The 165,421-nt window shown below is 54.5% G+C and carries 126 protein-coding genes, 4 tRNA genes, 1 other RNA gene and 1 pseudogene; 71 read left to right on the top strand and 61 right to left on the bottom strand.

Annotated elements, in window-relative coordinates; translation table 11 throughout:
- Positions 1 to 86: 86 nt before the first annotated feature.
- Together htpG and AC5DDB_RS26230 are read right to left on the bottom strand one after the other, a co-directional pair.
- A complete protein-coding gene (htpG, locus tag AC5DDB_RS26235; protein ID WP_491742725.1) occupies positions 87 to 1,991 on the bottom strand; it encodes a molecular chaperone HtpG in 1,905 nt (634 codons plus the stop codon).
- A gap of 291 nt (positions 1,992 to 2,282) precedes the next feature.
- Complete coding sequence (locus AC5DDB_RS26230; protein ID WP_491742724.1) at positions 2,283 to 4,565, bottom strand: glycoside hydrolase family 2 protein; 2,283 nt, start codon at positions 4,563 to 4,565, stop codon at positions 2,283 to 2,285.
- A gap of 242 nt (positions 4,566 to 4,807) precedes the next feature.
- Between AC5DDB_RS26230 and AC5DDB_RS26225 the strand changes: the two genes are divergently transcribed.
- The 4 genes from AC5DDB_RS26225 to AC5DDB_RS26210 are packed head-to-tail and all read left to right on the top strand — an operon-like array spanning position 4,808 to position 8,705.
- Complete coding sequence (locus AC5DDB_RS26225) at positions 4,808 to 5,773, top strand: AAA family ATPase (protein WP_491742728.1); 966 nt, start codon at positions 4,808 to 4,810, stop codon at positions 5,771 to 5,773.
- A gap of 2 nt (positions 5,774 to 5,775) precedes the next feature.
- Positions 5,776 to 6,090 (top strand): hypothetical protein, encoded by a 315-nt coding sequence (locus tag AC5DDB_RS26220; protein ID WP_491742723.1) that lies wholly within the window; start codon positions 5,776 to 5,778, stop codon positions 6,088 to 6,090.
- A 50-nt stretch (positions 6,091 to 6,140) separates the two neighbouring features.
- Positions 6,141 to 6,806: a Uma2 family endonuclease gene (locus AC5DDB_RS26215; RefSeq protein ID WP_491742722.1), complete on the top strand. Its 666-nt coding sequence runs from the start codon at positions 6,141 to 6,143 to the stop codon at positions 6,804 to 6,806.
- Between the two features lie 12 nt (positions 6,807 to 6,818).
- On the top strand, positions 6,819 to 8,705 hold the full coding sequence (locus AC5DDB_RS26210) for a hypothetical protein (protein ID WP_491742721.1): 1,887 nt from the start codon (positions 6,819 to 6,821) through the stop codon (positions 8,703 to 8,705).
- A 66-nt stretch (positions 8,706 to 8,771) separates the two neighbouring features.
- On the opposite strand, the gene AC5DDB_RS26205 is transcribed toward AC5DDB_RS26210, so the two are convergent.
- A complete protein-coding gene (locus AC5DDB_RS26205; RefSeq protein ID WP_491742720.1) occupies positions 8,772 to 9,833 on the bottom strand; it encodes an RNA ligase (ATP) in 1,062 nt (353 codons plus the stop codon).
- A gap of 201 nt (positions 9,834 to 10,034) precedes the next feature.
- Here AC5DDB_RS26205 and AC5DDB_RS26200 point away from each other — a divergent pair, with 201 nt between their 5' ends.
- A complete protein-coding gene (locus AC5DDB_RS26200; RefSeq protein ID WP_491742719.1) occupies positions 10,035 to 12,854 on the top strand; it encodes a PAS domain-containing hybrid sensor histidine kinase/response regulator in 2,820 nt (939 codons plus the stop codon).
- Here the strand turns inward: AC5DDB_RS26200 and AC5DDB_RS26195 are convergent, their stop codons facing one another.
- Positions 12,855 to 14,003, bottom strand: a complete 1,149-nt coding sequence (locus AC5DDB_RS26195; protein ID WP_491742718.1) for a serine hydrolase domain-containing protein — start codon at positions 14,001 to 14,003, stop codon at positions 12,855 to 12,857. It abuts the gene before it with no gap.
- Positions 14,004 to 14,085: 82 nt separating this feature from the next.
- On the opposite strand from AC5DDB_RS26195, the gene AC5DDB_RS26190 reads away from it, so the two are divergent.
- Entirely contained in the window at positions 14,086 to 14,316 is a 231-nt protein-coding gene (locus tag AC5DDB_RS26190) for a hypothetical protein (RefSeq protein WP_491742717.1), read from the top strand.
- 12 nt (positions 14,317 to 14,328) lie between these two features.
- Here the strand turns inward: AC5DDB_RS26190 and AC5DDB_RS26185 are convergent, their stop codons facing one another.
- Positions 14,329 to 15,510 (bottom strand): CPBP family intramembrane glutamic endopeptidase, encoded by a 1,182-nt coding sequence (locus AC5DDB_RS26185; RefSeq protein ID WP_491742716.1) that lies wholly within the window; start codon positions 15,508 to 15,510, stop codon positions 14,329 to 14,331.
- Between the two features lie 244 nt (positions 15,511 to 15,754).
- Between AC5DDB_RS26185 and AC5DDB_RS26180 the strand changes: the two genes are divergently transcribed.
- The gene (locus AC5DDB_RS26180; RefSeq protein WP_491742715.1) at positions 15,755 to 17,278 is read left to right on the top strand and encodes a serine/threonine-protein kinase; all 1,524 of its coding nucleotides are present in this window, start codon (positions 15,755 to 15,757) and stop codon (positions 17,276 to 17,278) included.
- Between the two features lie 17 nt (positions 17,279 to 17,295).
- Here the strand turns inward: AC5DDB_RS26180 and nth are convergent, their stop codons facing one another.
- Complete coding sequence (gene nth / locus AC5DDB_RS26175) at positions 17,296 to 18,033, bottom strand: endonuclease III (protein WP_491742714.1); 738 nt, start codon at positions 18,031 to 18,033, stop codon at positions 17,296 to 17,298.
- Between the two features lie 186 nt (positions 18,034 to 18,219).
- On the opposite strand from nth, the gene AC5DDB_RS26170 reads away from it, so the two are divergent.
- Together AC5DDB_RS26170 and AC5DDB_RS26165 are read left to right on the top strand one after the other, a co-directional pair.
- Positions 18,220 to 18,609: a DUF309 domain-containing protein gene (locus AC5DDB_RS26170; RefSeq protein ID WP_491742713.1), complete on the top strand. Its 390-nt coding sequence runs from the start codon at positions 18,220 to 18,222 to the stop codon at positions 18,607 to 18,609.
- Positions 18,610 to 18,624: 15 nt separating this feature from the next.
- Entirely contained in the window at positions 18,625 to 19,302 is a 678-nt protein-coding gene (locus tag AC5DDB_RS26165) for an LON peptidase substrate-binding domain-containing protein (RefSeq protein ID WP_491742712.1), read from the top strand.
- A 19-nt stretch (positions 19,303 to 19,321) separates the two neighbouring features.
- Here the strand turns inward: AC5DDB_RS26165 and AC5DDB_RS26160 are convergent, their stop codons facing one another.
- Complete coding sequence (locus AC5DDB_RS26160) at positions 19,322 to 20,167, bottom strand: alpha/beta fold hydrolase (protein ID WP_491742711.1); 846 nt, start codon at positions 20,165 to 20,167, stop codon at positions 19,322 to 19,324.
- A 765-nt stretch (positions 20,168 to 20,932) separates the two neighbouring features.
- On the opposite strand from AC5DDB_RS26160, the gene AC5DDB_RS26155 reads away from it, so the two are divergent.
- The 3 genes from AC5DDB_RS26155 to ssrA all read left to right on the top strand — a co-directional run bounded on the left by AC5DDB_RS26155 (position 20,933) and on the right by ssrA (position 22,342).
- Positions 20,933 to 21,427 carry a thioredoxin family protein gene (locus AC5DDB_RS26155; RefSeq protein ID WP_491742710.1) on the top strand — a complete coding sequence of 165 codons (495 nt, stop codon included), beginning with the start codon at positions 20,933 to 20,935 and terminating at the stop codon, positions 21,425 to 21,427.
- A gap of 332 nt (positions 21,428 to 21,759) precedes the next feature.
- Positions 21,760 to 21,833, top strand: a tRNA-His gene (locus tag AC5DDB_RS26150).
- Between the two features lie 151 nt (positions 21,834 to 21,984).
- Positions 21,985 to 22,342: a transfer-messenger RNA gene (ssrA, locus tag AC5DDB_RS26145) on the top strand.
- Positions 22,343 to 22,586: 244 nt separating this feature from the next.
- On the opposite strand, the pseudogene AC5DDB_RS26140 reads toward ssrA, so the two are convergent.
- Positions 22,587 to 23,291, bottom strand: a pseudogene (locus tag AC5DDB_RS26140) (tyrosine-type recombinase/integrase); the annotation flags it as partial.
- A gap of 57 nt (positions 23,292 to 23,348) precedes the next feature.
- Between AC5DDB_RS26140 and AC5DDB_RS26135 the strand changes: the two are divergent.
- On the top strand, positions 23,349 to 23,552 hold the full coding sequence (locus tag AC5DDB_RS26135; RefSeq protein WP_491742709.1) for a hypothetical protein: 204 nt from the start codon (positions 23,349 to 23,351) through the stop codon (positions 23,550 to 23,552).
- A 23-nt stretch (positions 23,553 to 23,575) separates the two neighbouring features.
- Here AC5DDB_RS26135 and AC5DDB_RS26130 read toward each other — a convergent pair whose 3' ends face one another.
- Genes AC5DDB_RS26130 through AC5DDB_RS26100 form a run of 7 tightly spaced genes read right to left on the bottom strand, consistent with a single transcriptional unit; the run spans position 23,576 to position 26,070 of the window.
- Positions 23,576 to 24,004 carry a hypothetical protein gene (locus tag AC5DDB_RS26130; protein WP_491742708.1) on the bottom strand — a complete coding sequence of 143 codons (429 nt, stop codon included), beginning with the start codon at positions 24,002 to 24,004 and terminating at the stop codon, positions 23,576 to 23,578.
- On the bottom strand, positions 24,001 to 24,312 hold the full coding sequence (locus AC5DDB_RS26125) for a helix-turn-helix transcriptional regulator (protein ID WP_491742707.1): 312 nt from the start codon (positions 24,310 to 24,312) through the stop codon (positions 24,001 to 24,003). Before AC5DDB_RS26125 ends, AC5DDB_RS26130 begins: the two co-directional genes overlap by 4 nt.
- 58 nt (positions 24,313 to 24,370) lie before the next feature.
- Positions 24,371 to 24,511 (bottom strand): hypothetical protein, encoded by a 141-nt coding sequence (locus AC5DDB_RS26120; RefSeq protein WP_491742706.1) that lies wholly within the window; start codon positions 24,509 to 24,511, stop codon positions 24,371 to 24,373.
- Between the two features lie 3 nt (positions 24,512 to 24,514).
- Positions 24,515 to 24,661 carry a hypothetical protein gene (locus AC5DDB_RS26115; protein WP_491742705.1) on the bottom strand — a complete coding sequence of 49 codons (147 nt, stop codon included), beginning with the start codon at positions 24,659 to 24,661 and terminating at the stop codon, positions 24,515 to 24,517.
- 2 nt (positions 24,662 to 24,663) lie between these two features.
- On the bottom strand, positions 24,664 to 24,879 hold the full coding sequence (locus AC5DDB_RS26110; RefSeq protein ID WP_491742704.1) for a hypothetical protein: 216 nt from the start codon (positions 24,877 to 24,879) through the stop codon (positions 24,664 to 24,666).
- A gap of 2 nt (positions 24,880 to 24,881) precedes the next feature.
- Positions 24,882 to 25,460: a hypothetical protein gene (locus AC5DDB_RS26105; protein WP_491742703.1), complete on the bottom strand. Its 579-nt coding sequence runs from the start codon at positions 25,458 to 25,460 to the stop codon at positions 24,882 to 24,884.
- Positions 25,432 to 26,070 carry a TraM recognition domain-containing protein gene (locus AC5DDB_RS26100; protein ID WP_491742702.1) on the bottom strand — a complete coding sequence of 213 codons (639 nt, stop codon included), beginning with the start codon at positions 26,068 to 26,070 and terminating at the stop codon, positions 25,432 to 25,434. Before AC5DDB_RS26100 ends, AC5DDB_RS26105 begins: the two co-directional genes overlap by 29 nt.
- A 115-nt stretch (positions 26,071 to 26,185) precedes the next feature.
- Between AC5DDB_RS26100 and AC5DDB_RS26095 the strand changes: the two genes are divergently transcribed.
- The 14 genes from AC5DDB_RS26095 (at position 26,186) to AC5DDB_RS26030 (ending at position 37,913) form a co-directional block, all read left to right on the top strand.
- Complete coding sequence (locus tag AC5DDB_RS26095) at positions 26,186 to 27,031, top strand: helix-turn-helix domain-containing protein (RefSeq protein ID WP_491742701.1); 846 nt, start codon at positions 26,186 to 26,188, stop codon at positions 27,029 to 27,031.
- Between the two features lie 193 nt (positions 27,032 to 27,224).
- On the top strand, positions 27,225 to 27,701 hold the full coding sequence (locus tag AC5DDB_RS26090; RefSeq protein ID WP_491742700.1) for a hypothetical protein: 477 nt from the start codon (positions 27,225 to 27,227) through the stop codon (positions 27,699 to 27,701).
- A 282-nt stretch (positions 27,702 to 27,983) separates the two neighbouring features.
- Positions 27,984 to 28,364, top strand: coding sequence for a DUF6362 family protein (locus AC5DDB_RS26085; protein ID WP_491742699.1), 381 nt, complete (start codon positions 27,984 to 27,986; stop codon positions 28,362 to 28,364).
- Positions 28,365 to 28,503: 139 nt separating this feature from the next.
- A complete protein-coding gene (locus tag AC5DDB_RS26080) occupies positions 28,504 to 28,647 on the top strand; it encodes a hypothetical protein (protein ID WP_491742698.1) in 144 nt (47 codons plus the stop codon).
- A 3-nt stretch (positions 28,648 to 28,650) separates the two neighbouring features.
- The gene (locus tag AC5DDB_RS26075; protein WP_491742697.1) at positions 28,651 to 31,692 is read left to right on the top strand and encodes a tape measure protein; all 3,042 of its coding nucleotides are present in this window, start codon (positions 28,651 to 28,653) and stop codon (positions 31,690 to 31,692) included.
- Positions 31,689 to 33,269 carry a hypothetical protein gene (locus tag AC5DDB_RS26070; RefSeq protein WP_491742696.1) on the top strand — a complete coding sequence of 527 codons (1,581 nt, stop codon included), beginning with the start codon at positions 31,689 to 31,691 and terminating at the stop codon, positions 33,267 to 33,269. The genes AC5DDB_RS26075 and AC5DDB_RS26070 overlap by 4 nt, the downstream gene beginning before the upstream one ends.
- On the top strand, positions 33,269 to 34,978 hold the full coding sequence (locus AC5DDB_RS26065; RefSeq protein WP_491742695.1) for a phage head spike fiber domain-containing protein: 1,710 nt from the start codon (positions 33,269 to 33,271) through the stop codon (positions 34,976 to 34,978). The genes AC5DDB_RS26070 and AC5DDB_RS26065 overlap by 1 nt, the downstream gene beginning before the upstream one ends.
- Positions 34,975 to 35,745 carry a hypothetical protein gene (locus AC5DDB_RS26060; protein ID WP_491742694.1) on the top strand — a complete coding sequence of 257 codons (771 nt, stop codon included), beginning with the start codon at positions 34,975 to 34,977 and terminating at the stop codon, positions 35,743 to 35,745. Before AC5DDB_RS26065 ends, AC5DDB_RS26060 begins: the two co-directional genes overlap by 4 nt.
- Before the next feature lie 3 nt (positions 35,746 to 35,748).
- Entirely contained in the window at positions 35,749 to 36,105 is a 357-nt protein-coding gene (locus tag AC5DDB_RS26055; protein ID WP_491742693.1) for a hypothetical protein, read from the top strand.
- A 59-nt stretch (positions 36,106 to 36,164) separates the two neighbouring features.
- A complete protein-coding gene (locus AC5DDB_RS26050) occupies positions 36,165 to 36,620 on the top strand; it encodes a hypothetical protein (protein ID WP_491742692.1) in 456 nt (151 codons plus the stop codon).
- Positions 36,607 to 36,837 carry a hypothetical protein gene (locus AC5DDB_RS26045; RefSeq protein WP_491742691.1) on the top strand — a complete coding sequence of 77 codons (231 nt, stop codon included), beginning with the start codon at positions 36,607 to 36,609 and terminating at the stop codon, positions 36,835 to 36,837. Before AC5DDB_RS26050 ends, AC5DDB_RS26045 begins: the two co-directional genes overlap by 14 nt.
- Before the next feature lie 24 nt (positions 36,838 to 36,861).
- Positions 36,862 to 37,263 (top strand): M15 family metallopeptidase, encoded by a 402-nt coding sequence (locus AC5DDB_RS26040; RefSeq protein WP_491742690.1) that lies wholly within the window; start codon positions 36,862 to 36,864, stop codon positions 37,261 to 37,263.
- A 4-nt stretch (positions 37,264 to 37,267) separates the two neighbouring features.
- Complete coding sequence (locus AC5DDB_RS26035) at positions 37,268 to 37,483, top strand: hypothetical protein (protein ID WP_491742689.1); 216 nt, start codon at positions 37,268 to 37,270, stop codon at positions 37,481 to 37,483.
- Complete coding sequence (locus tag AC5DDB_RS26030; RefSeq protein WP_491742688.1) at positions 37,449 to 37,913, top strand: hypothetical protein; 465 nt, start codon at positions 37,449 to 37,451, stop codon at positions 37,911 to 37,913. The genes AC5DDB_RS26035 and AC5DDB_RS26030 overlap by 35 nt, the downstream gene beginning before the upstream one ends.
- A gap of 740 nt (positions 37,914 to 38,653) precedes the next feature.
- On the opposite strand, the gene AC5DDB_RS26025 is transcribed toward AC5DDB_RS26030, so the two are convergent.
- Positions 38,654 to 41,503 (bottom strand): HsdM family class I SAM-dependent methyltransferase, encoded by a 2,850-nt coding sequence (locus tag AC5DDB_RS26025; protein WP_491742687.1) that lies wholly within the window; start codon positions 41,501 to 41,503, stop codon positions 38,654 to 38,656.
- 385 nt (positions 41,504 to 41,888) lie between these two features.
- On the opposite strand from AC5DDB_RS26025, the gene AC5DDB_RS26020 reads away from it, so the two are divergent.
- Positions 41,889 to 42,176, top strand: coding sequence for a hypothetical protein (locus tag AC5DDB_RS26020; protein WP_491742686.1), 288 nt, complete (start codon positions 41,889 to 41,891; stop codon positions 42,174 to 42,176).
- Between the two features lie 152 nt (positions 42,177 to 42,328).
- On the opposite strand, the gene AC5DDB_RS26015 is transcribed toward AC5DDB_RS26020, so the two are convergent.
- A tRNA-Arg gene (locus tag AC5DDB_RS26015) sits at positions 42,329 to 42,402 on the bottom strand.
- A 297-nt stretch (positions 42,403 to 42,699) separates the two neighbouring features.
- On the opposite strand from AC5DDB_RS26015, the gene AC5DDB_RS26010 reads away from it, so the two are divergent.
- The 4 genes from AC5DDB_RS26010 to AC5DDB_RS25995 all read left to right on the top strand — a co-directional run bounded on the left by AC5DDB_RS26010 (position 42,700) and on the right by AC5DDB_RS25995 (position 48,458).
- A complete protein-coding gene (locus AC5DDB_RS26010; RefSeq protein ID WP_491742685.1) occupies positions 42,700 to 43,845 on the top strand; it encodes a phosphonoacetaldehyde reductase in 1,146 nt (381 codons plus the stop codon).
- A 163-nt stretch (positions 43,846 to 44,008) separates the two neighbouring features.
- On the top strand, positions 44,009 to 45,544 hold the full coding sequence (locus AC5DDB_RS26005) for a sulfatase family protein (RefSeq protein WP_491742684.1): 1,536 nt from the start codon (positions 44,009 to 44,011) through the stop codon (positions 45,542 to 45,544).
- 187 nt (positions 45,545 to 45,731) lie between these two features.
- On the top strand, positions 45,732 to 47,186 hold the full coding sequence (locus AC5DDB_RS26000) for a hypothetical protein (RefSeq protein WP_491742683.1): 1,455 nt from the start codon (positions 45,732 to 45,734) through the stop codon (positions 47,184 to 47,186).
- Between the two features lie 99 nt (positions 47,187 to 47,285).
- Positions 47,286 to 48,458, top strand: coding sequence for a metallophosphoesterase (locus AC5DDB_RS25995; RefSeq protein WP_491742682.1), 1,173 nt, complete (start codon positions 47,286 to 47,288; stop codon positions 48,456 to 48,458).
- A gap of 40 nt (positions 48,459 to 48,498) precedes the next feature.
- Here AC5DDB_RS25995 and AC5DDB_RS25990 read toward each other — a convergent pair whose 3' ends face one another.
- Together AC5DDB_RS25990 and AC5DDB_RS25985 are read right to left on the bottom strand one after the other, a co-directional pair.
- A complete protein-coding gene (locus AC5DDB_RS25990) occupies positions 48,499 to 48,987 on the bottom strand; it encodes a histone H1-like repetitive region-containing protein (protein ID WP_491742727.1) in 489 nt (162 codons plus the stop codon).
- Positions 48,988 to 49,203: 216 nt separating this feature from the next.
- On the bottom strand, positions 49,204 to 50,058 hold the full coding sequence (locus AC5DDB_RS25985) for a sugar phosphate isomerase/epimerase family protein (protein WP_491742681.1): 855 nt from the start codon (positions 50,056 to 50,058) through the stop codon (positions 49,204 to 49,206).
- A gap of 327 nt (positions 50,059 to 50,385) precedes the next feature.
- Between AC5DDB_RS25985 and AC5DDB_RS25980 the strand changes: the two genes are divergently transcribed.
- A complete protein-coding gene (locus AC5DDB_RS25980) occupies positions 50,386 to 51,732 on the top strand; it encodes a hypothetical protein (RefSeq protein ID WP_491742680.1) in 1,347 nt (448 codons plus the stop codon).
- Between the two features lie 164 nt (positions 51,733 to 51,896).
- Here the strand turns inward: AC5DDB_RS25980 and rpmF are convergent, their stop codons facing one another.
- Together rpmF and AC5DDB_RS25970 are read right to left on the bottom strand one after the other, a co-directional pair.
- The gene (rpmF, locus tag AC5DDB_RS25975; protein WP_491742679.1) at positions 51,897 to 52,079 is read right to left on the bottom strand and encodes a 50S ribosomal protein L32; all 183 of its coding nucleotides are present in this window, start codon (positions 52,077 to 52,079) and stop codon (positions 51,897 to 51,899) included.
- Between the two features lie 121 nt (positions 52,080 to 52,200).
- On the bottom strand, positions 52,201 to 52,644 hold the full coding sequence (locus AC5DDB_RS25970) for a DUF1294 domain-containing protein (protein ID WP_491742678.1): 444 nt from the start codon (positions 52,642 to 52,644) through the stop codon (positions 52,201 to 52,203).
- 60 nt (positions 52,645 to 52,704) lie between these two features.
- On the opposite strand from AC5DDB_RS25970, the gene AC5DDB_RS25965 reads away from it, so the two are divergent.
- Positions 52,705 to 54,654, top strand: a complete 1,950-nt coding sequence (locus AC5DDB_RS25965) for a hypothetical protein (RefSeq protein WP_491742677.1) — start codon at positions 52,705 to 52,707, stop codon at positions 54,652 to 54,654.
- On the opposite strand, the gene AC5DDB_RS25960 is transcribed toward AC5DDB_RS25965, so the two are convergent.
- The 4 genes from AC5DDB_RS25960 to AC5DDB_RS25945 form a co-directional block, all read right to left on the bottom strand.
- Complete coding sequence (locus AC5DDB_RS25960) at positions 54,642 to 56,450, bottom strand: sulfurtransferase (protein WP_491742676.1); 1,809 nt, start codon at positions 56,448 to 56,450, stop codon at positions 54,642 to 54,644. The genes AC5DDB_RS25965 and AC5DDB_RS25960 overlap by 13 nt on opposite strands.
- Before the next feature lie 26 nt (positions 56,451 to 56,476).
- Positions 56,477 to 57,946 (bottom strand): sulfatase family protein, encoded by a 1,470-nt coding sequence (locus AC5DDB_RS25955; protein ID WP_491742675.1) that lies wholly within the window; start codon positions 57,944 to 57,946, stop codon positions 56,477 to 56,479.
- An 82-nt stretch (positions 57,947 to 58,028) separates the two neighbouring features.
- Entirely contained in the window at positions 58,029 to 59,141 is a 1,113-nt protein-coding gene (gene menC, locus AC5DDB_RS25950) for an o-succinylbenzoate synthase (protein WP_491742674.1), read from the bottom strand.
- 24 nt (positions 59,142 to 59,165) lie between these two features.
- On the bottom strand, positions 59,166 to 61,076 hold the full coding sequence (locus tag AC5DDB_RS25945) for an Hsp70 family protein (RefSeq protein WP_491742673.1): 1,911 nt from the start codon (positions 61,074 to 61,076) through the stop codon (positions 59,166 to 59,168).
- A gap of 164 nt (positions 61,077 to 61,240) precedes the next feature.
- On the opposite strand from AC5DDB_RS25945, the gene AC5DDB_RS25940 reads away from it, so the two are divergent.
- Positions 61,241 to 62,131 carry an HAD family hydrolase gene (locus AC5DDB_RS25940; RefSeq protein ID WP_491742672.1) on the top strand — a complete coding sequence of 297 codons (891 nt, stop codon included), beginning with the start codon at positions 61,241 to 61,243 and terminating at the stop codon, positions 62,129 to 62,131.
- Positions 62,132 to 62,141: 10 nt separating this feature from the next.
- Here AC5DDB_RS25940 and AC5DDB_RS25935 read toward each other — a convergent pair whose 3' ends face one another.
- The 7 genes from AC5DDB_RS25935 to AC5DDB_RS25905 all read right to left on the bottom strand — a co-directional run bounded on the left by AC5DDB_RS25935 (position 62,142) and on the right by AC5DDB_RS25905 (position 72,568).
- Positions 62,142 to 65,267 carry a spermine/spermidine synthase domain-containing protein gene (locus AC5DDB_RS25935; RefSeq protein ID WP_491742671.1) on the bottom strand — a complete coding sequence of 1,042 codons (3,126 nt, stop codon included), beginning with the start codon at positions 65,265 to 65,267 and terminating at the stop codon, positions 62,142 to 62,144.
- Positions 65,268 to 65,391: 124 nt separating this feature from the next.
- The gene (locus tag AC5DDB_RS25930; RefSeq protein WP_491742670.1) at positions 65,392 to 67,701 is read right to left on the bottom strand and encodes an FAD-dependent oxidoreductase; all 2,310 of its coding nucleotides are present in this window, start codon (positions 67,699 to 67,701) and stop codon (positions 65,392 to 65,394) included.
- Positions 67,702 to 67,814: 113 nt separating this feature from the next.
- The gene (locus AC5DDB_RS25925) at positions 67,815 to 68,807 is read right to left on the bottom strand and encodes a TauD/TfdA family dioxygenase (protein ID WP_491742669.1); all 993 of its coding nucleotides are present in this window, start codon (positions 68,805 to 68,807) and stop codon (positions 67,815 to 67,817) included.
- 3 nt (positions 68,808 to 68,810) lie between these two features.
- Positions 68,811 to 69,791 carry an aldo/keto reductase gene (locus tag AC5DDB_RS25920; protein ID WP_491742668.1) on the bottom strand — a complete coding sequence of 327 codons (981 nt, stop codon included), beginning with the start codon at positions 69,789 to 69,791 and terminating at the stop codon, positions 68,811 to 68,813.
- Positions 69,792 to 69,913: 122 nt separating this feature from the next.
- On the bottom strand, positions 69,914 to 71,191 hold the full coding sequence (locus AC5DDB_RS25915) for a hypothetical protein (protein ID WP_491742667.1): 1,278 nt from the start codon (positions 71,189 to 71,191) through the stop codon (positions 69,914 to 69,916).
- A gap of 39 nt (positions 71,192 to 71,230) precedes the next feature.
- Complete coding sequence (locus AC5DDB_RS25910) at positions 71,231 to 72,112, bottom strand: ZIP family metal transporter (protein ID WP_491742666.1); 882 nt, start codon at positions 72,110 to 72,112, stop codon at positions 71,231 to 71,233.
- Between the two features lie 69 nt (positions 72,113 to 72,181).
- Positions 72,182 to 72,568, bottom strand: coding sequence for a hypothetical protein (locus AC5DDB_RS25905; protein ID WP_491742665.1), 387 nt, complete (start codon positions 72,566 to 72,568; stop codon positions 72,182 to 72,184).
- 343 nt (positions 72,569 to 72,911) lie between these two features.
- Here AC5DDB_RS25905 and AC5DDB_RS25900 point away from each other — a divergent pair, with 343 nt between their 5' ends.
- The 5 genes from AC5DDB_RS25900 to AC5DDB_RS25880 all read left to right on the top strand — a co-directional run bounded on the left by AC5DDB_RS25900 (position 72,912) and on the right by AC5DDB_RS25880 (position 79,840).
- The gene (locus AC5DDB_RS25900; RefSeq protein WP_491742664.1) at positions 72,912 to 73,490 is read left to right on the top strand and encodes an RNA polymerase sigma factor; all 579 of its coding nucleotides are present in this window, start codon (positions 72,912 to 72,914) and stop codon (positions 73,488 to 73,490) included.
- Positions 73,491 to 73,548: 58 nt separating this feature from the next.
- A complete protein-coding gene (locus AC5DDB_RS25895) occupies positions 73,549 to 78,357 on the top strand; it encodes a PQQ-like beta-propeller repeat protein (RefSeq protein ID WP_491742663.1) in 4,809 nt (1,602 codons plus the stop codon).
- A 71-nt stretch (positions 78,358 to 78,428) separates the two neighbouring features.
- On the top strand, positions 78,429 to 79,562 hold the full coding sequence (locus tag AC5DDB_RS25890) for an ATP-binding protein (RefSeq protein ID WP_491742662.1): 1,134 nt from the start codon (positions 78,429 to 78,431) through the stop codon (positions 79,560 to 79,562).
- 63 nt (positions 79,563 to 79,625) lie between these two features.
- A tRNA-Phe gene (locus AC5DDB_RS25885) sits at positions 79,626 to 79,697 on the top strand.
- A gap of 70 nt (positions 79,698 to 79,767) precedes the next feature.
- Positions 79,768 to 79,840: transfer RNA gene (locus AC5DDB_RS25880), tRNA-Glu, on the top strand.
- 177 nt (positions 79,841 to 80,017) lie between these two features.
- Here AC5DDB_RS25880 and AC5DDB_RS25875 read toward each other — a convergent pair.
- From AC5DDB_RS25875 to AC5DDB_RS25865, 3 genes are all read right to left on the bottom strand, one after another.
- Positions 80,018 to 85,849 carry a PVC-type heme-binding CxxCH protein gene (locus tag AC5DDB_RS25875; protein WP_491742661.1) on the bottom strand — a complete coding sequence of 1,944 codons (5,832 nt, stop codon included), beginning with the start codon at positions 85,847 to 85,849 and terminating at the stop codon, positions 80,018 to 80,020.
- A 183-nt stretch (positions 85,850 to 86,032) separates the two neighbouring features.
- Positions 86,033 to 86,542, bottom strand: coding sequence for a GNAT family N-acetyltransferase (locus tag AC5DDB_RS25870; RefSeq protein ID WP_491742660.1), 510 nt, complete (start codon positions 86,540 to 86,542; stop codon positions 86,033 to 86,035).
- A gap of 186 nt (positions 86,543 to 86,728) precedes the next feature.
- A complete protein-coding gene (locus AC5DDB_RS25865) occupies positions 86,729 to 87,961 on the bottom strand; it encodes a threonine synthase (RefSeq protein ID WP_491742659.1) in 1,233 nt (410 codons plus the stop codon).
- A 147-nt stretch (positions 87,962 to 88,108) separates the two neighbouring features.
- Between AC5DDB_RS25865 and AC5DDB_RS25860 the strand changes: the two genes are divergently transcribed.
- Together AC5DDB_RS25860 and AC5DDB_RS25855 are read left to right on the top strand one after the other, a co-directional pair.
- Positions 88,109 to 88,897 (top strand): endonuclease/exonuclease/phosphatase family protein, encoded by a 789-nt coding sequence (locus AC5DDB_RS25860; protein WP_491742658.1) that lies wholly within the window; start codon positions 88,109 to 88,111, stop codon positions 88,895 to 88,897.
- Positions 88,898 to 89,013: 116 nt separating this feature from the next.
- Positions 89,014 to 91,245, top strand: a complete 2,232-nt coding sequence (locus tag AC5DDB_RS25855) for a PQQ-dependent sugar dehydrogenase (RefSeq protein ID WP_491742657.1) — start codon at positions 89,014 to 89,016, stop codon at positions 91,243 to 91,245.
- A gap of 13 nt (positions 91,246 to 91,258) precedes the next feature.
- Here AC5DDB_RS25855 and AC5DDB_RS25850 read toward each other — a convergent pair whose 3' ends face one another.
- Positions 91,259 to 91,861, bottom strand: a complete 603-nt coding sequence (locus AC5DDB_RS25850; protein ID WP_491742656.1) for a hypothetical protein — start codon at positions 91,859 to 91,861, stop codon at positions 91,259 to 91,261.
- Positions 91,862 to 92,003: 142 nt separating this feature from the next.
- On the opposite strand from AC5DDB_RS25850, the gene tgt reads away from it, so the two are divergent.
- The 4 genes from tgt (at position 92,004) to secD (ending at position 97,579) form a co-directional block, all read left to right on the top strand.
- A complete protein-coding gene (gene tgt / locus AC5DDB_RS25845; protein ID WP_491742655.1) occupies positions 92,004 to 93,140 on the top strand; it encodes a tRNA guanosine(34) transglycosylase Tgt in 1,137 nt (378 codons plus the stop codon).
- Between the two features lie 123 nt (positions 93,141 to 93,263).
- Positions 93,264 to 93,641, top strand: coding sequence for a preprotein translocase subunit YajC (gene yajC, locus AC5DDB_RS25840; RefSeq protein WP_491742654.1), 378 nt, complete (start codon positions 93,264 to 93,266; stop codon positions 93,639 to 93,641).
- A gap of 84 nt (positions 93,642 to 93,725) precedes the next feature.
- Complete coding sequence (locus AC5DDB_RS25835; RefSeq protein WP_491742653.1) at positions 93,726 to 94,175, top strand: hypothetical protein; 450 nt, start codon at positions 93,726 to 93,728, stop codon at positions 94,173 to 94,175.
- 107 nt (positions 94,176 to 94,282) lie between these two features.
- The gene (secD, locus tag AC5DDB_RS25830) at positions 94,283 to 97,579 is read left to right on the top strand and encodes a protein translocase subunit SecD (protein WP_491742652.1); all 3,297 of its coding nucleotides are present in this window, start codon (positions 94,283 to 94,285) and stop codon (positions 97,577 to 97,579) included.
- Positions 97,580 to 97,693: 114 nt separating this feature from the next.
- Here secD and AC5DDB_RS25825 read toward each other — a convergent pair whose 3' ends face one another.
- The 3 genes from AC5DDB_RS25825 to AC5DDB_RS25815 all read right to left on the bottom strand — a co-directional run bounded on the left by AC5DDB_RS25825 (position 97,694) and on the right by AC5DDB_RS25815 (position 103,257).
- The gene (locus tag AC5DDB_RS25825) at positions 97,694 to 99,121 is read right to left on the bottom strand and encodes a DUF1501 domain-containing protein (RefSeq protein ID WP_491742651.1); all 1,428 of its coding nucleotides are present in this window, start codon (positions 99,119 to 99,121) and stop codon (positions 97,694 to 97,696) included.
- 19 nt (positions 99,122 to 99,140) lie between these two features.
- The gene (locus tag AC5DDB_RS25820) at positions 99,141 to 101,825 is read right to left on the bottom strand and encodes a PSD1 and planctomycete cytochrome C domain-containing protein (RefSeq protein ID WP_491742650.1); all 2,685 of its coding nucleotides are present in this window, start codon (positions 101,823 to 101,825) and stop codon (positions 99,141 to 99,143) included.
- Between the two features lie 181 nt (positions 101,826 to 102,006).
- Entirely contained in the window at positions 102,007 to 103,257 is a 1,251-nt protein-coding gene (locus tag AC5DDB_RS25815) for a sialidase family protein (protein WP_491742649.1), read from the bottom strand.
- Between the two features lie 334 nt (positions 103,258 to 103,591).
- On the opposite strand from AC5DDB_RS25815, the gene AC5DDB_RS25810 reads away from it, so the two are divergent.
- The 5 genes from AC5DDB_RS25810 (at position 103,592) to AC5DDB_RS25790 (ending at position 109,670) form a co-directional block, all read left to right on the top strand.
- Positions 103,592 to 103,810, top strand: coding sequence for a DUF1653 domain-containing protein (locus tag AC5DDB_RS25810; RefSeq protein WP_491742648.1), 219 nt, complete (start codon positions 103,592 to 103,594; stop codon positions 103,808 to 103,810).
- Positions 103,807 to 104,142, top strand: coding sequence for a cupin domain-containing protein (locus AC5DDB_RS25805; RefSeq protein ID WP_491742647.1), 336 nt, complete (start codon positions 103,807 to 103,809; stop codon positions 104,140 to 104,142). The genes AC5DDB_RS25810 and AC5DDB_RS25805 overlap by 4 nt, the downstream gene beginning before the upstream one ends.
- Positions 104,142 to 105,152: a phosphotransferase family protein gene (locus AC5DDB_RS25800; RefSeq protein ID WP_491742646.1), complete on the top strand. Its 1,011-nt coding sequence runs from the start codon at positions 104,142 to 104,144 to the stop codon at positions 105,150 to 105,152. Before AC5DDB_RS25805 ends, AC5DDB_RS25800 begins: the two co-directional genes overlap by 1 nt.
- An 83-nt stretch (positions 105,153 to 105,235) precedes the next feature.
- On the top strand, positions 105,236 to 106,492 hold the full coding sequence (gene eno / locus AC5DDB_RS25795; protein WP_491742645.1) for a phosphopyruvate hydratase: 1,257 nt from the start codon (positions 105,236 to 105,238) through the stop codon (positions 106,490 to 106,492).
- A 202-nt stretch (positions 106,493 to 106,694) separates the two neighbouring features.
- Positions 106,695 to 109,670: a hypothetical protein gene (locus AC5DDB_RS25790; RefSeq protein WP_491742644.1), complete on the top strand. Its 2,976-nt coding sequence runs from the start codon at positions 106,695 to 106,697 to the stop codon at positions 109,668 to 109,670.
- 73 nt (positions 109,671 to 109,743) lie between these two features.
- Here the strand turns inward: AC5DDB_RS25790 and AC5DDB_RS25785 are convergent, their stop codons facing one another.
- From AC5DDB_RS25785 to AC5DDB_RS25770, 4 genes are all read right to left on the bottom strand, one after another.
- Positions 109,744 to 110,601 (bottom strand): M15 family metallopeptidase, encoded by an 858-nt coding sequence (locus tag AC5DDB_RS25785; protein WP_491742643.1) that lies wholly within the window; start codon positions 110,599 to 110,601, stop codon positions 109,744 to 109,746.
- A gap of 5 nt (positions 110,602 to 110,606) precedes the next feature.
- Positions 110,607 to 111,977: a hypothetical protein gene (locus AC5DDB_RS25780; protein ID WP_491742642.1), complete on the bottom strand. Its 1,371-nt coding sequence runs from the start codon at positions 111,975 to 111,977 to the stop codon at positions 110,607 to 110,609.
- A 160-nt stretch (positions 111,978 to 112,137) separates the two neighbouring features.
- A complete protein-coding gene (locus AC5DDB_RS25775; protein WP_491742641.1) occupies positions 112,138 to 113,598 on the bottom strand; it encodes a DUF1501 domain-containing protein in 1,461 nt (486 codons plus the stop codon).
- Between the two features lie 104 nt (positions 113,599 to 113,702).
- A complete protein-coding gene (locus tag AC5DDB_RS25770; protein ID WP_491742640.1) occupies positions 113,703 to 116,789 on the bottom strand; it encodes a DUF1553 domain-containing protein in 3,087 nt (1,028 codons plus the stop codon).
- A gap of 254 nt (positions 116,790 to 117,043) precedes the next feature.
- On the opposite strand from AC5DDB_RS25770, the gene AC5DDB_RS25765 reads away from it, so the two are divergent.
- Together AC5DDB_RS25765 and AC5DDB_RS25760 are read left to right on the top strand one after the other, a co-directional pair.
- The gene (locus tag AC5DDB_RS25765) at positions 117,044 to 118,999 is read left to right on the top strand and encodes a DUF1549 domain-containing protein (protein ID WP_491742639.1); all 1,956 of its coding nucleotides are present in this window, start codon (positions 117,044 to 117,046) and stop codon (positions 118,997 to 118,999) included.
- Between the two features lie 45 nt (positions 119,000 to 119,044).
- Positions 119,045 to 120,316 carry a DUF1501 domain-containing protein gene (locus AC5DDB_RS25760; RefSeq protein WP_491742638.1) on the top strand — a complete coding sequence of 424 codons (1,272 nt, stop codon included), beginning with the start codon at positions 119,045 to 119,047 and terminating at the stop codon, positions 120,314 to 120,316.
- A gap of 16 nt (positions 120,317 to 120,332) precedes the next feature.
- On the opposite strand, the gene AC5DDB_RS25755 is transcribed toward AC5DDB_RS25760, so the two are convergent.
- Positions 120,333 to 122,579, bottom strand: a complete 2,247-nt coding sequence (locus AC5DDB_RS25755) for an SMP-30/gluconolactonase/LRE family protein (protein WP_491742637.1) — start codon at positions 122,577 to 122,579, stop codon at positions 120,333 to 120,335.
- 265 nt (positions 122,580 to 122,844) lie between these two features.
- Here AC5DDB_RS25755 and AC5DDB_RS25750 point away from each other — a divergent pair, with 265 nt between their 5' ends.
- From AC5DDB_RS25750 to AC5DDB_RS25715, 8 genes are all read left to right on the top strand, one after another.
- The gene (locus tag AC5DDB_RS25750; RefSeq protein ID WP_491742636.1) at positions 122,845 to 124,284 is read left to right on the top strand and encodes a DUF4332 domain-containing protein; all 1,440 of its coding nucleotides are present in this window, start codon (positions 122,845 to 122,847) and stop codon (positions 124,282 to 124,284) included.
- A 423-nt stretch (positions 124,285 to 124,707) separates the two neighbouring features.
- Positions 124,708 to 125,952 (top strand): CpaE/TadZ family protein, encoded by a 1,245-nt coding sequence (locus tag AC5DDB_RS25745; protein WP_491742635.1) that lies wholly within the window; start codon positions 124,708 to 124,710, stop codon positions 125,950 to 125,952.
- A 62-nt stretch (positions 125,953 to 126,014) separates the two neighbouring features.
- The gene (locus tag AC5DDB_RS25740) at positions 126,015 to 127,304 is read left to right on the top strand and encodes a TadA family conjugal transfer-associated ATPase (RefSeq protein WP_491742634.1); all 1,290 of its coding nucleotides are present in this window, start codon (positions 126,015 to 126,017) and stop codon (positions 127,302 to 127,304) included.
- Between the two features lie 56 nt (positions 127,305 to 127,360).
- On the top strand, positions 127,361 to 128,302 hold the full coding sequence (locus AC5DDB_RS25735; protein ID WP_491742633.1) for a type II secretion system F family protein: 942 nt from the start codon (positions 127,361 to 127,363) through the stop codon (positions 128,300 to 128,302).
- A 15-nt stretch (positions 128,303 to 128,317) separates the two neighbouring features.
- On the top strand, positions 128,318 to 129,274 hold the full coding sequence (locus AC5DDB_RS25730) for a type II secretion system F family protein (protein WP_491742632.1): 957 nt from the start codon (positions 128,318 to 128,320) through the stop codon (positions 129,272 to 129,274).
- Between the two features lie 13 nt (positions 129,275 to 129,287).
- Positions 129,288 to 129,725 carry a TadE/TadG family type IV pilus assembly protein gene (locus AC5DDB_RS25725; protein WP_491742631.1) on the top strand — a complete coding sequence of 146 codons (438 nt, stop codon included), beginning with the start codon at positions 129,288 to 129,290 and terminating at the stop codon, positions 129,723 to 129,725.
- A 12-nt stretch (positions 129,726 to 129,737) separates the two neighbouring features.
- A complete protein-coding gene (locus AC5DDB_RS25720) occupies positions 129,738 to 130,220 on the top strand; it encodes a TadE/TadG family type IV pilus assembly protein (protein WP_491742630.1) in 483 nt (160 codons plus the stop codon).
- 212 nt (positions 130,221 to 130,432) lie between these two features.
- Positions 130,433 to 131,944 carry a TadE/TadG family type IV pilus assembly protein gene (locus tag AC5DDB_RS25715; RefSeq protein WP_491742629.1) on the top strand — a complete coding sequence of 504 codons (1,512 nt, stop codon included), beginning with the start codon at positions 130,433 to 130,435 and terminating at the stop codon, positions 131,942 to 131,944.
- A 47-nt stretch (positions 131,945 to 131,991) separates the two neighbouring features.
- On the opposite strand, the gene AC5DDB_RS25710 is transcribed toward AC5DDB_RS25715, so the two are convergent.
- Positions 131,992 to 132,603, bottom strand: coding sequence for a response regulator transcription factor (locus AC5DDB_RS25710; protein WP_491742628.1), 612 nt, complete (start codon positions 132,601 to 132,603; stop codon positions 131,992 to 131,994).
- Positions 132,604 to 133,201: 598 nt separating this feature from the next.
- On the opposite strand from AC5DDB_RS25710, the gene AC5DDB_RS25705 reads away from it, so the two are divergent.
- Both AC5DDB_RS25705 and AC5DDB_RS25700 read left to right on the top strand, forming a co-directional pair.
- Positions 133,202 to 133,336: a hypothetical protein gene (locus AC5DDB_RS25705; RefSeq protein ID WP_491742627.1), complete on the top strand. Its 135-nt coding sequence runs from the start codon at positions 133,202 to 133,204 to the stop codon at positions 133,334 to 133,336.
- Positions 133,337 to 133,351: 15 nt separating this feature from the next.
- Positions 133,352 to 133,474: a hypothetical protein gene (locus tag AC5DDB_RS25700; protein WP_491742626.1), complete on the top strand. Its 123-nt coding sequence runs from the start codon at positions 133,352 to 133,354 to the stop codon at positions 133,472 to 133,474.
- Between the two features lie 34 nt (positions 133,475 to 133,508).
- Here the strand turns inward: AC5DDB_RS25700 and AC5DDB_RS25695 are convergent, their stop codons facing one another.
- On the bottom strand, positions 133,509 to 136,376 hold the full coding sequence (locus tag AC5DDB_RS25695; protein ID WP_491742625.1) for a hypothetical protein: 2,868 nt from the start codon (positions 136,374 to 136,376) through the stop codon (positions 133,509 to 133,511).
- A 296-nt stretch (positions 136,377 to 136,672) separates the two neighbouring features.
- On the opposite strand from AC5DDB_RS25695, the gene AC5DDB_RS25690 reads away from it, so the two are divergent.
- Entirely contained in the window at positions 136,673 to 137,311 is a 639-nt protein-coding gene (locus AC5DDB_RS25690) for an ECF-type sigma factor (RefSeq protein WP_491742624.1), read from the top strand.
- Positions 137,308 to 139,335, top strand: coding sequence for a protein kinase domain-containing protein (locus tag AC5DDB_RS25685; RefSeq protein WP_491742623.1), 2,028 nt, complete (start codon positions 137,308 to 137,310; stop codon positions 139,333 to 139,335). The genes AC5DDB_RS25690 and AC5DDB_RS25685 overlap by 4 nt, the downstream gene beginning before the upstream one ends.
- 71 nt (positions 139,336 to 139,406) lie before the next feature.
- Here AC5DDB_RS25685 and AC5DDB_RS25680 read toward each other — a convergent pair whose 3' ends face one another.
- Both AC5DDB_RS25680 and AC5DDB_RS25675 read right to left on the bottom strand, forming a co-directional pair.
- Positions 139,407 to 140,519, bottom strand: coding sequence for an SGNH/GDSL hydrolase family protein (locus tag AC5DDB_RS25680; protein ID WP_491742622.1), 1,113 nt, complete (start codon positions 140,517 to 140,519; stop codon positions 139,407 to 139,409).
- 124 nt (positions 140,520 to 140,643) lie between these two features.
- Positions 140,644 to 141,384 carry a hypothetical protein gene (locus AC5DDB_RS25675; RefSeq protein ID WP_491742621.1) on the bottom strand — a complete coding sequence of 247 codons (741 nt, stop codon included), beginning with the start codon at positions 141,382 to 141,384 and terminating at the stop codon, positions 140,644 to 140,646.
- Between the two features lie 505 nt (positions 141,385 to 141,889).
- On the opposite strand from AC5DDB_RS25675, the gene AC5DDB_RS25670 reads away from it, so the two are divergent.
- Positions 141,890 to 143,389 (top strand): Do family serine endopeptidase, encoded by a 1,500-nt coding sequence (locus tag AC5DDB_RS25670; protein ID WP_491742620.1) that lies wholly within the window; start codon positions 141,890 to 141,892, stop codon positions 143,387 to 143,389.
- Between the two features lie 77 nt (positions 143,390 to 143,466).
- Here the strand turns inward: AC5DDB_RS25670 and AC5DDB_RS25665 are convergent, their stop codons facing one another.
- The 5 genes from AC5DDB_RS25665 to AC5DDB_RS25645 all read right to left on the bottom strand — a co-directional run bounded on the left by AC5DDB_RS25665 (position 143,467) and on the right by AC5DDB_RS25645 (position 147,857).
- Positions 143,467 to 144,279: a hypothetical protein gene (locus AC5DDB_RS25665; RefSeq protein ID WP_491742619.1), complete on the bottom strand. Its 813-nt coding sequence runs from the start codon at positions 144,277 to 144,279 to the stop codon at positions 143,467 to 143,469.
- On the bottom strand, positions 144,279 to 145,889 hold the full coding sequence (locus AC5DDB_RS25660) for a lipopolysaccharide kinase InaA family protein (RefSeq protein ID WP_491742618.1): 1,611 nt from the start codon (positions 145,887 to 145,889) through the stop codon (positions 144,279 to 144,281). Before AC5DDB_RS25660 ends, AC5DDB_RS25665 begins: the two co-directional genes overlap by 1 nt.
- A 95-nt stretch (positions 145,890 to 145,984) precedes the next feature.
- The gene (locus AC5DDB_RS25655) at positions 145,985 to 146,704 is read right to left on the bottom strand and encodes a YggS family pyridoxal phosphate-dependent enzyme (RefSeq protein WP_491742617.1); all 720 of its coding nucleotides are present in this window, start codon (positions 146,702 to 146,704) and stop codon (positions 145,985 to 145,987) included.
- Positions 146,705 to 146,833: 129 nt separating this feature from the next.
- Positions 146,834 to 147,250, bottom strand: coding sequence for a hypothetical protein (locus AC5DDB_RS25650; RefSeq protein WP_491742616.1), 417 nt, complete (start codon positions 147,248 to 147,250; stop codon positions 146,834 to 146,836).
- Positions 147,251 to 147,416: 166 nt separating this feature from the next.
- Positions 147,417 to 147,857 carry a hypothetical protein gene (locus AC5DDB_RS25645; RefSeq protein WP_491742615.1) on the bottom strand — a complete coding sequence of 147 codons (441 nt, stop codon included), beginning with the start codon at positions 147,855 to 147,857 and terminating at the stop codon, positions 147,417 to 147,419.
- Between the two features lie 279 nt (positions 147,858 to 148,136).
- Here AC5DDB_RS25645 and AC5DDB_RS25640 point away from each other — a divergent pair, with 279 nt between their 5' ends.
- Positions 148,137 to 149,453, top strand: coding sequence for an Nramp family divalent metal transporter (locus AC5DDB_RS25640; RefSeq protein WP_491742614.1), 1,317 nt, complete (start codon positions 148,137 to 148,139; stop codon positions 149,451 to 149,453).
- A 160-nt stretch (positions 149,454 to 149,613) separates the two neighbouring features.
- The gene (gene purN, locus AC5DDB_RS25635) at positions 149,614 to 150,237 is read left to right on the top strand and encodes a phosphoribosylglycinamide formyltransferase (RefSeq protein ID WP_491742613.1); all 624 of its coding nucleotides are present in this window, start codon (positions 149,614 to 149,616) and stop codon (positions 150,235 to 150,237) included.
- Positions 150,238 to 150,249: 12 nt separating this feature from the next.
- Here purN and ftsH read toward each other — a convergent pair whose 3' ends face one another.
- The 3 genes from ftsH to AC5DDB_RS25620 all read right to left on the bottom strand — a co-directional run bounded on the left by ftsH (position 150,250) and on the right by AC5DDB_RS25620 (position 157,162).
- Positions 150,250 to 152,319, bottom strand: a complete 2,070-nt coding sequence (ftsH, locus tag AC5DDB_RS25630; protein WP_491742612.1) for an ATP-dependent zinc metalloprotease FtsH — start codon at positions 152,317 to 152,319, stop codon at positions 150,250 to 150,252.
- 164 nt (positions 152,320 to 152,483) lie between these two features.
- Positions 152,484 to 153,680, bottom strand: a complete 1,197-nt coding sequence (locus AC5DDB_RS25625) for a ribonuclease D (protein WP_491742611.1) — start codon at positions 153,678 to 153,680, stop codon at positions 152,484 to 152,486.
- A 161-nt stretch (positions 153,681 to 153,841) separates the two neighbouring features.
- Entirely contained in the window at positions 153,842 to 157,162 is a 3,321-nt protein-coding gene (locus AC5DDB_RS25620) for an SNF2-related protein (protein ID WP_491742610.1), read from the bottom strand.
- 412 nt (positions 157,163 to 157,574) lie between these two features.
- Here AC5DDB_RS25620 and AC5DDB_RS25615 point away from each other — a divergent pair, with 412 nt between their 5' ends.
- The 3 genes from AC5DDB_RS25615 (at position 157,575) to AC5DDB_RS25605 (ending at position 159,496) form a co-directional block, all read left to right on the top strand.
- Positions 157,575 to 158,885: an ATPase, T2SS/T4P/T4SS family gene (locus AC5DDB_RS25615; protein WP_491742609.1), complete on the top strand. Its 1,311-nt coding sequence runs from the start codon at positions 157,575 to 157,577 to the stop codon at positions 158,883 to 158,885.
- Positions 158,886 to 158,973: 88 nt separating this feature from the next.
- The gene (locus AC5DDB_RS25610; protein ID WP_491742608.1) at positions 158,974 to 159,180 is read left to right on the top strand and encodes a hypothetical protein; all 207 of its coding nucleotides are present in this window, start codon (positions 158,974 to 158,976) and stop codon (positions 159,178 to 159,180) included.
- A complete protein-coding gene (locus AC5DDB_RS25605) occupies positions 159,155 to 159,496 on the top strand; it encodes a type II toxin-antitoxin system PemK/MazF family toxin (protein ID WP_491742607.1) in 342 nt (113 codons plus the stop codon). The genes AC5DDB_RS25610 and AC5DDB_RS25605 overlap by 26 nt, the downstream gene beginning before the upstream one ends.
- 22 nt (positions 159,497 to 159,518) lie before the next feature.
- On the opposite strand, the gene AC5DDB_RS25600 is transcribed toward AC5DDB_RS25605, so the two are convergent.
- The 5 genes from AC5DDB_RS25600 to queC all read right to left on the bottom strand — a co-directional run bounded on the left by AC5DDB_RS25600 (position 159,519) and on the right by queC (position 165,277).
- Positions 159,519 to 160,751, bottom strand: coding sequence for a 2-isopropylmalate synthase (locus AC5DDB_RS25600; RefSeq protein ID WP_491742606.1), 1,233 nt, complete (start codon positions 160,749 to 160,751; stop codon positions 159,519 to 159,521).
- A gap of 74 nt (positions 160,752 to 160,825) precedes the next feature.
- Entirely contained in the window at positions 160,826 to 162,769 is a 1,944-nt protein-coding gene (locus tag AC5DDB_RS25595; protein ID WP_491742605.1) for a redoxin domain-containing protein, read from the bottom strand.
- Positions 162,770 to 162,954: 185 nt separating this feature from the next.
- The gene (locus AC5DDB_RS25590; RefSeq protein WP_491742604.1) at positions 162,955 to 163,416 is read right to left on the bottom strand and encodes a hypothetical protein; all 462 of its coding nucleotides are present in this window, start codon (positions 163,414 to 163,416) and stop codon (positions 162,955 to 162,957) included.
- A 25-nt stretch (positions 163,417 to 163,441) separates the two neighbouring features.
- On the bottom strand, positions 163,442 to 164,341 hold the full coding sequence (locus tag AC5DDB_RS25585; RefSeq protein ID WP_491742603.1) for a metallophosphoesterase family protein: 900 nt from the start codon (positions 164,339 to 164,341) through the stop codon (positions 163,442 to 163,444).
- Between the two features lie 240 nt (positions 164,342 to 164,581).
- Entirely contained in the window at positions 164,582 to 165,277 is a 696-nt protein-coding gene (queC, locus tag AC5DDB_RS25580; protein WP_491742726.1) for a 7-cyano-7-deazaguanine synthase QueC, read from the bottom strand.
- Positions 165,278 to 165,421 lie beyond the last annotated feature (144 nt).

Raw genomic sequence — 165,421 nt, 5'->3', positions numbered from 1 at the left:
AAAATGTGGAACAAAACACCAAACACAACTTGAAACGCAAGACAGTCGCTACTCAAACTAACCCAGCCTACCCAAGTAGCGAAAAACTAGGTCACGATTGGCGAACGTTTCTGGGCGAGTTCTTGCATGAATTGTTCGGTGCGATTGACTAGGGTTTCGGTGTCAGGGGCTAGTCCTTCGAGGAGTAGGGCGTTGGCGTAGAGTTGTTTTGCGCAGTCACGGATGAAGTTGTCGTGGTCGGCGTTGGATGACAAACCACTAAGGCGTTCGATCAGCGGGCTATGCGGATTGACTTCGAAGATGCGTTTGCCCATCGTGAAGTCGCGGTTGGCCATCTGCATGACCTTCTGCATTTGCGTGCTCATCGAACCGGCGGGGTTGACCAAACACACTGGCGAATTCGTGAGCCGTTTGGATTGCTTGACTTCTTGCACTTGATCGCCGAGGGCATCGCGGAAAAGTGTCAGCACTTTTTCGAAGCCGGAGGGAACTTCTTCGTCCTTCTTGTCTTCCGTTTTCTCTTCGTTCTCCGCTTTCTCGTCTTCGGGCAGATCGACGTCGGCGGCATCGATGCTCGTCAGCGGATGCTCTTTGTAGGTCGCGAGGTGCGACAGGGCCAACTCGTCCATCGGGTCGGTGAGGTACAGCACTTCGATGTTCTTCTTGTGGAAGACTTCCAAATTCGGATTCTTCTGCAAACTAGCGAGGTCTGGGCCACCGAGGAAATAGATTTTCTTCTGATCGTCGTTCGCTCGTTCGAGGTATTCGTCCAAGCTGGTGGTTTCGTCCATAGTCGTGTGTGACGAACGGAATCGCAGCAGCCCGCCGATTTTCTCGCGGTTTTCGAAATCAATCCCCACACCTTCCCGCAGAATCGGGCCGAACTCGTTATAGAACGTGCGGTAGTCGTCCGCGTTTTCACTGGCCAATGTGCTAAGGTGATCGAGGACTTTCTTCACCAGAACTTTGCGGATGCGACGGAAGATGGTGTTGTCTTGCAGCGATTCCCGCGAGACGTTCAACGGCAAATCGGTGGAATCGACCAAGCCGTAGAGGAACCGCATGTACTCCGGCAGCAAATCGCGGTTGTTGTCTTCGACGAGAATCCGCTTCGCACATAGGTGCAATCCGTGTTCGTTCCGACCGAAGCCGAGCTTCTCGAAGCTGTTTCGCGGGCAATACAAAATCGCATTGAATTGGATCGGCGAATCAGCCGAGAGGTGCAAATGCCACAGCGGGGTTTCTTCGGTGTGATGTGAGAGGTGCTGATAGAATTTCGTGTAGTCGTCGTCGGTGAGGTTCGATTTCGGCTCGACCCAAATCGGGCGTTGGTCGTTGAGGGTTTCGTCCCCGAGTTTGATTGCGTGGGGCACGAATGTGGAGTACTTGCGGACGATGTATTTCAGTCGGGCGTTTTTGGTGAAGTCGGTGTACTCGTCGCCTTCTTTGAGGTGCAGCCGAATTTGTGTGCCCCGATCAAGACCGTCCACCGGTTCAATCGTGAAGCTGCCGGAACCGTCGGATTCCCAGCGGTAGCCCTGTTCGTCTTTGTAACTCCGCGTGAGGACTTCCACCTCGTTGGACAACATAAACGCGGAATAGAACCCAACGCCGAATTGGCCAATCAAGTGGGAATCTGCTTGTTTTCCAGAGGCGGCAAGCTGCTGGAAGAATTCAAGCGTGCCGCTATGAGCGATCGTGCCGAGGTTCTCGATTAGCTCCTCTTTAGTCATCCCGATGCCGTTGTCGCGGATGGTCAAAATCCGTTTTTCTTCGTCGGGTTCCAGGCGAATCGCGAGTTCCTCGTCACTTCGTTGCGAGTCGTCCGTGAGCATGACGTGTCGCATTTTGTCGAGTGCGTCGGAGGCATTCGAGATCAACTCGCGGAGTGTAATTTCACGGTTCTGATACAACGATTCCGAGAGCAAACTGAGAAGACGATTGATCTCGGCTTGGAAGGCATATTGTTGTTTTTCTACGGTTTCCGACATCTTGAACATTCCTCAAATTGCTATGACGATGGATTCTGATCGCACGAATTGACGTGACGACTCCGTGAATATTTGCGACTTGGTGACCGATAAATAGCCACCACTAAATAGCCACCACGGAAGCACGGGAAAACACGGAGGTCTTAAAAAAGCAACATTTTTCGCTGGTCAAAGCCGTGTTGCGAGCTTTTTTCTCTAATTTAGCGAGTGAATCCTATCTGACAACCGGCAAAATTCACGGGTGATCCATGACGGACCAGACCAGGGAACACCGCGGGAATCGGGATTTGTTTACTCGTCCGACTCAAACAAGATCTGGTGCCATTTGGCGAGTTCGTCGGCGGAGATTTTGATGACTTTGCGGTCATATGTCAGGAGGCCATTGATTTCGCCTTCGACGTCGGTCGTCTGAGTGTAGACAGCTCCGGCGATTCCCGATTGACGAAGATCGTTCAGCATCTTCAATGAATGGTTGTAGCGTTCTTTATATTCATCAATCGTCTTTGGCAGTCCGCCGTAACCCCAATTGCGACGGTCGGCATCCCAGATGTGTTCCGGGACGGGGAAACCGTGTCCGCCGAATTCGCCGACGACTTTGATGTAATCATCGAATCGGCCACCTTGACCCAGGTTAAACGGGAACGCCGGGTGTGGGTAAGAGTGCTCATCGACGATGTCCCCCGCTGGCCAGAAGTTACCGCCACTGGCGACGTTCACCAATCGACTCGGATCACGACTGGCGGTCCATTGCCCAACTTCGACGGTCTTGTGCTGTCCCCAGGCTTCGTTGAACGGCACCCACACCACGATCGAGGGATGATTTTCGAGGGCATCGATCATCCATTCCAGTTCGGCCATGAATTGATGATGTTGTTTGGCGGGCCATGCGGAATCGGTGGGGTCCGGTTGTAATCGGGTCCATTTGGGCCAATTCTTTCCTCCACTGACTTGGTCTTGCCAGACCATCATGCCGAGCCGGTCGCAATGGTAGTAGTAGCGTCGCGGTTCGACTTTGATGTGCTTGCGGATCATGTTGAAACCCGCCTGCTTGAGCCATTCGATATCGAACAGCATGGCTTCGTCCGACGGCGGTGTGAGCAACCCATCCGGCCACCAACCTTGATCGAGTGGTCCCCAGTGGAAAATGACGTCGCCATTGAGTGTGAATCGCAAGTTGCCGTCGGCGTCGAGCGTTTTTCCCACCGTGCGAATGCCCGCGTAGGAGCGAACTTTGTCGATCACTTCGCCACGTGCAGTCAGCAAGGACAGTTCCAAATCGTAGAGATGCGGTGAGGTAGGTGACCACAGTTTCGGATCAGAAATCGCAATGAGGAAGGTTTTCGCGCTGCTGCCTTTGGAATCAAACTTCAGGTTCGTGCCATCGACGATCCGCAGTCGAAGTTGCGTGTCGGCCCGGTTACCTTCAATCTCGGCGGCGACTTCGATCGAACCATTTTTGGCGTCCGTTTGGATTTTGATATCGCCAATGTAAGTTTTTGGAACTTCCTCCAACCACACGGTTTGCCAAATCCCGGATACTTGCGTGTACCAGATTCCGTGGGCATTAAGAACTTGCTTGCCCCGGAGTTGCCATTCCTCGGTGTCGTCCTCGACTCTTACGACAAGCTCGTTTTCGCCGTCCTTCACAGCTTCCGAGATATCGAAGGAAAACGGGGTGTTGCCGCCGATGTGCTTACCGACGCTTTGGCCATTCACGAAAACTTCGCAACGGTAGTCGACCGCTTCGAAATTGAGCAATTGGCGTTTCGTCTGGGATTTTTTACATGGAAACTGCCGGCGATACCACAGTGCTTCAGAGGCATCGAGCAATCGCTGCACGCCACCGAGTTTGGATTCTAAGCAGAACGGGACGAGGATTTTTCCGGCCCACTCGCTTGGCATTTCGTTCTGTTCAGCCGTGGTGATTGCATAGTCCCAGTGGCCGTTGAGGTTGGTCCAGTTCTCCCGTTGCATTTGCGGGCGGGGGTATTCGGTCCAAGCGTTTTCAGGCGTGAGTTCCTCGCCCCATTTCGTGATGAGTTCGGATTCAAATGGTTTCGTGCTGCGTTTGGGTTGCGGAAGTTCTGGAACATTCTCGGCATCGACCAGATGCACATCGATGAACTGTCCGCCGCCGGTTTGCCGACAGTGAACCGCCATCACGTTTTTGCCCTCGCGAAGCACATTACGCTGATCTTTCGTCAACGGCACAACTTTGTATTCAGTGATGTACCCGTCAAACGACTCGATATGCTCGCCGTTAATGAAGATCTGCGCGTTTTCGTCGTGATGAATCAGCAACGCAGGTTTGGCGGGAATTTCTTTGAGTTCGAACGTCTTTCGGAGCCAAATGTTATTCGTCGACCAGACGGTCCCGATTCGTGCGGCGGGTGTGCCAACGGTCCCAAACCCCCCGGTCCCGTCTTTCCAAGCGGAATCGTTGAACGCAACGGCCCGCCAACTGTCGACCGGTCGGCGAACGGTGTATTTCCAGTCATCGACAATTTCCTGAGCCTCCGCCGTCAACGAGACGAACAGGACGCTGAGCAAGGAAAAGACGCTGATTCGGCGCATGGTCGTGGTCCTTGGGGTGTGGTTAAAGCCGGCGAACCGCCCATTTGAGGGTTCTAATCGTGGGGGTCCTCTCAGTTACCCTCAGTGAAGCATTTGCATCCGCGGAATACAACCTTCAACTCCTCTCCTGTCGAATGGTCGCAGCTCGGTGTATAATCTCCATCACGACAGTTCTTGGACACATACGCCCAGGTTGATGGGTGTCGAACTTTCTGCAACTCTTTGGAAACTACAGCGGAATCATGGCGGAAACAGTCGATATTGATGGGGTCAGCCTCCATTTGGCCGGGCCGGATGCGTCTGAAGGAGAGTGGATTGGCCAGCGGGAAGTGCTCAAGCAAGTGCTCGCATGCTGGTTGGTTCTCGATGAGAAGGATTTGCCGCTCTCTCCAAGATTGGTCGGCACACCGGGAATTGGGAAGACGACATTGGCGATTGCTGCCGCCCGGACTCGGCAACAGTCGTTGTACATCTACCAATGCACAGCCGATACGCGTCCCGAGGATTTGCTGGTCACGCCGGTCTTAGGCGAGCAGGGGACGATTAAGTATCACGCGTCGCCATTGGTCTCTGCGATGATCAAAGGCGGAATTTGCCTTCTCGACGAAGGCAACCGCATGAACGAAAAGAGTTGGGCAAGTCTGGCTCCTCTGCTCGATCATCGACGGTATGTCGAAAGCATCATCGCGGGCGTCACGATCTCTGCTCATCCGGACTTCCGCTGTGCCGTCACGATGAACGAAGACGAAAGCACCTACGAAATCCCCGATTACATCCTGAGTCGTCTACAACCGACGCTGACATTGGGACATCCCAACCGCGTCGATGAACTGGCGATTCTGCAATATCACCTGCCGTTCGCCGAAGAAGATATGCTCAATCTGACGGTGGAGTTCTTGCAGGAATCGCACGACTTGAAGCTTGACTTCTCGACTCGCGACGGCATCAACGTGCTGCGATACGCCATGAAACGCATCGCCGCCGACCCCGATCACCCGCTGAGCAAAGACGAAGCCTGGCGCGAGGCGTTGAAAACATGTCTCGGCGAAGATGCATTGGACTTGAATTCCCTGGCCGACAAAAAGAACCAGACTCTCGGTGGCAACGTGGTGCCAATGGGCCTGGGCGATTTCTTCTTCTCCCCCGACAACCCCCTCCACCCCGATTACGAAGACGATGAAGACGACGAGGATGACGACGAGTACTAACGATGTCTGCTAAGAACTTGGAAGAACTGAAACCTGCGATTGAAATGGCATGTCAGCCTCAGAATGCTCACCGCATTTTGGCCGGACGTCAGCAAGTTTTGGCATTTCCGAAGACTTGGGTTATTGAGAATATTGAAGAAGTCGCCACCGAAGTTCTCGACCTCAATGACTATTGGGAATATCGGCGGCTCTTGGAATTGGTGGAAACGTTATCGTCTGACGTTCTAAGACGACTCGTTGCAATCGGTCTGATTTCGGACGATTCCGACGTCCGAGAAGCGGCGGAAGATTATCAAGCGAGCAGGACAGGTTCGTAATTATGGCGACGATCGTTTTCGAGAATGGAGAACCAAGAACGGAACCGGTGATGTTGCGTTCCGATGTCGTCATTCCTCCAGGCATCGAAACGCTGGCCGACTTCCGAGCCTGGGCATTGTCGGACAATTTCCCGCAGAGGGGGCGTATCGACTACATTCAAGGTTGCATCGAGGTCGACATGTCTCCTGAAGATTTCTTCATGCACGGCACACCGAAGACTGAGATCATCGCGGTTCTGGCATATCGGAATCGACAACTCAAACTTGGCTATTTACTTTCCGATCAGACACGCATCTCAAATGCTTCAGCTGATTTGTCCGCAGAGCCGGACGTGATTTTTTTTTCGAAAGAAACCCTACAATTAGGCCGAGCGAGATTGGTACCGAAGGTCACGGAGGAGGATGATCGGTACGTGGAAGTCGAGGGTATGGCAGATCTCGTCGTCGAGATCGTCAGCGACAGTTCGGAAAACAAAGATCGACGTCGTTTGCCACGAGAGTATTTTACTGCCGGGGTTCGAGAATTCTGGTTGATCGATGTGCGTCGGCCGGACATCCAGTTTCAAATTCACAGTCGCGGCGACAAAAACTTTGAACCGATGGCAGTCGATGCGGACGGCTTCCAAACTTCCGCAGTGATGGGATGCCGATTCCGTTTCGAACGCACTCGTGACGAAAGCAACTATCCCCAATACACACTGATCGAATCTCCCTAGGTGCCCCCCGTAATGTCATCGGATTTTTTGAAGTTTAGTGATAAGATCACCGTGTTGCCGATCATTCATGGCAGCGGGGATTTTGCGATTGAAGTGCGGCGGGTGATGTTGTCGCAATCGTTTGATTGCCTCGCCGTTCCGTTGCCGCCATCGTTCCAAGCGGATGTCGAACGGGCGATTGCGTTTCTGCCCGGAATTACGGCTGTCATTCAACCAGAACCGGGGACGTTCCAATCCACCGATTGGACGCCGGACAGCGAAGACGATGACGACGACAGCGACGAATCCGGTGCATGCAGTTATGTACCGATCGATCCCTGTCAGGGGGTGATTGCGGCACTGCGAATCGCCTTGCAGGAACGGATGCACCGCGCGTTTATCGACTTGGAAACCGCTGAGTTCCGCCCAATCGAAGCCAGTCTGCCAGACCCATACGCCGTCAAACGGACTGCCGCCGACAAGTTCGCTGCCGCGTTGCTGCCAGCCATTCCACCACTCCCGCCCGGCCAACCGATCGATCGCGTTCGCATGATGGCCCAGCGACTTCGCGAACTCGAAGCCGAGTATTCGTCAATTCTTTTCGTCTGCTCGATCATGGATTGGCCATGGATCAAAGACGCCTACTTCGAGCAAGCGAAACCGTCGCAGGATGACGCAGCCGTCGAAGAAACGCAGATTCTCACTTGTGATCCGCAAACGCTCACGTTTCTGCTTGGCGAATTACCTTATGTCACCGGGTTGTACGAACGTGCCCGATTCGAGTTGGAGAACGACGAAAACCTGTCAATTGACGGCGTCAAAGAGATGGTGCTAGCTGGTCGGGATCGGTATCAAACGGAACTCGGGTCGCGAGCGCGAAAGATCTCTCCCAAGCTGCTGAGCACCTATTTTCAGTATGTGCGGAACTTGGCATTGGTCGAACGCCGAATGACACCGGATTTGTACACGCTGATCGTGGCGGCTCAACAAATCGGGGGCGATCAGTTCGCGATTCATCTGATGGAGACCGCCTACGATTACCCCTACGTCGACTTGATGCCCTTCCCGACGTTCAAGATGGGCACGGGGCAGTCACAGCTCCCGAGCGGTGATCTGGTCGACATGAAGAATCGGTTGCCCGGACAGGCGCGGCATTGGCGGAGTTGCCAACTCAATCCACTCCCGCCGAAACCGCAGCAGCAGCAATGGAAGATGGGTTGGAACCCGTTTGGCCAATGCAGTTGGCCTTCCGAAGATGTGGCGATCGAAAAGTTTCGCACGCATGTGAAAGACACGGCACTGGCGATCATGGGCAACGACCTTGCCCGGACGGAAAAATTTTCGGCCAGTATGAAAGACGGTCTCGATATCCGGGAAACGCTCCGGAATTGGCACACCGGCGATCTGTACGTCAGAGTACAGCCGCCTGCAAAAGGGAGTTTGGACTGCGTGATTATGCTGTTCGATTCCCCCGCCGATCCGCGGGATTATCCCTGGCGAATCACGTGGCATGCGGAACATCACGATGAATCGACATTGGCGTTGTTCGCGTCGAACTTTCACGAGGAAATGGTCGGCCCTGGCATCGCCCTTTCAACTTACGGTGGAGCGATGTTCCTGTTTCCGCCCCGACCCATCGAAGACGTTTGGCAGGATCGTCGGTTTAACTTCGCCGATACCCTCGAAGAAAGAATCATCGCCGCCGGCTGCTACCACTCCAACTACAAGCATGTCGCGGTATTAAGTCACCAAGCCCCGGGAGCCGGTTGGCGACGACTCGCGAAACAGTACGGCCGCAAACTCGTGCATATTCCGCTGGGGCGGTTCAGTCAGGAAATGATTCAACAGCTCCGCATGTTCCACGTTCTCAACGGCAAACACGTCCGCAGTTACGCTGCCCACTTCATCCGGAAAGCCTAAGTGTTGGTATGTTCCAGATGCAAAGCAAGGCATGCACGAGAGAGTGTGCATGCCTTGTTGTTGAGATCACTCGTCGTACTTCAGCAGGAATTTCGGGTTGATCGCCTTGAAACTCAGGCGAGCACCGATGTCCTCATCGAATTCTTCGCGAGCGGGTCGCAAGACGATTCCTTCTCGCTGAATTCTCGGATTCAACACGCTCTTCCCTTCCGCCATCGACACCAACTCGTCCACGGAATGATCGAGAACCATCGACCCCAATTGCGGCACGGAATCCAACTCGATTACATCCAGAATCGCCAGCATGTCGTCACGATCCACAAGCTGGTAGGTATCTACGTTCAGCACGTTGAAAACCCGGAGTGAGACCGCCGACAGTTCATACTTGTTCTTCTGAATTCCGGGACCGATGACCTCCGCTTGGATGGCCACATCGTGCCCGCACCGTTGCCGCGTTGCTTGCAGCTTCTCTTGCAAGTTGAGCTGCCGAGCAACCCGTGCCAAGACGTTGGACTCGTCGGTCTCGTCCATCCATAAGTTCCGACTGCAAATGCCGAAATCTCCCGCTCGCACGAATGCCGTGAAGGAAGTCCCGTCGAGTTTTTCGGTGACGTAGAACGTCTTTCCTCGATGCCGTTCCAAAACCGACTCCAATAACTGCACCCGCGTCTCATCGGTCTTGGGGAGGAATCCTGGAAAACCACCTTTTACCTTCCCACCCATTCCGATCGGAACCGGCGGTTCCCACTTGCGGATGCCAAGTGCTTCAGTCACGTCGTCACCAACTTCAGCGGTGGTGTCTGCTGGCAAAATCGAAAGCGGAAAGCAAATCCCCTGTGAAATTTGCTTTCGCAGTCGGATTGTTTTGATCCGAAAACCGGCAGGCAAGACGACCTTTCCGTCAGCATTGGTTTGGGCCGGCTTAAAACAGCTGGAACGTAGAAATTCGAACTCCGGACGCTCCGGCAACAGGGAATCGATCTCACAGTACACAAGCCGATCACCCGGTTGATACTCCCCTTTTTTCACGACCACCCACCAACCAAGAACGCGGATCTTTTCGATTGCGTCTGCGTTCTCGATCGGCTCGACCAAATTGACGGTTTGAACGCTTGCTAGTTTTCTCATGACATCTCCAATCTGAGTTCACGGAGCGGACACCAGAAAGGAGACAAGGGTTCAACCAAACCGATCTTAGAGTACACTGTTTTTACAGTACACTAAACGGTCACTTTCAAAGGGGATGCGATACGACCGCCTGCTAGATTTTTGATTGAGGATTAGATATGACGGTTTGATTCATTTTTTCTCGCTGAATGGAATTCAGGAATGGAGTTCTGGTCGAAGCTATTCGATACGTCGGATTTTCCCCGGCGGTGGGGGTGCGGCAATTGGTCGGACTTCCACGGCTGGTTGCATATTGTTTCCGATATCGGAATCTGGGCCGCCTATTTTGCGATTCCACTCGTTTTGTTGTACTTCATCTCTGAGCGGAAGGATTTACCGTTCCGTCGAGTGTTCATCCTGTTCGGCGCATTTATTCTGTGCTGTGGGACGACTCACCTGATGGAGGCCATTATCTTTTGGTACCCACTCTACCGAGTCGCCGCTCTTGTCAAACTTGTTACGGCGGTGGTGTCTTGGGTCACGATTTTTGCGTTGTTCCGTATCATTCCTCGGGTACTGGAAATGCGATCTCCTGAGGAGTTGCAGCGAGAAATCGATGCTCGCATCGAAGCGGAGAAGGCTCTTCAGAACATCAATGCCGAGCTGGAAGATCGAGTCGCCAAACGCACCGCGGAACTGAAATCTGCCAATGAATTGCTCAGTCACGAACGCGAATGGTTCCAGACCACTCTGACCAGCATGGGCGATGGCGTTGTCACCTGTGACACGGATGGAAACGTCACGCTTCTCAATTCGACCGCCGAACGTCTCACGGGGTGGAGCAATGAGGAAGCGGTCGGGAAACCTTTGACGAGCGTTTTCCAAGTGATCAAGGAGTCAACGCGAGAAGCCGTCGAGAATCCGGCCATTCAGGCATTGGATTCCGGGGAAATCGTGTTACTGGCAAAACACACGGTATTGGTCAACAAGAATGGCCAAGAAGTTCCGATCGATGATAGCGCTGCTCCGATTCTGAATACCGCCGGTCAGAGCACCGGGGCCGTCCTGATTTTCCGCGATATCAGCGAACGGCGGAAAATGGAGCAAGCCCAAACCGATCAAACCGTTCTGCTGCAAACAGTCACCGATAATGCAACCACTGCCATCCTGATGACTGACGAAGATGGCTACTGCAATTTCATGAATCCAGCTTCCCACGAGTTGTTGGGGTTCACCCTCGAAGATTTGGAAGGTCGATCGCTGCATCAGGTCATCCATCACAGCAATCCCGATGGTTCCCAATTGCCAGCCGAAGATTGTCCGATTGTTCGCACATTGAAAACCGGTAGCGAGATTCACGAGTTCGAGACACATTTTGTCCGCAGCGATGGCGAATTCTTTCCCGCAAGTTGCAATGCCCAACCCATCATGCGAAGCGGAACGGCATCGGGAATCGTGTTGGAAATCACGGACCTCACCGAGCGAAAAAAGGCGCAGGAAGATTTGCTCGACAGCGAAGCGCGATTCTCGCAACTGGCCGATAACATTTCACAGTTGGCGTGGATGACCGACAAAGACGGTTGGATTTTCTGGTACAACCGCAGGTGGTACGAGTACACCGGAACTGCTTTCGAGGAAATGCAGGGTTGGGGGTGGAAGGCGGTGCATCACCCTGATCATGTCGAACGTGTCGAGCAGAAATTTCGCGAACACATCGAAGCGGGACAGCCTTGGGAAGACACGTTCCCATTACGCGGAGCCGATGGCGAATACCGTTGGTTTCTGTCGCGAGCCATGCCCATTCGCGACGAGAACGGCGAAATCGTCCGTTGGTTCGGGACGAATACCGATATCGAAGATGCCAATCGTCTTCAGGACGAATTGCGGAAAACCGCAGCGAGGTTGTCCGAAGCGGATCGTCGTAAAGACGAGTTTCTCGCGACTCTGGCACATGAGCTGCGAAATCCGCTTGCACCGATTCGGACGGGTTTGGAAGTTCTGCGACTCGCTCCGGACAATGAGGAACTTCGAACAAGCGTACGCGAGACATTGGAACGCCAAACGCAGCAACTCATTACACTTGTCGACGACCTTCTGGATGTCTCACGAATTACCCGCGGCAAGCTTCATCTGCGGAAATCGAAAGTCGTGTTGCAAGAAATCGTGGCGAGCGCCATCGAGGCGGCTCGACCGATCGTCGATCAATCCCGGCACGAACTCGTCGTCTATCTTCCTTCAGAACCGGTGGAACTCGAAGCAGACCCCAATCGGTTGGCACAAGTTTTTTCAAACTTGGTGAATAATGCCGCCAAGTACACACCAGCCGAAGGCCGGATTGTCTTTACAGCGCAACGAAAAGACGACACGGTCGTCGTGACGGTTCAGGATAACGGCATCGGGATTCCGCCTGAGATGCAGGAGAGAATCTTTATGATGTTCGCTCAGATCGAGCGTTCAGACAACCAGATCGAATCCGGTTTGGGCATCGGCTTGACGATTGTCCGGTCGCTCATCGAACTTCATGGCGGCGGTATCGAAGTTCATAGCAGCGGGCACAATCAAGGGAGTGAGTTTCGTGTCACGTTGCCGGTTCTGACGAATGGCGAACCGAAAACCAAGAATTCAACCGATATTTCCGCCGACGCGGCATCGCATGAAAAGTTGAACGTGTTATTAGTGGATGACAACCAGGCCGCTGCGGAAATGCTACGAATGGTTGTCGGCATGCTTGGACATCACGTGAATCTGGCATTCGATGGTAAGCAAGCCATCGAAGCCGCGGAAAAGTTCCGACCGGATATCATTCTGATGGATATCGGAATGCCGGTGATGAACGGTAACGAAGCGGCTCGGCACATTCGTCAGCAATCGTGGGGGAAAGATATGACATTGATTGCTTTGACCGGGTGGGGACAGGAAGAAGACCGTCGTCGCACTCGTGAGGCCGGGTTCGACAAACATCTCGTCAAACCCGCCGACCCCACCGAACTTCAGAACATTTTCAAACAGCACAACCAAAACGGACCGGGCGAATCACGGTAGTTATTTTCGCGATTGGTGAACTGCGTTTGCGGCAGTCGTGCCAATTTGCCCTGCGAGACGGTTAACTGATCCTTTGCCATCGGGATGAACACGGTTGCTCAGGAAGATCACGTAGAGGTCCAAACCGGGATCGATCCAGATGGCCGTCCCGGTGAAACCGCCGTGCCCGAAGGCTTGGTCGGTCATGGTTTCGCCGCGATTGGACGAGTACGGTGAATTCTTGTCCCATCCCAAGCCACGAGTTCCGCGACTGACTTTGTAACTGTTCGTCATTAACTCGAACGTCTTAGGTTTCAGCACTGGTTTGCCGTCGTTCAAAAATGCCGTCGCGTACTTTGCAAGGTCTTCGGCCGTCGAGAACAACCCCGCATGACCGGCAACACCGCCGAGCTGGAATGCACGCGGGTCATGGACTTCACCTTGCATCCATTTTCCCCCGCGTTGCTGGGTGATGGCTGCACGTTCTCGAAGTGGTTTTTCGGGCAGGTACCCCGTTTCCGTCATGCCCAATGGTTCGAAGATGTGTTGCTGCGTGTATTCCTTCAGCGACTGCCCGGAAACGGTTTCCACGATCCGTCCCAGTACCAGAAAACCAACATCGGAGTACATAAATTTTGTCTTCGGCTCAGCCGACAACTTCAATGCGTTGATCCGGCGAAACGCTTCTTCGGGGCCATCTTCGTAATCTCGCAAGTGATTATCCGGAATCAATCCGCCCTGGTGTACGAGGAGATCTCGCACGGTGATCGTGTCTTTGCCGTTGGCTTGGAACTCCGGAAGATAGTCGGTCACCGGTGCATCTAACGCGACCTTTCCTTGCTCGACCAATTGCATGATACTCGTTGCGGTTGCAATAGGCTTGGTGAGCGACGCCAAATCGAAGACGGTGTCGGTTGTCATCGGCTGACGTTCCGGTTGAACTTGTCGATCACCGTATGCCTTCAGAAACGCAATGCCCTTACTGCTTCCAATCAGAACCACACAACCCGGCATCCGGCGTTCCGCAAGACCACTCGCAACCGCGGAATCAATCTCCGCTTGGTGTTCGTCGGTTAGACCGATCGAGCCCGGCTCCACGCGAGGCAATTCGTCCGCGTTGATCTTGGTCGCTAGAAGTGTGCACCAACATAAGCCAATAAGAATTGGCATCCGATTTCTAACTGTCATACTGAAGTCTCGTAGAACGTTTCAATCTAAATCCGCGTGCATCATGTCAGACCACGGATCGAAAATGAAGCATCTTGTAAGCAGTATCGTGCTTGCCATATCGCTGATCGCAGCGTACTTCATGAGCTACTTCGCACTGACAGAGTCATCGTTTTCCACAATCTCACTCATCGGTGGCAAGTCGATGCTGATTCGTGAATACCGCTATCACTGGATGACAACGTTCTACACACCCGTCGCGAACGTCGAAGAAGCGATCATTGGTCGTTCGGTACTACTTCAGTCGAACCCATGAAGTTGGCGACTCTTAAACACTTGGAGCCGTGAGGATCGCGCTAGCAAAGAACGCCACGAGCGAAAGTATGGCTGCAATCACTAAACCCGCGGGAGCGGTTCGGAATTCCTCGGTGTAGGGGATAGAGTCAGCAGGCGGTTCGACGGTGGGAACGTCAGTGAGGATCGGTTTTCCGTCGTCTGCATGACGGTATTCCAACCGGGTTTTCCACAGAAGCGTTGTCCACAGCACGATTGCGATGAACGCCGTCAGAACACCGACCCAGTTCAGGGGAGACGCCTCGCTCAAAACTTCTTCGGCGTTAGCATCGGCTTGTTGGGTCATTGCCAAGACCATCAGCACCGGCAAGCTGTTGTTGAGGAAGTGGATCAACATCGGCACCCAGAAACTTCGTGTCGCCAAGTAAGCAACATGCATGACCACGCCGATTGTCAAAACACCGGCCGACTGCGCCGGTTCCATGTGCACCACCGCAAACAGTATGGACGTGATTGCAATGCCGCCGACCAAGCCAAACCGTGCCAACATGCCTCGCCCAATGATGCCGCGAAAAATAATCTCTTCACCGATCGCCGGTGCAATGGCTAACGTGAATAGCAGCACGCCGAACGAACCAGATTCAGCGATGCGTTCAAAGATTTCGATGATCGGGACTTCGGACTGGTCGTTGTTGGCTGTGGCCGGATAAACAATTTTGGCGACCTCTTGCGCGACGAAGCCATCAAATAACGCGAGAGGCAACATCAACGCCAGAATCATTCCGAGATGTCGTGCGGTGGGCAATCGCAGCGGCATTTGGCTCGGCAATTTTCGACGGTACGTCAGCATTGCCGCAACGATTGCAAAAACGACGAATGTCGCCTGTGTTGTCGCAAGGATGCCCACAAATTTGTCGCCGCTAAGTTCGGACAATTCCAGCGACTTGCTTTGAAGGACTGCATCCATCAGTTCCGGGGCGAAAATGACAGCTCCGATCGCTGCACCGACCAACTGCACAACTCCAATCACGATCATCCACAGAATCGCGACGAACAGATTCGGCCCCGGCAGCTTCCATGACGAAGACAGGAGAGACTCGACCGAAGTGTCCAACAAGTCGGCCTCGGTGAGGACGATCGGCTCGGATTCCCTTGGCGGAACCAGTGCTTCCTCGGGTGGCGAATCCGACGAGTCTGGGGTCAACGATTCGGTCATGAAGCTCTCGCGTTGCGCGATGGGGGTGAATGAAATCCGACAAACGTTTGGACGAACTCGTCTCGCCGGTTAAACTATTGTAAAACCTGACGAAGCGTACGAGTATCGTGTGACTTAGCAATGGTATGGGGTTGGTCGCTGTTTTGCTGTCAAAACTCTAGTCCTGGAACATCGCCTGGTCAATCGCCTTTCCTTGCGTGTCGGTGCGGCATGACCTGGAATTTGACGGTTTGGGGAAGAATGGATGGATGACGATCGTAGTTCCAATCCACCTGAAGAATCGTCGCAATCGCGTCGGGTGCTGTATTGTGCCGGCTGTAACGAGCGTTTTCGGAATCTGACGAAATCGGCCGTCTGTCCTCGTTGCGGAGCCGCTGCCCGCACAGCGCCGGATATGGCGTTCGCAGAAACGATGGTGATCAGCGACCTTTCCTCCTCTTTCAACCAGAACACCGACGGACACGGTTGCCCAACCACGCCGGAAGGGGGGAATCAACAGGCCAAGAAGGTTCCGCAAAGTGAAGAATGTCATGAACTGGACGAATTGATCGGGCAATCGCTTCACGTTTACGACGTCCAATCGCTCTTGGGCAGTGGCGGGATGGGGCGTGTGTATTTGGCCAAACATCGCGATCTGCACCGCCAGTGCGCCTTGAAGATTCTTTGTCCAGAAGCGGCGGAAGAAGACGTGGATTTCACCCAGCGATTCATGCTGGAGGGCCGAGCCGCTGCGGCATTGATTCATCCCAACATCGTCACGGTCCATGCGATCGGTTCGATGAACGGATTGAATTTCTTGGAAATGGAGTTCATCGCCGGTCAGTCATTGCAGAAGATTGTCGATGACCAAGGACGACTGCCCCCGCTGCGTGCAACCGTGTTGATGGCACATATCGCCGAGGGGTTGGCGGCAGCACATCGGGAAGGGATCGTTCATCGGGATTTGAAACCCGACAATGTTCTGTTGACCGATCGAGGTATCCCCAAACTCGCGGATTTCGGGTTGGCCAAGCGGATTCTATCGGACGACGGTATCCCCGCGGAACAACTCGCCGGCACACCGTACTTCATGGCACCGGAACTTTTTCACGGTAGCCCGGCGTCGGTCGTGACGGACGTCTATGCACTCGGGGTAACTTACTTTCTGCTGCTCACGGGGCGGTTGCCGTTCGTGGCGGGGTCATTGAATGAATTGATGCATTTGGTCGATCATGAACCCGTCCCGGCGATCCGCAAAGACCATCCCGATATCGCGATGGAGATGGTGGAATGTTTGTCGCTGCTGCTGGAGAAATCACCCACGAACCGCCCCCGCGACGCCATGGAAGCCGCGTTGTTGTTCCAAGCCGTTTGTGGGCAGATTCGCGACATTGAAACGCTCTTGCACAACGCGTTCCTCAATCGACACGACGTCACGTGGAAACGCGATGGCATGGTCTATGAGGTGTGTATCGAACTGCCCGATAGTCGTCGGCAAACGGTCCATATCGAAAATAGTCGGCATAAAGCGTCACAGCGGTTATTGCTCATTTACAGCATGTGCTGTCGCGCGGATGCGGCGTACTATGAAAGTGCTCTGCGGCTCAATGCCGAGATGGCTCACGGTGGCGTCGCCATTCGTGAGGTTGATGGTGAAGCGATGTTTTGCGTGGTCGATACTTATCCACGGGGCACTGTGGAACCGGAAGATATCCGTCGAAGTGTGCTTGAAGTCGCCCGCCGCGCCGATGCCGTCGAACAACTCCTAACCGGTAACGATGTTTACTAGCTTCTACCAGTAACTTTTCAAGAGACCGGTTCTTCGAGTTCGGGCAATCCGACCCGTGGGCAATCTTTGAGCAGCGGACATTCCAAGCACTTCGCTTTTCGCGCTGTGCATATTTGCCGACCGTGATGAATCGCACGGTGCGAGTACATGATCCAATCTTTCTTTGGCAAGACTTCCATCAGATCCCGCTCGATGATCTCAGGGTTCTGACTCACCGTCAGACCAAAACGATTGCTGAGGCGTTTGACGTGGGTGTCGACGACCACTCCCGTCGGCAGATCGAACGCAGTTCCCAGTACCACGTTGGCAGTCTTTCGGCCGACGCCGGGAAGTGATGTCATTTCTTCGAGTGTTCGCGGTAATTCGCTGTCGAACTCACTCACGAGTCGTTTCGCCATTCCCAACAGATTCTGCGCTTTGTTCCGGAAAAAACCGAGTGATTTGATGATCGCTTCGATCTCCGATTGTGTGGCTTCGGCCATCGATTCCGCTGTGGGATACTCTCGGAACAAATTCGGCGTAACCATGTTGACGCGTTCGTCCGTGCACTGTGCCGAGAGAATCGTCGCGACCAACAGTTGAAACGGCGTTTCATGGTGCAAGGCGCACTCTGCTTCCGGGTACGTCTTCTTTAGCCCGCGGTACAGTCGCTTTGCGCGGGCTTGGCGATCGTCCAGGCTATCGATGGCAACAGCCGTTTTTGTCTTTTTCGAGCGACTGCGACTCGATTTCGCCGGTGTTTTCTTCTTCGCCATTCCAATGTTCGATCAGCAAGAGACCAGAGGGCGGTTTGTGAGTTCGCGTATAGCGAATCTCTCGTTCGCGGAGGCATTCCGCCTCGTCATTGTGGACGACTTGCCTAGGATTTCAATAATCGGAGCGGAGACCATTACCCCGGAAAAGATTTTTCCCATCGGATCGCTGTTTCCGCAGGCACTCATATGACATCAAATGCAACCGAAGTACTTCGACAGGGAGTTCGATTGTTCAATGACGAGGAATTTTTCGAATGTCATGACGTGCTGGAAGAACTATGGACGGAGACGATCGGGCCTGAACGAAATTTCTATCAGGGCTTAATCCAGGCCGCGGTGGCGTTATTTCATTTCACGGAAGGGAATTGGGGAGGAGCACGACGCCTGTCGCATTCGTCGGTGCGTTACTTGAATCCCTACCGAGCAGAGTTCCTGGGGTTGGATGTCGATCGGTTCTTGACTGATTTCGAGTCCTGCTTCGCGGAACTGAACGCCGCCGGCACGGAATGGCCATCCGATCTCCAGTGCCGATCGGAATTGATTCCTAAACTTCATTGGCTAAACCTTGTCAATTGAACCATCGGACCAGTAATGAGTTTACCTTTTGACATCACACCGAATCTGGACGGATTCAGTGGACAAGCACCGATTTTTCCTTTGCCGGGAGCAGTCCTATTTCCGCACCTGTTACTTCCGCTGCAGATGTTCGAACCACGTTATCGAAAAATGACCGAGGACGCGTTGGCAGGGGAACGACTGCTGACAATCGCAATGCTGAAACCCGGGTTTGAATCGCAGTACGAATCGAAACACGCCCCGATGTTTCCACATGTGTGTCTTGGGCGGATCATCAACGATGAACGTCTTCCTGACGGCCGCTATTTCTTGGTACTGCGTGGCCTATCACGCGCCATTGTCGAGGAGGAGATCGAAACCGACGAACCCTACCGGGTCGGAAAACTCAAACTGTTAACAGACGTGATTCCAACCGATAACCAGTTCAGTCCATCACACTGTCGTGCGGAGATTGCCAAGGTCTTGCAACGGGTGCCGGCATCGCGGATTGCCTCTGAAGTGCGTGACGAAATCCTCAACCCCGAACTTCCGCTCGGCACCGTTTGCGACTTGGTCGCCTACGTACTCAAACTTCCCTCGCCAACCATGCGAGAAGTCTCGCAAACTCTCAACGTGCAAACTCGCTACGAAATCGTGCTCAAGCACCTTTGGAACGCCACTCGCGAGTTTCCACCTCGGTTCAGTATCAATTAATGATGCTGATCGAAGTTGTTCAATCAGCCACGACCCGAAGTTGTTTCGTAGGTCGCGAATACTTGGCGATCGCATTCTCTAAGAACTGATTGACCTGGGCAGGATGCGTCAAAGTCAGCAAGTGTCCGGCTTTCGGGATGACGACATCTGGCGTGGTTAACCGCGACTCCAATACGAGGTCGGCATCGCCATGAATCTGTTCGATCGGGAAGCGAAACGCATTCGCTTTGGGCTTCCACCGCAGCGTCGCGATACTGGCCCAACGCAGGAATCGTCCTTGTTCACTGGCCATGTGAACCAGCGGGCTCTCCTGAATGGTCTTCTTCCGAAATGGGCGACTGACGGCTTCGCCGAATTGGATTCCCCAGCCCGCTAAGTTCTCGCAGGTTCCCGGAATCGTTGATGCCAACGGACCCAGCCAACGGTAACGCCAGGGAAGTTCCCGACGCGAGCGAATCGATGCGATCAGCACGCAAGCTCGCGTATCCAGATACCGAGCCACCTCCAACGCAACCATACCACCAAAGGAAGCGCCACCGACGATATAGGGACGCCCAGGATCAATCGTTTCCGCCAGTCGTCGTGCGTACTGGGGCAACGTTTCCTTGTATTTCGGCTCAATCCAATCCGGGACGATCAGGTCCGGAAACGCCAAACGCTGGGATTGAAACATCCGTTGACTTGCGCCCATGCCGGGGAACAAGATGAGCGCAGGAGTCTCCGATGGAACGCCCGTTCGAGCAATCCGTACACTTTTGCTTTGTCGATCAGGAACGTCGGTCGCACCGTCGTCCCATATTCTGAGACTGGCACCCGAGTGAACCACTCCGGCGCCATTCGCCTCTGGCTTTGCATCATTCTGCATGCAAGATGTCTTTCCCCGCCAGACATAATGCGAAATGTAAGTTCGGCCTCGCCATAACACTCCATCTACGCAAACTGTTCCACTCAGCGTAGACATCAACGTCATCACAGCAAGCAGCTACGTTCACCCAGTCACGGCATATTCCGAAAGACCCACTTTACGGAACGATACCGGTCATCGCTGAGACGCGGACGTGATCCCATAGAAATCTTATCGGAAAGTTCGAGGCACGTTGGCCGAACTTTCCTTGCATTCGCTCAATCAGCAAATGCAATTTCCGGGAATCTCAGTTGTGGGAAGTATAACACTTGGCGCGCCCAAGACGACGGCTATCGAAAAAATTCCGGAAGATCGAAAAGGAAACCGGGTTACGGCGTACGCTATCGGATCAAACCAGAACGCTGTTTCTGCACAATGTCTTGTCATATGAGCAGTGGAATTAGCCGACGGCTTCATTTGTTTCTGCTCGCCAAACCCGCCTCTGGAACGAGAAATGCATTCCAGAAGGGCTGTAGAGACATCCCACTACAACGAAAGACACCTCATTGAAACGGAATGGAATCTTGAGTTCTTTTCTGTTTCTGTGAGCTGGAACACGAATCTTGGCCGGTCGAATGGCCGATCTAAGAAATGTCCAAGTGACCGATTTCCCACGACATCGGGATTTGGTCGGAACACAATGCCCCGTTGGATTGCGAACAACATTTGGTTTGAAGCATCCGTCACGGACAGGAAGACCGGCAACCGGTCTAGAAAGTCAGTCTCATGAAAAAAATCGTCAAGTCCCGTTCGTTGTTGCTCGCCATGATCGGGTTTGCCGTTTTGAGCGGTCAGTCCTGTACCGGGGCCGTTCCATCTCACGTCTCAACTCCTAAGCCCATCGTCTGGCAAACGAATCTGAAAGCTGCACTTGCAGAGGCGGAACAGACCAAACGCCCGATGCTTCTGAAATTCACCGCGTCCTGGTGCGGATACTGCCACAAACTCAAGAAAGTCGCGTTCAGCGACCCTCGGATTATCCACCAAGTCGAAGCCAACTTCATCCCGGTGCTGGTTGATGCTGATAAGAACCCGAAGTTGATGGAAGCACTGGAAGTAGAAGGACTTCCGACAATGGTTCTGGTATCGCCTGATCTCGAAGTCATCACGAAAATCGTCGGATATCAAACTCCTGATCAACTCACCGCGAAATTTCAGAAAGTGGTCGCAGAACGTTCCGGCAAAATCCGGCTCACCGGCAACCCACCTAACCGAAACTGAACCGTTTTACGGTGTTTGGTATCCGTCCACGAGACGGAAAAGCCTATGTTTCTCCGCTTCCTGACGACAGAAACCGCTACAATCGAGAGTCAACAGCTTTCGCAACCTTGCTCGTCCCCAGATTAACTTGGGAGTTCGCGGGAATTATTCACACGAGGTGCGGGTGTCGTGGGATGCCAACGCCTGTCACGGTTGGGTAATTGGTCGAGGTTCGTCGAATTTTCTGATCGTGCGACTGTCACGACAATCAGCAAAAATCTGGCCGGAAACCCGGATTCGATCTGTTGCAAAGCGAACCAACCGAAGTTATTCTCGTCTTTCGTAAAGACACGGTGGCTGTAGCTCAGTTGGTTAGAGCGCCAGATTGTGGTTCTGGATGTCGGGGGTTCGAATCCCCTCAGCCACCCTTCTATGCCCGAAGTTCTTTCCGTTCGGGCACTTACGACAAAGTACGCCACAATGGAGCGTGTTTTGTTCAAGTCTTGTCGAAAAAATACGATTTTGTCGTCAACGTTTTCGACTCTTATTTCGTATTAATGTTATAGCAATCCACAACCGGGGGCGATCGGCTTCGACTGGTTCTCCGTAGGTTGAGGTGGCGTGTCGTGGTTGATCAGTTGGCCACGTAAAAAGCTGATCACAATTCATCTGCCGAAAAGCAGTATGCACTGGCTGCCTAGAAATAGGTAAGTCCTGACTGCGGAATCCCCGCCTGAGGAGTCCAAAAGTCAGTCGCAAAATCATGGCTGGCGATCGGTCAAGTTTCTACGCCGATCGCGAGACACCGTGGAAACTCGCTGCAAGTTGGCTTGGTTTGCTGAACCAACCGCAGTTAAATTAATCAGCAGACTACACACGTAGAGGCCGAAACCAAGGGCTCACAGGACGCGGGTTCAATTCCCGCCGCCTCCATGCTGTCACCGTCTGCCGGATGGTGACAGCCACTGCCTAACTCCTTGCATTGCGAGGGGTTAGGCTTTTCTTTTGCGCTGGCGGTGGTGCCGTCCGGTGCCGTTTGCTGCGACTCAGAGACGCCCGGAATGCAGCGCTGGTGCAGCGCCGGCAGGCCGGCCAGGGCACGTGCCTGGTCGCTCAGCCCAATATGCGTGTATTTCATCGTCATCTTGATATCGCTGTGACGGGCCAGCTTCTGGGCCTCCGGCAAGCTGGCACCGTTACGTAGCAGCTCGGTGATGTGGGTGTGACGGCCGGCGGCGTGGAAGTCGGCGATGCCGTCTTCATTTTCATAAGCGATGCCGACGCGCTCCAGGTCCTTCTTGACCATCAGCCAGGTGCGGCGTTTGGCCAGCTTGGGAAACAGGTAGCCGCTTTTGGGCAGCCACTGGCGCAGCTGCGGTACCAGGTCAAGGTGCAGCGGCAGGACGTCTTTTTTCTTGTGCTTGGAAGCCGAGGCCTCGACGGTTAGCGTCGGTGGATCGGATGCCAGATCGAAAGACCGAGCGGTCAGGCTGGCCAGCTCCTGCCGCCGCAGGCCGGTCATGTACGACAGGATATAGATGCGGGCACGCGTCTCGCCGTCGTAGCACTGGATCGATTCGGTCGACGTGCGGGCCGAGGCGACCAGGGCGGCGAATTCCTCTGCCGTGAGCGCCCGGCGTTTATGCCGCACGTCCAGCTCGTTATTCAGCCGCTCGATGCCGGCCAGCGGATTGGCCAGCAGGCGCCCGGTGGCGACGCACCAGTTGCAGAAGCTGTCGATCGCCTGCAGGTAATGGTTGTAGGTGCGATGGCCGATATCTTCGGCCTTGCGTAGCGACCGCAGAAACCGCTCGACCGGTTCGGCGGCGAAGTCGGCCAGCCGCTCGATGGCACAGCCCTCGACGATACGGCGGACCCGCGTCATGGTCAGCCGCACATGCTTGGGTGAATTGTCGCCCAGGCTTTCCTCAAACGCGGTGAGGTGGTCTTCGATCGGCGACAGCTTCTGCTCGGCGAATTTCTCCGCCTGCACGTCGACCAGTCCGGTGCGGCGAAGCCGGGCTTCATGCTCCAGCCGTGCCGCCAGCTGCTCGGTCAGGCCTTTATCGGTAAAGCCTTTGACCGTTCGGCGTTTGCCGTCGTGGTCGAGATACTGGATGGTGTAGGGCGTGCCCTTTTTCTTTGAGCGTTTGAATATGCTGGCCACGGTTATTCTCCAATCTGGAAGTCTTGATCGCGTTCGGCGTCGCGAACTTCGATCTTGTTTTCAACGAGCGTCTGCAGGTCTTTAACGGTGGTATTTTCGCCGACGTTTTCAAGCATCATTCGCAGCCGGTCGCCTGGGGCAACCCCCTGCCAGTTCACCCACTGGTCCATCGCCACGTACTTTCCGAGCTGCGTCATGTCATCCCAGCCCCACTGCTGTTCGATGACATTGGCGATGTTGCCGTCGCTCAGGCTGCTCTTCCATGTCTCGAACGAGGTTCGCTTGAGGCGGTCGATATCGCCAGTGGCCCTGGTTACGGCGTCGGGGGAACTTTGATCCTTTGACGCCTGGGCCGGCGGCAGCGTGAAGCCGGCCGGGACAGGTGTCCCGGCCTGCATCGCTTTAATCAGCTGTTGCACGTTTTTATTCATACCTGTTCTCCCTTGGGGCAGCCGGCGGCGATCCACTCCAGGATCGTATCTTGCGGCCAGCGGACGGAACCGCCGAGCCGGACGGGTGCCGGAATCTCACCGGCTGATTTGAGGCGCCAGAAGGTCCGCAGCGATACTTGCAGCATCGCGGCGACTTCCTTGGCGGTCAGTAACAGCTTGCGGGCCTTCCAGGGTTCGGGGCGTTGCTCGGCGGCCTCGGCCGGGGTGCCGCAACGCGGGCAGTCCATCTGCCGGTCCGGGGCGAACCATTTCGCCGTGCAGGCCGGGCAGGCAAAATACCATTGCATTTTTCGTCTCCGCGGGTGAAAGGAAAGCGGGGGCGGTTTTCCGCCCCCGCCGTAGGAATCAGGATTTCTTGTTCAGCCAGTCGTTCAGGGCCGAAAGTTTGTCATGGGCATTTTGCCTGCCCTCGGGGGTTTCGAGTGAGCGGCCCACCGCCACGGCACACAGCCCGATGGTTCCGGTCACGATCAAAAACATCATCATGGCTCACCTCTTGAGAATCCTCATCAGCAGGCTGATACCACTGGAGGCGTTCTTTCTCCCATTGGGAGTCGCCAAGGCTTTACCGGCCTGCAACACGGTATAGCCACCAAGAAGGAAGAACAGGAAAATCACTTTCTCAAACTCACTCACGGTTACTCTCCCGGTTCGAATTGAGGTTCAGGGGCTTTGTCTTCCCCGTGTTGTTGTTCGTAGACTTCGCGTTGCGTCGGGTTGCCCATCAGGCCCGGTTCTTCCACCGGCTGCACCGAGTCGGGGAAGGCAGGCAGGATCTGCGTTAGCTCTTTCTGCCCCTGCCTGGCAAAGGCCCACAGCTCGGCTTTGCCCTTTTCGATCATCTCACCTGACATAATTACCTCCGCTTAATCTTGGAGTGCCATTCAAACATTTCATCAGCCATGATTTCTGCATCGTAAAGGGCGCTGGCATCCTGCCTGCGAATGTCGTCATGCTGCATGATGAGCAACCAACTGCCCACACCGCTGAGCATGACGGTCAGCCCCGCCGAGGGACTTAGGTTTATGCCAACCGCACCGCCGACGATCAGAACCAATGGCTCGACCCATCGCTTCACATGACCTTCAGGGATACGGGTTATTCGCCCGATTAGAGTGCGTCCGTCATAATCGCCGTGTTCCAGCTCCATCTTGAACCAGCGTTTGCGGCCTTCCGCGTACTGGCAGAACCACATGACAAGGAAGAAGAAACCGAATATCTGCATATCCACAACACCGTCTTTCACGCCCGCCATGACGCAAAAGACAATGCATGCACACACCAGCCTTATCCAGTTGAGGTAGCGATGCCCGAAGCGGTCACGCAGGAAGACCTGCGTCGTCATGGCAAACCCGTTGCAGACGGCAAAGAACAGCACGTCTGCAACCATGTTGGCTTTTTGGAAATCAGATTTGTCGGAATGATTGGATTGCATAATTGTTCCCATCGAAAAGGCGACCCGTCTGGAAGATCACGCCATCAACCATCAGGTTGTTGGAAAGGCCACCTTTCCGCAGCGTGGTGAAAAAGTCCGGCTGAATCTTGTATTGCCACTGCTCCGAGATAGACGAAGTGGCATTAGGCTGTTCGTCGCTCCATCTGAGCGTGTGGGACACATGCGGCAGGGACAGGCTCTTGAGCCGTTCCTTACGTTTGCCGATGACGTCGGCCGCCCACTGGTTGGTGGTGACGTCGGCATTGGCGTGGAAGATTTTGGTCGACAGGTTGCCGAGTAACGCATCGGCCGCCTGCTTGCCCTGCGACTCACCGCCCAGCGCGGCGTAATACATGGGCAGGTTCTGGCACAGATAGACGGTGGCACATTTCGACGAGCGGGCGGTCGACTGAAACATCGCGTCATATGAGGTGACGAAATTGCTTGCTTCGTCCGCCCACAGGAACACCGGCCGGTCGGTCCGCCGACGCTCGGTGGCCCGCTGGAAGAGAAACTTCCACACCACCTGGGCATAGCTGCCTAGCTCGTTCCATTGCTTCACCGGCATGTCGATGACGATGACCGGCAGATAGGTGAGTTGATCTTGCATGTGTTTCCTCCAAAAGACCGTTGTTGTCACTGAGGGAAATACTATCTGCGGCGCATGACAGTCAGAATCCGCGTAACTGGTAACTTTGGCGGCAAACCGGAACGTAACTGGAACGATGGGGAGATCGATCACGCCGGACGGCGAAAGGGTGAAACAACTGCGGTTTGCCGCCGGCATGACGCAGGAAGACCTGGCCGCAAAAGCCGATGTTTCGGTCAAGACAATATCCAAGGTGGAAAACGGCCGCGCGGTTGATGCCAGCACGCTGCGCATTCTCGCGGCCAAGCTGGGCGTGGCACCGAAAGAACTGGTCAAAGGCAATGCCGATGTGCTGATCGACCGCGAGACGTTCCTTGATCGGTTGCAACAACGCATCAGCCACTGGGACGAAACCGACCTGCAGGCGGTAGCCCGCATTCTCAGCCTGGCCGGGCTGTTGTCGCTGCTGCTGGCGCTGGCCCCGATCTACGCCGTGCCGTGCTACCTCGCCTCAATCGCGTTCAGCGCGCTGGCAATTCTGGCCAACCGCCGCAAGCTTGCCCTGCCGCTGGCTACAATCAGCTTGTCGGCGATTGGATTGGCGTTATGGCCCAATGCGCTGGGCGTCTTCCCACCGGATTCACGCAAAGGCTGGTACCGCTTTGCCTTCGGCGATCGTAATCGCATCCCGCTGTTTGTGGACATTGAGCAGGCTGACGACTGGCCGCCCGGTGCCTGGCCGCCGCAGCTGGATATCACCATCAACGACACTAAGCCGACGCCGACGCATCGCGACCTTAACCTGACGCCGATTGCCAGCTACACGCTGGAAGAGGGCACGCAGTTTCCGCCGATCTACCTGCCGCCGGGGCTGTATTACGTGGCGTATGACGGCATGAACGTGCATAAGGCCGATCTGCGTTACTGGAAGTCGGGCTACGTGACCTTGCAGGTGTATGCCATCGATCATCCGGCGAGGTAGGCGCGGCAGTATTATTGCCGCCTATCGGTGATCTTGTTGCCTGGCTCATTCTCCTATGGTCGGTCTGCCAGCCCGCGGTCCTTTGTTGGCAAGCTGAAGCCCCCGCCGTGCCCGGCAAGCTGCCAAGCCGGTTTCCGCGTGCGCTGACCCTCCGGCTTTCGCTTGCCCGGTGCGCTGTCGCCACGGACTGAAGGTGCTTCGGTTCGGGCAGCGCATCCCCGACGATGAGCGTGACGACCAGATTAACGACAAGCTGCTGGCGGAAAAATCCGGCATCCTCAACTGGCTGCTGGATGGCTATCGAATGTGGGCGGAAACGGGGCTGAAAATCTGCCCCAGCGTGACGGCGGCCACGCTGGAATATCGCGACGAAAACGACAGCACCGGCATGTTCATCCGCCGGCACCTGAAGCCCGATCCGCATGGGGTAATCACCGCCAAAGAGCTGAACCAGGCATACCGGGCATGGTGTGCCGGCAACGATACGCGGCCCTGGTCGGCCAAGAAGCTGGGCGCACGCATGACCCAGATGAAAGACGAAATCCGCTTCGAGAAACGCCAGAGCGGCACGGTGTCCTATGCCGGCATCACCTTCACGCCAGAGGGCTGGGATCTGGTCATGAAGTCCGACGACTCAGGCAGTTCGCGATGGAGTGAGTTGGATGACTAGGCGGCAGATTAGAGGATTGATCCTCCGGAAATGTTCAATCCTCCGGCCAGAAAAGCGAGGGTTTCTGCGCATCTTGGAGTATCGGAGGATTATGGCCTCGCGTAGCGCGCACGTGAGGTGCGGAGGGGCATGTGACTGGTGTGACAAGGGGAGTGTTTTTTTTTCGCGCGCGTGTGCGCGTAAATCCTCCAATCCTCCAGATCATCATAAAAAGCACGTAAAGCCAGTGCTTTACGTGCCGGAGGATTGCATAGAGGATCATCCACAACAGGGAGAATGGGCATGGATGCGGTGAAAGTGTTCGAAGAAATCCAGCAGGCGGTGCATACACTGCGGCTGTTGCCGCCGGCCGACTGGCCAAGCAGCAAGACCGGCTACTGGCCCGACGTCATCCAGAATTTTTACGACGCCTACGGCTACACCGCACCCACGGTCAGAGTGATCCCAACCGCACGGCAGATCAGCCGGCTGGATGAGGTGATCGAGTGGATGAGCTGGCTGCCGCCGGAATATGCCCGCATCATCTGGGCCCGGGCCGAAGGCTTCAGCTGGCGGCAGATCGCCAGGGCGACGCCGAACAAGGCGGCACCCAACACCTGCCGCAATCACTTCCGCATCGGCGTGTGTTCCATCGCCCACCGGCTGTCGAAAGAAACCGCTTGACCACGTTGCACAGTTTGCGCTATCAAAGCCTATACGCTGCAGGAATTCTCCCGATGCGGCGACACCGACTCCCAACCCGCGGCTGCCACCGTGGGTTTTCTTTTGCGCGGGTCCTTCCCAGGGCGAGCAGGACATCGTGATGTTCTGGCTGGTCAAGCAGGTGCGGATTGCCAAGCGGCTGACGCTGGATACGGCAGCGCGTAAATGGCATGACAAGCTCCCCGGTTACATCGTGAAGGAATGGGACCGGCGAGCCAGCCGCGCGGGCGCGGAGCCGCTATAGGGTATGTCGCAGAAAAACCTGATCGTTCGCTTCAGCACCCGCGACTCGGAAGTCGTGCGGCGCGCCCTGACCAATCTCGGTGACGAGGGGCAGAAGGCGCTAAGCCGCATTGAACGGGCCAGCAAGGGACCGACTGCCAGCATGCGGGCGATGGATGCCGGCTCACGGCAGCTGCAGGCGAGCTTTCGCAGCCTGGCGATCCAGATGGCGGCCGCGTTCAGCGTGCGCGAGATCATTCGCATGTCCGACACGTACAGCCTGCTGCAAGGCAAGCTGAAGCTGGTCACGAATTCGTCGGAAGAGCTGGCGCTGGTACAGCAGCGCTTGTTTAAGCTGGCGCAGGAAAACCGCACCAGCTACGAAGCGACGGTGACGCTTTACCAGAGGCTGGCGCAGTCGGCCGGCAACCTCGGCACCAGCCAGCAGCAGCTGCTTGACCTGACAAACACGGTGAGCAAGGCGCTGCGCGTCGGCGGAGCGACGGCGCAGGAAGCTTCGGCCGGTGTGATCCAGCTGAGCCAGGCGCTGGCGTCGGGCACTCTGCGCGGCGACGAATTCCGCTCGGTCCTGGAAAACATGCCGCGCGTGGCCATGGCATTGGAACAGGCGCTCGGGGTTACCCGCGGAGAGTTGATCGAGATGGCCAAGCAGGGCCAGCTGACCTCGAAACAGGTGGCCGACGCCCTGCTCGATCAAAGCGAAGTCATCGAAACGGAATACGGTAAGCTCCCGAAAACAGTGGGTGAATCCTTCACTCAGCTGGGCAACTCACTTACGCAGTTTACGGGCCAGAACGGGGCCGCCCGTGCCGCCGTGCAGGGACTGGCCGATTCGCTGAGCTGGTTGTCGCAGATGATCGACGAGCTGAACGAGCGGGCCAACAAGGTTTATGACTTCACCCACACGGATGTGGTCTCCGGCCTGCTGAGCGATGCCCGCCGTGACCTCGCCGTGGCGCAGAGCCTTGGGCATACGGAAATTGCCCAGAACAAGCTGATAGAGATCCAGTACCTGGAAAATCGCCTGAAGCAGGTGCAGGAGCAGGATGCGGCCCGCAAGCAGCGGCAGCTCGACAGCCTGAACGTCGTCCCGCCAAGCACCCCCACCCCCTCATCGACCGAAATGAAAGCGGCGGAGAAAATCGCCGACCGCCGTGCCAAGCTGCTACGCGAGATCAACGATCTGGAGCGGGAGAATGCCGCGTTTGCCAAGGGTGGTGCGGATGAAGCGGAGATCCGGCGGAAGCTGAATGACTTTATTGCCAAAACCAAGGGCCTGCGCAAAGACGAGATCGAGCTGCTGAGCAAGCAGTACGAACAGCAGCTGCGCATCGGCCAGGAGCAGGAAGAGCAGGCCAAGGCGCTGAAGAAAGCCCAGGAAGAGCAGAAACGCGCGATCGAAAAAGCCCAGCGCGAATATCAACGAATTTACGAACATACAGCCGAGCGCATTCAGGATGCGTTTGCCGATTCCTTCACCGATATTTTTGAAAACGGCGTGACCTCCTTTTCCGACCTGGCGAAGCAGGTGAAGTCGATCATGCTGCGGATGGCGGCGGAAGTCGCTGCGGCGATGATCTTCAAACCGGTGGTTGGCAGCGTATTCGGTTCGGTCATGCCGGGCTTTTCCGGCTCGGCAGGGGGCGCCGGTGGCAGTGTGGCAGGCGGCAGCCTTGGCGGTACCGGCAGCATGGTCGGCGGACTGGGTTCAGCGTATCAATTCCTCACCGGCGGGGCGCATCTGGGTGGTACATTCGTCAATGCCGGGCAGATGCTTGGGCTGGGCGGTATCGACAATGCGGCGAAGCTGTATTCGATCGGCAGTAATTTCACGCCGGCGGCCGGCCTGGCCGGCTTCGGCGGCAGCATGCTGGCCAACGCCCTGTTCGGCAATCGCGGCATGGGCGCTACAGTCGGCGGCACTTTGGGCGGTTTTGCCGGTACGGCGATGGGTGGGCAGATCGCAAGCCTGCTTGGCATCAGTGCCGGGCTGGGCGGCCCGCTCGGAGCTTTTGTGGGCACGGTCGCTGGCAATCTGATCGGTGGCATGTTCGGCGGCAAAAAGCACCCCGGTGCCTCGTTCCAGACCGACCTGACAGCCGCAGGCGGCTTTACCGACCCGATTCTTCTTTCCAAGCACATGACCACGGAAGGGCCGGAGGCGGCACTCAACCAGATGTCGGCTTTTCTGGCGGGGTTACAGCAGATCTATGGCACGGGAAGCCTGCAGGCCGGGCAGATTCAGGGGATCTTCGGCTCTGACGGCATGGGCCGCCTGGCCTATGACTACGCCAATGACAATATCGGCCCGGCGAATTTCGGGTTTGATGCCGGCAGCGATTCGTCATTCCTGGAAGCGATGCGGCGGATGGCGCTCTATATGGCGCAGACGGCCGATGTGGTCAATGACGAGCTGGTCACGGCGCTGAGCAACATGACGACGGAAGGCCGCACGGCCGCCGACGCGTTGGCCGACCTCACCGCCAAAATGGGCTATGCGCAGGGGCTTTCGACGCTGGCCGATTCGCTGAAGCTGAACCCGGCGACCAGTAATCTGTCGCCGGAAGCGTTCTACCAGGAAATGCGATCGGCCTTGACTTCCACGCTGAGCCGTGCCGATGCCGGCGAGGCGACGCTGGATGAGATATCGGCGGCGGTGGCGAGCTTTTTGGGCGCCAGCCAGGCGTATGCGGGCCGGGCGTCCGGGCTGTATGCGGATGATCTGAGCATGACGCAATCACGCCTGCAGCAGCTGGCCGATGCGGCCCCGCGATTTGCCCGGGGCGGCGATTTTTCGCGTGGGATGTTCGTGACCCACCCCGGTGAGATCGTGATGACATCGCAAACGCCGGGGCGGGTGCTCAATGCCCGCGAGACGCAGCAATTGCTGGGTGGCAGCGGCCTGAGCGGCGAACTGGTCAGCCTGCTGAAAGGGCTGATTGCCCAGGTGGGCAACCAGACGATGGTGCTGCAGAAAGAGCTGGCGAAAAGCCGTGAAGACAATGCCGGGCTGCAAAAGCAGCTGGCGCGGGTGACGGCGGCATGAGCCGGCAAGTCTACGCCATCGAGGTGAAAGCCTACGACCCGGACGCGGCGGCCGAAATCACCCTGACTTACGCCGAAGACGGCTTTGCCACTAAAAGCGGCGATACGCCGGCCAACCGGCATTTTGCGCCGCGAATTATGGAAGCGGGCAATTTCAGCCAGTTCCTGGTCGACGCGCTGGTGACCAGCGGCCGCAGCCGCGCCGGTTATGGCGAGATTGTGCTGGCCAATCTCGACGGTGAACTCGATGCGCTGGCCGGTTACGGCTTCGACGGCCGCGAACTGGTGGTGCGCTATGGCCGCATTGGCGATGCGTATCCTGCCGCCTGGGATACGGTGATGACCGGCACGATCAGCCAGATTGAAGCGACGCTGGCGGAGGTGCGGCTGCTGATCCGCGACCGCCAGGCGGAGGTACGCGACCTGCCGTACCAGCCGACGAAGTATGCCGGCAGCAACTCCCTGCCCAACGGCGTGGAGGGCGTGGAAGACGATTTGCAAGGCAAGCCGAAGCCACGGCTGCGCGGCCAGGTGAATAACATCAGCCCGCCGGCGGTGAATACCTCGAAATTCACTTACCAGGTGAGCGACAAGGTGATCAGCTCGCTGGATGCGGTGTATGTGGGCGGGCTGGCGGTCCCTTCCGGTTCGGGACATGCGTCGCTGGCAGCGCTACAGGCGGCCGCGGTAACGGCCGGCACGTATGACTGGTATCTGGGCGGCGGTGGCGACGGGGCGTTTTTCCGGCTCGGCACGGCACCGGATAACGTGGTGACGTGCGACGCCACCGAAGGTGCTTCTGCCAGCAACCGCACGGCGGCGCAGATCGCCAAGCAGATTCTGCTTGATGTGGGGATTGACGCCGGCGATATCGACAGTGCTTCGGTGACAGCGCTGGATACCGCCAATAACGCGGTGATCGGCGTGTGGACCGGCAGCGAGGAACAGTCCGCCGGCTCGCTGCTCGATGCGGTGCTGGGATCGGTCGGCGGTTACTGGAATATCGATGCAACGGGGAATTTCTATTTCGGGCGGCTGGAAGATCCGGCCAGCGGCACGGCGGTGCAGACGATCAAAAGCTACCAGCTGATCAGCAGCAGCGGGCAGGCGGTCGAGCGGCTGCGCGGGCGCGGCGAGAATGACGGGCTGCCGGCCTGGCGGGTGGTGCTGAACTACCGCAAGAACTACACGGTGCAGCGCGGCGGCGACGTGGTGGCGGCAGTGGCGCAGGCACGGCGGGCCTTGCTGGCCGAGGAATGGCGTAACGTCACCTATGACGACGCCAGCGTGAAAACGACACACCTGCTGGCCAGTGAGCGACAGGTGTATTCGCTAATTGTGGACGTGTCGGATGCATCCGACGAAGCCGAGCGGCAGCAGGTGCTGCACGGGGTGAAACGGGAGTTCTTACGCATCCAAGTACCGACGTCGCAGCTTTCGGCGCTTGCGCGTAAGCCTGGAAGCATAGTAGAACTGGAGATGCCACGCTTCGACTGGAGCAGCGGCAAAAAATATGTGGTCACTGGCGTGACGGACGTGCGTTCGGCCCGCCTGGTAACGCTGGAGCTGTGGGGCTGATGGGAAATATTCTGTTTGCGCATCCGAACTTCGCCGACGTCGATTTTTACACGCCGGTGATTTCCGGCGGCAGTTGGGAATCGTCGCTGCCGCTGGCCAATGTGCAGACGGATGTGCTGTCGGACGTAGCACGGACGACCGATGCCGACAAGGAAAACACGCAGCTGCATGCCGACCTGGCGGTGGTCCGCGACGTGCGGGCGGTAGTGGTGCCGAAGCACAATCTTTCCCGCTCGGCGCAGGCACGGGTGCGGGCCAGTTCACAGATCGCGTTTAGCGGCGTGCGGCTGGCAGCTTCGGCAACCGCCGGGGCCACCTCGCTGACGGTGGAATGCCCGGCTGGCTCGGCAATGATCCGCGCCGGCGACAGCTTCCGCCTGGCGGGTGACGACACGCTTTACAAGGCAACGTCTGGTGTGGCTTTAGGAGCCAATCGGGCGCGCCGCAGCGAAGCCTGGGTTACCGGCTCTGGGTCGGGCTATTACGGAGTTGGCAATCTGACCATTGCCGAGAATGCGGTTACGGCCCCTGACGACACGACCACCGGCATGACCCTGGCACCGGATGCCGGGACTGGTCAGCACGCAGTCACGGGAAATCCTGACACCGCTTTCGATGCCGTGCAAAATGTGTGCAGCAGCTGGTTTGTCAAAGCCGGTGAGCTTGACCAAGTGCAGCTGCGCCACGGCAACAACGCCTACGGCTACGAAGTGACTGCGACATTCGACATCAGCCAGCAAGCGGTGACCGCAACCACCGTGAGCGATCCCAGCGTACAGCTGGTAAGCGTCGGTATCGAACCTGCCGGCAATTCCTGGTACCGCATTCATCTGACCACCACGGGAGTTGCCGTGGGGAGCGGCAACAATTACAGCCAGCTGCGTGTGCTCGACAGCAGCGGCAACGTCAATTACGCGGGCAGCAGCGCGCTTGGGGTGATTTATGGCTGGGGGTTTCAGATTGAGGCGGCTACCAAGCCAAGTACATATAAGGCCTCGGGCGCGACCTCGGCTTATGCCACAAGCAGCGGCAGCATCGGCATTACGCCGGCGCTGGCGGCCAACGCGGCCGATGAAACGGCGCTGACGGCGCTGTGCGGCGAGTATGTCAGCACGGCCCCGCTGGCCGATTCCGACTGGCTGGAACTATTCCCGGTGGTCTATCCGTATGGTGCGCTACCGTGGGGCCACCCCAGCGCGTGGGACGGCCGGGTGTCGGAAGAAGAGCGGCAGGAATATCCGTCGCCGTTGCTCTACGTGCTCGACCAGGCGGTGTCGGCACGTTACTGGAAAATCGAAATCGACGATGAAAGCAATGCGGACGGGTATGTTGAACTTTCGCGCCTGTTCATCGCGCGCGGCTACCAGCCGACGCGCAACTTCGGCTATGGCGCCAAGCTGGGCACGATGAGCACCACCAGTCGGCAGGAAGCTCCCGGCGGCACGCGCTACCACGACCGCGAAGCGTCGCGGCGGACGATCAGCGGCAGCATCCAGTATGTGCCCGAGGATGAGGCCATGGTCAATATCTACGACATGGTACGCCGCCTGGGCAATGACCGGCAGGTGTTCGTGTCGCTCGACCCGGATGACGCAACGCATCTGCGCCGGCATTCCTTCCTGGTGACGATCGAGGGCCGGCAGGAGCTGGAATATGCCGCGCACGGACGCAACAGCTACGCATTCCAATTGGAAGAGGTAATCGGATGACCGAATTCACATTTAACGGTAAGACCTACAACACGGAAGATTATGTCGGCAATAGCGGCTTTGGCTATAACGACCCGATCCAGGCTGGTACCGGCGACACTCTGCCACGGCATATCGCGGCGATGGCCGACCTGTTGGCCGATGCGTCGCGGGCACGGCAGACGACCAGCCCTACCAGCAAGAATGCCGGACTGACCGGCAGCCAGAGCTGGGTGCTGGCGGAAGACATTCCGTTCGCCATTGGTGCGTTCGTGACAGTGGCACGGGCATCGGCCCCGACGACAACGCATTATGTGATCCAGGTGACGGGCTATGACAGCAACACCAAGACGCTGACCGGCACGGTGATCCGGGCCGAAGGCAGCGGCGGGCCGTACACCGACTGGGTGGTTTCGGTAGCGGGTGCGCCGGGCAAAACATCGGTAAAGGTGACGCAGGCGACACGCGACGTTTCGCTGGCCAGCGGAATGGCGGCGGTGACCGGCATCGGCTTTCAGCCGCGTGCAGCGGCGTTTGTGGTGGCGGAAAATAACGGCGAATTCTCCATCGGCTTTTCCGACGGGACGGATAATCGCTGCGTCTACCGCCGGGAGAATGACGGCAAATTTCAGGTACTGGGTTCGGCCTGCCTTGTGTTTGCACCGAGCAATACTGATTACAACCTGTTTTCGGTGGCAAGCTGGGACGCCGACGGGCTGACGCTGAACATTACCAAGGCCGGGTCACCGACCGGCACCGCGAGCATCATCATGTTATGTCTGAGGTAGAGTATGCAGATTGCGATTGAAAAGAAGACCGGCCGTATCATCCTGGCGCAGCAGGGGGCCAGGGAGGGTACGTGCCTGCGCAATGCGGTGGCTGCCGGGCTGAAGGAAAGCGAGGTGGAAGAGCGCGAAGTCAGCGAGGCGGAGTATGCCCGCATGATGGCCGAGCAGCCGCTGAGCGCCGGTGAAAAAACGGCTGCGACGGTGCGGCAGATCGAGCAGCTGGAGGCCCGCCAGGGTCGGGCGCTGCGTGAGGCGGCGCTGGGCGGTGATACGACCCGCCTGCAGCAGATCGAAGATGACATCGCAGCGTTGCGTAAAAAGCTGCCCAAGGCGATGCGTAACAAGCAGCCGAAGGGCTAGAAACCGATTGCGCGCGTGGGCCTGTCGTGTTACGCTTCCAGCCCAGGGAGGGCCTGGACATGACCGCGCAGATTTTAGCATTCGAGCCGAAGACGCAAGCCCCTCCTGTTCCCGACGAATTTTCCTTTACCACGGATTCCGAAGGCGGCTGGCACGCCAGCGGCCGGCAGCTGAAAGTCAGCGTGATGCCCGGTGCCGGGCGACGCGACGGCCGGCTGAATTTCCGCAAGGTTTCCTACACCAACCAGGTGACCGGTAAACGCTGCGTGCGCACCGTGGTGGTGGCCGAGCTGGGCGGCGTGAAAGCCGAGATCAGCCCGCATGTGGTGGAGTGCTGGCGCGGTAATGACTTCGTGACGCTGCGGCACGGACATGTGCGGCATATGCGCGGCAGGCTGACGGTGTATCAGAAAAACGGTACGACCTGCATCGATGCCGGCGACGTGAAACTCTACATGCATGCCGGTCACGTCGTGCTAACCCGGAAGGAGATTCCCCACGATGCGGGAGCTTGAGGAAGTGCTGGCACGGCTTGCGGTGGTGGAGGCTTTTATGGAAGCGGAACAGGCACGCAACGAAAAAGTCGATCGGCTGATCGACCTGCTGCAGAAGGTGGAAAACGCCATGGAGATCTTCATCGTCATCGGCAACGCCTTCAAATGGACGATTGGCTTAGGCGCCGCTTTCGTCGCAGCGTATTACGGCATTCGGAGTATGTTCAAATGGCAGTAGAATCACCTTTACGGAGTACCAGAAATGCCTAGCCGCAAAATCAATGATTTACACCCACAACTGCAACCGCTTTGCCGTGAGTTTTTGCAACGGGCCGAAGCCGCCGGCGTGGATGTGCTTATCACCTGCACTTATCGAAGCAATGAAGAGCAGGAAGCCCTTTACTCTCAGGGGAGAACAAAGCCAGGCAACATTGTGACTCGGGCACGTGCGGGCCAGTCTGCACATAACTTCAAGATTGGTCCGGCTCCGGCAGCGAAAGCGTTTGACGTGGTGCCTCTCGACGAATTTGGCCATTGCATCTGGGACGCTTCGCACCCGGACTGGCAGACCTTGGGCCGCATCGGTACGGAGATCGGCCTGAACTGGTATGGAGCGCCCGGCTCGAAGTTTCGCGAGTACCCGCATTTCCAGTTGAAAGAGTGATGCTATGACGCGCAAAGCTCGTCTTAGTATCGCCTTTTGCGTTGTCTGCTCGGCGCTGCCTGTTGCTGTGTGGACCAAGGCGGACGGCTTTGCGCTTACGGTGCTGCTTTCCGGCGTGCTAATTCTCGCAATCGGCGAGACGCGCTTGATAAAACGCCTTCTCAACAAACTACTCGATAGTCGCCATGCCTGCCGCATTGATCGCCGTTCTGACCAATAGATGCACCTGGGCGGCTTTGGTCACGGCGATTGCCACCTGGGGGCTGACCAGCTGGTGGCAGGGGCTGGAAACGGCCGTGCTGAAGGCGAAACACCGCAGTGATATGCAAACGGCGATCGACAAGCAGGTGGAGGCCTGTAATATCGCCTTAGACAAACAACAGGAGATTGCCGATGATCTACACGCGCGCCTGGCTGGCGTTGAGCGTCGCAGTGCTGACCTCATGCAGCGATACGGAAACCGCACCGTCACCGTCCATACGGCTACCTGCGGAGATTTATCGGCCGCTACCGCAGCCGGAACCGTTGGACCGGCTGGACAGCTATCTGAATCCATCGAAATCGGTGCCGGCCGATTAGCCGACGACTACACGCAGTGGCAGCGCGAGCGCGAGATGCTACGGACGTTCCAGAAAGCGTGCGGACGGTAAGCACCTCGATCCGGGGTTGGACTAAAACTCGCTACTGCATACTGACCCAAAGGTGGATTAATTTCACTGGCCCTATTCCAGGTCGTCCCACTCTATCGTGATTTGACTCCCGCCGAGTCCGCCCCAGTACCAAACTATTCCCTGACTTGCTGAGTAGGTCGTTTGCGGACCAGCTACACGTCGTGTCTTCACATGACGTGGCGAGTTCACTAATCCAAGTATTAAGCGAGCCTTCCCAGTACGCCTCGTTCTTCTGTTGGATATAGCCGATCATTACTGCGATCGAGTGGTCAGCTCCATGCAGGCAAAGCTTGAATCTTTGGATGCCTCCAGACTGCTCAGTGATGCCTGTAATATATTCCCGCTTGCGTGCCGCAGTCGGAGTAGGCAGCCTTTTTCCTTCCATTACAAGAAACGGCTCGTAAATCGTGCCTGAATATTGAACGGCCGCTAGTGCTCCGCTTGAAGGAAGCACCGACATGTCCACACGACGTCTGGCCCCTTGCTTTTCTTCATGGTGGAAAAAAGCCATAGGAAAGTGATCTCTAGCTCGATCATTCAGAAATTTGCATAATTGTCCATTCAGCTCTTCCTCTGCTGTAGCGTTTGGACGATTTGGATCGTCTCTCCACAATGGTAATTGAGCTTCTACGAACTCGATTGTCCGCCATGCGAATGCGTTTGCGTCAATCCCCTTCGAAATCACTCCACCTACGGGCGCGGTCCCCAGATAATGCATTTCAATAGCCCTGACTTCGCAAATCCCCAATCGTCTCGTCAGCGTCACGGATTGCGGTAGAGCGAATCCAAAATCGCAACCGATCCGGTTTCACAATCAACAAGCAATTTTCGCCGTAGAAGCGAAGCATACGCACTGTTCGTAGGGATTCGTGGTGACGCTGATAAATGAGGTTTCGAAGGCTCACCTCATTAAGTTCATCTTGCCACGCAATGCCCGAGGTTTCTCCAAAGAAAAATGGCTGGCAAACGAGTCCGTCAAACCAGATCGGTTCGCCTGATTGGATGTTGCTGTACACACTTCCAAGCATCCGTTCAAGCATCTGCGTGTATAGTCGCAGCGTCTCTGCTGTGGCCGCGTCTCGCAATAGTTCCGACTTCTGCCCCAACCGCACAAAATCACACATGAAGTCCAATACATCGTCCTGCAAAGCCTCTTCCCAGAAAGATAGGTCAAGGTCTGAGGGATCATCCGGAAACGGCAACGCATCAATATCTTGTTTTAATATAGCGGTCGCTTTTGCAACGAATGCCTTCGAACCATGCAGAACGCATGCCAGCCGATACGTCCTGTGACGCGAAGTGATTTGTTCGGCCAATGATCGTAAGACCTTCTCCTCGGATTGCCCAACACCGATCCCAACAATTGTGCTCGTGAAAGCGAGGTTCGGCCCGTCCCAGTACATCAGCGGCAGCGTTTCATGCTTCTTGATAAGTAACAGTGGTGAGTTATAAAGCGACTGCGCTCTTGAAGCTTCAAAATGCGTCTCGGTTACGTCCCCAATTTCATCACCATCAACGCCTTGGGCGGTCAGTGCTTTAGCAGGTAGGTAGTGCATGCCGGTGAGGAAAGGAGCAGTCCTAGCCCGGTTGCCAATAATAAATCCTTCTCCATAGCTAAGCCCTTTGCTCTCAATGAAGCTTTCTAATGTAGGTAGTGCTTGCAGCCTATCCGATATCGAAGAAAGGCGCCCGCCGCCCAGTAAGTTAACACGCCAAACGAAAGGGTTTTTGATTGCGGCCGCCTGCGATACGACGTGACGGTCATAGTGATCTATTTCAAACGTTATGCGTTGCCGAGTTCCAAATGTTCTTCGGAAGGTTAAATGCACAATTCGATGATCGTCAGCTGGCGATTCGTTCGACAAAACTACTGCCGCTGCTTTGGGGTCGGCAGGCTCAAAAAGATTTCGGATGGATGTAAAATCCAACACAACTTCAATAGTTGAGCGACGGAACAGTCTTACTCTGAAATCGGTAGCTTTGCGGTTGTAGAGGTATCCGGAAGGCTGAATTAGGCACAGTCGCCCTTCAGGGCTCAGTTTTTCCGCGGCTTGCTCCAAGAATAAATATGCCGCTTGCTGATCCGGCAGGTCCCTTTCCCTGGAAAGGGCGTCATTTACTTCCTTCCCTGGGCTTGTTAAGTCGGATTCAAACGGGGGGTTTCCCAAAATGATATCAAACGATTTTTCGAACAATAAAGAGCTATCGTTACGAGCCTTAATTAATTCAGAGAAGAAATCTCCTTCGAAAAGATTTTTTCCTCCCAACAGATCAAATCGAAGATCACGCCAAATCACCTCAGGTTTTAATGCGTCACACATCGCCAGGGCCAGGCTGAATCCCGCCAAATCAATCGCCCCTGGGTCAAGTTCAACGCCAAAAATGCCGTTGCGAACGATAGCTTTTAATGTGTCGACATCCGGTTGTGCCCATTCATTTTTTGATCGCCAAACAGTGACTAATCTTCGTAGTGCGCCAACGAGAAAAACACCGGATCCGCAGGCCGGATCAAGCACTCGCTCATTTCCTCTCAATTTCGCATATGGCATCGCAAAATCGAGTATCAGAGAAGCCAAGAACGGCGGAGTATAGACAGTTCCCCGCCCGCTCTTTACAAAACGCTGGTATAAATGGCTTACGATCTCAACAGGAATGTGCTCAAAGGAAAACTGCTCCCACAAATATCGTTGCTGGTTGATTGTCCTGGCTTCTACCAGTTTGGCAAACCTAACCAGCACCTTCCTGGACATCGCCGCTTGCGCTTTCTCCGAAAGCACGAACAGATCTCCATTGAATCGCTTCTCTAAATTCTTAAGCAGGCGGATAACTTGATCAGGCTGGCCATCGCGAAGGGTGGTAAAGAAAGATCGAGCACCGGGACAAAATCGGCCGAACCACGAGGGTTTAAAGACATGTCGATCTTCAAGATACTTGATTAACACCGTTAGCAGCAGCAGCCGACGTAGTAGAGGATTGCTTTCGCCTTTGAGTGCTTCATCCGTCTCAACCACTGCCTGAATCAGGGCTTCGTGCGCCCGCGCGCTACTTTTTGCGAGGCTCGCGTTACGAGGATCGTCCCAAAAAGTTCCATCTGCAAGTCGCCAGGCCGAGAATCGGTCTTTTAGCGATTTCAACGACTCATTGATCGCCTCAGACTGATCGAGTGCAAACTTAATTTCTTGAGCGGGGTTATATTCGTCTCCACCGTTGCGCCAAAAATCGGGACCACGAGCACAGCTTAGGATATCCACCTTCATTGGCCATGCCACATATATCAGTGGAACGCCGCCATGCAGCCAAACCTTCTTGTGCAAGAGAGCCAGCTTTCGCTCATCCAGCGTTTCACGTTCGTTGTCGATGACATAGGCAACGATTTGGGACGATCGCTCATCTTCAAAGCGGCGAAAGAAAATGTAGTCAATTCCGCCGATTGCCCTGGCTTCCCGAACCGCTACAGCTTCATCTAACCTCTGCGCGGCCTTCAGGCCATCTGCCACCGCGACCAATCCTGTAATCAGGCTGCCGTCATTCTTGGCAAAATCGAGTTCACGCAGACTGGAAACCAACATTTGACGATTCAGAAGAAAGCAGTGGGGGAGGCAATTGAAAATGGGACGTGATTTTTATGATATCCGAACGTAATGACCAATCAGGTGCGTGAGGTAACCCAGCAACCCATTTCCTGAGATTGGGGCGGGTTCTTCCGATTGGGCCAAGTATGAAGCCATACCAACACCGCCTCAGTGTCTGTTTGACCAAGAGTCCGATGAAAGACGCCATTGTACTGGTAGACGCATCTCGTAGAAACGCTACGGGGTGATCTCTTGCAAGAAACGAACCGTGCCGCCTAAAAAGCTCGTCCGCTTGCACCGTGCAATCTGGTCGCAACCGCAGGGCAAAATTCTCCGCTTCCCCACCTGGACACTTGGAAAATCGCACTGCCGGATTCACAGAATGCGGGTTGGAGGCGATGTGCCTCCACTATTCCGTGGCGGTGGCAATGGCGACGATGGCAGCCCGCAGGTGGGCGGGCAGCGCATCCCAGGCGGTGATCACGGTTTGCAGGTCGGCGTCAGGCGGTGCGGGTGGTTGCAGGCCAGTGACGGGCTGTTGCAGCGCCAGTGCAGCGCCGCAGGCGGGGCATGTGACGCAAGTGGCTGCTGTATAATCGTTTGCGGCGATGTCGTCGCCGGGTTCGATTCCCGCCGCCTCCACTCCAAAGCCGTCTTACGAGCATCGTAAGGCGGCTTTTTACTTAGAGGGTTGGGGAGATGTCGGTAGGATGTTTTGGAGGCAATGCTCTTATTGATTGCGCTACGACTTTGTTTTTCGTGCGTCTTTGGGCACATCGGGTCGGTAGCGTTTTGCTTGTCTTTTCGAAGTGAGCGAAAAGATACCCCGTGAGGGATTCGAACCCCCAACCTGCGGTGTAGAAAACCGCTGCACTATCCAATTGTGCTAACGGGGCGATTGCGGAGGTTATTTCCGACTTCCGAGACTGCTGCGTGGAATTCGTCACAACATTGATGTGTGAACAGGAGATTCTTCGCAGCTTCTCCGAAATATACCGAATATGTGACGGTCCTTCTAGCGTACGAGAGTCCTCGTTTCCTTGTTTGCGAGGCGACGAAGAACCGTGGTTCGCAAGACCATTCATCAATTCTTCCAATTCCTTCACTCGTGATTGATTCCCCTGAGTTGTTATGCTTTGTCGTAATCTGCTCATCTGGGAGTTGGCATCTTTTGAATGGTTGGCGTGGAATTCATGGACTTAGCTAAAAATCGGCCGATTGTGCTCTTGCGTGGAGGGGCCTTGGCAGACATCGGCTCTTTGCTTGCTGGGTTGCCGGTGGAACGTGTGTTTTTCGTGGTGGACGAGGTCGCCTTTCGAAGTTCTCAGGCTCAATCTGTGCTGGATCCTTGGCTCCGAACGGTGCAAGTCTCTGAATTCAGCGAATTCGAACCCAATCCCAAGTTGGAAGATGTACAGGCCGGGGTGGATCGGTTCCGCAAGGCAAATGCGGACTTGATCATGGCTTTGGGGGGCGGAACTGCGATTGATTTGGCGAAGTTGATCGTGACGTTCGCCGGATCTTCGGAAGATCCGCGAGAGTTGGCGACGGGCACTGTCCCGATTTCGGGCAGGAAGACGCCGCTGTTGGTCATTCCTACAACCGCGGGGACGGGAAGCGAAGCGACACATTTTGCAGTGGTCTATGTGGACGGGCAAAAATTCTCAGTCGCGGATTCTTGTCTGTTGCCGGACTATGTGGTGATCGATCCACTCTTGACGAGCAAATTGCCGGCCAAGTTGACCGCGTCCACGGGACTCGACGCGTTCTGTCAGGCGATCGAATCGATTTGGTCGGTTGGTGCGACCCAGGAATCACTCGAATACGCGACCACTGCGGTTCAATTGTGTCGGGAGCACTTACTGCCTGCGATTCACAATCCGAGCCCCGATGCGCGGTTGGGGATGTGTCGGGCGTCGCACTTGGCAGGCAAGGCGATCAACATTAGTAAGACGACGTTGCCACATGCGATGTCGTATGCACTCACGTCGAAGTATCGAATTGCACATGGTGAAGCCGTCGCAATGACACTTCCGGCTGCTTTCATGTTCAATGCGGGAATTACTGAAGCAAACTGCAACGAACCACGTGGCGTGGAGCACGTCACCCGGCGGTTGGACAGCATTCGGCAACTCTTCGATGCAAGTAGTATGGAAGAGACTTGTGCTGCGATTCGGGAGTTCATTGTTGCCACAGGCAACGTGGCTTCTGTGAAAGACGCCGGAATTGTTGAGGCGTCGGAGCTCGAATGGCTGGCCAAGCAGGTCAATTCTGTGCGGTTGGCTAACAACCCCCGTGCCGCCACACACGCCGATTTCGTGCAGTTGCTGCGACAATAGTTCGGGCGAAAGTCAGGAGTGAACTGCCGTCCCGAACAGTGCCAATATCGATGGTTGAACACGCGGAAATTGTCGCGTTAGAATACGCTGTTGTCTCACTTACGGTTCTTCATCGGCCTCTTTCTCCCCTCAGGTCGACTGCCCTTCGCGACGAATTCACTCTATGAAACCGATCTTCGTTCTGACAGTTCTGTGGTTTGCAGGAGCTCTGCTTGCAGCCGAGTCGTCGCGACCAAATGTCATTGTGATTTACACCGACGATCAAGGATACGGCGATGCCAGTTGTCTCAATCCTGATTCGAAGTTTGAGACGCCGAACTTGGATCGCTTAGCTCGGGAAGGGATCACATTTACCGATGGTCATTGTTCCGACACCGTTTGTACGCCTTCGCGATACGGTTTGTTGACCGGGCGTTATAGTTGGCGGACGGAATTGAAACGGGGTGTCTTTCAAGCGGAGCGGAAGTGCCTCATTGCCGACGGACGAATGACGCTGGCTTCGTTGTTTCGCGATCAGGGCTATCAGACTGCGATGGTGGGGAAGTGGCATCTCGGCATGGATTTTCCCGGAGATCGCACGTCGCGTGATTGGACGCAACCCGTGCAGGACATGCCCTTGGACAAGGGGTTCGACTATTATTTCGGCATTCCTGCTTCCATGAACTACGGTGTTTTAGCTTGGTTTGAAGGACGATTTGCAAAGGTTCCACCAGTTCAATACACGCAGAAGAAACCGAATCGGATTGCGATCTCCGACTACCGAATCATGCCGCCTTATGAGGAGACAGCGCGGGTACAACCGGCCGATCGTGAGGGAAAATTCCTCGGCAAACTCGAGGTCGCTGCAGACTTTGTCGATGTCGAGTGCTTGGATCGCTTTACAACCAAAGCCATTGAATGGATGCAAAAACGCGATCAGGACAAGCCGTTCTTTCTGTATCTGCCGTACACATCACCCCACAAACCGGTAATTCCCATGCCACGTTTTCGTGGACAGGGCGAGGCGGGTGCGTATGGAGAGTTCATGATTGAAACGGATTGGCACGTGGGGCGTATTTTGGAGTTTCTCGATCGCGAACAACTCGCTGAGAATACGCTGATTGTATTCACGTCCGACAATGGACCCGAGAATACGTGGACACAACGAGCGAAGAAGTTTCACCATCAAAGCAATGGACCCTTCCGCGAAGGAAAACGGTCAATTTACGAAGGCGGGCACCGAGTTCCATTTTTGGTGCGGTGGCCGAATGGGACGAAACAACCCGGGCGGACATCGGATGAACCGGTCTGCCAGACCGACCTGTTGGCGACGTTCGCGGACATGCTCGGCGTCGAATTGCCATCGACAGCCGGGGAAGACAGTCAGAGTTTCTATTCCGTCTTCGCGAAAGCTCAAAATGGAAAGCGTGTGCCGATGGTACATCATAGTAGCGGAGGTGGCTTTGCGATTCGCGACGGAAAGTGGAAACTCGTGATGGGCACGAATCGGCGGAATCAACGAGAACTTTACGATTTGTCGACCGACAAAGGCGAGTCTCGTAACGTGATTGCAGCCCACCCGGAAATCGCGAAACGTCTGGCGGCGGAATTGACCGCGATTGTTGTGAATGGACGGAGCACGTCCGGTGAGCGCGTCCCGAATGACACCGGCTATTGGGATGACTTGTACTGGATGAGCGAAACCGAATACCGACAATAGTCCATTCCCGTTGGTGCTCGAGTATTCCCCAAATGGAATTTTGGGAGGTTTGCGAGAACTGTTCCGGTTCGAACAGTTTTTCGGATGATGTCGTTCGTACCAAGCATAGGAAACAAGTCGGTTTTCTGGGGGCTGTTTGATCGATACAGAGCGTGGAACTGCACAGGCCATCTGTACGAGGAACACTATGAGAACCACTTTTCTCGTTTCCATCCTTTCAATCGGTTGGTCTACGTACGCATACGCACAGCCAGGACATTCGATCGAGTTGGTTCAGGCGGAAACGGAGAGCGAAACTGAGGATTCGCCGCTCGTACCACCGCCGGACACACCATCGACGTTCGACTCATCATTCCCACAAATGGCGAGTCAGACCGATCGCTTCGGGAGAGGCTTCGAGCGATTGCAGGCTTCACGTCGCGGCGTAACTGGTCGTTCGCTCTCGCGTATGCCCAATATGTTCGGCGACTTTTTTACGCCTGGCGGTACAGCGTGTTTTTCGGCCAACATTCCGGTGATAACGGGTTCGGAAATCGTTCCGGTGACATCCACGCAAACTGTGACGGTGTTCGACACGTTCACGTTCGACGATCCCTCCCAAGGATCGATAACAATCACCCAGCCTCGCGAAGTTCAAGTCGATGTTGTCACGGACGTCGAGGTTCCAACCGTTCAAAACTTCAAGTTTAACGGTGAGGCTCAACTTCCATTAGCTGGCGGCGTGCGGCGGCAAAAGGTTAGCGAGAACAACAGCCCCATCCCGCAAGATCGTTTCATCTTCAGCTACAACCATTTCGAGAATGCGTTGACGGCCGACACGTTTGACTTCGTCGAGACCGAGAATGTCGTAACGTTACGAACGAACCGCGTAAACCGCTCGATTGATCGGTTCGCCTTCGGAGTCGAGAAGACGCTGTTCAATGGGTGGAGTTCCATACAAGTCGTGCAGTCGGTCAACGCCAATCAGTGGCAAATCGATTCAGACTTGATCGGCGCCAACGCCGGCGGTCTGGGAAACTTGGCGTTTCTTTTCAAGCAGACCTTGGTTCTGGCGGAAGATGGCTTGATTTCCGGTGGACTTGGTTTTGATTTGCCGATCGGTGCCGATGGGGAAGGCCGAGTTGACGTTCTGCGTTATGAACTCAAGAACGACAATGTACATGTCTTTCCTTATTTGGCCATGGCACTGACGCCATTTGATAACTGGTTCTTCCAAAGCTTCTTGCAGTTCGATATCCCGACACGCGGAAATACTGTTGTTGTCGAAGATTTTTCCACTCGCCAGACGGTGGGGCGGTTGAACGAATCTCCGATTCTATTCGTTGATGTCAGCGGGGGATATTGGTTGTTCCAGAATCCCGATTCTCGATACGTCATTGGAGCTGCCTTAATTGGAGAGCTCCACTACGGTGTGCCATTGGGGGATGCGGACTCAGTCGGTTACACCTCGACCGATGGGACAGTGAGCTTTGATTTCATCAACTCTGCGGGTGGGTCCGACGCGTTAAATCTGACCTTGGGTTTGCACACGGTTCTTGTGAATGGCGCGACCGTTCGCGTCGGTGGCGTCATCCCGATCGAGAAACAGGACAACGTCGATTTCGATTCGGAAATTCAATGCCAAGTCTCGATTCCGTTCTAATGCAGTGCCGCATCTTCTAATCTGCCTGAGACCACTGCAAACGAAACCGGCCCCAATCATCCCACCATGCATTTCGATCTCAACTCAGTATCTTCATTCATGAGCATCACAAGTTTGTGCATGGTGGTTCTGCTAGCGATCGGCCACGCGGAAGTTCAAGCCGCGGTCATCAATCGGATTCATGGTTTCGCTCTGCCCGATTGGTTGCTAAAAGCCACACGTCATTTCCATGACTTCGCGGTGTTGCTGTTCCCTGTCGTTCTTTTCGTGGCTGTCGGTTTAGGACCGGAGTGGTTGCGTGACGAGCGTTGGTCTGACGCGACGCTGGGCTGGAAGATTGTCGGCGTGGTCTGCGGATTGGGCCTGTTGAGTTTGCTCGTGTCGATCGTTCGTTGGCAGACGAGAAGGCCGGCTGTGACTGAGATTGCCTCGACCAGCCATGTCGTTGACTATCGAAAGCAACTAGGGTCGCGAAGTCTCGGAAGTGGCCCGCATCGGTGGGTCACAGGCATCCCATTCAATGAAGCCCGCGAGGTGGAATTTCAGCAACTTCACTTTCAATGCGAGCGATTACCCGACGCATGGGACGGGATGTCCATTCTGCATCTCAGTGACTTTCACTTGATCGGCACACTGAGCTTGGAATTTTTTCGGAACGTCTGTGCTGAGGTAAACCGCGAGCAGTACGATCTCGTCGTTTTTACGGGAGATCTGTTCGACGACGACACGCTCACATCGTGGTTGCCAGAAACTCTTGGCACGTTCCAAGCGAAGCTCGGTCGGTACTTCATTCTTGGGAACCACGACGAACGGCGGAACTCGTCCGAGATTCGGGATGCGATCACACAGCTAGGCTGGTGTGATGTGTCCGGAACAGTACGAGTTGTGAACTATTTAGAGTGTCAGCTAGAAATTGCTGGTACTGAAAGGCCATGGATGGGTGAGCACCCATCGTTAAGTCGGACATCACCCTCCGCGTTCCGAATCCTATTGAGCCACACTCCGGATAATTACCGGTGGGCACAGCGACATCATGTCGACGTCATGCTGTCCGGGCACAATCACGGCGGGCAAGTCATCTTACCTGTGATTGGACCTGTGTACGCACCGAGTCTATACGGAGTTCGGTATTCCGCAGGGAGTTGGTATCAAGCCCCAACTTTGCTCCACGTTTCACGCGGTTTGTCGGGCGAGATTCCTCTTCGATGGAATTGTCGTCCAACGATTACAAAGCTGGTCTTGCATTCAGCCGCAAAGAACAAAGCGTGTTGAATTCAGTCGAGTCGTCCTGAGTTCGACACGCTTTGTCAGCTTATGCCTTCTTGCGAGAAGACTTTTTCGCAGTCGATTTTTTCGCCGTTGACTTTTTGGCGGTCGACTTCTTCGCGGTGGTCTTCTTTGCAGGAGTCTTCTTGGCGGTCGACTTTTTCGCGGTCGATTTCTTGGCCGTTGTTTTTTTCGCGGGAGTCTTCTTAGCAGTCGACTTCTTCGCGGTGGACTTCTTGGCGGTCGATTTTTTCGCCGTTGATTTCTTGGCGGTCGACTTCTTCGCTGTCGATTTTTTCGCCGTGGATTTCTTGGCAGTCGACTTCTTCGCGGTGGACTTTTTCGCTGTCGACTTCTTCGCAGTAGACTTCTTGGCGGTCGATTTTTTAGCAGTCGACTTTTTCGCTGTGGTCTTTTTTGCGGGTGTCTTCTTAGCGACAGACTTGGTCGTCGCTTTCTTTGCTACCTTTTTCTTGGCCACTGTGTTCTTCTCCTTGTTGTGTCTTCGACGTGGCCGTCTTGCCGTTGAGACCAGAGTGAGGTGACTTCGGCAAAGTGTTGGCCAGATGGTTTCCGTAAACTTCGGTTTGGACCCCCGCGTCCAAGAAGTGCCGATCCTTGCGTTGCCCGATTGGCAGTAAGTTCAACCCTGGTCTTACGATATTGGGAATCATCCTACGGTCTTTGCAAAATTGTGCAAGAGATTTCAACCCTTTCAGGCCATAGAATCCTCACAAAATCATTCATTTTTTTAAGCAGGATTTTCATTTGAGTCGATTCGCTTCTGTGCAACGTCTAATGCCGTGCGCATCGAGGCTAAACTTGTCTGCGCGATTGTCTCTGCGCCGGGGGCATAGTCAAAGACTTCTACGGACACCCATCCGTCATACTTCGTACGTAACAGCGCTTCGAAAATTGGCGCGAAGTCGGTCTCACCCATGCCCGGGCCTAAAAGGTTGGAATCGTTGGCGTGGAAGTGTTTTGTCAGTTCTTTGTACTTCTCGATCACGACCGGCAATGGTTCGCTTTCAGCACCGAGCATCGCTTTGACGTCTTGGTGCAAAACGAAGTTTGGATGATCAACCATTTCGATCAACGTCTTCGCTTCGGCACACGTGTTGATGAAGTTTGTCTCCTTCGTTGTGAGCGGTTCCATGCAGATTCGAACTCCGCGTTCGGCGATCTGTGGCATACATGCCTTGAAGACTTCCGCCGCGTACTGCATGGCTTGCTCGGTCGAAACACCGTCGGGCAGATTTCGTTGTGGCGGCGAACCAAACACCATCACGTTGCCGCCAAGTTCCGCGCACGCGTTGCCCAACACGATGAGGTATTCAGCAGTTGCTTTTCGCACGTCCGCGTCCGGCGATGTCAGATGAAGCCCTTCCGTCTTGGCGAGCAACCAGTGAAGACCAATGACCTCGAGTCCAAACGATTCTGCGACCTTTCGCATGGATCGTAGGGTCTCGACGGAAACGTCTTCTAAACGAGAGGCGATTGTGAACGGTGCGACTTCAATCCCGGTGTAACCGCACTCGGCGACGAAGCGACACTGACGCTCCCATTCCCAATCGATAAACAACTCCTGGCAGATCGCAAATCGCATGATGGTTCCTTCGGTTCAGACTGTTTTCGTTCGGCAAGCACTGTGTGGGAAAGATAACGCCTCCTTGCCGGCATTGCATCCGAGTGGATAGGAATGGCGGATGGCGGATGGCGGATGGCGGATGGCGGGCGTCTGTTTCGTTCGGTTATTCGGGTCGCGCAAACGACGGGGGACGGGAAAGCATTGTTGGTGGGATAATTCGCGGTGTTCGGTGTAGTGAGGTGGTCTTCGTTGACGAGGAAAGAAAGGTCATCTGCACCAACTTTTCTCACGACGAGGAAACGCGGTGCGTCAACCGGATCTAGACTGAATTTAGGGAACCCATCAATGAGATACGTGAAATGGGTGCCCGTCGTGCTGGCGATTACCATCGCTTTGGCGACTGGCACGGAGGCTAATGCGGGCTACTGCGGTGCGGCCAGCTACAACTGCTGTCCTACGGAAGCAAGTGCTCCTTGCGGCAACTACGTGACGGCGAAGTCATGTTGCGGACCGCAATACAAAACTGTGAAAGAAACCGTTTACGACTGCAAAGTCGAACAATGCACGAAGACGGTTTACGACACCGTCATCGAGAAGATTCCGTACAAGACCTGCAAGAACGTGTACGAGACGCGTTACCGCGATGTCTGCTACACGGCTTGTGTGCCGAAGATCAACACCTGCTACAAAACGGTGAACTACACCGCGTGCAAGCCGGTCTACACGACTCACTACAAAACCGTCACCTGCAAAATCTGCAAGCCGGTTTGGAAGACCTGTTACAAGACGGTGAATTACACCGTTCGCAAACCGATCTACAGCTGCAACTATCGCACGGTGAGCTGCACGGTTTGCAAACCGATTTACGACAAGTGCTACAAAACCGTTCCCTGCACGACCTACAAAACCGTGCCGGAAACCCATTACCGTGACGTTTGCTACACGGTCTGCAAACCGATTCAAGAGTGGCACACCGTCGACGTACAATGCGGCGAGTGGAAAACCGTCACCGAACAAATTCCGGTCAGCACCTGCGTGCCAAGCTGCAGCGTACCGTGTGGGGATCAACCATGCGGAACCGATTGTGCCCCGACCGGCGGCTGCTGCACGAAGACTGTCTGCCGTCGCGTTTGGTGCCCGAAGACAGTTCAAAAGAAAGTTTGCACCACCCGATATTGCACCGAGATTAAACGGAAACGAGTTCCGTACACGGTCTGCAAACGAGTCCCCCAATGTGGTACTCGTCAGGTTTGCCACACGACGGTTCGTTACGTGAAACAACAAATCTGCAAGCGAGTTCCGTACACGACCGTGCGGTACGAGCAACAATGCTGCACCAAGCAAGTGCCGATTCGCTCTTGCACCTGGGTCAAGCAATGTGTGCAGAAGCAGATTCCTTACACGACCTGCCGCTACGTGAAAGAGTGCCGCACCAAGACGGTTCCGGTTCGCTCTTGCACGATGGTCAAGGAAACTCGTACGAAGAAAGTTCCTTACACCGTCTGCCGCAAAGTGGAGTGCTGCTCTTACAAAACCCGGACACGCTGCGTGCCTCGCACAGTCACCTACAACGTGACTCGTCGGATTCCTCGCACCGTCTGCCGACAAGTGCCCGTCGACACCTGTTGTACTCCCGAGCCGGTTTGCTGCGAACCCACCAAGGGTTGCTGCCTGTTCGACATGTTTAAATAAACAGCAACGGCAGTGAGTTTCCCCTCACCGCCAAAGATACGGGTTCCAAGGAACTGAGATTCGGCCAAGACAAGAACGGGGCAGACTCGCGACTGAGTCTGCCCCGTTTTTTGTTGTGTTAGCTTCGATCTTCGCAAAATCGGTATTTCGACCGACCGTGTCGCCTACTCGTCGGCTGGTGGCGCAAGGACGCGTCCCATGTACCAACCACATTTTGGGCAGACAACGTGCGACGGACGTGGCGTTCCGCATTCCGGGCAGCCGCTGACTTGTGGCGGTGTCACAGCGTTATGCGAATTGCGTTTACGAGAGCGAGATTTGGATTGGCGTCGCTTCGGAACAGCCATGGGATCAGCCTCAATTCAATCGGAACAGTGCAGTTTTCGGGAAACCAGTAAAATCCTTGATTGAATCAAAACTGTCAAGTCTCGGTGACGAATTTTCACGGAATTCACGCACTCAGGTCGTTCAGCCACCGACCGTAATTTGCAGCAAACTGTACAGAATCAGGGGCAGGTGAACGATCACGATCAGCCAAAATACGACGCGAAACCGCAATTTCTGCGTCTTGTGTCGGAAAACTTGCTGAGCGATTAACCCGCCAGGCCAACCTCCCAGGGCTGATAACCAGTGCAGCGTTTTCTCGGAGACACGCCATTTCTCGGTTTTCGCGTAGTGTTTGTCGAGCCCATACGTGACGAACGCCGCAATGCTGACCAATACCGTGGCGACAAGATACACCGCGACAAACCACGGGCAGCGAATGCCGCCCCAAATTATGAGCAAAAGCACCAGCACCGTCGCCAGGACCCACCAAACGGCAGCCCCGATCACAACCCAACCCGACGCCCCACCTTTCACATCGAATCTCCATCCCGACGATTGTTCACTGAATCCGTGAGCGGGTATCATATCGTTTTATCCAGAAACCGCGACAGTTCATTCCTTCAGTGCGTCGAGTTGAGGTCCATCATGTCCCGTCTGCTCCCCGGTTCAACTCAATTGTTGATCGTGCTCCTCTCGCTTTCAGGAGTGTTGACTCAGACTCCCACCGCTGTGGCGGGCGTTGGTGATCCGCAAATGCGAACTGATCATCCTTGGTATCCGGGAGAACTTGCCTGTTCGACGTTTGAACGACTAGAACAAACCCAAGCAAAGGCGTTTACGCGTGTCGTCGGTCATCCGCCGACATCGGATGAAGACCGGGCACTCGCGGCGTGGATGTGGCGGAACACCCACTATTGGCACGGGGAAGAAGGCCGAGAGGACTTATGGAATCGCGGGTTCGAAAACTCCACGGATGCCGCCACTCGCGATTATTGGACGGGATTGTTCGCTCACGGCTACGGACTCTGCGGCACCACACACGCCCAATGGACTGCCGAGATGCAACACTTGCTCGGTCACAATCGATCTCGTGTCGTCGGCGTCAGCGGCCACAATTCCTTCGAAGTGTTTCTCCAAGGAAATGAATATGGCACCGGCCGTTGGTCACTGCTGGACCATGATGTCTCGACGATCCTGTTCGACGACTCCGGTCGAAAACTTCTTTCCATCGCCGATTTTCAGGACAACGTTCAAGTCCTACGAAATCGAACATCGCGTGATTCCTCACAAAACGGTTGGCCGATCTGCGGTTTGCATTCGGACGACTGGAAAGCGTTCGATTCCTATCGTTCGGCGGAGTACTTCGCCGGTTATGCGGGGCCGCCACCGATGATTCATTTGCGACGCGGTGAAACGTTCCGCCGGTATCTTCGTCCGGGGTTAGACGATGGCAAAACGTACGTGTTTTGGGGGCGAAACGATCGAACCGATGGTATCCCCGGTCCCCAACGAGCCCGCACTTGGGTCAATCAGCCGGAGAATTTTTATAACTCAGCCAAGGAAAGCAGCTACCAACCTGGCCAGGCTCAGTATGCCAACGCCGTCTTTACCTACCGGCCAAATTTTGCCAATGGCGACTATGCTGAGGGCGTGATCGAAGAGACCGATTCGCACCTCACATTCGAATTTCAGTCGCCGTACATTATCGCTGCGACGCCCGCGAATGACGGAGATTGGGGGATTTACGAGCCAGGATGTCGTAACGGTTTGACGATTCACAGCCAAGTCACGCTTCCTGTCTCAATTTCCACCGATCGCGGTCAGACCTGGCACGATGGTGGAACGACTGGCGACTCGACCGACCTCACCGATCTTGCAAAAGGGCATCGGCAGTATTGGCTGCGAATTCATGGCAGTCAGAAACAGTTAGCCAATTCTCAGTTGGCGATCGTCACGGTCTGCCAGTGCAACTCCTCGACAATTCCCCAGTTGACCAGCAATGGTTCCGATGTGGAGTTTCAAGCCACCGGGCAAGCGATTGTCAGTGCGGGGCCGAATTTGGATCAAGCCAACGCCCACCGCGTCGCAGGAGACTTTGATTCGCCACGTCTAACACTCGAACTCTCGCCACCACGGAACACAACAGCGACGCAGATCTTCGCGACCGCACACGTCGCCTCATCGAATCCGCCTTTACCGGATGTGAAATATCAGATCGAGTACTCCACCAACGCTGGTCAGTCCTGGCAACCGCTCGTCAAGGATTGGCAAATCACGCGACAAGGCCAAGAACCATCGGACTTCTGGTCTCAAAGTTTCTGCTACGGTTCGGCGAATCTGAACGATGCACAAGGCCCCGTCGCCGTTCGCTTTCGCAATGACGGTGGCAAGCGTTATCGACGAGCCGAGTTACATCTCGCATACCGCCTCGCCCAAACGGACGCCACTCGCGTGACATTTTGTTGGCGCGACGAAGACAGTGTGGTCACGGCGTCTCGACGATTCGAACCGAACGATGAGGGGAAATCGCAGACTTGGCGAGTTCCGACGAAGAACGTCGTTGAAACACTGTGGGTCGAGTATCAACCTGACTGAACCGTATCAGCCAGCACACGAAACCAATCGGGGACATCTGCATTGAAGCGGACGCTGAGTTGCGTCGTCGGATGCGTGAATTCGAGTTCTGCCGCGTGCAAGCCGAGTTGGCTGGTCGATACGTCTGTCGTCATTGCGGCAGCGAGTTCTCTGTGTGGTCGATAGATCGGATCGCCGACAATTGGCCAACCGAGATGCCACAAGTGCAGTCGAATTTGATTCGTGCGGCCCGTGACCGGAGTGGCACGCACCAAGGATGTCCCGTCGTCGAACTGATCCAACACCTCAAACTGAGTTTCCGCCGGCAATCCGTTCTCATCTGGGATTCGTACGCCTTCGGGCCCCGGTGTGGGACTGATCGCAACCTGACAATCAAACCGCGACTTCTCCGGATGTCCCTGCACAAGTGCGAGATATGTTTTTCGTACGGTGCCGTCATCAAATTGCGGTTGGAGTTGCCGGGCGACTTGGCGGGTTTTCGAGAACACCATCACGCCGGTCGTCTCCGCATCTAACCGGTGAGCCGGTTTTAACCGCAACGGGGCATACACGAGATTCAGCAGATACGTCAGCGTATTCCGATTGAAACGCCCACAAGGATGCACTGGCAAGGGGGCCGGTTTGTTGACGACGACGATCGCATCATCTTCGTACAGAATCTCGATGTCGGCATTCACTTCCGGTTCGATCGTCATCGGAATGACGTGCACCAAGATTTCGCCGGACCGCAACGTTCGCCCCGGTTGAACTGGCTGATCGTTGCATAGCAAATGACCACGCTCGCAGACGTCTTGCCAATGCTCGCGCGAAAGTTGCGTTTTCATGGCATCCAGAAAATCAAGCACCTCGAAGCCATCGAATTGCTTTGCCACTCGCAACGGGCGTTCGTTCGTGTACGGCTGACTTCCCGGTAATGACTGCGTGAATTCTGCGAGTTTCCGCTGACGCGACGCGATTAATTCTCGTCGTTGGTCGTCCCCCGAGCGATGACAATGCGGGCACGATTTTCCCACGACATAGAACGGCGACTCCTGCTCGTCCGCCGTGAGAATCGCCTGACAAACATAGCACTGGGCCAGCGGTGACTCGGACAGTTTCTCATCCACCGCGACCCGGCGATCGAACACAAAACAATCGCCGTCGTAGTGCTCTCCGCCACAGACTTCCAAGTACTTCAAAATGCCGCCATCGAGTTGCAACACGTTCTGAAAACCGACACGCTCCAAATACGGAGCCGCTTTTTCGCAGCGAATGCCACCAGTGCAAAAGGTGACGACCGGCTGCTGTTTCATCTCCTCCGGCAACTGCTCGGCAGCTGCAGGGAACTGGCGGAAATTATCGATGTCGATCGCCACCGCGTCACGAAAGGTACCGGCATCGATTTCGAAATTGTTGCGGGTGTCGAGCAAGGTCACCGGGCGGCCTTCGTCGAGCCACTGTTTGAGTTCCTCGGCGGAAATCCGGGGTGATGTGTACCGGTGTGGTTCAATCCCTTCGACGCCGAAACTGATGATCTCGCGTTTGATCTTCACCAGCATCCGCTGAAACGGACGTTCGTGACTGAGACTTTCTTTGACTTCCAGATCCTCAAGCCCGGGAATCTCGCGAATCCGATTGAGGAGGGCGTCGATCCCGATACGTTCGCCCGCCACGAACAGGTTGATCCCTTCCGGACTGAGGAGAATCGTGCCCTTCAGTTGGTGAGACTGGCACAATGCGCGGAGTTCGCTCCGCAACTCGGCGAGTTCGGTGAGATCGGCAAATTTGTAAGCTGCGATGTTGACGACATCAGTCATCGAATTTCTCTGTCGTTCTGTAGAAATCAATCGGCAAGCGAGATGTCGCGGCTGCGACCAGCTTGCTGAATTCGTTGCAAGGTTGCGGTGAGCGAACGCACTTTTTCCGAGTTTTGCTGGTAGAGGTTCCGCGTCTCGCCCGGATCGTCTGCCAAGTTGTAGAGTTGTCCCGAGGGGTCACCCGGTTGCGGTTTGATTCGGGATGGTTTCGAAAATCCCCCGGAACCGAGTCCGTCGATCAATTTCCAATCGCCGACGCGAATGGTCATCAAACCCGAACCCGACCCCATCGCAAAGAGTGGGCGAATGGGCTTCGAGTTGCTCGTCTCGTCGAGCATGGCCGGCAGCATGTTGAAACTGTCGGGACCGGCTTCCTTGGGAAGTTCTTCTCCAACGATGGCCGCGAAAGTGGCGAGCATATCGGTGAAGCAAATGAGTTGGTTGCTAACGGAGTTCGCCGGGATCTTTCCGGGCCAACGGGCGATGAACGGCACGCGATGCCCCGCTTCCCAGGCATCGGCCTTCATGCCCCGCCAATCGCCGGCGGAGTCGTGCTGGAACTTTGCGACGTCTTTGTCGTACCACGTGGGGCCGTTGTCGGATGAAAAAATCACGAGCGTGTCGTCGGTCATGTCGGATTCATCCAACGCCTTCAGAATTCGCCCGACCATTGCATCTACCATCACCGTGAAGTCGCCGTACAAACTGGCTTGACTCATGCCGACGAATTCTTTCGCGGGCAACCAAGGTGTGTGCGGAGCGGGAAACGCCACGTACAACATCAACGGTTTTTCGCTGTTGGACTCCGTGTGGTTTTCGATGACGTTGACGGCTTCATCGGCGAACAATGGCAACACTTCGTGCAGGTCCAAATCCGGTGCAATCCCTCCGGCTCGCCAGAATTCTCCCTGAATCGGCGTCCAGAACTCTTTGGAATTCCGCGCTTCGATGTGGTTCGTCGGCGGTTGGACGGCTTTGTTTCCCCGGACGTAGAAGTAAGGCGGAATGTCGGTCGACGCACGAATTCCAAAGAAAGAATCGAACCCCCGATCGACAGGCCCGCCGGGTAACGGCTTGTCATAACCGTTCTCCTGAAAACCAACATGCCATTTTCCGACCATCGCGGTCCGGTAGCCGTTCTGCTTCAGAAGCGAAGCAATCGTCATCTCGCCGTCCTCGATCAGCGGCTGACGTCGCCACTTCGACACATCAGTACGAAACGGGGATCGCCCTGTGAGCAGCCCATACCGCGACATGTGACACAATGGCCCGGCAGCGTGGGCATCGGTAAACCGCATGCCAGCCGTTGCCAGTGAGTCGATATGCGGTGTGGGAATCTTCGAATTCGCGTTGTAGCAACCCGGATCGCCGTAACCCATATCGTCAGCCAGAATGAAGACGATATTCGGATGCGATGACTTTTCAGCGGCGAACGTGAAGCCGGCCGTCGAAGACATAAGACAACAGAGCAATGCGTTCCAAAGCGAAACCTTCATAGCGGAGCATCCTCGAAGAATTGCGGGCGCGAGCCGTTATTGTAGCGAAATCAAACGGAATCGCGATCCTACGCCCCGTAACTCAGCCTGTGATCACGCTGTGCTGGCGTGTTAGTCGGCGGAGTCGTTCGGGGTGCGGATTCGGGATGTCGTCGGTTGCCCGCACGGTGGGTGTACCATCAGCCGATTGGTGCAATTCCAGCGGCCGGTCCGCCAAGTCCGTCTCGTAGTACCGCGACGATGGAAAGATATCGGCTGGGTAGGTGAAGTTGTCGAGCATTGCCAAGGCGGTGCAGATCGAACTACCGACGGCGCTTTCCAACATGCCGCCCACCCAGCATGGAATGCCGGCGGCTTGAAACCGATTGTGCATCGCGACTGCGACAGTCAGCCCACCGACTCGTCCGGGTTTGATGTTCGCGTACTGCAAACTCTTTAGCTGAATCGCTTGCTCGGCTCGATGCAGCGAGTTGAGACTTTCGTCTAAACAGACCGGGGTGCGAATCTGTTTCTGTAGTGCAGCGTGATCGACCAAGTCATCGAAGGTCAACGGTTGTTCAATCATCGCCAGATTGAACCGATCGAGGTCGCGAAACAACTCCACATCTTCCAGCGTGTAGCCGCTGTTGCAATCGATGTGAAACGTGGTTTCCGGGAAATTGTTGCGGACGGCTTCCAGCATCGGCACGTCCCAGCCCGGACGAAACTTGAGTTTCACACGCGGAAACCCTGCATCGACTGCGTGGGAAATATCACGGAGCAAGTCGTCGACACTGTCACCCACACCAAAGTCCGCACCCACCGGCACTTCCTCGCGGTTCGCACCGAGAAGTCGATGGAGCGGTGTGTTCTCCATGCGGCTTTTGAGGCACCAGAACGCGGAATCGAGGGCGGCTTTGGCGAACTGGTTGCCCTTGAAGTGCGACAGTCGTCGCTGAAGCTCTAGTCCGTCAGCGATGTCCTCCCCGACGAGAGCGGGAGCCAACCAATCACGTGCGGTTGCGAACACACCACCGGCCCACTCCGCCGAGTAACATGGTGCGGCTAACGAAGACGCCTCACCCCATGCATCGACGGAACCACTCGACATTCGGCACAATACGGATTCGATGTCGGCATCTTCGCCGTAAGCCGTTCGCCACGGCGAAATCAACGGCATGGCGACGTGATATAATTCAATGCGATCGATTTTCACTTGAGACAACCTGTGAGAATAGAGTTAATCAGGGATACTCCAAAACTCGTCTTCACCAGGGTCTCTTTGTCTGCGAGACGGCGGGGGAGGCGGACTCGCTCCCCGTGACTTCGGGCCATGTTGGGGTGTGGCTTTCTTCTTCGCTGCCGTTCGTGGTCTGGATTCACGTTGCGAAGGACTCTTCTTCCGACCAGCGGAATAGTCGACCGATAGCTTGCGAGGATCGATGGGGTTGCCGTCGTCATCCAAAGGAATCGGCTCGTCTGCACTCTCAAGATCACGAATTGGATCCGGTTTGATTGGTGATTGCTTTGCAGACTGCTCTTTCGGGGCGTCACGGTCCAATTCCTTCGGATGCAACACCAAGCGTTCTTTGTCCAAGTCGATCGAAAACCCTTCTTCGAGATGGTCGGCTGCAAGTTGCGCCACCATATTCTCTTGTCGAATGATTTCCGCCGATGCCCGCTTTCCGCTGGCGGCGTCCACCGCACTGACATGCACGCGGGCAGATTCGTCGTAGCGAATCGTCACCGCAACTTGTGAACCGGAAGGCAAATCAGCGGGGAGATCATTGATGCGACATTCACCCAATAAGACCGGTGGTTGATCGGGCGATGTCCCACTCTCGACGACTTGCAACTTGACCCGTCGTTGGTTCGGCACAACGGTTCCGAATAATTTCGTCTGGTCGGTCGGGAGTGACGTGTTCTCGGGAATCAAATAATGCGGGATGCGTTTGTTCGTTTCCACATCGCGAATCATGATTCCCAACGCTCGCGCATTGACACTACGTTGCTTCAAGCTCGACAGTCGCGCGGTGGCTTCTTCATTCAGAATCGAACGGGCGAACTTGCTGTTCGTGAGCATCATACCCGCGTAATATGTCGCGCCGTGCGAGATCGACTGATCAGGCGAAAGCGTGGAATTCAACGTGCGACCGCTGAGGCCTTTCAACATGTTCTTGATCATCGGCATCCGTGACGCGCCACCCGTGGTGAGGACGACATCGACGTGGGCCCAGCCCATCTTTCGATCTTTCAGCAACTTCTTGACGATTTTAGCCGTGCGATCGACAAGGTGTTTCGTCAACTTTTCGAATTGGACTTGCTCGACCTGGTAACTCTTTTGTCGTCCTCCGTATTGCACGGTGAACGAGGATTTTGGTCGGACGCTGAGTGCGCGTTTGGCTTGTTCGGCTTCCAACGAGAGCATTTGCCGACCGTTGGGCGTTTCCATCGGGTTCAAGTCAAAGTCCCGTTGGAACTGCTTGGCGATGGCTTCTTGCAGATAATTGTTCCAATCGATCCCCCCAAGCTGCAAATCGCCGACGCTCGCTTCCACACTGACTTCGTTCTTCTGATATTTCACCAACGACAAGTCAAACGTGCCGCCACCGAGATCGTAAACCATCAGCCGTTGGGCTTCGGCCAGTTCACTGAACCACAAGCCTTCGCTGCCCAACACATGACAGAGGGCCGCCGCGACCGGTTCATTGATGATATCAACTTGTTGCAGTCCCGCTTTATGACCAGCCAGAATGGTGGCGTGTCTTTGCACGTCACTGAACTGGGCAGGCACCGTGACGACTGCGCGTTCGATCGGCCCGATTTGTTCCTGAGCAGACTTCAGGAGTTTCCGAAGGACGAAAGCGGAGATGTCAATCGGTGTATAACTGTGCCCGTCGATCGTCCAACGCTTCGTGTTGTCGCCCATGTACCTTTTGGCGTGCTGTACAACACGGTCCGGGTGGACGATTGCATGTCGCAGGGCTTCCGTACCGACCACGACTTCCGGCCCATCGAACAACACGACGGAAGGGGTGGATTGTTCACCCTCTTCATTCGCGATCGTAACGGGCTCACCGTGTTCGTTAAGGTACGAAATGCACGAATATGTCGTGCCCAGATCGATCCCGACGGCTTGGGTTGTCGACATAATGGGGATGATTCACGTTTGGTTGGAAACCAGATACAATTCAAGACCTGCAAATCCACGCAAAGTGGACACTTCATCCTATCATCGGCAGTACAGCGAAACCAGTGCCGATATTGCATTTTGCTTAACGCACACCTTCCCAGACAGCGGACATCAGGCCCGGCATGAACTCCATCCATGAAACGATTACCGCCCGATCGCAACCGCTCGAGCGAATCCCGACGGAACTGACCGCGAATTTGTCGTCGCTAAAGGGGATTCGAGCCGTGGTGTTCGATATCTACGGCACGCTGATGATCAGCGGTAGTGGCGATATCGGTTCCGCGGATGACGATTCTCATCAAATGGCGTTTCGAGACGCATTCGCTACGGTCGGCATTGACGTAATCAGCGACATTGCGGCCGTCGAGCAACACTACCGAAGTGCCATTGCCGAGTCGCATGCGGAAGCGAAAGCGAGTGGTGTCGAGTTTCCTGAAGTTGAAATTCGGGACATCTGGCGACATACACTTGATCAATTGGTCGATCAGGCAATCATCAAGCCGGTCGCGATTACTGATGAATTGCTCGAGCGACTATCGATCGAATACGAAGTTCGTGCGAACCCCACATGGCCGATGCCGAACTGCCGCGAAACACTCAAGGCCTTAAGAGACGCTGGGCTGGAACTAGGCATCATCAGTAATGCGCAGTTTTTCACGCCGGACTTGTTTCCAGCGCTTGCGCAAGCGGATCTCGACGAACTTGGGTTTGCGTCGAAACTGCGTTTTTACTCGTTCGAGTACCGTCAGGCCAAACCCGGGACGTTTTTGTACGAACAGTGCAAACAGGGATTGGCCGAGTTCGGTATTCAACCGGAGCATGCTTTGTACGTGGGAAACGACATGCTCAAGGACATTTGGCCGGCCCAGCAACTTGGGTATCGCACAGCGTTGTTTGCCGGCGATGCCCGTTCACTGCGGCTCCGTGATGGCGTCGAGCGGGTGAAGAATGTAACACCCGACGTCATCATCACCGACTTGGCACAGATTCCGCAAATCTTGGGAATCGATTGAGCCACACCGATCAGTTCGGGTCTTCCGATTTTGGACGAGCGGCTTTGATTGCGGACTTCGTGATTTTCTTTTTGAGATGATAAGGCATCATTTCACGACGGTAGTCACGCAATGGCTGAATGATGGTCTTCTCGAGAAACTTCCGTCGGGCTTTCCAATCCTCAGCGGGAATGTCGATCCGCGCGGAAAGATCATCCATGGCTTCTAGCGCCGCCTCCGTCGCACGCAGGCTCTTTTCGATATCGTTTAACATGATATCTGAGGACTTGGGGGTATATCCCAGCCGTGCGGCCCAGCGGAGTTTCATGGTTTGCACCAACGCGTTGAGTTGGTCGAATCGCTGCATGTCGTCCGGCATCGTTTCGGGATGGTCGACGAGGATCATCATTGCCGCCGCCACATTCCGCACGGATTTTTCCTGAGTCGACGCATAGTTAGCTGCCCGCAGACGATGCATTAACTCCGCTTTGTGTTCTGGTGGGTCGCACCGCGAGTAAAGTTCCGCGACTTCCTTGTGCAGAAAATCACTCACCAACGGATCGTACGGAACCGCGTAGTTTGCGACCGATGCAATGTCATTAGCATCCAGCGTTTTCAATGCCTGGTCTAACGCTTTGAAGTAGTTCATTCGTCGACGGTCTTCGGGGTGAATGTCTTGCTTCGGAAGCTTTCCACCGACTTGCCGAATGAGTGACCGAGGATTCTTCATGATCTGGTCTTTCGTCGATTTGCGATACAACCAGTACTCATCGGGTTCACCGGCCATCAGATCATTGTGCATCACGATTTCGCTGAATCGTCGGAGCAAGACTTTGTCATCCGCTGCGACACTGCCCCAATTGGCGAACCGTTCGGTGAACGGGGCCAACATAACCTGCGTACGTTGGTACTTCGGTCCCCACTGCATCATCTCCGGCGGTAAACCGAATGCGAATCGTCCATTCGCGGTGGTGTTCCGCCGTTCCCACCACGATCCGCTTGCAAGTAATTGGTCCAAGTTCTGAGTGTTGTAGGCTGGGAGATTGAGTGGCACCGCCCAGTCCATCCCAATGCTGCTCAACACATCTCGAACATGGTTTTTCTGTAGACGATCGGCGAGGTCCACATTCGTCAGACTGCCCGGCGAATTGGAACCGAACATTGCCAGTTGCCCCGCTGCAATTTCTAGGAAGACCACTTCGGAGAACGAAGCACGCATTGTGCGAGCGATCGTGCGAATGGTCGATGGACCGAAATCAACGTGCGGAAACTTCTGACAGAAAATCCCCCCCTCGTTCAGCGACTCAGCGACTTGGCTGTAGAATTCCGTCGTGTATTCCGCTGCCCCTTCCGAGGTCGCGGGGTGATCGGGGAGAGACAGCACGACGTCGAACTTTTTGTCGTCGGCTCGGATTGCGAGAACAGGGTCTGCGGTGTGCAAATTCAATCGAGGGTCAGCCAGCGGATCGAGTCCCCGCGCCGACCACACGTGTTCCTGTAACAAGGAAGTCAGTGTCTTGCTCGGTCCGATACAGGTCACCTGGGGCACCGGGAAAGCGAGTACCGTTTCCAAAGCGACTCCCGATTCCATCCCCAGAATCAACACATGATCGGGACGCGAGTGCAGCACCAACGGCATCACAGCGGGTAGGACGTCGGCTGATGAATGCGGTGCCAGTCGCGGTTCGAGACTGGTCGATCCCGCGGGAAGACCATTGCGACGAAACTGGATTTGGTGGCCGCGTGTTTTCCAGACCGTCCAAGTGGAATCCGCAGTCACGCAGCGATCGAGTACGCGAGACTCATCCACAAAGGGAAGCAATTCGGCGTCTAACCCGGCGGCCGCAGAGATCGAAACGGTGGAGTCGAACAACATTCGAGCACTGCGAGTCGGTTGATAATCTGCCGCGACGAAACAGACAACGAGAACGGCAGCAGTGCAGACGGCTCCCAATCGACTTCGGAGCGAGAGCTCGGAAAAACGCGGTCGCCAGACGGAAACGGCACAAAGGAGGAACACGGCTGCGAATGCCATTGCCAGATTCGGCACCGAGACCCACGTCATTCCCGCCCATCGCACAAATAGGAACCCAACCGCGAAAGCCTCGAACCGAACGGCCGGCCAAGTTGTCGTTGTGTTTGCGCTTCGCTCAGGGAGAAAACGTCCCCAGCACCAACCAGCGAGGAACAGAAACGCCGCCACCATTCCGCCGCGAAGCAGCATTAGCCCAAAGGCCGACGTCACGCCTGCGTTGAAGTGCATCGATAAAGCGGTCAACTGTGAGAACAATGCGGGCAGAGCCATGATCCATATCGATGCAACTGCGGCTCCCGTACTTCGGGAGAACATTTTCGAGGTCTTCCCGAAGATCAAACCGAACGCCAAGCTGGTCCATCCGGTCCATAGCAGGTAGCTCGAAATCGGCATTAGTTGCGTCACACTCTGCCACCAAACCGCAACCGCGCCCCCCAGGACGCACATAAATGCAGTGACTGTCAGCCACTCAAACCGCGAAACTGATTGCGAATCGTGTGGATCACTGGCCGTATCGACTTGGGGGCTCGGTTTCTTCCACATCAGCCAACCGGTCGCCACGCACGTTGCCAGTGCGACGACATTCACGGTGACATCGAATAGTCCCCAAGGTCCCAGGACGTAGGCCAAGCTGAATACCGCAATACACCAACCGGTACCGAAACCCCGCAGGCTTAGACGGGAGTCCATCCCGAGGGAAAACGGCCAACGCACGAGACAGGCGACGGGAGCGGTTAGCGAGACGAGGGTCACTAATGAAAGCAGACCGAGACTACTTGCTGGGTTCGACCACCAAGCCAGGGAAACGTGATCTAAGCCAACTGTAATGATCTTCATTAACCAAGGCAGGACGAGCGTCCAACCGGCGAGGAAAATCGCAATCGAACGTGGTTGAACACGTCGTGTCCTCTCGGTTGGCCAGCCGAGTGCCAATCCCACGACGACTGCAAACACAATCGCCGTGGACACCGCTGTCGACGAGCCAAAGGTGCTCGTTAGCAGTAGCACCCAGCTCAGGCAGAATATTGCCGCTAGACAACCGATCCCGATTGCTCGAGCGAAGTCCGTTTGCAAACGAACTGCGAGACCGGCAAAACGCGATAGAAATGAGAAGCGTTGCATGGCATCCGTGCCGTTGTTGAAGTATCCAAATTGTCCAAAGTCAGCATTTCATCTCGGTTTTTACCGAATTTCTCTAACTTCCCGCAAGACCGAGGTCGTGCGGAGGCTTCCGTTGACCGGACTTTTACGGTTTTACCGGCAAGATTTGCACCGCATCAGCATGGGCGTTGCCGCCGGCGTCTTCTGCAGAAACCGTTACCGACACCGTTTTGCCGGCTTGCAAATCGAATTCACCGAGTGACAGAAACCCTTTGTCAATCGGCGGAGTTTTTCGCATGTCGACTTGAACCGTCTTCGTTCCGCCCGCTGTTTTTACCATGACTGGAACGCGTGATCCCCGATTCTCATGCGGAAGATAGGCAATCCGCACCTCATACCGACCGGACGTTTTCGGTTGATGCTCGAAGGTAACGGCGGTGTTCTTGGCAGGACCGGCATAGAGATAGTGATAACCGACATAGCCCCTTAGTCCGGTTCCCGGCGTCCATTTGCCGGTGATCTTCGCTTGATGATCATCGATAATCACGCCATCGAGTTTCGCCGGATCGAGACCGGTGGGGGGACCGTTCGGACCTGCGAGTGGTAAAGCATCATCGGGAATTTCGACGTCACCACCTAAAGTGTCTCGTCGTGCTTTGCCGGGGAGTTGCAGCAACTCATCCATGACATTCCAGTATTGATGGTAGACATCCCGCGGCGTGCAACCACGAGTGACGCACACCCAACTGGCTTTCCCCACGACTTCACCCATCATGCCACACGTTTTCATCACGCGAGTTGTGCCAAGGGCCTGATGAGTGACGCTAATGCAGCGACCGGCCATGAAAAGATTGTCCACATTCCGCGAGTAGAAGCAGCGATATGGCACCGGATACCCGTAGTTGCGGTCGATCCGTCGATCATGGACCGCGATGGAAATGAACGGGTTATCCGGGAACTTCTTGGCGTATTGTTCTTTGGGATAATGGAGATCGATCGACCACGTACTTGGCACACAACCGTCTTGGAATTCTTTTTTGCCGACGATGTCTTCTTGGGTCAGTACGACATCGCCCATCAAACGGCGTGATTCCCGTGGCCCGCCGATGTAGGCAATCCAAGTGAGAAACGCGTTTTCGTGCTTGTCGGCACCGTCTTTGTTCTTCATGGCATTGAAGGCCCCGAAAACGGCCCGCAAGTTCCAATCGCGAATCCCCTCGGCATCGTCCAATGCGTCTTTGTTGAAACCGGACTCCCAGAACCATTGGCCGTGATGATCGCGAGGATACGGGAAGTCCCGCATTGTGAGATCGAGAGCCCAGGGAGTTTCGGGAAAATCGACTTCTTTCTCTCCTTCGCCCCATGCCCACATGTTACTCATGCCCATGCGGTCTTTATCGGTCATGTCCCAATCGGCTTCCGCAAGCGCCCCGATGGTTCCATGGCCGGTGGCGTCGACATAAAGCCGACCGCTGAACTTTGTGTGTTCGCTGGTGCGGGTATCGAACGCATAAACCGCATTGATGGTGCGTTTATATTGGGTTTCGCTGTCCTTGAGATCGGTCGCATCGACTTTGTACGCATGATGATTCAGGAAGAGATCGATCTTCGGTTCCGCTCGGACGATGCGTTCTTTCTTGGCGTCTTCGAACTCCTCGTATGTGCCGGGAGATTTCGTCGCGTGATCGCTGAATTCCTCGACGATTTCCCCGATACGTGGATATTTGCCACGCCGAATGTTACCCATCGCCCAGACGCGGACTTCGCTTGAACCATTGCCCCCAAGCACGGGACGGTTCTGGATCAACGCAACCTTGCAACCCATCCGTGCCGCCGACAATGCCGAGCCCATCCCCGAATAACCGCCTCCGATCACGACGACATCGTAACCGGATTTCTCCGTGGGCTCTTCTTGAAGACCCAGCAGTTCACGTCGCCAACCTGGTAGAATTTTCGACGCGTTTGGTGGTGGTTCGGAGTCCGTCGTGAAGTAAATCGCATCGCATCGGCCATCAAATCCCGTGAGGTCGTGTAACGCAAGTTCGACTTCCACAGTGCCGGAATCGTTCCCGTCCCCCACTTCAACCGTGCCACCATCGTGCCAGAACCACTCGGCTCCTTCGGTGCCAAATGTCTCTTTGAGTGGGCGATTGTCGACAAGCAATTGGAACCGGCCTGGTTGTCCGGGTGCGTTCCAGCGTTTCACCCAATCTTTCGTCCGGACAAACACATGATAGGTGCCGGCGGACGGGAAGGTAACGGTTGTTGTCGCATCGTCCACTGGACGACCAAGCCCATGTGCCAACAAGTATGGCGAACCCATTTCCTGAATGAATTGGGTGTCGAGCTTCCAACCGCCGTGGTTCGTAAAACTTTCGGCTTCGACGAGGATCGAGTCTGCGAAAGCCGGCGTAGCCATGCAGCTAATGAAAAGAAGTGAAAACAAGGAGCGCATTCGGGTAAGCCTTAGGGTTGTCTGAAGTGTGTCACGACTTTGCGAGTCGTGCTTCTAGTTGATGTACCACTCTCCACGGCTCACAGACTCCGTGGCATACAAACTTGCGACGTTCAAACATTCGCTGCAACAAGTGACGCAAGAACTTTGCGTGTGCCCACAAACGGACGACGACCATGCATCACGACGAAATTGTCGACCAATGCCACATCACCTTTTTGCCAAGGCACATCGAAGGCAAACTGGTCTCCCAATTCCACAGCGGTGGCGACGGCATCGCGGTCTAACGGAGTTCCATCGCCGAAGGTGATCGCTTTTGACGAATCGTTACGTTCGTCTTGCCAATGGGCGGCAGCGATGAGTTGGTTGAAGAACGACTTCCGACCATCCGGAAGCGTTCGCACTGCAGGTAAGACCGGAGTCGTTGCTCGCAGGCAACCGTCGTCGAGCCATTCCCATGAGTAACCAAGTTCCCGGAGTCGTCCTTCGGCGGCTTCTTTCGTTTCCGCCCGCAATGTGCTTTGCCAACTGCGACCCATACCGGATTTCGGATCGTCCACGGCAGGCATAACGTTCGAGTACAACAGCCCTTTCTGTTCACAGTCGTCGGCAAACTGTGGACATTGTTTCTGCAGTTCACGGAAGAGAATATCCGAACGACAGAGGGGCGTTGCACCGCCTTCTTCAGCCGCATGCTCGCAGAAGAAGAACAATCGGCTAGGGTAAATCGGCGTTTGAGCCATCTCGTGATGCAGGAAGATCGTCACTTCCGAGGGGGCTTCGTTTGCCGTGAATACACGCGGCGTACGATTGACCCGCACAGCGTTCGAGAGCGAATCCCGGTAGGCGAAGTTCTCGTAATTGAAGGCTGAAATAAAGGCGTCGAAATCTTGATCGGTCGCCAAGGGGAAATCGCGGAAGAGAATGGTGCCATGTCGGGAGGCTTGGGCGTCAAGTTCGTTGCGGTTGGCTTGTACCCATTCGCTGACAGTTTCGACGGTCGCATCCGACGATTTGCACGCCAAGATTAAAGGAAACGGAATTCCGTCGTATTCCTGCTGAGTCGGCAGAGAAATCGGCTCGACGGTGAGGGTTTCGGTCGACATAAGTTACTCGTAGATCGGAAAGAAAGTATTGAACGCTTCCTCACAAAACACGCCAGGGTCGTTGAAGCGGCGATTGCGGTTCAGTCCGGCGATTGTTCGCATGTCTTCGTCGCTTAGTTCGAAATCGAATAAAGCGATGTTCTCTTGAAGCCGTTCGGGACGTGATGTCTTCGGTACGATCGCGGTCCCGCGTTGCACGCCCCAGCGTAAAACGACTTGAGCCGCCGACTTGCCATGGGATTCCGCGATGGCTTTGACTTCCGGCAAGTTGAGAACGGATTCGTCTTTTTCCGCCATCCCGATACCCACATACGACGGTGCTCCCAAAGGCGAGAACGCCGTGACCGCAATGTTCTCCTGTTGGCAGTATCTGACAAGTTTCTCTTGCGTCAGATATGGGTGGGATTCGATCTGTAAAACCGCAGGCCGGATCTCCGCATACGACAACACATCGCGGATCAAGCTGCAATTAAAATTCGACACGCCAATGTTGCGAACCAGCCCTTCTTTGACGAGTGATTCCATCGCTCGCCATGTCTCTTGGATTGGGATTTTGGCGGGTTCAATTTTGGGTTCAGCGGCATCCGGATCTGTGAACCAACCGGGCGGGTACCGGGTTTCGAACGGTACGAACTGTTGGGCAATGGGAAAGTGAATCAGGTAAAGGTCCAACGCATCGACACGCAAATCGCGTAATGTTCGTTCCAGGGCAGGGCGGACGTGTTCGGCGGCGTGGTAGGTGTTCCACAATTTCGACGTCAACCAGACATCGTCCCGCGACACGGTGCCCGATGCGAAAAGCTGTTGCAATCCTTCTCCAACGGCGTCTTCGTTGCCGTAATCACAGGCGCAATCGAAATGTCGATAACCGGCATCGACGGCAGAGCGAATCAGCGACGGGGCATTCGAGGGTTCGACTTTCCACAAGCCTAACCCCACAGCCGGGAGTTTGTCGCCTGTTGAGAGAGTCAGCGTGTCTGACATGGTCAATTCCGGTGAGTTCTTGTAGGTGCGAATTCGGGCGGACCTTGAGTGTAACAAACCGGGAATCAGAACGAAAACGGAACCAGCTGGTGTTCAAAGATCAGTCGCTGGAGCCGGGATGGTCAGTCGGTGTCCTTGGAGACCAACCCCGCTTGTTGGGCTTGAAGCCATAATGCCCAGGTGCGTTCGTCGTAACCGAAATTCTTGCCTGTGATTTTCTTCAGTGCGCTTAAGACCTGAGCGTTCTCATGATTGACGCTAACGGTGACGGTTTTCATCGGCCGATTGGCGGCGCCGGGGTCGTTTACGATGGCTCCACTGTACATGCCGGTCCGCAAGCCGATCTCGATATCAGGGGGCAGTTGATTTCTCTGGCCGTAAGTACCGTTGGCTCCGAAGCTGTAAGTGTCTTCAGGGACTTGGATTCGGTATTGATGTGTGGTGACCAACGCCGCAATTAACGCGGGCACAGCCTGTTCGTCGCCGACTTCCTCCAGAGCAGCACCCGCTCGACAAACGATTGAATTCAAACCGTTGCCAAGTTCACGGGCATAGAGGGACATGGCAAGTTTGCGTTGCTCGACCGGGATGGCATCACGTGCGGCACTGCGAATCTGCGGGGCCACATCGAACAGCGACTGCTTCACGAGCGGAGCCACACCCCGTGACCCGGTAATGTTGCCGAGAATGCGGACATATAGCGAACGCAGTGAGACACTGGTTTCGTTACTGAAGAAGTAAGACAAAGCCGGCACCGCGTGCGGATCGGTGATTCGTTGTAATTCGGCCAAGGCTTGCTGACTTTGAGCCGGTCGACTGACCAAGTACCCTTTGAGTTGACGAATACGTTTGATCCAATCCCGGTCCTGCTCGGAGTGCGACTCGGCTTCCTCTAACAACGCCTTTTCTTGCGGCGTGATCCACTTGCCATCGTGTTTGACATAACCCTGGGAGATCAGTTTCTCGTCTTTCGTCATCCAGGTGCCGTCATGCAAAATATGCCCGAGACTTCGGTGCGCATCTTCGTACTCAGGATCGAGCTCGATGATGCGTTGCAGTTCCCGTTCGCGTTGGGCAGGCAGTTTATTCTTCAGACACCATTCGGCTAGCTTCCAACGGTCTTCCACCGTATCCGGAATGCGTCGACTCCGAGTTTCATACTCTTCGACAGCCGCAGAACGCCGGGCGACGAAATCAATTTCCTCTTGAGGGATGACGAGCAGCGCACCGGTTGGTGTGGTGATGGAGACTTCGGGTAAGTCACCGACTTTCGTTTCCTGATTGAACTGCCCGCGGACTTCGCCACCATGGGTCAGTTTGACCATATCAGCAAAAACGACCGAAGCCGAATACGGTAGGGTTGCGAACGCCAATAGCGACGGAATGAGACGAATCCGCATAGAACGCTCCCGCTGAACTGTCGTGGAAGTGCGTGCGTCCTATTCTATCGGGAGTGAGACTTGGATCTCAAGCGGGGGCTGACGGGGCGGGTGTCCATGCGTAAGTTCGATGACCCAGGCTAAGCCTAATCCAAGTAGCAAGACTAGCGAGAGTTGCACCCGGTGGTGGGAATGGAGTTCGACTTCCGGGAGCAAGTCACCCAGGGAAATGCATAAGAAGACACCGGCGGAGAACCCCAACGCACATCCCACGATGAACTGGTGATCGTTTCCGAAGGCTTGGACTCCCAAGAAGAACGCCAACGCTCCGATGGGGCACATGAGTGCGAATCCGATATTGACGATCGTCCGCCAAGTCGTCGACCACCCGGAAACCGCCATCAATGACGTGATGGAGACGGCATCGAGCGGCTTGTGCAATAAAATCGCCAAGAACGTGCTGAAACCGAATAGTGACCAACGCACCGGTGCACCGACCTGAGCGGCGACATCCGCCCCGAGGGCCATTCCGTCGATGAGGGTGTGAAGTGCCAACCCCAACGTGACCCCGAACCAACCCCACGGGTGTGCTCCGACAGCAGCATGGGAATGGTGTCCGTCATGATCGTGGTCGTGTTCATGCTCGCAAACCTGGGAGCCAGCCGGTTCGTGCGAATGGAAATGAAACGCCCGAATCAGGAAGAACATCGTTAGCAAACCAACTGCGAGCCAATTGGTCGATGCATGGATGGAACCGGTGAGGTGCAGCGAATGGGGCAGCAGGTGGAACAACGCAATGCCCAACATGAAACCGCCAACACCACTTAGCAACAGTTGCATTTGGGTGTGGCCGAGTTTCAGCTTGTTTGCGAACATCCCCCCTGCCAAGGAGGCTGCCACGATCAAGACACAATAAACCGAAATCAACACCGGCGTCTGCATGAAGTGACTCGGTTCCGTATTTCTGACTGCGAAGCAATTGGGGAAGGATCGGGACTCGACAAGCTGACGTCAGGAAATCTGATGATCGTTGAATTCCGGCCAACGTTTCCAGGCGTACGTCCACTCCATCCACATTCGCATCAACGACCACAACAGCCGCATTTTACCGAGGTCTTCCGTGGGTAGTTTCTGCTGCTGAGCGACCGATTCCCGAGCCGCATTGGCTAACCCCCAGCGGTCGCCAAGTTGTCGGCAAAGAGAGTCCGCGGTGAGGTCTGGAGTCGTGTTGCGTCCGATAATCTCGTCGCCTTCGTCGTGACCTTCGAGATAACCAGCACCGTGCGCAGTCACAAACATTTCGAAGAGCCGTTCACGCCAAGGATCGATTTCCAAAGGCTCGCCTTGCCGTTCGGCTTCCAAAACCAATTCCTCGATACTGATCAGCAAGTTATCCACCAACGACAAATCCTTCTTGAAATGCGACATAGAATTGATGGGTTGGGACGACATGGTGGGACGGATTTCGTCGACAGGAACCGCCGATATCCTAATGAAAACGTCACCCGCCATGCAATGCGCCGGCAAAACGGGAGTGTCATCGCCCGCGAGTCGGCTCCGAGGATGCCTCGCGATCCTTCGTTGCCCCTTGACGGATCGACAACCGGATTTCATTGTAAGTATTGGATTTCGGAGACCGCGCTCGGTTTTCGGAATGAGATCGAGAGTAAGAATAGGAACTCGAACCCGCCGAATGTGACCGCTTTCCCAACGCCCGCCCAATTAGACGGATCGCCCTGGTATGTCCGACCCTAGCCTCATCGAGCGAGCCATTCAAGGCGACACTGCCGCCTTCGAAGCTATCGTCGAGGCCCATCAACAGGCGATTTACGGGTATTTGCGGGCCCGGTTATTTCAAGCCTCTGACGCGGAAGATCTCACGCAAGAAGTTTTTTTGCGGTTTTATTTGACGCGGGCTCGGTTTGATACTGAGAACCTCGTGCGTCCGTGGTTGCTGGGAATTGCCCGGAATCTGCTCAAGGAACACGCGAGAAAGATCAAACGGCGGAAAGAAGTCGCTTGGACCGAGTTATGCTTGGAACTCGACGAACTCATGCGGGGGGCCGGCGAGTCCCACGACGGGCCATATGAAGATGTCATTCGACACCTTCCAGAATGTATCGAATCGCTCGGGCCCAGTGCCCGGGAAGCGGTCAACTTGCGATATCGCTCGAATCTCCGTTTGGCGGCGATCGGGCGGAAACTGCACCGGAGTGAAGGAGCGATCAAACTGTTGATGTATCGTGCTCGGCAGGCGCTCAAACATTGTCTGGATCGGCGGATCGCTCAAAGCGAATTCCCCGAGACACCCCCATCGTGATTCCGCGAACTCGTGGGATTGATCTGAACTCAAACCGTTTGCAATCGAAACGTTTCCGATGGCCAATCGACTTTCCGATGCCGAACTTGTCGAACTCGTGCAGCAAAAAACTCCCGAGGAGTTATCGCTGGACGAAATTGAACAACTCCGGTCGCGGTTGCACAATTCGCCCGATCTGCAACGTACACTGATCGAGCAATTGCATTTGGAATCGTACCTCAACACCGCGCTGGGGCAGACGCGGATTTCCGCGTCCGAGATCATGAGGCGAGCGAACGCCGTCAATCAGCCGAAACGACCATGGACGCAGTGGGCGTTGTGGACCGGCTTGGCAGCACTCCTGATTGGTATCGGGTTTGTCGTATGGCGTGGCAAGGACCAAGAGCGACCGCAAGTGGTGCAGAACGATCCTGTTAATGAAACCACCGAAGAGCCCCAAACCGATCCGATCGAAACAGTAGAAAAAGTCGACGTGGCTGATGCCGGTCCTCAGTCTGATCAGGAACCGATCGACGTGGCGCTAGCCCCCTCGGATACGAACAGTGTTGCAAATGCCAACCCCAACACGAATGCCAATACTTCCACCGAAAACGAGGCGGCAGTCGTCAAGATCGACGAATCCGCACCGTGGTTCGAAGGACTCCATCCTGGTGCCCAGATTCAAACCGTATCGGCGGTCAGTCTCGATCCCCCCGCATGGATTCATCGTGAGTCCTTCTTCAAAGCAGAAGCCGTTCAATGGTGGAAATCGGTGCCAGGGCACGGTCTGCGGATCGACGAACGCGAAGTTCATGGAGTCCACTCCAGCTATCTGCAGGGCATGGCGAAGTTACAGGCTCCGTGGGTCGACGAGGCCGTTTTGCGAGTCGGGTTGTACGACCACGACCAACCGCAATTCCATTTCTGGAATGGAGTTGAAGGGGTTTCGATTCGCGGGTACTTCAATTTCACGCCTCGTTCTTGGTTGGCCTTTGCTGCAACTCGTGAAGCCGGAAAGCCGCAACCGAAGACCATCGTTCTCCACGATTGCGACGACGGGATTTACAGTCGCACGGCCTACGGACCGATTGAATTCCGCTGGCAGGACGGCGAGTTGGTCATGTCTCGCGGGGATGTCCGAATGTTGACGGTTCCGATGAAAAAACCTCCCACGGAAGTCTACTTCGAAGGCAAAGCCCAATTCTCCGAATGTCAGATGTACCGCGGCGAGCCATTGCCGGACCAACTGCCGGAACCGAACGCCCGATTGGTCGATTCCACCCGCCCAGCCGATTGGGATTGGCTAACGGACCAATCGCCTGATGGTCGCAAAACTCTGCATGATTTGGGCCAAGGGCGTCGCGTGTGGCGAGAAACCATTGCTGAGGGGGTGACCGTCGAAGCTCACGATAGCGGAGACGTTAGTCTCGCTGTCGAAGCGACCGAGCAAATTCAGATGGCCACCGCCTACACACCGGGTCGGCAGTTCCGTGAGATCATTTGCCGCATCGAAGACATTGCTCCCGGCACCGGCCTGACATTAGTCAGTGATTCCAATACTGTAATGCAACGACTTGCGGTGGTCAAAGACCGCAAAACCGGTCGCCTGTTGCTCTCGTCACAAAATCCTTATCAAAAAGATTCCGAGATCGATCACGATTTCAACTCCCGGTTTTCTCCAGTCATCGAGGATGGACAATGGCTGCGGATTGTTCCAGGATTCCAGTCCATAGCCGTTTACACGTCGCGGGATGCGATCCACTGGGGGCGGGCAATGCATCACCCGATACGCTCGATGTCGCAACGGGTCACGAGTATCGGATTGTTCGTTTACCCCACGAAACAACCGACGAAAATTCGGCTGAATCATCTCGAAGTCCGTGAACTCGACGCCATTTCGTCATTAGCTTCGATTGCAATCCGTCAGCAGGTGCCGAAGTGGGATTGGGAAGACTCTCCAAACGACGCGGAATGGCATCGACGTGTGCTTACAAGCCGACCGAATGACGTATCGCTTGCGGACTGGCGGCGGGCATGTGCCGTGGAATTCTTGCTGCAACATGAATGGTGCGAGTTGTCGTCGAACCTGTTGCGAGGTTTGATCGACGCAGGGCTTTCCAGCGAGACTTCGGCCGACGAAAAGATTCGACTTCTGAACGAGGTCGCGTTGTTGTTCGATCTGTGGGGCACGCGGGAGGCCAACAGCTTTGTGCGAATGTACTACCGGTTGGCTGAAATTCTCTCGGATGATGGCCATCCCACGCCATTCCGCACCGTCATGCGGACGCTCGTGACGGCTCCGATCTGGACCGAGAGTTCTTGGAAAGTTGCCGAGCCAGACTTTGTTAGAGAGCACGTCGTCCAGGAAGTCTTCCGCGAGAATTGGCCCGAGGTTTGGGCGTCGACACGGGAGGCACATTTCTGGAATACGTCTTCGAATCCGCACCATTCTCACCCGTGGGTTTCCGCCGATTCCAATTTGCTGCAATGGGCCGAAACCTTGGCAGCTCGAAACGATGCCACCCTCGACACCGAGAATCGTTGGGGCGGTCGTGGACGGGGGCGGCGACGTGGTGGTTGGTTGCCTCCATTGGTCACGCAACTCAGTAAAGAAGGCTATAACGTAATGGCGGAATTCGAGGCGGCGATTCGCTCCGAAGCATGGGAGGATGCATGCCGAATCGTCACTTCTGTCAATCGTGGTGGAATGTTGGGATTGCTGCCCGATGCACGAGATGAACAACTTTTGGTTTCACTTCCACGTGCCATCGCTTTGACAATGCAAGAGTACCCGGAACTTGGCCGGGAAATGAAATCAGAGTTCGAAGCGGTCGGGCGATTGCGAGTTCGCGAGGCGATTACCCAAAGCGATGCCGCCACCATCGAAGCCGCTACTGTCCGGTTCTATGGCACGGAAGCAGCCGCGGAAGCCCACCGTTGGTTGGGGGACCAGGCCATCGCAGCCGGTCGGTTCGAACAAGCAGTGAACGCCTACGAAAACGGTCTGCACTCCGCAACGGGCGAACTGGCGGAAGAACTGACCAATCGGCTGAGTTTGGCCACCAGTTTTCTCGGAAATGCACCAGGTGAACTTCCGGGGAGCGACGTCAGTTTCAATCAAACCCATCTGCCGGGAAGTGAGTTTGATGCGTTGCTTGCGGACTTGCAGACCACTCATGTGCGTACGGTCGAAGGCAATGTCAATACATCGACGAGGACGGTCTCGGTTCCCGCGCCCAGCCGATACACCGTCCAGGAACTTGCCCTGTTCGGCGGAGATCTCGGTACGGACAAACCGAATTCACACAACCGCGAAACGGATATGGTCGGTCGGCAGTTTGCATTGACCATCGCTGGCGATCGCGTTTACGTTTCCAACCGATTTCAAGTCACAGCGTACAATCGGCAAGACGGTACCGAAGTTTGGCGACGCGGGGTCGGAGGTGAGCAAACTTCGATCAACGACTGGCCGGGTGTGGCCATGAAACCGCTCGTCGTCGGGAACAGTGTGTTTGTCCGTCGACTTTCGAAACGTGGAATCGAATTGGTATGTCTTGCCGCTGACAATGGTGAAGTCCGCTGGACTCAACGTCCCGACGGGCAAATTGTCACTGATCCGATCGATCAAACGGGGAAACTCCTTGCAGTCGTGGCAACAACGCGACAAGCCGGGCTGATTCAGATGGAACTCACCAGTTTCCAGCCGGAAACGGGGGAAGTCCTCTCCCAGCGAACGATCGTGCGTCTACGCGATGAATGGAACGGTCGACCGGCGTGCCAACTCGCGGCGATCGACGGCAAACTCGTTCTCACGACTGGTGGAGCGACCGTTGCGATGGACTCGCTGGGGAACGCGCATTGGCTGTTCCAACAACCGTGGTTGCCGAATTCTGCGGAAGCGGATCGGGATCGCAAATACGCCCAGCCACCGGTGTTTGCCGGCGAGACCATTTTCACCGTTCCGCCGGGGACCCGAGAATTGGTCGCCCTGGAATTAGCAAATGGCCGTAAATTGTGGAGCCATCCGATGCCGGGCATTGTCCGGTTAATCAATTCGACCGACGAAGCCGTCATCGTGCAAACACAATACGGCTTCGAAGCTTTCCGCGTTACCGATGGGGAGACGCTTTGGCAACATAACGTCAGCGACATCTGCTACGGCATCTCATGCGACAATTCACAGCTGCTATTCGTCCGCATGCTGGCCATCGGCGAAGGGATTCCTTGTTTAGTCTGGCTAGATTTGAAAACGGGAAAAGAGACGTCCCACGCCACTCTCGATGCACTCGCGGACCAGGTTGACCGTGTCGGTCCGCTTGTCGTCGATAAGGATCGCTTGCTGACGCTGGTCGGAAAAGGACACGAGGACAATTCACGACGTCTCGTCGAACTCCAACCGGAATCCGGCGAAATTGCCGGGCCGTTGTTGCCGTCCGATTTGACGGACTGGCTTGGCAACGTCGTTCCCGAAGCGATGCATGCAGTGGCCCGTGTTCTACCCGGCTGGACGCTTCTGAACGAACAAAGCCCTCGCGGTCGTGAAGACGAACCGTTGTTCCAACCGGAGTTTCGCGGCGAAACAGACGTCCTCGCGACACAAACGGTGAAAACGCCGGTGTGTTTTGCCCGCGAAATGGATCCCGATGCCAAGCAACTCGAGGTTCGAGTGGGGCATCGTTCGGGAGAAGCGTGGACATTGATCATCACTGCGGATGGGCGGGAACTTCTGCGGGTGCCCGTGGATGACGAAACCGCGCCTGATGGCTGGTTGTCACGTTCTGTTGACGTCTCTGAATTCACGGAAGGGAACTGGCTGACGATCACCCAATCGACCGATGGCGAACAAAAACCCCGGTTCGCATACTGGAAACACGCGAAATTTCAGTAGCATTCTGGTATATCTGGCCACATCACAAGACGCACCTGGTCTCGACCGTTTCCCAATCGGAAGTTCCTGCGATGGCCAAGAAGAAAGCCGCTTCGAAACGCACTACCACCAGCAGCAAATCTGATGTCAGCCACCTGCGATTGCACGCCGAGCAACAATTCGCAGCGGAGCTTGAGGCATTAGCAGAGGTCGACGAACGGCAACGTCCGCCCGGTTGGAAACTGTCGCCGTGGGCAGTGAAGTTGTATCTACTCGGGGGCAAACTCGAGAATGGTGTCGAGATCACACCAAAATACGTGGGCAAACCCCGTCTGATGGAAATTGCCATTGCCACGTTGGCGACCGATCGGGCGTTGCTTCTCTATGGCGTGCCGGGAACTGCGAAGAGTTGGGTCAGCGAACATTTGTCGGCAGCAATTTCCGGCACATCGACTTTGCTCATCCAAGGTACCGCCGGAACGGATGAATCCGCCTTACGGTACGGATGGAATTACGCTCGGTTACTCGCCGAGGGGCCATCACGCGATGCGTTGGTCGAAAGTCCGATGATCATCGCGATGGAAGCGGGTTTGATCGCGCGTGTCGAAGAACTCACCCGAATTCCTAGCGAAACGCAGGACACGCTCATCACGATTCTGTCCGAGAAGTCTTTGCCGATCCCGGAACTCAATCAGGAAGTCCAGGCGGTGAAAGGGTTCAACGTCATCGCAACTGCCAACAACCGAGATAAAGGGGTCAACGAACTTTCCAGCGCACTCATGCGTCGTTTCAATACCGTCGTATTGCCGGTTCCCGATCGATTGGAGGACGAGATCTCGATTGTCAGCCAACGGGCAACCCAGCTTGGGCGAGCACTCGAATTGCCTGCCGAGATTCCAGCATTGCAGGAGATTCAGCGTATCGTCACGATCTTCCGCGAGCTTCGTAGCGGAGTCACCGAAGACGGTAAAACGAAGCTCAAATCACCGTCTGGGACGCTCTCGACTGCCGAGGCAATTTCGGTGGTTTCTAACGGCATGGCAATGAGCGCGTTCTATGGTGACGGGGAACTAAAAGCCGACGACGTTATCGCTGGTTTGGTCGGGGCAGTTGTCAAAGACCCCGTTCAAGATCAGATCGTGTGGCAAGAGTATCTGCAAACTGTCGTCAAAGAACGCGACGATTGGAAAGACATCTACCGAGCCAGCCGCGATTTTTCCGGTTAGAATCCTATTGCTCGGCGAAATTCAGCGAACTTCCGCTTTGTGAGGCTCTCTAAGAGAGCACGCGGGTTGGTAGCTGAGATGGTTTAGCAGCGGTCTGAAGAACCGCAGACGAGGATTCGAGCGCCTCCCAACCCACCTTGCTGAACTGTGAAGCGAGAAGTTCGAGGCGAGACATGAAATCTCCCTCAAACTTCACACTCCATCCGGCCCGTTCGACTTCGGGTGAGGTCATCGGTCTTTCAAGCCGAGTAGGTTGGGTTCGACTCCCACACGGGTCACTCTTGCCAAATCGCTACTACCTTGGCTCTTTGGTTTTGCGTTTTCGCATCGACTAGTGTTGGTCGATTGTCTAGGAGTTCATCGCATCTGTTAACCGCTCGAAACTTGCGTCCGATGAGTCTATTGCGAGCGGTTTCATGTCATATCCATCAAGATTTGCAATCGAGTATGGCCGATTACTCGTTTTCTTCGGCATGTCCTTCGGGTAATAGAACTTCAAGTTTGATGTTGCGAAAACGAACTTCCGTTTGACCGCCACTATGAAGTTGGAACGCGATGATTCCGCGATGGGCGCCTTCGGGATCATCTAAGTCGACGCACTCTTTGCCATTGATGAGCGTTCGTATGTGATGGCCTTGGGCGATCACCTCATACTGATTCCATTCACCGGGTTTGACATACTGCTCTCCCGATTTGTTCCATAGCAATGCTCGACCATGTTCCTCATACAGTTTCCCCCACCAACCCACGCCGATATCGGCTTGGTAGCCACTGACTTCTCCATCGTGTGCTTGGCTACGGAACTGAATTCCACTGTTGCCGGCGTTGTCAACGAGTTTGACTTCTAGCGTGAGGTGGAAGTCTTCGACTGACAGATCACTGACAATCCACTCATTCTGTTTTAGTCCATCAGTGCGGCCGACCAACTCTCCGTTCTCGACAAACCATAGTCCTTCAGTCCCATTCCAACCTGTCAAGTCACGGCCATTGAAGATTGTGGTCGCGTTCTGCCTGTCAGCGAGCATGGGCGTTTGTTGTTTACCCTGAAGGTAGGCGATTAGCGATCTCACTTCGTGAGGGGGAAGTTGTTTCAGCTGGCCATCGGGCATCATCGATTGTTGACTCTCGGCGCGTTCCTCGATTTCGTCTTTCGGCACAACGACTAATGCATCTGCGGTTTGCAACGTGAGACTATTGCGATTCTCGCTTCTGATTAGTCCGTTGATAACCCGTCCATCGATCGTCGCGACAACCGTAGGTCGGTATTCCTTCGCCATCACAGCGCTGGGGTCCACGATGTTGCTGAGAAGATATTCGATATTCGCACGGTTCGAACCGGTAAGGTCCGGTCCAATTTTGTTTCCGACACCGTAGAGAGTATGGCACTTCATACATGTTCTCGCGAAAACCGCTCGCCCAAGTTCGGGGTCTGCGGGCGGATATTGATCAGAGGCAACGAGGGCTTTGATGTCTGCGATGAGCTTGAGTTTATCTTCAGCAGTCTCTCGAACCGTCCCCCAAACGTTCTTTAAAAGCTCATTGATTTCCTCATGTTTGAGGAACTGTAGTTGCCGAACGAGATCCGCCGTGAGATCTGTTCCAGGGATTTCCTTCGTTTCGATCGCTTTTAATAATGCCACACCTGTTGACGCTCTTGCACACAACGTTCCAAGTGCCATGCGTTGTTGGGTCGGTGTGAAGTCTGCATAAGCTGAGAGTAGTGCCGGTGCAACGTGAGGATTATCGTATTGAGCCAGACCTTGAATCGCAGCGACTTTCAATTCGTCTTCAGAATCTAGAAGAGAATTTAGCGTAGGGACCAAGCCAGGGTCACCGGCGTCTAGTAGTGCATTAAGTGCAACGAGTCGGGTCTTGACATTGGCCGATTGATCTTTGACTTGATTTCGCATTTCGGCAAACGCATTTTCGTCACCAAATGTGACTCCCAACGCGGTCGCCTGCAAACGCACGTCTTGGCTTTCGCTCGCTAGCAATTTCTGAGAAACCTGTTGCCAGCCTTCAGGGGCTTTGACTTCTCGTTGCCCAGTCAATGCAGCACGAATCGCTGTAAGATAGGTCAGTTGGAGTTCTGCCGAGTCCGATGCTCCAAGACCCTGGACGAGTGTTGCTAGTGCTGAGTCCCCACCGGAACTGCCGATGCGACGCAACATGAATTCTCGCAAGAGCGGAATTGCCTCGCCAGCCGACATTGCTAGGGCAAGTGCACGGTTAGTATCCACTTCCGCTAGCGGCTCAGCTGCATACCAGTACATAAGCGACAAGTTATGATCGCTCGCATCTTCGGCATGAGATGTCAACGCGGACAAGAGTTCCCACCGTTGGTTAAATGCTAGTTTTTGAACGGCCGATGCGAGATAAAGGCGGACAACTTGCGATTCGTCATGTTTTGCAAGGTTGATCAACTTAGGCAGGAAGTCTTCAGGGACCGAAACGAGTTCCTGATTGGCGCCTTGATTCTGATTTTCAATGGCTAGTTGTATGGCCCAGCCACGAACATAGGGGCTATCGTCAACCAACATTGTTAGGATGTCTTCGTTTTCAATCGCCCCGGTAACATGTAATGCCCATGCGGCCCGCAAGCGACGCGTATCGTCCTCATGATTCGTGAGAACATTCCGGAGATATGTGATCGCATTTGGATCGATCGCCTGGTTCGCAGCACGTTCCTGAAGATTACGTCGTGAATGTCGGACGTACCAGTCGTTTTGATGTAAGACGAGTTTGGCAAGATCTAAGTCGCTTGATGTTGCAAGGTCTGTTTTTGGCGCGGAAGTTTCTGAAGGGCCGTAACAGATCTTGTAGATCCGTCCGTTAGTTCTATCGTGGACGTTCGCTTCTCTACGGTGACAAGCCTGCATGTCGTACCAGTCAATCATCCAGGCATTACCATCAGGACCGTAACGCAGGTTCAAGATCTGTGATGCTTGGTCACCCGTCAGTAGAAAATCCGGCCCGTGACTGCCTACGTAGCCAGAACCGTTCGGCTTCAAAACATCCATGTTTAATCGTTGACCGTGGATGTTGTTCATAAAGATTTGATTACGATACTGTTCGGGCCAGTGTCCTCCGAGATAGATCATCGCACCGGCATGCGCGTGTCCGCCACCGGCTGCATCGGATTTACTATTGCCACTATGAGGAGTTGCCCCCAAGTAATGAAGGTGGTCGGCAATGGTTGTAATATCGCGGTAGGTATAGGGGTTGAAATGCTGGCCGCCTTGTCGTTGATACCGTGCTCCTTGGATGATGTGGTACAAGTGCGGAATGACACATGCCGTGATGAATGCCTGCCCGTGGTCATTGAAGTCAACGCCCCACGGATTACTTGTCCCATGTGCGAAGACTTCGAATTCGTGTTTCAGGGGATGGTATCGCCATACGGCACAATTGAGCGGAGTGCGTTCTTCATCGGGTGTGCCAGGCTTCCCAACGCGTGAATGAGTAAACACACCGTGACAACCGTAGAGCCAACCGTCAGGCCCCCAGATAAACGCATTGAGAGTTTCGTGGGTATCTTGATAACCCCAACCGTCGAGTAAAATTTCCGGTTCGGAGTCGGGCTGATCGTCACGGTTCCGATCGGGAATGAACATGAAGTATGGAGCAGCACCGACCCAAACGCCTCCGAACCCTACTTCCAATCCACTGACGAGATTTAGTCCCTCGATAAACACTTTGCGTCGATCGAGCGAACCGTCTCCATCAGTGTCTTCAAAAATGAGGATACGGTCTCGACCTTTCTGACCTTTCGCCCGCACGGGGTATTCGTAGGCTTCGGCAATCCAAACGCGACCACGGTCGTCAATCGCCATTGCGATCGGCTGTTGCACATCAGGTTCTGCGGCACCAACGGCCACGTTGAATCCATCGGGAAGTTTCATCGCGGCAGCAGCTTCAACAGCAGTCAGTCCGGCGTAGGGATACTCGTCGGGAGAAAGTGCAACTGCAGTGGGTGTAATCTCTGCAGGCTTTGTCGCATGAAGTCGAAAATGATCAAAATTTAGATGACCCCAGCCGCCTCGATGGTTATCCACTAAGCGAATCAGGATCTCTTGACCGAGGTGTGGTCGCAGATCGACGGTGATTTGTCGAAGTGATTCGCTTTTCGTTCCGACCGTCCGATAGAAAACTTTGCCAGTATCTTTTCGAACGAGTTCGACACGGGTGTTCTCGCCGTCGCCACCATTCATCAGGAATGTGGCATAGCGTTCGGTCACTTTGAAGGGAGCCGATGTCAGAGTGCCGACGCGTTCGTCACCAAACTTTTCAAATCCGCCAATCCAATATTCGCCTTCATGTCGACTTCGCATATCCGAGCGACGCGGAAACACTGTATCGCCCTTGATAGGTTGCCCCTCCCAAGCGTTTCCTTCCGCCGTCCAGTCGGCAAGGGTGCCGGTTTCGAAATCGAGATTGAGCACACGACGGTCTGCCGACTTCGGTTTCGTGCCCATTGCAGACGACGTAGGCTTCGGTTTGATCGATTTGCCGACTACAAAGCGGCCATCGGCTTGCTTGATGCGAAGGTAGTCGATGGCGAACATATAAGCCTTAGCTGCTTTAGTGTTCGCGCCTAGCAATTGAATATTGAGTTTGTGACGTTTGCCAGAAACCTCGATTTTCGGGAACGAGAGGACGCCAGTGGTCACGACTTCAGGATCATAAAGATCGATTGGGGGGCCAATTGTTTGGTCGTCGATCGCTAACTGAACGATGCCATAGTCACGCGCCCGGGTCAAAACGACTTCGATGTCGACCGTGCCGGTAAACTCGGGAAGGTCAAGGGCGAGTGTGTCGCCGGGCTTTCCGCCGGTCCACCATAGCTGTGCATTGTTGCTCCACGAGTCCTTCGGGAACGGCGACATGTTCTGCGACTTCACAGTTCCGACGGTCGGCTTTCCGGCTAATGTTTCCCCTTCGATCGAATCAGCAACATGGCCGGTTTGGGGATCGATCTTGGCACTGGGGCCGCGTAGTAGTTTCGCATTAGTGATGCTAGGAAGTTTCGGTCCCGAATAGACTTTCGGCTGCGCTGCTAAGAACTCGACTTCACTGACACTCTGGACTTGGTGAGTCAACACGTGGGCACCGAGCATTCCACCGACGACTATGTCGGGATGGTTGTCTTGATTGACATCGACAATCGAAATTTGCCGACCGATTCCGCTTTCGCCGTCGGCTTGATAGGGAATCCAAGTGACACCATCGTCGTTTCGAACAAGTTTGAACCAGTACACCACCGCACCTGCATCCCACTGTGGGCTTTGTTTGTGATGCGACCAGTAAGTCTTGCCGGTGATGATATCTTTGAGTCCATCGCCATCCATGTCGGCCAAGGCAACGGAATGCAGTTCGCTAAACACCACCCCGTACTGATTTTCTGAAGGGTGTTCGCCCATGACTAAATGATGTTGAAAGGTCGGTTCGCCGGACTTGTCGGTCGTCGCAATTTGCTCATACCAACCAAGACCAAATTCGTGTGCACGATGACTGGTGATGATATCGTTGTCCCCATCGCCATCCACATCGTAGGCATACATCTCCGCACCGCCGTAACCTTCGCTAAATGACACCTCATGAGGAATCCAACGGGATGTGAGTTGATGGGTCAAAGGCTGCTCGAACCATCCTTGAGAATGAATAATGTCTTGGCGACCGTCGCCATTAACATCGCCGACTCCCAAGCCATGCCCGAATTTCTTGGCTGTCACTTGCTCCGAAACCGGATGGAAGGACCAGGCATCGAACGGTCGTTCCCAATCAATAGTTGCGAATCCAAAAAATCCGTCACGAGTGCAAACGAGTTCCGGACGTTCATCACCAACAATGTTGACAAGTTGAGGTGATTCGTTAGAGACCCAATCGAAAACCTGATGCTTCGGCCAGTGGGACGCAAAGCCGTCTTCACCGGGATTCTCATAGACATACGCTGGGGTTCCGGGGAAACCGACGATGAACACATCATTTCTACCATCGCCGTTGAAATCGTACAGCCAACTAAAAAAGTTGTTTGCGTACCCATTCCGATTCTGCGGTACCGGTTCATAGATTTCGTGCTTGCTCTTAAAGTCCGGGCCGGCAAACCAGTACGGGCCATACACGATATCAATGTGCTCATCACCATTGATGTCCGCCGCATTCGCCCCTTCGGAGAAGTAGACATCCGTAAGTTGTTGCCGGTGGAACGTGTGGGTCTCAAAGTCCCCCGCGTTTGCCAAGCCCACATGAAGAAGCAACATGATCGAGGAAATGGTGAGATAGCGCATTCAAAAACCTCGTATGAATGAGAGAGCAATGCGATCGCTTTGCCCGGCACGCGTGTGAAGTATGATAGTCAGTCTACAGACTCGTTCTTGAATCTGAAAGCCATTAGCGTTCATTGATCGGATCGGAGGGTGAGTCGCGGTTCCCTGGCTGTGGGAATCGGGATGACTGATGATCTTGGCGTGCTAGTCGAGTGCAAGGAATGGCGGCGGATACTCAATATGACCATGGATATCGGACAGCGAGCCTGGTATTAGTTCATAGGCCATCCATGCGTCACCGCCTCCAAACGGCGACTCTAAGTTTTTCGCAAGTTCCGCCGAAAACCCGAGTCGAGAATAAAACGCGGGGTGTCCGAGTACGACGATGATGGCATGCCCAAGTTTCTGGCAATAGTCCAACCCAACTTTTACTAGCTGACTACCAATACCTTGTTGTTGGTAAGCGGGTAAAACCGACATTGGCGCAAGGGAAAGAGCTACCAATGTTTCACTAGTCGTGACGAGATTGACTCGACTGAAAAGTATATGGCCGACAATCGTTCCTTCGGTTTCTGCAACAAGCGAGACCTCCACATAGCCGCCATCACGAAGAGCGTCGACCAGATTTGCTTCCGCGACACCTTCGAACGCTAACTGATTAACACTTCGTATGCGGTCGTAGTCCTCAACAGTCTCTGGACGTATTTTGAACATTGTTCTTCAGTCGAGTGTAGTTATGCCATATCACTACGGCAGAGAAAAAAGAGTGGTCTATGGTTCGTTCGATAGGATTGTAAGGCCGCTAAATTGGTCGTATGTTTCATAGCTGGCTTTTACAGCTATCGTTAAATGCACAACTCAAAGAGGTAATATCGAGTCATATAAAAACTCAATCGTCGTTTATAGCATTGAGTAGTCGATTGGTTGCTTGCAGTCGAGGGTGTTAGTCATTGGGGGGAGTTCATATTTCAGGCCGGTGGCACAGTTGAATAGAACAGCTGTTTCGTCTGCGCTGACATGACCGTCGGCAATAGACTGTTTATAGGCAGCGTAGGTGGCTGCTCCTTCTGGGCACATTAGGAAACCTTCGCGACTAGCAACTTCTTCACGAGCTGAAAGGATGGCATTGTCATCGACTGCAATTGCGAAGCCTTCACTCTCGCGGACTGCACTTAAAATTAAAAAGTCCCCGACGGCCACAGGGACACGAATCCCCGACGCGACGGTGTGAGCATTTTGCCAAAGTTCCGCAAACTCTTCACCTTGTTCATAGGCTTTGACAATCGGAGCGCAACCCGTTGCTTGAACCGCCACCATACGAGGCAGTTTCCCCGAGAGCCAACCTATTGTTTGCAGTTCGTTGAATGCTTTCCACATACCAATGAGACCGGTGCCGCCACCAGTTGGGTAAAAGATAACATCGGGCACTTTCCAGCCGAGTTGGTCAGCCAATTCGAGGCCCATCGTCTTTTTGCCTTCGATTCGATACGGTTCCTTTAACGTCGAGAGATCAAACCAGCCCATGGTCTCTTTACCTTCACCGACGATTCTTCCGCAGTCATTGATCAAGCCATTGACTCGCCAGACTTTTGCACCTTGGGCAGCGATTTCCCGCACGTTGATTTCCGGGGTGTCGGCAGGACAGAAGACGTAACTTTCGATTCCCGCGCGAGTCGCGTAAGCCGCAAGTGCTGCTCCGGCATTGCCGTTGGTGGGCATCGCGATCTTGGAAATACCAAGTTCCTTTGCCATGGAGATTGCCATGCATAGTCCGCGTGCCTTGAACGATCCCGTTGGCAAGCGGCCCTCATCTTTGATAATAAGTTCGCCACGCCCGGTCTGTAGTTTAGGTAGTGAAACTAATGGAGTATGACACTCACCCAGGCTGACGATGTTTTCTAGTTTACGCACCGGCAGGAACTCGCGGTAACGCCACATGTCGGCCGGGCGAGATGCTAGTTCCTGCTGAGTGACATTCTCCCGCAGGGCTGACAAATCGTATTTCACAATCAGCGGCTTCCCCGCCTTTGACAATCCGTGAATGCGGTCAGCCTCATAGTGATCACCCGTGAAGCCACATTCTAAGTGCGTTACGAATGTTGAGCGTTCGGTCTTGAGATTGTCATTCGTCATGGCGGCTACATCTTTCAGTTGTCGAGCGTCACGTTGGCTGATTCGTTTCGATGACGATACCATGGGTCACAGTCGCAACCAACTCTCTCGATGCATATCGCCGATGGGCGTTTGATAGTTACATTTGTTTGGAGTCCTTTCGTGTCGATGAAGTTCACTGTTCGTTTATTTCTCCTCGTTTTGTTTTCGATGCCCGCAGCGAACGGCTTGGCTGCGAAGCCGCTTCGTTTGCGTGTTCTCAGTTACAACATCCATCATGCTGAAGGCGTGGATCGCGAACTCGATGTTGATCGAATCGCCAAGATGATCCTTGCTGTGAAACCGGATATTGTCGCGTTGCAGGAAGTTGATCAGAAAGTCCGGCGGACAAATAGTGTCGATCAGCCTGCCGAATTGGCTCGGTTGACGCAGATGAACGTCGCGTTCGGCCCCAACATTGACTTGCAAGGTGGTCATTACGGCAACGCTATTCTGACACGGTTCACGGTCAAGGAGCATAAAAATTACCTGCTGCCAAACTTGAACGACGGTGAACAACGTGGAGTGTTGGCGGCGAAGATAAAGACTTCTGCGGAACCAACAGACATTTTGGTATTGGCGACGCATTTCGATCACCGCCCGGACGACAAAGAACGGATGTTATCGGCAAAGTTCATCAACCATCAGTTCCAAAATGAGCGAGGACCGGCGTTACTGATGGGCGACTTAAACGATGTCGTCGGCAGCCGGGCACTGAATCAACTGGAATCGATCTGGAAACGAACGAACACCGACCCGTTGCCAACGGTTCCCGTTGATCAACCGAAACGACAGATCGATTTCATCCTGTTTCGGCCGGCGGATCGTTGGACCGTGGTCGAGACACGTGTGCTGGAGGAGGCCGTCGCGTCGGATCATCGGGCCATTCTGAGTGTGCTGGAACTGCAACCGGAGTGAATGGTGGAATTGTTCGACCGTTGCACTCCCCGCTCACGCAAGGCAGTATAGAGATTCGAATCAACGCTCGTTGATGGTTTGCTCGGTTTTTCAATTCCGTTTGCGGGATGTCTCCCTTGTTGAACTTCACTTTATTGTTGCACCGTTCTGGTCTGCTGGCCGTCGTAATTGTTGTGGCTTCGGGGGGCGTTCACGCGGAAGTCCCGGATGTGTTTCCGTTTTCCATCGAGGCCTACGAACCGGTGACGACCTCGACCGTGCAAGGTTCGCCGGACCCGCCTCTGCCGTTCACGGTGACGGGAGCGTATCCCGATTGGAAAATTGTCCGACCCGTGTTCGTGACCACGCAACCGGGCACCTGTCGCTTGGTGTATCTCGATCAGCCCGAGAACCAACAGAAATCGCGACTATGCCGAACATTGAGCGATCCCGCAGAAAGCACAGAGACCGAGGTACTGATCGATCTGGAAAGCCTCGCGTACGATGTGGCTTTTCACCCGCAGTTTTCGAAGAACGGCTTTCTCTACGTCGGTCACAACATGAAGAAAGACGACGGCGACAAGTACACCTGCGTGACCCGCTATACGATGCAAACGAAGCCGCCGTACAAGCTCGATCCAGAGTCGGCGACGGAAATTATTTCGTGGAAATCGAACGGGCACAACGGAGCGGCGGTCGCGTTTGGCACGGATGGAATGCTGCTGGTCACTAGTGGTGATGGCACCAGCGATTCGGATGACGATCTCGTCGGGCAACGGATGGATCTTCTCTTGGCGAAGGTGCTGCGGATTGATGTCGATCATCCCGCCGACGGCAAGATGTACTCTGTGCCCAAGGACAATCCTTTTGTCGGTCAGGCAGGTGTTGTGCCGGAAACTTTCGCGTATGGGCTGCGAAATCCCTGGCGAATTGCGGTGGATTCCCAACTCGGGCACGTGTGGGTCGCTCAGAACGGTCAGGATTTGTGGGAGCAAGTCTACCTCGTACATCCTGGTGACAATTACGGTTGGAGCGTCTACGAAGGCAGTCATCCGTTTTATTTGAATCGAGAACTGGGCCCCACGCCGCATGTCAAACCGACCTTCGAGCATCATCACACGGTGGCCCGGTCTCTTACGGGTGGCGAAGTGCTCCGCAGCCGACAGTTCCCGGAACTCAATGGCGTTTACACCTATGGCGATTACTCGACTGGTCGCGTGTGGGCTGCACTTGTGGATGCCAACGGACAGGTGAAATGGCATCGGGAAATTCTAGACACGAGTTTGCAGATCACCGGGTTTGGAATAGATCCCGATGGCGAATTGCTGATTTGTGACCATCAACCCGAAGGCGGATTCTATCGGTTGAAACGAACCCCACCACAGACGACACCCTCGACGTTTCCCCGCAAACTGTCCGATAGCGGATTGTTTGAATCGGTGAAAGAGCATCGCCTCAAGCCGGGAGCGATTCCGTATTCCGTCAACGCTCCCCTGTGGTCCGATGGGGCATTCAAAGTTCGCTGGATCGTCATTCCTGCGAGTGAGGGAACCGAGAAAGGCCAACCGACAATCAAGTTAGCCGACTACAAAGGCTGGGATTTCCCGGAAGAAACGGTCATTGTCAAATCGTTCGCGTTGGAGACGGAAGCAGGGAATTCGGCGAGTCGACGCTGGATCGAAACGCGGTTTCTGACGAAACAGCAGGGCGAGTGGGCCGGGTATTCTTATCGCTGGAACGACGACCAAACCGATGCGACGCTCGTCACGGCTGACGGTGCCGATGATGTGTTCCCGGTTCAAACAGCGGACGGCATCCGGGAGCAAAAATGGCATTACCCGAGTCGAACCGAGTGCATGGTCTGTCACAGCCGAGCCGCCGGGTTCACGCTGGGGCTGTCAACGGGGCAGATGGATAAGATTCACGACTACGGTGCCTCGCAAGAGAATCAGTTGGCCGTGCTAGAACAACTTGAACTTGTCAAATCACCTGCCAAAAAACCGAAATTCGAATCACTTGTCGATCCGTATGATCAGACCGCCGACCTCACGCGGCGGGCCAAATCTTATTTGCACGCCAACTGTGCTCAATGCCACGTGCAAGCGGGCGGTGGGAACTCGCAAATTGATTTGAGTTACTCCACGCCGTTAGAGAAAATGAAAGTCATCGACGTTGCGCCTCATCATCACAAATTCGATTTGCCGGAACCTAAACTAATTGCTCCCGGTGACCCCAAACGATCGGTTCTGTTGCATCGCATGAATATTCGCGGTCCCGGCCAAATGCCGCAGCTTGCGACGTTCCATCAAGACGAACAAGCCGTCGAACTGCTGACCGAATGGATTCGCAAGCTGAACAAACCGGAGTGAGTTCCGCCTACCGCTAACGCACCCACCATTCCAAAAATTCGTCGGGCCAATACCTGGCTGGAAGCGGTAAGACTACACGCGGCTTGCTTCGGCTCACGATTAATGGCAACAGCGGTCGGCAAATTTTCCCCAGCGGGAGATGTTTGCGGAAAAAATGCGTGGTCGAGAGTTCGTATCGCCCGTTCGGAGTCAGTGACTGCGGTATCGGTAACCCAAAAACACGGGTGTATTCGTCGGTGAGATGGTCAGCAATTGGTCGCAGGTTGCGATCCCGCGGCTTTGTCCCCTTGAGTTCGCCGAGCTGCATTGCGACGTCTTGAAGTTCATTGATATCGACGGTTTCTGGTGCGTCCAGACAGAAAACGAATTCGCCTGGCAGGTTCTGGCTGCCGTTCGAAAACAGCATTCGGTTGGCCTGCACAATATGGCCCCACACAACAATTCCCGTCTCAAGTAGGTCTGGTAGACGCTCGAACAGAGTTCTCAAGCCATCCCTTGGATTCAGATGTAACCAAATCGGTCGTGGCATGCGGAGATAAGTCAGGCGATCCCACAGTGAAAACTTCCGAGGTGCCTTGCCGAAGTTCTCGCGGCACTCATACAGGATTTCAACCACTTCGAAACCTCAGCTGCTGGTGTTGTTTGTTTGTGCACTGAAGGTAATGTGTCGTGTGTCGATTGGAAAGTTTGTCGATGTCGGAATAGGGGAGATCGACCCGGGAGTTTCAATTCTGCGGCAATCCCGTATGATGCCCGGCATGAGTCACTTTGCGTTTGAATTGCAACATACGGACCCGACCGGCGCACGTGCCGGTGTTTGGACGACGCCGCACGGGGCGGTAAATACGCCGTGTTTTATGCCCGTGGGGACATTGGCGAGCGTGAAAGGCATTACGCCCGATCAGTTGCGGGATGCCCGCGTGCAAATGGTTCTGGCGAACACCTACCATCTAGCACTTCGACCGGGTGCGGATGTCGTCGCGGATATGGGCGGGCTGCACGAATTCATGCGGTGGGACGGCCCGATCCTGACCGACAGCGGCGGGTTCCAGGTGTTCAGCTTGGCGCAACTTTCCGATTTGAACGACGAACGTGTCAACTTCCGCTCGCACATCGATGGTTCGCCGTTCGAACTCACGCCGGAGAAAGCCGTCCGCATTCAGGAGCAACTCGGTGCGGATTGCATCATGTGCCTGGATGAATGTCCGCCGATCGAGTCCCAACCCAAATCCGAAGCCGAGCAGACCGAACGCTTGGAGATTGCAGTCCGTCGGACAACTGCATGGGCACGCCGATGTCGAGATGCCCAGAAACGGGATGATCAAGCGTTGTTCGGGATTGTGCAAGGGGGGATCGATCCACGTCTGCGAGAGAAGTCGGCACGGGAGCTGTTGGAACTTGACTTTCCGGGCTACGCAGTGGGTGGGTTGAGTGTTGGTGAAGACCCGGTCGACATGTATCGCACGCTGGATTTCACCACGCCACACTTGCCGACGGACAGACCGCGATATTTGATGGGGGTCGGTCGACCGCTCGATTTGATCGAAGGTGTGCTGCGGGGAATCGACCTATTTGATTGCGTAATGCCCACCCGCAATGGCCGGAATGCGACGGCGTTTACATCGGCTGGTCGGGTGCGAATGCGGAACCTCAGCCATCAACGCGATGACGCCCCGTTGGACCCCGCCTGCGAGTGTTTAACCTGCCGCACATTTAGTCGGGCGTACCTGCGACATTTGTTCGTGGCAGGTGAAATGCTGGGACCGATTTTGCTTTCATTACACAACATTGCGTACTATCAGACCTTGCTACGGGAGCTGAGAATCGCGATTCAATCGGGGACGGCGGCGGAGTTTCGGAGCCGATACCTTGCCGCCCCGAATGAGTCCGTCTAAAATCCGCGCTGAAAAATCGGCGAAGTCGCGTGCCAAGCTGGGTAATTTCCGCTAAGATTCCCGGTCCGTTGGCGAATTTCCCGTGTTACGCCCCGAAATCGGTGACGATTCCGAAAGAATTTCATGTTCAATTTGGCTTGGTTTTCCACGTTCTTGCTACTCGCCGAAGAGGCCGCCCCGAAAGTGGCTCCACAACAGCCACCGAACTTGCTGATGTGGATGTTCCCGTTTTTGGCGATCATGATCCTCTTTCAATTCATGTTCAGCCCGCAGAAAAAAGAACAAAAGCGGGTTGCCCAGATGAAAAGTTCGCTGAAGAAGAACGATCCGATTGTCACCGCGGGTGGTATCATCGGCACCATCGTGCAGGTTTTTCCTGAACGCGATGAGGCCATGGTGAAAGTTGACGAAAACACCCGGCTACGCATGCGGCTCAATAGTATTTACCCAGCTGCTCCTGCGGGTGACTCCGACAAGAAGACGGAAACCGAAAAAGCATAACGGCTCGATTGGCCTCTTGGTGACGGCCACGAGCTGCACTATTCTTATGATCTCAAATCATTGAACGATACAGGGACGGAATTGATGTCGAACCCGTTGATGTTTGCTGTCACCCAGGCCGATCTGGAAGCCGGCGTTGTGCCCGGTTGGCTGAAGTTGTTGATCACCATCACGGTGTTCGTCTTGCCGTTTATCGTCGGTAACCTGCTTGCTCGTGCCCTGAAGGTGCGAGAGTGGGGCTTCAAAATGAGCGTGATTTTGCTCGCCACCACGATTGCGGCGATGCCGTTCTTGTATCAACTGATTGCAGGTTCCTACGCCGATGCGAATTACCAGGAACAACTCGCCGAATGGAATGAAAACCAAGAGCGATTCCACATTTCGGAAGAAACCGTCGCCGAACTGAAGAAGCGGCAGGAAGGGCTCCGCGTGATGACCCGCAAGGCAGACCGCTCTGGTGATGAATCCTCTGAGGATATTGCCCCCGAGGAATCTCCCACTGAGTCGGAAACTCCAGCGGAAACCGAGGAATAAGGATGGAGCCATCAACCTCGTGCTCGAACCTTGCGAGCGATCACCCGCATTCGGCCTCGTTTGAATCAACTTGTAATTCGGTCGTGGACGACCCAAAGGAAATATCCATGTCAGAACGGACAGTTCGGACTTTTCAATCCGCAGCGACGCGATTTCGGTTTCTCGGTTTGGTTGTTGTGCTCGCCGGACTCCTGGGCGGAACCAGTGGTTGTGGCAAACCCAGCCCGATTCCAGCCCTGCGGGATCAAGGTGCGGAAGTCAAAATCAACCGCGACGAACGCCGCCGCATCACCACCGTCCGGTTTCCGGCCGGCACGGAAGATGCCGATCTCGAACCCCTCACGCAAATCGGTGACACCACACTGTTGACCGAGATCGATCTGTCACAAGCCGACATCACCGACGACGGTTTGAAGTCGCTCGAAAATATGACGGCCTTGGAAGTTCTCAACCTCGATGGCGCACCCATTACCGACGAGGCTCTGCCCATTTTGGCCAAGCTTCCGGCATTGCGAGAGTTGTCGGTCGCAGACACAAAAATCACCGATGAAGGTTTGCTCGAGCACATCGGTGAATTCAAAACCCTGAAGGTTTTGGACATTGCTCGTCCCGACAAACCCGAGGCACCGGAACCACGGACGATGCTTTCGGCATTGGACTTTGGGATCGACCTCGCCGGGGGAACGAACCTGATCTACCAAGTTGACCGGGCAAAACTCCAGGAGAAGATCGAAGAAGAGTTAGAGCAAGCCGGCGACGACGGCACGGTCACCTCCGGGCAAATCGAAGAACGTATTTCCGGTGCTGTGATGGATCAGATGGTCGGGGCGGTTTCCCGACGACTGAACCCATCCGGGGTGGAAGAGATTACCGTTCGCCGTGTTGGTTCGGACCGCATTGAAGTCATCATCCCCAAAGCCGACCGCGAAACCATCGAACGCAAAAAAGCCGAGATGACCCGTTTGGGAAGTCTCGAATTTGCCGTTCTTGCGACTCGGCGAAATGACGATCACGTCGAACTCTACGAAAAGATCACCGAGCAAGGCACCGACGATCTTTACATTGACGGTGAACTCCGTGCGAGTTGGCGTCCGATCGGGACTGGCAAAGACGGTCGTCCCAAGCCCGTCAGTTTTGATTACGGCGAAGTCTATCCCCTCGATGCCCAAGGCCGCGGTCTGGTTGTCTTCGAGAGAAAGAACGATCGCGTCACCGGTGAGTTTCTTCGCAAAGCCAGCCCGACCACCGACGAAAACGGGCGATTGGCCGTTAGCTTCTTGTTCTATCCGCAGGGAGCCACACGGTTCTCACGTCTAACCGGGAAGTATCACGGACTTGGCGGCGAACAATTCAAATACCGCTTGGCAATTTTGCTAGACGAGCAGATTCACTCGGCTCCACAGATCAATGCCGTCATTTCCGCTCAAGGTCAGATCACAGGGCGATTCACACGTGAAGAAGTCGATGAGTTGGTCAATGTCTTGAACGCAGGTGCCCTGGCAGTGCCGATCTTGAAAGACCCGATCAGCGAGCAAACCGTTAGCCCGCTGTTGGGTGAAGAAGTTCGTCGAAAGGGAATTGCAGCGATCGGGATCGCCGGTGCGGCTGTCTTCATCTTTATGCTGCTCTACTATCGCTTTGCGGGTGTGGTCGCGAACGTCTGTTTGCTGCTCAACATTCTGCTCGTCATTGGAACAATGGCGATGATCGATGCCACCTTCACGCTGCCAGGTTTGGCCGGGATTGTGTTAACGATCGGGATGGCGGTGGACGCCAACGTGCTGATCTTCGAGCGGATGCGGGAAGAACGAACCCGCGGATCGAGCCCTCGCATGGCGATTCAAAACGGCTTCGGTCGTGCGTTCACCGCGATTATCGATGCAAACATGACGACGCTCATTGTCGCTGTCGTGCTATACATGATCGGAACCGACCAAGTTCGTGGGTTTGCGGTCACGTTGTTCATCGGGATTATCATGTCGATGTTTACGGCATTGTATTTCGGTCGGTTGGTCTTTGACCTCTGCGAACGTAAACGCTGGCTCAAAGAACCGATCGGCAAATCCCTCGTCACGCCACCGCAATTGGATTTCATCGGTAAGCGGCGGATTGCATTTGTCGTGTCGATCATCTTGATCGTCGCTGGAATGAGCACGCTGTTCATGCGGGGTTCCGACAACCTCGACATCGATTTCAGCGGCGGAACGATGCTGACTTTCGAACTGACCGAACCCCAAGAGTTTAGTGACGTCAAGAACGCGTTGCAGACTGGATTCGATAAGGAATCCATCACGGTCGAGAAGCTCAGCGACATTGGCGGAGACACAAGCACCGAGAAAGGTCGCATGTTCCGGGTTCGTTCGAAGAAACCGGATACGGAAGTTGTGGAGGACACGGTCCGAAAGATTCTGAAGGACCAAGGCTACGAGTTGCAAACTGTTGCGACGACTGTGGGAGAGATTGAAACCGGTGATGCCGATGCTGCCTCGAATTTCCGTGGCTATCGAGTGCCGGTGACCTTCGAACCTGCAATCACCGAGAGCCGGATTCGTCAGGCATTCGAGAATGCGTTGGGTGAGTTGAGTCAAGCCATTCCCGACTCTAAGGAAACAGAACCCATCTACGAACGACCCGCGTCTTTGTTCAAGTTGGTCAACTTGGAAGCGGTCGAGGTCGAGAACGCCGGCGATGATGCCGCCGAGACCGATCCGGTCTTTTCCTCCGCGACACTCCAGGTCCTGCCGGTCGTCGAGCGAGACAACCTCGACAAGGCCCTCAGCGGTATGGTGAGCAGTTTCGCCGAAGCCAACTTTGCCGAAGTGAACAACTTCTCCAGTTCGGTCGGCGATGAGATGCAGCAATCCGCGTTGATGGCGATGCTGGTCAGTTTGGTCGCAATTGTGGCCTACATTTGGTTCCGCTTCCAACGGATCACCTTCGGTTTGGCCGCCGTGTTGGCCTTGGTGCACGACGTTCTGGTCGTGCTCGGGGGCGTGGCGTTAGTGTCTTACGGGGCGTCGCAATTGGGCATCACGGTCCTGAAGTTGGAAGACTTCAAGATCAATCTTCCGATGATCGCCGCCTTCATGACCATCGTCGGGTATTCGCTTAACGATACGATTGTGGTGTTCGACCGGATTCGTGAAGTCCGTGGCAAAAACCCGGCTCTCACAGAGCAGATGATCAATACCAGCTTGAACCAAACACTCTCGCGAACCTTATTGACCTCGTTGACCACTTGGATCGTGGTGGCGATTCTCTACTGGTTCGGCGGCGAAGGCATTCACGGTTTCGCCTTCTGTTTGGTGCTCGGCGTGATTGTCGGGACTTACAGTTCCATCTACGTTGCCAGCCCGGCACTGCTCTGGTTGATGAACCGGGGCAACCGAGCTAAGACGGCTTGAGAGCGGCCTGACTGAGACAATGAAACAAGGCGATCGATTGTGCAACTTGAAAGCAGTTGCCGGTCGATCGCCTTAGTTTGTTGATCGGCGGTAGTATTCGTCGTTGATCTTCGCTCAGGCAATAATCGCATCGATCGGTTTACCGTGATCGATGTCGAGCCGCTTTCGTCCGGGGATTTCCAACTGACGGGAATCGAGACCAAGTTGTTTCAGGATGGTCGCATGGATGTCCGTCACATAGTGACGGTCCTCGACGGCGTGAAAGCCGATCTCGTCGGTCGCACCATGCACGACGCCTCGCTTCAGACCGCCACCCGCCATCCACACCGAGAAGCCAAAAATGTGGTGATCGCGACCGTCTGAACTTTGCGAACCAGGTGTGCGACCAAATTCGGATGCAAACACGACAAGCGTTTCGTCGAGGAGTCCTCGCTGATCAAGGTCTGCGAGCAAGCCGCCAATGGGCTGGTCAACTGCCAAGGCATTTTTGGCATGGTTGGCTTTCAATCCACGATGAGCATCCCATGCACCTGCTCCACCACCGCCGTGTTGAATTTGGATAAACCGCACCCCTCGTTCAACGAGACGGCGGGCCGCGAGTAACTGCATGCCGAATTGTTTTGAGTGGGCTTGATTGATGCCGTACAGTTCTTGGGTTTCGGCTGTCTCCTGGGCAAAATTGACGGCGTCTGGGATGGATTGTTGCATCCGGAAAGCGAGTTCGTAAGACGCGATCCGGGCGGTCATCGCGGGGTCATCGGGGTACTCGACGCCGCGGATGGAGTTTAATTGACCGATCAAGCGTTCGCCGATATCTCGCTCCTTTAGCTGAAACTCCCGTGCGGGACGGCTGTAATTCAAGGGATTCTTAGGATCGATTCGCAGCGGCACGGCATCGTGCGATGGGCCCAGATAGTGGCCGTCTCGCTTGTTCCAATACTCCCGCTTTCCAATTGAAATGAATTGCGGAAGATTTTCATTGAGCGATCCTAAACCGTAATGCACCCAGGCACCAAGAGTTGGGAAGTCGCCTTCATTGCGATGTCGTCCGGAATGAAATTGGGTTTGGGCTCCGTGATTGCTGTCGGTCGTCCACATCGATCGCACGACAGCGAGTTTGTCGGCCTGACTCGCAAGGTGCGGGAACCACTCGCTGATTTCGATGCCGCTTTCACCATGTTTTTTGAAACCAGCTTGCAGGGGGTACAGCGTGTTGCGTTGGTTGCCATTACCATCGGGAACGACGAGGCGTTCGAGAGCCAATTTTTCAGGGTCTTGTGCGTCAGCGAACGGGGTTTCCGCAATGGTCTTTCCCCCGTACTTGTTGAGCATCGGTTTGGGGTCGAAGCTTTCAACTTGGCTGACGCCCCCATTCATGAACAGCCATATGACACTTTTCGCTTTCGGAGTGAAGTGCGGTTGGCCGGTTGGCGGAGTCCAGGTGTGTTCCTTGGCGACCCCGTCACGTTGGAGCAGGGCACCGAGCGCAAGCCCGGTAAAGCCCATGCCGAGGTCGGCCAAAAAAGTACGACGACTATTCATTAGAGTTTCCTCAGGTCACTCAGCGAAGCGTGACGAAATCGTTGTGGTTGACGAGCGCCCAAACAAGATTAACGCGAGCGTCTCGTTCGGTTTTTTCCGGTAACGATTGCCACTCGGCCATCGCTTGTCGGCATGCGGAGATTTCACGATCAGCGGCCTCAATTCCCAGCAGCAGACGGAATGCGTCCCGGATAAATTCTTCATTCGTCGACGCGTTTTTCGTGATTCGCGTGGCGATTTGTTCGGCGGCATCCAGGACGAGTTTACTGTTCGTCAGGGCAAGCGCCTGTTGGGGGATGATGCTTTGCTCGCGTCGATAGCAGTCCTTGACGAGTGCTTCATCGAACGTCGTCAGAAACTGGTTGCGTTCGTTGTTGGAGTGGAAGAAATAAAGACTTCGCCGTGTGGAGTTTGCTTGCTCGTTGGTCGGCACCGGCGGACCGCCCATGGTCGTATCTAGCGTTCCCGCAAGTGACAACAGTGAGTCCCGCACGACTTGCGACTCCAACCGGATCGGCATGCGTCGCCAGAGAATGCGGTTCTCCGGATCGCGTTTCATGTTCTCGTTGGCGTCTGCATTGGTTGAACCCATGCGGTAGGTGTTCGACGTCACAATGAGTCGATGCAGATGCTTCATACTCCAGCCGCTCTCGATAAACTCGGCGGCGAGCCAGTCGAGAAGTTGTGGGTGAGTGGGCGGAGTTCCTTTACGGCCGAAATCGAACATTGTCGGCACGAGTGGCTGGCCTAGGTGCCGCGTCCAAATATGGTTGACCGCGACACGAGCCGCTAATGGGTTGCGGCGGTCTGTGATCCAGTTCGCCAATGCAGTCCGTCGTCCCGTGCTTGTCGAAGGTGTTGGTGGCTGCGGATCGTCTTTCCCGGAATTCTGGAAACGTGTCGCCGACCATTTTGCACCCACGAAAGGCGTGAATGTTCCGGCGTCGGCAACCGGTGTATTCAATGTCTTTTCTGCCTGCGTGAGCGATTCCTGAGCCGAGGCGACGGCTTTTTCCGCGTTGTCTTTTTGATCGTCTTTCGCTTTGGTCAGGTTCTGCTGGGCAATCTCTAGCTTGAGCCGGGCCTCGGCAACCGCGAGTTCACGTTCGCTGCGAACAGCCGAGGCAATGGCTTCGCGGTCTCCGTCACCCGGGCTTGCACGGACGGCGTTCACTCGCTGCTTGACGCTCACAAGCTCAGCATTGGCAACGGCAAATTCGAGTTCCGCTCGGTGCAATTCACCTGACGAATTCTTATTTTCCGAGTCGTCTTGCTTGCTACGCAGTTCCTGAAGTTTCCGACTTGCGGTATCGACCTTCTTTTCCGCGGCTGAAATGTATGACTCGAGGACACCTGCACGTCGTTCCGGCTGCGTGGCTTCCTCGGGGAGCGACACTGGCTCGACGGTAAACTCATCGAACGCCAGGACACCCGGGATGCCCGGCTGGATGTCGGCGGATTTGTCCGGCATGCGTTCGTCACCACGGATGTAGAGATACGTGGGCTGGTCGATCAGGGAATCGTAAATTCGTGGAACGCCATCGCGAGTGAAATCGGTCTCGCCGGGAACAAGATCGAGCCGCACCTGATAGGGCTCGAAAATCGCCCGCATGCGGTAGAAGTCTTCTTGGGGGAACGGATCGAATTTGTGATCGTGACAGCGGGCACAATTCAGCGTGATGCCCAGAAATCCTTTCCCGACGTGCTCAACGGTTTCTTCCATCCACGGAGCCCGGTTGAACAGGAAGAAGTTGCGGGCCAAGTAGCCGGTGGCACGAAGTTTGTCGGAATCTGTCGGATGAAGTTCGTCGGCTGCCAGCATGAGCCGCACCATCTCATCGTAGGGCATATCCTCGTTGAGAGATTCCACAATCCAGTCTCGCCAATGCCAAATGTGTTTTTGACTGTTGCGAAGCTGCTGATTCAATCCCCACCAATCACTGTATCGCCAGATATCCATCCAATGACGACCCCACCGCTCTCCATAACGCGGATCATCGAGGAGTCGCTCGACCACTCCGGCGTACCAATCAGGCGACGTGTCCTTGATGACGACGCGAATTTCAGCGGCAGTTGGTGGAACTCCAATCAGGTCAAGATACAGACGTCGCAGCAAGACCAATCGAGTGGCGGTCGGTTGCGGGGTCAGCTCGTGTTGTCGGTGTCGAACCGCCACAAAAGCATCGATCGGATTACGGACCCAATCGGATTGTATCGCTGGAACTTCGGGACGAACGATTCGTTGAAATGCCCAATGATCCCGTGGATCGGCCTCGGGTTGTTCGTCGGCCGGGCCTTTCGCACCGGAAGATATCCATTGCCGAAAAACGTCGATTTGCTTTGCGGAGAGTGCTTCGCCCTCGTGTTCGGGTGGCATCCGCAGTGCTGGGTCGGTCTCGGAAATACGTTCTAACAAATAGCTGTTTTCGACGGTCTCCCGATCGATTGGAGAGCCAGAATCACCGCCCAAAACGATGGATTTCGCGGTGTCGAGGCGGAGATTTCCTTCTTGTTTCAACGCCCCGTGACACGCGTAACACCGTTCGCTCAACAGTGGTTTCACGTGTTCCGTGTAGAACGTGACATCGTCGTCAGTCGCGTACACACGTGTCGACGAAACGCCGCCGGCAATTCCGGCTGCAACGACAATGATGATCCGAATCGTGGTGGTTGCTGATTTTTGTGGGCAAAAAGTTTTCTGCATATTGATCAAATACTCGAACGGTGATCCGCAAGCGGACTTGCACGTTTTGAGGGTGTTCACGACCCCTTCGTGGCGGTGACTGTCATCTGTGAAAACGAGTTTCACGGATGTAGATGTTATCGTTGCATCGGAAGCGGCATCTATCAAGTATTCATTATGTGTTAACTTGAGCCTTGGGAAATTACGGCTTGCTCGGCCACTTGAGTTTTGCGACCCAAACGCGGTTATCTGCCCCTCGTGCAACTAACGGTCGTGGATCGTGAGGATGCGGGGCCGGCCCCTGCATCCACTCGGTGACGGTCACCCAAGTTTCGTTGTCGCTGACTTCCGTCACTCCAAAATTTCCCAGACGTGCTCCTTTCTCGGGCACAAGGATTTGTTCGGTCGAACGGATTACGTGCAACTTCTGCGGATCAACTTTCGCGATGAATAGAGGAGCGCGATGTCGAAACACATGATCGTTCCCCGCTCCTTTCCGTGTGTACACGAGCCACAATCCATGTTCTGGATGTCGTACCCAATGCTGTTGGGTATTGTAATTGCCGAGGTCGGTGCCGTCGTCGAAAGTCCATTTCTTCGGAGCGGAAAACGACAGTGAATCGTCTCCCTCACTGACGGAGACATAACCATGGTCGTCGTTTCGCATGGTCAGATAGTATCGTCCGCCAAATTCCGTGACTGAGGGCTCGGCCAGTCCGCGTTTGACTGGCACAGTCAGTTCGCTGCCATGATCCACGTAACGGAGCGTTTCGCCATCGAACTTGCAGCGGAGGACGGTCGACGAGTACTGCTGTTCGCCGATTTCCTTGAAGTAGATCGGCAGGAGAATGTCACCGTTCGCGAGGTCGAATCGCTGTGTGCAGCCGGACCCCGCATTTTCGAACTTCGGGACGTCCGGCAATTCAACGGTTCGCCACGGTGCCCATTTCGCGTGTTCAACGTCGTAGACTGCATATGCCACTGCTCGCGGACGGACCTTTCGAACACGGTTATCCTCATAGACGACAGTATGACCAACACCGAGAAGTTTCTTTGTCTTCGCATGCCATTTGGGAGAGAAGTCGCACACGGTGATCTCCAAATCGTCGTGCCCGTCGAACGAAAACGGAACACGGGCAAACGACTTGTGTTCGACCGGGCGGGTCCAGGTGCGACTGCCGTCGGTCGTCCGCATGTCATTCAACGCGTAGAACACGTCTGAGCCGGACAGTTGCAGCTTTTGCAACGTCATCACGACGACTGGGTTTGACGCCTCAGCAATCGGCACCGCGCCGGCCCGTGCATGGACCCAACAAAAATCGCCGTCAAAGCCTTGCGTGGCAATCGTTCGTTCAAGGGTGAAAGGGTTGCCCGTCTCTTGGCCGACGACCGGATTCGACAGGGTCAGCATTAACGTCGGGCAAATCAGCAGGGCAAGTGTTCGAAGACTCATGGGGATGGCACCGTTTTTTGGAAAGAACGACCTAGCTGGCAGGTAAGCGGGCGAGAGAAATTGTCACATAGAGATTCATGCATATTAAAAACGATTGAAGCCCAGGACGCTACACCGATCATGATTTGAGATCACAATCGCGGCTTGTGAAGAACCTGTACGAACAATTTGCCATCTTGTGACGAAGGTCGTGCGTTGACCAGCGGGATAGTTTTTTGCGACTCGAAACACTGGTCGTGGTGGCTCAAGAGCGAAGTTTCGAAGTTGCGATCAAAGCGATATGATCCGCACTATTGGCAACATATTACCTGTGGACTGCATCAGGGATAAAAAGATGAGTATCGAGGCTGGCCGCTACAAACACTACAAGGGCAATGAATATCTTGTCCTCGGGGTCGCGCGACATAGTGAGACGGAAGAAGAACTCGTTGTTTATCGCCAAGATTATGGCGAGAAAAGTTTATGGGTGCGTCCGCTCTCGATGTTTCGCGAGACCGTCGACGTAGGAGGTCAACAAGTGCCAAGGTTTCAGTATTTAAAGGACCAGGGATGACCAATCTCATTTCGGACCTCCCCACCAAGTTGCCAGATGAACTAGTCACAGTCCTGGCGGAGAGTGAGCACGTTCGAATCGAGCGAATTGTCTCCACGGGTCATGCGTCCGATGAGAACTTTTGGTACGATCAGTCCGAGGCCGAATGGGTCGTCGTTTTGCAGGGTGAGGCGAAGTTGATGTTGGCTGACGGTCCAACTCAGAAATTGACACCGGGCGATTACCTTCTGATTCCTCCCCATCAAAAGCATCGGGTCGAGTGGACTTCACCGGATCAACCGACTGTTTGGCTAGCGGTGTTCTTTCGAGAGACTGAGTCGAGTCCATCATAATGAACATTGAGCAACCAGCAGAGTTCCAGGATTATCTTCGCCAAGCCGGCTATTTGGCAGACGATGAATCGGTGGAATTCGAAGTGCTCGCTGGTGGAGTTTCCAATCGGACGGTACTCGTGCATCGAAAAGCTGGGCCGAGTTGGGTTGTTAAGCAATCTTTGAGTAAGCTTCGTGTCGAGGCCGATTGGTATTGTGATCCAGCAAGAATCCGGCGGGAAGCTGCTGGACTTCGCACGCTGCAGACATTGCTGAAACCCGGAGACGTTCCGCAGTACGTGTTCGAAGATGCGAAACACTACCTGTTTGCAATGTCAGCCATCGCAAAACCGCACGACAACTGGAAACAACTCTTATTAACCGGCCAAATCGACGAACAGTTAATTCGACGATCAGGCGACATGCTGGCTGCGATTCATATGGAATCCGCTAGCCGCCACGCGCTGTTGCAAAGCGAGTTTTCGGATCGATTGTTCTTCGAGTCCCTCCGGCTTGAACCATACTATGCGTATACAGCACAGCAGGTGCCCGATGCGAGTCTGTTTCTCAATCGACTAATCGATCAAACTCGTTCAACAGTCCAGACGTTAGTTCATGGGGACTATAGTCCGAAAAACATACTTGTTAGAGACAATCGACTCGTTTTGCTCGACTATGAAGTCGTTCATTGGGGCGACCCGAGTTTTGACTGTGGTTTCTTTCTCACGCACCTCATTAGCAAGTCGCATCATCTGCACACGCAACGGGAAGCATTCCTGTCAGCGGCGAAACTATGGATGAGACACTACCTTGCCTCGGTCTATGAACAATTGTGGGCTGAAGAACTCGAAGCTCGGGTTGTTCGTCAAACGCTCGGTTGTTTACTCGCACGAGTCCGCGGTCGATCCCCTTTGGAATACCTCTCGGAAACGGAACGAGATCGTCAAGCTGCGGCCGTCGTTAAAATCATGAATCGCGACTGCTGGACAATCGCTGAGCTTTGTCAACACTTCGAGGAGTTGATAACTTAACACGGCGAGTCGTTCGATTCGCGATCGAACTTTTGATCTTCGTCTGCAATGCTTATCGATGTGCTAGTATACAGGGACTCAATGTGCCTACGATTGACTCTTTTCATGCGATTGAAATTCTAGACAGTCGTGGCCGTCCAACGCTGCAAGTGACTTGTCAGCTTGCTGATGGTGTGAAAGCATCGGCGTCGGTCCCCTCTGGGGCGTCAACTGGAAAAGCGGAAGCACTCGAGCTTCGTGATGGGGATAGGAACCGTTATCGCGGGCTAGGGTGTCGATCGGCTGTTTCACACGTTGAATCTCTGATTACTTCGCACCTAGCAAATGCCGAGTGCCAAACGCAACGACAATTAGACGAAGCACTGCTCGAACTCGACGGGACAACCAACAAATCCCGACTTGGCGCAAATGCGATTTTAGGTTGTTCACTCGCATTTTGTCGGGCGGTTGCGAAGTCGATTGGTGTGCCATTCTACCAACACGTGGCCGAGCAATTCGATTTGCAGCCGCGTCGCTTACCACGGCTTTCGATCAACTTGTTCAGTGGCGGGAAACATGCCGGCGGGCAGGTCGCGATTCAGGATGTTCTCGTGGTGCCCATTGCGGATTCCGTGACGGAATCGTTAGAAATGACTTACGAAGTCTATCAAACCGCGGCAGATATCTGTCGGGAACGGTACGGTATGCGACTTCTCACGGCAGATGAAGGAGGGCTTGCGCCACCTTGCACAAATTGTGATCAGATGTTCGAACTTGCGGTCGAAGCGATTGCCAAAGCCGGACTGACCGACCGAATTCAACTTGCGGTCGATGTCGCATCGAGTCACTTCGAGAGTGATGGAACCTACACACTCGATGGGCAGGATCGAACAGGAACAGAGATGATTGACCTGCTCTCGCATTGGGTCACTTCGTATCCAATCGTCAGTATGGAAGACGGTCTCGCCGAGGAAGATTGGCAAAATTGGACGTCCTTCGTCGGGCGTCATGGTGAGGATGTCCGCGTTGTCGGAGACGATTTACTCTGTACAAATCCTGGACGGATCCGACGAGCGGTCGCCGAAAAGGCTGCCAATACGCTTCTGCTGAAAGTGAATCAAATCGGTACGCTGACCGAGGCGGCCGAAGCACGGCGATTGGCGGTCGAAGCCGGTTGGCAAGTCGTGATTAGTGCACGGAGTGGCGAAACCGAAGACAACTGGTTGGCGGACCTTGCAGTGGGGTGGAGCGGAGATTTCATCAAAGTCGGCTCAATTTCTCAGTCCGAACGATTGGCGAAATACAATCGCTTGCTGGAGATCGAACAGGAAACAGGCTGGAAAATTGAAGGCTCCGTCTAGCAGTCTCTTTCGCCTGTTCGCCGCATTTCCTGCGAAGTGCGAAACATTTTCGTAGCCGCAAACTTTGCCTATTTCCCCTTGTTGTTCTTTTCGGGGCGAATCTGCTCTTGCTAGCGGGGTTCTGCCGATAGAATCGATAAGGGCGGTTACGTCAGGAATCTGGAGTAAAACGATGGGGTCACGGATGCCGAGTCACGGAAGCATGCGACGAATTGCTACGACAACTCTGTCCGCAATTGTGGGCTTGGGGATCGCTGCCTGGTTACTCGGGAGTGAGCCAAAGGAATCCCCGTCGTCCGGTTCCAATCCGGTGAATCTTCTGCCTCCGAAGTTTCAAGCCAAAGGGAATTGGGCCAGTCAATTGCCGACCCCGAGCAGTTTGTCGGTTCCAGAGTTTGAACAACAGCTTTTCGCGTTTCTGCAGCAACGAAAATATGATCGGTCTGGGTGGGGGCAAGACAAACACGTTCGTGACACCGGCCCTTTTCTGAATGGCGAGTATCACGGTACGCACCCGGCTGTCCGCGTTTTTTATTCGCCGGAAGTCATAACGTGGCTAGAAGGTGGCCGAAAAGACGCATTGCCGGACGGAGCCATGATCATCAAAGAGCAATATCCGCCACCGGCCGCTCGACACATTGGCAAATCGGAGAAAGAACTCTGGGAATCGCTCGAATCATGGACGGTCATGGTGAAAGATTCGAAGGGATCGCACGATGGTTGGTTCTGGAGCAATCCCGGTCGCGATCAAGAGGTCGTGGATAACCACAAAGACTTTTCCCATCCGATCTCCGGTTTCGGTCTGTACTGTGTCCGTTGTCACGCATCGACAGAAACCCCCGGTGCGGAACCGTCAAGTGCAGCGAACGAATACACGTTTGCCGCTTTAAGGAATATTAAAGGGTACCCCGGCGAACCCATTCTGTTTCGTGTTGACGACTCGTGGCGAACCGAATCGAAACCTGAAGCAGACCCTATTGCAGAATTCGTGAGTGACGTCAAAAACGTTTCGCTCAAAGAGGTGGGAGAAGCGAACGGTTCTCACCCGCAATGCACGAAATCGGGGACAGTGAGTCTGTGCACTGCGTCGGTGAATCAGGAGTTCTTGGATTTCTTCGGTGAAGTCAAACCGGTCGGGCTGAACTCTGTCAGTAAATTACCACCTGTGACACATGACTGGGCCGTCAAGAAACGCGATCCGTGTCAGGAGTTTGTCACTTCGAATCAATGCATGAGTTGCCATGCCGGTCTGATGAAGCCCTATGGCCCGACCATGTTTGTCCCGACGGGAGAATCGACGTCCTACGGTGCGGAGGGATGGAACATTTCTCCCTACGGCGAATGGCGCTGGACACCAATGGGCTTAGCTGGTCGTGATCCGATCTTCCATGCACAACTCGAGAGTGAGCGAAAGTTGCTCGCGCAAGAATTCGGCGATTCGCCGGAGACAGCTTTGCGACTGCAGAATGTTCTCCAAGATACGTGCTTGAAATGTCATGGTGCGATGGGGCGTCACCAATTTCACTGCGATCAAAAACAGGAGAATGAACTCGCCAAATGCGACACATTCTCGCAAGAAATGTGCGAAGCGATCGCGGCCGACAGTGAACACATCGGGCAAGGAGATTCCGAGTACGGTGCACTCGCCAGAGAGGGCATTAGCTGTATGGTGTGTCACCGGATGCAACAACGTCCCCAACCCGCTGATGACGATCGTCCGTACTTGCAATTCTTCTTAGAAACTTCGGTGACTGGGAACTTATATTTCGGCCCGAAGAACGAAGTTTATGGACCGTTCAAGGATGACGAGATTACGCAATATCCGATGCAACACGCACTCGGCATTACGCCAAAACATAGTCCATTTTTGCAGTCGTCTCAGATGTGTGGTTCGTGTCATACGGTCACACTTCCGTCGGTCGATACACCGATTCCCGCTGAGCACCATGATGAACTCAACGAATCTCAAGTCGTCAAAGAATTCACGAACTTTCATCATCACGTCGAACAAGCGACGTATCTAGAATGGCTCAATAGCGCTTTCGAGAACGAGTTCAAAACACAGAATCCACAGGCCAAGTCTTGCCAAGACTGTCATATGTCGAAGGACCTCGTGGATGAGGAACATGGAATCCAACTCGATACACTAGCCACACGAATGGCAATCATTCAGGACACAACCTATCCCGACGCCGAGAATCTCGCTTCCCACAAGAAACTCAATGTCCCGGTTCGTGAAAAAGGTTTTCGTCGACACAATTTTTCGGGACTCAATCTGTTCTTACTGGAACTCTTCGAGCAATTCGATGATGTGTTAGGTGTGCGAACAGATGACTATATGACGGGGTCGAAACATGACATCGAGCATGCCCGCCAAGAGTTCCTGAAAACCGCTCGTGAGAAAACGGCCGACTTGAAACTCGCAACTCATTGGAATGCGACTGAAGGCTTGGAAGCGGAAGTTACCGTGATCAATAAAGCCGGTCATCGCTTTCCGACCGGCGTCGGATTCCGCCGTGCATTTTTGGAATTGCTTGTGATTGAACGCCCTGAGTCCGCGGATGGCGAAGAGCGGATTGTCTGGAGTTCCGGGCGAACGAATTCTCTGGGAGTCATCGTGGATGAAGACGGCCATCCACTGAAATCCGAGTTCTTCGAACCCAATGGCAACAACACGGCTGCATTTCAGCAGCACCACATTCAGATCACGTCACCCAAGCAAGTCCAAATCTATGAATCACTTTTGTGCAATGGAAAGAATAGTTTCACAACGAGCTTTATTCATGGTTGCAGTACTCGCAAAGACAATCGGTTGCTCCCGCTTGGTTGGACTGCAAATGGCCCCGATCCCGCTTTGACGGGTCGGTATTTAGAAGCCACTTATCCCGTGGGGCGAGCGGCTCACGATCCTCAATACCAGAATGGAAGTGGATCGGACACAGTGACCTACCGGATTTCGCTACCCGAGAATATCGATCCTAAGCGGTTACAAGTCCGAGCGACCTTGTATTACCAATCGATTCCGCCGTACTTTCTCCGGAATATCTTCCGGACGTCACCGGAAGGCGAAGCAACCCAGCGACTCTATTTCTTGCTCAGTCACGCGGACTTGAAAGGCACGGAAGTCGAGAACTGGAAGCTAAGAATCGCGTCGGAAACTGCCGACGTAAAACCCTAGAACTTCGTTCGGTTTTCGGTTCGATGCAACGGGCATTGCTAGACAAAGATTTTCTCTGCAATGTCCGTCTCATTCAGCGGTGAGTCTGGAGTCGTTCTAGAGAAGCTGAGATTTCTTGCTCGATGATATGGAGCGGGTTGAGCGGCTGTCGGGGATCTGAAATCGGAGTGACTTCATTCGTCTCACGATTCCAGTGAACTGGGCCGAATCGCGCAGGCTCGGGTTTCGAGTTCAAAATGTGATCGCCGGCATCGCCCTTGTTGAAATGCCAGAACTCGAACGGAAAGTGCATGAAGCCGTTCGATTCCATGATTTCGGTGATGGCAAGACGGTTCTCAAGTTCGGCGCTGGTGATAAACGGCGATCGCATGGGCGTCTTTTCGCTGACCTCGAGATAAGGTCCCCCACGCCAAACTTCATTGCCGGTGTGCTGGTCGATCACGGAGATGTCAATTGCGGAACCGGACATGTGAGTTCCAATCTTCGGCGCATTGGCGACCATAACAATCGCCCGTCGGAACACGAACTCTTCCGTGGGAATCTCTCCGCCATTTTCCCAAATGCACTTTTGCAAAACCGCATCAAAAACCGCTGGTTTACGGACCAACGCACGCTGCATCTCGATTGAGCGATAGCCGTCTTCAATTTTCAAGACCCAACCGCGTGTATGCATCGCCTTGGCGATCGCAATGACATCGTGGACGAGACTTTTTCGAATGAAGTAAATGCGATCCAGGTCACCAGCGATTTTTGATCGAGAAAATTCGATTGGAACATTGGCGGATGTCGCCGCATCTGGAATCGACGCAAACGGCTCGCCACATTCCTCAACCGGGAAATCCATAAGTTGCTCGACCATCTGGTAGCCGAGTTCCATTTGTTCCGTCCAGTAGGCTCTTCGTTGTTCTTCGTCGACGGGTGTTGTTGGCATAGATTTTAGGGTTCGGTACTAGAGTTCTCTTGAGTCTTCTGAAGTTTCTCGCGACGCTCGATATCGCGAGGATGCTTCGAGAACGAAGCAAAGACGTCGCCAACAACCTGGTCCGCAAGTCCGCCGAGTTCGCCGATGATGATCGACTCTGCTTCCGGGACGAGTTTGGATGTATTCGGCTCGTAGCCACCAACTTGGTAGGACGTTTCCGTCGGTATATAGCCGATGTTTCCGTTCGCGTATCCGACGATGATCGGGATGGCACGATCGGCGATGTCCCGTTCGAGTTTGAATCCATATTCCACCATCGGTTCACCCGGCATTGTGAGGAACAGGTACGGGCCAATCTTGAGTGCCATAAGTTCTGCATCAATGCGACCTTCTTTGCCCGGAAGCGAGACCGTCTTGCTAGCGACCCGAATACGGTAAAAGTCTTCACGTGTTCTCAACTGCTCACGAGTGACGTTGCGAGCCAAGGCTTTGATGACAGCACTTCCAAGATCCCGTCCTGCCCATTGAATGTCAGCCTCATCGGCACATCGATATGGATACCCCGGAAGATTCGGGCGAATGTCACCAGCACAACCTTGCAAAAATAGCGAACTCGTTTTGCCGCCGTAACACATTTCGACAAAGGACTGGGCTTCGCCCGGGAAGTCGGCACTCATTCGAGGATAGCCCTCGGGGTAGGGTTGCGTTCCTTTGTCTCCCCACGTGAAAAAACACGGGTGACAAACAGCATGCATCAGAACTGCCATCGGTGTCAGGGATGTGCCGTTATCGAATCGCAAGACTTTGACACGCGGATCGTTTGGGCCCTCGGGATTAAGTCGTACGACGGCCCGGCCATTGATGACTTTCCGACGATTGATCCCAAAGTTGATCTGGTCTTCGCCGTAGCCTACGTTGACTGTCTGCATAGAACGAGTCGCGTCTTTAGCGGCATTGCCAATCTTCTCGATGAGTGCTCGTCCCCATTCGGAGTCCGCTTCGAATGCCGGCCCCGAATGATTGTGAGAAGCGGCCACTAGGATGTTCGCCGCTGGGATCTCGGTCAGTTCTTCAATGCGACCGCGGGCGAGTTGAACCATCTCATCCCATGCGCCTATCGTATCGAGCGTCACGATGGCAGCCCAAGTTTCACCATCATTCAGAACGAGAACTCCCGCACGCAGCGGGTCGCGAACGCCGGTCACTTTTCGTCGGTGCCCAGTGACTTCAAAGTCGCGAACATCGGACGGCGTTATATCGACCTTTGCAACACCAGCTTTCAAATTCGAGTGTATCGGGAATTCGCCATCGGCTCCGTTTGCATTTGGTCGCGCGGCTAAGAGAAGACCCGCTAGGATCGCCAGTTTCATCGGCAGTGTTTTCATCGAGATTTCGTGTCCTCTTGAAAGCTGCACCGTTGTGCGGTTTGAGTGACCGTGAAAGATGTCGGAGCGCGTCTGCTTTTGAAAGCTAGGAGTTTGAAGACTTCTAGGTAAAAATTTTAGGTGTGCTGATATTGTTGGCGATACTTGAGCCGCTAAACGTTCATTTGAGGATTTCTTGAACGACGCGAGCGTTTCGTCCGGCGGTGAGTTGTTGTTCTTGTCCGTTGTTTGTGTAAACAAGTTTTTCTGGGTCAAGTCCGAAGAGGTGCAACAAGGTGGCTTGATAGTCGTTCGGGGTAACGATGTTCTCGATGGCTTTGTGTCCAAAATCGTCGGTCGCACCATAGGTCATACCTGGCTTGATGCCACCACCTGCCATCCAGATACTGAAACCCTGGCCATTGTGGTCGCGACCATGTCTTTCCGGGGCTCCTTGATTCTGTGTGACGGGTAGTCGACCGATTTCACCGCCCCAGTGCACAATGACTTCGTCTAGCATGCCCCGTTGTTTGAGATCCTTGACGAGACCGGCTGATGGTTTATCAGTGCGTCGGCAAATGTTCGGAAGGGCCGTGACAAGTCCACTATGATTGTCCCAAGGTTGACCAGCGAGAAACAGTTGCACAAATCGCACACCACGTTCGACAAGTCGTCTTGCAATCAGGCAGCGTGTGCCATATTCCTTGGTGGTTGCGTCATCGATGCCGTAGAGTTTTTGAGTCGCTTGTGTTTCTTGAGAAATGTCTAGTGCTTCGCGAGCGGCAGTTTGCATTCGTGCTGCCAACTCGTAGCTAGAAATTCTAGCATTGAGTTCCTGTTCGCCTGGGAAACGCTTTGCATGTTCTTTGTTGAGTGCTTGTAAGAATTCTAAGTTCTGACGCTGCGGCTCACCTCGTAGATGAGGTGGAGCATCCAGGTTGAGGATGCGTGGCTCTTTAGGGCGTAAGACCGTGCCTTGGTAAAGTGGCGGCATGAAACCGCTAGACCAATTGTTAACACCATCCACAGGGTGACCTGCGGGGTCGGTCAGGACTAGATAAGCAGGCAGTTCTTGGGTTTCTGATCCGAGGCCGTAGAGCAACCATGACGCATAGTGCGGACGTCCTAGCACACCCGGGATTCCGCCATGAAAGTATCTGATGGAAACCTCGTGCCCATTTGCTCCGGTGTGCATGCTGCGGATGAGACAGATGTCATCAGCAATGCTAGCAGTCTCCGGCAGGAGTTCGGACAATTCCATTCCACACTCGCCGTGCTTGGAGAACTTCCATTTCGTGCCGAGGAGTTTCTTGCTGGCTTCGTTCACAAAACTATAGGCGATGTCCTCCGCGTAGTCCGTGCCATCGAACTTCGTGAGCATTGGCTTCGGATCGGTCAGATCCATATGCGATGGTCCGCCGTGTTGAAACAGCGAAATCATCGCTTTGGCCTGCGGTGGGTGATGCGGAGGCTTCGGTATGAGATCGAGTGCGGGTTTCTCTTTTGGCAAGTTCTTGGGCTTGGCATAGCTTGTTTCCGACTGCAAAAGCCAGGCAAGGGCTAGGCTCCCTATCCCAAGCGTGTTTTGCTTCAAGAACATCCGGCGGGAGTTTGAGAGTGGAGATGAATGGTCCGAATTCATCGGGGGGCCTTGTCGATGGAGTGGTCTGGAAAGGCGAGGTTGCTAGCAGCGACAGTTCTAAGTAGGAATAGTCAGAAACTTATGAGTATGTAATATTCGATGACTTACTCGACATATAGGAATTCGTTCGAGCTGAGGACAACTTGGCAAAGACTTGTGAGAGCCTGGCTCGCAGCTGTTTGATTGCTTGATATATATTGAGGAGAGTCGCGAAGGAGATCGATCTGGCGGGCGAGAAAGTTGACCGCTGTTCCCAATTCACTCGGGGACGGTTCGCGACAATAGGCGAGCTGCCAGATTCTCACGACCTGACCGGCTAATGCCTCGGTGGAAGCTGGGGGGCCTTGAAACTCTTCGACAGATGAAACAACACGTTCCGCTTGTTTCGGGTAAGCACCACGAATCGTGACCGGCCAACTAAACGAGTCTGAAGTGAAATTCTCGCGACAGTCAGTTACGAAATCGATCGTATCGTGGGCTTTCACTTCAACGCTCGTGACGTTAGTTGCAGTCGTTGCATTCTGAATAGTCCATTCCCCGAGCTTACCAAGTCGGCTGGAGATGATCCGGCTGCGAACACCGTCGCCGTGCGGTGAACCATGCGACAAATTGCCTTCGATTGTTATCGTGACATCGTGAGGGGCAATCCAGCGACGAATCACAGCGCGGCTGCTGACATCGGGGTGTCCGCCTTGAGCGTTAAGTAACACCCAACCCAGGCTTGGATCGGGCAATGTTTCGCCGGCCTGCCATTGGGCTCCGGTCCAATGAGTGAATGCGGTAAAGTCTTCCGTGCGGTTCAGTTCGGGGTTGAAACTTCCGTAGCCGTACTTCCAATTTCTTTTTCGTGCAGTGAATTCGGGCAACGCGGCAATTTGTTCTTTCGGCAACGGGGTTGCCTCTTGAATTGCCCGTTCAGCGAGTTTGGCTGACTGGGTGAGGATGAATTCCCCATTGAGCAGCATGAGCGATTGAGTTGCGACCGTCGAGTTCGTACGGACTTCACAATTCGTTTCCATCACAGGGGCGTCGAACGTTTGTAACATCGCTAGCGGTCGACTACGTTGCTGACGGATGTAGAGACTGCGACGAGTTTGGGTTCCATCAACGATGACTTGGCCGGTCTCGTCTTCTTTCGTGTTCAAGGGACGACCAAAAAGTGTGCGATCGAGTTGTCCCGCAGCGGCAAGCATCCGGTCGCGGATGATTTCCGCGTCCAAACGAGCCAAACTCGGGCGAAATTCCGAATCCGATGCACGGGCTTGTCGCCAGACTGTCGACGACAGAATAAGTCGGTGTAATGCCTTGAGGCTCCACCCAGATTGTTGAAACTCACTCGCCAAATAATCTAAGAGTTCGGGATGCGACGGTTTGCTGCCGAGCTTCCCGAAATCCGCAGGGGTGGAGACAAGCCCTTTGCCGAAGTGATGCATCCAGACTCGGTTGACGATCACGCGGGCGAAAAGCGGATTATCCGGGGCAGTCAACCATTTCGCGAATGCCAAGCGACGCCCTGTCGTCGGCAGAGACTCGGAATTCAGCGGAAACGTGCGGTCGCCTGCTTCCATTGTGGTAACGGTTAACCCGGCCGGTTCGATGACTTGCTTCGGCTGCGCGGGATCGCCACGATGGAACAGCTTCGTTTCCGGGACATGTCCAGCCGGTTCGACAAGTGCCCGAATGAATTCCTCAGGTGGCTTCTTTGCACGGATTTCGTTGATTTTTTGGTCGAAAGTCTTAAGTTCTTCAGCGGCTTTCGGGAGGTACTGATAGAGGACTCCCGGGGTGATGTTGACGCTAGGATGTTTCTTGAGCAACGCGTTTTGTTCGTCGGTTCGGTCCTTGCTCGTGGTTTTGTAAGCGTCGCGAAGTGTTGTCCGTAACGGTTCCTCAAACTTTTGCAACTCTTGTTCCAACGCTTGTTCAATGAACTCAGCCTGCTTCTGCGACTTCTCGGCCGCCATCTTCTGGACTTCCGTTTCGATAGCGGCGGCTCGTTTTCGATCCTCTTCCGTATAAAGAGACACCAGTCGGCTTTGCGGTGGCTTCCACGCTTGCCAATCGAGGGCCGGCTCAAACACTGCTCGCAATGCGTAGTAGTCGGTTTGAGGGATCGGATCGTAGCGATGGTCGTGACACTGGGCACATTGGATGGATAACCCCAGCAGCGATGTGCCGACAATTTTGAGGGTGTCGGTCATGACCTGGTTTCGCCCTTCGACGGTGTTCGCTCCGCTTCCGGTACCATCGGCGGCCATTCGGAGGAACCCGGTGGCGGTCAACAAATCAATCTGCTGCGGTGTCAAATCGCCGTTGCGAGGCCCCATCAATTCGTCACCGGCCAGTTGCTCGGTGATGAATTGATCGAATGGTTTGTCGGCATTGAGGGCTCGAATGACCCAGTCACGATACTTCCAAGCCCATGGCCGATCGGCATCGGCTACCGTATAGCCTTCCGAGTCGGCATAACCAGCCACATCCAGCCAGTGTCGCGCCCAACGCTCTCCGTAGTGAGGCGAATCGAGTAGCTCTGTGAGTAGCCGGTCGTACCAATCGCCGCTCGGATCGTTTAGCCATTTCGCCAGTTCCTCCGGAGACGGTGGCAATCCGATGAGATCGAAATAGACCCGGACGATCAGGGCTCGACGGTCGACATCATCCGCGAATTTCTGGGCACCAGGGACGGATTGGATAACGGCATCGACTTCCGTGCGAACACGAGCCGATTCAGGAAACGAAGAAATCGACGGTGGATTCGGTCGCTGAATTGGCTGAAACGACCAGAAATTTCGCTCCTCCAGCGTGACCCCGAGACCTGGGCCAATGTTCTCCGGTTCGGGGCGACTGGTTTTAGCGCCTTGGGCAATCCATTGAGCAATGGTTTCAATTTGTTCCGCCGGGACTTTCCCTTCACCGGGCGGCATTTCGCCACTGTGGAGACGATCCAGCAGATAACTCTCGTCGGCCTTGCCGGGTGTGATCGCTGCACCGGCATCACCACCGCTTTTCATCAACCGAACCAACCGGAGATCCAGATTGCCTTCGAGTTTTTCAGTGGCACCGTGACAATCGAAACAGTGTTCGCGGAAAATCGGGCGAATGTCTTTTTCGAAATACAGCGGATCCGCACCCCACACCAAACCGCGACTACACGCGATGACGCCAATCACAAGAATCCGAAGTTCATACATAAACTGAAGTTTCCATCCTCGGTAAGTAATTCGGACGCAATCTGCGTCTTGCATGATAGATCAGCGAGGCTTGATATATCAATGCTGCGGAGACTTCACAACGTCCCAATCAACCGTCACGAACAATCCGCGGTCGGGCTCAAGAGTGAAGAATTCGCAGTTTCTACTTCCTCTTCGAAGCAGGGTTCGTTACGCTCAAGCGTTGGCTGGTGTATCCCTATTTCTCTCAATGAATCTACTCCCAGGAGATGTCGATGACTGGGGCTCGGTTTTGGCTGTTGCTGTGTCTGGTTGGTGCGTTGCTTGCGGGCGATGCGGATTTGTTGACCGCCCAGAATCGCAATCGGTCGGCTCAACGTAATGCGGGTGCGAAAAAGACACCACCAAAGTCTCGCCTACCGGTTGTGGATTCCAGTGAGAAAATCCGGGTTGCTCCGGTCGATCCTGACCAGAAGGAAGCCGTCAAAGCTTCGGCGGCAACGATCGATCGTCTGATCGAGAAGAACCTCGCCAAGCACAATCTCAGTCCCAATGCTGACGCCAGCGATGCCCAGTTTATCCGTCGAGTTTACTTGGATATTGTGGGAACCATCCCGACAGCCAAGCAGACCCAGTCCTTCATCAATTCGAAGTCATCGACGAAACGTCAACGAGTCGTCGACCAGTTGCTGAACCGACCAGGTTATGCCAGTCACTTGTTCAATTACATGGCGGATCTGCTGCGGATTGTCGACCGGTCCGATAACAACACTTACACGCGACCGTTCGGAGAATGGCTGAAACAGGAACTCCGAAACAATCGGCCTTACGACGAACTTGTTCACGAGATTCTGGCCGCTGACGGCCGCATCTTCGATAACCCGGCTGTTGGATATACGCTCCGCGATCCGAATATGCCTCTGGGCCATCTCGATAACACCGTGCGAATCTTCCTCGGCACACGGATCGGTTGTGCCCAGTGTCATGACCATCCGTTCGACCGTTGGACTCAACGCGAGTTCTATCAATTAGCGGCATTCGTCGGTGGTGAGATGACGCGATTACCAGGTCGTGTTCCGGCGAACATGAAAGGCAACCCGCAGGTTCCAGAAACGTTCGACCAACGCAAGTTCTATGACGAACTGAGTATCGGTACGCAAGAAGGTCGCCAGGCTCGTCGGATTGTGCGACTCAATCGGAGTGCGGTCTGGGAGCATCCCTACAAAAAACTGAAATTCCCGCACGACTACGCATACGATGACGCCTCACCTGGTGATGTCGTGAAGGAACAGGTCATTTTCGGCTCGATGCCGCAGATGACGAAAGGACAAACGCGTCGGGAGGCATTCGCACAATGGGTGACCTCGCGGGATAATCCCCGGTTCACGATGACGATTGCCAATCGAATGTGGAAACGTGCTTTCGGAGTCGGACTTATCGAACCCGAGGATGATTTGCGTGACGATACCGAAGCGTCGAATCCGGAACTGATGGCGTTTCTCGTCGAGGAAATGAAACGCCTGAACTACGATTTGAAAGAGTTTCAGCGGATCATCTACAGCACACGGGCGTATCAGCGAGAAGTCACTTACGACGAACTACCGCCCACGGAGGCATACCACTTTCCTGGGCCGATCTTGCGACGTATGACAGCCGAGCAAGTTTGGGACTCGCTGCTAACTTTGACGCTCGAAAACCCCGATCAATATCAACGGCCTGACGATGTCGAATACTTGCAAGCGGTGGCCGTGAATCCGCAGACCATCACGACGGAATCACTCATTCAGAAGGCCAAAGACGAGCAAGATTGGCGGAACGAAGAAAACAAAGACCGCCGAAAATATTTGTACAAAGGCCAGTTGCTCGCGCGGGCATCCGAGTTGCCGCAACCGTTGCCCGATGGGCATTTCCTGCGACAGTTCGGGCAAAGCGATCGTCAGATCATTTCGGACGGCAACACCGATGGTACGGTTCCTCAAATTCTCACGATGTTCAACGGCCCAGTCACCCACATGATGTTGGAAGGCGGTTCGGTACTCTACAACGAAGTCACTGCTTGCAAGACCGCTGACGAAGTCGTGGAGGTGATTTTTCTGAGCATTCTGAATCGTCCGCCACTGCAGCGGGACCGGGCCATGGCCACTCAAGAAATCGCGAAGAACAGAGCTGCGGGCGTTGGCAACGTCATTTGGGCACTGCTCAATACACGCGAGTTTCTCTTCATCCAGTAGTACACACGACTCATCGTCGTTGAAATTCAAATCGGAGATACCTTGATGTTCGATTGGTTGCAAAAGGCGGATGGCCCGACGCGTCGTGATTTCCTAACCGCGGCGGCCAAGAGTTGCCTGGGCGTGAGTATTCTCCCGCTCATGAACAACGCGGTGTTCGCGTCAGAATCGACACGCAAGAAGCCGGCTCGCAAGGTGATTTACTTGTTTATGGAAGGGGCGATGAGTCAGCTCGACACGTTCGACCCCAAACCCGATAGCGACGTGCAAGGGGATACAAAAGCGATCAAGACGGCGATCCCAGGAGTGCAGTTTAGCGAGCACTTTCCGAACTTGGCTCGCATGGCCAAACAATTGGCTGTCGTGCGTTCATTGAACACGGAAACGGGTGCGCACGAGCAGGGACGCTACTTGATGCGAACCAATTACAAACAAATCGCCAGCACACGCCATCCCGGATTGGGCGCGTGGTTGCAGAAAATGTCCGGCCGGTTACATCCTGATCTTCCGCCTAGCGTTTCCATTGGTGGCGGCGTCGGGCCCGGTTATCTGGGAGCCGCCTTTGCACCTGTGCCGATCGGAGACCCCGCCGACGGGTTACAGAATACGACCTCTCCCAAATACCTCTCCGAAGCCCAGTTCGATCATCGAATGAATTTGATCGACTCGTTCGACACCGTATTCAAACGCAAAGCCAAAATTGCCGATGTCCGTGGCTACGACGACCTGTATCGAGATGCGATCAACTTGCTCAAGAGCAAAGATCTTGTGGCATTCGATATCAGCAAGGAACCGGAGGCGGCCAAAAAATCGTATGGAAATACGCGGTTCGGGCAGGGATGTTTGCTTGCCCGTCGTTTGATCGAGCACGATGTGCGTTTCGTGGAAGTCACGCTGGGTGGTTGGGACCATCACAACGAACTGTTCGAGAATTTGCCGCCAAAGGCCGGTGAGTTGGACGCGGTGTTGTCGACGCTCCTCAAAGATTTGGCGGATAAAGGATTGTTGGACGATACGCTAGTCGTGCTTGGTACCGAGTTCGGTCGCAAGCCGGAGCCGAATGCCAATTCTGGTCGCGACCACCACCCGGCTGCCTTCTCATGTCTGCTCGCGGGCGGAGGCGTTCAAGGCGGTCAAGTTCACGGCTCAACCGATAGCGACGCGTTCTATGTCGAAGACGATGCCACTTCGGTCCAAGATTTCAACGCGACGATCGCGTATGCATTGGGGCTGCCGATCAAGGAGGAGATCTTCTCACCTGATGGCCGCCCCTTCACAATCGCCAACGGCGGCACACCGTTGACGAAGTTCTTCTAGAACACATTATGACACGCTACGGTTGCGGATTGGCTTTGTGGAGACGGCTCCACGAGAGTCCTGGTCGATCGACCCGAAACTTCACGAGTCGTGTAAACTCGACTTCGGTGACATAAACGGTTCGACCATCGGGGCCGCCAAAACAGAGGTTGCTCGGGCGTGTGCCAAGGACCGGAATCTCTTGAAGAATCTTCCCTGATGGTGAGAGCTTGACGACGGTTCCTTTTCCGTACCGTGTGACATAGAGATTCCCATCGACGTCGCACCGCATGCCATCGAATCCATGGTCTTCAAATTGTTTCACCAGGCGTTTGCCGGTTAATTCGCCCGTAGAAGTGATCGCAAACGCCCAGATTTTGCGTTGTTGGCTTTCGTTGACATACAGCGTTTTTCCGTCCGGGCTGACTTCGATTCCGTTTGTTGTCCCCATTTTACTAGCGACGTTAGTCACTGAACCATCCGTGTCGATTCGCCAAATCTGACCGCTACCGTCGGCCCAATTCGGATCGCTCGCGAAGAGGGTTCCGTCGGTCATGATTGCGATGTCATTGGGTTGGTTCATCGTTGCTTCATGAGCGTGCACCGTAATTTTTCGCGTCTTCGCATCCACACGTAGAATGTTGTGCCGCGTGTAGTCGGCAACGAAGAAATCACCCGCGGTGGTCAATCGAATCCCATTTCCAACGCTGCCCGCCGGCAGTCGAACGAACACCTCTCCCAACCCATCAGGAGAGACGCGGCCGATCGTGCCTTGTTGGGCGAAGTTTACGGCAAAGACGTTTCCGTTGGCATCGCATGCTGGTCCCTCGATGCCTGGCGTGAATTCTCCCGGCCGAGTAACCGGCACAGCAGTGAACAGCGGCGATTCCGGCTGGAAAACGATGTCGGTGGTAGTGCCGAACTTGGCTGGCAAAGGCATATTTGTCCAACTGGGATCCTCACCGAATCGGATTTGCCATCGACCTTGCAGACGTAGCTGGTGACGATCCGCCCTCAGTATCGGGGCCGAAAGTGGCGATGGATTCCCTTTCTGTACTTTGAGCACAAGCAAGCTGGCATCGTTCGGTGTGATGGCGTCTGGATCAATCGTCAGGCTGTTGAACGTCGCGGATTTCGCGAGCGGAACGCCATTAACCCACCCGTGCAAAGTACCCACATCCGTCGAGGACGGAAATGTCAACGTCAGCGGCTGATCACTAAGCCACGTTTGTGGGACACGAATCACACATCGATACCAAGCCGGACCCGTTTCGTTAGAAAACCGTGCGGGAGCTGTGTCACCGTCATCACTTTGAACAACGAAGTTCTCCCAGTGTTGATGGGATTTTTCTTTCTCCCCATTGTCGCGTGCTGCGCTCGATTTCGGGGCTTCATCCGAAAAGCGAAACTCTTGCCCGCCGAGAAATTGATCACTGGAAATCGTCGGGCACACATAACGCTCGATATGTGAAATCACCCGCCGCGTACCCTCGTGATGGCTGACATACGGCCAACGGTTGGGGTTGTACATCGCATCGGTCATGTCTCGCATTAGCACGACATTCTTGCCGTTGCGGACCATCTGCCGAAGTCCGAATGGTCGCCCCAGCACACACATGTTGACATGCACGCCGGTCAAAATCACGTTCCGAATTCCTTGGTTCTCGAGGATATTCCAAACCTCGTCGCCACGATCGCTGATGAAATCCTGCTCAGCGTCAATCGTGATCAAAGACGATTGTGATTTCCAAGGCATATTCGGATTCCGACCCAGTTCCTTGAGTTTCGCAGCCCAGGCGGCGTGTTGTTGTGGGTCGTCGTCTTCGCCGCCATCCGATTGGTCGATCGGGTAGTTGGCGCGTTCTTCCGTGGGGATCACCGAGCACCATGCTTCGATTTCGAACGGCATGGCATCAGCCGCAGGTGTTTCGATGGCCCGTTTACGTGCGGCGTGATCCGTGTAGGCGTCCATGCAGTCACTGGGGGAATGAATGATCGTGACGCCCTGAGACCGGGCTTTCTGCAGCACGCGATCCAACCTGGGGGCAAACTGCTCCAATCGCTTCACCGCATTCTGACAGTGATGCAAGTCCCACACGTCGCACACAATAATTGCCGTCTCACTGGGGTCCCAATTCTCTTGTCGATCGTGAGCGGCGAACGTCTCGGCCGGCGACCTCAATTGTGTCCGCAGCGTGAGTGATAAATCCTCCGCAGACGCTGAAGAATTCATGAGAAGGAGAGCGATCGTCATGATCCCCCATTGCGACCGTTGAATCCACATTGGTTAATACCTCAAAGAGTTGCTGGTTGAAAGTGGATTGTCATGCGACTTCGATTCCAGCGGTCACAGACATTTCTGCCTTAACCGGTGACACACCACTTGGTTCTCCATTGTCCGTATCGCGAATCACATTTCAACACTCGCTCATGCGTTTGGCGAATCCATCTTCCGCAAATGGCAATCGTTTGCTAGGGTCCGCGCATGTCGGCTGCTCATCGAGGTGAGTGGACATCTGAGTCGAGAAGTTGCGAGAAGAGGCTCCATCATGAATTTGCTGTTTCGTGTGCTATTTGCCAGCGGTTGTCGAAGCACGCATCACAAGTTGGCGATGGATGCTTTACGTCATCTCCGCGGCGAACAAGCGGCGAACTGGCAGAATCTGTTTCTCAAATTCCACCAGGTTTATCTTGACGGCTCGAAGGCTCCGGATACGAAGTTCAAGGACTTTCGCAACCATGTCTTGCATGTCCGTGAGAACTATTGGGGCGGTGCCACGAAGACGGCAAAACGTTGGTACGACACCACGGTTGGGGAACTGAAGGAACGAAAATGGGCCAGTGCCATCTATTCGGCGGGGGTGCTTAGTCACTACTACACAGACCCGATTCAACCGTTTCACACTGGTCAATCGGAAGCGGAAAGTAACATCCACCGGGCGGCCGAATGGAGTATCACCAAATCCTACGATTCAATCCGTCGACTATTGATAGACGAGATTGGCTTGCCCGCGATGGAGTGTCCCACTGGTGTTGATTGGTTGGAACGCATGGTGGCCGCAGGAGCCGAGGCTTCCAACCCCTACTATGAACCACTCATCGAACGTTACGATTTCGCGAGCGGCACCAAGAATCCACCTGCCGGACTCGATGCGGAAAGCCGGCTGATGCTAGCCGAGCTAATCGGGCATGCTCAGGTTGGGTTTGCTCGTATCTTGGAACGAGCTTTTGAGGAAGCGAACGTCGAGCCACCTGTCGTAAGTGTCACCTTACAAGGCTTCTTAGCGACGGTGACGATTCCCATCCGTTGGATCACGCAAAAAATGCAAGATGCCCAAGAACGGGAACTCGTGGAATCGATGTTCAATGAATACCAGCAAACAGGGAAGGTCGAACAAACCCTGGCAGAAGACGACCGGACCATCCGCGATCTACATCAACAGGAAGTTCTGAAAAAGCAACCGCAGGGATTTGCTGAGGCGCCTGCAACGATTCCTTTTCCCCAACCCGTCGCAAGCCCAACGCCAAACTCAGAGCCAGCCGAGAAACCGCTCCGCTTTCATTTAGCAACTACTAGTCCAGTCGAGGATGCCCCATCAATAGGCCCGAAAACGGCCCGTCGATTAGAGAAGATCGGCATTCATACGGTGACCGATCTACTGAACGTCAATCCGGACGAAGCATCGTCGAAAATTGACGTTCGCTATATTACCCCGCAACAGATCCAAGATTGGCAGGATCAGGCCAAACTAGTTTGTTGCATTCCTGAGATCCGCGGGCATGATGCTCAAATTCTTGTCAGTTGTGACTGGCGTGATCCCGCAGGCATCGCGGCTGCGAGTCCTCAGCAGATGTTGGAAAGCATTCTGCCATTTGTAGAATCCAAAGCCGGGGAACGTGTCATCCGATCGGGGAAGAAACCAGATCTCGCGGAAGTCACCGACTGGATCGAGTACGCTGGGAAATCTCGGTCATTAAACGCTGCGTAAGTCAGATGAGGCGAGGTCGTTCCAGCTTGGACTGACGTCGAACTGATGACAATGCTGAGTAACCGCGACTTCGGAAACTCGCGGTTCAAACCGCTATTGATAATTGCTTGGTACGACTATTCGACGTGCTAATCACCGACTTGGTGCACAGTCAAACGCACTGAGGTCGCGCTAACTGTCGACCCGTGCCTGAATCAGTTCGTAGCCGCTGCACCCGAATTGCTGGGTGATTCTTCTCGTTGCTCGAATTGCGAACTTTTCGCATAACCGAGCCCCTCTCCACATGGGGCCGGTTTAGTGACGTACTCTTTTCATAATGCCTATCCCAGTGCCTGTTGATGAATCGGCACGCGTGCAATCGAAGGCATGGCACACAGATTCCTACTCAGGAAGACATCAAAAGTTTATGTCGGATCTAGACCAATGAAATCGCACCCTGCGAGTATTGTCTCGTTCATCGTCAGTGACGACTCCAAGCTCGGAGAGTCAATCAAAACTTCGCTCTTACAGATAGGGATTGACTGCTCACCAGAACTCTTGTCACTCGAAGATTCTCAGTCACTCGTCGTAAGTTCGGATAACACTTCTAAGCTCTTCTTTATCGACATCCGAGATCGCACCGACCAAGCCGTTGCACTATTTCGAAAGCGAAAACATCAGGCGAGTTCCAACTACATTGCAATCGGTGACAGTACGAACCCCTATGAAGTTATAGAGATTCTTAAAGGGGGAGCAGACGACTTTCTCGACAGTAGCGAGAATCTGCACTTTCAAACTGTCAATGCGATCAAACGCTTTCAGTCGAGGTCGGTCAATCAAGACTTAGGTCAGGGCAGCATGACAATTGTTACTGGTGCCTCGGGAGGATGTGGGGCGAGTATTGTAGCCCAGAATTTTGCCGTCGTTGCCGGCCAAGGGCCTCAGTCATGTGGGCTACTCGATTATGATTTGCGAAAAGGTGATCAGTCCTCACTGTTAAACCTTCGACCGATTCACACAATCGCCGATCTATGTGTCAGCTTTGATGTCGTTGACAAGAAAATGGTCGAACAGTCGTTTGCTCCGCATGAAAGTGGGGTTCGTCTCCTAGCTTCCCCTGAAACGTCGACAAACACAGATCATATACAACCGAAGATGCTGCTTCGGATCGCCGAACTTGCTTCGGAAGTCTTTGAGCAAATCGTGATTGATCTGCCAACAGCACACCTGAATGACTTTAGTAGCTTGCTAAGTCAATGCGATCGACTCGTCATTGTCTTTCGGACTGACTTCTCCTCGATCAAGAATGCAGTTCGGCAATTAGAGAGTTTGAAAGCGATGGGGTTCTCTTTAGAGAAGCTTGACTTAGTGGCAAATCGATGGGGATCTGGTGCAACGATCGATATCGATGAAATTCAAAATGCCATCGGTCAAGAGATTCACTATGAGATTCGCGAAGACGCCAAGGTGTTTCACTGTGTCAACTGCGGCAAACCGGTTGTCACCGAATGGCCAAGCTCAGACGTCGCGAAAGTGATTCGACGAATCCATACTCGTAATATGAGTACAAATGAGCAAAACGCTCATGGCGGACATGGCGGATGGTTGTCGACGGTGTTCTCAAAATACTGCTCTCAACGAGGAACAACTCGGCGGTTCGAGTCAGAGGTCGCCTCGCGATCCGGCTAGTTCTCTTGTTAAGTCACTTCTGATTCAAGGTGTAGGTAGTTCCTAGCATTTGAGTATTAATCATGCGACAGACATCAAGTTTGACTATGAGTGAGCCTGAGAAGACGCAGGCTCGATTTCAACAGCTGAAGGTTGAGATTCATCGAAGCTTAATCAGTGGAATGGATCTCAGTAACGTCGATCGGATCGACGATTATACTCTGCGAAACCAACTACGAAGAGGTCTTGAGAAACTGTGCGACGCCCGTGCAGAACTTATCAGCCAGGCAGATCGAAATCGTCTCATTAATGAGATCATTGATGAGACTCTTGGGCTAGGGCCGATCGATCCACTTCTGCGAGACCCGACGTTGAGTGATATTCTCATCAACGGACCAAAGGCTGTTTATGTCGAACGCAATGGCCAACTCGAACATACAGACGTCACGTTTCACGACAACCAACACCTGGTCGAGATTACCCAACGGATCGCAAATCGAATGGGCAGACGACTCGATGAGTCTAGTCCTATGGTCGATGCACGAATGGCTGACGGCAGTCGTGTGAATGCAGTTATTCATCCGCTAGCCTTAGACGGGGCATTGGTTTCGATTCGTCGCTTCAATGCAGACAACATGTCTGTGGACGAACTCGTTCAACGCGGAACCGTAACGCGGCCAATCATGAAATTTCTAGCCGCCTGTGTAAGAACACGATTGAACTTGATCATCTCTGGCGGTACTGGCAGTGGGAAAACAACGTTTTTGAACTTGTTATCACAGTTTATTGGCGAGCGTGAGCGTATTGCGACCATCGAAGATGCTGCGGAACTTCGCTTACGACAACCCCACGTCGCTCGAATGGAGACACGTCCAGCCAACTCGGAGAACCGTGGACAAGTCACCGCACGTGATCTCGTTCGCAACTCGCTACGAATGCGACCCGATCGGATCATCGTCGGGGAGTGTCGTGGCGAGGAAGCTTTTGACATGCTGCAGGCAATGTCATCGGGACACGATGGCAGTATGACCACAATTCACGCGAACAGTGCTCAAGATGCGATTAGCAGATTAGAAATGTTGATAGGCATGGCGAGTTACGATCTGCCGTTGTGGTTCATTAACCGGCAAATCGCCTCTGCTGTGAACATCGTGGTTCATTGCGCCAGACTAAGCGGTGGTATACGTCGTGTCACACAGGTCTTGGAGGTCACAGGAATTGATCAAGGCCAGGTGACAACTCAAGAACTGTTTCGTTTTGAGCAAGAAGGCGTCGATCAAGACGGAAATAGTGTCGGACGTTTTTGTTCGACCGGAGTTCAGCCTCAGTGCCTCGCTACGATGAAAGCCCGCGGGGTCGCACTATCAAGTTGATCGTCAACAGTGTGAGTGTGCTTTCCGCCTTCTGTGTGAATCGCCCAGGTAGTCTTATGTTTCCATACTTACCGACCATCCTGTTAGCCCTATCGATTATCGCCTTGATCGGGAGTGTTGCTAGCTTCGTTTACGACTATCGACAACGTTCGAGTGCGTCGTTACTGAGAAGACTTCGTGAGGACACGGAACTCGATCGTGTTGACGATGACGACTATTTGTTTCGTCGAATGTTCTCTAAGGAAGGTGAGAGAAACTGTAGTTGGAGGGAGTCGCTCCAGGTGATGATTGAGCACTCCGGGTTTCATTGGAGTCTGAGTCGACTATGCTGGATCTCAGGGGCGATAGGTTCGGTATCCGGGCTTGTGGTCTATGTTTTGACTTCCTCAGAGGTAGGGGCGGTGGTAGCCGGCACGGCTGGGCTCATTGTCCCGATTGGCATTGTTCGCAAGCGTTACGCTTCACGTCAGCATCGATTGTTGAATCAGCTTCCGGAAACATTTGAGCTGATTGTGCGGTCGGTCAAAGCCGGGCAGTCTGTGCACGCTTCTATTCAGATGATTGCGAGTGAGAATCGGCCTCCGATATCGACAGAGTTCAAGCGTTGTAGCGATCAACAGAACCTAGGATTACCCCCTGACGAAGCGTTCCGGGATCTGGCACATCGAAATGGGGTCATGGAGCTTCAGATTTTCGCGGTAGCGATGCTTGTCCAGCGACAGACTGGTGGGAGCTTGGTCGAAATCTTGACGAACCTCTCGAAGTTAGTTCGATCACGACTTCGAATGCAAGCTCGACTGCGAGCATTGACCGGTGAGGCCAGGATGCAGGCTGTCGTGCTAACTCTGTTGCCGATTGTTGCCTTGTTTGCAATTCATGTTCTGAAACCGGATTACGTTGCAGTACTTTATAGCCGTCCCCAACTGATTCTCGGAATGGCAGTTTCAAATGTCGTCGGCGCATGTTGGATCCGCAAATTAATTCAAATTGATTACTAGCAGGATGAATTCGTGATGAGCGATATTCTACGTTCCAATGATGTCTATGTTTTCCTAGGCTCGGCTTCAATCTCAGCCGTCGTTCTAATGTTGGCGTTACGGTATCGCAGGCGATCGACATCTCGACTGCGAGAGTTGTCTTCCCGGCGAGAGAAGCTTAACCCGTCCGAGACGCAAGACGATCCAGCTGGTTCCTGCAATCGGCTTATGTACTTGGTTGGCTCGAAGTTGCTTTCTGCAAATGTTTCGAAGCGATCGACTTTAGTGCGTCGAATGCAACAAGCGGGCTTTTCGTCGTCTGCAAGCATTTACGTTTTTGCCGTCATTCGACTGTTACTGACGCTTTTGCCTTTGTTTGCAGTCTCTTCGTTAGCGGCGGGTGGGGTGCTGTCTCCCCGATCGCTCGTACTAGTAACTGTCATCGGAGTGGGGGCCGGCTTTATTCTTCCGAGTCTCTGGCTCGATTATCGGAAGAAACGACGACAGCAGACTTTCACTCGTTCCTTACCGGACTTTTTCGATCTGTTGACAACTTGCATCGAGAGCGGTTTGGCATTAGAGGCGGCTGTTAAACGGGTTTCGATCGAGTTGACTCATGCTCATCCTAGTTTGTCTAGTGAGTTATTGCGTGTCGACAATGAGATTAATCTTGGGACCGCTCCCAATGTTGCATTTGAGAACTTTGCGGAACGTGCTGACCTTGAGTGTATTCGCAGCTTCGCCAGCTTGATCAAGCAGACACGTATGACTGGTGCAAGTGTTGGTGAAGCTCTGCGAGTCAATGCAGAGATGATGCGAACACAACGCGAGCAGCGTGCAGAGGAGTTCGCTCAGAAGGCAGCGGTCAAAGTCATGATCCCGACACTTCTTTTGATTTTTCCGTCGGTGTTTATCGTTTTGGCCGGGCCTGCGGTGATTCAATTGACGGAGAAGTTCGGTGCTTCCCAACAAGTCTCCTCATCACGAAAATAGGAAGGACACGGTTGTGAGAAAACTAAGTCGATTCGGCAATCGCAGGGGACGTCGAGTCGGAACGGCGGCGACGGAGTTCGCAATTGTGTTTCCGTTGATGCTTGTTGTGACGATCGGTTGTATCGATCTCGGTCGCGTTGCTCATTCGTCGATGGCGTTGATCAATGGGGTTTCAAGTGCAGGAGAGTTCGCTGCCACCTATTCGTTTACCGATTACACATATGATGCTGGCATCGCGACGATTGAAGAACGGATCACAGAGGAACTGCAAACGCTGTCCGATTTCGATCCCTCGAAGTTGACGACGGTCGCTTCGTTCGACGATCAAGGTTCCGACCAACCGACAATTACGATCGATGCAACATATCCATTCGAGTTGGTAACGAGCTTGCCAGGCTTGCCGGGTGAGATCGTTCTCAATCATCGGATTCAAGTCGTGCGATATCGATAAGAGGATCAGGACATGAAGCGGCTTCATTATCCAGGCACCGCGAGATCATCGCGGTTGATCGGTCGGACTCGGGGGGCTTTGCTAGTCGAGTCGGCTATTATCTCTAATCTGCTGTTTTTAACACTCTTTACGATGGCTGACTTTGCCCTCGGTGTCTTGCATTATAATTCTTTGTCGGAATCAGCTCGGCGGCTTGCCCGGTTTGTTGCACTTTCTGGAGCGAAGGCCGAACCACAACGGCAATCATTGGGATCAGAGACCTACATCGGAAATGGTGCGGATGAGACAGTCATCGGCGCAGAACTGCGACGAGTCCTGACTGTTACCGATGTGCAGAACGTCGTCGTTGAGGTGGAGTGGCCGGATGGTGGGAATCTCGTGGGGAACAAGGTGCAGGTGACACTAACATATCCATATCGATCGATTGTCCAGTCTTTGATGGGAAGTACGGAATGTGTTTTGTCGGCTAGATCAATCACAACGATCCGACACTAGACCGGACTGTGGACTTCTACGTTCGCGGTTGTAGGTGACATGTCTTTGTTATGTGATTTCCACCAGTCATACGCTGCTACGCTCAGAAGCCAACAACCCTAGTTTCCGGAATGCACTTGTGACTTGGAGTTTTCGTCCTTGAGTTTATTTCCTATGCAAACTAGGAGTCCGTCAATCGTGATCGCTAGAACTAGAGAGCGAGTGAAAGGGAGATGAAAGTTCTTTACACTTCAGAACGGCTAAGCAAGTCCCATCGGACAGTACGTTCGGGAAAAGTCCTCGTACTAGTTAGTGTTTGTCTGCCGATGCTGTTCGGGCTGCTGACACTTGTGATTGATGGTAGTTTGTTGATGGTGTCGAATCGGGATCTGCAAACTCTTGCCGATGTGAGTGCTACCCGTGCAGCCAAGGCGTTAACCGAGCAAGACAGCCTGTATCAGGCGGTGATTGAAACGATCCAAGATGACACCGACTTCGCCGATATCTCAGTCAGCGTGCATAATCCTCCGCTCAGCGGTGCGTATGCAGGAGACGCCAACTATGTCGAAGTCGAGCTTGTCCGAGATGTTCCCTCGCACTTTGCTCAGGTCGTCGGCGGGGCAGCGACTCAGTCGGTGCGGAGTCGCGCGGTCGCAGGGCTCGAGGTTTCAACTGTTGGAGCGGCAATCACGGTTCTCGACCCAGACCCGTCGCCCGTAACAATCACCGGTTTGCCGGCGGGTTTGCTGACGGTATCATTGCCATCTCCCCAACTCGGGGGACTTGAGGTTCTAGGCCTGGAAGCGTTGCAAGTCGATGGGGCAGTCCACGTCAACACGGAGTGGGGAGGAGTCGATGAGAACGGCAACAAAGCAGGGGTTGAACCACCACTAGGAGGGTTGCGACATGCCGTATCGTGTACGCCTTTAGTTTCGCTGACGAAGCTAAAAGCACGTGAGATCCGTGTGACGGGCGGCGTCGGCGACCCAGAGAACTTCGGAAACTTGGATTCCAACGAACCTAGCCCATTGTCTGCGAATCGTCTCCCCGTCCCGGACCCCTTCGAATCGCTGCCGGTGCCCACGGTGAGTAGCGATCCATCGAACGTGTCGGATTTCAACTATGGCGGCGTCAATGTCGTGTCTCTACCGATCATTGGCGGGACCACACGGTTGTCGCCGGGCGTCTACGAGTGGATCAACGTGGTCTCAGGAAAGGTCGATTTCGAACCTGGAGTTTATATCGTGCGTGGTGTCAATCCGTTGACAGGGATTGCAGTCTCGATAACCGCCGGCATCGTTGAAGCTGACGGCGTGATGTTTTACGTGACGAATGCCAGCACATACTCGCCATTAACTGGTCTTCCAGACAGTTCAGACGATCCTGACGCTCCGCAACCGAATCAGGTTACGTCGTTGGTTCCGAGTGTCGTGATCAATGCGTCTCTGCCTGGGTCCAAGTTCCGAGGTCTCAATGATCCATCGAGTCCGTACGATGGTTTGTTGATTTTTCAACGTCGACAGTCTCGGCAACCTATTGTACTTGTGGCCGCCGGTCTCTTGTTGCTAAACGCAGATCTTCAGGGGGCGATTTATTCCAAGTGGGGGCAAGTGTTGCTCGTTGCTGAAGGAACCTACGATCTTAAAATTGCATGTGGGACACTTCGGATTGTGAACGCCTTAAACTGTATGCTCGCTCCGACAGATCCCCTTCCGCCGGCATCTGATATATATCTAGTTGAGTAGTCTCCGTCAAAACTCTTTCGAACGTCCATAAGCCGCTGCGAAATGAGTCACGCTGCATCATTGACTGAATTGACCGTTGTCAGCAGTTCGATGTCATTGCGGACTTCCATTTTCTTCAGCATGTTGCTTTTGTGTCGCAAGACAGTTTTTACGTCAATGTACAAATCCATCGCGATTTGTTTGGTATTCTTCGCTTGAAGCGTATGATCGAGAACTTCGCGTTCTCGCCGACTGAGACTTTGGATTCGAAGAAGAACTTGTTCACGGTGTTGGTGAGCGTCGATTCTAGAGCGATCCTCGACAATGGCCTTTTCGAGAACTTGCTGTAGTTCGTTCGGTAAGGCGGGTTTCTCGAGAAAACTGAACGCCCCGTTTCGCATGGCTCTGACTGCCATCGAAATCTCGGCTTGACCGGAGATCATAACGACTGGAGGACGCCAGCCTTCCGTATTCAGTTGATGCTGAACTGCCAACCCATCCAACCCTGGTAGACCGACATCCAGCAGCAAAGCAGCAGGTTCGAGTTGAGGCTCGCCAAGTGCGTTCAAAAATTCCTCGCCGTTCCCAAAGTCGTTGACATCATATCCAAAAATATCCAGCGTAAGGCAAAGTGATCGTCGAACGGCTTCATCGTCTTCAACGACATAGACTTGCGGCATCTGTCCGTGCTCCCATTCATCCTTAAATCATGCCCGGTCTGGGTGGTAGCTGACTAAGGAATAGCGAAGTGTTTGGCCCTGTTTTAGATTTTCGGATAGATTGGCTCTCAGAGGTGATGGAAATTTCACCACCGCGTTGGTCGCGGAGGAAACCAGCTAAGATCTTTTGGTACTTTGCCCAGATTTGGCTAAAGATCTGGTGAGGTCAATCTCGATTGTGCGAATCGGACTATGGGAGTTTTGACCAGCAACGTTTGCTGGCAGAACCTGTTTCTCGGGAACGACAGCCGTACGCCGTTAGATTCCTACGTCAAGTCGAGGAAATCGGGAGTTTGGGAACATCTTCTGATAATTTGGCTTCAGAACGGCACTCCTTTCTTCACCAAGCGAATGTCGGCATCTGGCAAGGGGACTCTGTTTCCAATCGCATTATGCTTTCGGAATCATCATGTTCGTGGCTTGGTCTGACCCTGAGAAAAATTCGCAATCTCTGGACGAATGGTAGGCATGCCTCTATCCCAGCGACTACGTGTGAAACGAGGAGGCCATTGCGGGGGTTTTTGGTACGGTGTCGAACGTTTGTGAGGTCCAGCATTGCATGCGTTATGCGGACGCTCGGTTGAGGTGGCTGTTGTCGAAAGGCGTCGTCATTACCGATACGAATGAAGATTCGGGAGCTGGCATTCCGGATGGCGAGGATGAAAAGTTACTTCCAATGTACTACACGACATAGTCGAACGGTGCGGGAATGGGGCTTGCAATTTGGCGATCCATTGTCGATAGCCACGACGGTGAATTTGTCGGCAAGAACAATGACACCGGCGGGGCTATCTTCACCGTTCGGTTGCCGATTGCCTCGCCGGTAATTTGATAGACTCAGAAGAACTGCAAGTGGTTTCTGCAGTTTAGTAGTCTTCGCTGTTCTCGAAATCGGCAAAGACTGCGTCAATGAGGTCATTGGAAACGATATTGACTTGGAACGTGATGGCGACCGTTTCGTACCCATCGAACGCGGTCAATTTGAAGTCGACACTGCCTAAATATTCTGAACCAACATTGATTGTGAGAACACCTTCGTTGACTGAGGCAAACACCTCAACCGGCTCCGCATCAGTCAGTAACTCGGGATTGTTGTAGACCTCGTGATCGAGTTGTGCAATCAGTGTGCTAGTTTCGAAACTCCCGCCCCAGCGGTAGAGTTCGCCCGTCGGAAGAAGATAGTGCCAACTGTTGTTCGCATCGCGAATCCATCGTTCGTTTTGTCCCAAATAGTCGGTGTAGAAGTTTCCGTCGTGCCAGAATCCGTGTTCATTATCGAGGATCGTTAATTGATCGCCGAGCACCTGCACAGAGTAGCTCACGCTATGACCGTCGGCATCTGTCGTAGGAAGTAAGATACTCAGTTCGCCGCCCAGTGTTGTTTCCTGATTGGCAATTTGAATCTGCGGTGTGTTGTTGACGATCTCGATTTGCAGCGTCGTGCTGTCGGTTGCGATACCATCGGAGACGGTCACTTCCGCGGTGAAGATCCCGGTCTGCGTTCCCGGCGTGATGACGAGTTGTCCGTCGACAACTTCCACTGTGAGATCGGGCTCACTGGCATTGAGCAATTGATACGGATCTTCGTATTCGGCTGACGACAGTTGCGCGAGCGTGGTGCTCGATTCAAAACTTCCACCCCACACATTGAGCGATCCATCGGGGAGTAGGAAGTACCATCCTTGATTACCACGGATCCACTTTTCGTCATGCCCGCCCCAATTCAAGGCAAAGTTGTCGACGTTAGGGCTTTCATGAAGGTTGTGATCAGTCGTCAGTTGGACGGCGAGCGGAGTTTGGAGTTCCACCGAGAAGCTCAGCGGGTCAGCATCGGCATCTGTTGCTAACAGATCAAGAATGAGTGGAGCTTCGTCAACGGTCAGCGTGGGGTTCGGAATCGGTGTGATGACGGGGGCGTTGTTTTCGATTGGCGTTGCCGGGTCTCCCAGGAAGTTCAGCAGTTGCTCGTCGGTTGCGGTATTGACGAGGTCCACACCGACAAGTGCAGCGGGCACTTCGGGACGGGCGAAGCGGGCGTAATCAAAGCCGACGACCAAATCGGGATTGAACGGCTCTGCGGGAGTCGGGTCTGAGATGCCGGGCTCTAAGACGGTCGAGTTATGCGTGAATGGGTCGAAGTCACTGGCCTTATCCCAGTCGGAGTAGGTGACGAGTCCGAGTTGCATTGTCTCCGGCATATCGGGCCGGGAGTAACGTTGCAGGACGACCCACTCTTGACCGGGCAGTTGGTACATCGTGATCACCGAGTTGCCGATACGCGCTATTCGCAGCGTCGCCGTGTTCGCGTCTTGACCTAATGACGTCAGCGAGAGTTGTGAGGCACTGTTTCGAGTCGACTTGACTTCGAACGAAAACTGGCCATCGGTTGCATGTCCTATCGAAAGGAAGACGTAGTTCTCACCGTTGTTGGTACCGTCATCAAGTTGGCTGCCCGGTTGCCAATCCACTGCCGGGTCGGTGATATTGCGTGGCGTCCGGATCATGATGCCACCGAGAGAGAAAGTCGCATCGTCCGGCACATCGTCGGCATCACTGTCACCCAGATCGTCTCGGTCGCCAATGTGGACTTGGGATGTAAAGACAAAGTCGCCGCTGACGTCTTTGTAGACCATTGGCCCGCGATAGTTTTCGTACCAAACCACGGTATGCGGTTGCATCACCATGCGTCCGGGTTGAGTCTGGTCGACATCCCAAGCTTGCAATTGGTCGGCGTTCCAGCCTTCGGTTTCGTTGATCCGTTGCCAATCGCTGATCGAGGCGGTGTCGTCGAACTCGTCGGACAAGGCTTCGATATCGTCCACCGGTTCCGTCGGATCACCCAGGAAACTGAGAAGTTGTTCGGCGGTCGCCACGTTGACCAAGTCCACTCCTTCAAGTTCTGTCGGAACTTCCGGACGTGCGAATCGGGCGTAATCAAAGCCGACGACCAAATCGGGATTGAACGCTTCACCGGGAGTCGGGTCGGTGATGCCCGACTGCAACACGCTCGAATTATGCATGAACGGATCGAAGTCGCTCGCTTTGTTCCAGTCGGAGTAAGTGACGAGGCCGAGCTGCATTGTCTCCGGCATATCCGGCCGGGAGAAACGACGATGCACGACCCAGTCCTGTCCGGGAAGTTGGTACATCGTAATCACTGAATTGCCAATGCGAGCGATTCGCAGGGTGGCGGTATTCGCCTCCTGCCCGAGTGGTGTGAGTTCCAATTGAGAACTGCTGTTGCGTGTGGACTTCACTTCGAACGAGAATTGTCCATCGGTCCCATGCCCCATCGAGAGGAAGACGTAGTTCTCGCCGTTGTTGGTGCCGTCGTCGAGTTGACTGCCCGGTTGCCAGTCGACGGCTGGGTCGGTGATGTCTCGCGGCGTGCGAATCATGATCCCGCCAAGCGAGTAAGCCGCATCGTCTGGAATGTTGTCGGCATCGCTGTCGCCAAGGTCGTCGCGATCGCCAATGTTCACCTGCGTGGTAAACACAAAATCGCCGGCGACTTCCTTGAACACCATTGGCCCCCGCCAGTTTTCGTACCAAACCACGGTGTGCGGCTGCATCACCATGCGGCCGGGTTGCGTCTGATCGACATCCCAAACCTGCAATTGATCCGCGTTCCAGCCTTCGGTTTCGTTGACGCGTTGCCAATCGGCCATTGAGGCAGCGTCGTCGAACTCGTCGGAAAGTCCGCTGATATCTGCCACCGGGTTACCCGAAAGCATTTGACGAGCCTCCAATACCTCGCCTGCTGAGGCCTGGAAACTTGGCATATTGCGGCGGCGTGCTTGTGGGCGTTTCGTTGAAAACAAATTCGTAGCGGAGCGGTGTGGTAGCATGATGGAGTCCTGGCTTTGTGAAGATTGCGACTGCGACACATTCGAAAAGGCCCACGCCAAGGGACTCGCCATCGGGGAGTTGCCGCGACATGGAATTTGGGATAAATTGCAAAATCCATGCAGGTTTTCGGTTTCCCGCACCTTGAATCACTTCGGGTCGCTGTCCCAACGTCTGGGAACGATTGCCACAGAACGAACAAGCCACCGCTGAAGCGAGACAGGCTGTGAACGCAGAAGAAACCGTCACGATGTGGATCGCTCAACTGCGGCAAGGCGAAGAGGCGGCAGCGCAGCGGTTATGGGAGCAGTACTTCGGACGCATGGTGCGACTTGCCCGTCGTCGCTTGGAAACCACGCGGCGATCGGCCGCCGATGAAGAAGACGTGGCTCTCAGTGCGTTCAAAAGTTTCTGTCTGGGCGTGCAAAATGGGCGGTTTCCTCAGTTGACCGACCGTGATAGTCTGTGGCCGTTGTTGGTGGCCATCACCGCGAATAAGTCGGTCGATTTGATTCGACACGAGAATCGCCAAAAACGTGGCGGTGTTGGCAGTGAGAACGAGAATGCAAGAGAACGGGAATCGTTGAGTCAGATTCTCAGTCGAGAACCCACACCCGATCTGGCCGGCGAGTTCGCGGAACTCTTCGAACGACTGATGAAGAAACTCGACGCCGCTGACGATCCAGACTTGAAATTGATTGCCATCCGCCGCATGCAGGGGGAATCAGCGAGCGAGATTGCCAACGATCTCGGTTGCGTGAAACGGACAATCGAACGCAAAGTCACACTCATCCGGCGGCTTTGGGAAGAAGATAGCCGATGACTGTCTACCAATTCGACGATCTTCCGGAAAATGTGTTGTTGCAAGTCAATCGGCTGTGCAACGCGTATGAATCCGCATGTCGAACAAGTTCGGATGTCACACCACTCCTCGAAGATTGGTTGACCGAACTGCCCGACGACTACCGCATGGCAGGGATCTGGGAATTGCTTCCGGTCGAAGTTGCCTATCGTCGTCAACGGAATGAGTCTTGCGATCTGGCGGACTATCGCCAGCGGTTTCCGAAACTCAATCCCGAGCAACTCGCAGCCTGCTTGCAGACAGACACCCATGTCGACGATGTAATCGATCTCGCGAATCGCACAACGGCGGAGCCAACACGATTAGGTTCCGACAACGAGAGTACTCGTGTGATGCCGAAAACGATCGGCGACTATGAAATCGTCGACGTGTTAGGCAAAGGCGGTATGGGAACCGTGTATCGTGCGATCCATCGCCGCATGGACCGTACGGTCGCTCTGAAAGTATTGCGTCCGGAGATTAGTCGTGATCCTAGTTTGAGACAACGATTTGAACGGGAAGTAAGAGCCGTCGCACGATTGTCACATCCGAACATCGTGGCCGCATTAGATGCCCGTGAGGAGGACGGGGTTTATTGTCTCATTACCGAATTCATTGAAGGTGATGACTTACGAACGCAAGTTCGCAACAAGGGGCCGCTTTCCCCAAGTGCGGCGATCGAAGTCGTTCTGCAAGTCGCTCGCGGTCTTGAGTACGCACACAGTCAGGGAGTGATTCATCGGGACATCAAGCCTGCCAATTTGTTACGTGATACCTCTGGCGTCGTGAAGATATTGGATATGGGACTGGCACGAATTGAGCACAGCGTCGCCGATCACGATAGCACCGAACTTACCGCTAGCGGCATGATGATGGGCACCGCCGAGTACATGTCGCCTGAGCAAGCTCGCAATACTAAAAACGCGGATGCCCGGTCGGATTTGTATAGCCTGGGGTGCACATTGTACTTCTTGTTGACCGGGCGGCCGGTTTACCGTGGCGAGTCGGCGATTGACACAATTCTGGCACATGGAGCTCAACCGATACCATCGCTCCCGAAGCATGCGAAAGGTGATTCGCTGTCAATTTTGGACGGTGTCTTCCAGAGAATGGTTGCGAAGAAACCTGACGATCGCTTTCAGTCCTCGTCAGAACTTATCGCAGCCCTAAGTTCAGTGCAGGAGAAGTTACTTAGTCAACCGGCCGACCGTTCAAACCGATCGCGGGCCCCACAGCCTTCTCAACGCCCCACATTGAGAACACAAACTCCAACTGGTGTCGATTCGTGGAAACGATACATCATCGGTTTGGGGGTTGTCGGGATTTTCGCCGTCTTGCTGATTTTCTTTTCGCCGAGTTCAACTGCAGTGTCATCATCGTACGCGCTCCGATTTGATGGTCAGAACAGTTATGCTTCGGCTCGGACTGCAACGTTCGAGATGAGCGGTCCCATCACGTTGGAAGTCGTTTGCAGGATCGATCAGTTGCGCCTGTCGAATCTGGTATCCTGTCTCGGCCCGGAATGGATGGCACTTTTCTTGAGGCCCGACGGATGTCTCGGAGTGGCAAAACAAGTCGGAAGTGATTCGCAATTGATTGTCACCACGGAACCTGTCGAGACTGGGCAATGGCATCACGTTGCGGGAGTATGGGACGGGCAACAACTGCGATTGTTCGTGAACGGTGAATCGGTCGAGACGGAACCCATGGGTTATACCATGCCGGACACGCAGGGCGGTCTCTACATGGGCGGCGTGCGTCTCGACCTGCTTCCCCCGCAGGAGAACGACCGCTTCTTTGCTGGTTCTCTGCAAGCGGTTCGTATTTCACGGGGGGAACAGTATACGAAGGCCTTTGAGCCACCAACGCAGCTCACGAATGAGAGCACGACGTTGGCGCTGTATCAATTTGACGAAGGCACCGGCACGATCACGCACGATGCCTCCGGCAACAATCACGATGCAACTCTACACAACACGGAATGGCTTCAGGTCGTTGACCCCTAACCCGAGTTGCGATTTTCCGCATCATCAACTAGGCAAAACTAACATTGATTTTCGGCATGTGCTAGATCGCTCTAGCGGTTTGACGAAAGCGCATCTTCAATGACTGGGCGAAAGATTTTCGCCTGACGCATGAATCCTAGATCGCTTGCATGTGAACCATCGGTGGCTCCGTCGGTATCATCGCCATACAGGGAGTCGCCGGGAATATAGTAAAGATTCTTGACGTTCGCTTCTTTAAGCTTCTCATAGGCAGCTTTGAGAGCAGCATGATTGTGATCATGATGGGTACGCCGTTGTGGTAGAATCCAGTCATTGGTGTTGCGGCGATCTTCGACGAGGATAATCGGCGTATCAGGGCGTGTGGACCGAATTTGTTCAACCAGCGGAACGCATCGCTTCTCGACATCTGGTGCGGACATGTTCGGAAGACAGTCGATCACATAAGCGGCGGCGTCCACTTGAACTAAGTATTCCGCGACTTCCGCGTGCATCTTGCCATTGCCCGAGAATCCCAAGTTGACCACCGGGCGGTCCAGCCAGCGACCGAGAATGGCGGTATGAACCATGCCGGGTCGACTTGCACACGCCCCGTGAGTGATGCTCGTTCCGTAAAACACAATCGGCTTGGTTTCTCGTGGAGCCAAACCTTGGAACGAAGCCGACTCGGGCACACCGATTTTCAGGAATTCAACGCCATTGTAGAGCGGCAGATAAGCGGCGTATTCTCGTTTTCCGGGCAACAATCCCGAGATGACTCGCGTTCTCACTTCTTGCTGAGTCGGGCGAGTGACTTGAACCCACTTCCAAGTGTTGTCCTCATCTTTCGCGTAGAAATCAACGCCACTCACGCCAGTCGCCGGCATATGGGGCATGGCAATTCCACTGTCTTTCAATCGATAGTGGACGTGAATTTCCTGGGCATCGGTTTCGAACCGAACCATCATCCCGGCACTGTCACGACTGAGGTTCCACACGTTGGACGTGACTTTTCCATCGGCGGATGCGGGAAAACGATCGAACCAACGTTCACGCTTTTGGTCAGGCAAGATGCGTCCTTCGATTCCCCAGTCCTGGACATCGTGCCAAGTGATTTCCGGTTTGGCACTCGCTTGGGCAAACGTGATGGCAGGACTGGTTCCTAGCAGAGCCAAAGCTGCAAGGACAATTCGATGGTGAATTCTCATGGTGGGGCTTTTCTTCGGAATGACTCGTTTGTACTCGAGAAATTGTCCGCCGAACGCACAGCTGACAACACAACGCGAGCCATACTACCGAAACATGCCCCGGGTCACCATTGGATCGGACCGATCATTCGCCGGCTGTATTGCTGAGTTCAAGTTCCAGCAAACGTTGTTGGCAGAGAACGACTCTGCGATAGTCGTGTTGTGCTTCATAGAGTTTCACGACTTTGCGAAGACAGCACTCACACGTGATCTCCTGAATCTGCTCTAGTGTAAGACCAGAGACGAATTGGTAGGCCTCGTCCTTTCGATCTTGCTTGATGAGCATTCCCGCGATACCGATTCGGTAGCAGACATTCTGAGGATCGAGCGAAATCGCTTTGCGAGCAAGGCCCTCGATCAGGTGGGCGGGGTAACCACAACGGGCGGCGTAATGACCCATATCATAGTATGACTGGGCGGTGGACGGATCTCGCTCCGTGGCTTTACGACATGCACGCATGGCATCGCCTGGTTGATCGATCGAATCGAGGGCGGTTGCGATCTGCAGGAGCAACTCGGTCGTCATTTGGTCGTTGTCGATCAAGTCGCTGAGTAGGTCGCGAGCGAGTTCCGTCCGTCCGATCTTGCCATACCCGTAACCGAGGCAAACGCGAGAAATGGGTTTCAGCGGCACAAACAATGACGCCCGTTCCAAAGCCGACACGGAGATTGCGAACCGGCCCCGTGTGCCCTGAATCAGACCCAACTGTTCCCAACCTCGGCCGCAGTCGCCGGCTTCCTTCAGGTGCAGTTTGATGACGCGAAGGGCATCTTCGAGTTCACCGCGTTCATAGGCTGCTTCGGCCGCTGAGAGATATTCCGTCATGATGATTTTGGACCTTCACATGGGAATCAATGACACCCGCGTTTCCATAGCTGCTGTCACCGTAAGAACTCGTCACTGGCTGCGGAATCGCGGGGAGGAACAGTTTCGTTCCGCAGCCAATGACGTTTTTAGACGCGTTTTTCGCGGTGGATCATCGGGCTGGCAGTGAATGATGGCTTGCTCGACGAGGCAGGCAAAGTGTGAAACTGAGATTCAGTCTCAAAAGTAACGCGTGTGAGATTCATCGTCAAGAGCATCGTGCTACGAAAACAAATCTCCCAAAATTTTTCGGTTTTTGACAACATCTCCAACGCTTTCCCCCCGATCCTCGTAGTAAAGACGTGGACCGCGACACCGGTGTACTGACATCTGACGAAATCCTAAAACACGTTATCGTCCTGCTTTATGTCAACCCGTGTGACCAGTGATGCTTCATGTGCGGATACCTAATGACTCTTAGACGCGGTTATGCGTCGTCTCTGTTTCTCAATGGAAGGGATGAACTATGAAAACGCTTCACGCAAACCGGCATTGGCTGGTTGCATTGACAGGGAGTATGTTGCTTGTCGGAGCTGCCGTCGGTTTGGCAGATCGGAAACCGGCCGATCAGCAGGCAATTCGCCAAGCGCGTGATCTATCGACTGCGTTTCGGATTGTCGCCAAACAGGCCACCCCCGCAGTGGTGTCGATCGAAACCACCTCTAAGCCGAAAGTCATGGAAGAAGCTCAACTGCGATCACCGTTCGGCGGTGATAGCGGTTTAGAAGAGTTCTTCCAACGTGACCCTCAGTTGCGGCGGTTCTTCGAACAACAACGTCGTTTCCAACAGCAACGGCCCACTCCTGAGAAAAAGGGGATGGGGTCGGGGTTTGTGATCGATGCTGACGGCATCATTCTGACGAACAACCACGTCGTGCAGGACGCGGATGAAGTCAAAGTGCGATTTTCCGACGGCCGAGAGTACATCGCTACCGACGTGCGGACCGACCCACGGACTGACGTCGCGGTCGTGCGAATCGATGTTCCCAAGGGCTCGCTTGAAGTGTTGCCGATGGGTGACAGCAACGACGTGCAAGTCGCGGATTGGGTGCTCGCGGTTGGTAGCCCGTTCGGACTGGCGACCACCGTCACGCAGGGGATCATCAGTGCGAAGGGACGTGTGCCAGGTATCAATGAACGGGAAAACTATCTGCAGACCGACGCCGCCATCAATCCCGGCAACAGCGGTGGGCCTTTGGTGAATCTCGATGGAGAAGTCATCGGTATCAATACCGCGATCTCTTCGAAAAGTGGTGGATACGACGGGATCGGGTTTGCCATCCCGATCAACATGGCGAAGTGGGTTGCGACGCAGTTGATCGACAAAGGCGAAGTCGATCGGGCCTATCTGGGCGTGACGATCCAAGAAGTCAGCAGCCCGATTGCGAAGCAACTCGGCGTGGAACTTGGTAAAGGAGCATTGGTCGGTCAGGTCTTCAAGAACTCCCCGGCTGCGGAAGCTGGTGTTGAACCTGGCGACTTGATTCTCAAGTTAGATGGTAAGACCGTCAGCGGACCAAGTGGTTTGCAAGATGCGGTCGAACGGTTGGAACTCGGTAAAAAGTACCCGCTCGTCGTGTTGCGTGATGGTGAGACGAAAACGCTCACGGTCAATGCCCAAGAAATGCCCGCGGACTATTCCCGGGAGAATCTGAGCCAACAATCGACAAGCGATCGTGCCCAAGACTATGAAGAGATTGGGTTAAGCGTTCAGGAAATTACTCCTGATATTGCCCGTCGACTGAAGCTCGATGGTACCGATGGTGTGGTCGTGTCTTCGGTCAATGAAGATAGCCCGGCGGGTGAGGTCGGGATTGGTGTCGGCGATGTCATCACGAAAGTCGGGAACCAACGCATCCGCACGAAGGAAGATTTTGAAGCTGCCATGAAGGATGCGAACTTGGAAGACGGAATTCTGATGTTGGTTCGTAGTGGCAGTACGTCGCGGTTCATCGTGCTTCAGTAACGATTCGCCCCAGACGTCGAATGACGGATCATTCCGCGAAGCCTGTCGCAATCGGATGTGCGGCAGGCTTTCTTACGTTACGACTTTGGCAATGACGACAGGTAAACCAGGAAGCGGTCTTGGACGTGTGGCACGGCGTCGGCGAGGCGTTTGCTCAGGGGTTCGATATTAGTTCCGTTGTCGAGATCGGCGAGGTAAGAGAGTAGGGCCGTTCTCGTTTCCGGCGAGGCATGCAAGCAGAAATGGACCCAAGCCCATGCTTCTTCGTAGTGCGGTTGCTGCATAGCGGAGAATTCGGTGAGCGACTCCAGGGCCTTCAAATTCGGTTTCCAACCGTCCGCGAGTCGGCGTGTTAAAGACTCCACCGTCCGCGAATTCATCGCCCCTCTGATTTCAAAGTATTCCGCTAGACCTTCGTCGATCCACAACGGCACATGACCCAAGCTCGCGTGCAAGACCCCGTGTGTATATTCGTGGCGAAGGTCTTCTTGGACACGCTTTCCCCAGAACGTGAAGACTGCTAACTCCGTCGGTGTTCCCACAAAGTAGGCGCGGCGTTGAGGCAACCCAGGGTAAGTGCGGTTCAGATACTGCGTGTACTCGAGTTGCCCGCTAAAGAGGTAGACGACAACTTCTCGATTTTGCGGCGGAAGTTGCAAGTCGGACGTGATTTGCTCGCGAAGTTCCTTGAGGTCGACAATCAGCGAGTGGTCTTCCGGCAATTGGAAGTTGCTGAGAACCAGCAAGCGATCCGATCGCACAGAGTGGCGACTTGGAGGACCAACCGATTGCAGTTGGGTTGCTTGGCATCCTACGAAAAACGCTGCCAGCAATATTCCCACACGCCCACCATTGAGCACGGACTTCTTCGGAAGTTGACGCGCCGTCATTATGCCGCTCGCAAGGAAGTTGGAGGGCAATCCACCGATGTCTCTTGTTCCGTGGTCTGTTCGAGAAATTCACTCAGGAACCGTTGGCGATCACTCGGCGACCAATGCCGCGTGTAACTGCGGGCGACGTGTTGTTGGAAACGTGGCCGGTTGGCAAACTCGTTCAGAATTTCCTGCAGTCGTTCCCGACGTTGTCGCATGGCCAGCGGTCGACGTTGTTGGCGGAGTCGATGCAGATGTGACCATGCTAAAGCGAACGTGGACTCGTCGAATAACACATTGGAGCCGTCCCATTCCGCATAGTGGAACCCGCATTCGTGGAGCCGATTCAATTCCCGTCCCAAGAGTGTGGCAAGCTTGTCGATCATGTCCCAATGATGCGTGGAACTGAGGACATCAGGAAGTGGTCGGTGGGACGAGTGGGGAGCCAATAGCAAGTATGATTTGCACTTCCGCGACGCAGGTTCAACGACCGCCCACGGTTCGATCGTCGGCAAGCTGCGTCGCAGCAAGGCATGTCCCATTCGCCATGCATGAGCAGCCGAGTGTTTCGGTCTCGGTTCCGACGGTGTCATGGGCCAGGAGATTAACTCAGGAGATTCGGTTTCGCTTGTGGACGCCGAAACCGATGACGGTTGAGCCCGAAAGGATTTGAGCCAGTCGCGACCCAAGCGTGCTAGTCCTCGGCAATACAATCGCCAACCATCTGCGATCACCTGTCGACTGTTTGCCCGGTGCCACTTGCGATCCCCATGAGAGTCGGCTCGGGCGAGTTCAAGAGAACATCGGCTCGCGATGGCGGTCGGTGTCAATTGATGGTCGGGATATCTTTGGGTGTAAACGCGGTAGAACCGAGTTCGATCGGCTTTCGTGCAATTCCGGGCAAAGAAATTATGCCACAACGCCAAGTCTCGACACGCCATCTGCGGTGAATGGTTCTTTCGATGCTGCATGGAATGCAAATCGATCAACCACATGCGAAGCGTGTCGGTGTTCGCCGGAAATGCACTTAGGTCGTCCCGGGAAACGAGAATGTTTCCGGGATGTAAGTCCGGGTGATACAAACCGTTTTGGTGAAGTCGGCCGAGAATGTCACCGGTCTGCTGAGTGATTCGTTGTCGGAGTTTCGCGTGCGACGGTGAATGACTCTCGAGCAACAATTCCCGAAGGAATTCATCCAATGGGATGACCTCGGGAATAGCTTTGGTTAGCAGATAATTGTCGAAGACAAATCCTGAAACCCGACGTTCACCCATCGCGACACACTCGATGGTCGGGATGCCTGTTTCTCGGACGAGCTGAGCGGCACGCCACTCAAGTTGTGCACGAGAAGGGCGAATCACGTTTTGGCCGAACGTCCGTAAATCCGGAACTCGGAAGTGCTTCAGAAAGTATTCGCCAGTCTCAAGCTGAATCCGGTAGACGACGCGGTGCTCGCCGGACTTGATGACCTCCGTCGAAGGCGAATGAATCCACTCGTCGATCGGCAACGACTCCCCACTTCCCACAGTCGCTTTGAAGTCGGATGTGATCGTCCAACGGGTTGCGGACCGAGACAATCGGCTGACGGTTTGCGTCGGAGATGAGGGTGGAGTGTGAACCTCGGTCATGCGTCGGGACGCTACAGTTCAGTGTTTCGTATCAGCAATAGGCCAGAATCGCGTCGAAGTGTTGCAGAATTCCGCCAAGCCGACAAGCCGAATCTTTACGACCCGAGACCTTCGAACAACGCGCTGCCGATGCGCACCATCGTCGAGCCCTCTTCGATGGCATATTCGAAATCCCCGCTCATGCCCATTGAAAGTTCGGGCAATGGATGCGTGGGGGAGGATTGGTCCCGGAGGCGATCTCGCAGTTCCCGGAGGGTCGAGAACGTTTGGCGGATCAGACTTTCATCGTTCGTATGAGGGGCCATCGTCATCAGACCATCGATCTGCACCCGAGAGCGGTCCGCCAGTTTTGGCCATTCCTCGAGGAGATTGGCGACGGAAAACCCATCTTTGTCGGCATCCTCGACAATATTGACCTCCAACAACACGCGTGGTCGCGTGCCGGTATCGGCGGCCAAAAATTCGATCCGTTCCAACAACCGGAGGGAGTCCACCGAGTGAATGACTTCGACCTTCGGTAGAATTGACCGCACCTTATTGCGTTGCAGATGGCCGATGAGGTGCCAGTTCACGGACGGGGAATCGAGTTCGGTCTGAAAGTGTTTGGCTCGCTCGACGAGTTGCTGGGGTCTGGCTTCACCGAGTGTTGTCCACCCGAGTTGAATCAACTCGCGAACCCATTCCAATTCTGCGTACTTTGTAACAGCGATCGCACGTACTTCGGAACGAGCACGACCGGCACGTTCACACGCGGCGTCGATCCGCTGTGAGATATCTTCCAGGTTCCTCTTCAACGTGGCCGAAGTTGCCGACATAAATGCTTACGATCGAGAGAACACAACGTCACAGCGTGTGATCGTGTAAGTTGAGCGATCACACAGACCAATTTCCGCGAGAGACGTTGGCCTCATTCTAGCGGACGTCGATCGAGCGACAAGACGACGTCAACCAAAGTCTGCCCGGCCGAGAAAACGAACGCCGTACTCCCAAAATTCCTCATCGGTGACTTGGCGAGATCGTACGGTTTCCGCCCGCAGCCATGTCGGTCCACGTCCCGGGACTTCAATACCGACGAAGATTTTTTGCCATTCACGCTGGCCTGGGTATATGAACGAAAGGCCGCTTTGAGAAACTGATCGGCCCCAAACCATGCATTCGTCAAGTTCATTGAAATCCGTAATTTCGACCCCTTCGTAGGCTTCACGGATTCTGACGATGCCACGATAACAGGAACGCGAATGTCCACGTTGCTTTTCATAAACCAATGCTGTTCGAGATTCCAACCGATCGAGCATATCGAGCACGCGGACGGCTGCTCGGCTGTCGGTTTCGGAATACTCTTCGATACTGCGCAATTGCATGGTGGCCAATCGCTCCTAAACGCAAACGGTCGAAGCCTTTATCTCGATTGAGAAGAAAGAACGGAGGATTCGGGAGAAACAGAGTGGTGATACTTAGAAATGATCGGATGTAAAAGTATAGCTCACGTTTGTGTCAAAATCAGAAAGTTTGATCAGTAGAACTCGATCAATCGTTTGCATCGGAAGAGTCGGACCATGAATCCGCTCGCCCTAGAAACCGGACGCCATACTCCCAGAAATCTTCATCAGAGACTTGCCGACCGCGAACCGCTTCTGCTCGCATCCAAGTGAGTCCGCGCCCGGGAACTTCGATACCCACAAAAATTTTTTGCCACTCGTGCGAACCCGGGTAGATAAATGAAATACCACTTTGAGAGACCGACCGGCCCCAAACCATGCATTCTTCGATTTCATCGAAGTCGGTAACTTCGACATCATCAGTGACTTCGCGAATTCGCACGATCCCCCGATACTGGGAACGTGCGTGCCCGCGTTGCTTTTCGTAAAGCGGTGCCGTCCGAGATTCGAGTCGATCGAGCATATCGAGCACGCGGACAGCCGCTCGGCTGACGTTTTCGGAATATTCTTCAATACTACACAGCGACATGAAGCTTGTTCGTTCCTCGCAGCCAAGGCTCCTTCCTCGCTTGCTGAAAATTGCGAATTTTTCGCTGCCGTTTGTGATGAGTGTGTGTAAGAAACATCGGACAACACACGATATGTTCATGATTGCTTCGCTGAATGACGGATCAACCGCTGAAATCGGACCAAATGGTCTGATTCGGAAATTCTGGAAAATCTGTCATATCAACATTCAGTGTTGCGACGTCAACGCGGTCCCGTTATGGTGCCATTGCCGCTCATGATTTCTGCCACAAGGGTATTTATGGAAAACGATTCAGCGCAACCTCCTCAAACCAAACGTGATGGGTTTTGGGGGAGTCTTGGTCCTGCGATTATTACTGCTTCGGTGGTTCTAGGCCCCGGTAGCATTCTGAGTGCTTCAAAGATCGGGCAGCAGTACGGCTACTCAATGAGCTGGGTGCTGTGCCTGGCTGTCGGCCTGATGTTGGGAATGACGGCGTTATCGGCGCGATTAGGTGTGTTGTTCGACCACACGCTTTGCGAAGAAATGGCCCAGAGGGCCGGTCGTTGGTTGGCTTTGCTTGCAGGCACAACGATCTTCCTGATCGTGGCCTGTTTTCAGTTCAGCAACAACCTTGGTGTCCTCGCCGCGTTGGAACCGTTTAGCCAGGGCGAGGCGAGTTGGATTCCAGTGGCTGTCATCGTCGGTTTGAATGTGTTTGCCGTCGGTGCGTTGGCCGGTTCGGATCATTTGTACAAACCGATCGAACGTCTGATGAAGGTCCTGATCGGACTCATGATCCTGGGATTCGCTGCCAATCTGGTGATGGCCAAACCCGATATCGGTGCGGTTGCAGCCGGTTTGAAACCAGTCCTGCCGACCGATCCCGGAGCGGCCAAGTCGATCAATCTGACTCCGCTGATCGCGTTATTTGCAACGACTTTTTCTGTCGCAGGTGCATTCTATCAGTCCTATCTCGTTCGTGAGAAAGGGTGGACCCGAGCGGACTTGAAACCGGGTTTGATCGATTCCACAGTCGGCATCTGCACACTTGGCTTTATTACTTTAATGGTCATGACGACCGCAGCCGCAGTCTTGTCTGGCCGTGGAGACATTGAACTGAAGTCGGCGGCCGACGTCGCGAAAGCCCTGGAACCGTTGTTCGGTCCCTGGGCGATGGGCTTGTTCTGCCTGGGTATCTTTGCCGGTGCGTTTAGCTCGTTCTTGGTCAATGCCATGATCGGCGGTTGCATGATGGCCGATAGCTTGGGGTGGGGCGGGTCGATCGACCGTAAAGGCCCTAAAGCGTTAACCGTGCTAGCTTTACTGTGTGGCATGGGAGTCGCATTGTATGTGCAACTCACTGGGCAAAAGCCGGTGAACCTCATCATCTTCGCCCAAGCAATGACTGTACTCGGTGGACCGATTCTCGCGGGATTACTCCTCTGGCTGTGCTTCCAACCCGACGTCCCGGAACGCGGCGGTGTTCCGGTTTGGTTGAAGATCGTGGCCGTAGTCAGCTTATTGGTCGCACTCGTTTTGGCGTATCAGAAGGCCGTGTCGATTTACTCCGATCTTCAGAAGAAAATTGCACCGGCAACCGAGACGGCCAAGTAATTACCGAACTGCGAACTTTCTTGCTCGAACGCGATAGGTTCCGTTGGCGTGCGATGAGAATCAACGTATCATCGGGGCAAAATTGTCCCCCTACGTTGTTCAACATTGCACCTCAATGACCTACATCCCGGAAAATCCATTTCGTCCCGTCCCCGAAGCGATGAATCGACCGATTCGTCTCGGAGTACTTATCTCCGGCGGGGGGACGACGTTGCTGAACCTGCTACAGCACATCGAAACCGGGAATCTCGACGCAGAAGTCGTGACGGTCTTGGCGAGTCGCCCGGATTGTCGCGGGATCGAGCGTGCGAAGGCGGCAGGGATTCCGACGGATGTCGTCGATCGCAATACATTCGAGACTAGCGATGACATGAGCGATGCGTTGTTCGCATCGCTTCGGTCTGCGAATGTAGATTTGGTGATCCTCGGCGGGTTTTTGTCCCGCGTGACAATTCCTGACGATTTTCGCTGGCGGGTGTTAAACATTCATCCGTCTTTGATTCCATCGTTCAGCGGCCCCGGCTATTACGGACATCATGTGCACGAAGCCGCTTTGGCACGTGGCGTGAAAGTATCGGGATGCACGGTCCACTTCGCTGACGACCAATACGATCACGGTCCAATCATCCTGCAGCGACCGGTGGCCGTCCTTGATGACGACACCCCCGACACACTCGCCGCCCGGATCTTCGACGCTGAATGCAAAGCATTCCCCGAAGCCATCAGCCTCTACGCAGAAGGGCTGCTAGAAATCGTTGGCCAACGCGTGCGAATTCTCGACTAAGACTGTGAGTTTCTACGCAGTTCCCGAAGTGGATTCGTCGTCGTTTTCGGTCGTCGGCGAATTTCGTGGAGTGTCATCGGTATCGGACTTGTTCGTGCCCGGACTGATCTGCGGGCTCGTTTTGTGTTCGTCGAGAATCGTCTTCAGCTGTGCCGCGTCCATCGTTTCGTGTTCGAGGAGTTCGCGTGTCATATGCTCAAGGGCCTCACGACGATCCGTCAGGATTTCCATCGAAGTGTGAAAAGCCTCGTCTAGAATTGCTTTCACTTCCATGTCGATCTCACGAATCGTCTGTTCGGCGTGCAAGACTTCGCCCGGTCCCGACTGGGCACCAAGGTACTGCGAACGAGCCGATTCACTGTAGAACATTCGGCCGAGTTTGGGACTCATCCCGAATTCCGTTACCATCCGCCGTGCAATGCTCGTCGCCCGTTGCAAGTCATTCTGCCCACCGGTCGAGGAATCATTAAACACGATCTGTTCCGCCGCAATCCCGCCGAGTAGCCCGCAAACTCGGTTAAATAATTCGGTTCGGGTATTGAGCTGGCGTTCCTCCTCGGGGAAGTGCAGGGTGTAGCCCAGACCCATCCCACGCGGAATGATCGAGATTTTATGCACCGGATCGGTATGCGGCAGACTACATGCGACCAAAGCGTGTCCACATTCGTGATAAGAAACGCGGAGTTTCTCGTCTTCGTGAATGATGCGGGTTTGCTTTTCGAGACCGGCGACGACCCGCTCGATGCCTTCTTCGAATTCGATCTGCGACACTTTGGATTTGTTGGAACGAGCCGCGAGTAGAGCAGCTTCGTTGACGAGGTTCGCAAGATCCGCCCCCACGAAACCACCGGTAATTCGGGCGATGCGACTGAGATCGACGGAGTCGTCCATCTTCACTTTCGCAGCATGTACTTTGAGAATCGCTTCGCGACCACGCACATCCGGGCGATCGACAACCACATGCCGATCGAAACGCCCTGGACGAAGCAAAGCGGGATCGAGGGTTTCCGGTCGGTTGGTGGCACCCATCACGATCACGCTTTGATCGGACGAAAAGCCATCCATCTCCACGAGTAACGCGTTGAGGGTTTGTTCGCGTTCGTCGTGACCGCCTGGCAAGCCGCTGCCTCGGGTTTTGCCGAGGGCGTCGAGTTCGTCAATGAAGATAATTGCAGGCGACTTCGCGCCGGCCTGTTGGAACATATCCCGCACACGAGCCGCACCCACGCCGACATACATTTCCACAAAGTCGGAGCCGGACAAACTGAAGAACGGCACACCCGCTTCACCGGCCACGGCCTTTGCGAGCAGGGTTTTCCCCGTCCCTGGAGGGCCAACGAGCAAAACACCACGCGGAATCCGACCGCCGAGCGCTTGATACTTGCCAGGCGTGCGGAGAAATTCGACGACTTCTCGCAGTTCATCGACCGCTTCGTCGATGCCCGCCACATCGTCAAAGGTGATTGCGATATCTTCCTGAGCGTGCATCCGTCCGCGACTACGACCGAACGACAACGCCGAACCCGGCCCATTCATCCGTCGGAACAGGATGATAAAAAATATCAGAAACATCATCGGGATCAGCAGCAAATACGCGACCTGATACCATTCAGACGGCCCGCTCGCGAAACCCCATTCGATGCCTTTTTCATTGAGTTTTCGCGTAAGATCGTTCTTTTTGACATCGCCGATCTCGAACGCGGGGATGCGGTACGTGTTGACGTCGTCTTTAGGGAGCTCGATGTTACCTTTATCGAATTCCTCTTGCGAAACCTGATCAACCGGCTGGTCTTGGAAGGTGATTTCTTTGGAACCGATCTTCAAGTTGAAGACGTTGTTCTTGTTGAACCGCGGTGCTTTGCCGGTCTCAGCAGGTTCCAAACCACGCTCGAACTCGCCGAGCGAAATCACCTTGCCTCGTGTTTGGGTGCCCAGCCATACCATACAACCAGCAAGTAAGATGGCTCCAATGACCAAATACCACAACAGATTGGTCGGCGGTTGCTTGTCCGTTGGTTTACCACCGTCCCGTGGTGGGCGTTGCGGCCGATCTTCTCCGGGGGGCAATTCGGGTTTTGACATTCACGTGTTCCAAACTCTTTGGGATTCACAGCGGAAACAAAGCTCCTGAGCGAATCATACGGTGTCTGGGCACAGAGGCAAGCCGGTGTCGTCGGCTACTTGGTCGCAAGCCAACTTCCGACGGCATTGAGACCGCCAATGAAAGATCGCTTCACGCCTCGAACTTACAGTTCGTCGGGGATACGCTCAAAAATCAGCGGGTGATCGGAATTCACATCGGCGACTCGCATCGAAATTTTGCCGTCCAAAACGTCTTCGAGAAGTTCGCCACACACTTCGGCCCGCCAACCGAGCGTTAGTTTCGGAGGATCGCCTTGCCGGTCGTTGTAGACATGCCAACGCACCAAATGACGCAAATCCGCCGATGTCCCAACGAGCGACCGTGCGACGTTCATCTCCGCACATCGATTCGCCAGGGCAATTCCTAGCAACTGCCCAATGACTTGTTCATCGGGATTGTTATCCGAATCCGTCCGTCTCACGACAGGCGGCAAGTCGGGGTCCGGAACGTCCAAGCCCTTTTGAATGGCTTGAAGCATCGCCGGGAAACTTCGTCGATACTCGCCGCGATTCATGTCGCGTGTGGCGAGCAAATCTTTTTCAGATTTCGGTTGACGACGTGCAAGCTCCACCAAGAGATCATCACGTAAGATGCGACGGACAGGGCGGTTACGTTCAGCGGCTTCCGCATCCCGCCACTCGGCCAGCGACTGCAAAACCGCCAATTCCCGACGGGATAGCCGGTGTAAACCGTTGATGCGATCCCACGGCGGGCGTTCGCAATCTTCGGTCAACTCTGTCACCATCCGTTCAAACTCGGCGTTTGCCCAAGACAACCGGTGATGCCGTTTCAGCCACGTTTGTTGTTTCTGCCAAACCGCGAGAACGAAGCTCACGTCTTCCAGAGCATAGGTGATCTGCCGATCCGACAACGGTCGACGTCGCCAATCGGTACGGGTCTCTTTGCCATGGACTTTCTTTTTGAGAACCCGTGAGACGAGCGTATTGTACGCTAACGGATAACTGCGACTGCGAAGCCCTTCCGCAAGTTGCACATCGATGAGATTGGTCGGTCGTTGCCCGCCTAGTTCGAGACAAAACTTGATTTCTGCTTGTCCGCCGTGCACGACAACTTGCACACGGTCGTCGGCCATCAAGTTCCACCAGGGCTGCAAGTCGGCAACTTGAAACGGATCAACGGCAACACATTCTTTGGTCGTGGCAAACTGCAGTAAGCACAATTCCGGTCGGTAACTATACTCAGACACGAATTCCGTGTCGAAGGCCACTTGGCCTTCCTCGGCAATCTGTTGACACAAGGTTTCGAAGGATTGTTGATCCTCAATCAGCCGGCTTGACATTCCCACTATCTCTGAAATTGGGCACCATCCAGTCCCGAAAAGACGCCGCATCACCTGCGCGCATCGAATTCTGAACTGATAATCCCATTCCCATCAGGGGACTGCAAGCCTGCCCGGTACAAACACCGAGCAGAATATCTCCAAAAGACACATTTTCGGATTTACGAGAGCAACAGTTCGAGGTCGTCCGTCGAGAGATCTCGCAGCAGGTTGTTATCGGCTTCGAGAATCGCTTCGGCCAAACCACGTTTTTTCTGCTGCAATTCGGCAATCTTCTCTTCCACAGTTCCCCGGCAGATCAAGCGGTATGCAAACACTCGACGCGTTTGCCCAACACGGTGTGCCCGGTCGATTGCTTGGGCCTCGACGGCCGGATTCCACCATGGATCAAGTAGAAATACGTAGTCAGCCGCGGTCAGGTTCAGACCCAATCCCCCGGCTTTCAGGCTGATCAGGAAGATGCCTTTCTCTGGATCGTTCTGGAACGATTCCACCCGCTCGGCTCGGTCGCGAGTTTGACCATCGAGGTATTCATATTTCAGACCAGCTTCATCGAGGTGGTCGCGAACGATGCTCAGCATGCTCGTAAACTGAGAGAACACCAGCGATTTGTGGCCTTCCTGGATGAGTTCTTCGAGGTGGGGCACCAAGACTTCGAGTTTGGCGCCTTGCTCTTCTTTCGAATCCTCTCGCAGCAATCCCGGGTGACACGCGGCTTGCCGGAGTCGCAGCAAGGCTTCGAGGACGTGCATCTTCGATTTGCCCAGCCCTTGTTTCTCGACCATGCCGAGCAACGAACTGCGATAGTGGTCGCGAAGTTCGTCGTAAAGCCGACGTTGTTCGGTGCCCATGTCGCAGTACAGCGTCTGTTCGACTTTCTCTGGCAGTTCACCCGCCACTTGCGATTTTGTCCGTCGTAAAATAAACGGTCGCAAACCGGCGGTCAGCAACTGCCGCGAGTCTTCGTCTTTGGTATCGGTCGTGTAGCTCTTGAAGATGGAACTGCGGCCGAGCATTCCCGGGTTGAGGAACTCAAAGATCGACCACAAGTCGCCGAGATGGTTCTCGATTGGCGTCCCACTGAGCGCCACGCGATGATTCGCCCGCAACAATCGCGATGCTTTCGCAATTTGCGAGGACGGATTCTTAATCGTTTGGGCTTCGTCGAGAATTACGTAATCGAACTGCACGTCTTTGAGCGAAACGATATCACGCCGCAACGTACCGTAGGTCGTGAGAATAATATCGTAATCTTTGAAATCTTCACGCAGCGCTTCGCGATCCAAGCCAGAGTAGTCGAGCACGGCTTGTTCGGGGGTGAACCGAGTCGCTTCCTGATGCCAGTTGAACAGCAGCGATTTGGGCACCACGATCAACGACGGCAACTTTTTGTCCCGGTTTTGGCGACGACGCATCAACAAGGCGAGGACTTGAATCGTCTTCCCTAAACCCATGTCGTCGGCCAAGCAACCGCCGAGTCGGAAGTCTTGCAGGAACGACAACCAGCCGAGCCCTTCGCGTTGATACCCCCGCAATTCGCCCTTGAAGCCGGTTGGTTCTTTGTCTTCATGGACGCCGCCGAATTCGCGGAATCGGGTCCGTAAATGTTCGAATTGCTCGTCCCGTTCGACCAACTCTTGGGAAGCCAGCAAGGCGTCCAACAACGCGACTTGGTTGTGAGAAAACCGAACGTGTTCGTCTTCGGGAATGCCGAGACCAGAGAGCAAACCGAATTGGCGTTGCCATTCTTCCGGCAAAATCCCCCAGGAACCGTCATCGAGCCGGATCGTGGTGTCGCCTCGTGAAAGTGCGGAGAGAAGTTCTGGAAACGAAACACTGCCGCCGCCGAAATCGACCTTAGCATGAAGCTCGAACCAGTCGATTCCCGATTCAACGCGGAATTGCACTTTCCCAGGTTGGCGAACTTCCTGGCCATCGGCTTTAATGATCCAACCCTGTTCGATCATCGTCCGCACAGCGGGGCCGAGCGACCGTGCTGCGATCTCGACATCGAAACCGCTGCGTCGTTGGTCCAATAATCGGCGGAAACCGTTCTCTTGAAGCTGTGTCCAAGCCGTTTCTTCGGCTTCACGATTTCGCAGGATACACCGGCCTTGTTCCCGTTGCACGATCGCCCACTGCGTACTCGATGCTGAAACTTGAGTGCCGAGGTAGTCGAACCGGACGTCCCCCTGCAATCGCTCCCAATGCCAGCGTTTGCCGCGTGGCGAGCGAATCGTCAGATGTGGAATTGGTTGGCAGGTGATTTCCTCGAGGTCTAATTCCTTCGGCAAGTCCAACCGGGGTAGCGTCGGCATGTCGAGCAGTTGATCGACGAGGTCATGCTCTTCACCTTCCGGTGCGGTCAGCCGCGATTCCCCATTGAACAAATTGACCCAATTGAAAGCGTCAAAATCGCGAAGGCGAGCGATGTGCGTGTTTGTAAGCACCAGACCGCCAGGGACAAGTAATTCTGTGGCGGACAGTTCGATGGACTCGTCATCACGACGCAAAAGCCCATCGACGCTCCACTCACCCTCTTTGCCATCGTGACTGACGTGCAGCGTGAGATCCCACGGTGTGCCGTCGTCCCATGCAAGCGGCGTTTGTTCGCTTTCTTCGGAGTCCATGAAGCGAACACGTCCTGTTCGGCACATCAACGGCAAAATCAATTCGCACAATGCGAATGGGATGCGATAACGGAACGTCGTCGACTGGACTTCCGCTTGCTGAGCGTACCAATTCGAACGCTCAGGCGTGCCACCGGTGAGGTACGCAAGAATCTTGCTGTCGTCCTCGTGTTCGACTTCGTCGAGTTTGCCGGGACGTAATTTCAGCGGCTTCAGCTTGCCCCACTGACCGTTTGCGCGTCGTTGACGCTGTGAAGTTTGCACGACAAGTTGACCGACGTTCCGACTTTCGGTGATGTCGATCTCGTAGAAAATCTCGCGTTCGCGTCCTGCGGATGGTGCCGGCGGTTCACTAGACCGCATGTCCTTGCGAAGGTCCTGTAGCCGGCTTTCCCAGGGGCGAAGACGTGGCTTCGTTTCGACTGCGGTTTGTGTCGGCTTTGCGCCGTTTGTCCGCGGTGCAGCGGTTGGCTGAAAGACATCACCGTCGTCGTCTTCGTCTTCCCAATCGTCGTCGAACAAATCCGGTTCGATTTCCGCAACGAAAGGCGGGCAATTCCCAGGCCGAGCGGGACCGGTGAGCAAATTCCCTTGCTCGACGCACAAGACCGTCGCCCAGAGATGTTTGCACGCGCCGGACCGCTGAAATGCATCGCAGGTGCAATACATTTTCAGATCGCCCTCGACCCGACTCAGTTGCGTCTGATTTTCCTCGCCACTGTCGCGGACGACACCGAAGACTTGTTCGGGCGTAACTCGCACCAGCGAGACGCGTTCGGCCTCCAAATATGCCGCACCGCGAAAACGTAAGTCGGCTCGAAATTTGCCTTCCAACAGCTCACTCAGCGTCACAGTGGCTCCCTGCCAGTTGCGGGTTGTCGTCGATGTTCAAACGCAGCGTTTTCGCTGCTGGTGGGGTTCTCAAGGCGGGACAATTCGGTGTGTCTCGTCTCGTCAGTATTGTGTCTGCCGAATCGGAAAGGTCAACCGTAGATATCGGCTGGGGTTTCCGGTCAACTCGGCAGCGCATCCGGCCAGGATATCGAATTTTGCGATCGCTGACCAGTTCTCTCGGGGACGAGATTTTCTACCCAAACCGTTGGCAACCTCGTCGGAATGTGGGAAACTGGTTCAAACAGGCGATTTACGGCCAAATGAAAAAAATCTGGGCCGGTTAGTTTCGGATCGGCTGTTGGCAAGGTAAGTTTCTAACCAGTTCGGGCCAATTGGTTAGTGAGATCAGCATCGAGGGGAGTCCATTCGAATGGCACGGCGTGGCGACTACGAAGATGATTACGATGATGAAGAGGAAGAAATCGATTATGTCCTCTTCCAAGGGGCTATGAACGACGCGCCCGTCGATTTGGAGGAAAACCGTCGCCTGACGCACGCCGGTCTGATGCCTGCCAAAGAGTTGGTCACCGATGCACTAATGCGTCGTGCCAACCGCGTCCGAATCGAACCGAAAGGCCCACGAGCCCAGGTCATCCTGTACATCGATGGCGTCGCCTACCCTGGTGGACGGTTGCCGAAACAGCAGGCCAACGCCATCACGCAGATGATGAAGCTGCTTTCCGGCTTGGATATCAACGTCCGCAACAAAAAACAAAAGGGCGGTGTGAAGGCGGAGCTTGAGGATATCAAGTACGAGCTACTTGTGACTTCAGAGCCGATCCAAGGTGGAGCGGAACGGCTGACGATCGGTGTCCGCAATACCAAAGAAGATTCCGATGCCCCGCGAGACCTGGGCATCAGCGACAGTATGCGGGACAAGATCCGCGAGAAATCCGCCAACAAACGCGGTCTGATTGTGGTCTGTGGTCCACCTGGTAGTGGGGTCACGACGACGACTGTAGGCGTCGCGCGTTCGGTGGACTCCTTCATCTACACGGTCTTTACCATCGCCGACATGGAAGGCCGTGATATCACCAATATCACGCCGCAAAAATACCGCGAAGACGACGACCTCGACACACTGACCACCCGCTTGGAACGTGTCGACTGTGATGTGCTGTATCTTGGACCGATCGAAAATTCCGAAGGCGCGAAGGACATCGTTGCCCAGGCGGAGAAGTTTGCTTTGATTTCCGAAATGCCCGCGAAAGACGCCGCTCATGGGCTGTGTCAACTCATCGCGTGGCTGGAAAGTCCCGAGTTGGTCAACGAGAAAATTGACTTGGTGATTTCGCCGAAACTCATCCGCAAACTCTGCGAGAAATGCCGACAGGCCTACCGACCGCACCCCAAATTGCTGGCGAAACTCGGACTTCCGCCCGAAACCAAACGCCTCTACCGTGCACCGGAACCACCGCACGAAGAGGATGAGGATTTCGACGAATACGAACCGTGTCCCAAATGCGGCGGATTGGGCTACTACGGACAGACCGGGTTGTACGAAGTGATCGAACTCAATGATCAGATGAAGCAACTCGTCGCGAAGAAACCGTCACCCGAACATGTCCGAGCAGCCGCCAAGAAACTCGGTATGCAGAACATCCAAGCCGAAGGGCTGAGATTAGTCGCCGAAGGCGTAACGTCACTGGATGAACTGCAACGCATCTTCAAAAGCCGTTGAGACCGTCATTGCGTAGGGTGCGTGGAGCATAGCAAAACGCACCCTCGCCAACCCATCGACGTACTATTGGGACCTCGGAGTCTCCCACATGACCGATACCGCAGCGAAACTGTTGGAGACGTTTGAATCACTCCCCGCAAGCGAACAGCACGAGGTCGCGATTGCGATTCTTCGGCGAATCGGCGATTTGCCAGAATATTCAGTTACCGACGACCAATTGGTGAATGTTGCTGAAGAGTTGTTTCAATCGCTCGATGCGGAGGAATCAAATGGCAGCAAGTCCGACTCGCGGTGAGGTGTGGATCGTGGATCTTGGCATGGTTGCTAAAGTTCGACCATGCTTAGTTCTCAGTATTGCTGCAGATCAAGACTCCGACCGAGTTCTTACGACGATTGTCCCGCACACGACGAGCACACGTGATTCTCGTTTTGAGGTTCGCTCCAATGTCAAATTTTTGAAGCCGGGTGCGTTTGACGCTCAGAATATCGTCACGATACCTACTGTGAAGTTGGTTCGACGCATTGGTACTCTACCAAGCGATCAAATGGCCAACGTCGAATCAGCGGTTCAATTATGGCTCGGCTTCAAAAGAGATTCGGAAGTCGCATAGCCACAGCGTTTTGGCACACCTCTCACCACGTCGCGAGTTCGCGTAGCAACTCGTCTGTGACTTCGGTGCCCTTGGGGAGTTGCTTGATTCGGTCGAGTACGCTGGCGATGGTAGTGTCGTCACGGGCCACGCCGAGACGTTCTAACTCGTGTGCGACGGCGGTGCTTCCGCTGTGTCGACCGAGAACGAGTCGAATTCCCTTCGCGCCGACTTTCTCCGGCCGGAAGGGGAGGTATGTGTCAGGATGTTTTAGGATGCCGTCCTGGTGAATCCCGGCTTCGGTCGCGAACACATTTGCGCCAACAATCGGTTTATGTGGCGGCAACGGAATGCCTGTGAGTTCGGCGACTAACTCACAGAGCGGCTGCAGTTGCTCCGTCTTGATTCCCATGCTCTGGCCGAATTCTTGTTGGTTCATCGCGAGTGCCATCGCGACTTCTTCGAGAGCGGCATTACCAGCCCGTTCGCCGATCCCGTTGACCGTGCATTGCACGACATTCGCACCAACTTCAATTCCTGCCAACGTGTTCGCGACGGCCAGTCCAAGGTCATTATGGAAATGGACTGCCAATAGCACTTGATCGAAGTTCGGCACATTGTCGCGAATCCGGCTGAGTAACTCGCGGACTTTGTGCGGGGTCATCACCCCGACGGTATCGGGAAAACCGACTGTTGTCGCACCTGCGTCAATCGCTTCCTTATAGAGTTTACATAGAAACTCCGGCTCCGTACGGCTTGCATCTTCAGGGGCGAATGAAACGATCAAGAACTTCTCAGCCGCGTATGCGACCGCATCCGTCACCAACTGGATGATTTCCGACTTCGACTTATTTAACTTCTGCTCGCGGTGGAGCGGACTGCTGCCACAGAACAAACTCACGCCGCGTTTGTGTGCCGGATTGCCAGCCAATACCTCCGCAGCCGCGTCAATGTCCGCAGGCATCGTTCGGCACAACGCGGTCAACACAGGACCACGCACGACACCAACCATTTTGCGAATGGCTTCTCGATCCGACTCACTCGAAGCCGGAAAACCGGCATCTAGTGAATGCACACCAGCCTTTTCGAGTGCCAACGCGATCTGAAGTTTTTCGTGTGGATCGAGTGTTGCCCCCGGCATTTGCTCGCCATCACGTAGCGTGGTGTCGCTGAATAGAATTTTGTCGGACCGCCGATGATGTTTCACAACGGTGTGCGTCGCAATCTCGGCGAGCTTCCAGATCGGTCGTTTCCACCAACTCCGTCGTGCGGTCACTCGGAAATCCTACGTCAAACAACATGACATCCAAAAAGCAAGCGACGGATCGAAGTCCGTCGCCCGCCGAAAAATTATTGTAGCAACAACTTCGGAACTTCGTTCTTCAGTTGGTCGACACCGATGTTTCGGCTTACAACTTCGCCGCTTTTGTTAACGAGGAACATCGTCGGCAGCGAGATAATCCCGTAGTTTTTGGCAAGCCGACTTTCTAACCCGCCAGGTTCGAAGATTTGCGGCCACACCATGCGGTTCGATTGAACGAACGGCCCAACCGGAGCAGCGGTGGCATCGAGATTGACCCCGACGACTTCAAACCCGCGTTGGTGGTATTGTTGGTACAGACTTTGAATCTGCGGCAAATCTTCCTCGGCGAGTTTCGCCCAGGTGGACCAGAAAATGACGAGCACCGGTTTGCCTCGATAGTTGGCGATGTCGACGGTCCCGCCGGTGAGTCCCGGTCCACTGAGATCCAGCCGTTGACCTTCGAGGTTCAATCGACGCAGCGCCCCTGCAGATCGTTGACCCGGGTCCGTCTTGGGGTGCTGATTCGCGGTGCGTTCGTACCATTGCTTCGCGGCATCGATATCACCTGCGAACTCGTTCGAGACCGCTAATTGCAGCATCGCTTCGGCAGTTTCCTCCGCTTGGGGGAACCGTTTGGCGAAGGTTTGCAACTGCTCGAGCCACCACTTTTGGACATCTGCACGCTGATCTTCGTTTGTGATCGCGGATTGCAGGTCCATCGCATAACGGGAGAGCAACGTGCGGTAGCCGACGTAGGCCATCAACTCATCCGAGGCCTTTTGCTGCTGCAAACCGGCATTGATTTTTTGGAGCCGTTGCAACCCCTCTTCGAATTGACCGGTCTGAACGGCGGCAGCCAGACCATCGACCAACTGGCGTTGCCATTGCTCACGTTCCTGAGGCGAATCGGCGGCTTCGACAAGCTGATCGAGCACATCCGCCCGACGCCGATTATACTCGGCGACGGCTTTCGCACCGTCGTTGGGAGCCGGCGCTTTCGAGTCGATCTCCTGCAATTTGACGAGCAGTTCTCGCGTTCGCTCGTTGTAACCATCAATCGGAGCGCCACCACCGGGAATGACGGATGCCGGCTGCATCAACACGCCACCCGCTGCGACCTGTGCCGAGTCGCCTTCGATCGGTTCGGGTACCTGGGTCAATTTCCAGACATCGCCGATACGGACCATCTCACCGATCTGGACGAGTCCTGCCCGTTCACCCGCTTCAACGATTCCCATCGCGTTTTCGTAGACGACCAAATCATCCTTGGCCTTTTCTTCGTCCGCCGGAATCAAACCCGGGTTGGCACTGTCGAACCGCATCCACTGGGTTTGCGGCGTGAGCAACTTACTTCGCGAGCGAATCTGCTGCATGGTCTCCGCAGGATTGGCAACCAACTTCAGGATGGCATCCGCAAGGTTCTGTTGAACGCCGAGCCGTTGCAGTTCGTTTTGCGTAATCAACACGCTTTGCAGACGAGTGGCATCGCCATCGATCATGGCTGTCACTGCGATACGAGCGGCTTCTTCGGCGGAAAGGATTTTCCACTCGTCGATTCGTCCGTCCTCGTTGGTGTCGAGGCCCCAGCGTGTGCCGCCGGTGTTGAGCCAACGACACTGATCGACCTTGTTGTTATTGTTGTTGTCGATGTCGCGGTAGACTTCCAGTCCTTGATGGAAGTACTGCCATTGATCGACGACGTTGTCGCCATCGGTATCCATAAACCGCCGAAGCACTTGACCTTGCGGCCCGTAGACGACCCAACCCGAGCGTTTCCCTTTCCGCTCGACTTTGACTTTGCACTCGTCGACCTCATTCCCGGTGGGGGTGTCGATTTCGACGTCTTGCTGGGATGGCTTAAACGACAACGCCAGTTTCGCAGATGGCGGATCGGCTGCCGATGCCATCGTGAACGAAGAAACTGCTAACGCAAAGGCTCCCGCTGCCCGAACACGCAGGCGGCGCGGAAATAAACTGCGGTCGAACTGCATTTCGAAAACTCCGTTTTCTTGGTTTGGCCGACGATCCATCGACCAAGCCGCTCCCTAAATCAATTCCACAAACTGTTGTGACTCGCTGGACTCAACAGAGGTTTCGTCCAGCGAATGGCCAGCCCGCAAGATTTTCCGACAGCGTATTATAGCGAATTCCGAATTCCACGGTCACCAGGAGTTTTCTACGGATTCTGCGGGGGCGAGGAGTCGGTTGCGAGACTTCGATCTTGGATTTGAGTACGCTCGAAGTCGTAGTGGTACTCCAAAATTGACGTTCGCTCCTCCTCATTGAAAAGGAGCAACGCTTCCAAAGTCATATCATGACCGTACCAAATCTGACTCTCAGGAATTCGGTGTTCTAACCATCGTGACAATGTCACAATATACTCGATGTCACCGCGTTGATACCACCTTCCGTAATACGTTTCGAGGATCCCGACATCCAGCCAGTACCCGGGATGACTATTGCTGATAAAGTCGATCCTTTCATTCGGTATGACAGTTAGTGGACCGTGTACCCAAAATTTTCCCGGTTCGAACTGTGAAAGTAGGTCGCATCGCCAGTGATTGATTTCACGGAGGCCACCCACGCCCTGACAAGGGCTGTTCCCAACTCGGACAAGCAAAACAGCATCTCTCGACATCAGAAATTACCTTGTGGGGATCTTTTCACCGCCAGAGTTCCCACTCATATGACCTCTGCTTGCGGAAGCCGGTGAGGTGAATTGTGCCGTTCGGCTCGATTTCCATGAGGGAGTAGCCGTTGTTGTCGGCACCGGACCCTTCGACCATCGCCACCAGCGTGGTGTAGTGAATCCCACCGATCTCCTTGAGATCGTTTTGGTGGCTATGGCCTTGGAAGACAGCTAACACGTTGCCGGATGTTTCGAGGACTTTCCGCACTTCGGCATTGTTCTTGACGCCATGACTGTTGCTCACGTCGAGCCGCTGATGAGCAAAGACGATCACCGGTTTGTTGTTCGCTTCGAGATCACCTTTAAGCCATTCGATTTCCGCGGCTGGGATGTTGGCGTCCGTCCAATGAAAGTTTTTCCGACCGTAAGGTTGGCCATCACTTCGGAAGCAGGAGTCGAGAACGACAAAGTGAATGCCGCCCTGATCGAAGGAGTAATACGACTTTTCCTGTTCAACGCCGCCTAAAAACTCCTCTTTCTTCAGCGTATCGACACAGTGATTTCCTAGAACGTAATGCCGCTGTTTGCAGATCGCCGAGAATTCGCGGTTGATCGTCTTGAGATAACCCTGTTCGACATCGACCGAATCAGCCGCATCAATCAGGTCGCCCAGTTCCACGACGAAGTTTGGCCTTTGCTTCTCGAATTGCTGGCCCGCTTCTTCGAGTTTGCTCAGCGTCTCCCGGTAATGGCGAGTTCCCGCCGGGGCTTTGTCGGCGTAGTGTAAGTCGGTGACGAGACCAACACGCAGACGGGCGGCGTCGTTCTTGGCAAGCAAGTTCGTTGCCCCGAGCGAAGCGGCTGTCAGCACAAGCGTTCCATTCTTTAGAAAGGCACGTCGTCCGAGACGAATTTGACAGTTGTCGTTGGTCATTGCTGATTGCCTTGACTCTGAAGTTTGTTGACTGGAACCACTACGATTTCGATTTTTTTTTGAAGTGAATCTTACGAAACATTGGATCTGAATAGGAGGTGTGTGGCATGCCCACAGCTCTGGGTGGGCATGGGCCAGAGACACTCGAAGATCGAATCATGTCCACGCAAAACCGTGGATATGCCACCCTTTCTATTTACAAATGCGAAATCCGTGTTTGTCCCGGCCTAGAAGAGATTGCTATCGAACTCTCGCCGGGTCTTCGAAACCTGCGTCGGCGAAACCTTTGGCTCGGAGTTGGCAGCTGTCACAGTGTCCGCATGGGACGCCGGCGATGTCGGGATCGTAACAACTGTGCGTGAGGCCGTAATCGACACCCAGCGCCATGCCGCGACGGATGATTTCGGCTTTGGTGAGGTCGATGAGCGGCGTGTGGATTTCGAACTTCGCGGTTCCTTCGACGCCAACTTTGGTGGCGAGATTCGCCAGGTTTTCGAAGGCGGCGATGAATTCGGGCCGACAATCGGGATAACCGCTATAATCCACCGCGTTCACGCCGATGTGCAAATCCGTCGCTCCCAGCGTTTCGGCCCAACCGAGTGCAAGCGAGAGAAACACGGTGTTCCGAGCCGGGACGTAGGTGATTGGAATGCCCTCGGCCATCGCATCGTCGGTGCGGTCTTTCGGCACATCGATATCCGCCGTGAGTGCAGACCCGCCGAACGCTCGCAAATCGAGATCCAAAATCACATGCCGCTCGACGCCGATCGCCTCACACACCCGTCGAGCCGCATCCAACTCAAACCGGTGGCGTTGGCCATAGTCGAAACTCAACGCATAACAGCGAAACCCCGCATGCTTCGCCATCGCAAGAACCGTCGCGGAATCGAGCCCGCCACTAACCAGCACAACCGCATTTTTTTCTGTTTCGGGCATCATCGACTCAAGGGGTTTTGTAGGGTGCGTCGTGTACGATTTCGCATTTGTCAGCGTTAGCGGGTGCCACTGCAGGAAATTGCATCGAATTAGCGTCGTGGGTGGCATGCCCACGGTTTTACGTGGGCATGATTGGACATTCAA

The organism is Thalassoroseus sp. (assembly GCF_984380535.1).
Note: the sequence above shows the minus strand (reverse complement) of the source record. Positions and strands in the feature narration are given on the sequence as shown.

Excerpts from the sequence above, each read along its gene's own strand:
- AC5DDB_RS25645 (WP_491742615.1), bottom strand. The coding sequence starts at position 147,857 with ATGTCGCTGTGTAGTATTGAAGAATATTCCGAAAACGTCAGCCGAGCG.
- AC5DDB_RS25735 (WP_491742633.1), top strand. The coding sequence starts at position 127,361 with ATGTTTCCATACTTACCGACCATCCTGTTAGCCCTATCGATTATCGCC.
- AC5DDB_RS25810 (WP_491742648.1), top strand. The coding sequence starts at position 103,592 with ATGAGTATCGAGGCTGGCCGCTACAAACACTACAAGGGCAATGAATAT.
- AC5DDB_RS26085 (WP_491742699.1), top strand. The coding sequence starts at position 27,984 with ATGGATGCGGTGAAAGTGTTCGAAGAAATCCAGCAGGCGGTGCATACA.
- AC5DDB_RS25585 (WP_491742603.1), bottom strand. The coding sequence starts at position 164,341 with ATGACCAACGACAACTGTCAAATTCGTCTCGGACGACGTGCCTTTCTA.
- AC5DDB_RS25820 (WP_491742650.1), bottom strand. The coding sequence starts at position 101,825 with ATGCAGAAAACTTTTTGCCCACAAAAATCAGCAACCACCACGATTCGG.
- AC5DDB_RS25890 (WP_491742662.1), top strand. The coding sequence starts at position 78,429 with ATGGCCAAGAAGAAAGCCGCTTCGAAACGCACTACCACCAGCAGCAAA.
- AC5DDB_RS26170 (WP_491742713.1), top strand. The coding sequence starts at position 18,220 with ATGACATCAAATGCAACCGAAGTACTTCGACAGGGAGTTCGATTGTTC.
- AC5DDB_RS26060 (WP_491742694.1), top strand. The coding sequence starts at position 34,975 with ATGACCGAATTCACATTTAACGGTAAGACCTACAACACGGAAGATTAT.
- AC5DDB_RS26005 (WP_491742684.1), top strand. The coding sequence starts at position 44,009 with ATGAAACCGATCTTCGTTCTGACAGTTCTGTGGTTTGCAGGAGCTCTG.
- AC5DDB_RS25900 (WP_491742664.1), top strand. The coding sequence starts at position 72,912 with ATGTCCGACCCTAGCCTCATCGAGCGAGCCATTCAAGGCGACACTGCC.
- AC5DDB_RS26210 (WP_491742721.1), top strand. The coding sequence starts at position 6,819 with ATGTCATCGGATTTTTTGAAGTTTAGTGATAAGATCACCGTGTTGCCG.
- AC5DDB_RS25995 (WP_491742682.1), top strand. The coding sequence starts at position 47,286 with ATGAGCATCACAAGTTTGTGCATGGTGGTTCTGCTAGCGATCGGCCAC.
- AC5DDB_RS25980 (WP_491742680.1), top strand. The coding sequence starts at position 50,386 with ATGAGATACGTGAAATGGGTGCCCGTCGTGCTGGCGATTACCATCGCT.
- AC5DDB_RS26110 (WP_491742704.1), bottom strand. The coding sequence starts at position 24,879 with ATGTCAGGTGAGATGATCGAAAAGGGCAAAGCCGAGCTGTGGGCCTTT.
- AC5DDB_RS25705 (WP_491742627.1), top strand. The coding sequence starts at position 133,202 with ATGCGTTATGCGGACGCTCGGTTGAGGTGGCTGTTGTCGAAAGGCGTC.
- AC5DDB_RS25670 (WP_491742620.1), top strand. The coding sequence starts at position 141,890 with ATGAAAACGCTTCACGCAAACCGGCATTGGCTGGTTGCATTGACAGGG.
- nth (WP_491742714.1), bottom strand. The coding sequence starts at position 18,033 with ATGGCGAAGAAGAAAACACCGGCGAAATCGAGTCGCAGTCGCTCGAAA.
- AC5DDB_RS26070 (WP_491742696.1), top strand. The coding sequence starts at position 31,689 with ATGAGCCGGCAAGTCTACGCCATCGAGGTGAAAGCCTACGACCCGGAC.
- AC5DDB_RS25775 (WP_491742641.1), bottom strand. The coding sequence starts at position 113,598 with ATGAATTCGGACCATTCATCTCCACTCTCAAACTCCCGCCGGATGTTC.
- AC5DDB_RS25865 (WP_491742659.1), bottom strand. The coding sequence starts at position 87,961 with ATGACGAATGACAATCTCAAGACCGAACGCTCAACATTCGTAACGCAC.
- AC5DDB_RS26120 (WP_491742706.1), bottom strand. The coding sequence starts at position 24,511 with ATGATGATGTTTTTGATCGTGACCGGAACCATCGGGCTGTGTGCCGTG.
- AC5DDB_RS26225 (WP_491742728.1), top strand. The coding sequence starts at position 4,808 with ATGGCGGAAACAGTCGATATTGATGGGGTCAGCCTCCATTTGGCCGGG.
- secD (WP_491742652.1), top strand. The coding sequence starts at position 94,283 with ATGTCAGAACGGACAGTTCGGACTTTTCAATCCGCAGCGACGCGATTT.
- AC5DDB_RS25945 (WP_491742673.1), bottom strand. The coding sequence starts at position 61,076 with ATGTCGACAACCCAAGCCGTCGGGATCGATCTGGGCACGACATATTCG.
- AC5DDB_RS25805 (WP_491742647.1), top strand. The coding sequence starts at position 103,807 with ATGACCAATCTCATTTCGGACCTCCCCACCAAGTTGCCAGATGAACTA.
- AC5DDB_RS26180 (WP_491742715.1), top strand. The coding sequence starts at position 15,755 with ATGGATGACGATCGTAGTTCCAATCCACCTGAAGAATCGTCGCAATCG.
- AC5DDB_RS25660 (WP_491742618.1), bottom strand. The coding sequence starts at position 145,889 with ATGACCGAGGTTCACACTCCACCCTCATCTCCGACGCAAACCGTCAGC.
- AC5DDB_RS25920 (WP_491742668.1), bottom strand. The coding sequence starts at position 69,791 with ATGTCAGACACGCTGACTCTCTCAACAGGCGACAAACTCCCGGCTGTG.
- AC5DDB_RS26220 (WP_491742723.1), top strand. The coding sequence starts at position 5,776 with ATGTCTGCTAAGAACTTGGAAGAACTGAAACCTGCGATTGAAATGGCA.
- AC5DDB_RS26045 (WP_491742691.1), top strand. The coding sequence starts at position 36,607 with ATGCGGGAGCTTGAGGAAGTGCTGGCACGGCTTGCGGTGGTGGAGGCT.
- AC5DDB_RS26155 (WP_491742710.1), top strand. The coding sequence starts at position 20,933 with ATGAAAAAAATCGTCAAGTCCCGTTCGTTGTTGCTCGCCATGATCGGG.
- AC5DDB_RS26125 (WP_491742707.1), bottom strand. The coding sequence starts at position 24,312 with ATGCAATGGTATTTTGCCTGCCCGGCCTGCACGGCGAAATGGTTCGCC.
- AC5DDB_RS25720 (WP_491742630.1), top strand. The coding sequence starts at position 129,738 with ATGAAGCGGCTTCATTATCCAGGCACCGCGAGATCATCGCGGTTGATC.
- AC5DDB_RS25965 (WP_491742677.1), top strand. The coding sequence starts at position 52,705 with ATGTCCCGTCTGCTCCCCGGTTCAACTCAATTGTTGATCGTGCTCCTC.
- AC5DDB_RS25710 (WP_491742628.1), bottom strand. The coding sequence starts at position 132,603 with ATGCCGCAAGTCTATGTCGTTGAAGACGATGAAGCCGTTCGACGATCA.
- AC5DDB_RS25985 (WP_491742681.1), bottom strand. The coding sequence starts at position 50,058 with ATGCGATTTGCGATCTGCCAGGAGTTGTTTATCGATTGGGAATGGGAG.
- AC5DDB_RS25615 (WP_491742609.1), top strand. The coding sequence starts at position 157,575 with ATGGCACGGCGTGGCGACTACGAAGATGATTACGATGATGAAGAGGAA.
- htpG (WP_491742725.1), bottom strand. The coding sequence starts at position 1,991 with ATGTCGGAAACCGTAGAAAAACAACAATATGCCTTCCAAGCCGAGATC.
- AC5DDB_RS25750 (WP_491742636.1), top strand. The coding sequence starts at position 122,845 with ATGAATTTGCTGTTTCGTGTGCTATTTGCCAGCGGTTGTCGAAGCACG.
- AC5DDB_RS25740 (WP_491742634.1), top strand. The coding sequence starts at position 126,015 with ATGCGACAGACATCAAGTTTGACTATGAGTGAGCCTGAGAAGACGCAG.
- AC5DDB_RS26105 (WP_491742703.1), bottom strand. The coding sequence starts at position 25,460 with ATGCAATCCAATCATTCCGACAAATCTGATTTCCAAAAAGCCAACATG.
- AC5DDB_RS26080 (WP_491742698.1), top strand. The coding sequence starts at position 28,504 with ATGTTCTGGCTGGTCAAGCAGGTGCGGATTGCCAAGCGGCTGACGCTG.
- AC5DDB_RS25610 (WP_491742608.1), top strand. The coding sequence starts at position 158,974 with ATGACCGATACCGCAGCGAAACTGTTGGAGACGTTTGAATCACTCCCC.
- AC5DDB_RS26130 (WP_491742708.1), bottom strand. The coding sequence starts at position 24,004 with ATGAATAAAAACGTGCAACAGCTGATTAAAGCGATGCAGGCCGGGACA.
- AC5DDB_RS26065 (WP_491742695.1), top strand. The coding sequence starts at position 33,269 with ATGGGAAATATTCTGTTTGCGCATCCGAACTTCGCCGACGTCGATTTT.
- AC5DDB_RS26000 (WP_491742683.1), top strand. The coding sequence starts at position 45,732 with ATGAGAACCACTTTTCTCGTTTCCATCCTTTCAATCGGTTGGTCTACG.
- AC5DDB_RS25625 (WP_491742611.1), bottom strand. The coding sequence starts at position 153,680 with ATGTCAAGCCGGCTGATTGAGGATCAACAATCCTTCGAAACCTTGTGT.
- AC5DDB_RS25715 (WP_491742629.1), top strand. The coding sequence starts at position 130,433 with ATGAAAGTTCTTTACACTTCAGAACGGCTAAGCAAGTCCCATCGGACA.
- AC5DDB_RS25790 (WP_491742644.1), top strand. The coding sequence starts at position 106,695 with ATGCGACGAATTGCTACGACAACTCTGTCCGCAATTGTGGGCTTGGGG.
- AC5DDB_RS25925 (WP_491742669.1), bottom strand. The coding sequence starts at position 68,807 with ATGTCGACCGAAACCCTCACCGTCGAGCCGATTTCTCTGCCGACTCAG.
- AC5DDB_RS25935 (WP_491742671.1), bottom strand. The coding sequence starts at position 65,267 with ATGCAACGCTTCTCATTTCTATCGCGTTTTGCCGGTCTCGCAGTTCGT.
- AC5DDB_RS25680 (WP_491742622.1), bottom strand. The coding sequence starts at position 140,519 with ATGAGAATTCACCATCGAATTGTCCTTGCAGCTTTGGCTCTGCTAGGA.
- AC5DDB_RS25800 (WP_491742646.1), top strand. The coding sequence starts at position 104,142 with ATGAACATTGAGCAACCAGCAGAGTTCCAGGATTATCTTCGCCAAGCC.
- AC5DDB_RS25860 (WP_491742658.1), top strand. The coding sequence starts at position 88,109 with ATGAAGTTCACTGTTCGTTTATTTCTCCTCGTTTTGTTTTCGATGCCC.
- AC5DDB_RS25960 (WP_491742676.1), bottom strand. The coding sequence starts at position 56,450 with ATGACTGATGTCGTCAACATCGCAGCTTACAAATTTGCCGATCTCACC.
- AC5DDB_RS26185 (WP_491742716.1), bottom strand. The coding sequence starts at position 15,510 with ATGACCGAATCGTTGACCCCAGACTCGTCGGATTCGCCACCCGAGGAA.
- AC5DDB_RS25955 (WP_491742675.1), bottom strand. The coding sequence starts at position 57,946 with ATGAAGGTTTCGCTTTGGAACGCATTGCTCTGTTGTCTTATGTCTTCG.
- AC5DDB_RS25940 (WP_491742672.1), top strand. The coding sequence starts at position 61,241 with ATGAACTCCATCCATGAAACGATTACCGCCCGATCGCAACCGCTCGAG.
- AC5DDB_RS25785 (WP_491742643.1), bottom strand. The coding sequence starts at position 110,601 with ATGCCAACAACACCCGTCGACGAAGAACAACGAAGAGCCTACTGGACG.
- AC5DDB_RS25695 (WP_491742625.1), bottom strand. The coding sequence starts at position 136,376 with ATGCTTTCGGGTAACCCGGTGGCAGATATCAGCGGACTTTCCGACGAG.
- AC5DDB_RS25835 (WP_491742653.1), top strand. The coding sequence starts at position 93,726 with ATGTCGAACCCGTTGATGTTTGCTGTCACCCAGGCCGATCTGGAAGCC.
- AC5DDB_RS25590 (WP_491742604.1), bottom strand. The coding sequence starts at position 163,416 with ATGTCGAGAGATGCTGTTTTGCTTGTCCGAGTTGGGAACAGCCCTTGT.
- AC5DDB_RS25700 (WP_491742626.1), top strand. The coding sequence starts at position 133,352 with ATGGGGCTTGCAATTTGGCGATCCATTGTCGATAGCCACGACGGTGAA.
- AC5DDB_RS25745 (WP_491742635.1), top strand. The coding sequence starts at position 124,708 with ATGAAATCGCACCCTGCGAGTATTGTCTCGTTCATCGTCAGTGACGAC.
- AC5DDB_RS26030 (WP_491742688.1), top strand. The coding sequence starts at position 37,449 with ATGCCTGCCGCATTGATCGCCGTTCTGACCAATAGATGCACCTGGGCG.
- AC5DDB_RS25770 (WP_491742640.1), bottom strand. The coding sequence starts at position 116,789 with ATGTATGAACTTCGGATTCTTGTGATTGGCGTCATCGCGTGTAGTCGC.
- AC5DDB_RS26230 (WP_491742724.1), bottom strand. The coding sequence starts at position 4,565 with ATGCGCCGAATCAGCGTCTTTTCCTTGCTCAGCGTCCTGTTCGTCTCG.
- AC5DDB_RS26095 (WP_491742701.1), top strand. The coding sequence starts at position 26,186 with ATGGGGAGATCGATCACGCCGGACGGCGAAAGGGTGAAACAACTGCGG.
- purN (WP_491742613.1), top strand. The coding sequence starts at position 149,614 with ATGAATCGACCGATTCGTCTCGGAGTACTTATCTCCGGCGGGGGGACG.
- tgt (WP_491742655.1), top strand. The coding sequence starts at position 92,004 with ATGAGTCACTTTGCGTTTGAATTGCAACATACGGACCCGACCGGCGCA.
- AC5DDB_RS26100 (WP_491742702.1), bottom strand. The coding sequence starts at position 26,070 with ATGCAAGATCAACTCACCTATCTGCCGGTCATCGTCATCGACATGCCG.
- AC5DDB_RS25605 (WP_491742607.1), top strand. The coding sequence starts at position 159,155 with ATGGCAGCAAGTCCGACTCGCGGTGAGGTGTGGATCGTGGATCTTGGC.
- AC5DDB_RS25595 (WP_491742605.1), bottom strand. The coding sequence starts at position 162,769 with ATGCAGTTCGACCGCAGTTTATTTCCGCGCCGCCTGCGTGTTCGGGCA.
- AC5DDB_RS26055 (WP_491742693.1), top strand. The coding sequence starts at position 35,749 with ATGCAGATTGCGATTGAAAAGAAGACCGGCCGTATCATCCTGGCGCAG.
- AC5DDB_RS26190 (WP_491742717.1), top strand. The coding sequence starts at position 14,086 with ATGAAGCATCTTGTAAGCAGTATCGTGCTTGCCATATCGCTGATCGCA.
- AC5DDB_RS25875 (WP_491742661.1), bottom strand. The coding sequence starts at position 85,849 with ATGCGCTATCTCACCATTTCCTCGATCATGTTGCTTCTTCATGTGGGC.
- AC5DDB_RS26195 (WP_491742718.1), bottom strand. The coding sequence starts at position 14,003 with ATGCCAATTCTTATTGGCTTATGTTGGTGCACACTTCTAGCGACCAAG.
- AC5DDB_RS26040 (WP_491742690.1), top strand. The coding sequence starts at position 36,862 with ATGCCTAGCCGCAAAATCAATGATTTACACCCACAACTGCAACCGCTT.
- AC5DDB_RS25755 (WP_491742637.1), bottom strand. The coding sequence starts at position 122,579 with ATGTGGATTCAACGGTCGCAATGGGGGATCATGACGATCGCTCTCCTT.
- AC5DDB_RS25640 (WP_491742614.1), top strand. The coding sequence starts at position 148,137 with ATGGAAAACGATTCAGCGCAACCTCCTCAAACCAAACGTGATGGGTTT.
- AC5DDB_RS25895 (WP_491742663.1), top strand. The coding sequence starts at position 73,549 with ATGGCCAATCGACTTTCCGATGCCGAACTTGTCGAACTCGTGCAGCAA.
- AC5DDB_RS25870 (WP_491742660.1), bottom strand. The coding sequence starts at position 86,542 with ATGTTCAAAATACGTCCAGAGACTGTTGAGGACTACGACCGCATACGA.
- AC5DDB_RS25780 (WP_491742642.1), bottom strand. The coding sequence starts at position 111,977 with ATGAAAACACTGCCGATGAAACTGGCGATCCTAGCGGGTCTTCTCTTA.
- AC5DDB_RS25685 (WP_491742623.1), top strand. The coding sequence starts at position 137,308 with ATGACTGTCTACCAATTCGACGATCTTCCGGAAAATGTGTTGTTGCAA.
- AC5DDB_RS25825 (WP_491742651.1), bottom strand. The coding sequence starts at position 99,121 with ATGAATAGTCGTCGTACTTTTTTGGCCGACCTCGGCATGGGCTTTACC.
- AC5DDB_RS26215 (WP_491742722.1), top strand. The coding sequence starts at position 6,141 with ATGTTGCGTTCCGATGTCGTCATTCCTCCAGGCATCGAAACGCTGGCC.
- AC5DDB_RS26165 (WP_491742712.1), top strand. The coding sequence starts at position 18,625 with ATGAGTTTACCTTTTGACATCACACCGAATCTGGACGGATTCAGTGGA.
- AC5DDB_RS25915 (WP_491742667.1), bottom strand. The coding sequence starts at position 71,191 with ATGCGGATTCGTCTCATTCCGTCGCTATTGGCGTTCGCAACCCTACCG.
- AC5DDB_RS25655 (WP_491742617.1), bottom strand. The coding sequence starts at position 146,704 with ATGTCGGCAACTTCGGCCACGTTGAAGAGGAACCTGGAAGATATCTCA.
- AC5DDB_RS26160 (WP_491742711.1), bottom strand. The coding sequence starts at position 20,167 with ATGCAGAATGATGCAAAGCCAGAGGCGAATGGCGCCGGAGTGGTTCAC.
- AC5DDB_RS26020 (WP_491742686.1), top strand. The coding sequence starts at position 41,889 with ATGCGGGTTGGAGGCGATGTGCCTCCACTATTCCGTGGCGGTGGCAAT.
- AC5DDB_RS26050 (WP_491742692.1), top strand. The coding sequence starts at position 36,165 with ATGACCGCGCAGATTTTAGCATTCGAGCCGAAGACGCAAGCCCCTCCT.
- queC (WP_491742726.1), bottom strand. The coding sequence starts at position 165,277 with ATGCCCGAAACAGAAAAAAATGCGGTTGTGCTGGTTAGTGGCGGGCTC.
- AC5DDB_RS25760 (WP_491742638.1), top strand. The coding sequence starts at position 119,045 with ATGTTCGATTGGTTGCAAAAGGCGGATGGCCCGACGCGTCGTGATTTC.
- AC5DDB_RS26010 (WP_491742685.1), top strand. The coding sequence starts at position 42,700 with ATGGACTTAGCTAAAAATCGGCCGATTGTGCTCTTGCGTGGAGGGGCC.
- AC5DDB_RS26200 (WP_491742719.1), top strand. The coding sequence starts at position 10,035 with ATGGAGTTCTGGTCGAAGCTATTCGATACGTCGGATTTTCCCCGGCGG.
- AC5DDB_RS26035 (WP_491742689.1), top strand. The coding sequence starts at position 37,268 with ATGACGCGCAAAGCTCGTCTTAGTATCGCCTTTTGCGTTGTCTGCTCG.
- AC5DDB_RS25815 (WP_491742649.1), bottom strand. The coding sequence starts at position 103,257 with ATGAGTCTTCGAACACTTGCCCTGCTGATTTGCCCGACGTTAATGCTG.
- AC5DDB_RS25970 (WP_491742678.1), bottom strand. The coding sequence starts at position 52,644 with ATGATACCCGCTCACGGATTCAGTGAACAATCGTCGGGATGGAGATTC.
- AC5DDB_RS25910 (WP_491742666.1), bottom strand. The coding sequence starts at position 72,112 with ATGCAGACGCCGGTGTTGATTTCGGTTTATTGTGTCTTGATCGTGGCA.
- AC5DDB_RS26025 (WP_491742687.1), bottom strand. The coding sequence starts at position 41,503 with ATGTTGGTTTCCAGTCTGCGTGAACTCGATTTTGCCAAGAATGACGGC.
- AC5DDB_RS25765 (WP_491742639.1), top strand. The coding sequence starts at position 117,044 with ATGACTGGGGCTCGGTTTTGGCTGTTGCTGTGTCTGGTTGGTGCGTTG.
- AC5DDB_RS25665 (WP_491742619.1), bottom strand. The coding sequence starts at position 144,279 with ATGACGGCGCGTCAACTTCCGAAGAAGTCCGTGCTCAATGGTGGGCGT.
- yajC (WP_491742654.1), top strand. The coding sequence starts at position 93,264 with ATGTTCAATTTGGCTTGGTTTTCCACGTTCTTGCTACTCGCCGAAGAG.
- AC5DDB_RS25930 (WP_491742670.1), bottom strand. The coding sequence starts at position 67,701 with ATGCGCTCCTTGTTTTCACTTCTTTTCATTAGCTGCATGGCTACGCCG.
- ftsH (WP_491742612.1), bottom strand. The coding sequence starts at position 152,319 with ATGTCAAAACCCGAATTGCCCCCCGGAGAAGATCGGCCGCAACGCCCA.
- AC5DDB_RS25730 (WP_491742632.1), top strand. The coding sequence starts at position 128,318 with ATGAGCGATATTCTACGTTCCAATGATGTCTATGTTTTCCTAGGCTCG.
- AC5DDB_RS26205 (WP_491742720.1), bottom strand. The coding sequence starts at position 9,833 with ATGAGAAAACTAGCAAGCGTTCAAACCGTCAATTTGGTCGAGCCGATC.
- AC5DDB_RS26075 (WP_491742697.1), top strand. The coding sequence starts at position 28,651 with ATGTCGCAGAAAAACCTGATCGTTCGCTTCAGCACCCGCGACTCGGAA.
- AC5DDB_RS25675 (WP_491742621.1), bottom strand. The coding sequence starts at position 141,384 with ATGACGGAATATCTCTCAGCGGCCGAAGCAGCCTATGAACGCGGTGAA.
- rpmF (WP_491742679.1), bottom strand. The coding sequence starts at position 52,079 with ATGGCTGTTCCGAAGCGACGCCAATCCAAATCTCGCTCTCGTAAACGC.
- AC5DDB_RS25650 (WP_491742616.1), bottom strand. The coding sequence starts at position 147,250 with ATGCAATTGCGCAGTATCGAAGAGTATTCCGAAACCGACAGCCGAGCA.